The 222,598-nt window shown below is 67.1% G+C and carries 229 protein-coding genes, 5 tRNA genes and 1 riboswitch (2 of these 235 only partly in view); of the genes, 117 read left to right on the top strand and 117 right to left on the bottom strand.

Going from position 1 to position 222,598, the window contains the following annotated elements; all coding sequences use genetic code 11:
- The 4 genes from P8934_RS08615 to ppsA form a co-directional block, all read right to left on the bottom strand.
- On the bottom strand, positions 1-618 hold the 5' portion of the coding sequence (locus P8934_RS08615) for a universal stress protein (RefSeq protein WP_278033816.1). 165 nt of this gene lie to the left of the window's left edge; only the first 618 of its 783 coding nucleotides appear in the window; the start codon lies at positions 616-618; its stop codon lies beyond the left edge, outside the window.
- Positions 608-3,016, bottom strand: a complete 2,409-nt coding sequence (locus P8934_RS08610) for an ATP-binding protein (protein ID WP_278033815.1) — start codon at positions 3,014-3,016, stop codon at positions 608-610. The genes P8934_RS08615 and P8934_RS08610 overlap by 11 nt, the downstream gene beginning before the upstream one ends.
- A 118-nt stretch (positions 3,017-3,134) precedes the next feature.
- Entirely contained in the window at positions 3,135-3,746 is a 612-nt protein-coding gene (locus tag P8934_RS08605) for an anti-virulence regulator CigR family protein (RefSeq protein WP_278033814.1), read from the bottom strand.
- Positions 3,747-3,867: 121 nt separating this feature from the next.
- Positions 3,868-6,240 (bottom strand): phosphoenolpyruvate synthase, encoded by a 2,373-nt coding sequence (gene ppsA, locus P8934_RS08600; protein ID WP_278033813.1) that lies wholly within the window; start codon positions 6,238-6,240, stop codon positions 3,868-3,870.
- A gap of 271 nt (positions 6,241-6,511) precedes the next feature.
- Here ppsA and P8934_RS08595 point away from each other — a divergent pair, with 271 nt between their 5' ends.
- Positions 6,512-7,345, top strand: a complete 834-nt coding sequence (locus tag P8934_RS08595; protein WP_278033812.1) for a pyruvate, water dikinase regulatory protein — start codon at positions 6,512-6,514, stop codon at positions 7,343-7,345.
- Between the two features lie 4 nt (positions 7,346-7,349).
- On the opposite strand, the gene P8934_RS08590 is transcribed toward P8934_RS08595, so the two are convergent.
- The 6 genes from P8934_RS08590 to P8934_RS08565 all read right to left on the bottom strand — a co-directional run bounded on the left by P8934_RS08590 (position 7,350) and on the right by P8934_RS08565 (position 14,847).
- Positions 7,350-8,570, bottom strand: a complete 1,221-nt coding sequence (locus P8934_RS08590) for a CaiB/BaiF CoA-transferase family protein (protein WP_278033811.1) — start codon at positions 8,568-8,570, stop codon at positions 7,350-7,352.
- Positions 8,571-8,689: 119 nt separating this feature from the next.
- Positions 8,690-9,871, bottom strand: coding sequence for an acyl-CoA dehydrogenase (locus P8934_RS08585; RefSeq protein ID WP_278033810.1), 1,182 nt, complete (start codon positions 9,869-9,871; stop codon positions 8,690-8,692).
- Between the two features lie 63 nt (positions 9,872-9,934).
- Positions 9,935-11,350 (bottom strand): MATE family efflux transporter, encoded by a 1,416-nt coding sequence (locus P8934_RS08580; protein WP_278033809.1) that lies wholly within the window; start codon positions 11,348-11,350, stop codon positions 9,935-9,937.
- A 172-nt stretch (positions 11,351-11,522) separates the two neighbouring features.
- Positions 11,523-12,425, bottom strand: a complete 903-nt coding sequence (gene mmsB / locus P8934_RS08575) for a 3-hydroxyisobutyrate dehydrogenase (RefSeq protein WP_278033808.1) — start codon at positions 12,423-12,425, stop codon at positions 11,523-11,525.
- Positions 12,426-12,490: 65 nt separating this feature from the next.
- On the bottom strand, positions 12,491-13,645 hold the full coding sequence (locus P8934_RS08570) for an enoyl-CoA hydratase/isomerase family protein (protein ID WP_278033807.1): 1,155 nt from the start codon (positions 13,643-13,645) through the stop codon (positions 12,491-12,493).
- A 35-nt stretch (positions 13,646-13,680) separates the two neighbouring features.
- Positions 13,681-14,847 (bottom strand): acyl-CoA dehydrogenase family protein, encoded by a 1,167-nt coding sequence (locus P8934_RS08565; RefSeq protein WP_278033806.1) that lies wholly within the window; start codon positions 14,845-14,847, stop codon positions 13,681-13,683.
- Between the two features lie 265 nt (positions 14,848-15,112).
- Between P8934_RS08565 and P8934_RS08560 the strand changes: the two genes are divergently transcribed.
- Together P8934_RS08560 and P8934_RS08555 are read left to right on the top strand one after the other, a co-directional pair.
- A complete protein-coding gene (locus P8934_RS08560; RefSeq protein WP_278033805.1) occupies positions 15,113-15,556 on the top strand; it encodes a MerR family DNA-binding transcriptional regulator in 444 nt (147 codons plus the stop codon).
- Between the two features lie 85 nt (positions 15,557-15,641).
- Positions 15,642-17,333 (top strand): AMP-binding protein, encoded by a 1,692-nt coding sequence (locus P8934_RS08555; protein ID WP_278033804.1) that lies wholly within the window; start codon positions 15,642-15,644, stop codon positions 17,331-17,333.
- A gap of 210 nt (positions 17,334-17,543) precedes the next feature.
- Here P8934_RS08555 and P8934_RS08550 read toward each other — a convergent pair whose 3' ends face one another.
- Both P8934_RS08550 and nagZ read right to left on the bottom strand, forming a co-directional pair.
- Positions 17,544-18,122, bottom strand: a complete 579-nt coding sequence (locus P8934_RS08550) for a hypoxanthine-guanine phosphoribosyltransferase (protein ID WP_278033803.1) — start codon at positions 18,120-18,122, stop codon at positions 17,544-17,546.
- A gap of 43 nt (positions 18,123-18,165) precedes the next feature.
- The gene (gene nagZ, locus P8934_RS08545; RefSeq protein ID WP_278033802.1) at positions 18,166-19,179 is read right to left on the bottom strand and encodes a beta-N-acetylhexosaminidase; all 1,014 of its coding nucleotides are present in this window, start codon (positions 19,177-19,179) and stop codon (positions 18,166-18,168) included.
- Between the two features lie 148 nt (positions 19,180-19,327).
- On the opposite strand from nagZ, the gene P8934_RS08540 reads away from it, so the two are divergent.
- From P8934_RS08540 to P8934_RS08525, 4 genes are read left to right on the top strand one after another with little or no spacing between them, the layout of a single operon-like run.
- Complete coding sequence (locus tag P8934_RS08540) at positions 19,328-20,179, top strand: A24 family peptidase (RefSeq protein ID WP_278033801.1); 852 nt, start codon at positions 19,328-19,330, stop codon at positions 20,177-20,179.
- A gap of 43 nt (positions 20,180-20,222) precedes the next feature.
- Entirely contained in the window at positions 20,223-20,837 is a 615-nt protein-coding gene (gene coaE / locus P8934_RS08535; RefSeq protein WP_278033800.1) for a dephospho-CoA kinase, read from the top strand.
- 42 nt (positions 20,838-20,879) lie between these two features.
- Complete coding sequence (gene yacG / locus P8934_RS08530; protein ID WP_278033799.1) at positions 20,880-21,113, top strand: DNA gyrase inhibitor YacG; 234 nt, start codon at positions 20,880-20,882, stop codon at positions 21,111-21,113.
- A complete protein-coding gene (locus P8934_RS08525; protein WP_278033798.1) occupies positions 21,110-21,985 on the top strand; it encodes a DNA replication terminus site-binding protein in 876 nt (291 codons plus the stop codon). The genes yacG and P8934_RS08525 overlap by 4 nt, the downstream gene beginning before the upstream one ends.
- Before the next feature lie 52 nt (positions 21,986-22,037).
- Here P8934_RS08525 and P8934_RS08520 read toward each other — a convergent pair whose 3' ends face one another.
- From P8934_RS08520 to P8934_RS08480, 9 genes are all read right to left on the bottom strand, one after another.
- Positions 22,038-22,325, bottom strand: a complete 288-nt coding sequence (locus P8934_RS08520) for a hypothetical protein (protein ID WP_278033797.1) — start codon at positions 22,323-22,325, stop codon at positions 22,038-22,040.
- 245 nt (positions 22,326-22,570) lie between these two features.
- Positions 22,571-22,957, bottom strand: coding sequence for a histone-like nucleoid-structuring protein, MvaT/MvaU family (locus tag P8934_RS08515; RefSeq protein WP_133634931.1), 387 nt, complete (start codon positions 22,955-22,957; stop codon positions 22,571-22,573).
- Between the two features lie 306 nt (positions 22,958-23,263).
- On the bottom strand, positions 23,264-24,940 hold the full coding sequence (rpsA, locus tag P8934_RS08510) for a 30S ribosomal protein S1 (protein ID WP_278033796.1): 1,677 nt from the start codon (positions 24,938-24,940) through the stop codon (positions 23,264-23,266).
- Positions 24,941-25,122: 182 nt separating this feature from the next.
- On the bottom strand, positions 25,123-25,812 hold the full coding sequence (gene cmk, locus P8934_RS08505) for a (d)CMP kinase (RefSeq protein WP_278033795.1): 690 nt from the start codon (positions 25,810-25,812) through the stop codon (positions 25,123-25,125).
- Positions 25,809-28,079: a bifunctional prephenate dehydrogenase/3-phosphoshikimate 1-carboxyvinyltransferase gene (locus tag P8934_RS08500; RefSeq protein WP_278033794.1), complete on the bottom strand. Its 2,271-nt coding sequence runs from the start codon at positions 28,077-28,079 to the stop codon at positions 25,809-25,811. The genes cmk and P8934_RS08500 overlap by 4 nt, the downstream gene beginning before the upstream one ends.
- Before the next feature lie 15 nt (positions 28,080-28,094).
- On the bottom strand, positions 28,095-29,186 hold the full coding sequence (pheA, locus tag P8934_RS08495; protein ID WP_133634935.1) for a prephenate dehydratase: 1,092 nt from the start codon (positions 29,184-29,186) through the stop codon (positions 28,095-28,097).
- A 3-nt stretch (positions 29,187-29,189) separates the two neighbouring features.
- The gene (gene serC / locus P8934_RS08490) at positions 29,190-30,293 is read right to left on the bottom strand and encodes a 3-phosphoserine/phosphohydroxythreonine transaminase (protein WP_278033793.1); all 1,104 of its coding nucleotides are present in this window, start codon (positions 30,291-30,293) and stop codon (positions 29,190-29,192) included.
- A 15-nt stretch (positions 30,294-30,308) separates the two neighbouring features.
- The gene (gene gyrA, locus P8934_RS08485; RefSeq protein ID WP_278033792.1) at positions 30,309-33,032 is read right to left on the bottom strand and encodes a DNA gyrase subunit A; all 2,724 of its coding nucleotides are present in this window, start codon (positions 33,030-33,032) and stop codon (positions 30,309-30,311) included.
- 119 nt (positions 33,033-33,151) lie between these two features.
- Positions 33,152-33,571, bottom strand: a complete 420-nt coding sequence (locus tag P8934_RS08480; protein WP_278033791.1) for a thioesterase family protein — start codon at positions 33,569-33,571, stop codon at positions 33,152-33,154.
- 162 nt (positions 33,572-33,733) lie between these two features.
- On the opposite strand from P8934_RS08480, the gene P8934_RS08475 reads away from it, so the two are divergent.
- The 5 genes from P8934_RS08475 (at position 33,734) to P8934_RS08455 (ending at position 39,802) form a co-directional block, all read left to right on the top strand.
- Entirely contained in the window at positions 33,734-34,666 is a 933-nt protein-coding gene (locus P8934_RS08475) for a recombination-associated protein RdgC (RefSeq protein ID WP_278033790.1), read from the top strand.
- A 26-nt stretch (positions 34,667-34,692) separates the two neighbouring features.
- Positions 34,693-35,859 (top strand): 1-acyl-sn-glycerol-3-phosphate acyltransferase, encoded by a 1,167-nt coding sequence (locus P8934_RS08470; protein WP_278033789.1) that lies wholly within the window; start codon positions 34,693-34,695, stop codon positions 35,857-35,859.
- Positions 35,860-35,890: 31 nt separating this feature from the next.
- On the top strand, positions 35,891-37,078 hold the full coding sequence (locus P8934_RS08465) for a cation diffusion facilitator family transporter (RefSeq protein ID WP_278034016.1): 1,188 nt from the start codon (positions 35,891-35,893) through the stop codon (positions 37,076-37,078).
- Between the two features lie 65 nt (positions 37,079-37,143).
- Positions 37,144-37,881 (top strand): transglutaminase-like cysteine peptidase, encoded by a 738-nt coding sequence (locus P8934_RS08460; RefSeq protein WP_278033788.1) that lies wholly within the window; start codon positions 37,144-37,146, stop codon positions 37,879-37,881.
- Between the two features lie 4 nt (positions 37,882-37,885).
- Entirely contained in the window at positions 37,886-39,802 is a 1,917-nt protein-coding gene (locus tag P8934_RS08455; protein ID WP_278033787.1) for an EAL domain-containing protein, read from the top strand.
- A 68-nt stretch (positions 39,803-39,870) separates the two neighbouring features.
- Here P8934_RS08455 and P8934_RS08450 read toward each other — a convergent pair whose 3' ends face one another.
- The 3 genes from P8934_RS08450 to P8934_RS08440 all read right to left on the bottom strand — a co-directional run bounded on the left by P8934_RS08450 (position 39,871) and on the right by P8934_RS08440 (position 46,355).
- Complete coding sequence (locus tag P8934_RS08450) at positions 39,871-40,209, bottom strand: tryptophan synthase subunit beta like protein (protein ID WP_278033786.1); 339 nt, start codon at positions 40,207-40,209, stop codon at positions 39,871-39,873.
- 104 nt (positions 40,210-40,313) lie between these two features.
- Positions 40,314-45,581 (bottom strand): retention module-containing protein, encoded by a 5,268-nt coding sequence (locus P8934_RS08445; RefSeq protein ID WP_278033785.1) that lies wholly within the window; start codon positions 45,579-45,581, stop codon positions 40,314-40,316.
- 165 nt (positions 45,582-45,746) lie between these two features.
- Positions 45,747-46,355 (bottom strand): response regulator transcription factor, encoded by a 609-nt coding sequence (locus tag P8934_RS08440; protein ID WP_347403454.1) that lies wholly within the window; start codon positions 46,353-46,355, stop codon positions 45,747-45,749.
- A gap of 134 nt (positions 46,356-46,489) precedes the next feature.
- Between P8934_RS08440 and P8934_RS08435 the strand changes: the two genes are divergently transcribed.
- Positions 46,490-47,635, top strand: a complete 1,146-nt coding sequence (locus P8934_RS08435) for an RNA-guided endonuclease TnpB family protein (protein WP_278033784.1) — start codon at positions 46,490-46,492, stop codon at positions 47,633-47,635.
- Between the two features lie 34 nt (positions 47,636-47,669).
- Here the strand turns inward: P8934_RS08435 and P8934_RS08430 are convergent, their stop codons facing one another.
- From P8934_RS08430 to P8934_RS08420, 3 genes are all read right to left on the bottom strand, one after another.
- Positions 47,670-49,097, bottom strand: coding sequence for an HlyD family type I secretion periplasmic adaptor subunit (locus tag P8934_RS08430; RefSeq protein WP_278033783.1), 1,428 nt, complete (start codon positions 49,095-49,097; stop codon positions 47,670-47,672).
- Entirely contained in the window at positions 49,097-51,268 is a 2,172-nt protein-coding gene (locus P8934_RS08425; protein ID WP_278033782.1) for a type I secretion system permease/ATPase, read from the bottom strand. The genes P8934_RS08430 and P8934_RS08425 overlap by 1 nt, the downstream gene beginning before the upstream one ends.
- Before the next feature lie 90 nt (positions 51,269-51,358).
- A complete protein-coding gene (locus P8934_RS08420; protein WP_278033781.1) occupies positions 51,359-53,266 on the bottom strand; it encodes a TolC family outer membrane protein in 1,908 nt (635 codons plus the stop codon).
- A gap of 435 nt (positions 53,267-53,701) precedes the next feature.
- Here P8934_RS08420 and P8934_RS08415 point away from each other — a divergent pair, with 435 nt between their 5' ends.
- The 3 genes from P8934_RS08415 to P8934_RS08405 all read left to right on the top strand — a co-directional run bounded on the left by P8934_RS08415 (position 53,702) and on the right by P8934_RS08405 (position 58,850).
- On the top strand, positions 53,702-53,983 hold the full coding sequence (locus P8934_RS08415; protein ID WP_106231644.1) for a hypothetical protein: 282 nt from the start codon (positions 53,702-53,704) through the stop codon (positions 53,981-53,983).
- A 153-nt stretch (positions 53,984-54,136) separates the two neighbouring features.
- Positions 54,137-55,612, top strand: coding sequence for a tRNA uracil 4-sulfurtransferase ThiI (thiI, locus tag P8934_RS08410; protein ID WP_278033780.1), 1,476 nt, complete (start codon positions 54,137-54,139; stop codon positions 55,610-55,612).
- Between the two features lie 118 nt (positions 55,613-55,730).
- Positions 55,731-58,850 (top strand): transglycosylase domain-containing protein, encoded by a 3,120-nt coding sequence (locus P8934_RS08405; protein WP_278033779.1) that lies wholly within the window; start codon positions 55,731-55,733, stop codon positions 58,848-58,850.
- 164 nt (positions 58,851-59,014) lie between these two features.
- Here P8934_RS08405 and P8934_RS08400 read toward each other — a convergent pair whose 3' ends face one another.
- A complete protein-coding gene (locus P8934_RS08400) occupies positions 59,015-59,284 on the bottom strand; it encodes a hypothetical protein (protein ID WP_133634948.1) in 270 nt (89 codons plus the stop codon).
- 214 nt (positions 59,285-59,498) lie between these two features.
- Here P8934_RS08400 and metG point away from each other — a divergent pair, with 214 nt between their 5' ends.
- The 5 genes from metG (at position 59,499) to P8934_RS08375 (ending at position 64,381) form a co-directional block, all read left to right on the top strand.
- The gene (metG, locus tag P8934_RS08395; protein ID WP_278033778.1) at positions 59,499-61,541 is read left to right on the top strand and encodes a methionine--tRNA ligase; all 2,043 of its coding nucleotides are present in this window, start codon (positions 59,499-59,501) and stop codon (positions 61,539-61,541) included.
- Between the two features lie 9 nt (positions 61,542-61,550).
- Entirely contained in the window at positions 61,551-62,348 is a 798-nt protein-coding gene (locus P8934_RS08390) for an RnfABCDGE type electron transport complex subunit B (RefSeq protein WP_278033777.1), read from the top strand.
- A 160-nt stretch (positions 62,349-62,508) separates the two neighbouring features.
- Positions 62,509-63,144: an endonuclease III gene (gene nth / locus P8934_RS08385; RefSeq protein WP_278033776.1), complete on the top strand. Its 636-nt coding sequence runs from the start codon at positions 62,509-62,511 to the stop codon at positions 63,142-63,144.
- 126 nt (positions 63,145-63,270) lie between these two features.
- On the top strand, positions 63,271-64,026 hold the full coding sequence (locus tag P8934_RS08380; RefSeq protein ID WP_278033775.1) for a YdcF family protein: 756 nt from the start codon (positions 63,271-63,273) through the stop codon (positions 64,024-64,026).
- Between the two features lie 79 nt (positions 64,027-64,105).
- Positions 64,106-64,381 carry a hypothetical protein gene (locus P8934_RS08375; protein ID WP_278033774.1) on the top strand — a complete coding sequence of 92 codons (276 nt, stop codon included), beginning with the start codon at positions 64,106-64,108 and terminating at the stop codon, positions 64,379-64,381.
- A gap of 11 nt (positions 64,382-64,392) precedes the next feature.
- On the opposite strand, the gene P8934_RS08370 is transcribed toward P8934_RS08375, so the two are convergent.
- On the bottom strand, positions 64,393-65,070 hold the full coding sequence (locus P8934_RS08370; protein WP_278033773.1) for a glutathione S-transferase: 678 nt from the start codon (positions 65,068-65,070) through the stop codon (positions 64,393-64,395).
- Between the two features lie 161 nt (positions 65,071-65,231).
- Here P8934_RS08370 and P8934_RS08365 point away from each other — a divergent pair, with 161 nt between their 5' ends.
- Genes P8934_RS08365 through P8934_RS08350 form a run of 4 tightly spaced genes read left to right on the top strand, consistent with a single transcriptional unit; the run spans position 65,232 to position 70,619 of the window.
- Complete coding sequence (locus P8934_RS08365) at positions 65,232-65,603, top strand: response regulator (RefSeq protein WP_133634955.1); 372 nt, start codon at positions 65,232-65,234, stop codon at positions 65,601-65,603.
- Positions 65,603-67,672, top strand: coding sequence for an exonuclease domain-containing protein (locus tag P8934_RS08360; protein WP_278033772.1), 2,070 nt, complete (start codon positions 65,603-65,605; stop codon positions 67,670-67,672). The genes P8934_RS08365 and P8934_RS08360 overlap by 1 nt, the downstream gene beginning before the upstream one ends.
- Complete coding sequence (locus tag P8934_RS08355) at positions 67,669-67,863, top strand: hypothetical protein (protein WP_278033771.1); 195 nt, start codon at positions 67,669-67,671, stop codon at positions 67,861-67,863. Before P8934_RS08360 ends, P8934_RS08355 begins: the two co-directional genes overlap by 4 nt.
- Before the next feature lie 23 nt (positions 67,864-67,886).
- Positions 67,887-70,619, top strand: a complete 2,733-nt coding sequence (locus tag P8934_RS08350) for a sensor histidine kinase (RefSeq protein WP_278033770.1) — start codon at positions 67,887-67,889, stop codon at positions 70,617-70,619.
- Positions 70,620-70,688: 69 nt separating this feature from the next.
- Here the strand turns inward: P8934_RS08350 and P8934_RS08345 are convergent, their stop codons facing one another.
- The 3 genes from P8934_RS08345 to P8934_RS08335 all read right to left on the bottom strand — a co-directional run bounded on the left by P8934_RS08345 (position 70,689) and on the right by P8934_RS08335 (position 73,483).
- Positions 70,689-71,816, bottom strand: coding sequence for a DUF294 nucleotidyltransferase-like domain-containing protein (locus P8934_RS08345; RefSeq protein ID WP_278033769.1), 1,128 nt, complete (start codon positions 71,814-71,816; stop codon positions 70,689-70,691).
- Between the two features lie 53 nt (positions 71,817-71,869).
- Positions 71,870-72,184: an HlyU family transcriptional regulator gene (locus tag P8934_RS08340; protein WP_278033768.1), complete on the bottom strand. Its 315-nt coding sequence runs from the start codon at positions 72,182-72,184 to the stop codon at positions 71,870-71,872.
- 81 nt (positions 72,185-72,265) lie between these two features.
- On the bottom strand, positions 72,266-73,483 hold the full coding sequence (locus tag P8934_RS08335) for an argininosuccinate synthase (RefSeq protein ID WP_278033767.1): 1,218 nt from the start codon (positions 73,481-73,483) through the stop codon (positions 72,266-72,268).
- Between the two features lie 144 nt (positions 73,484-73,627).
- On the opposite strand from P8934_RS08335, the gene rnt reads away from it, so the two are divergent.
- Positions 73,628-74,290: a ribonuclease T gene (gene rnt / locus P8934_RS08330; RefSeq protein ID WP_106231603.1), complete on the top strand. Its 663-nt coding sequence runs from the start codon at positions 73,628-73,630 to the stop codon at positions 74,288-74,290.
- Between the two features lie 101 nt (positions 74,291-74,391).
- Here rnt and grxD read toward each other — a convergent pair whose 3' ends face one another.
- Positions 74,392-74,745, bottom strand: coding sequence for a Grx4 family monothiol glutaredoxin (grxD, locus tag P8934_RS08325; protein WP_278033766.1), 354 nt, complete (start codon positions 74,743-74,745; stop codon positions 74,392-74,394).
- Positions 74,746-74,936: 191 nt separating this feature from the next.
- On the opposite strand from grxD, the gene argF reads away from it, so the two are divergent.
- From argF to P8934_RS08290, 7 genes are all read left to right on the top strand, one after another.
- The gene (gene argF / locus P8934_RS08320) at positions 74,937-75,857 is read left to right on the top strand and encodes an ornithine carbamoyltransferase (protein WP_278033765.1); all 921 of its coding nucleotides are present in this window, start codon (positions 74,937-74,939) and stop codon (positions 75,855-75,857) included.
- A gap of 121 nt (positions 75,858-75,978) precedes the next feature.
- Entirely contained in the window at positions 75,979-76,284 is a 306-nt protein-coding gene (locus tag P8934_RS08315) for a hypothetical protein (RefSeq protein WP_278033764.1), read from the top strand.
- A 73-nt stretch (positions 76,285-76,357) separates the two neighbouring features.
- A riboswitch (TPP riboswitch) is annotated at positions 76,358-76,480 on the top strand.
- A gap of 63 nt (positions 76,481-76,543) precedes the next feature.
- Positions 76,544-77,641: a glycine oxidase ThiO gene (gene thiO, locus P8934_RS08310; protein WP_278033763.1), complete on the top strand. Its 1,098-nt coding sequence runs from the start codon at positions 76,544-76,546 to the stop codon at positions 77,639-77,641.
- Entirely contained in the window at positions 77,638-77,847 is a 210-nt protein-coding gene (gene thiS / locus P8934_RS08305; RefSeq protein ID WP_106231595.1) for a sulfur carrier protein ThiS, read from the top strand. The genes thiO and thiS overlap by 4 nt, the downstream gene beginning before the upstream one ends.
- Complete coding sequence (locus tag P8934_RS08300) at positions 77,847-78,650, top strand: thiazole synthase (RefSeq protein ID WP_278033762.1); 804 nt, start codon at positions 77,847-77,849, stop codon at positions 78,648-78,650. Before thiS ends, P8934_RS08300 begins: the two co-directional genes overlap by 1 nt.
- A gap of 134 nt (positions 78,651-78,784) precedes the next feature.
- On the top strand, positions 78,785-79,918 hold the full coding sequence (locus tag P8934_RS08295) for a zinc-binding dehydrogenase (RefSeq protein ID WP_278034014.1): 1,134 nt from the start codon (positions 78,785-78,787) through the stop codon (positions 79,916-79,918).
- Entirely contained in the window at positions 79,915-80,964 is a 1,050-nt protein-coding gene (locus P8934_RS08290; protein WP_278033761.1) for a proline racemase family protein, read from the top strand. The genes P8934_RS08295 and P8934_RS08290 overlap by 4 nt, the downstream gene beginning before the upstream one ends.
- 36 nt (positions 80,965-81,000) lie before the next feature.
- On the opposite strand, the gene P8934_RS08285 is transcribed toward P8934_RS08290, so the two are convergent.
- The 3 genes from P8934_RS08285 to P8934_RS08275 form a co-directional block, all read right to left on the bottom strand.
- Positions 81,001-82,107 (bottom strand): Glu/Leu/Phe/Val dehydrogenase, encoded by a 1,107-nt coding sequence (locus P8934_RS08285; RefSeq protein WP_278033760.1) that lies wholly within the window; start codon positions 82,105-82,107, stop codon positions 81,001-81,003.
- Between the two features lie 101 nt (positions 82,108-82,208).
- On the bottom strand, positions 82,209-83,312 hold the full coding sequence (locus tag P8934_RS08280; RefSeq protein ID WP_278033759.1) for a DUF4236 domain-containing protein: 1,104 nt from the start codon (positions 83,310-83,312) through the stop codon (positions 82,209-82,211).
- 189 nt (positions 83,313-83,501) lie between these two features.
- Positions 83,502-83,571: transfer RNA gene (locus tag P8934_RS08275), tRNA-Ser, on the bottom strand.
- 581 nt (positions 83,572-84,152) lie between these two features.
- Here P8934_RS08275 and P8934_RS08270 point away from each other — a divergent pair.
- From P8934_RS08270 to P8934_RS08260, 3 genes are all read left to right on the top strand, one after another.
- Positions 84,153-84,623: a Panacea domain-containing protein gene (locus P8934_RS08270; RefSeq protein ID WP_278033758.1), complete on the top strand. Its 471-nt coding sequence runs from the start codon at positions 84,153-84,155 to the stop codon at positions 84,621-84,623.
- The gene (locus P8934_RS08265) at positions 84,595-84,939 is read left to right on the top strand and encodes a hypothetical protein (RefSeq protein WP_278033757.1); all 345 of its coding nucleotides are present in this window, start codon (positions 84,595-84,597) and stop codon (positions 84,937-84,939) included. Before P8934_RS08270 ends, P8934_RS08265 begins: the two co-directional genes overlap by 29 nt.
- A 261-nt stretch (positions 84,940-85,200) precedes the next feature.
- Positions 85,201-85,743 carry a hypothetical protein gene (locus P8934_RS08260; RefSeq protein ID WP_278033756.1) on the top strand — a complete coding sequence of 181 codons (543 nt, stop codon included), beginning with the start codon at positions 85,201-85,203 and terminating at the stop codon, positions 85,741-85,743.
- Positions 85,744-86,161: 418 nt separating this feature from the next.
- On the opposite strand, the gene P8934_RS08255 is transcribed toward P8934_RS08260, so the two are convergent.
- Positions 86,162-86,320: a YqaE/Pmp3 family membrane protein gene (locus P8934_RS08255; protein ID WP_250058867.1), complete on the bottom strand. Its 159-nt coding sequence runs from the start codon at positions 86,318-86,320 to the stop codon at positions 86,162-86,164.
- 384 nt (positions 86,321-86,704) lie between these two features.
- On the opposite strand from P8934_RS08255, the gene P8934_RS08250 reads away from it, so the two are divergent.
- Positions 86,705-87,781, top strand: a complete 1,077-nt coding sequence (locus P8934_RS08250) for a type I restriction endonuclease (protein WP_278033755.1) — start codon at positions 86,705-86,707, stop codon at positions 87,779-87,781.
- Positions 87,782-87,797: 16 nt separating this feature from the next.
- On the opposite strand, the gene P8934_RS08245 is transcribed toward P8934_RS08250, so the two are convergent.
- A complete protein-coding gene (locus P8934_RS08245; protein WP_278033754.1) occupies positions 87,798-88,577 on the bottom strand; it encodes an SOS response-associated peptidase in 780 nt (259 codons plus the stop codon).
- A gap of 64 nt (positions 88,578-88,641) precedes the next feature.
- Here P8934_RS08245 and P8934_RS08240 point away from each other — a divergent pair, with 64 nt between their 5' ends.
- Positions 88,642-89,061 (top strand): hypothetical protein, encoded by a 420-nt coding sequence (locus tag P8934_RS08240; protein ID WP_278033753.1) that lies wholly within the window; start codon positions 88,642-88,644, stop codon positions 89,059-89,061.
- Positions 89,062-89,163: 102 nt separating this feature from the next.
- Here P8934_RS08240 and P8934_RS08235 read toward each other — a convergent pair whose 3' ends face one another.
- The 27 genes from P8934_RS08235 to P8934_RS08105 form a co-directional block, all read right to left on the bottom strand.
- A complete protein-coding gene (locus P8934_RS08235; protein WP_278033752.1) occupies positions 89,164-89,394 on the bottom strand; it encodes a hypothetical protein in 231 nt (76 codons plus the stop codon).
- Positions 89,394-91,544, bottom strand: a complete 2,151-nt coding sequence (locus P8934_RS08230; protein WP_278033751.1) for a hypothetical protein — start codon at positions 91,542-91,544, stop codon at positions 89,394-89,396. The genes P8934_RS08235 and P8934_RS08230 overlap by 1 nt, the downstream gene beginning before the upstream one ends.
- Positions 91,545-91,556: 12 nt before the next feature.
- Positions 91,557-91,958 carry a hypothetical protein gene (locus tag P8934_RS08225; protein ID WP_278033750.1) on the bottom strand — a complete coding sequence of 134 codons (402 nt, stop codon included), beginning with the start codon at positions 91,956-91,958 and terminating at the stop codon, positions 91,557-91,559.
- The gene (locus P8934_RS08220) at positions 91,955-92,941 is read right to left on the bottom strand and encodes a LamG-like jellyroll fold domain-containing protein (RefSeq protein WP_278033749.1); all 987 of its coding nucleotides are present in this window, start codon (positions 92,939-92,941) and stop codon (positions 91,955-91,957) included. Before P8934_RS08220 ends, P8934_RS08225 begins: the two co-directional genes overlap by 4 nt.
- Positions 92,942-92,956: 15 nt before the next feature.
- Positions 92,957-94,138: a hypothetical protein gene (locus P8934_RS08215; protein ID WP_278033748.1), complete on the bottom strand. Its 1,182-nt coding sequence runs from the start codon at positions 94,136-94,138 to the stop codon at positions 92,957-92,959.
- A gap of 12 nt (positions 94,139-94,150) precedes the next feature.
- On the bottom strand, positions 94,151-97,570 hold the full coding sequence (locus tag P8934_RS08210) for a hypothetical protein (protein ID WP_278033747.1): 3,420 nt from the start codon (positions 97,568-97,570) through the stop codon (positions 94,151-94,153).
- A 4-nt stretch (positions 97,571-97,574) separates the two neighbouring features.
- The gene (locus P8934_RS08205; protein WP_278033746.1) at positions 97,575-97,976 is read right to left on the bottom strand and encodes a hypothetical protein; all 402 of its coding nucleotides are present in this window, start codon (positions 97,974-97,976) and stop codon (positions 97,575-97,577) included.
- A 12-nt stretch (positions 97,977-97,988) separates the two neighbouring features.
- Complete coding sequence (locus tag P8934_RS08200) at positions 97,989-101,420, bottom strand: hypothetical protein (protein ID WP_278033745.1); 3,432 nt, start codon at positions 101,418-101,420, stop codon at positions 97,989-97,991.
- A gap of 65 nt (positions 101,421-101,485) precedes the next feature.
- On the bottom strand, positions 101,486-101,950 hold the full coding sequence (locus tag P8934_RS08195) for a hypothetical protein (protein WP_278033744.1): 465 nt from the start codon (positions 101,948-101,950) through the stop codon (positions 101,486-101,488).
- Between the two features lie 77 nt (positions 101,951-102,027).
- Positions 102,028-102,177 (bottom strand): hypothetical protein, encoded by a 150-nt coding sequence (locus P8934_RS08190; protein WP_278033743.1) that lies wholly within the window; start codon positions 102,175-102,177, stop codon positions 102,028-102,030.
- A gap of 65 nt (positions 102,178-102,242) precedes the next feature.
- Positions 102,243-102,995, bottom strand: a complete 753-nt coding sequence (locus tag P8934_RS08185; protein WP_278033742.1) for a hypothetical protein — start codon at positions 102,993-102,995, stop codon at positions 102,243-102,245.
- 6 nt (positions 102,996-103,001) lie between these two features.
- Positions 103,002-103,448, bottom strand: a complete 447-nt coding sequence (locus P8934_RS08180; RefSeq protein ID WP_278033741.1) for a hypothetical protein — start codon at positions 103,446-103,448, stop codon at positions 103,002-103,004.
- Positions 103,445-104,029: a hypothetical protein gene (locus tag P8934_RS08175; protein ID WP_278033740.1), complete on the bottom strand. Its 585-nt coding sequence runs from the start codon at positions 104,027-104,029 to the stop codon at positions 103,445-103,447. The genes P8934_RS08180 and P8934_RS08175 overlap by 4 nt, the downstream gene beginning before the upstream one ends.
- Before the next feature lie 14 nt (positions 104,030-104,043).
- Positions 104,044-104,592, bottom strand: coding sequence for a hypothetical protein (locus tag P8934_RS08170; protein WP_278033739.1), 549 nt, complete (start codon positions 104,590-104,592; stop codon positions 104,044-104,046).
- Positions 104,593-104,595: 3 nt separating this feature from the next.
- The gene (locus P8934_RS08165; protein WP_278033738.1) at positions 104,596-105,156 is read right to left on the bottom strand and encodes a head-tail connector protein; all 561 of its coding nucleotides are present in this window, start codon (positions 105,154-105,156) and stop codon (positions 104,596-104,598) included.
- A 51-nt stretch (positions 105,157-105,207) separates the two neighbouring features.
- Positions 105,208-105,432: a hypothetical protein gene (locus tag P8934_RS08160; protein WP_278033737.1), complete on the bottom strand. Its 225-nt coding sequence runs from the start codon at positions 105,430-105,432 to the stop codon at positions 105,208-105,210.
- 81 nt (positions 105,433-105,513) lie between these two features.
- On the bottom strand, positions 105,514-106,815 hold the full coding sequence (locus P8934_RS08155) for a phage major capsid protein (protein WP_278033736.1): 1,302 nt from the start codon (positions 106,813-106,815) through the stop codon (positions 105,514-105,516).
- Positions 106,816-106,885: 70 nt separating this feature from the next.
- Positions 106,886-107,824, bottom strand: a complete 939-nt coding sequence (locus P8934_RS08150) for a S49 family peptidase (protein WP_278033735.1) — start codon at positions 107,822-107,824, stop codon at positions 106,886-106,888.
- Positions 107,821-109,083 (bottom strand): phage portal protein, encoded by a 1,263-nt coding sequence (locus P8934_RS08145; RefSeq protein WP_278033734.1) that lies wholly within the window; start codon positions 109,081-109,083, stop codon positions 107,821-107,823. Before P8934_RS08145 ends, P8934_RS08150 begins: the two co-directional genes overlap by 4 nt.
- Positions 109,083-109,268 carry a hypothetical protein gene (locus tag P8934_RS08140; RefSeq protein WP_278033733.1) on the bottom strand — a complete coding sequence of 62 codons (186 nt, stop codon included), beginning with the start codon at positions 109,266-109,268 and terminating at the stop codon, positions 109,083-109,085. The genes P8934_RS08145 and P8934_RS08140 overlap by 1 nt, the downstream gene beginning before the upstream one ends.
- Positions 109,262-110,977 carry a terminase TerL endonuclease subunit gene (locus tag P8934_RS08135; RefSeq protein WP_278033732.1) on the bottom strand — a complete coding sequence of 572 codons (1,716 nt, stop codon included), beginning with the start codon at positions 110,975-110,977 and terminating at the stop codon, positions 109,262-109,264. The genes P8934_RS08140 and P8934_RS08135 overlap by 7 nt, the downstream gene beginning before the upstream one ends.
- 6 nt (positions 110,978-110,983) lie before the next feature.
- Positions 110,984-111,454: a phage terminase small subunit P27 family gene (locus P8934_RS08130; protein ID WP_278033731.1), complete on the bottom strand. Its 471-nt coding sequence runs from the start codon at positions 111,452-111,454 to the stop codon at positions 110,984-110,986.
- 126 nt (positions 111,455-111,580) lie between these two features.
- Positions 111,581-111,955: an HNH endonuclease signature motif containing protein gene (locus P8934_RS08125; protein ID WP_278033730.1), complete on the bottom strand. Its 375-nt coding sequence runs from the start codon at positions 111,953-111,955 to the stop codon at positions 111,581-111,583.
- A 6-nt stretch (positions 111,956-111,961) separates the two neighbouring features.
- Positions 111,962-112,090, bottom strand: coding sequence for a hypothetical protein (locus P8934_RS08120; RefSeq protein WP_278033729.1), 129 nt, complete (start codon positions 112,088-112,090; stop codon positions 111,962-111,964).
- Positions 112,091-112,259: 169 nt separating this feature from the next.
- Positions 112,260-112,661, bottom strand: coding sequence for a hypothetical protein (locus P8934_RS08115; protein ID WP_278033728.1), 402 nt, complete (start codon positions 112,659-112,661; stop codon positions 112,260-112,262).
- Entirely contained in the window at positions 112,658-112,981 is a 324-nt protein-coding gene (locus P8934_RS08110) for a phage holin, lambda family (protein ID WP_278033727.1), read from the bottom strand. Before P8934_RS08110 ends, P8934_RS08115 begins: the two co-directional genes overlap by 4 nt.
- A gap of 56 nt (positions 112,982-113,037) precedes the next feature.
- The gene (locus tag P8934_RS08105; protein ID WP_278033726.1) at positions 113,038-113,577 is read right to left on the bottom strand and encodes a glycoside hydrolase family 104 protein; all 540 of its coding nucleotides are present in this window, start codon (positions 113,575-113,577) and stop codon (positions 113,038-113,040) included.
- A 200-nt stretch (positions 113,578-113,777) separates the two neighbouring features.
- Here P8934_RS08105 and P8934_RS08100 point away from each other — a divergent pair, with 200 nt between their 5' ends.
- The gene (locus tag P8934_RS08100) at positions 113,778-114,245 is read left to right on the top strand and encodes a hypothetical protein (protein ID WP_278033725.1); all 468 of its coding nucleotides are present in this window, start codon (positions 113,778-113,780) and stop codon (positions 114,243-114,245) included.
- Between the two features lie 92 nt (positions 114,246-114,337).
- Here the strand turns inward: P8934_RS08100 and P8934_RS08095 are convergent, their stop codons facing one another.
- The 14 genes from P8934_RS08095 to P8934_RS08030 form a co-directional block, all read right to left on the bottom strand.
- A complete protein-coding gene (locus P8934_RS08095) occupies positions 114,338-114,892 on the bottom strand; it encodes a hypothetical protein (protein ID WP_278033724.1) in 555 nt (184 codons plus the stop codon).
- Entirely contained in the window at positions 114,882-115,301 is a 420-nt protein-coding gene (locus P8934_RS08090) for a RusA family crossover junction endodeoxyribonuclease (protein WP_278033723.1), read from the bottom strand. The genes P8934_RS08095 and P8934_RS08090 overlap by 11 nt, the downstream gene beginning before the upstream one ends.
- A 124-nt stretch (positions 115,302-115,425) precedes the next feature.
- Complete coding sequence (locus P8934_RS08085; protein ID WP_278033722.1) at positions 115,426-116,091, bottom strand: metallophosphoesterase; 666 nt, start codon at positions 116,089-116,091, stop codon at positions 115,426-115,428.
- Positions 116,088-116,348, bottom strand: coding sequence for a hypothetical protein (locus P8934_RS08080; protein WP_278033721.1), 261 nt, complete (start codon positions 116,346-116,348; stop codon positions 116,088-116,090). The genes P8934_RS08085 and P8934_RS08080 overlap by 4 nt, the downstream gene beginning before the upstream one ends.
- Complete coding sequence (locus tag P8934_RS08075) at positions 116,345-116,629, bottom strand: hypothetical protein (RefSeq protein WP_278033720.1); 285 nt, start codon at positions 116,627-116,629, stop codon at positions 116,345-116,347. Before P8934_RS08075 ends, P8934_RS08080 begins: the two co-directional genes overlap by 4 nt.
- The gene (locus tag P8934_RS08070; RefSeq protein ID WP_278033719.1) at positions 116,622-116,882 is read right to left on the bottom strand and encodes a hypothetical protein; all 261 of its coding nucleotides are present in this window, start codon (positions 116,880-116,882) and stop codon (positions 116,622-116,624) included. Before P8934_RS08070 ends, P8934_RS08075 begins: the two co-directional genes overlap by 8 nt.
- A complete protein-coding gene (locus P8934_RS08065; protein ID WP_278033718.1) occupies positions 116,879-117,004 on the bottom strand; it encodes a hypothetical protein in 126 nt (41 codons plus the stop codon). The genes P8934_RS08070 and P8934_RS08065 overlap by 4 nt, the downstream gene beginning before the upstream one ends.
- Before the next feature lie 187 nt (positions 117,005-117,191).
- Positions 117,192-117,365, bottom strand: coding sequence for a hypothetical protein (locus P8934_RS08060; RefSeq protein WP_278033717.1), 174 nt, complete (start codon positions 117,363-117,365; stop codon positions 117,192-117,194).
- Positions 117,352-117,681 (bottom strand): hypothetical protein, encoded by a 330-nt coding sequence (locus tag P8934_RS08055; protein ID WP_278033716.1) that lies wholly within the window; start codon positions 117,679-117,681, stop codon positions 117,352-117,354. The genes P8934_RS08060 and P8934_RS08055 overlap by 14 nt, the downstream gene beginning before the upstream one ends.
- A complete protein-coding gene (locus P8934_RS08050; protein ID WP_278033715.1) occupies positions 117,678-118,007 on the bottom strand; it encodes a hypothetical protein in 330 nt (109 codons plus the stop codon). The genes P8934_RS08055 and P8934_RS08050 overlap by 4 nt, the downstream gene beginning before the upstream one ends.
- 2 nt (positions 118,008-118,009) lie before the next feature.
- Positions 118,010-118,639, bottom strand: coding sequence for a replication protein P (locus P8934_RS08045; protein ID WP_278033714.1), 630 nt, complete (start codon positions 118,637-118,639; stop codon positions 118,010-118,012).
- A 7-nt stretch (positions 118,640-118,646) separates the two neighbouring features.
- Positions 118,647-119,666: a DnaT-like ssDNA-binding domain-containing protein gene (locus tag P8934_RS08040; RefSeq protein ID WP_278033713.1), complete on the bottom strand. Its 1,020-nt coding sequence runs from the start codon at positions 119,664-119,666 to the stop codon at positions 118,647-118,649.
- Positions 119,663-119,950, bottom strand: coding sequence for a hypothetical protein (locus tag P8934_RS08035; RefSeq protein WP_278033712.1), 288 nt, complete (start codon positions 119,948-119,950; stop codon positions 119,663-119,665). The genes P8934_RS08040 and P8934_RS08035 overlap by 4 nt, the downstream gene beginning before the upstream one ends.
- Positions 119,951-119,994: 44 nt before the next feature.
- Positions 119,995-120,270, bottom strand: a complete 276-nt coding sequence (locus P8934_RS08030; protein ID WP_278033711.1) for a hypothetical protein — start codon at positions 120,268-120,270, stop codon at positions 119,995-119,997.
- A 104-nt stretch (positions 120,271-120,374) separates the two neighbouring features.
- Between P8934_RS08030 and P8934_RS08025 the strand changes: the two genes are divergently transcribed.
- The 26 genes from P8934_RS08025 to P8934_RS07900 all read left to right on the top strand — a co-directional run bounded on the left by P8934_RS08025 (position 120,375) and on the right by P8934_RS07900 (position 134,675).
- Complete coding sequence (locus tag P8934_RS08025) at positions 120,375-121,154, top strand: helix-turn-helix transcriptional regulator (protein ID WP_278033710.1); 780 nt, start codon at positions 120,375-120,377, stop codon at positions 121,152-121,154.
- Between the two features lie 23 nt (positions 121,155-121,177).
- Complete coding sequence (locus tag P8934_RS08020; protein WP_278033709.1) at positions 121,178-121,900, top strand: zeta toxin family protein; 723 nt, start codon at positions 121,178-121,180, stop codon at positions 121,898-121,900.
- A gap of 5 nt (positions 121,901-121,905) precedes the next feature.
- A complete protein-coding gene (locus P8934_RS08015) occupies positions 121,906-122,076 on the top strand; it encodes a hypothetical protein (RefSeq protein ID WP_278033708.1) in 171 nt (56 codons plus the stop codon).
- 155 nt (positions 122,077-122,231) lie between these two features.
- Complete coding sequence (locus P8934_RS08010; protein ID WP_278033707.1) at positions 122,232-122,885, top strand: BRCT domain-containing protein; 654 nt, start codon at positions 122,232-122,234, stop codon at positions 122,883-122,885.
- Between the two features lie 409 nt (positions 122,886-123,294).
- Complete coding sequence (gene pilV, locus P8934_RS08005; protein ID WP_278033706.1) at positions 123,295-123,756, top strand: type IV pilus modification protein PilV; 462 nt, start codon at positions 123,295-123,297, stop codon at positions 123,754-123,756.
- Positions 123,753-124,247, top strand: coding sequence for a prepilin-type N-terminal cleavage/methylation domain-containing protein (locus P8934_RS08000; RefSeq protein WP_278033705.1), 495 nt, complete (start codon positions 123,753-123,755; stop codon positions 124,245-124,247). Before pilV ends, P8934_RS08000 begins: the two co-directional genes overlap by 4 nt.
- A complete protein-coding gene (locus P8934_RS07995) occupies positions 124,244-126,337 on the top strand; it encodes a polymer-forming cytoskeletal protein (protein WP_278033704.1) in 2,094 nt (697 codons plus the stop codon). The genes P8934_RS08000 and P8934_RS07995 overlap by 4 nt, the downstream gene beginning before the upstream one ends.
- A gap of 81 nt (positions 126,338-126,418) precedes the next feature.
- Positions 126,419-127,000, top strand: coding sequence for a hypothetical protein (locus tag P8934_RS07990; RefSeq protein ID WP_278033703.1), 582 nt, complete (start codon positions 126,419-126,421; stop codon positions 126,998-127,000).
- Between the two features lie 362 nt (positions 127,001-127,362).
- Complete coding sequence (locus tag P8934_RS07985) at positions 127,363-127,755, top strand: LuxR C-terminal-related transcriptional regulator (RefSeq protein ID WP_278033702.1); 393 nt, start codon at positions 127,363-127,365, stop codon at positions 127,753-127,755.
- The gene (locus P8934_RS07980; RefSeq protein ID WP_278033701.1) at positions 127,752-128,102 is read left to right on the top strand and encodes a hypothetical protein; all 351 of its coding nucleotides are present in this window, start codon (positions 127,752-127,754) and stop codon (positions 128,100-128,102) included. Before P8934_RS07985 ends, P8934_RS07980 begins: the two co-directional genes overlap by 4 nt.
- Complete coding sequence (locus tag P8934_RS07975) at positions 128,099-128,416, top strand: hypothetical protein (protein ID WP_278033700.1); 318 nt, start codon at positions 128,099-128,101, stop codon at positions 128,414-128,416. Before P8934_RS07980 ends, P8934_RS07975 begins: the two co-directional genes overlap by 4 nt.
- Positions 128,417-128,466: 50 nt before the next feature.
- The gene (locus tag P8934_RS07970) at positions 128,467-128,760 is read left to right on the top strand and encodes a hypothetical protein (protein ID WP_278033699.1); all 294 of its coding nucleotides are present in this window, start codon (positions 128,467-128,469) and stop codon (positions 128,758-128,760) included.
- Positions 128,761-128,771: 11 nt separating this feature from the next.
- A complete protein-coding gene (locus P8934_RS07965) occupies positions 128,772-128,975 on the top strand; it encodes a hypothetical protein (protein ID WP_278033698.1) in 204 nt (67 codons plus the stop codon).
- A gap of 10 nt (positions 128,976-128,985) precedes the next feature.
- The gene (locus tag P8934_RS07960; RefSeq protein ID WP_278033697.1) at positions 128,986-129,243 is read left to right on the top strand and encodes a hypothetical protein; all 258 of its coding nucleotides are present in this window, start codon (positions 128,986-128,988) and stop codon (positions 129,241-129,243) included.
- Between the two features lie 11 nt (positions 129,244-129,254).
- The gene (locus P8934_RS07955; protein WP_278033696.1) at positions 129,255-130,181 is read left to right on the top strand and encodes a recombination-associated protein RdgC; all 927 of its coding nucleotides are present in this window, start codon (positions 129,255-129,257) and stop codon (positions 130,179-130,181) included.
- On the top strand, positions 130,178-130,486 hold the full coding sequence (locus P8934_RS07950) for a hypothetical protein (protein WP_278033695.1): 309 nt from the start codon (positions 130,178-130,180) through the stop codon (positions 130,484-130,486). The genes P8934_RS07955 and P8934_RS07950 overlap by 4 nt, the downstream gene beginning before the upstream one ends.
- Positions 130,483-130,689 (top strand): hypothetical protein, encoded by a 207-nt coding sequence (locus P8934_RS07945; protein WP_278033694.1) that lies wholly within the window; start codon positions 130,483-130,485, stop codon positions 130,687-130,689. The genes P8934_RS07950 and P8934_RS07945 overlap by 4 nt, the downstream gene beginning before the upstream one ends.
- Complete coding sequence (locus P8934_RS07940; RefSeq protein WP_278033693.1) at positions 130,686-131,105, top strand: hypothetical protein; 420 nt, start codon at positions 130,686-130,688, stop codon at positions 131,103-131,105. Before P8934_RS07945 ends, P8934_RS07940 begins: the two co-directional genes overlap by 4 nt.
- On the top strand, positions 131,102-131,365 hold the full coding sequence (locus P8934_RS07935; protein WP_278033692.1) for a hypothetical protein: 264 nt from the start codon (positions 131,102-131,104) through the stop codon (positions 131,363-131,365). Before P8934_RS07940 ends, P8934_RS07935 begins: the two co-directional genes overlap by 4 nt.
- Positions 131,362-131,607 carry a hypothetical protein gene (locus P8934_RS07930; protein ID WP_278033691.1) on the top strand — a complete coding sequence of 82 codons (246 nt, stop codon included), beginning with the start codon at positions 131,362-131,364 and terminating at the stop codon, positions 131,605-131,607. The genes P8934_RS07935 and P8934_RS07930 overlap by 4 nt, the downstream gene beginning before the upstream one ends.
- A 208-nt stretch (positions 131,608-131,815) precedes the next feature.
- Positions 131,816-132,031 carry a hypothetical protein gene (locus P8934_RS07925; protein ID WP_278033690.1) on the top strand — a complete coding sequence of 72 codons (216 nt, stop codon included), beginning with the start codon at positions 131,816-131,818 and terminating at the stop codon, positions 132,029-132,031.
- The gene (locus tag P8934_RS07920; protein WP_278033689.1) at positions 132,028-132,549 is read left to right on the top strand and encodes a hypothetical protein; all 522 of its coding nucleotides are present in this window, start codon (positions 132,028-132,030) and stop codon (positions 132,547-132,549) included. The genes P8934_RS07925 and P8934_RS07920 overlap by 4 nt, the downstream gene beginning before the upstream one ends.
- A 1-nt stretch (position 132,550) precedes the next feature.
- Positions 132,551-132,763 carry a helix-turn-helix domain-containing protein gene (locus P8934_RS07915; RefSeq protein WP_278033688.1) on the top strand — a complete coding sequence of 71 codons (213 nt, stop codon included), beginning with the start codon at positions 132,551-132,553 and terminating at the stop codon, positions 132,761-132,763.
- Entirely contained in the window at positions 132,763-133,896 is a 1,134-nt protein-coding gene (locus tag P8934_RS07910) for a tyrosine-type recombinase/integrase (protein ID WP_278033687.1), read from the top strand. Before P8934_RS07915 ends, P8934_RS07910 begins: the two co-directional genes overlap by 1 nt.
- Before the next feature lie 3 nt (positions 133,897-133,899).
- Positions 133,900-134,163, top strand: a complete 264-nt coding sequence (locus P8934_RS07905) for a hypothetical protein (RefSeq protein WP_278033686.1) — start codon at positions 133,900-133,902, stop codon at positions 134,161-134,163.
- A 134-nt stretch (positions 134,164-134,297) separates the two neighbouring features.
- Positions 134,298-134,675, top strand: coding sequence for a phage protein NinX family protein (locus P8934_RS07900; RefSeq protein ID WP_278033685.1), 378 nt, complete (start codon positions 134,298-134,300; stop codon positions 134,673-134,675).
- Positions 134,676-134,780: 105 nt separating this feature from the next.
- Here P8934_RS07900 and P8934_RS07895 read toward each other — a convergent pair.
- A tRNA-Ala gene (locus P8934_RS07895) sits at positions 134,781-134,856 on the bottom strand.
- A gap of 226 nt (positions 134,857-135,082) precedes the next feature.
- Here P8934_RS07895 and uvrY point away from each other — a divergent pair.
- From uvrY to nadB, 8 genes are all read left to right on the top strand, one after another.
- Entirely contained in the window at positions 135,083-135,730 is a 648-nt protein-coding gene (gene uvrY, locus P8934_RS07890) for a UvrY/SirA/GacA family response regulator transcription factor (RefSeq protein WP_106231584.1), read from the top strand.
- Between the two features lie 68 nt (positions 135,731-135,798).
- Positions 135,799-137,613, top strand: coding sequence for an excinuclease ABC subunit UvrC (gene uvrC, locus P8934_RS07885; protein WP_278033684.1), 1,815 nt, complete (start codon positions 135,799-135,801; stop codon positions 137,611-137,613).
- Positions 137,614-137,679: 66 nt separating this feature from the next.
- Positions 137,680-138,231: a CDP-diacylglycerol--glycerol-3-phosphate 3-phosphatidyltransferase gene (gene pgsA / locus P8934_RS07880; RefSeq protein ID WP_133634969.1), complete on the top strand. Its 552-nt coding sequence runs from the start codon at positions 137,680-137,682 to the stop codon at positions 138,229-138,231.
- A gap of 60 nt (positions 138,232-138,291) precedes the next feature.
- Positions 138,292-138,366 (top strand) — tRNA-Gly (locus P8934_RS07875).
- Positions 138,367-138,570: 204 nt separating this feature from the next.
- A tRNA-Cys gene (locus P8934_RS07870) sits at positions 138,571-138,644 on the top strand.
- 33 nt (positions 138,645-138,677) lie between these two features.
- A tRNA-Leu gene (locus P8934_RS07865) sits at positions 138,678-138,764 on the top strand.
- 58 nt (positions 138,765-138,822) lie between these two features.
- Positions 138,823-139,983, top strand: coding sequence for an FUSC family protein (locus P8934_RS07860; protein WP_278033683.1), 1,161 nt, complete (start codon positions 138,823-138,825; stop codon positions 139,981-139,983).
- Positions 139,964-141,544, top strand: coding sequence for an L-aspartate oxidase (nadB, locus tag P8934_RS07855; RefSeq protein WP_278033682.1), 1,581 nt, complete (start codon positions 139,964-139,966; stop codon positions 141,542-141,544). Before P8934_RS07860 ends, nadB begins: the two co-directional genes overlap by 20 nt.
- 20 nt (positions 141,545-141,564) lie before the next feature.
- Here nadB and P8934_RS07850 read toward each other — a convergent pair whose 3' ends face one another.
- Both P8934_RS07850 and P8934_RS07845 read right to left on the bottom strand, forming a co-directional pair.
- Positions 141,565-141,963, bottom strand: coding sequence for a protein YgfX (locus P8934_RS07850; protein WP_278033681.1), 399 nt, complete (start codon positions 141,961-141,963; stop codon positions 141,565-141,567).
- Positions 141,923-142,216 (bottom strand): succinate dehydrogenase assembly factor 2, encoded by a 294-nt coding sequence (locus P8934_RS07845; protein WP_106231568.1) that lies wholly within the window; start codon positions 142,214-142,216, stop codon positions 141,923-141,925. Before P8934_RS07845 ends, P8934_RS07850 begins: the two co-directional genes overlap by 41 nt.
- Positions 142,217-142,417: 201 nt before the next feature.
- On the opposite strand from P8934_RS07845, the gene P8934_RS07840 reads away from it, so the two are divergent.
- Genes P8934_RS07840 through lapB form a run of 3 tightly spaced genes read left to right on the top strand, consistent with a single transcriptional unit; the run spans position 142,418 to position 144,257 of the window.
- Positions 142,418-142,714, top strand: coding sequence for an integration host factor subunit beta (locus tag P8934_RS07840; RefSeq protein WP_040187190.1), 297 nt, complete (start codon positions 142,418-142,420; stop codon positions 142,712-142,714).
- A gap of 51 nt (positions 142,715-142,765) precedes the next feature.
- Positions 142,766-143,071 (top strand): LapA family protein, encoded by a 306-nt coding sequence (locus tag P8934_RS07835; RefSeq protein WP_106231565.1) that lies wholly within the window; start codon positions 142,766-142,768, stop codon positions 143,069-143,071.
- Position 143,072: 1 nt separating this feature from the next.
- On the top strand, positions 143,073-144,257 hold the full coding sequence (gene lapB / locus P8934_RS07830) for a lipopolysaccharide assembly protein LapB (protein WP_278033680.1): 1,185 nt from the start codon (positions 143,073-143,075) through the stop codon (positions 144,255-144,257).
- 6 nt (positions 144,258-144,263) lie between these two features.
- On the opposite strand, the gene pyrF is transcribed toward lapB, so the two are convergent.
- Positions 144,264-144,965: an orotidine-5'-phosphate decarboxylase gene (pyrF, locus tag P8934_RS07825; protein WP_278033679.1), complete on the bottom strand. Its 702-nt coding sequence runs from the start codon at positions 144,963-144,965 to the stop codon at positions 144,264-144,266.
- A gap of 260 nt (positions 144,966-145,225) precedes the next feature.
- On the opposite strand from pyrF, the gene P8934_RS07820 reads away from it, so the two are divergent.
- The gene (locus P8934_RS07820) at positions 145,226-145,471 is read left to right on the top strand and encodes a ComEA family DNA-binding protein (RefSeq protein ID WP_347403460.1); all 246 of its coding nucleotides are present in this window, start codon (positions 145,226-145,228) and stop codon (positions 145,469-145,471) included.
- A 71-nt stretch (positions 145,472-145,542) separates the two neighbouring features.
- On the opposite strand, the gene P8934_RS07815 is transcribed toward P8934_RS07820, so the two are convergent.
- Positions 145,543-146,304 (bottom strand): SDR family oxidoreductase, encoded by a 762-nt coding sequence (locus tag P8934_RS07815; protein WP_278033677.1) that lies wholly within the window; start codon positions 146,302-146,304, stop codon positions 145,543-145,545.
- Between the two features lie 221 nt (positions 146,305-146,525).
- Here P8934_RS07815 and P8934_RS07810 point away from each other — a divergent pair, with 221 nt between their 5' ends.
- From P8934_RS07810 to P8934_RS07795, 4 genes are all read left to right on the top strand, one after another.
- Complete coding sequence (locus P8934_RS07810) at positions 146,526-147,065, top strand: FxsA family protein (RefSeq protein WP_278033676.1); 540 nt, start codon at positions 146,526-146,528, stop codon at positions 147,063-147,065.
- A gap of 210 nt (positions 147,066-147,275) precedes the next feature.
- Positions 147,276-147,569, top strand: a complete 294-nt coding sequence (locus tag P8934_RS07805) for a co-chaperone GroES (RefSeq protein WP_010628243.1) — start codon at positions 147,276-147,278, stop codon at positions 147,567-147,569.
- A gap of 63 nt (positions 147,570-147,632) precedes the next feature.
- Positions 147,633-149,276: a chaperonin GroEL gene (gene groL, locus P8934_RS07800; protein ID WP_278033675.1), complete on the top strand. Its 1,644-nt coding sequence runs from the start codon at positions 147,633-147,635 to the stop codon at positions 149,274-149,276.
- Between the two features lie 230 nt (positions 149,277-149,506).
- Positions 149,507-150,241 carry an RNA methyltransferase gene (locus tag P8934_RS07795; protein WP_278033674.1) on the top strand — a complete coding sequence of 245 codons (735 nt, stop codon included), beginning with the start codon at positions 149,507-149,509 and terminating at the stop codon, positions 150,239-150,241.
- Positions 150,242-150,301: 60 nt separating this feature from the next.
- Here P8934_RS07795 and P8934_RS07790 read toward each other — a convergent pair whose 3' ends face one another.
- The 22 genes from P8934_RS07790 to P8934_RS07685 form a co-directional block, all read right to left on the bottom strand.
- On the bottom strand, positions 150,302-151,651 hold the full coding sequence (locus P8934_RS07790; RefSeq protein ID WP_278033673.1) for a Na+/H+ antiporter family protein: 1,350 nt from the start codon (positions 151,649-151,651) through the stop codon (positions 150,302-150,304).
- A 287-nt stretch (positions 151,652-151,938) separates the two neighbouring features.
- Positions 151,939-152,580 carry a PASTA domain-containing protein gene (locus tag P8934_RS07785; RefSeq protein ID WP_278033672.1) on the bottom strand — a complete coding sequence of 214 codons (642 nt, stop codon included), beginning with the start codon at positions 152,578-152,580 and terminating at the stop codon, positions 151,939-151,941.
- Positions 152,577-153,719, bottom strand: coding sequence for a PASTA domain-containing protein (locus tag P8934_RS07780; RefSeq protein ID WP_278033671.1), 1,143 nt, complete (start codon positions 153,717-153,719; stop codon positions 152,577-152,579). Before P8934_RS07780 ends, P8934_RS07785 begins: the two co-directional genes overlap by 4 nt.
- Positions 153,716-154,363: a hypothetical protein gene (locus tag P8934_RS07775; RefSeq protein ID WP_278033670.1), complete on the bottom strand. Its 648-nt coding sequence runs from the start codon at positions 154,361-154,363 to the stop codon at positions 153,716-153,718. The genes P8934_RS07780 and P8934_RS07775 overlap by 4 nt, the downstream gene beginning before the upstream one ends.
- Positions 154,363-154,746 (bottom strand): hypothetical protein, encoded by a 384-nt coding sequence (locus P8934_RS07770; RefSeq protein WP_278033669.1) that lies wholly within the window; start codon positions 154,744-154,746, stop codon positions 154,363-154,365. The genes P8934_RS07775 and P8934_RS07770 overlap by 1 nt, the downstream gene beginning before the upstream one ends.
- Before the next feature lie 331 nt (positions 154,747-155,077).
- Entirely contained in the window at positions 155,078-155,620 is a 543-nt protein-coding gene (locus tag P8934_RS07765; RefSeq protein ID WP_278033668.1) for a hypothetical protein, read from the bottom strand.
- Positions 155,620-156,507 (bottom strand): hypothetical protein, encoded by an 888-nt coding sequence (locus P8934_RS07760; RefSeq protein ID WP_278033667.1) that lies wholly within the window; start codon positions 156,505-156,507, stop codon positions 155,620-155,622. Before P8934_RS07760 ends, P8934_RS07765 begins: the two co-directional genes overlap by 1 nt.
- 35 nt (positions 156,508-156,542) lie before the next feature.
- Positions 156,543-157,010 carry a hypothetical protein gene (locus tag P8934_RS07755; protein ID WP_278033666.1) on the bottom strand — a complete coding sequence of 156 codons (468 nt, stop codon included), beginning with the start codon at positions 157,008-157,010 and terminating at the stop codon, positions 156,543-156,545.
- Positions 157,007-158,743 (bottom strand): OmpA family protein, encoded by a 1,737-nt coding sequence (locus P8934_RS07750; RefSeq protein ID WP_278033665.1) that lies wholly within the window; start codon positions 158,741-158,743, stop codon positions 157,007-157,009. Before P8934_RS07750 ends, P8934_RS07755 begins: the two co-directional genes overlap by 4 nt.
- Position 158,744: 1 nt before the next feature.
- Complete coding sequence (locus tag P8934_RS07745) at positions 158,745-159,329, bottom strand: hypothetical protein (protein ID WP_278033664.1); 585 nt, start codon at positions 159,327-159,329, stop codon at positions 158,745-158,747.
- Positions 159,326-160,423 carry a hypothetical protein gene (locus P8934_RS07740; protein ID WP_278033663.1) on the bottom strand — a complete coding sequence of 366 codons (1,098 nt, stop codon included), beginning with the start codon at positions 160,421-160,423 and terminating at the stop codon, positions 159,326-159,328. The genes P8934_RS07745 and P8934_RS07740 overlap by 4 nt, the downstream gene beginning before the upstream one ends.
- 179 nt (positions 160,424-160,602) lie before the next feature.
- Positions 160,603-161,613, bottom strand: coding sequence for a DUF4105 domain-containing protein (locus P8934_RS07735; RefSeq protein WP_278033662.1), 1,011 nt, complete (start codon positions 161,611-161,613; stop codon positions 160,603-160,605).
- Positions 161,614-161,695: 82 nt separating this feature from the next.
- A complete protein-coding gene (locus P8934_RS07730) occupies positions 161,696-162,664 on the bottom strand; it encodes a branched-chain amino acid transaminase (RefSeq protein WP_278033661.1) in 969 nt (322 codons plus the stop codon).
- Between the two features lie 43 nt (positions 162,665-162,707).
- Positions 162,708-163,820 (bottom strand): class II histone deacetylase, encoded by a 1,113-nt coding sequence (locus P8934_RS07725; protein WP_278033660.1) that lies wholly within the window; start codon positions 163,818-163,820, stop codon positions 162,708-162,710.
- On the bottom strand, positions 163,817-164,758 hold the full coding sequence (locus P8934_RS07720) for an ornithine cyclodeaminase family protein (RefSeq protein WP_278033659.1): 942 nt from the start codon (positions 164,756-164,758) through the stop codon (positions 163,817-163,819). The genes P8934_RS07725 and P8934_RS07720 overlap by 4 nt, the downstream gene beginning before the upstream one ends.
- A gap of 1 nt (position 164,759) precedes the next feature.
- Positions 164,760-165,116 carry a RidA family protein gene (locus P8934_RS07715; protein WP_106231538.1) on the bottom strand — a complete coding sequence of 119 codons (357 nt, stop codon included), beginning with the start codon at positions 165,114-165,116 and terminating at the stop codon, positions 164,760-164,762.
- Positions 165,117-165,142: 26 nt separating this feature from the next.
- Positions 165,143-166,177: a histone deacetylase family protein gene (locus P8934_RS07710; protein ID WP_278033658.1), complete on the bottom strand. Its 1,035-nt coding sequence runs from the start codon at positions 166,175-166,177 to the stop codon at positions 165,143-165,145.
- Positions 166,178-166,188: 11 nt separating this feature from the next.
- A complete protein-coding gene (locus P8934_RS07705; RefSeq protein ID WP_278033657.1) occupies positions 166,189-167,466 on the bottom strand; it encodes a TRAP transporter large permease in 1,278 nt (425 codons plus the stop codon).
- Complete coding sequence (locus tag P8934_RS07700; RefSeq protein WP_106231530.1) at positions 167,463-168,008, bottom strand: TRAP transporter small permease subunit; 546 nt, start codon at positions 168,006-168,008, stop codon at positions 167,463-167,465. The genes P8934_RS07705 and P8934_RS07700 overlap by 4 nt, the downstream gene beginning before the upstream one ends.
- Positions 168,009-168,080: 72 nt before the next feature.
- Positions 168,081-169,154, bottom strand: coding sequence for a TRAP transporter substrate-binding protein DctP (dctP, locus tag P8934_RS07695; RefSeq protein WP_133634987.1), 1,074 nt, complete (start codon positions 169,152-169,154; stop codon positions 168,081-168,083).
- 84 nt (positions 169,155-169,238) lie between these two features.
- The gene (locus P8934_RS07690; protein ID WP_278033656.1) at positions 169,239-170,084 is read right to left on the bottom strand and encodes an AraC family transcriptional regulator; all 846 of its coding nucleotides are present in this window, start codon (positions 170,082-170,084) and stop codon (positions 169,239-169,241) included.
- A 79-nt stretch (positions 170,085-170,163) separates the two neighbouring features.
- Positions 170,164-170,889, bottom strand: a complete 726-nt coding sequence (locus P8934_RS07685) for an FCD domain-containing protein (RefSeq protein ID WP_278033655.1) — start codon at positions 170,887-170,889, stop codon at positions 170,164-170,166.
- A gap of 154 nt (positions 170,890-171,043) precedes the next feature.
- Between P8934_RS07685 and P8934_RS07680 the strand changes: the two genes are divergently transcribed.
- From P8934_RS07680 to P8934_RS07655, 6 genes are all read left to right on the top strand, one after another.
- Complete coding sequence (locus tag P8934_RS07680) at positions 171,044-171,616, top strand: chromate transporter (protein WP_278033654.1); 573 nt, start codon at positions 171,044-171,046, stop codon at positions 171,614-171,616.
- A complete protein-coding gene (locus P8934_RS07675; protein WP_278033653.1) occupies positions 171,613-172,143 on the top strand; it encodes a chromate transporter in 531 nt (176 codons plus the stop codon). The genes P8934_RS07680 and P8934_RS07675 overlap by 4 nt, the downstream gene beginning before the upstream one ends.
- A gap of 99 nt (positions 172,144-172,242) precedes the next feature.
- Positions 172,243-173,205, top strand: coding sequence for a tripartite tricarboxylate transporter substrate binding protein (locus P8934_RS07670; protein WP_278033652.1), 963 nt, complete (start codon positions 172,243-172,245; stop codon positions 173,203-173,205).
- 56 nt (positions 173,206-173,261) lie between these two features.
- Complete coding sequence (locus tag P8934_RS07665) at positions 173,262-173,744, top strand: tripartite tricarboxylate transporter TctB family protein (RefSeq protein WP_278033651.1); 483 nt, start codon at positions 173,262-173,264, stop codon at positions 173,742-173,744.
- Positions 173,745-173,758: 14 nt separating this feature from the next.
- Positions 173,759-175,276, top strand: a complete 1,518-nt coding sequence (locus P8934_RS07660; RefSeq protein WP_278033650.1) for a tripartite tricarboxylate transporter permease — start codon at positions 173,759-173,761, stop codon at positions 175,274-175,276.
- 20 nt (positions 175,277-175,296) lie between these two features.
- The gene (locus P8934_RS07655) at positions 175,297-176,904 is read left to right on the top strand and encodes a gamma-glutamyltransferase family protein (RefSeq protein WP_278033649.1); all 1,608 of its coding nucleotides are present in this window, start codon (positions 175,297-175,299) and stop codon (positions 176,902-176,904) included.
- Positions 176,905-177,315: 411 nt separating this feature from the next.
- On the opposite strand, the gene P8934_RS07650 is transcribed toward P8934_RS07655, so the two are convergent.
- Positions 177,316-177,999, bottom strand: a complete 684-nt coding sequence (locus tag P8934_RS07650) for a GntR family transcriptional regulator (protein ID WP_278033648.1) — start codon at positions 177,997-177,999, stop codon at positions 177,316-177,318.
- Between the two features lie 161 nt (positions 178,000-178,160).
- On the opposite strand from P8934_RS07650, the gene P8934_RS07645 reads away from it, so the two are divergent.
- The 8 genes from P8934_RS07645 (at position 178,161) to P8934_RS07610 (ending at position 187,170) form a co-directional block, all read left to right on the top strand.
- A complete protein-coding gene (locus P8934_RS07645) occupies positions 178,161-179,714 on the top strand; it encodes an ABC transporter substrate-binding protein (protein WP_278033647.1) in 1,554 nt (517 codons plus the stop codon).
- Positions 179,715-179,786: 72 nt separating this feature from the next.
- A complete protein-coding gene (locus P8934_RS07640; protein WP_106231501.1) occupies positions 179,787-180,764 on the top strand; it encodes an ABC transporter permease in 978 nt (325 codons plus the stop codon).
- A complete protein-coding gene (locus tag P8934_RS07635) occupies positions 180,761-181,597 on the top strand; it encodes an ABC transporter permease (RefSeq protein WP_278033646.1) in 837 nt (278 codons plus the stop codon). The genes P8934_RS07640 and P8934_RS07635 overlap by 4 nt, the downstream gene beginning before the upstream one ends.
- A 21-nt stretch (positions 181,598-181,618) precedes the next feature.
- Positions 181,619-183,235: an ABC transporter ATP-binding protein gene (locus tag P8934_RS07630; RefSeq protein WP_278033645.1), complete on the top strand. Its 1,617-nt coding sequence runs from the start codon at positions 181,619-181,621 to the stop codon at positions 183,233-183,235.
- A gap of 23 nt (positions 183,236-183,258) precedes the next feature.
- Complete coding sequence (locus P8934_RS07625) at positions 183,259-184,653, top strand: FAD-binding oxidoreductase (RefSeq protein ID WP_278033644.1); 1,395 nt, start codon at positions 183,259-183,261, stop codon at positions 184,651-184,653.
- 7 nt (positions 184,654-184,660) lie between these two features.
- The gene (locus P8934_RS07620) at positions 184,661-185,593 is read left to right on the top strand and encodes an EamA family transporter (RefSeq protein WP_278033643.1); all 933 of its coding nucleotides are present in this window, start codon (positions 184,661-184,663) and stop codon (positions 185,591-185,593) included.
- Positions 185,590-186,033 (top strand): GNAT family N-acetyltransferase, encoded by a 444-nt coding sequence (locus P8934_RS07615; RefSeq protein WP_278033642.1) that lies wholly within the window; start codon positions 185,590-185,592, stop codon positions 186,031-186,033. The genes P8934_RS07620 and P8934_RS07615 overlap by 4 nt, the downstream gene beginning before the upstream one ends.
- A 36-nt stretch (positions 186,034-186,069) precedes the next feature.
- Complete coding sequence (locus P8934_RS07610) at positions 186,070-187,170, top strand: aminotransferase class I/II-fold pyridoxal phosphate-dependent enzyme (protein ID WP_278033641.1); 1,101 nt, start codon at positions 186,070-186,072, stop codon at positions 187,168-187,170.
- 27 nt (positions 187,171-187,197) lie between these two features.
- Here the strand turns inward: P8934_RS07610 and P8934_RS07605 are convergent, their stop codons facing one another.
- Both P8934_RS07605 and P8934_RS07600 read right to left on the bottom strand, forming a co-directional pair.
- The gene (locus tag P8934_RS07605) at positions 187,198-187,515 is read right to left on the bottom strand and encodes a hypothetical protein (RefSeq protein WP_278033640.1); all 318 of its coding nucleotides are present in this window, start codon (positions 187,513-187,515) and stop codon (positions 187,198-187,200) included.
- Between the two features lie 204 nt (positions 187,516-187,719).
- Complete coding sequence (locus P8934_RS07600) at positions 187,720-187,908, bottom strand: hypothetical protein (RefSeq protein WP_278033639.1); 189 nt, start codon at positions 187,906-187,908, stop codon at positions 187,720-187,722.
- A 169-nt stretch (positions 187,909-188,077) separates the two neighbouring features.
- Here P8934_RS07600 and P8934_RS07595 point away from each other — a divergent pair, with 169 nt between their 5' ends.
- The 9 genes from P8934_RS07595 (at position 188,078) to P8934_RS07555 (ending at position 198,112) form a co-directional block, all read left to right on the top strand.
- Positions 188,078-189,286: an MFS transporter gene (locus P8934_RS07595; protein ID WP_278033638.1), complete on the top strand. Its 1,209-nt coding sequence runs from the start codon at positions 188,078-188,080 to the stop codon at positions 189,284-189,286.
- A gap of 194 nt (positions 189,287-189,480) precedes the next feature.
- The gene (locus tag P8934_RS07590; protein ID WP_278033637.1) at positions 189,481-190,566 is read left to right on the top strand and encodes a patatin-like phospholipase family protein; all 1,086 of its coding nucleotides are present in this window, start codon (positions 189,481-189,483) and stop codon (positions 190,564-190,566) included.
- A complete protein-coding gene (locus P8934_RS07585) occupies positions 190,566-192,011 on the top strand; it encodes a GntP family permease (protein ID WP_278034013.1) in 1,446 nt (481 codons plus the stop codon). Before P8934_RS07590 ends, P8934_RS07585 begins: the two co-directional genes overlap by 1 nt.
- A gap of 337 nt (positions 192,012-192,348) precedes the next feature.
- Complete coding sequence (locus P8934_RS07580) at positions 192,349-195,144, top strand: monovalent cation/H+ antiporter subunit A (RefSeq protein ID WP_278033636.1); 2,796 nt, start codon at positions 192,349-192,351, stop codon at positions 195,142-195,144.
- Complete coding sequence (locus P8934_RS07575; RefSeq protein ID WP_278033635.1) at positions 195,144-195,482, top strand: Na+/H+ antiporter subunit C; 339 nt, start codon at positions 195,144-195,146, stop codon at positions 195,480-195,482. Before P8934_RS07580 ends, P8934_RS07575 begins: the two co-directional genes overlap by 1 nt.
- Positions 195,479-197,002 carry a monovalent cation/H+ antiporter subunit D gene (locus tag P8934_RS07570; RefSeq protein WP_278033634.1) on the top strand — a complete coding sequence of 508 codons (1,524 nt, stop codon included), beginning with the start codon at positions 195,479-195,481 and terminating at the stop codon, positions 197,000-197,002. The genes P8934_RS07575 and P8934_RS07570 overlap by 4 nt, the downstream gene beginning before the upstream one ends.
- Positions 196,999-197,505 (top strand): Na+/H+ antiporter subunit E, encoded by a 507-nt coding sequence (locus P8934_RS07565; protein WP_278033633.1) that lies wholly within the window; start codon positions 196,999-197,001, stop codon positions 197,503-197,505. Before P8934_RS07570 ends, P8934_RS07565 begins: the two co-directional genes overlap by 4 nt.
- Positions 197,502-197,771: a K+/H+ antiporter subunit F gene (locus P8934_RS07560; RefSeq protein WP_106231474.1), complete on the top strand. Its 270-nt coding sequence runs from the start codon at positions 197,502-197,504 to the stop codon at positions 197,769-197,771. Before P8934_RS07565 ends, P8934_RS07560 begins: the two co-directional genes overlap by 4 nt.
- Entirely contained in the window at positions 197,768-198,112 is a 345-nt protein-coding gene (locus tag P8934_RS07555) for a Na+/H+ antiporter subunit G (RefSeq protein WP_278033632.1), read from the top strand. Before P8934_RS07560 ends, P8934_RS07555 begins: the two co-directional genes overlap by 4 nt.
- A gap of 8 nt (positions 198,113-198,120) precedes the next feature.
- Here the strand turns inward: P8934_RS07555 and P8934_RS07550 are convergent, their stop codons facing one another.
- Together P8934_RS07550 and cysK are read right to left on the bottom strand one after the other, a co-directional pair.
- Positions 198,121-198,747, bottom strand: coding sequence for a carboxymuconolactone decarboxylase family protein (locus P8934_RS07550; protein ID WP_278033631.1), 627 nt, complete (start codon positions 198,745-198,747; stop codon positions 198,121-198,123).
- A 17-nt stretch (positions 198,748-198,764) separates the two neighbouring features.
- On the bottom strand, positions 198,765-200,261 hold the full coding sequence (cysK, locus tag P8934_RS07545; RefSeq protein ID WP_278033630.1) for a cysteine synthase A: 1,497 nt from the start codon (positions 200,259-200,261) through the stop codon (positions 198,765-198,767).
- Between the two features lie 167 nt (positions 200,262-200,428).
- Here cysK and P8934_RS07540 point away from each other — a divergent pair, with 167 nt between their 5' ends.
- From P8934_RS07540 to P8934_RS07525, 4 genes are all read left to right on the top strand, one after another.
- Positions 200,429-202,729: a BTAD domain-containing putative transcriptional regulator gene (locus tag P8934_RS07540; RefSeq protein ID WP_278033629.1), complete on the top strand. Its 2,301-nt coding sequence runs from the start codon at positions 200,429-200,431 to the stop codon at positions 202,727-202,729.
- Positions 202,726-203,283, top strand: a complete 558-nt coding sequence (locus tag P8934_RS07535; RefSeq protein WP_278033628.1) for a DUF4242 domain-containing protein — start codon at positions 202,726-202,728, stop codon at positions 203,281-203,283. Before P8934_RS07540 ends, P8934_RS07535 begins: the two co-directional genes overlap by 4 nt.
- Before the next feature lie 105 nt (positions 203,284-203,388).
- Positions 203,389-203,949 carry an OsmC family protein gene (locus P8934_RS07530; protein WP_278033627.1) on the top strand — a complete coding sequence of 187 codons (561 nt, stop codon included), beginning with the start codon at positions 203,389-203,391 and terminating at the stop codon, positions 203,947-203,949.
- The gene (locus tag P8934_RS07525; RefSeq protein WP_278033626.1) at positions 203,946-205,265 is read left to right on the top strand and encodes an NAD(P)/FAD-dependent oxidoreductase; all 1,320 of its coding nucleotides are present in this window, start codon (positions 203,946-203,948) and stop codon (positions 205,263-205,265) included. Before P8934_RS07530 ends, P8934_RS07525 begins: the two co-directional genes overlap by 4 nt.
- A 31-nt stretch (positions 205,266-205,296) precedes the next feature.
- On the opposite strand, the gene P8934_RS07520 is transcribed toward P8934_RS07525, so the two are convergent.
- The gene (locus P8934_RS07520; RefSeq protein WP_278033625.1) at positions 205,297-206,166 is read right to left on the bottom strand and encodes a class I SAM-dependent methyltransferase; all 870 of its coding nucleotides are present in this window, start codon (positions 206,164-206,166) and stop codon (positions 205,297-205,299) included.
- Positions 206,167-206,821: 655 nt separating this feature from the next.
- Here P8934_RS07520 and P8934_RS07515 point away from each other — a divergent pair.
- The gene (locus tag P8934_RS07515; RefSeq protein WP_278033624.1) at positions 206,822-207,049 is read left to right on the top strand and encodes a hypothetical protein; all 228 of its coding nucleotides are present in this window, start codon (positions 206,822-206,824) and stop codon (positions 207,047-207,049) included.
- Positions 207,050-207,255: 206 nt separating this feature from the next.
- Here P8934_RS07515 and P8934_RS07510 read toward each other — a convergent pair whose 3' ends face one another.
- Positions 207,256-208,158, bottom strand: coding sequence for a helix-turn-helix transcriptional regulator (locus P8934_RS07510; protein ID WP_278033623.1), 903 nt, complete (start codon positions 208,156-208,158; stop codon positions 207,256-207,258).
- A gap of 135 nt (positions 208,159-208,293) precedes the next feature.
- Here P8934_RS07510 and P8934_RS07505 point away from each other — a divergent pair, with 135 nt between their 5' ends.
- The 3 genes from P8934_RS07505 (at position 208,294) to P8934_RS07495 (ending at position 210,606) form a co-directional block, all read left to right on the top strand.
- Positions 208,294-208,998: an ABC transporter permease gene (locus P8934_RS07505; RefSeq protein WP_278033622.1), complete on the top strand. Its 705-nt coding sequence runs from the start codon at positions 208,294-208,296 to the stop codon at positions 208,996-208,998.
- Positions 208,995-209,720, top strand: a complete 726-nt coding sequence (locus tag P8934_RS07500) for an ATP-binding cassette domain-containing protein (protein WP_278033621.1) — start codon at positions 208,995-208,997, stop codon at positions 209,718-209,720. The genes P8934_RS07505 and P8934_RS07500 overlap by 4 nt, the downstream gene beginning before the upstream one ends.
- Before the next feature lie 67 nt (positions 209,721-209,787).
- Positions 209,788-210,606, top strand: coding sequence for a substrate-binding domain-containing protein (locus P8934_RS07495; protein WP_278033620.1), 819 nt, complete (start codon positions 209,788-209,790; stop codon positions 210,604-210,606).
- Positions 210,607-210,695: 89 nt separating this feature from the next.
- Here P8934_RS07495 and idi read toward each other — a convergent pair whose 3' ends face one another.
- The 4 genes from idi to P8934_RS07475 all read right to left on the bottom strand — a co-directional run bounded on the left by idi (position 210,696) and on the right by P8934_RS07475 (position 215,547).
- On the bottom strand, positions 210,696-211,280 hold the full coding sequence (gene idi, locus P8934_RS07490; protein ID WP_278033619.1) for an isopentenyl-diphosphate Delta-isomerase: 585 nt from the start codon (positions 211,278-211,280) through the stop codon (positions 210,696-210,698).
- 28 nt (positions 211,281-211,308) lie between these two features.
- Positions 211,309-212,457, bottom strand: a complete 1,149-nt coding sequence (locus tag P8934_RS07485) for a phytoene/squalene synthase family protein (protein ID WP_278033618.1) — start codon at positions 212,455-212,457, stop codon at positions 211,309-211,311.
- Between the two features lie 186 nt (positions 212,458-212,643).
- Positions 212,644-214,542, bottom strand: a complete 1,899-nt coding sequence (locus tag P8934_RS07480; protein WP_278033617.1) for a serine hydrolase domain-containing protein — start codon at positions 214,540-214,542, stop codon at positions 212,644-212,646.
- A gap of 42 nt (positions 214,543-214,584) precedes the next feature.
- Positions 214,585-215,547, bottom strand: a complete 963-nt coding sequence (locus tag P8934_RS07475; RefSeq protein WP_278033616.1) for a LysR family transcriptional regulator — start codon at positions 215,545-215,547, stop codon at positions 214,585-214,587.
- Between the two features lie 127 nt (positions 215,548-215,674).
- Between P8934_RS07475 and P8934_RS07470 the strand changes: the two genes are divergently transcribed.
- From P8934_RS07470 to P8934_RS07450, 5 genes are all read left to right on the top strand, one after another.
- Positions 215,675-216,616, top strand: coding sequence for a sodium-dependent bicarbonate transport family permease (locus P8934_RS07470; protein ID WP_278033615.1), 942 nt, complete (start codon positions 215,675-215,677; stop codon positions 216,614-216,616).
- A 271-nt stretch (positions 216,617-216,887) separates the two neighbouring features.
- Positions 216,888-218,057: an isovaleryl-CoA dehydrogenase gene (locus P8934_RS07465; protein ID WP_133635029.1), complete on the top strand. Its 1,170-nt coding sequence runs from the start codon at positions 216,888-216,890 to the stop codon at positions 218,055-218,057.
- A 124-nt stretch (positions 218,058-218,181) separates the two neighbouring features.
- Positions 218,182-219,789: a carboxyl transferase domain-containing protein gene (locus tag P8934_RS07460; RefSeq protein WP_278033614.1), complete on the top strand. Its 1,608-nt coding sequence runs from the start codon at positions 218,182-218,184 to the stop codon at positions 219,787-219,789.
- A gap of 7 nt (positions 219,790-219,796) precedes the next feature.
- On the top strand, positions 219,797-220,624 hold the full coding sequence (locus P8934_RS07455; protein WP_278033613.1) for an enoyl-CoA hydratase-related protein: 828 nt from the start codon (positions 219,797-219,799) through the stop codon (positions 220,622-220,624).
- Positions 220,621-222,598, top strand: partial view of an acetyl/propionyl/methylcrotonyl-CoA carboxylase subunit alpha gene (locus P8934_RS07450; RefSeq protein WP_278033612.1) — the 5' portion only. The gene runs 83 nt beyond the window's last position; only the first 1,978 of its 2,061 coding nucleotides appear in the window; its start codon is at positions 220,621-220,623; the stop codon falls past the right edge of the window. Before P8934_RS07455 ends, P8934_RS07450 begins: the two co-directional genes overlap by 4 nt.

Genomic DNA, 222,598 nt, shown 5'->3' with positions numbered 1-222,598 from the left:
GTCGAACAGGCGGATCAGCGCCTCGGGAACCGGCGGGAACTCGCCGCCCGCCCCGGGACCGTCCAGGGTCCGGAGCGGGCCTCGAGCCAGCGACAGCCGCTCGTCCCAGATGATCACCGTGCAGGGCGCCTCGAGGATCAGGGCACGGCTTGTCGAGCCCAGGCGCACGCCCCAGTGGCCCGATAACCCCGCCTTGCCGAGCACCAGCAGGTCGCCCGGGCCGGCCAGCGACAACGCCTCGCTGACCACCCGGCCGCGACTGACCCGCAACTGGTGTTGCAGCTCCCGGCCGGCCACTGCGGCATCCAGGGCCTCGTTCACGCGACGGGCCTGCCGGGCCATGCCGGCCTCGAGGTCGGACCTCGACAGCCGGCGCACCCGTCCCGAGGCGGCGCCGATCTCCCGGGCAAAGGGAAAGCCGGCGCTGCCCAGCAGGTCCTGGTCCTCGACGTAGAGGGCCACCAGCTCGGCCTGGCGCATCACCGCGAAGTCCACCGCGGCGGCCAGTGCCGCCAGGCTGTGGCGAGAGGCATCGAGCAGCGCCAGCACCCGCATCACCGGGATCTCGCCCTCTTCACCCGTCTCCTCCGGGCCTGACCGGGACACGTCAACGTTCATCGTCCGACTCCTCGTGCTCGTCGCCATCGCCGCCCCGCTCCTCCTGGCGCGCGTGCTTCACCACCTCGCGGAAATGGGCCAGCCGCTCGGCCACGCGGGCATCGAGGCTGCCCTCGGGGAAGCGCCCCTGGGCGTCGGGGGCCCCGATGGGCAGACCGGTGAGTAGCTCCAGTGCCTCATCCACCCGTGACACGGCGAAGACCCGGAAGCGCCCCTCCTCGATCGCCTCGCGCACCTCGTCCTTGAGCATCAAGTGCTCGACGTTGGTCGCCGGCAGGATCACCGCCTGCCCTTCGAGGTCGCCACGGGCGGCGCAGACATCGAAGAACCCCTCGATCTTCTCGTTCACGCCGCCCACCGCCTGGACCCGCCCATGCTGATCGATGGAGCCAGTCACGGCGAAGGCCTGGTCGAGCGGCACCCGGGCGATGGCCGAGACCAGGGCACACACCTCGGCCACCGAGGCACTGTCGCCCTCGACCCCGCCGTAGGACTGTTCGAAGGCCAGGCTCGCGGAGAGCGAGAGCGGCTCCTCCCCCGCGTAGCGCGTGGCCAGGTATCGCGACAGGATCATCACCGCCTTGGAGTGGATGCGCCCCCCCATGCGCGCCTCGCGCTCGATGTCGACCACCTGCCCATTGCCCGGCCGCGCCGTGGCGGTGATACGCGACGGCTGGCCGAAGGCGTACTCGCCCAGCTGCAGCACGGAGAGGCCGTTGACCTGGCCGACCACACGCCCCTCGGTGGCAACCATCATGGTGCCGCGAGTGATCATCTCGTGGCTGCGCTCGCGGATGCGCCCGGCGCGCCAGAGCTGCTGGCTGACCGCCTTCTCGACATGACGGCGGGCGATCACCGTGGCCGCCGCCTCGCCGGCCCAGTGGTCGGCCTCCAGCACCAGGTCATGGAGGTCGCGATGACGCGCGGTCAGCTTGCGCTGGTCGTCGGCCAGGCGGCTGGCCCGCTCGATCACGGCGGCCACGCCGCTGCGGTCCAGCGGGCGCAGGGCCGCCTCGCGGGCCAGGGTCGCCACCATCCGGGCATAGAAGGCCTCGTGCTGCGGGTCACGGTCGAGCTCGTCCTCGAGGTCGGCCTGGACCTTGAACAGCTCCAGGAACTCGGGGTCATGCTCGCAGAGCAGGTAGTAGAGCAGACGTTCGCCCAGCAGCACGATCTTGACGTCCAGCGGGATCGGCTCCGGCTCGAGGGTCACGGTGCTGATCAGCCCATAGGCCTGCTCCAGCGACTCGGTACGGATCTCGCCGGCCTTCAGCACCCGCTTGAGCGTGTCCCAGGCGCCCGGCTGGGTGAGCACGCCGCGCACGTCCAGCACCAGGTAGCCGCCATTGGCGCGATGCAGGGCGCCCGCCCGTATCAGCGAGAAGTCAGTCAGCAGGGTGCCATTGTGCACATGGTGCTCGATGCGGCCCACCAGGTGCTGGTGGGTGGGCAGGTCCTGGTAGATCACCGGCGCCCCTTGGGCCTCGGCGTTGTCCACGATCAGGTTGACCTGGAAGCGGCTGAACACCGCCTCCGCCGGGATGTCGGGCTCGTCGGCGATGAAGGAGTCGACATTGAACAGGATCGCCTCGCGGATGGCGTCCAGATGGGTCAGGACGCCCTCCTGCTCGGCATAGCGCTCCTTGAGCTCATCCAGCGGGGCGCCGATGGCCGACTCGAGCATCTCCTCGTTGAGGGTGTTGGCCTGGTCGCGCAGTTCCTTGGCCAGGCGCGGCATCTGGCGAATCGCCTGAGTCAGCTTGCGCTGCAGGATCTCGACCGTGGCCTCGATGCGCTCGCGCTCGTCCTTCGGCAGCTTCTCGAAGGCCTCCGGCGCCATCATCTTGTCGCCGTCGGCCGGCGCGAAGGTGAAGCCGTTGGGGGTGGAGAGCAGCAGGATATCGTGCTCGCGGGCCTCGCGTCGCACGGCCTCCACGGCGTCGCGCTGACGTTCGCCCATGGCCTGCTTGAGCTCGTGGAGACGGTTCTGGTACTCCTCGCTCTCGAACACGGCAGGGATGGCGCTGCGCAACTCCTCGACCATCGCCTCCAGGTCGGTGCGCAGCTGCCGCCCCAGGCCGGGCGGTAGCGGGAGGGACAGCGGCACGGCCGGGTCGTCGAAGTTGTAGCGGTAGCACCAGTCCCGGGGGGGCGAGGCGCCCCGGGCCTTCTCGGCGAGGAAGCTGCCCACCAGGCTGTGGCGATCATGCCCGGGCTGGCCCAGCACGAAGAGGTTGAAACCGTCACTGCGGATCGCGGTGCCGAAACTCAAGGCATCCCGTGCGCGTTCGTGGCCGATGAGCAGGTCCAGCGACTCGAGTTCGCTGGTGACCTCGAAATCGAAGGTATCGGTCGGGCAGGTCCGGTACACCCGTGCCACCCCAAGGGGTTCCACCATGGCAGTTCTCCTTTGCAGACACGGGCAGTATGAGACATGGCGATAGGTCCTGCCTGATGGAGATCAAGGAGAGCGGGCACGGGGGGGCCGCGAGCACCGGCGTGCCCGCCCAGGGTGATCAACGCAGGATATCGTGGATCACCTCATGGATGATGTCGTTGGTGAGGTCGACCAGCACCGCGTCGGTCCCCACACGGCGCCACTCATAGCCCTCGTAGTCGGGCAGGTCGCGCCGCACGCGCTCGTCGAAGTTCCTGGCGATACCGGGGGGCAGGGGCTTGCCACGCTCCAGGTTCATGCGGATGCCGGGTGGCAGGCTGTCGCGGTCGTCACGGTGCAGGTACTCACGCCGGCTGCGGAAGATCTCGCGAATCTCGCGCTCGTCGATCATCGGCCGCCTGGCCTCGTCGCGATAGCGTTCCCGGTCGCGGTACGCATCGCGTTCCCGATCACGATATTCCTCGCGTTCCCGGTCGCGATATTCCTCACGAACCCGGTCACGGGACTCCTGGCGGTCGCGATCACCTCGGGCCTGGCCCTGGCCACGGGACTCCTGGGGGCCACCCTGCCCCTTCTGGCCACGCTGCGGCTGTCCCTCCTCCTTCCAGGGCGCCGCCCCTTGGCCATTGCCCTGGCCATTGCCGGGCTGGGCCAGCAGCGGGGAGGCAGCGAGGGACAGGCCGAGGGCACCGGCCACCACCAGGGGAAAAAGAGGGAAACGGATCTTCATGCAGACCTCCACGTCGGGGCATGTACACTCAGTCTAGCCCGGCATCGTGCAAGGGCCGTGCACAAAGCAAGACACCCGGGCAAGCCCGGGTGTCGTCGAACACTGCTGGCAAGCTCGGGCGTCAGCCCAGGGTCTCGCCGGCCAGCATGAACCAGGTCTCCAGGACCGCATCGGGATTGAGCGACACGGAGTCGATGCCCTGCTCCATCAGCCACTTGGCCAGGTCCGGATGGTCCGAGGGGCCCTGGCCACAGATGCCGATGTACTTTCCCTGGGCGTGACAGGCCTGGATGGCCATGGCCAGCAGCTTCTTCACGGCGGGATTACGCTCGTCGAACAGGTGGGCAACGATGCCGGAGTCGCGGTCCAGCCCCAGGGTCAGCTGGGTCAGGTCGTTGGAGCCGATGGAGAAGCCATCGAAGTACTCGAGGAACTCATCGGCCAGCAGGGCGTTGGCCGGCAGCTCGCACATCATGATCACCTTGAGGCCGTTCTCGCCGCGGGCCAGGCCGTTGGCGGCCAGCAGGTCGACCACCTCACGGGCCTCCTCGGTGGTGCGCACGAAGGGCACCATGATCTCGATGTTGTCGAGCCCCATCACCTCGCGCACACGCTTGAGCGCACGGCACTCGAGCTCGAAGCAGGGACGGAACGAGTCCGAGATGTAGCGCGAGGCGCCCCGGAAGCCGAGCATGGGGTTCTCCTCGCCCGGCTCGTAGAGCTTGCCGCCGATCAGGTTCTCGTACTCGTTGGACTTGAAGTCAGACAGGCGCACGATGACCCGCTTCGGGTAGAAGGAGGCCGCCAGGGTGGAGATGCCCTCGACCAGCTTGTCGACGTAGAACTCCACCGGGTCGCTGTAGCCGGCGGTCCGCAGGTCGATGGTCTGCTGCAGGTCGGCGGGCAGGGTGTCGTACTCGATCAGCGCCTTGGGGTGCACCCCGATCATGCGGTTGATGATGAACTCGAGCCGTGCCAGGCCGACCCCGGCATTGGGCAGGCTGGCGAAACTGAAGGCACGATCCGGATTGCCGACGTTCATCATGATCTTGAAGGGGATCTCGGGCATGGCGTCGACGCTGGTGACGTTGCGGTCAAACTCCAGCAGCCCTTCGTAGACGTGGCCGGCGTCCCCCTCGGCACAGGAGACGGTGACGTCGCGCCCGTCATCCAGCGCCTCGGTGGCGTCCCCGCAGCCGACCACGGCGGGAATGCCCAGCTCGCGGGCGATGATCGCCGCATGACAGGTGCGGCCGCCACGGTTGGTGACGATGGCCGAGGCGCGCTTCATGATCGGCTCCCAGTCCGGGTCGGTCATGTCGGTGACCAGCACATCGCCGGGGTTGACCTTCTCCATGTCATCCGGGGAGAACACCACCTTGACCGCGCCACGGCCGATGCGCTGGCCGATGGCCCGGCCGGCGACCAGGGTGCGGCCCTTCTCCTTCAGCTGGAAGCGCTCGAGCTTGCCACCCTCCTGCTGGGAGACCACGGTCTCGGGGCGTGCCTGGACGATGTAGAGCTCGCCATCGTCGCCATCCAGCGCCCACTCGATGTCCATGGGGCGACCATAGTGCTCCTCAATGGTCACTGCCTGGCGGGCCAGCGCCATGATCTGCTCGTCATCGAGGCAGAAGCGGGCCCGGTCGGCCAGCGGCACGTCCACCGTGGCCACCGACTTGCCGGCGCTGGTGTCGTCGGTGTAGACCATCTTGATCAGCTTGGAGCCGAGGTTGCGGCGCAGCACGGCCGGGCGGCCCGCCGCCAGGGTCGGCTTGTGGACATAGAACTCGTCGGGGTTCACTGCCCCCTGCACCACGGTCTCGCCCAGCCCCCAGGAGGCAGTGACGAAGACGGCGTCGCGGTAACCGGATTCGGTGTCCAGGGTGAACATGACCCCCGAGGCGCCGGTCTCGGAGCGCACCATCTTCTGGATGCCGGCGGAGAGCGCCACGTTCTCGTGGGCATAGCCGCGGTGGACGCGATAGGAGATGGCGCGGTCGTTGAAGAGCGAGGCGAAGACCTCATGCACGGCGCGCTTGATGTTGTCGAAGCCCTCGATGTTGAGGAAGGTCTCCTGCTGCCCGGCGAAGGAGGCATCCGGCAGGTCCTCGGCGGTGGCCGAGCTGCGCACGGCGACCTTGAGATTGGGATGCATCGCCGAGAGCGTCTCGTAGCTCTCGCGCAGGTAGCGCTCGAAGGTCGGCGGCAGCGGGGTGTCGATCACCCACTGGCGGATCTCGGCACCGGCCCTCGCCAGCTCGGCCACGTCATCGACGTCCAGGGTGGCGAGCCGGCGGTTGATGCGCTCGTTGAGGCCTTCGTGGGAGAGGAATTCGCGGTAGGCGTGTGCCGTGGTGGCGAACCCGCCGGGCACAGTGACACCCGCGCCGGACAGGTTGGAGATCATCTCGCCGAGGGAAGCGTTCTTGCCCCCGACCCGCTCGACATCGTCCATGCCCAATTGATCGAACCACTGAATGTAATCGTCCATGAGACCTCCCAGGATATCGACGAAGGATGCATCATGCCGGCGGGTCGCTCGGGACTCGGGCATGAAGGGATGTTGGCGACTCTAACAGCGGCCTTCCATATTCGCCATTAGTCTAACATCGAAGTCACTGGAGGATTTTTACAACACCCGGCCGAATCGCCAGTCATCTGTAGTGGCGAGAGGCGTGGCGGGCAGGAAAGCCGCCTCTTGTCCCGGCCTCGAGCAGCATCGACAATGGGCTTTACCTTCCCAATGGACACAGCGAGCCGCCATGACGCGCACCGCCTTCTTCATCTCCGACGGCACCGGCATCACCGCCGAGAGCCTGGGACGCAGCCTGCTCGCCCAGTTCCAGAGCGTCGAGATCCGCATGCTGACCAAGCCCTACATCGACTCCCTCGAGAAGGCCAAGACCCTGGTGGCGATCATCGAGGCCACGGCGGTACGCGACGGCGAGCAGCCGATCATCATCGACACCATCGTCGACGAGCAGATCCGCGAGGTGATCCGCCAGGCGCCCGGCTTCAAGGTCGACATCTTCTCGACCTTCCTCAAGCCGCTGGAGGAGGAACTGGAGGCCCACTCCTCCTACAGCGTTGGCCGCACCCACGCCATCGGCAAGGATGAGGTCTACATGGACCGTATCCACTCGGTGCACTTTGCCCTGGACAACGACGACGGGGCGCGCACCCACCAGTACGACAAGGCCGACATCATCCTGGTGGGGGTCTCGCGCTGCGGCAAGACCCCCACCTCGCTCTACCTGGCGCTGCAGTTCGGCATCCGCGCCGCCAACTACCCGCTCACCGAGGACGACCAGGACGAGAACGGCACCCTGAAGCTGCCCAAGGCCCTGGTCCCGCATCGCCACAAGCTGTTCGGGCTGACCATCGACCCGCGCCGGCTGGCGGCGATCCGCCACGAGCGCCGGCCCAATAGCCGCTACAGCTCCATGGACCAGTGCGTCCAGGAGGTCGAGCAGGCCGAGGGGCTCTATCGCCAGATGCACATCCCCTACATCGACACCACCCGCTTCTCCGTAGAGGAGATCTCCACCCGGATGATCGCCGAGACCGGCCTGACACGGCGCTTCTCGCCGCGATAAGTGCCTATCTCACCACCCCTGCCCTTCTGAGCTTGGCAATATCCTCGGGCATCAGGCCCATCTCGGCGAGTATCGCATCGCTGTCCTGGCCGAGCCTGGGAGGCGCCACCTCGCTGGTGGCAGGCTCGCCGTCGAAACGTAGCGGGTTGGCGACCTGGGGCACCTCGAGATCGCCACGGCGCAGCGTTCGGTGCAGGCCTCGATGGCGCACCTGGGGGTCGTCGAAGACCTCGGTCAGGGTGTTGATGGGGCCGGCGGGGATACCGCGCGCCTCCATCTCGGCCAGCCACTCATCGCGACCCCGCTCGAGCAGGATCCGCTGGATGAGCGTGACCAGCACCTCCCGGTTGCCGACCCGGGCGGCATTGGTGGCGTAGGCGGGATCCTCGGCCCACTCGGGGTGACCCAGCAGGTCGGCGAAGCGCGCGAACTGGGCATCGTTGCCCACGGTGAGCACCAGATGGCCATCGGCACAGGCAAACGCCTGGTAGGGCACGATATTGGGATGGGCGTTGCCATGGCGCTCGGGTGAACGGCCTTCGACCAGGGCATTGAGCGCCTGGTTGGCCAGGGTGGCCACCTGGACGTCGAGCAGGGCCAGGTCGATATGCTGCCCCCGCCCGGTGCGCGCACGCTCCTGCAGGGCGGCCAGCACCCCCACGGTGGCATAGAGGCCGGTCATCACGTCGGTGATGGCCACGCCGGTCTTCATGGGCATGCCGTCGGGCTCGCCGGAGAGGCTCATCAGCCCGCCCATGGCCTGGATCATGAAGTCGTAGCCGGCCCGATGGGCATAGGGACCGTCCTGGCCGAAGCCGGTGACCGAGCAGCCGATCAGACGCGGGTTGATCGCCCGCAGGCTGGCGTAGTCGAGCCCGTACCTGGCCAGGCCGCCCACCTTGAAGTTCTCGAGCAGGATATCGGCGCCCTTCGCCAGTTCCCTGACCAGGGTCTGACCGCCCTCGGTGGCGATGTCCACGGCCAGCGACTGCTTGCCACGGTTGGCGCACAGGAAGTAGGCCGCCACCCGCTCGGCGTCGTCCTGCTTATCCTCAAGGTCTTCTGCCAGCCAGGGCGGTCCCCAGCCGCGGGTGTCATCCCCCCGCGAGGGGTGCTCGACCTTGATCACCCTGGCCCCGAGGTCGGCAAGCAGCTGGCCGGCCCAGGGCCCGGCCAATACCCGCGACATGTCGAGCACCGTGATGCCGTCCAGCGGTCCGCTCATCTGCAGCTCCTTGCTCACTCGAGGCTGACCCGGCGGCAGGTCGTCGAAGAGGCGCTAGACCTCTTCTTCGACCTGCCCCGGCGCCTCGCATTATCGTCAGCCGATTTAGTTGTGCCGGATCAGCCGGTAAAGGCCTGGATGCCAGTCTGCGCACGCCCGAGGATCAGGGCGTGGACGTCGTGGGTGCCCTCGTAGGTGTTGACCGCCTCCAGGTTCATCACGTGGCGGATCACGTGGTACTCGTCGCTGATCCCGTTGCCGCCGTGCATGTCACGGGCCACCCGGGCGATGTCCAGGGCCTTGCCGCAGTTGTTGCGCTTGATCAGCGAGATCGCCTCCGGCACCAGCTGGCCGTCGTCGATCATGCGGCCGACACGCAGCGCGGCCTGCAGGCCCAGGGCGATCTCGGTCTGCATGTCGGCGAGCTTCTTCTGGATCAGCTGGTTGGCGGCCAGGGGGCGGCCGAACTGCTTGCGCTCCAGGGTATAGTCGCGCCCCGCATGCCAGCACGCCTCGGCGGCGCCCATGGTGCCCCAGGCGATGCCGTAGCGGGCGCGGTTGAGGCAGGAGAACGGCCCCTTGAGGCCAGTGACGCCGGGCAGGCGCTGATCGTCAGAGACCTCCACGTCCTGCATGGCGATCTGGCCGGTGATGGAGGCGCGCAGGCTGAACTTGCCCTCTATCTTGGGCGCGGTGAGCCCCTTCATGCCCTTCTCGAGGATGAAGCCGTTGACCACCCCCTCGTCGTCCCGGGCCCAGACCACGAAGACGTCGGCGATGGGCGAGTTGGTGATCCAGGTCTTGGTGCCGTTGAGCCGCCAGCCGCCGTCGGTGCGGGTGGCACGGGTGCTCATGCCGCCGGGGTCGGAGCCGTGGTCAGGCTCGGTGAGGCCGAAGGCCCCCACCCACTCGCCGCTGGCCAGTTTCGGCAGGTACTTCTCGCGCTGGGCCTCGCTGCCGAAGGCGTGGATCGGGTACATCACGAGGCTCGACTGCACGCTCATGGCACTGCGGTAGCCGGAGTCGACGCGCTCTACCTCTCGGGCGATCAGGCCATAGCTGACGTAATTCAGCCCGGCACAGCCGTAGCCGTCGATGGTCGCGCCGAGCAGGCCCAGCTCGCCCATCTCGTTCATGATCTCGCGGTCGAAGCGCTCGTGACGGTTGGCCTCCAGCACCCGCGGCAGCAGCTTCTCCTGGCAATAGTCGTGGGCGGTCTGAAGGACCATGCGTTCGTCCTCGGAGAGCTGGTCGACGAGGCGGAAGGGGTCGTCCCAGGTGACGGGGGTGATCTGACTCATGGGGTGTCCTCGGTTGGCGTGCTGACAATTTCTACATTTTTATTAAATGTAGACCAAGCGACGTCATCTGCCAAGCTTGCTGTCCCCACGCCTGTCGTTCAGCGCGCTCTGGCGTGCCAGTTCGGCTCGGATCTGACGCCAGGCGATCAGCGCGACCAGCAGGTTGGCGGCGAGCATCCCGGCGAAAACGCCGGAGCTGTCGGCCAGCCGCCCGCCCAGCCAGGCCAGCGGCACAGTCAGCGCGAAGAGCCTGACCACCGAGAGTCGCATGGCCCGGGCGGGACGATGCAGGGCATTGAAGGAGGAGACCGCAAGGATCACCACGCCCTGGGCACCGAGCCCCAGGGGCACCAGCCACAGGAAGCTGCGCAGCACCTCCCCGACCGCCTCGCGCTTGGCATAGCCGGCTACCAGCCAGGGCGCCAGCAGTTGCAGCACGCCCCAGACCAGCAGTTGCCAGGCCAGCACGAAGACGAAGCAGCCCAGGATCGCACGGCGCACCCGGTCCTGCTGGCCGGCACCGGCATTCTGGCTGATCAGCGGCGAGAGGGTCATGGAGAGCGCCAGCACGGCGATCTGGGAGATGGCCTCGATGCGCGTGCCTACGCCGTAGCCGGCCACCGCATCATGGCCGTGGCCGGCCACGATGCGGGTCACCAGGCCCAGGGCGATGGGCGTGAAGACACTGGTGAGGGCCGCCGGCCCCGCGATGCGACCCAACTCCCGCCAGGAACCGGCGAGGCCCTGCCAGCTCAGGCCGGCCAGGTCGAAGAGCTCGCGCAGCTCGCGCTGGACGACCAGCACCCCGGCCATGAGGCCCCAGCTCAGCACCGTGGCGAGGGCCGCGCCGGAGACCCCCAGGGCCGGAAAGGGCCCGATGCCGAAGATCAGCCACCAGTCCAGCAGCACGTTGGTCCCGGCGGCCAGCGCCATCATCAGCCCCTGGGTGGCGGTATTGCCGTGGGCGCGCAGGATGCTGTTGAGCACCCGTGGCACGATCACCGCCGCCGCCCCCAGGTACCAGATACCCATGTAGTCGCGGATATGGGGCATCAGCAGGTCATCGGCGCCCATCAGGCGAAACAGCGGCTCCAGGGTGGCAAGGCCCAGCAGTGTCATGCACAGCCCCACCCCCAGCGCCAGCAAGGCCGCATCGGTGGCGCGCCGCCTTACCGTGTCCAGGTCGCCCTGCCCCAACCGGCGGGCCACTACCGCCGAGGTGCCGATGCCCAGGCCAATGGCCAGGCTGATCACCGTGAACACCACCGGAAAGGTGAAGGAGACCGCCGCCAGTTCCTCGGTACCGAGTCGCGAGATGAACCAGGTATCCACCAGGTTGAAGCTCATCATGGCGATCATGCCGCCGACCACCGGCAGGCTCTTGCGCAGCAGGGTCAGGGCGATGGGCCCCTCGAGCAACTCGCGACGGGCGGGACGCGGGCGGGACGCCGTGGAGGAGGAGGAAGCGGGTGTGCTCATGCAGGGTCTCGACGGAAAACGGGCACTGGATTGTGCCGCGTCCCCGAAGGGAGGGCAAAGCGCGCCGAGCGTGGTGGGTGCTCGCCCACCACAGGTCAACAAGGGAAAGCCTCCAGCAGGCGACTCTGCTGGAAGCTTTCCCTGGCCGCTTGGCTAATTGGCTGCTTGGCGCTTACGTCTCCTCGCCCTGGCGGTAGAGGGCCTGGATGCTGGAGAAGTCGAGCTGGCCACTGCCCTGGGCGCTATGCAGGGCGAAGAGGTTGCGGGCCTGGGAGCCCATCGGCACGGTGGACTTCGAGCCCAGGGCCAGCTCCCAGGCCAGCCCCAGGTCCTTGGCCATCAGGTCGGTCAGGAAGCCGCCCTGGTAGTCCCGGGAGGCAGCGGCGCCCTCCATCACCCCGGGCCAGGGGTTGTAGACGTTGAGCGCCCAGTTGCCGCCGCTGCTCTGCTTCATGATCTCGGAGAGCACGGCCGGGTCCATGCCGTTCTTGACGCCCAGCGCCAGGGCTTCGGCGGTGCCCGACATCAGGATGCCCAGCAGCATGTTGTTGCAGATCTTGGCCACCTGGCCGGCACCCGCCTCGCCGGCGTGGAAGATGTTCTTGCCCATGGCCTCGAGCAGCGGCTTCGCCTTGTCGAAGCCGTCCGCCTCGCCGCCGACGATGAAGGTCAGGGTGCTGGCCTTGGCGCCTCCCACCCCGCCGGAGACCGGGGCATCCAGGTAGGTGAAGCCGCGCTCGGCGGCGGCGGCCGCCACCAGGCGGGCATCGTCCGGCGCGATGGTCGAGGAGTCGACGAGCAGCGGCTTGCCGTCGAGGGCATCGAGCAGCCCCGGCGCGCCATCGCGGCCCAGATAGAGCCCCTTGACGTGTGCCCCGGCCGGTAGCATGGAGACGACCACGTCGGCACCCGCGGCAGCCGCCTCGGCGCTGGCGGCCCGCCGTGCGCCCTCGGCTTCAAGGGACTGGATGGCGCTCTCGACAAGGTCGAAGACGGTGACGTCATGCCCGGCCTTGACCAGGTTGATGGCCATGGGCGCGCCCATGTTGCCCAGGCCGATAAAGGCGATGTTCATATGCGGTGCTCCTTGTTGTTGATCTCGTGAACGCTATGGCGGCAGTGCCCGCGGCTGAGCCGCCCCTACCCGACTCGATGGCCGACGCCCAGGTCGCGCAGGGGATGTGACTCGCTGGACCAGAGCGGGGTCATCAGGGCCTGGATATCGGCCTGGGACACCCCGGCGACACTGTCGTGCTGCCAGCGTGGCGCCTTGTCCTTGTCGACCAGCAGCGCGCGCACCCCCTCGACGAAGTCCCCCTGACGACAGCACTGTACCGACAGGCCAAGTTCGTCGCGGAAGGCATCGGCGAGGCTGGTGTGGGCGTGGCGCTCGAGCATGCGCCACACCAGCTGGGCGCTCATCGGGCAGCCGGCCTCGAGACGCGCGCGGTTGGCGGCGAGCCAGCCATCGTCGGTGGTATCGCGCAGGATGCGCTTGACGGCCGTGGCAGCATCCACCCGGCCCACCAGCGCCTGAAGATGGTCGAGGTGCGGCCACACCTGGCCGGCGGGCACGGCTCGGCGGTCCTCGTGGTCGTCGAGCACCCCCTGCACCCCGGCCCGCAGGGCCGACAGGCTGCGGTCGCCGTAGTCGGCCTCTTCCAGGGCGCCGAGCAGCGCCTCGCGGCGTTCCCTCGGGATGAAGCGGTCGGCCAGCCCCAGGTCCAGGGCATCACGGGCATTGAGCTGGGCCCCGGTCAGGCCCAGGTAGGCCCCCACCCCGGGGGGCATGCGCCCCAGGAACCAGCTGGCCCCGATATCGGGATAGAGGCCGATGGTGATCTCCGGCATGGCGATGCGCGTGGTCTCGGTGACCAGGCGCTGGAAGCCGCCGGCCAGCAGCCCCAGGCCGCCGCCCATGACGATGCCGTCGCCCCAGACCATCAGCGGCTTGGGGTAGGTGTGGATGCGGTAGTCGAGCCGGTACTCCGCGGTAAAGTAGGTCTCGGCGAAGATGCCGTCGCGGCCGGCGCCGCGGTTCTCGCCCTCCTCGGTCAGCGAGCGGTAGAGGGCCACCACGTCACCGCCGGCACAGAAGGCCTTGTCGCCGCTGCCCTCGAGCCATACCGCCACCACGCTGCGGTCCACCGCCCAGGCCTCGAGCTTGGCCTCGAGCTGGCGGATCATCTCCAGCGATAGGGCGTTGAGCGACTTCGGGGCGTTGAGGGTGGCCACGCCGATGCGGCCGCCATCGCGGGTGGGCAGCTCGTCGAAGAGCACTGCAAGGTCCGACATCCCGGGATCTCCTGGGTCTTGTAAAGAAAACGGGGTTACTGGAGCGACTCGATGACGCCGTCGGCCAGCAGGCGACGGGCGACGATCAGGCGCATGATCTCGTTGGTGCCCTCCAGGATCTGATGCACCCGGGTATCACGGACCAGGCGCTCCAGGGGGTACTCACGGATGTAACCATAGCCGCCATGCAGCTGCAGGGCGTCGTTGCAGACGTTGAAACCCATGTCGGTGGCAAAGCGCTTGGCCATGGCGCAGTGGGCCGTGGCCTCGGGATCATTCTGGTCGAGGCGCCAGGCGGCGTGGCGGACCATCAGTCGCGCCGCGGTGAGTTCACTGGCCATGTCGGCGAGCTTGAACTGCAGGGCCTGGAACTGGCTGAGCTCGCGACCGAACTGCTTGCGCTCGGCAAGATAGTCCCGCGACAGGGTCAGCGCCTGCTGGGCGGCACCGAGCGAGCAGCTGGCGATGTTCAGGCGCCCGCCATCGAGGCCCTTCATGGCAAACCTGAAGCCCTCCCCTTCCGCGCCCAGGCGGTTGCTGACCGGCACCCGCACGCCGTCGAAGCTGACCAGGCGCGTCGGCTGGCTCTTCCAGCCCATCTTCTCCTCGTTCTTGCCGTACTCGATCCCCGCGGCATCGGCCGGCACCACGATCGCCGAGACACCGCCGGCGCCGCTGTCGGGGGCGCCGGTGCGGGCCATCACCACCAGCACCTCGGTGGCCCCCGCGCCGGAAATGAACATCTTGCTGCCGGAGAGGACATACTCGTCCCCCTCGCGCACGGCCTTGGTGCGCAGGCTGGCGGCATCGGAGCCGGCACCGGGCTCGGTGAGGCAGTAGGAGCCGAGCGCCTCACCGGCTACCATGGCGGGGACCCAGGCCTCGCGCAGGGCATCGTCGCCCCAGCTGGCGATCATCCAGGTCACCATGTTGTGAATGGTCAGGTAGGCAGTGGTAGAGATGCAGCCCTGGGCGAGCTGCTCGAAGATCAGCGAGGCCTCGAGGCGCGAGAGGCCCAGGCCGCCATGCTCTTCAGGGGTATAGATGCCGAGGAACCCCGCCTCGCCGGCCCGGCGGATCACGTCCACCGGGAAGTGAGAGCGCGCGTCCCAGTCGGCGGCATGCTCGACCAGCTCGGCCCTCGCGAAGTCGGCGGCCGCCGCGGCCAGCGCCTTCTGGTCTTCGGTCAGGGAGAAGTCCATGGGGAATCCCTCTTTGTTCAGCAATGAGTGGGTGTCATCTTTGTGGTTGTTGTCGGGGCCGCTGCGGGCCCCGGGGAGGCCTCGGGTACAGCCCGGCGACATCGTTGCCTCGCCCGTCCGGCTGGACACCAACCTAGCACTTGCTAGGTTTATCCCATATCAACCCATGGTCGAACAAGCACTTTACGTTAACGTAAACCTCGTCTAGTGTTGCCAGACGAGGTGGGAAACCGCCGGTTCACCACCCGGTCACAGGATCGACGTCATGACACAGCCAAGCGCCCCGGCCGATGAGGCCAGCCAGGAGGCCCTGCCCCGCCAGCACCGACACTACACCATCGGTGAGCTGGCGAGGATGTTCGAGGTCACGCCACGCACCATCCGCTTCTACGAGCAGGAAGGCCTGCTGGCGCCCCGCCGCGAGGGACAGAAGCGCATCTACCGCGAGAAGGACCGGGTGCGCCTGAAGCTGACCCTGCGCGGCAAGCGACTGGGATTCTCGCTGGCCGAGATCCGCGAGGTAGTGACGATGTACGACGCCATGCCCGACGGCAACGCGCGCCAGCTCTGGCGACTGCTGGAGATACTGGCCGACAAGCGCGACAACCTCGAGCGTCAGCTGGAGGACATCCGCCTGATGCGTATGGAGATCGACGACGTGGACCACCGTGCCCGGGAGGTACTGCGCAGCCTCGGTCACGAGGCCTGAGCGATAGTCAGGCGCTCCGGCGAACCCCGACGTCATTACCCGTTTCACGCACACCGCCACAGGCAACAACAAGACGAGAAACACCATGACACGCCAACATCGATCGATCAGCTACGTCAGCGGCATCAGCGACACCCCCCTCAAGGGCCAGACCATCGGTGACTGCTTCGACGATACCGTGGCGCGCTTCGCCGAGCGCGACGCGCTTATCAGCCGCCACCAGGGGCTGCGCTACAGCTGGAAGGCGCTGCAGCAGGCCGTGGACGAGGCGGCCCGCGCCCTGCTCGCGCTGGGGGTGGACAAGGGCGACCGGGTCGGCATCTGGTCGCCCAACTGTGCCGAATGGACCATCACCCAGTTCGCCACCGCGAAGATCGGCGCCATCCTGGTCAACATCAATCCCAGCTATCGGACCCACGAGCTCGAGTACGCCCTCAAGCAGTCCGGCGCCTCGACGCTGGTCCTGCAGGGGGCCTTCAAGACCTCCGACTACGTCGCCACCCTGGCCGAACTGGCTCCGGAACTGCGTGACGGCGCCCCGGGCACCTTCTCCTGCCAGCGCCTGCCCGAGCTCAAGCGGGTGGTGTGCCTCGATGCCGACCGCGCGCTGACCGGCATGCTGACCTGGCCGCAGATGCTGGCCCATGCCGACGAGGTCTCCGCCGAGCACCTGGCCGATGTCCAGGCCAGCCTGCAGTTCGACGACCCGATCAACATCCAGTACACCTCGGGGACCACGGGTGCGCCCAAGGGCGCCACCCTCTCCCACCACAACATCCTCAACAATGGCTTCTTCGTGGCCCGCACCATGGACCTCAGCGAAGCCGACCGCATGGTAATCCCGGTCCCGCTCTACCACTGCTTCGGCATGGTGATGGGCAACCTGGGCTGCGTGACCCACGGCGCCACCATGATCTATCCGGGCGACGGCTTCGACCCCGAGCAGACGCTGCGTGCCGTCTCCGAGGAGAAGGCCACCACGCTCTACGGCGTGCCCACCATGTTCATCGCCGAACTGGAGCATCCCGAGTTCGAGAGCTTCGACCTCTCCAGCCTGCGTACCGGCATCATGGCCGGCTCCATCTGCCCCATCGAGGTGATGCGCAAGGTGATTGATCGCATGAACATGCAGGACGTCACCATCTGCTATGGCATGACCGAGACCAGCCCGGTGAGCACCCAGACCCAGACCGATGCCCCGCTGGAGAAGCGGGTCACCACCGTGGGCACCATCCACCCCCACCTGGAGGTCAAGCTGGTGAGCCCCGAGACCGGCGCCGTGGTGGCCCGCGGCGAGACCGGGGAGCTCTGCACCCGCGGCTACAGCGTGATGCTCGGCTACTGGAACAACCCCGAGGCCACCGACAAGGCGATCGACAAGGCCGGCTGGATGCACACCGGGGACCTCGCCACCATGGACGACGAGGGCTATGTGGCGATCGTCGGGCGCATCAAGGACATGATCATCCGCGGCGGCGAGAACATCTATCCGCGGGAGATCGAGGACTTCCTCTACACCCACCCGGCCATCTCGGACGTGCAGGTGATCGGCGTGCCCGACGAGAAGTACGGCGAGGAGGTGATGGCCTGGGTCAAGCTGACCGAGGGCGAGTCGCTCAGCGAGGAGGAACTCAAGGCCTTCTGCAAGGGCCAGATCGCCCACTACAAGGTGCCGCGCTACGTGAAGTTCGTCGACGACTTCCCGATGACCGTCACCGGCAAGATCCAGAAGTTCAAGATGCGCGAGGAAGCCACCCACGAGTTGGGACTAGCCTAGGCGCCAAGCGGCCAAGCGGCCAAGCGGCCAAGGCAAGAGTAGAAAGTGGAAAGAGAAACCCCGCAGGCCTTCAGGGCCCGCGGGGTTTTTTCGCTTGCACCGCACCATCTTCTACTTGTCACTTTCTGCTTGCCACTCGGATAGCGCAGAGGCCAGGCCCGTCGCCGGAAAGCTTGGCGGCTCGGCGCTTGGCGGCTTGTGGCTTGTGGCTTACAGCCCCTTGGGCGCGTAGATGCCCGGGGCATTGCGCCAGTAGCCCTTGTAGTCCATGCCGAAGCCGAAGACATAGCGGTCGGCGACTTCCAGGCTGCAGTAGTCGGCCCTGAGCCCGGGGACCGCCTTGCGGTCGTGCTGCTTGTCGACCAGCACCGCGGTGGAGATGCTTGCCGCCCCTGCCTGCCGGCAGTAGTCGAGAATCGCCGCCAGGGTGGCGCCCTCATCGAGGATGTCGTCGACGATCACCACGTGACGACCGGCCATGGGCACCTCCGGGGAGACCCGCCAGAACAGCTCGCCACCCCGTAGCCCCCCCCGGTAGCGGGTGGCGTGGAGGTAGTCGACCTCGAGGGGAAAGCCCAGCCGGGTCAGCAGGTGGCCGGTGGTGATCAGGCCACCGTTCATCACGCAGTAGAAGACCGGCAGGCGGTCACCCAGGTCGCGGGTGATCTCGTCGGCCATGCGGTCCAGGGCGCGCTCGACCTCGGGCTGCGAGATCAGGCAGTCGGCATTGTCCATGACATCGCGCATGTCGGTCAGGGACGGCAGGGAATCGGCATCGAGTCGGGACATCGTCGGTCGGCTCTTGATGGGAGGCGGAGGAAAGAAGGTCGGTTCAGCCGGCGGCCATCGCCTCGAGACGCGCATGGACGCGTCGCCAGCGCGACAGGGCCCCCAGCGCCTTGAGGTCGGGACGCGCCCTGGCATAGCGCAGCCGCGTGGCGCGACGCGCCTGGCGACCCTGGCAGGCGTCCAGCACCTCGCGGGCCGCGCTGCGGTCGTTGCAGACCAGCAGCATGTCGCAGCCCGCAGCCAGCGCCAGCCGGGCCCGCTCCGCGGGCGTGCCGGCGGCGGCCGCACCGGCCATGCTCAGGTCGTCGGAGAAGATCACGCCCTTGAACCCCAGGCTCTGGCGCAGCATGCCCAGCCAGGCCGGGGAGAAGCCCGCGGGGCGCGGGTCGAAGTCGGAATAGACGACATGCGCGGGCATCACCGCATCGAGCCGGGGCGCCAGCTCGGCGAAGGGCAGGAGGTCGTGGCGGCGCAGCGCCTCCAGGGGGCGCCCATCCACCGGCAGCTCATGATGGGAGTCGGCCGCCACGCCACCGTGGCCCGGGAAGTGCTTGCCCACGGCCACCATGCCCGCCTCGTGCAGGCCATCCAGGAAGGCACGGCCGAGGCGGGCCACCGCCCGAGGATCGGCGGAGAAGCTGCGATCGCCGATCACGCTGGAGCTGCCCCCGTCCACATCCAGCACCGGGGCAAAGGTGAGGTCGAGGCCGCAGGCTGCCATCTCCATGCCCAGCAGCCAGCCGGCATCCTGGCAGAGACGCACCGTCACCTCGGGCTGGTGGGCGAAGTCGCGACCCAGGCGGCCCATGGCCGGCAGGCGGGTGACGCCCTCGCGAAGCCGCTGGACCCGCCCCCCTTCCTGGTCGACCGCCAACAGCAGGTCGGGACGCACGCGACGGACCTCGTCGCACAGGGTGCGGACCTGGTCGGCCGAGGCGATATTGCGGGCGAACAGGATCACGCCCCCGACCTCGGGGCGCACCAGCAGCGCCTGCTCCTCGGGCGTCAGGCTCTGGCCCTCCAGATCCAGCATCACCGGTCCGAGCATCTGGGTCATGATCGTGCCCCTGGAAGATGAAAGGGAGCCGATTCTAGACCAAAGCCGCAGCGCGGGACAGCCCGCGAGGGGCACGGGAGTATCCGGGCAATCGACGCCATCCCCCGATACAATGGGCAACCGGATCCGACTGGACAGGAGTCTCCCCTTGCTCGCCGACCTCCCCCCCTTCCTGCTCTGGCCCCTGGCGGTCGTCCTGGGCCTGTGCCTGGGCAGCTTCCTCAACGTGGTGATCACCCGGCTGCCGGTAATGCTGATGCGCGGCTGGCGCGCCGAGGCCCGAGAGGCCCTTGAAATGGCGCCGGAAGAGGCACCGCCCTTCAACCTGGTGACCCCCCGCTCGCTGTGCCCGCGCTGCGAGGCCCCCATCGCCTGGCACGACAACATCCCGCTGCTCGGCTGGTTCAAGCGCCGCGGGCACTGTGCCAGCTGCCACACGCGCATCAGCCCCCAGTACCCCCTGGTGGAGCTCGCCGGGGGCGTGCTGGCCGTGGCGGTGCTGGCGCTCTTCGGGCCGACCCTGGAGGCGCTGTTCATCCTCGGCGCCTGCCTGGCCCTGCTGGCCATGGCGGTGATCGACCTGCGCACCCAGCTGCTCCCGGACCTGCTCACCCTGCCCCTGCTGTGGGCAGGGCTGCTCTACCAGCTGCACTTTCAGCCGTTGCTGCTGCCCTCGGCCGTCATCGGTGCCATGGCCGGGTACCTCGTGCTGTGGAGCTTCTACTGGCTGTTCAAGCTGGTCACCGGCAAGGAGGGCATGGGCTACGGCGACTTCAAGCTGCTGGCCGCCCTGGGCGCCTGGCTGGGCTGGCAATACCTGCCGCTGGTGCTGATCCTCTCCGCCGGGGCGGGAGCGGTGGTGGGCATCCTCATCCAGCTGGCCATCCCGCGTCTGCGCGGTGCCCCGCTGCCCTTCGGGCCCTGGCTGGTGATGGCCGGCTGGATCGCCCTGCTGGCCGGAGAGCCGCTGATGGCGCTCTATACCGGGCTGCTGTATTGACCTCACCATGGCACACACCCATGCACCCATCAGGGAGACGAGGATGATCATCGGCGTGACAGGCGGCATCGCCTCGGGCAAGTCGACGGTGGCGCGGGCCTTCGCTGCGCGGGGCATTCCCTGGGTGGATGCCGACGAGGTGGCCCGGGAGGTCGTGGCCCCGGGGGAGCCGGCACTCGCCGAGATCGCCGAGCATTTCGGGCCTGAGGTCCTGACGCCCGACGGCGGCCTGGACAGGCGGGCGCTGCGCGAGATCGTCTTCGCCGATGCCGAGGCACGGCAGCGACTGGAGCGGATCACCCACCCGCGGATACGCCAGCGCCTGGAAGCCCACCTCGAGCGCCTCCAGGTCCAGGGGGCTCCCTATGTGCTGCTGGTCTCCCCGCTGCTGTTCGAGTCCGGCCAGGACGCGATGGTCGACCGCTGCCTGGTCATCGATGTCCCCGAGGAGACCCAGATTGCGCGCACGGCGGCACGCGACGGCGTGGACGAAGCCCAGGCCCGGGCCATCGTCGCGGCCCAGATGTCACGGACGGAGCGCCTGGCGCGCGCCGACGACGTGATCGACAACTCCGCCGACGAGGCGGGCCTGGCCGCACAGGTCGCTAAGCTCGACCGCCGGTACCGGGCCGCCGTCGGTTTGCCTCCCGGGCGCTGATTCGTCATCCTTCCCCGACCATCCTGCCGAAGACGATATCGCATGAGCACGCACGACACCTCGCGCCCCCTGGAAGTCGCCTGCCCGCAGTGCCGCAAGAAGGTACTGTGGAGCGAGGCCAACCCCTACCGCCCCTTCTGCAGCAAGCGCTGCCGGCTGCTGGACCTGGGCGCCTGGGCCGACGAGTCCCATCGCATCGCCGGCGAGCCCGCCATGGACGAGACCGACCTCGACGCGCTGCTGGCGCGCGCGGACCGGGACGGCGAGCCGTCGTGAGCGGCGACGGGCAGCGCCCGGAATACCGCCTGCTGGCGGAGCTTGAGGCCCTCTTCGATCGCCTGGTCGAGGAGACCGACGCCCTGGTGGCGACCTGGCAGGCCTCGGGCGCCCCGGCCTGGTCCTTCGATCACGACTCGGCCGACGCCGCCTGGCTGCGCCACGCTCTGCTCGACGTCTGGTACCAGGATGGCCAGGACGGCCGCGCCACCCGCAGCCATGTGGGCCTGGTGGCGGCCGACGAGGCGGTGATGGAGGCGGTCGGCCGGGTGAATGCCACCAAGAAGGCCTTCGCCGCGCTGCTGGCGGAGATCCGCCGCGAGGTACCGGCGCTGATCCCGGAGATCAAGGCGGTGCTGCCCTTCCGGCACCCGGCCCTGCACGACCACCTGCGCGGCACGGGGCTTGCCAGGCTGCACCTCAAGCAGTGCTGGCGGGCGATCCCTTTGGCCGAGGCCCCGGTGGCCCGCGTGCGCCTGGCCTGGTATGCCAGCGGGCGTTCGATCAAGCGGCTGACGGTGCGCGAGGCCGAGCAGAAGCTGCTGGCCCTGGACAGCGAGGCGCCCCACGTGCGCATCCAGCTGCGACAGCTGGCCGGCATCCCTGATGGCGAGCCGCTGGCTCAGGTACAGCGCCAGGCCCCGCTGATGCGCGCCAACCTCTTCTACCGCGAACCGCTGGAGGATGGCCGCAGCCGGCGCGCCATGAACATCGCCCTGCCGCTGTTCGTGCCCAGCCCCGACGGCCGCCTGCCCGACCATAACCGGCCGCCCTCTCACCCGCCGGCCACCCGCACCCGGGCCCGGCGACGCGACGAGCGGCTGGAGGACAACGCCTTCCTGCCGAGCCTGCGCGTCTATCGCTACCGCTGACGGACGCCGCAGTTGGTGGAGAAAGGCGGGCAGGATAACCCGACGTGGCGGCTCAGGCGATCCGCCCGAGGGACCTGAGGGTCTGCAGCAGGTGACTGACGCTCTCGGCCGGCTGGGCGTACTCGGCCATCAGCGCCTTGAGGCGCTGTTCGAAGGCCCGCTGGAGGGCCTGCTCGTCCTGCAGCTCGGTCCCGGCGTCCTGCTCCACGCGCTCGAGTGAACGGACCGGCGGACCGGTGGGAATATCGAGCTCGCTGTCGGGACTCTCGAGTTCGCGCAGTGCATCGGCGAAGGCATCGTCGAGTTCGCGGAACCTGCGCAACTTCTCTCGTTCGTCCATGGGCTGTCGGGGATTGTGTGATTTCATTCGATTCCAATGGTGTCGAGGCGAAGGCCGTGGCGTGAAGAGGGATGAACGGGCCATCGCCGGTACTCGGGGATGCTCCTGATTATACGGGCAACGCACCGTCGAATCATCTTCCCGGCGGCGTTTTTGCTCGGCACGGCATGTCCAGTATGAGCGGCGTTCAACACAAACGACGACGCCGCCCCGAGGGGCGGCGTCATGCCTTCACGCGGAGGAACTCACTCCTCGACGCGCACCAGCCAGGACTCGACGGTGTCGGAACCGTGCTCGTCCTTCCAGGCCTTGAGGGTCTTCTGGTTACCGCCGCGCGTTTCCACGACTTCACCGGTATTGGGGTTCTTGTAGATCTTGAGCTTGCGCTTGCGGCGCGCACCGCCTGTCGCCGGGGCGGCGGCAGTGCCGCGAGATGCCGCGGCCGGCTTGGGATCGAGCAGCGCAATGACGTCGGCAGCACTCTTGTCGAACTCGCGCATCAGCGACTCGAGCTTTTCCTTGAACTCGAGCTCGGCCTTGAGACGGTCGTCGTTCTGCAGCTTGTCCAGTTCCGACTGGAGTTGCTTGAGCTGCTGCTCCATCTGCATGTAGTTGCTGAGCAGTGATGACATGTATTAGTTCCTTCTCGGGGATTACAGGATGCAGCGGCATTATTGCCTTTTAAAACTTCCCTGGCAACATTATGAACATCAAATCGAAGTTCGGCAAACAACAGCAGTGACGTTTAACGGCAAACTTCGCCACTAACTCGCGGCGGAAACTCGCGGCGTTCCATTGTAGCGCCCTCCCTGGGGCGAGACGTGCCAGAACCATCGAAGATACCGGTACAACAAAAAGCTACCGGAACAAAAAAAAGAAGGCGCCGCCCCGAGGGGCGGCGCCTTGTCAGACGATGAGGGAAGGAGTCCCTCTCGCTATCAGTCCTGACCCATCTGCTGCTTGATGAGGTCGCCGATGGTGGTCGGACCACCGCTCTCGGGCGACTCCTCACGCAGCTTCTTGAGGTTCTGGCGAGTGTCGTCCTGATCCTTGGCCTTGATGGACAGGGCGATCTGGCGGTTCTTGCGATCGACACCGATGATGCGGGCCTCGACGCTGTCGCCCTCGCTCAGCACGTTGCGGGCATCCTCGACGCGGTCGGCGCTGATCTCGGAGGCCTTGAGCACGGCGACCACATCGGTGGCCAGCTCGACCTGGGCTTCCTTGGCATCGACCTCGACCACGCGACCGGTGACGATGGAGCCCTTGTCGTTGACCGCCAGGAACTCGGACACCGGATCGGTATCGAGCTGCTTGATGCCCAGCGAGATGCGCTCACGCTCCGGATCGATGGAGAGGATGACGGCTTCCGCCTCGTCGCCCTTCTTGAACTGGCGAACGGCTTCCTCGCCGGTATCGGTCCAGGAGATGTCGGACAGATGCACCAGGCCGTCGATGCCGCCTTCGAGGCCGATGAAGATGCCGAAGTCGGTGATCGACTTGATGGTGCCGGTGACGCGGTCACCCTTGTTGTAGCGCGCGTTGAAGTCTTCCCAAGGATTGGTGGTGCACTGCTTGATACCCAGGGAGATGCGGCGACGCTCCTCGTCGATGTCCAGCACCATGACGTCCACGTCGTCGCCGACCTGCACGACCTTGGACGGATGGATGTTCTTGTTGGTCCAGTCCATCTCGGAGACGTGGACCAGACCCTCGACGCCCTCTTCGAGCTCGGCGAAGCAGCCGTAGTCGGTGAGGTTGGTGACGGTGGCGTGAACCTTGGTGCCTTCCGGGTAGCGATCCTTGATGTTGACCCAGGGATCCTCGCCCAGCTGCTTCAGGCCCAGGGAGACACGGTTGCGCTCGCGGTCGAACTTGAGCACCTTGACGGTGATCTCGTCGCCCACGGCCACGATCTCGCTCGGATGCTTGATACGCTTCCAGGCCATGTCGGTGATGTGCAGCAGGCCATCGACGCCGCCCAGGTCGACGAAGGCGCCGTAGTCGGTGAGGTTCTTGACGATACCGACGATCTGCTGACCTTCCTGGAGGGTCGCCAGCAGGGCCTCACGCTCGGCGCTGTTCTCGGCCTCGAGCACGGCGCGACGGGAGACGACGACGTTGTTGCGCTTGGCGTCGAGCTTGATGACCTTGAAGTCGAGTTCCTTGTTCTCGAGGTGGGTGGTGTCGCGCACGGGGCGGACATCCACCAGGGAACCCGGCAGGAAGGCACGGATGGAGTCGACGTCGACAGTGAAGCCGCCCTTGACCTTGCCGTTGATCACGCCCTTGACGATCTCTTCCTTCTCGAAGGCGGCTTCCAGCACCTTCCACGCTTCGGCGCGCTTGGCCTTCTCGCGGGACAGGCGTGTCTCGCCGAACCCGTCCTCGACGGCCTCCAGGGCGACATGCACCTCGTCGCCGACGGCGATGGTGAGTTCGCCGTTATCGTCGCGGAACTGGGCCGCGGGGATCTGACCTTCTGACTTCAGGCCGGCATTGACGGTGACCCAGTCGCCGTCGATGTCGACGATGGTAGCCGCGACGATGGCGCCCGGCTCCATGTTGATGTCCTGGAGAGACTGTTCAAACAGTTCAGCAAAGCTTTCGCTCATGATGTTCCTACGTGATCAACGTTGAGTACGGCGTTGCCGCCTTCTCCGCACCACCAGCGAGTGCGGGCCTTATTTACCAAGCCCCCGGGGATGTTGGCGCTGGTTCGACCTGGCCCGGCTCACGGCGAATCTAAGTGCCGGACCACGTCATCACATCCTGCCGGAGGCGCCGCAAGGGAGTGTCAGGTGGCGGATGCCAGACCGCGTTCGGTCAGTAGCTCCGTCAGCCGATCCACCACTTCCGGTATCGTCAGGCGCGTGGTGTCAAGCGTGATGGCATCGATGGCCGGCTTGAGCGGGGCCACGCTGCGCTGCATGTCGCGGGCATCGCGCGCCTGAATCTCCTTTAGAAGACTCGATAGACTAGCATCCACCCCAGCCTCCCGCAACTGGAGGTGGCGCCGTCTCGCCCGCTCCTCGGCGCTCGCGGTGAGGAAGATCTTCAGCGGGGCGTCCGTGAACACCACGGTGCCCATGTCGCGCCCGTCGGCGACCAGGCCCGGAGCCTGCCGGAAGTCGCGCTGGCGCTGCAGCAGCGCCTCGCGCACCGCGGGCAGCGCGGCGACCCGGGAGGCGGCATCGCCCACCTGCTCGGTGCGGATCGCGGTGGTGGCATCCCGCCCTTCGAGCAGCACGGTGGTGGCATCATTCTCGGCGACGAAGACCACCTCCAGCGAGGCAGCGACGCGGGCCAGTGCCGGCTCATCATCCAGGGGCACCTCGTGCTTCACGGCGGCCAGCGCGGTCAGGCGATAGAGCGCCCCGCTGTCGAGCAGGTGCCAGCCCAGGCGTGCGGCGACCAGGCGACTGATGGTGCCCTTGCCGGCCCCGCCCGGGCCATCGATGGTCAGTACCGGTGCCGAATCGCTCATGACGCCTCCTGCTGTTCCTCGAGGGCCAGCCCGACCCGGCGCGCCAGGTCGATGAAGCCGGGGAAGGAGGTGGCCACGTTGGCACAGTCGTCGATGACGACCTCGCCACCGGCGCGCAGCGCGGCGATGGCGAAGGCCATGGCGATGCGGTGATCCCCCAGGCTGTCGATGTGCCCGCCGCCGTAGCTGACCCCCTCGCCGCCCTCTCCTTCAGGACGGCCGACGATATCGATGCCATCCTCGAGCAGCACATGCTCGACGCCGAGGGTGGCCAGGCCGTTGGCCATCGCCTGAAGCCGGTCGGACTCCTTGACGCGCAGCTCCTCGGCGCCGCGCAAGCGGGTCACGCCCTCGGCGTTGGCCGCGGCGATGAACAGCGCCGGGAACTCGTCGATGGCCAGCGGCACCTGCTCCACCGGGATGTCGATGCCCTTGAGCGGCGCATAGCGGATATGCAGGTCGGCCACCGGCTCGCCGCCCACCTCGTGCTCGTTCTCCAGGCGCAGGTCGGCGCCCATCAGCTGGAGGATATTGATCACGCCGATGCGGGTCGGGTTGATGCCGACGTGCTCGAGCACCAGGTTCGAGCCCGGCGTGATCGCCGCGGCCACCAGGAAGAAGGTCGCCGACGAGATGTCCGAGGGCACGTCGATGGGGGCCGCGGTGAGCCTGCCGCCACCCTGTAGCCAGCAGGTGTCGCCCTCGCGGTGCACCTCATAGCCGAAGCCCTGGAGCATGCGCTCGGTATGGTCGCGGGTCGGTGCCGGCTCGCGTACGCGGGTCTCGCCCTCGGCGTAGAGGCCGGCCAGCAGCAAACAGGACTTCACCTGGGCGCTGGCCATGGGCATGTCGTAGGTGATGCCCTTGAGCGCCCTGCCACCGTGGATGTGCAGCGGCGGACGCCCGCCCTCGGCGGTATCGATCTCGGCGCCCATGGCTCGCAGGGGATCGGCCACCCGCCCCATGGGGCGCTTGGTCAGGGAGGCATCGCCGGTCAGCTCGGTGTCGAAGGCCTGGCCCGCGAGCAACCCGGCGAAGAGGCGCATGGCGGTGCCGGCATTGCCCACGTAGAGGGGCCCGGCGGGCGGCTTGAGGCCGTGCATGCCCACGCCGTGGACGGTGACCCGCCCATGATGGGGCCCTTCGATGGCCACGCCCATCTCGCGGAAGGCCTGCAGGGTGGCCAGGCTGTCCTCGCCCTCGAGAAAGCCCTTCACCTCGGTGACTCCGTCGGCCAGCGCCCCGAGCATGATGGAGCGGTGGGAGATCGACTTGTCGCCGGGCACGCGGATCCGCCCGGTGACGCCACCGCCGGGGCTGACCCGGTAGCGCAGCTTGCCGTGTTGTTGCATCTGGTACTCCGCCTGATAACTGGTCTGGTTGAGCAGGGATTCGAAATAGTGCCGGGCGTGACTGGCCCGGTCGAAGGTCGCCAGCATGGCATCGCCGTCGCCGCGCTCCACCGCGCGGCGCAGCCGGGCCACGCCCGCCTCGAAGTCGTCCAGGGCAGCGAGCACCGCATCGCGATTGGCGACGAAGATGTCGCGCCACATCACCGGGTCGCTGCCGGCGATGCGGGTGAAGTCGCGAAAGCCGCCGGCGGCGTAGCGGAAGATCTCCAGCCGCTCGTCCTGGCGGGCCAGGGTGTCCACCAGCGAGAAGGCCAGCAGGTGCGGCAGGTGGCTGGTCCGCGCCAGCACCTGGTCATGGCGGGCCACGTCCATCTCCAGCACCTCGGCGCCGCTGGCCTCCCAGAGCGCGCGCACCCTGGCCATCGCGGCCGGATCGGTATCGGGCTCGGGCGTCAGGATCACCTTGTGGCGTGCATAGAGCCCGGCATCGGCGGCCGCGACCCCGCTCTTTTCCGAGCCGGCGATGGGATGGCCGAGCACCAGGTTGGCCGGCATGCGACCGAAGGCGGCCACGGCCGCCTCGCGGATCGCCGCCTTGGTGCTGCCCACATCGGTGACGACGACATCGGGCGCGGCACGATCGAGGCAGGCGGCCAGCTGGGCCATCACCGGCTCCATGGCCAGTACGGGCACCGCCAGCACCACCAGCGACGCACCCTCGACCAGTGCCTCGAGACGGGTGTCCCCGTTGTCGATCAGGCCCATCTCGATGCCCCGGGCGATCTCGCCCGCATCGGGGTCGCAGGCGAGGATGGTGCCCCGAACCCCGGCGGCGCGCAGCGCAGCGGCAAGCGAACCGCCGATCAGCCCCAGGCCGACGATCAGGATGCGCCGCTCATCGGGCGGCGGCTTCACGATGCCCGCCATCTCTCAGAGCACGCCGACGGGATAGGAGCCCAGCACCTTCACCTCGGCGGCGCGTAGCTGGACCTCCTCCAGCATGGCCGCGACGCGCGGCTCCTCGCGGTGCCCCTTGAAGTCGATGAAGAACACGTAGTTCCACACGCCGGTGCGTGACGGGCGGGTCTCGAGGCGCGTCATGTCGATCTGGTGGCGATGGAAGGGCTCGAGCAGGTCGTGCAGGGCCCCGGGCTGGTTGCGCATCGCGACCACCAGCGAGGTCTTGTCCTCGCCGGAGATGGGCACGTCCTGGTTGCCGATGATCAGAAAGCGCGTGGAGTTGTCCGGGCGGTCCTCGATCTTCTCGGCCAGCTTGGCGAGCCCGTAGAGCTTGGCGGCCATGTCGCCGGCGATGGCCGCGCTGTGCCACTCGGTCTTGACCAGGCGGGCGGCCTCGGCATTCGAGGAGACCGGTACCCGCTCGGCCTGGGGAAAGTGGGCGTCGAGCCACTTGCGGCACTGGGCGAAGGACTGCGGATGGGAGTAGATCCGCGAGACCTTGTCGCGACGGGTCGTCTCGGCCACCAGCAGGTGATGGTGGATGCGCAGCACCACCTCGCCACAGATGCGAAGCCCGGAGTCCATGAAGGAGTCGAGGGTGTGGTTGATCACCCCCTCAGTGGAGTTCTCCACCGGGACGACGCCATAGTTGACGGCGCCGGCCTCCACCTCGCGGAACACCTCGTCGATGGCGGCCATCGGCAGGCTGATGGCGCTCTCACCGAAGTGCTTGAGGGCGGCCTGCTGGGTGAAGGTGCCCTCCGGCCCCAGGTAGGCGACCTTGACCGGCTGCTCCAGGGCCAGGCAGGCCGACATGATCTCGCGGAACAGCCGCGCCATCTCCTCGCTGTCCAGGGGGCCCTGGTTGAGCTCCATGATCCGGCGCAGCACCTGGGCTTCGCGCTCGGGCCGATAGAAGACCGCGCCGGGCTCATGCTCGGCCTTGATCTCGGCCACCTGCTGGGCACAGGCCGCCCGCTCGCTGATCAGGCGCAGGATGTCGTTGTCCAGGGCGTCGATGCGCTGGCGGAGCGCCTCGAGGCTGACGGTAGGCTCGGTCATGGATTATCCCCTGCGTTTCTCGAAATCGGCCATGAAGTCGATCAATGCCTCGACGGCGGCCTCGGGCACGGCATTGTAGAGGCTGGCCCGCATGCCCCCCACGCTGCGATGTCCCTTGAGGTTGAGCAGCCCCGCTGCCTCGGCCTCGTCGAGGAACAGGCGGTCCAGCCGCGGGTCGGCCAGCACGAAGGGCACGTTCATCCGCGAGCGGTTGCGCAGCGTGATCGGGTTGGCGTAGAGGGCGCTGCCGTCGATGGCCGCATAGAGCCGGGCCGCCTTGCGGCGGTTGATGGCGTCCATGGCCGAAAGGCCGCCGACATCGGTCTTCAGCCAGTCGAAGACCAGCCCCGCCAGGTACCAGCTGTAGGTCGCCGGGGTGTTGACCATCGAGCCCGCCTCGCTGAGCGCCCGGTAACCGAAGAGCGTCGGCATGTCGCCGCGGGCCTGGTCCAGCAGGTCATCGCGCACGATCACCACCACCAGGCCCGCGGGACCGATGTTCTTCTGAGCACCGGCGTAGATCACCCCGAACTTCGAGACATCCAGCGGGGCAGAGAGGATCGAGGAGGACATATCGCAGACCAGCGGTACCTCGCTGCCATCCGGCCGGCGGGCCTCGGGGATGTAGTCGAAGGCGAGCCCGCCGATGGTCTCGTTGGCGGTGTAGTGCAGGTAGGCGGCGTCGTCGGAGAGCACGATCTCCTCCTGGCGCGGCACGGCACTGTGGCCGTTCTCCTCGCTGCTGGCGGCCACATGGACGTCACCGAACAGGTGGCGCGCCTCGCTGATCGCCTTCTTGCCCCAGATGCCGGTGTGCAGGAAGTTGGGCCGGCCGCCGGCCCCCAGCAGGTTGTAGGGCAGCGCGGCGAACTGCAGGCTGGCGCCGCCCTGGGTGAAGAGCACCCGGTAGTTGTCGGGAATGGCCAACAGCGCGCGCAGGTCGGCCTCGGCCCGCTCGGCGATGGCGACGAATTCCTCGCCGCGATGGCTCATCTCCATCACCGAGAGGCCGCGGCCGCGGTAGTCCAGCAGTTCGTCCCGGGCTCGCTCCAGCACGGCCGTGGGCAGCGCGGCCGGGCCGGCACAGAAGTTGTAGTGACGTGTCATCAGCGTTGCGTGTCCTTATTCCTGGTCCTGCTCACCGCCGGCCTCTTGTGCCCCCTCATCCGGTGCCGCATCGCCGAATGATGCGACTCCCGACTCGTCGCCCGCCTCGGCCGGCGCCTCAAGGGCCTCCTCGGGCTCGTCGATGCGCACGGTCTTGACCAGCTTCTCGTCGTTGCCCAGGCGGATCAGCATCACCCCCTGGGTGTTGCGCGAGCTGATCGAGACCTCGTCGACCCGGGTGCGTACCAGGGTGCCGCGATCGGTGATCAGCATCATCTCGTCGGTGGCGTAGACCTGCATGGCCGCCACCAGGGCGCCGTTGCGCTCGCTCGTCTGCATGGCGATCACGCCCTGGCCGCCACGCCCGCGCAGAGGGAACTCCTCGAGGCGAGTGCGCTTGCCATAGCCGTTCTCGCTGGCGGTGAGGATATAGATCTGGCCGCCGTTGCCGGCCTCGACGCTCGCGCCCTCCTCGGCCTCGGCCTCGACGTCGGCCTCGGCATCGATCTGCTGGCTCTGCGGGATGATCAGGCTGATCACCTCGCCATCGCCGAGCAGACGCATGCCGCGCACGCCGCGGGCGGTGCGGCCCATGGCGCGCACGTTGGACTCCTCGAAGCGGATCGCCTTGCCGTTGGAGGAGAGCAGCATGACATGATCGCTGCCCGAGGTGATGGCGGCACCCACCAGGCGGTCGCCTTCCTCGAGGTCGATAGCAATCAGGCCCACGCTACGCGGCCGCGAGAACTGCTCGAGGCTGGTGCGCTTGACGGTGCCGCGCTCGGTCGCGAAGAAGATGTAGCTCTGCGGGTCGTAGTCACGCACCGGCAGGATGGCGTTGATCGCCTCGCCCTCGTCCAGCGGCAGCAGGTTGACCAGCGGCTTGCCCCGTGAGCCACGGCTGGCGACGGGCATCTCGTAGACCTTGAGCCAGTAGACCTTGCCGCGATTGGAGAACAGCAGCACGGTGTCGTGGGTCGAGGCCACCAGCAGGTGCTCGATGACGTCCTCGTCCTTCATCGCCGTGGCCGACTTGCCGCGCCCGCCTCGGCGCTGGGCCTGGTAGTCGGAGAGCGGCTGGGTCTTGGCGTAGCCGGTGCGCGACACCGTGACCACCATGTCCTCCTCGGCGATCAGGTCCTCGAGGCGCAGGTCGAGGTGGCTGGCCTGGATCTCGGTCTTGCGCGGGTCGCCGAACTGGTCGCGCACGGCGATCAGCTCCTCGCGGATCACCTCGAGCAGCCGCTCGGCGGAAGCCAGGATGGCGGTGAGCTCGGCGATCTTCTCGAGGATCGAGAGGTACTCGTCGAGGAGCTTCTCGGTCTCGAGCCCGGTCAGGCGATGCAGGCGCAGCTCGAGGATCGCCTGGGCCTGGGCCGGCGACAGGCGGTACTCGCTGCCGGCCTGGTTGAGCCCGAAGCCTTCCTCGAGGTCCTCGGGCTTGCAGGAGGTGGCGCCGGCGCGCTCGAGCATGCCGGTGACCTGCCCCGGCTGCCAGGACTTCGCCAGCAGCTTCTCCCTGGCCTCGCTGGCGTTCGGCGAGGCCTTGATCAGCTCGATCACCTCGTCGATGTTGGAGATGGCGACGGCCAGACCCTCGAGGATATGGCCGCGCTCGCGGGCCTTCTTCAGCTCGAAGAGGGTGCGGCGGGTGACCACCTCGCGGCGGTGGCGGATGAAGGCCTCGAGGATCTCCTTGAGGTTGAGGATCTTCGGCTGGCCATTGTCGATGGCCACCATGTTGATGCCGAAGACGGTCTGCAGCTGGGTCTGGGCGAAGAGGTTGTTGACCACCACCTCTCCGGACTCGCCGCGCTTGACCTCGATGACCACGCGCAGGCCGTCCTTGTCGGACTCGTCACGCAGCTCGGCGATGCCCTCGATCTTCTTTTCCTTGACCAGTTCGGCGATCTTCTCGATCAGCCGCGCCTTGTTCACCTGGTAGGGAAGCTCGTTGACGATGATGTGGTCACGGCCGGTCTTGTCGTCATGCTCGATGGTGTGGCAGGCCCGCACGTAGATGCGGCCACGGCCGGTGCGGTAGGCCTCGAGGATGCCGGCGCGGCCATTGATGATGCCACCGGTGGGAAAGTCCGGGCCGGGGACATGCTCCATCAGGTCGTCGACGGTGAGGGTGTAGTCGTCGATCAGCGCCAGGCAGGCGTTGATGATCTCGCCCATGTTGTGGGGCGGGATGTTGGTCGCCATGCCCACGGCGATCCCCGAGGAACCGTTGATCAGCAGGTTGGGGACCTTGGTGGGCAGCACCTCGGGGATGCGCTCGGTGCCGTCGTAGTTGTCGACCCAGTCGACGGTGTCCTTCTCCAGGTCGGCCAGCAGCTCGTGGGCCAGCCGGGCCATGCGTACCTCGGTGTAACGCATGGCGGCGGCGTTGTCGCCGTCGATGGAGCCGAAGTTGCCCTGGCCGTCGACCAGCACATGGCGCATGGAGAAGTCCTGGGCCATGCGCACGATGGTGTCATAGACGGCGCTGTCCCCGTGAGGGTGGTACTTACCGATGACATCGCCCACCACGCGGGCGGACTTCTTGTACGGCTTGTTCCAGTCGTTGCCGAGCTCGTGCATGGCGAACAGCACGCGCCGGTGCACCGGCTTGAGGCCATCGCGCACGTCGGGCAGCGCACGGCCGATGATCACGCTCATCGCGTAATCGAGGTACGACTGCTTGAGTTCGTCCTCGATGTTGACTGGCAGAATCTCTCTGGCGATGTCACCCATGGGTCGTCGAATCCTTTGCACTGCAACAGGTTGGCGCGTCACGTGGCCGTGACATGGCGCGCAATATCAGCCTGGCATCATACCATCCCGGACGGTGCAAAGGGAGCTGTGCAAGGGGGCTAAGGCAGGACCAGTGCCGCCATGGCCTCGCGGATCTCGCCGCCGATCTCGATCGCCCGATTGGCCGCCACGTCGAGCAGCACGAAGGTGATGTCGGCACTGGCCACCGGCTTGCCATCCCGCACCCGACGGACCTCCTGGTGCATGCGGGCACGCCGCGAGCCGAGTTCGGCGAGCCGGGTCAGCACCTCCAGGTCGTCGCCGGCAATGGCGGCACGCCGGTAATCGATGTTGAGGTTGACGGCGACGAAGGCCACGTCGCCCTTCTGCAGGAAGGCGGCCAGCCCGGGACGGTCGTCGAAGTACGCCCAGCGGCCCTCCTCCAGGAATTCCAGGTAGCGGGCATTGTTCACGTGGCCATAACCGTCCAGGTGATAGCCTCTGACACGCAGGGCGGTGCGGGAGATGCGGGGATCCATGCCGGGGGACTCCTGAGCGGGGAAAACCTCGATTCTAGTCACGGCGGCAGCCGACATTCAAACCATCGTTTGAACACTGGCCTGTCACGCCACCCGCCCATGCGCTGGCACCGGCGGCTCCCTTTGGCCATAATGTGCCCCTTTTCTCTCGGGAAATGCTCCATGTGGTTCAAGCACTTGCACCTCTACCGCCTGCACGACGCCCCTGAGCTGGATGCCGCCAGCCTGGAAACCGCCCTCGGCGAGCAGGCCTTCCGCCCCCTGGGGGGCAGCGAGGCGCGTCGCCTGGGCTGGTCCGCGCCGGCCGGCCGGGCCGGGACGCAGCTGCTGCACGAGTTGCAGGGCCAGCGGCTGATGACCGCCCTGCGCCAGGAACGTATCCTGCCTGCCTCGGTGGTCCGCGAGGAGGTCGAGGAGCGCAGCGAGGCCATCGAGACCGGCGAGGGCCGCAAGCTGCGCCGCCAGGAGAAGCTGGCGATCAAGGAACAGGTCTACGAGGAGCTGCTGCCCCGCGCCTTCGTGCGCAGCCAGAAGGTCGACCTGTGGTGGGACAGCCGCCGCCAGCTGATCGCCGTCAATGCCAGCTCCCGCAAGCGGGCCGAGGAACTCCTCGACCTGCTGCGCGAGACCCTGGGCAGCCTCAAGGTGACCCCGCTGGCCAGCCAGACGCTGCCCATGCGCGCCATGACCACCTGGCTCGGCGATCCGGGCTCGCGGCCGGCCGACCTGGTGCTCGGCGACCAGGTGGAGCTCAAGGCCAAGGGCGACGACGGCGTGCTGCGTGCCCGCCAGGTCGACCTCGACAGCGACGAGATCCAGCAGCTTCTGGAGAGCGGTCGCCAGGCCAGCAAGCTGGCACTGTCGATCGAGGGCCGGCTAAGCTTCGTGCTGCATGACGACCTGGCGATCAAGTCGCTGCGCTTCGACGACGCCCTGATCGACGAGGCGTCCCAGGCCGACGATGGCGATGACGCCCTGGTCCGCCTGGAGACCGACTTCATCCTGATGACCCAGGCGCTGGCCGAGAACATCGAGCGCCTGATCGAGTGGCTGGGTGGCGAGGCCGGCAGCGCCGGTGACGCCCGCAGCGCCTGATCGCTTCCGACCACAGCCTGGATCCCATGACCGAGACTCACCACACTTCCGCATCCGATCCCTGGGCCGAGATCCGTCCCTACCAGGACGACGAGGTGGCCGAGGTCCTCGCGCGCCTGGCCCATGATGCCGAGCTGCTCGATGCCCTCACCCGCTATCGGCTGCCGCGGCTCAGCCGCTTCATGCCTCGCCTCTCGCGCGTCCTGGCCAGCATCGCCATCCGCCGCGAGGTGCGCGGCGTGACCGGCGTGCATGACTTCCAGATGCGTATCGCCAGCTACATGCAGCGCATGATCCGCACCTCCACCGACACCTTCGAGGTGGCGGGGCTCGAGTCGCTGGACCCGGACAGGGCGTATCTGTTCATCGGCAACCATCGCGACATCTCGCTGGACCCGGCCTTCGTCAACTACGCCCTCTACCTGGCCGGGCGCGACACCGTGCGCATCGCCATCGGCGACAACCTGCTCAAGAAGCCCTACGTCAACGACCTGATGCGCCTCAACAAGAGCTTCATTGTGCCGCGCAGCGCCCGCGGCAAGCGGGCCATGCTGGCCGCCTACCAGAACCTCTCCGCCTACATCCGTCACTCCATCCTCGAGGACAACCACTCCATCTGGATGGCCCAGCGCGAGGGGCGTGCCAAGGACGGTATCGACCGCACCGACCCGGCGATCATCAAGATGCTGACCATGGCCCGGCGCGGGCGGGAGCGTCAGGCGAGCATCGGCGAGGCCATCGCCGAGCTGCGGCTGGTGCCGGTCTCGATCAGCTACGAGTACGACCCCTGCGACCTGCAGAAGGCCAGGGAGCTGCACGCCATGCAGACCAGCGGCAACTACGAGAAGAGCGAGTTCGAAGACATCAGCTCCATCGTCGCCGGCATCACCGGCCACAAGGGACGGGTGCAGCTCACCTTCGGGACCCCGCTCTCGGCGGACTTCGACGACCCCGAGGCCGTGGCTGCCGAGATCGACCGCCAGGTCCTGGCCGGTTACCACCTCTTCCCCAGCCACTTCCTGGCCCTGGAAGCCCTGGGCGAGGCGCCCGACCTGCTCGACCTGAGTGAGGTCAGCGACGCCGACCGCGCCCGCTTCCAGGCTCGCCTGCAGACGGTGCCCGACGACCTTCGGGAGTTCTGGCTGGCCCAGTACGCCAACCCAGTGCTCCACAAGGCGGGACGCTGCCGTTGAGGGCCGAGGCATGAGCCACGAGAAGCCCGGCATGAACGCCCAGGCGACCCACTCGCAGGGGCCGGCCACGGATCGCGCCGCCCAGACCCGCGAGGCCCACAAGGTCACGCTGGTCGGCGCCGTCATCGACTTCGTGGTCGGCGTGGCCAAGATGGTCGCCGGCTTCGCCGTCGGCTCGGCGGCCCTGGTGGCCGACGGCATCCACTCCTTCTCGGACATCCTGACGGACCTGTTCGTCATCGCCGCCACCCACTTCGGTCGCCAGGAGCCCGACAGCAACCACCCCTATGGCCATGGCCGCATCGAGACCCTGGCCACCCTGTGGCTGGGCAGCGTGCTGATCTTCGTCGCCGGGGGCATCGCCTGGGCAAGCATCACCCGGCTGCTGGGCGGGGAGCCGGTGCCCGCTCCGGGACCCTGGGCGATCGGCATCGCCGTGGCGGCCCTGCTCGCCAAGGAGTGGATCTTCCGCTACACCCTGCGCGTGGCCAGGCGGGTCAATTCGCGGCTGCTCGAGGCCAATGCCTGGCACTCGCGCTCCGATGCCCTCTCCACCGTGGTGGTGCTGGTGGGCCTGGTGGCGGCCCAGTTCGGGGCCGGCTGGATGGATGCCGTGGCCGCCATCGTGGTGGGCCTCATGGTCGGCCAGGTCGGCGGTCGCCTGCTGTGGGAGTCCAGCCAGGAACTCATCGACACGGCGCTGCCGATCGCCCAGCGTGACCGCATGCGGGAGATCGCCGAGCGCGTTCCCCATGTCAACGGGGTGCACGACCTGCGGACCCGCAAGCTGGGCAGCGACGTGATCCTCGACCTGCACATCGTGGTGCCACCGCGGGTCACCGTTTCCGAGGCCCACGAGATCGGCAACGAGGTGAGCCGGCGCCTTCGCGAGGCCTTCCCGGAGCTCGCCGACGTCACCTTCCACATCGACCCCGAGGACGATTCGGGCGAACTGGAGCACAGCCTGCGTCCCGGCCTGCCACTGCGCAGCGACGTGGTGGAGCTCCTCGATGGCGTGTGGCACGGGCTGCCGATCTGGCATGCCCGGGTCGCGCTGGACCTCCATTACCTGGACAACCAGGTGGACGTCTCCCTCTACGTCAAGGCGCTCCCCGACGGCCAGAGCCTCGAGGGGGCGGCCGATGAACTGCGACGTGCCGCCCGGGCGCTCGACTGGGTCGGCCGGCTGCGGATCTGGCTGGGCCCCGGCAAGGGCTGAGCCGCCCGACATGATGCCAATCACTCCCCTCGCATTAGGGGTCTACGCCCCCTAGACTTGAGCAAATGCTCATTCAGGCCCGCTGCATGCCGCCGCCTTCGTCCCGGACACTCGATTCGCCCGGGCGCCGCCGTTTCCTGGCGGGGCTCGGTGGCCTGTCGCTGGCCATCGGCCTGGGGCTTCGCCCCACCCCGGGCGAGGCCAACCTCTCGCCAGGGCGCCTGCGCCGCAGCATGCAGGCCCAATATGGCGCGCGCGGGCTGGAGAGTCTCGAGGCATGGTTCGCGCTGCTCGAGCGGCTGCGTCCTGCCGACCTGCAGACCCGCCTGCGCGAGGTCAATACCTTCTTCAACCGGCGGGTCCGGTGGCTCGACGATATCGACATCTGGGGCCAGGAGGACTACTGGGCCACGCCGCTGGAGACCCTGGGCCGCGGCCAAGGGGACTGCGAGGATTTCTCCATTGCCAAGTACATCACCCTCAAGGAGCTGGGGGTACCGGGCGACGAGTTGCGCATGATCTATGTCCGCGCACGCATCGGCCGCAGCGGCATCACCCAGGCGCACATGGTGCTGGGCTACTACGAGACCCCCGCGGCGGACCCGCTGGTGCTCGACAACCTGGTGCCCTCGATCACCCGCGGCTCGCTGCGCGACGACCTGGACCCGCTGTTCAGCTTCAACAGCAGCGGCCTCTGGGCCGGCGGCTCCACCCGGTCGCGCGCCGACCCGGTGGCACGCCTGTCGCGCTGGCGACGGGTGATCGGTCGCATGCAGGAGCAGGGATTCATTCAAGGGGGATAACAAGATGTCGCTCATCAAGCAGCTCTGGCTGACCATCGTGGTACTGCTGCTGCTCGCCTTCGGCGGCAGCCTGTTCATCGGGGTCAGCTCCAGCCGGGCCTACATCGAGCAGGAAGTGCGCATCAAGAATGCCGACAATGCCAATGCCCTGGCGCTGACCATGAGCCAGATGCCCAAGGACCCGGTGACCCTGGAGCTGCTGGTGGCCGCCCAGTTCGATACCGGCCACTACCGGCGCGTGGAGCTGCGCGACCCGCAGGGGGAGATCATCGAGCAGCGCCGCGCCGGCGAGGCCATCGAGGACGTGCCGGCCTGGTTCGTCGACCTGGTGCGCTTCGAGGTGCCCCCGGGACAGGCCGTGGTCCAGGACGGCTGGCGACAGTTCGGCACCCTCACCCTCCAGAGCCAGCACAGCTTTGCCTATCGCTCCTTGTGGCGCAGCAGCCTGGAGCTGGTCGGCTGGTTCGCCCTGGCCGCCGCCCTCAGCCTGCTGCTGGCCTGGTGGATCGTGCGCACCATCCGACGCCCGCTGCGCAACGTCGTCGACCAGGCCCTGCACATCGGCGAGCGGCGTTTCACCACCATTCCCGCCCCGCGCACGCGGGAGCTGCGCGAGGTGGTGGAGGCCATGAACCAGCTCTCCGCCGCCGTCCGCGACATGCTCGGCGAGGAGAGCCAGAAGCTCGACTTGCTGCGCCGGCGACTGCAGCATGACAGCGTGACCGGCGTGCTCAAACGCGAGGCCTTCCTGGCCCAGCTGCAGATCCACCTGGAGAGCCAGGATTCCCGGGCCAGCGGCACGCTCGCCCTGGTGCGCCTCGCCCGCCTTTCCGAGGTCAACGAGCGTCTCGGTCATGGCGAAACCGATGCCCTGCTGCTTGCGCTGGCCAGTGGCCTGGACCAGTTCGGCAAGGTCCGTGGCGGCGGGGTCGTGGGCCGCCTCAACGGCAGCGATTTCGTCCTGCTGCTGCCCGGCGCCCATGACCTGGAACCGCTGCGGCATGAGCTCGGCAAGCGCCTCGCCGCGCTGAGGGAGCAGAGCCGGCTGCCCCTCGGCCTGCCCGCGGCCCTGGTCGACTATGCCCAGGGCGACCAGCGAAGCGTGCTGCTGGCAAGCCTCGATGGCGCCCTCGCGGCCGCCGAGACCCGTGGTGACCAGAGCCTGGTCATCGCCGAGGGGCCCCAGCGCCGCAGCCTCTTCACCAGCCATGGCGAGTGGCGCCGCGCCCTCCAGGAAGCCCTGGCCAAGGGCATCTACCTGGCCCACTACCCGGTACTCGATGGCAACGGGGAGCTGCTGCACTTCGAGAGCCCCTCGCGGCTGCGCCTGAACAGCGAGTGGCAGCCCGCCGGGGTCTTCATGCCCTGGGTCTCGCGACTCGAGCTCGACAGCCGGCTCGACCTGGCGGTGATCGACGAGGCTGTGCGCGACATCACCCAGCGCGGCAAGCCGCTGGGCATCAACCTGTCGGCCGCCTCGATCCAGGACGCTCGCTTCGTCATGGAGCTCCAGGCACGGCTCAGGGCCCGGCCCGACGTCGCCGAGCGGCTCTGGCTTGAGATCCCGGAGTCCCTGGCGATCCACGACCTGGCCAGTTTCCGCAGCCTGTGCCACGCCCTGCAACCGCTCGGCTGTCGGATCGGCCTGGAGCATGTCGGCGCCGAATTCACCCGGATCGCCGACCTGCAGGACCTTGGTCTCGGCTACCTCAAGATCGACAGGACGCTCGTCCAGGGGGTCGACAAGGTTGCCGAGCAGCAGACCATCCTGCGCGGCATGGCCACGCTCTGTCATTCACTCGGGATACTGGCCATTGGCGAGGGGGCCGAGAGCCGCGAGGAGGCCCGCATGCTCTTCGAGCTGGGTCTGGACGGCGCCACCGGCCCGGGTATCCGTCAGCACGACAAGCCGGTGAGCTGACACGACACGGGCCGGTACTCTGGAGAATACCGGCCCGTATCGTCAGGGCACCATGTGACTTGCCCGAGCTAGATCACCCCGCTCTCCTCGTCGCTGCCTGACACCAGCTGCAGGCCATTAAGACGGCGACGCAGCGACTGGCGCTCCATCACCTTCTCCTGGGCGGCCGGTGGCAGGTCGGTGAAGCTGATCACCCCCTTGTCCATCAGCACCTCGATCACGTCCTCCAGCACCCGCACGAAGGCCAGGTCCGAGGCCTGGAAGCGCGCCGCACCCTTGCCCACTTCGCCCTCCATCAGGAAGGCCAGCAGCTCGGGGGACTCCGCCGGCAGGTACTCGCTGCACGCCGGCGTCTCCTCACGACTGACCAGTTCGATGCGTCCTTCATCGTCGCGCTTGATGTACATGAGAGGCTCCTGAAAAGACCCTGACGGCAGCCTAGGCGGCCGCAACGGGAGGCGACAAGCCAGCGCCCGGCAATGCCAGGCGCTGGGGCGAGGGAGCGAACGGGTTACTCGATGTCGAGTTGACCCTCGTTGATCAGGGATTGGAGGAACTGAGTGGAGTCCATCTCCCCCATGTCGACATTGCTGAGCAGGATTGTCTGATCGGCGGCGCTGACATCGTCGGCGGTCAGGCTACCCTCCGAGCTGATATACAGGATGGTACCGGAAGCACTCTCCTCTGCCTGGATGTAGCCGGAGAGGTCTGCACCATCGGACATGTTGCTCAGCAGATCGGAAACATCCAACACATCCCCTTGAGCCGAAGTGAAGTCCGTCACCGTATCCTCGGCCGGATCAGTGCTCGTGCCTTGGTCACCGAAGTTCCAGACGAAGGTGTCGGCACCAAGGCCACCGGTTAAGATGTCGTCGCCTTCACTACCAATGATCAATTCACCGGATTCGGTACCGAGCAAGGTATCGTTACCGGCGGTTCCGTCTATGACGGGATTGAGAGTAACATTGAAGCCTTCCGAGCCTGACTCATCACCATCCCCATCAATCACGGCATAGCTCAAGCCTATATCGACAGGCTCATTGGTAATAGCTGCACTATCGATGCCATTTATTGAGAAAGATGGCGCATCGAAATTGACGATATCAATGGTGTCGAACTCCGTTGATGCCGTAATGCCGACCGAAGAATTTTCATCAACACCATATATCACCAGACCCGATACGAGCGTTCCGTTCGCAGAATAATTCTCTACGAACCCAATAGTTCCATTAGTAACAGCAGCCTGTATCTCATCGGCACCGCTCAGAGTGACTCTCGTACCCCCTGACATGTAACTGATGGCGCTCACCGTGTCGAGGAACTCCTGCTCAGATGTAAGCAAGGCATTCGTTCCTCCCTGATCATAGATGGCCAGCAGGACGTCTGTCTGAGCACCACCTCCCTTGACGTCTGCCAAACTGACATTGGCGCCAGTGATCAATCGATAATCATCGAAGGTGGCGTCAGCTTGTATACTAGTGACGAACTCGAAACGAACCCCTTCCGAAGTGTCAACCCACTGATTTCCGGTACCGAGGTCATCATTAGAAGTGTTGATCGTACCGCCTGGCTGCACAGCGGTTATCAGGATGTCGTCAAAGTCATTATCGGGTGTATCGGAGCCGACCACGAAAGCCCCTGAATTGCCGCCACCAATCCCCAAGCTGCCAATATCGATGATCTCAAAGTTACTGACGGCGTCAATGCTCTGGAAGGTCGTGAAGGTATAGCTACCATCGTCATTCAATGAGGCGGAGAAAACCATATCCCCACTTTCACCTTCCAGCCGGCCAGTAATAGTGTCTGTTCCCTCGCCAAACCAGTAGACAGGTTGCCCACCAACGGTCATCGGTGTGCCATCCGCCAGAACGCCTGCTTGGCCATCTGTAAAACCTCGGAAAACCAAATCACCGATTCCATCGGCACCTGCATCGAAGAACAAGCCACCTGACGCTGTGTAATTAGCCGTATTGAATGTTACGGAATTCTCAGCGCCCATGATGATAGGCACATCATCGATGATATCGACGGTCAGCGTGCCGGTGCTGCTGTTGCCGTTGGCGTCGGTCACCGTGTAGCCGAAGCTCTCGGCGTTGTCGATGGTGTTGGTGCCATCGTCCGCCGTCGGACCATCGACCGGCGCGGTCAGCGTGTAGGTGTAGTTGCCCGCGGCGTCGATCGTCAGCGTGCCGTAGCTGCCGCTGAAGGTGCCGGCGGTGTAGGTCAGCGCGTCACCGTTGGGATCGGTGGCGCCCAGCGTGCCGCTGATGGTCTCGGCGGTGCTGGTCGGGTTGCTGCCGGTCACGCTGCCGGCCGCCAGGTCGTCACCGTCCTGGGTGAGATCCAGCGCCCCTTCATTGACGGTTACGTCGACCGTCGGGGCCGTCGGCGAGCCGTCGGTCACGTCGATGGTCAGCGTGGCGCTGGTGGTATCGCCGTCACCATCGGTAATGGTGTAGGTGAACACGTCGCTGTAGCTGGCGTCGGGAATCGCCGTGTAGCTGTAGCTGCCGTCAGGGTTCCAGGTCAGCTCACCCTGGGCGGTGCTGTCGTCCACGGCGGTGACCGTGGCGCCATCGGCGCCCAGGGTGTCGTTGGCCAGCAGGCCCGCAGCGGCCGTGACCGTCAGGGTGCCACCGGACTGCACGCTGCCGGTGTCGTTGGTGGCGCTGGGCACGTCGTCGATGATGTCGACGGTCAGCGAGGCGCTGGCACTGCTGCCGTCGGCATCGACGACGCTGACCGCGAAGCTGTCGAGGTAGCCGCCGTCGGTGGCGTCGGCGACGCTGTCGTTGTCGACGGTGCTGTCGAGCGTGTAGCTGTAGCTGAGGGTGCCGCCGGCGGCGCCACCGCTGAAGCCGGTCAGCGTCAGCGTGCCATGGTCGCTGGTCAGCGTCAGCGGGGTGCTGGCGGACAGGCCCTGCAGGTCGGCCAGCGACAGGCTCTGGCCACCCACGCTCAGGCTGCCCAACTCGTCCAGAGCAGTGAAGCTGAAGGTGCCGCTCTGGGTCAGCGCGGAGGCCTCGGGGCTGGAGCCCGCCGGCAGGTTGGCCTCAGCGACTGTCTGCTCGGCGCCCTCGGCGCTGAGCCCGGTAAGGGTCACGCCGTCGTCCTGGCCGGTGATGGTGATGGTCAGGCTGGCGGTACTCATATCGCCGTCGGCGTCGGTCAGCGTGTAGCCGAAGGTCTCGGTCAGCGTGTCGCCCTCGCCCAGCGCCTGTACCGCGGCCAGGCTGTTGTCGAGGGTGTACGACCAGGTGCCATCGCCATTGTCGGTGAAGGTGCCGTAGCTGGCTTGGGTGTCGTCGAAGGCCACACTGGCGGGACGGTCGGCGCCCAGGGTGTCGTTGGCGAGCACGTCGCCGGTCAGCGCCGTGGTGGTGTCCTCAGCAATGCTGGCGCTATCGTCCCCGGCCTCGGGCTCGGTATCCCGGACCTGGATATCGAGGCTATCACTGGCGGTCTCGCCGGCCAGGTCGGTCACCACAAGGCCAAAGGAGTCGACGATGCTGTCGTCGCCACCGCTGTGGTCCTCGGCATTGCCATCCTCGGTGTAGTCGTAGCTGATCACACCGGTGGCGGCGTCGAAGCCGGTGATCACCAGAGTGCCGTAGCTACCAGCCAGGGTAACCGGGTTGGTAGCACTGGCATTGGTGATGTCCTGACCGCCGGCGGTCAGGGTGGCAATACCCGCTTCGGCGGTGACAGTGGCGGTGCCACTGACGGTGTTGCCGGTGGCTTCTACCACGTTGTTGTCGGCACCGGTCAGGCTGCCATCAACGTCCTCGACCACGATAGTCGGCGGGCCGTCGGTCTGGCCATCGATGGTGATGGTCAGGCTGGCGGTACTCTCATCGCCGTCGGCGTCGGTCAGCGTATAGCTGAAGGTCTCGGTCAGCGTGTCGCCCTCGCCCAGCGCCTGGACCGCGGCCAGGTTGTTGTCGAGGCTGTAGCTCCAGGTGCCGTCACCGTTGTCGGTGAAGGTGCCGTAGCTGGCTTGGGTGTCGTCGAAGGCCACACTGGCGGGACGGTCGGCGCCCAAGGTGTCGTTGGCCAGCACGTCGCCGGTCAGCGCCGTGGTGGTGTCCTCGGCGATGCTGGCGTTGGGATCATCTTCCGCGCTGGGCGTATCGTCGACGATCCGGACGTCCAGCGAGGCGCTGGCACTGCTGCCGTCGGCATCGACGACGCTGACCGCGAAGCTGTCCAGGTAGCCCGTGTCGGTGGCATCGGCAACGCTGTCGTTATCAACGGCGGCGTCCAGGGTGTAGGTGTAGTTCAGCGTGCCGCCGGCCGCATCACCGCTGAAACCGGTCAGCGTGAGTGTGCCGAAGCCGCTGGTGAGCGTCACCGGGGTGGTGCCCAGCGCCTGCAGATCGGCCAGGCTCAGACTCTCCCCCCCCACGCTCAGGCTGCCCAGCTCGTCCAGGGCGGTGAAGCTGAAGGTGCCGCTCTGGGTCAGCGCAGCAGCCTCCGGGCTGGAACCGTCCGGCAGGTTAGCCTCCGCCACGGTCTGCTCGGCGCCTTCGGCGCTGAGCCCGGTGAGGGTCACGCCGTCGTCCTGGCCGGTGATGGTGATGGTCAGGCTGGCGGTACTCTCATCGCCGTCGGCATCGGTCAGCGTATAGCTGAAGGTCTCGGTCAGCGTGTCGCCCTCGCCCAGCGCCTGGACCGCGGCCAGGTTGTTGTCGAGGCTGTAGCTCCAGGTGCCGTCACCGTTGTCGGTGAAGGTGCCGTAGCTGGCTTGGGTGTCGTCGAAGGCCACACTGGCGGGACGGTCGGCGCCCAAGGTGTCGTTGGCCAGCACGTCGCCGGTCAGCGCCGTGGTGGTGTCCTCGGCAATGCTGGCATCAGAGTCATCTGTTGCCACCGGACCATCGTCATTGACGTCGATGGTCAGTGTCGCCGGGGCGGAGACATCGCCATCATCGTCGGTCACCCGCACGGCAAAGGTATCGGCCAGCTGGTCGGCCTCGCCGGTCTCGCCCTGCGACGGCTGGTCGATGCTCTGGTCCAGGGTGTAGGTCCAGCTGCCATCGGGGTTGACGGTCAGGGTGCCGTACTCGCCTGCGATAGTGCTGCCTTCGGCACCGACGGCGATCCAGTTGCCCTCGGCATCCTGCACCTCGATAAGCGCTACCAGGTCGGTGCCGGTATCGATTTGGAACGTGCCCGAGGTCGTCAGGGTGCCGCCGCCGCTGCCTTCCGGCAGGGCCGACTCCCAGACCGTGTCGCCATCCCCGTCGAGGTCGATGGTGTCAACGGTCGGAAAGGAATCTGGCTCATCCTCGGGCCCCGGCTCCTCGACTGCCTGTCCCTCGACCTCGGGGATACCCCCGAGGGATGCCAGGCCGTACTCGTAGGAGAGCGGATTGACGTTCTCGGTGATGCGCGCGAGACGCACGAAGTCGTGCCCGCCGCCTTCACCGCCGGCGCCCCCGGCACCGGCCGCGGTGGCATCCAGGTCCTCGAGCAGGTCCCCCTCCCCCTCGTCGATTGCCGTGAGCAGGGCCTCCAGGTCCTCGTCCTGGGCGCTCGCCTCCTCAGCGACCACCGGCTGTTCGGCATCGAGGTCGGGGGTCATGACGACCTCCTGCCCCCCGTCGATCACGGTGGGGCCGAGGCCGTCGGCGAAGTCGAGCTCCACCCGGCCATTGTCCGAGGTGACGAGCGTCTCGCCCTCCTGCAGGGTGTCCCCCACCCGCAGTTCGCGAAGGTTGCCGGCCTCGTCACGTGCCCAGGCCTGGCCGCTGATGGAGATGATGGTTGCGATGGTCATGAGATGACTCCCTGCGTACGAAGCGCGAGTGATGCCGCCCACAGAAGAACGGGTTATATGATCAAGCTAGGCCAGGTTCCGGGTAAGGAATATTGTACTGTTGGGCAAGGCAGCGCCCTGCCATTGACCTGCGTCAAGCCAAAGGCCTTCTCAGGTGCCGCAGGCTCAAACCGCTTCCCGCTGGGACAGGCGAAGGATCAGCTGGAGCCGGTCGCGCACCCCGAGCTTGCGGAAGATGGCACCGAGGTGCGCCTTCACGGTCCGCTCGGTGATCTCGAGCCGGCGCGCCACTTCCTTGTTGCTCTGCCCTTCCGCCACCGCCAGCGCCACCGCCCTTTCGCGATCAGTCAGCCCGGAGAGTGCCTCATCCTGGTACTGAGACTCCCCGCCCAGGGCCCGGTAGGCCCCGCCCATGACCTGGGCCAGCAGTTCCGGGGGCACCCAGATCCCCTGGTGTCGGGTTACCAGCGCCATCTGGCGCAGCAGCTCGGGGGCCGAGAGCGCATGGCCGTAGCCGCGGGCACCGGCATTCATGGCCCGCAGCGCCTCTCGCGAGTTGGGCATATAGCTCAGCACCTTGACGGTGGCCCCGCGGGCGGCGACCAAGGAGACCAGGCCCTGCCAGCCCGCAAGGTTGCTCAAGACCCACACGCCGTCGCCGGACCCGGCCTGGGCGCGGGCCTGCTGTGGCGTGACCAGGCGCGCCTCGTCGAAGGCCGCGCGCCAGCGCGGGATCTCGTCAGGCCCCTGACAGACGAAGAGCTCTGTCATCATCAGAATTTGCGCGAGATACCCCGTACTTCTAGTTCGGGGAGGGATAGCGCGTCGTCCGCCAGGACGACCCTGTTCTCGCTGCCTCCTTCTCAGGTGGTTGCTATCTATGCATGTTTATTTATACAGTAATAGGCATGACGAAACGTGCCTACCAATATCGTTTCTACCCGACGCCAGAACAGGAGCAACTCCTGGCCAGGACGTTTGGGTGTGTGCGTTTCGTCTACAATGCGGTGCTTCGCTATCGCACCGATGCCTTCCGCGAACGCCGAAAGAAGATCGGCTACGTGGCGGCGAACGCGGAGCTGTCGCGGATGAAGAAAGCTGAAGACACAGCCTTCCTCAATGAGGTCAGCTCGGTCCCGCTTCAGCAGTGCCTGCGCCACCAGCAGACCGCCTTCAAGAACTTCTTCGAGGGCCGCGCCCGCTACCCGACCTTCAAGAGCAAGCGACACCGTCAGTCGGCGGAGTTTACTCGCTCGGCGTTCAAGTATCGGGGTGGTCAACTGTTCCTGGCCAAGTGCCAGGCGCCGCTGCCGGTACGCTGGAGCCGTGAGCTGCCCAGCGTACCGACCACTGTGACCGTGTCGAAGGACTCGGCGGGGCGCTACTTCGTTAGCTGCCTGTGCGAGTTCAACCCCGAGGCGCTGCCTGTCACCTCGAAGAGGGTGGGCATCGACCTCGGCCTGAAAGACCTGTTCGTCACCAGCGACGGGCATCGAATCGGCAATCCCCGCCATGCGGCGAAATACGCGACCCGTCTTGCCAAGGCACAGCGTCGGCTGAGCAGGAAGACGCTCGGCTCGAAGAACCGTGCCAAGGCCCGGCAGAAAGTCGCGCGTCTTCACGCCAAGATCTCCGATTGCCGGAAGGACCGCTTGCACAAGCTGTCCCGCCAGATCGTCAACGAGAACCAAGTGATCTGCGTCGAGTCCCTCAAGGTGAAGAACATGCTGCGCCACCCTCGGCTGGCCAAGTCGATCAGCGATGCCGGTTGGGGCGAGTTCGTCCGGCAGCTGGAATACAAGGCGGCCTGGGCGGGCCGGCAACTGTCAGCCATCGACCCGTGGTATCCCTCCAGCAAGCGCTGCTCAGACTGCGGGCATGTGATGCCCGAGATGCCGTTGCAGATTCGCGTCTGGACGTGTCCCGCGTGCGCCGCTGAACACGATCGCGACATCAACGCTGCGATCAACATCAAAGCCGCCGGGCTGGCGGTGTTAGCCCTTGGAGAGAATGTAAGCGGCATGGAGCACGTCTCCGTGTCCGGTTCTCGGTGAATTGGAAATCCTCTTCCTTCAGGGAGAGGAGCAGTCAACGTTCTCCCATGGAATTGTCCCAGGCCCGCAGCACGGGCTTGAGCAGGTACTGCATCACGGTTCGCTTGCCGGTCATGATGTCCACCTGGGCGGTCATGCCCGGGATCACGTCCAGTTCCTGGTGCATCTGGGCGTCGTCTGCCGTCCGCACCCGCACCAGGTAGAAGGTATTGCCCTCGTCATCGGTGATGGTGTCGGCACTGATATGGTCGAGCTCCGCCTCGATCCCGCCGTAGATGGCGAAGTCATAGGCGGTAAGCTTGATGGTCGCCGGCTGCCCGGGACGCAGGAAGGCAATATCCTGCGGCGCGATGCGCGCCTCCACCAGCAGGGCGTCGTCGGTGGGCACGATGTCGACCACCTCCTGGCCCGGCTGGACGACCCCGCCGAGGGTCGTGATGCCAAGGCGCTGGATCACGCCATCCACCGGCGAGCGGATCTCCGACAGCCGCACACGGTCCTGCAGTCCGGCGCTGGACTCGTCCAGGGCCGCCAACTCACCCAGGGTCCGCGAGAGCTCGGTGCGCCACTCGTTGCGGGCTTCCAGCTCGACCTCACGCAGCTGGGCCTGGGCCTCCTCGATTGCCGACTGCAGCCGCTCCACCTGGGCCGCCGCCTGGGCGCGATCGCCGCTGGCCCTGGAGACCTCCCGCTGGAGCCTGAGCACCTCGACCTCGGACACGGCGCCGGACTGCAGCAGCGGCCGGGTGAGGTTGAGCTCCTGGCTGGCCATGCCCAGCTCCCTGGCGGCGGTATCGCGCCGCGACTGGGCCTCCTCGAGCTCGGCGCGCCGCTGGGAGAGGCGCTCCTGCAGGATGCTTTTCTCCTCGGCCAGCTTGTCGAGGCCGTTCTCGTAGAGCTCGCGCTCCTGGTCGACGATCTCGGGAGCCTTGTCGACCAGCTCCTCCGAGGGGGTGAAAGGCGACCCGGTGGCCAGGGCCCGCAGCCGCTCCGCCCGTGCCTGGAGCGACTGCGCCTTGGCACGATTCTCGCGGTAGTTGGAGACGAAACGGGTGGGGTCGATGCGCATCAGCAGCTCACCGGCCTCGACGCGCTGCCCCTCCTCGACCAGGATCTCCTGGACCACCCCGCCATCGAAGGACTGTACCCGCTGTAGTTGGCTCGAAGGGATCACCCGACCCGTGCCGCGGGTCACCTCGTCGATGGAGGCAAACCAGGCCCACACCAGCAGGGCGGCGACGGCCAGCACCACCACATAGAGAAAAGCGCGCGCGCGGATCGGGTCCTGCTGCAGGCGGGCCCAGTCGGCATCGCTCGCCCAGTCGCGGCTCAGGTGCGCCGCGGTGACGCGCCGGGCAAAGAGCCGGTCGATGAAGGGCCGGAAGGGCCTGCCACCCGCCTCGGAGAAGCGGCCGATGGCCTCGAAGCCCTGCTGTTCGGCGGTCTTTTTCGAGGTAGCCATCAGCTGGCCCTCCCGATCTGGCCCTTGCGCAGGGCTTCCACCACCTTGTCCCGCGGGCCATCGGCGACCACCTTGCCGGCATCGATGACCAGGATGCGATCGACCAGCGACAGCAACGAGGTGCGGTGGGTCACGACGATCAGGGTCTTGCCCTGGCCGTAGGCCTTGAGGTTGGCCTTGAAGGCCTCCTCGCTGGCATGGTCCATGGAACTGGTGGGCTCGTCGAGCAGCAGGATGCGCGGGTCATGGACCAGCGCCCGGGCGATGGCCACGGCCTGGCGCTGGCCACCGGAAAGCATCTGGCCGCGCTCGCCCACCGGCAGGTCGACGCCCTGGGGATGCGCATTGACCAGGCTGTCGAGGCCGCTCAGCTTGATGGCGCGCAGCAGCGCCTCGTCATCGACCCCGTCGCTGCCGCCGCCGGCAACGATATTGTCTCGCAGCGAGCCGAAGAACAGGCTGACATCCTGGGGCACATAGCCGATATGGCGGCGCAGCTGGACGGGGTCGAACTGGCGGATGTCCACGTCGTCGATCATCACCGCCCCGGCGGTGGGCTGGTAGAGCCCCAGCAGCAGCTTGTTGAGGGTGGTCTTGCCACAACCGACGCGTCCCAGCAGCGCCACCCGCTCGCCCGGCTCGATGGTCACCGAGACGTCATGCAGGGCCTCGCGCTCCGCCTCCGGATAGCGGAAGGAGACCTTGTCGAAATGGATCTCGCCACGCACCACCGGGCGGTCGATGAACGTCTTGCCGTCAGGACGCTCTACCGGCCGCTCCATCACCGCATTGAGCGACTGCAGCGCCGTGGAGGACTGGTGGTACTGCGCCAGCAGTGCCGCCGCCTGGCTGATCGGGGCCATGGCTCGCGACGACAGCAGGTAGGCGGCGATCAGGCCCCCCTGGGTCAGGTTGCCCTCGATGATCTGGTAGACCCCGATGATGATCACGCACACGGCGACGCTGTGCTGGGCCCAAAGCGCCACGCTGGACACCGAGGAGCTCACCAGGCGCAGCTGGGCGGCGGTGCGCGACAGGAAGGCCGAGGCCTTCTCCCAGGTCCCCTGGATGCGGCTCTCGGCCCGCAGTGTCTTGACCGTCTCCAGGTTCGAGAGCGACTCGACCAGGGTGGCATTGCGCTGTGCCCCCACCCGCCAGGTGGTCTCGGAGAGCTCATGGAGCTTGCCCTGGGCGGCCATGGCATAGAGCAGCACGAAGACGATGCCTGCTAGCACCGGGATCACCAGCGGCGGGCCGATCAGCGCGATGATCCCCGCGAACATCAGCACGAAGGGCAGGTCGACCAGCGCCACCACCGTGGCCGAGCCGATGAAGGCGCGCACCGACTCGAAGGACTGCAGCGTCGCCGCGAAGGAGCCGGTGGAGGCAGGACGCGCCTCCATGCGCAGCCCCAGCACCCGGGTCATGATCGACGACGACAGCTTGACGTCGGCGCGGCTGGCGGCCAGGTCGACGAAGGCATTGCGCATCAGGCGCAGGGCCAGGTCGAAGCAGAGCACGATGAAGATCCCCGCCGAGAGCACCCAGAGCGTCTCGGTGGCATGGTTGGGCACCACCCGGTCGTAGACGTTGAGCACGAAGAGCGGCATCGCCACCGCGAAGAGGTTGATCACCACCGAGCCGGCGATGACGTCGCGGTAGAGCCTGCGGTTCTCGCGGATCACGCCCCAGAACCAGTGGCGCGAGCGCTGCCGATTGACCTCGGGCCCGCGGGCGTCGAAGCGGAAGCGCGGTCGTACGTAGATGGCCTGGCCGCTGTAGCTCGCCTGCAGGCCATCCAGGCTCACCTCGGTCTCGGCATCGCCCAGTTCGGGAAAGATCACCCGCGCACGACGCGCCTTGAGATCGAGGGCCACCAGCACGCAGGCGCGCCCCGGCTCAAGCAGCAGGATGGCGGGAAACAGGGCGGGATTGAGCTGCACCAGGCGGCTCTGGATGATCCGGGCGGTGAGCCCGGCACGGGACGCGGCGCGGGCGAAGACGCCAGGCGTCAGGCGCCCCTGCTCCAGGGGAAGGCCGGCGGTCAGCGACTCGGCCGTGACCGCATGGCCATGGACCTGCGCGATGGTCTGCAGGCACTCGAGCAACTCGTCATGCACGGCCGACCGGGAGGGACCCGGTCCCGGGTCCAGATCTTCTTTCTGCGACACAACCACCTCGAGAATCGATATGCCCCGCCGCAATCACGGCAGGGCGAGGCAAGCCGGCAGGCCGCGCCTGCCGGCGTGATGCGTCATGGATCAGCCGCTCACCGCATGGCTGCCGTCGAAGGCGTGCCCGCTGAGGTCCAGGTTCTCGCCGACCCGCTCCAGGGTCACCTCGACACGACGGTTCTGGCGGCGCCCTTCCACCGTGGCATTGCTCGCCACCGGCTGGCGCGAGCCATAGCCGCGCGTCTCCACCAGCCCCTGGTCGACCCCCTGGCTCACCAGGTAGCCCGCCACGCTCTCGGCGCGCGCCCGGGAGAGCGGGTCGTTGATGGCATCACTGCCGGTGATGTCGGCATGGCCGGCGATGAAGACCCGGGCGAGGTTGCCCATGCTGCGGATCTCGGCGGCCAGGGCGTCGAGCTGGCCGCGCGCCTCGGCGGAGAGCTCGGCACTGTTGATCTCGAACAGGGCATCGGCCGAGAGGGTGACGTCCGGCGCCCGGGCCGGCGCCTCGATGCCGCCGGTGAAGTCGGCCAGGGTGAAGCCCCGGGGGCCCTGGGCCGGGCAGATCACGTCGGGGTTGATCTCCACCCCGTCGCTGCCCAGTTCGGCGAGGGTCGGCAGGTCGTCACGTCGCACCTCCAGCGTCTGCATCAGCTGCCCCATGGCGGCCAGGGTACGGGCATCGGCCAGCGCCACGTCATACTGGGCATTGGCGTAGGCGCGACTGGCCTCGAAGTACTCGTTCTCGCTGTCCAGGACGTCGAGCAGGGTGCGCTGGCCGATGTCGAACTGCTGCTGGTAGGCGCCCCGCACCCGGTCGATGGACTGGCGATGCTGGTTCAGGTACTGCAGCTGCTCGCGCAGGCGCTGGGTATCGTTGTAGGCAATCTGGGTGGTCTGGCGCACGTCGACGCAGGCCTTCTCGCGAAGGTTCACGGCCTGCTCGACCCGGTCGCTGGCCGCGCGGAAGGAGGCCAGATCGCTGCCGCCGCGATAGAGGTTCATGCTGGCCACCAGCTCGATGCTGTGGCGATCCCGGTGCTCGCCGTCGGCGATCACGTCGTAGCTGCCGTCGCTGTTCTCGTAGGTGCCGGTGCGGCCGCGCAGGTCGAGGCGCGGCTGGAAGGCGGAGCGGGTCCCGCGCTGTTCGGCGCGGGAGGCCTCGATGTTCTCGATGGCAGCATGGAACTCGGGGTTGCCCTGGAAGGCCAGGTCCAGTGCCCGGCCCACATCCGCCGGCAGGCGGTCGTCCAGCTCCGGGGCCGGGGCCAGGGTCTCCGCGGGCAGGTCGCCGACGATGCGCTGATAGCGCGCGGTCACGTCATGGAGGTTGGAGGCCTCGGTCATCAGGTTCGACTCGGCCAGCGCCAGGCGGCCGCTGATCTGTTCCAGGTCGACCCGGCGCCCCGCCCCGGAGATCACGCGTGCCTCGATCTGGTTGTACACCTCCAGATGCTTGCGGTAGTTGTCCTGGGCCAGGCGCACCAGCTCACGGTAGCGCTGCACGTCCAGGTAGGCGCGCGTCGCCTCGAGGGCGACCTCCTCGCTCGCCCCGAGCAGCTCGTAGTAGCGCACCAGTTCGGCGCGGTCGAGACGCTCGACCTCGCTGGCCGTGGCGAAGCCGTCCCAGAGCATCTGGGTGATGGTCAGTTCGGCATAGCTGGTGTCGTAGCTGCCGCGACTGTCGAGCTGACGATCCTCCACACCGATACCGGCCGAGACATCGACGCTGGGGAGGTAGTTGCCGCGCGCCACCCCGATATCGTTACCGGAGGCGCGAAAGCCGTTCCAGGCGGCCTGCACCTCGGGGTTGGTCGAGATCGCCTGCTGGACCACCTGGCGCAGGTCGGTACTCCCCGGGGCCGCCAGGCCCGCCGGCAGCGACTGTGCCACGGCCGAGGCGAGGGGCAGCAGGGCCAGGGAAGTGCCCAGGGCCAGGCGGCCGGCAAGGCGACGAACACGGGTGCTGCTCACTGGATCGGTAGTGCGTTTCATGAGTGTTCCCTTTCATGATGGCAACGGCCGGGTCGCTCGGTGACCGGGCCTGCCAGGAAATGAGGTGATCTTCTTGTTATGGCGGCTCCCATGGGGCGGTATGGCAGGCCCATGGCGCGTCCCTTCCCGACTTCCTATGTCGACCCTCCCGAGGCGCCCCATCGGCAAGACTCAGGATCGGTCGAAAGCGTCAGACACCTCATGCCATTTCATGATGTGTCGCTTTGTAATGCAGCGTAACCGAATGGGAAGATTTGTCCACTGCGGAAGAGCGCGAGGCGGGCAGGAGAAGACCGATACTTGATGTAGGACAAGGCCGACACGGCGGCACCACCCCGGGCGCGACGGCACCCTCGCCGGCCAGCCACGCCTGGCGGCAAACGTGGTATCGTCTGACCGGTCCCCGAAACGGCATGGTCACCCAAGGAGAACGTCATGGCCTCATCGGAAATCCAGAAGACCCGCGTGATCAACGAGCTGCGGGGCTTCATCAAGAAACTTCTGCAGGACCCGAAGATCCTCGAGCAGTCGCTGGAGATCACCCGCCGCCAGCTCGGCGAGCCGGGCGAGGGGGACGTGATGGCGCGGATCGCCAACGAGATCTCCGACACCACCAGCGTGCACATCCCCGAGGATCCCCAGGAACACTCCGAAGCCGACCGTCTCTTCCTCGAGCTGCTCAAGGAAGTGGTCAAGGAGGAGCAGGCGCTCTACTGACGCCGGCCCCCCGCGACCCTGCCCTCTCCCGGCCACGCGCCGGGAGAGCAACGTCAGCGACCTGCACGCCCCCCCATTACGGGGAGCGGGCCTGCCCTTGGCCGCCTGCCCTTGGTAGAATGGGGCGCACATTGTTGCTGCTGTTCCTGTCGAATGACCTACCTGCTCAAGCTCCACCCCGAGATCACCATCAAGTCCCGTTCCGTGCGCCAGCACATGACCCGCTGTCTCGCCAGCAACGTGCGCAACACCCTGCGCCAGCTGGAGGAAGGCGTGCGCGTCAAGGGCGGCTGGGACGCCCTGCTCGTGAGCCTGCCCGACACCCTTCCCGCCGGCCGTGTGGAAGAGATGGAGGACACCCTGGCCCGAATCCCTGGCATCCATGAGATTCTGGCCACCGAGGCGGTGCCTTGCGGCTCGCTCGACGAGGCCGCTGCCTGGATCGTGCCGCACTGGAAGGCGGCCATCGCCGGACGCCGCTTCCGGGTCCGGGCCAAGCGCCGGGGCGATCACGACTTCTCCTCCATGGATCTCGAGCGCCGCCTGGGCAGCGCCCTGCTCGCGGCCGAGCCCACGGCACGGGTCGACCTCAAGCACCCCGAGGTCGTGGTGTCGGTGGAGCTGACCCACCGCCGGCTGCAGCTGATCCGCTCGCGCCGCCCGGGCCTGGGGGGCTATCCGCTGGGGGTTCAGGGCCAGGCCCTGGCGCTGGTCTCGGGCGGCTTCGACTCGCCGGTGGCGGCCTGGCGGATGCTGCGCCGCGGCATCAAGACCCACTATCTCTTCTTCAACCTGGGCGGCCCGGCCCACGAGACCGGCGTGCGGGAGGTCACCCACCACCTCTGGCAGCGCTACAGCGCCTCCCACAACGTCGACTTCACCTCAGTGCCCTTCGAGGGGGTGGTCGCGGAGATCCTGCGGACCATTCCCGATGGCCTGATGGGCGTGATCCTCAAGCGCATGATGGTCCGCGCGGCCAGCCTTGTGGCTGCCCGGTCGGGGATCCCGGCGCTGGTCACCGGGGACGCCATCGCCCAGGTCTCCAGCCAGACCCTCACCAACCTGGCGCTGATCGATGCCGCCAGCGAGCTGCCGATCCTGCGGCCGCTGGTCACGGAGGACAAGCAGGAAATCATCGACACGGCCCGCCGCATCGATACCGCGCACTTCGCCGAACAGATGCCCGAATACTGCGGGGTCATCTCGCGCCGTCCCCACACCCGGGCACCCGCCGACAAGGTGCTCGCCGCCGAGGCCGAGTTCGACTTCAGTGTTCTCGATGCCGCCATCGAGGCCGCCACCGTGACCCGCGCCAGCCGCCTGCTGGAGGGCCAGCGGCAGCCCGGCGAGGTGACCGTCGTCGACTCGCTGGCCAGCCTGGCCCGGATGCCGGCGGTCAGCGTGATCGACATCCGTCCTCCGGACGAGCGCGAGGCGGCACCGCTCGAGCTTCCCGAGGTGCCCTGCCTGGCGATCCCCTTCTACGAGCTGCCGGACCAGGCGCAGACGCTGCCCGGCGACCGCGACTACCTGCTCTACTGCGACCAGGGGGTGATGAGCCACATGCAGGCGCTGCACCTGAAGGATCGCGGCATGGACCACTTCGGCGTCCTTCGCCACGCCTCCTGAACCCGAGGCAGGCACAACTCGTGGAGATTTTCTCCTGCCCGACTGATCCACTTTCCCCGGCATCCGGCTACGCTACAAAAGGATACAATCTGCAAACGGATCTTGCCGGGGGTGGCACATGGGCGGAGATGACGCGGCGTCACGGGGAAGCGTGCACCGGCAGGCTGACGGCACCGCCGGTCGCGAGACGCGACCGGCGGGTCAGGCCCCACCACCTCGCCGGCTCCTGCGTCACCGGGGGCTGATCCTGCTGGCGCTGATTGCCATCACGCTCGCCACCCTGCTGGTCGCCGAGGCCAGGACCTCCCACCTCCAGTCCCAGGAACTCTCGCGCTATGCCGCCACCCTGCGCTACACCCTGGCGCCGGGGCCAAGCCCGCATATCCGGTTCCCGCGCCACGGCCCCTTCGACCAGCGACTGGGCTATACCCGGCTTCCGGAGATCCAGCAGCGCCTGCTCGCCGACGGCTATGCCATCGAGCGCCAGGCGCGCTTCTCTCAGCCTCTGCTGGAATACACGCAGCGCGGCTTCTTTCCGCCCTATACCGAGAAGACCCGGAGCGGGCTGACGCTCGAGGAGTGCCGCGGCGACACCCTCTACCGCTTTCGCCATCCCCAGCGCCACTACCCCCACTTCGACGCGGTACCGCCGCTGGTCCTGCAGGTGCTGCTCTTCATCGAGAACCGCCAGCTGTTGGATGCCGACACCCCCAGGGCCAACCCCGCGGTGGACTGGCCACGCTTCATCAAGGCCGCGTTCTCCCAGGCGGGGCGCGCCCTGGACCTGACCGGCCAGGCCGCCGGCGGCAGTACGCTGGCCACCCAGGTCGAGAAGTATCGCCACTCCCCCGACGGCCTGACCGCCTCGCCCATGGAGAAGCTGCGCCAGATGGTCTCGGCCAGCATACGCGGCTACCGGCACGGCCCGCAGACGCTCGCCGCACGCCAGGACGTGGCGCTGGACTACCTCAACTCGGTACCGCTCTCCGCGGCCCCCGGCTATGGTGAGGTCCATGGCCTGGGGGATGGCCTGTGGGTATGGTTCGGCGCCGATTTCGACGACGTCAACCGCCTGCTGGTGCCGACCTTCAATGCCCCGGACAGCCTCGCCGCCCAGGGCCTGGCGCTGCGCCAGGTGGTGGCCCTGATGATCGCCCAGCGTCGTCCCTCCTGGTACCTGAACAGCGGCCACCAGGCCCTGGAGTCGTTGACCGACAGCCACCTGCGACTGCTCGCCGACGAGGGCCTGGTGACCTCGCTCCTGCGCGACGCCGCCCTGGCCCATCGCCTGACCTTTCGCGACTTCGCCAGGGAACCGGTACGCCTGCAGGTCGACCACGACAAGGGCCTGCAGGTGGCCCGCCAGCGGCTCGGCCGCCTGATGGGCCTGTCCTTTTACGACCTCGACCGGCTGGATCTCTCGGCACGCACCACCCTGCACGGTGACCTCCAGCGCCAGGTCAGCGCGTATCTGCAGCGACTGGCCGACCCGGCCTTCGCGAGCGAAGTCGGGCTGCTCGGCGAGCGCATGCTGTCACCCCAACGGGCCGCCGACGCGCGTTACAGCTTCACCCTGCTCGAGCGTGACGCCACGGGCTTTCGGGTGCGCGTGCAGACCGACACCACCGGCCAGCCCTTTGACATCAACGAGGGCAGCAAACTGGAGCTCGGCTCCACCGCCAAGCTGAGGGTGCTGGCCACCTACCTGGAGGTGATCGCCGAACTGCACGAACGCCATGCCGGCATGCCGGTGGATGCCCTTCGCCGGATCGAACTGGATCGGCAGGACGTGCTGAGCCGCTGGGTGATCGACCGGCTCATCGCCGAGCCCGGCCTGGGGCTTCGCCCCCTGCTCGAGGCCGCCATGCAACGGCGCTACTCGGCCAGCCCCCACGAGGCCTTCTTCACCGGCGGTGGGCGCCATACCTTCGGCAACTTCCGCCGCGAGGACGACGGCCGCCACCCCGGCCTCGATGATGCCCTGCGTGAATCGCTCAACCTGCCCTTCGTGCGCCTGCTGCGCGACCTGGTGCAGCATGTCGTCCATCAGGGCGAGGGCCGCCGCCAGCTGCTCGAGGACGATCAGGACCCGCGGCGACAGGCCTACCTGGCGCACTTCGCCGACCGCGAGGGCCAGGTCTTTCTCGAGCGCTTCTGGCGCAAGTACCAGGGGGACTCGCGCGATGAACGCCTGGCCACCTTCCTGGATGGCCTGCGCTCCACGGCGTCCCGGCTGTCCGCCGCGCACCGCTACCTGTTTCCCGACGCCGACCACGATGCCTTCGCCGCCTTCCTCGCGGCCAGGCTGCCGGGCAATGCGCTTGGAGAACGACGCCTCGAGGCGCTCTACCGCGACCACGCGCCGGGCAGGCACGGCCTCAGCGACCAGGGGTACATCGCCGGGGTGCACCCGCTGGAGCTGTGGCTGGTCGGCTACCTGCTGGATAATCCCGAGGCCGGGTTGCGCGAGGCCATCGCGGCGAGCCACCAGCAGCGCCAGGAGGCCTATGGCTGGCTGTCCAGGACACGTCACCGCAGCGCCCGCGACGTGCGCATCCGCACCATGCTCGAGGTAGAGGCCTTCGACGAGATCCACCGCCGCTGGCAGCGCCTGGGCTATCCCTTCGACCAGCTGGTGCCATCGCTTGCCACCGCCGTGGGAAGCTCCGGAGACCGTCCCGCCGCACTGGCCGAACTGATGGGGATCATCCTCAACGACGGCGTCCGCCTGCCGGTGCTGCGCATCGACGAGTTGCACTTCGCGGCGGATACTCCCTACGAGACACGCTTCGTTCCGTCCGAGACTGGCGCCCGGCGCGTCATGGACCCGGAGGTCGCCGCCGTGCTGCGCGCGGCTCTCGCCCAGGTCGTGCAGGGCGGGACCGCCCGACGCCTGCAGGGCAGCTTCACCCTCGCGGATGACGCCCCGCTGGTGATGGGCGGCAAGACCGGCACCGGCAACAACCGCATTGAGACGGTGACCCGCAGCGGCCAGGTGATCGACTCCCGCGCCCGCAACCGGACCGCCACCTTCGTCTTCCACCTGGGCGAGCAGCACTTCGGCACACTCACCGCCTACGTGGCCGGCAGTCAGTCCGACGACTTCCGCTTCACCTCGGCACTGCCCGTCCAGGTGCTCAAGGGGATGGAACCTTTGCTGGCCCCCTACCTGGCCCCGGGAGCCGCCGGCCGATGCCGCTCCCCCGAGGCCGAGGAAGGGCAGCTGGCGCTGCGCTGAACGCCAGTGGCAACCTGCACAACCGCCAGAGAGACCACGGCCCGGCAGGTCGCCTGCCGGGCCGTGGTGTTCGGGCTTGCCAGATGGGAACCTATCTTGCTCAGGGAGCCGGCCCGATCACGCCACGAGCCCAAGCGCCGCTGAGGTGTAACGGCGCGAGGGGCTCACTCGCAGGGCACCACGCGACGCGCGGTATCCTTGGCCCAGAGGCTCTTGCCGTCCGGGGTGGTGCCGTGGGCGTTCCAGGTCTCGCTGACCTCGACGCAGTAGGAGCCAAGGTCCTCGATGCGCTTCTCCGGGTTGGCGGGGCGCTCGTCGCTGATCCGCATGATATCCGGGTTGGCACTGGTATAGGTCGGGGAGATGGCACTGCTGGCGCAGCCGGCGGTAAGGGCGGCGAGCACTGCCAGGGGCAGGGCATGACGTAGACGCATGGGGAATTCCTCCGGGAGGGGGGACAGGGTTCTCCAGCGTGACTTCGGTTGCAGGACCTCCGGCCGGCCGTCACTCCGTTTGACGCCCCGCCAGATGGCGGCATCATACCCGAGCGGTCGAGATCGCGCCAATCGGGCGCTCGGCGCGGATGCAGCCATGCGCGAAGATGGCTACAATCGTGGCCTGATTTTCAACGGGATACCCTGAGCCGCCATGTCGAACTCCGCCCGCGCCTCGCGCAAGATCCTGATCACCAGCGCCCTGCCCTACGCCAACGGTGCCATCCACCTGGGCCACCTGCTGGAGTACATCCAGACCGACATCTGGGTGCGCTTCCAGAAGAGCCGCGGGCATGAGTGTCACTATGTGTGTGCCGACGACGCCCACGGCACGGCCATCATGCTGCGCGCGGAGCAGGAGGGCATCACCTCCGAGGCGCTGATCGAACGGGTCTCCCGCGACCACCAGACCGACTTCTCCCGCTTCGGGGTGGCCTTCGACAACTATCACTCGACCCACTCCCCGGAGAACCGCCACTTCAGCGAGCTGATCTACACCCGGCTGCGCGACAAGGGGCATATCGCCACCCGCGACATCGAGCAGATGTTCGACCCGGTGAAGGGCCTGTTCCTGGCCGACCGCTTCATCAAGGGCACCTGTCCGAAGTGCAAGGCCGAGGACCAGTACGGCGACAACTGCGAGGCCTGCGGCGCCACCTACACGCCGGCGGAGCTGATCGATCCGGTCTCGGCGATCTCCGGTGCCGCCCCCGAAGTGAGAAGCTCCACCCACTACTTCTTCAAGCTGCCGGACTTCGCCGATTTCCTGAAGGCGTGGATCGACGATGACCATGTCCAGCCGCAGATCCGCAACAAGCTGATGGAGTGGTTCGAGTCGGGCTTCAACGAGTGGGACATCTCCCGCGACGCCCCCTACTTCGGCTTCGAGATCCCCGACGCGCCGGGCAAGTACTTCTACGTCTGGCTGGATGCGCCGATCGGCTACCTGGCCAGCTTCAAGAACCTCTGCGACCGCCGGGGGATGGACTTCGACGCCTACTGGGCACCCGACTCCGACGCCGAGGTCTACCACTTCATCGGCAAGGACATCGTCTACTTCCACGCCCTGTTCTGGCCGGCCATGCTCCACGGCGCCGACTTCCGGACACCCACCGCGGTCAATTGCCACGGCTTCGTCACCGTGAACGGCGCCAAGATGTCGAAGTCGCGGGGCACCTTCATCAAGGCCGCGACCTATGCCGACCACCTCAACCCCGAGTACCTGCGCTACTACTTCGCTGCCAAGCTGACCTCGCGGGTCGACGACCTGGACCTCAACCTCGAGGACTTCGCGGCGCGGGTGAACAGCGACCTGGTGGGCAAGGTGGTCAACATCGCCAGCCGCTGCGCCGGCTTCGTCAAGAAGCTCGGGGGCAACCGCCTCGCCGGCCACTGCAGCGAGCCCGAGATGGTGGCGCGCTTCATCGCCGCCGGTGACGCCATCGCCGAGGAGTTCGAGGCCCGCGAGTTCGGCCGTGCCATGCGCCGCGTGATGGAACTGGCCGACGAGGCCAACACCTACATCGCCGAGGCCGAGCCCTGGGTGCTGGCCAAGCAGCCCGACCGCGAGCAGGAGGTGCTGGAGATCTGCTCGGTGGGCATCAACCTCTTCCGCCAGCTGATGGTCTACCTGGCCCCGGTAGTGCCGGCCATGGCCGAGCAGGCCCAGGCGTTCCTCGGGCTCGACACCCTCGACTGGCACAGCCGCCACACCCTGCTGGTGGACCACGAGATCGCCAAGTTCAAGCCGCTGATGACCCGCGTGGAGCGGGACAAGATCGATGCCATGATGGCGGCATCGAAGGAGGACCTGGTGGAAGAGCAGAAACTCAAGGAGACGGCGAAGGGCCCCCTGGCCGAGGAGCCCATCGGTGACGAGATCGGCTTCGACGACTTCACCAGGGTCGACCTGCGCATCGCCCGCATCGCCCGGGCGGAGTATGTCGAGAAGGCCGACAAGCTGCTCAAGCTGACCCTGGACCTGGGCGGAGAGACCCGCACCGTCTTCGCCGGCATCCGTGCCGCCTATGCCCCGGAGGCCCTGGAGGGTCGGCTGACGGTGATGGTCGCCAACCTGGCGCCGCGCAAGATGCGCTTCGGCGTGTCCGAGGGCATGGTACTCGCCGCCGGAAGCGACGACGGCATCTACCTGCTCGGCCCTGATTCCGGCGCCGAACCGGGCCAGCGGGTGCGCTGAGGCGCCGCCGTGACGGAGACCGATGCCCGCTCCCGGGCCGCGTTGATCGAGGCCATCGATGCCGAACTGCCCCAGACCCAGTGTGGCAAGTGCGGCCAGCCCGGCTGTCGCCCCTATGCCGAGGCGATCGTCGACGGCGAGGCCATCAATCGCTGCCCGCCCGGCGGCGACGCTACCGTGGCCCGGCTGGCGGCGCTGACCGGCCGCGAGCCCCTGCCGCTCGCCGAGCCGGCCCAGTCGCCGCTGGTGGCGTGGATCCGCGAGGCCGAGTGCATCGGCTGCACCAAGTGCATCCAGGCCTGCCCGGTGGATGCCATCCTCGGGGCGTCCAAGCGCATGCACACGGTCATCGTCGAGGAGTGTACCGGCTGCGAGCTGTGCGTGGCGCCCTGCCCCGTGGACTGCATCGACCTGCTGCCCCACCCCGCCTGGGAAGCCGCCGAGACCGACGAGGCGCGCGACGCCTACCTGGCCCGCCGCGCCGAGCAAGGCCGCCGTCGCCATCGCGCCCGCCAGCAGCGCCTGGCCCGGGAGGCCCGGGAGAGGCGAATGGAGCGCCAGAAGCGGCTGATTCGGCAGCGCCAGCGGTCGGGGCCGGGCAGCGCTGCCGGCCCGGGGCCGCAGCGCCAGCGTCAGATGGCGGTCAACGCCGCCGAACAGGCCCTGCGCCGGGCCAGGCAGCAGCTGGCCCACGCCGAGCGCCAGGGCGAGGCCAGCGCGATCCAGGCGGCCGAGGGACAGGTCGACAGCGCCAGCCGTCTGCTTGCTGAAGCGCGAAAGGCGCTGGAAGGCGCTCAGCGCTCTTAAATGATTCGAGACTTGGACCGACCGCTTACCGCTCGGGGCTGATCCGGCGGCAGGCCTGCGAGGAGGCGCTGTAAACCCTTCCCTGGGCGCTACCGATGCCATCCCTGGCATAGGACCTCCTCTTCGGCCTGCCCCCGGCGCCCCCTCGCTAGGGAACGCCATGAACGCCCAGAAACGCCACGAGATCTTCGCGCGGCTGCGCGACCACAACCCCGAGCCGACCACCGAACTGCACTGGAGCACGCCCTTCGAGCTGCTCGCCGCCGTGCTGCTCTCGGCCCAGGCCACCGACGTGGGGGTGAACAAGGCCACCGCCCGGCTCTTCCCGGTGGCCAACACGCCCCAGGCGATCCTCGAGCTGGGGCTCGACGGCCTCAAGGCGCACATCCGGACCATCGGCCTCTACAACACCAAGGCCGAGAACCTGATGAAGACCTGCCGGATCCTGGTCGAGCAGCACGGCGGCGAGGTACCCCGCACCCGCAAGACCCTCGAGGCCCTGCCGGGCGTCGGCCGCAAGACCGCCAACGTGATCCTCAACACCGCCTTCGGCGAGCCCACCATCGCCGTGGATACCCATATCTTCCGCGTGGCCAACCGCACCGGGATCGCCAGGGGCAAGGACGTGGTCGAGGTCGAGAGGAAGCTGCTGCGCCATGTGCCCAGGGAGTTCCGCCAGGATGCCCACCACTGGCTGATCCTCCATGGGCGCTACACCTGCCTGGCGCGCAAGCCCCGCTGCGGCAGCTGCATCATCGAGGACCTCTGCGAGTACCCGGAGAAGACCGAGCTGTGACAGGCGCCCTTGCCGGCCTGCCGCGGCGCCGCACGCCTCGCCACCGCCACCCCGCGACGGGCCCTGGCTGGCACAAGTGCCCGTCGGCTGGTTCACTGGCGGCATGACCGCCAACGAGATCCGCCCATGGACGCGCTGAAGTACCTCCTGCTGCCGCCGGTGATCAATGCCCTGCTGATCCTCGCCGGCCTGGCCCTGGGCGCTCGCCGGCTGAGCGGCGGCCTGCTGGTCACCCTGGGGCTGGGCGGCCTGCTGGCCCTTTCCACCCCGCTGGCGAGCCACGCCCTGCGCCAGGGGCTGGAACCACCGGCCCTTGCCAGCCCCGCCCAGTTGCGCCAGGCCCAGGCCATCGTGATCCTCGGCGGCGGACGCGACTACGCCTCGCCGGAGTTCGGCTGGGGCGATGCCCCCTCCAATGCCAGCTGGCGCCGGCTGGCCTACGGCGCCTACCTGCATCGCGAGACCCGCCTGCCGATCCTGGTCAGTGGCGGTCGCGTGCACGACGAGCACAGCGCCGAGGCGAGCCTGATGGCGGCAGCGCTGCGCGAGGTCTTCGAGGTGCCCGTCCGCTGGATGGAGGGGCGCAGCCGCAGCACCGCCGAGAATGCCCGCTACACCGCCGAGATGCTGGGCGGCGAGGGCATCGGGCATGTCGCGCTGGTCTCCCAGGCCTGGCACCTGCCGAGGGCGGTGGCGGAGTTCGAGCGCGCCGGCCTTGCCGTCACCGCCGCGCCGACCGAGTTCGCGAGCGCCCCGCCGCCGGGCGTACACGCCATGATCCCGCGTGCCTACCACCTCCACCAGAGCACCCGCGCCCTGCACGAGTGGCTGGGGCGGGCCGAACTGGCCCTGCGCAACCACCTGCTGCGACGCGGTGACTGACCCCAACGTCGAAGCGCCAAGCCTGCCGTGAGGCGCTAGGCTGGCCGCTACGTTCCGTCTTCTCGACACGAGGCCCGACATGCTGGACCTGCTGATCCCCCTCTCCCTGGCCGCCGCCTTCGGTGCCCTCCTCGGCTCGCTCTGCCGGCTGACCCGCTGGCCCGGCCGCGACCGCCCGCTGCTCTTCACGCTGGTGGGTCTCGTCGCCGGCATCACCGCCTTCTTCATCCATCTGGTGCTCAACTGGGTGACCGGCGCGCCGGCTTGGTGGCTGCCGGTACTGGTGGTGCTGCAGGTCTGGCTGTGGCTGGGGCCGCTGGGACCACGGCGAGGACTCGACCGGCAGCGCAAGTAGCCACGGCCTCGTCACGACAGGGAGAACTCGCCGCCTCGCTCCACCGCCCGGCGATAGGCCGGGCGCTCGCGGCAGGCCGCCAGGAACGCCTGCTGCCTGGGGTAGCCGGAGAGGCCACCGCCGTCTTCCAGGGCGAGCAGCGGGAAGCTCATCTGGATGTCGGCCGCACTGAATGCCTCCCCGGCGAACCAGGTGCTGCGCCCGAGCTCGGCTTCCCAGTAGTCGCTCAGCTGGCGGATCTGCGGCCCCAGCAGCTGCTGCTCCACCCCACGGGCGAAGAGCCGGCCGAGGGGCCGGGCCAGCGCCGGTACCGGGGGTTTGCCCAGCGAGGCGAACACCAGCCGCATCACCAGCGGCGGCATGGCCGAGCCCTCGGCATGGTGCAGCCAGAAGCGGTAGCGCTCGTGCGCGTCACTGCCCGCCGGCGGCACCAGCAGGCCCTCTGGATCGAAGCGTTCGACCAGATACTCGAGGATCGCCCCCGATTCCGCCACCACCCGACCGTCCCGGGCCTCGTCGCTGATCACCGGCGACTTGCCCAGCGGGTGGACCTCGCGCAGCGAGGCGGGCGCCAGCATGGTGCGGGGGTCGCGCCGATAGGTGATCACCTCGTAGTCGACGCCGAGCTCCTCCAGCAGCCACAGGACCCGCTGGGAGCGGGAGTTCTCCAGGTGATGGACCTTGATCATGCCGTCCTCCTCGGTGGGCCCCCGGGGAGCGGGGGCAACCCCCGCACCCTAGCACGCCACCCGCGTCGCCTCCTGCCAAGGTCGTCTTTGCCACCGCCCGGCCGGCCACTAGACTGATCGGCAACCATGCATAAAAGACCGCACACTCATAGGAGGGCACCATGGCCAAGGTGCTGGTGGTGGACGACGAACCGAATATCGTCCTGTCCCTGGAATTCCTGATGCAGCAGGCCGGCTTCCAGGTGGATACCGCCGAGGATGGCGAGAGTGCCCTGTCGCGCATCGCCGAGTCGCCCCCGGACCTGGTCCTGCTGGATATCAGCCTGCCCGGCATCAGCGGCTTCGACGTCCTCGAGCGCCTGCGCAGCGACCCCGACCATGCCCGGCTGCCGATCATCATGCTCACTGCCCACGGGCGGGAAGTGGAGCGCGAGAAGGGCCTGGCCCTGGGCGCCGACGACTACATCACCAAGCCCTTCTCGACCCAGGCGCTGGTCGAGAAGGTCAAGAAACTGCTCGCCGAGGTGTCCTGATGGCCAAGCGTGGCTCGCGACTGCCCCGCCGCCAGCGGCTGATCGGCCTGTGGCTGCTGCTCAGCGGTATCAGTATCTTCGGTGGTGCCGTGTTCGCACTGTGGCTGGACAGCCTCGCCGGCCTCGAGGGCACGGCGCGACTGCTGCTGTGGCTCGGCTGCTTCTCCGGGGGCGGCACCATCTTCCTGGTCGGCCTGCTGCTCGAGCGCCAGCTGTTCACCCCCCTGCGACACCTGCAGGTCCAGCTGGCCCGCCTGGTGGCCAACCCGGATGCCCGCCAGGACTATCCGCCCGAGGGCTGGCTGCGGGGGCTCGGCCCGGACCTGATGCGCGTTCGCGAGGCCTGGCGGGCCGACCGCGAGCGCCTGGCAACCGCCCATGCCGAGGGCGCGCGCAGTGCCGCCCGCATCCGCCAGGAACTCGAGACCCTGCTCCAGGTGCTCGACACGCCGCTGCTGCTCTGCGACCACCACCGCCGGGTGCTGCTCTTCAACCAGGCCGCCGAGACGCTGTTCGAGGGCCATCCCGGCCTGGGGCTCGGCAAGCGCCTCGACGCCCTGATCCCCATCGCGAGCCTTGAGGACGCGCTGGGCCAGCTGCCCGACGACGGGGCGCCGCGGGAGATCCTGGTGCCCTGTGACGAACGCTGGCTGCACGTGGTGCTGCGCCGCGTCCCCGACAGCAACCACGAGACGCTGCTGACCCTGACCGACACCACGGCGGCCTGGACCAGCGAGATGGGCGCCCGTGCCGACATCGCCGAGATGCTGCCGGTTCTGCGCCGCCACAGCGCCAGCCTGACCAGTGCCGCCGACGCCCTGGTGGGCGTGCGCGACGACGCAACGACCGGCGAGCTCGGGAAGCGCCTGGAGGCGGTGATCGACGAGGAGAGCCGGGCGCTGGCCGCCCAGCTCGAGCGCATGGGCCGGCTGATGGAGGACATGCACCGCGAGGGCGAGCGCCTGGTCCCGCTGTGGTCCAATGACCTCTGGGCGGCTCTCGAGGAGCGCCAGGACAGCGCCTCACTGCGCATCACCCCCATCGGCATGCCCGCCTGGCTGAAGGGCGACGCGCCGGCCCTGCTGGCGCTGCTCGACTCGCTGCTCCCGCGCCTGACGGCGCACTCCGGCCAGGCCGAGCTGGAAGGCGAGGTCTGCCTGGGCAACCGCCGGGTCTACCTGGACCTCATCTGGCGCGGGCGCCCGCTGGGCGAGCAGGGGCTGGACGAGTGGCGCGCCGAGCGCCTGGACGCCCTGCCGCTGGCACCGCGAGTCGGCGATGTCCTTCGCCAGCACACCAGCGATGCCTGGAGCATCGCCGACGAGGACGGCGAGCATGCCCGGCTGCGCCTGCCGCTGCCCGCCACCGAACGGGTCGGCGCGCCGCGCCCGCGCACTCCGCCGCGTCCGGAATTCCACGACTTCGGCATCGCCGACATGCCCCCCCCGGACAGCGAGCTGGCGGCCCGGCCCTTGAGGACCCTGGAGGTCGTGGCCTTCGACACCGAGACCACCGGGCTGGAGCTTCGCCGCGGCGACACCGTGGTCAGCATCGGCGCCTGCCGCATCGTCAATGCGAGACTGCTGGCCAGCGACACCTTCGACCTGCGGGTCGACCCGGAACGGCCCATCCCGCCGGCCAGCACCGCCATCCACGGCATCACCGATGATGACGTGGCCGGCGCCCCGCCGCTCAACGTGGCCCTGCCGCGCTTTCGCGACTACATCGGCGAGGCGGTGATCCTGGCCCACAATGCCGCCTTCGACCTGCTGGCCATCCAGCCCCCCGGCGGCGGCATCGCGTTCGACATGCCGGTGCTCGACACCCTGCTGCTCTCCCGGGCACTCGACGACAGCCTCGACGGCCACGACCTGGACAGCCTGGCCGACCGCTATGACCTCAGCTTCCCGCCCGGGACCCGCCACACCGCCCTGGGCGACGCCCGGGTCACCGCGGAGCTGTGGCTCTCGCTGCTGCCCCGGCTGGAGGCGCGTGGCATCGAGACGCTGGAGCAGGCGCTGGCGCTGCAGGCCAGCGCCTTCGACAGGGAGGACGCCTTCGCCTCGTGAACACGCCTCGCCTGAAGGAGCGCCTGGTCGCGCTGATCGTGCTGGCGGCCCTGCTGTTCTCCCCGCCCCTGCTGCTGGTGGCCGACCGCTCCCCGACGGCCCCGGGCTGGCTGGTGACCTACCTCTTCCTGGCCTGGGGCGCGGTGATCGCGCTGATGGCCTGGCTGATGGAACACCGTCACGAGGAGTGACCCCGGATGCAGGCTGACACGCCATGAGAAGCAGCGTCGTGGTCCTGACGGTGGCCTTCGGCTATCTGGCACTGCTCTTCGTCATCGCCGCCTGGGGGGACCGCCGCGCCGAGCAGGGACGCTCGCTGATCGGCTCGCCCACCGTCTATGCACTCTCCATTGCCGTCTACTGCACCGCCTGGACCTTCTACGGCAGCGTCGGCCGCGCGGCCCAGTACGGCCCCAGCTTCCTGCTGATCTACCTGGGCCCGACCCTGGCGATGCTGATGGCCCCCTTCGTGATCCGCAAGATGGTGCGCATCGCCAGCGCCCAGCGCATCACCTCCATTGCCGACTTCATCAGCGCCCGCTACGGCAAGAGCTCGAGCCTGGGGGCCCTGGTGGCGCTGATCGCCCTGATCGGCATCACCCCCTACATCGCCCTTCAGCTCAAGGCCATCACCGTGAGCCACGCGGTGCTGGTCAACTATCCGCAGGCCGCCGAGCTGCGCCTGGTCGACGAGAGCTTCTGGGCCGACAAGTCCTTCTGGGTCGCCCTGGTGCTGGCGGTGTTCATCATCCTCTTCGGCACGCGCCACCTGGATGCCAGCGAGCGCCACGAGGGCATGGTGGCGGCCATCGCCTTCGAGTCGCTGGTCAAGCTGGTGGCCTTCCTCTCGGTCGGGGTCTTCACTGTCTTCGTGCTCTTCAACGGCCCGGCGGACCTCTTAGACCGGGTCGTCGCCATGCCCGAACTCACCCGGCTGATGAGCCTGGAAGCGGTGCCCGGGGGCGCCCTGGGCTGGGTGGGGATGCTGGTGCTGGCGTTCCTGGCCTTTCTCACCCTGCCGCGGCAGTTCCAGGTGCTGGTGGTCGAGAACGTCGACGAGCGGCACCTCAAGCGCGCCAGCTGGCTCTTCCCGCTCTACCTGCTGGTGATCAACCTCTTCGTGATCCCCATCGCCCTGGCCGGGCTGCTGCTGGGCGACGCCAGCGGCGACCCGGACAGCTTCGTGCTCACCCTGCCCCTCTCGGCCGGGCTGGAAGGGCTGCCGCTGCTGGTCTTCATCGGCGGTCTCTCGGCCGCCACCGGCATGATGATCGTCGAGACCATCGCCCTGTCGACCATGGTCAGCAACCAGCTGGTGATGCCGCTGCTGCTGCGCTCGCGCCACCTCCACCTGAGCACCCGCGGCGAGCTCGCCGGCTGGCTGCTGCGCATCCGGCGCGTGGCCATCCTGCTGATCCTGCTGCTCGGCTACCTCTACCATGCGCTGATCGGCGACGCCTACAGCCTGGTGACCATCGGCCTGGTCTCCTTCGCCGCCGCCTGCCAGTTCGCCCCGGCGCTGCTGATCGGCATGTACTGGCGGGGTGCCAACCGCCTGGGGGCCGGACTGGGCATGAGCGCGGGCTTCCTGATCTGGGCCTGGACCCTGCTGATCCCGGGCTTCGCCCAGTCCGGCTGGCTGGATGCCGGCTTCCTCGACCAGGGCCCCTGGGGGCTCGCCTGGCTCAAGCCTTATGCGCTGTTCGGCCTCGAGGGCTGGGACATCTATACCCACTCGCTGCTATGGAGCCTGGGCGCCAACCTCGGCCTGCTGGTGGGCATCTCGCTCTTCACCCGCCAGTCGCCGCTGGAGCAGACCCAGGCGGCGCTGTTCACCGAGGCCATGCACCCCGGCCTGGTGCAGACCACGCTGTGGCAGGGCCAGACCACCCGTGGCGAGTTGCGCGCCCTGCTCGACCGCTACCTGGGCGGCGCCGCCACCGCACGCGTCTTCGCCACCCATCCCGACGAGGCCGCCGACGACAGCCAGCCCGCGCCGCCGGGACTGACCGCCCGTGCCGAACAGGCCCTGGCCGGTTCCCTGGGCAGCGCCTCGGCGCGGGTACTGATCGACTCGGTGGTGCGCGGCGAGGCCCTGAACCTCGAGTCCATCCTCAGCATCCTCGACACCACCTCCGAGACCCTGGAGGTCAACCGTCGCCTGGAGCAGAAGTCCCGGGAGCTGGCGCGCACCAGCGAGGAGCTGCGCGCGGCCAACGAACGCCTGCGCGAGCTCGACCGCCTCAAGGACGAGTTCGTGGCCATGGTCAGCCACGAGTTGCGCACGCCCCTCACCTCGATCCGCGCCTTTGCCGAGATCCTGCGCGACAGCGGCGACCTGCCCGACGAGAAGCGCCGCCACTTCCTCGACGTGGTGGTGCGCGAGAGCCAGCGGCTCTCGCGGCTGATCGAGGAGATCCTGGACCTGGCCAGACTGGAGAGCGGCCGCCTGACCCTGGAGCCCCAGCGCCTGGACCTGGTGGCCCTGGCCCGCCACAGCGTGGATGCGGTGCACCGGCTGCAGGAGAACCGCGGGGTAAGCCTCGCGGTCGAGATCACACCGGAGACCGCGACGGTCATCGGCGACCCGGACCGTCTCGAACAGGTGATCATCAACCTGCTCGACAACGCCGGCAAGTTCGCCGCCGACGACGACCCCAAGGTGCTGCTGCGCCTCGAGCGGTACAAGGACCACTACCGCCTCGCCGTGGAGGACAACGGGCCCGGCATCGCCGAGGACGAGCGCGAACGGGTCTTCGAGAAGTTCCACCAGATCCAGCGCCAGGAGGGGGGCGAGACACGCGGCCGCCCCCGCGGCAGCGGCCTGGGGCTGCCCATCAGTCGGGGCATCGTCGCCCACCTGGGTGGGCGGCTGTGGGTCGAGGAGGCGCCGCGACTGGGCGGTGCCTGCCTGGTGATGGAGCTGCCCGAGGCGCCACCGGAATAAGGCGCAAGAAACAAGGAGCAAGGCATTGTGCGCTACCGAGGCATCGGCTAGTGGCCAGCCTGCGGGCGTTCAGGGCCGCCGCGCATGGCGCAACAGTCGACGGATCTGCAGCAGGTCATGACGCAGCAGCAGGCGCTGCTCCTCGCCAAGCCGGGCGATATCCACCCAGCCATCGGGGCTGCGCCCCTCGATGAGGGCCCGGCGCTGCTCGTCGAGCATCAGCGCCTGCAGCCGCTCGTGTGCCGCGGTCAGTGCCCGGGCATGCTCGGCGTCGAGCGCCTCCAGCATCACCAGCGCCACCAGCCGCGAGCGGGTATCCGGCGGCCGTACCCCGTGGCGCACGGCCAGCAGGCGCACCGCATTCACCAGCGGCAGCATTCCCTGGCGCTTGAGGTTGATGGCCCGCTCATGGGGGGCGCCCTCGCCGTCGCCGCTGAGCCGGCCGAGCCGGTCCAGGGCCAGCGGCAGCTCATCGAGCAGGCTCGTCATCTCGTCGAGGAAGAGGTGGGCTCCCGGGAGCAGCCGGGCCACCCGATCGGCCAGGGCCTCGGCGAGCTCGGGCTCGCCGTGGACCGGGTGGAAGTCGAGCAGGATATTGGCCTGCTGGACCCGCTTGACGCGACGCTCCGCGGTCCAGATCTCCAGCTGTGCGCGCCACTCCGAGAGCCGCTTGCGCCACATCGGCCAGCGCGCCATGACATGGCCCTGGCAGAGCGGGATCCCGGCCGCGTCGAGGCGCGCGGTGAAGCGCTCGCCCAGCGACTGGAAGTAGCCGTCGATCTCGGTATGCCGATCGTCAGGGTAGTCGGCGATGATCATGGCGTTGTCCTGGTCCGGCGCCAGCAGGCTCTCGTGGCGCGCCCCCGAGCCGAGGGTCAACACGCAGAAGGTCGCCGGCGGCGCCCCCCAGCCCTGGCCGCGCATCTCCTCCAGGGAGAGGGTGATGGCGCGCCGGTAGAGCCAGTCGTTATGGTCGCTGATCAGCTGGCTGATACGCCAGGCGGGCAGGTCGAGCCGGTCGAGGGCCTCCAACAGCTGGCCTTGCCAGGCATGGGCCTCGTCCAGATCGGGAGCGGGCCCGAGACTTGCCAGGGCCTGGCCCAGCGGGGCCAGCAGCGCCGGCCAATCGCTGGGGTCGGGCAAGGTATCGGTGGCGAAGAGCCCTCGCCAGGGCGAGGGTCGGTGCAGCAGGCGCATGGAGGCTCCGGATCATGCTGTGGATCGGCATGTCCTGAAGTATAGGGCGAGCCTCAGCGCGGCGAGAACATCTCGTCGCCCACCTCGTCGATGAAGCGCTGCGCCTTGCTGACCATCAGGGCGTCGCAGGCCTCGCGGCCGGGCAGCATGTCGGAGCGCTCGAAGCGGTGCTCGAGCATCTCGCCCTCCTCCCCGTCGGCGGCGGGCAGCGGCTTGCGGATCCAGCCGCTGACACGGTACTGGCCGCCCTGGTCGGCGGGTTCGGAGATGATCAGGTAGCCCTTGTACTCCACCGGCTCGGCGGCCGCGGCGTTGCCGGACTTGCCCTCGCCACCGCCGAACAGGCCGGATAACAGCTTCTTGAACATGGTGCTCTCCTCGCGGGTGATGGGCCTCGACACGACGACGCCGGCGGCGGGCCGGCGTCGAAGAAGGCATGACGGTGAGTCTCAGTCCTGCCTGCGGCCCTTGCCGGCGGCGATGCGCAGGCGCAGGGCGTTGAGCTTGATGAAGCCCTCGGCATCCTTCTGGTCGTAGGCGCCAGCGTCGTCCTCGAAGGTGGCGATGGACTCGTCGAAGAGCGAGGCGTCGGACTTGCGGCCCGCCACGGTGGCACTGCCCTTGTAGAGCTTCATGCGCACCACGCCGGAGACGTTCTTCTGGGTCTCGTCGATGGCCGCCTGCAGCATGCGACGCTCCGGGCTCCACCAGTAGCCGTTGTAGATCACCTCGGCATACCTGGGCATCAGCTCGTCCTTGAGGTGCGCCTCCTCGCGGTCGAGGGTCAGCGACTCGATGGCGCGATGAGCACGCAGCATGATGGTGCCCCCCGGGGTCTCGTAGCAGCCGCGGGACTTCATGCCCACATAACGGTTCTCGACGATGTCGAGGCGGCCGATGCCGTTGTCGCCACCCAGCTTGTTGAGCTTCTCGAGCACCTCATGGGGCTTCATCGGCACGCCGTCGATGGCCACGATGTCGCCCTTCTCGTAGGTCAGCTCGATATAGGTGGGCGTATCCGGCGCGGCCTCGGGCGACACGCTCCAGCGCCACATCTCCTCCTCGGCCTCGGCCCAGGGGTCCTCGAGGATGCCGCCCTCGTAGGAGATGTGCAGCAGGTTGGCATCCATCGAGTAGGGCGACTTCTTCTTGGAGGAGAAGTCTACCGGGATGTCGTGCTGCTGGCAGTAGGCCATCAGCTTCTCGCGGGAGTTGAGGTCCCACTCGCGCCAGGGGGCGATCACCTTGACGCCCGGCTTCAGGGCATAGGCGCCGAGCTCGAAGCGCACCTGGTCGTTGCCCTTGCCGGTGGCGCCGTGGGAGATGGCGTCGGCGCCGGTCTGGTCGGCGATCTCGATCAGGCGACGGGCAATCAGCGGGCGGGCGATGGAGGTGCCGAGCAGGTACTCGCCCTCGTAGAGGGTATTGGCGCGGAACATCGGGTAGACGTAGTCGCGCACGAACTCCTCGCGAAGGTCCTCGATATGGATCTCCTTGACCCCCAGCGCCTGGGCCTTGGCCCGGGCCGGCTCGACCTCCTCGCCCTGGCCGATGTCCGCGGTGAAGGTCACGACCTCGCAGTCATAGGTTTCCTGCAACCACTTGACGATGACGGACGTGTCCAGGCCGCCGGAATAGGCGAGCACGACCTTCTTGACATCGGACATGCTGAGGCTCCTCTAGTAGCGTTCTCGAAGGAGGCGATTATAGCGCGCCGAGCCAGCAGCGAATACCGGCGACGCGACTCGCCGAGGGCAAGCTGCTAGACTTTCGCGGTTTCGAGACACGATGGCCCAGACAAGGAGAGGTGCATGAGCGAGGCGATCGCCCGCGAACTCATGGCGCAGCGATTCCGCAGCTTCCTGCCCGTGGTGGTGGACCTGGAAACCGGCGGATTCAATCCCGAGCGCGATGCGATCCTCGAGATCGCCGCCGTCACCCTGACCATGGACCCGGACGGCAACCTGGTCCCCGACGCCACCTACGCCTACCATGTCACCCCCTTCGGGGGAGCCAACGTGGAGCAGTCGGCGCTGGACTTCACCGGCATCCGGCTGGATGACCCGCTGCGCCGCCAGGTGGCTGTCAGCGAGGCCGAGGCACTGGGCGAGATCTTCCGCCCGGTGCGCAAGTCCATCAAGGCACACGGCTGCACCCGGGCCGTGCTGGTCGGCCACAATGCCGCCTTCGACCACGGCTTCCTCAACGCCGCGGTCAACCGCTGCGGCATCAAGCGCAACCCCTTCCACCCCTTCTCGAGCTTCGACACGGCCTCGCTCGGCGGCCTGGTCTATGGCCAGACCGTACTGGCCAGGGCCTGCCGCGCCGCGGGCATCGAGTTCGACAACAGTGCCGCCCACTCGGCACGCTACGACACCGAGCGCACCGCCGAGCTGTTCTGTGCGATGGTCAACCGCTACAAGGACCTGGGCGGCTGGGCCCTGGCCCAGAAGGAGCAGGGGCTGGAGGAGTAGCGCCAAGCGGCCAGAGGCGTGTGATGATCTCGTCAACAAGCAACCCCCGAAGGCCGAGACCTCCGGGGGTTGCTTGTAGCTCGGCGCTTGACGCCCGGCGTTTACTGCTTCTCGTCGCCCGGCTCCTCGGTCTGGGCACGGGAGGCCGCGGCCTTCACCAGCTTTTCCAGCTCGCCGGTCTGGTGCATCTCGACCACGATGTCGCAGCCGCCGACCAGTTCACCCTCGACCCACAACTGCGGGAAGGTCGGCCAGTTGGCCACCTTGGGCAGCTCGGCACGTATGTCCGGGTTGTCCAGGACGTTGACGAAGGCGAAGCGCTCGCCGCAGGCCATCAGGGCCTGGACGGTCTGGGCGGAGAAACCGCACTGCGGCAGCTGGGGGGTGCCCTTCATGTAGATCAGGATGGGGTTCTCGCCGATCTGGCGCTGGATGTTCTCGACGGTGGTGCTCATGACGTCTCCCTTTCTCGTGTGTCCGGGCCCCGGCGAACCGGGCCTCGATTGACCGTGGCCGTCAGGCGCCCGGGCAATACCCGAGTATGCTGGTCGGCCTTGTGGATGAGGGCCATTCTACTGATGACGGTCGCGTTGCGCATCCCCTGTGGGCTGGCTAGGATGGTCGTTTTTTCCCGTGGAGCGACACCATGGCCACCCGCCATTTCCTCACCCTGCTTGACCTCGGTCCGGACGAGCTGCGCTACCTGATCCAGCGCGCCATCTCGATCAAGAACGGCCTGAAGACCCACGGGCCAACCTACACGCCCTTCGCCAACCGCACCCTGGCGATGATCTTCGAGAAGTCCTCGACCCGCACCCGGGTCTCCTTCGAGACCGCCATGGCGCAGTTCGGCGGCCATGCGCTGTTCCTCTCGCCCCGCGACACCCAGCTCGGCCGCGGCGAACCCATCGGCGATACCGCACGGGTGCTCTCGGAGATGGTCGATGCGGTGATGATCCGCACCTTCTCCCACGAGGGCCTGGAGACGTATGCCGCCGCCAGCACGGTGCCGGTGATCAACGCCCTCACCGACGACTACCACCCCTGCCAGCTGCTCGCCGACGTGATGACCTGGACCGAGCTGCGCGGCAGCGTGAAGGGCCGTACCGCGGTGTGGATCGGTGATGGCAACAACATGTGCCACTCCTGGATCAACGCCGCCCGGCAGTTCGACTTCCAGCTGCGCATCTGCTGTCCGGAAGGCTACGAGCCACGCCAGGGCATCCTGGCGGCTGCCGGCGAGCGGGTGACTATCGTGCGCGATCCCCAGCAGGCCGTGGCGGAAGCCGACCTGGTGACCACCGACGTCTGGGCCTCCATGGGCCAGGAAGAGGAGCAGGCCAGGCGCCAGGCCGATTTCGCCGGCTTCCAGGTGAGCGAGGCGATGCTCGACCGGGCGAAGGACGACGTGCTCTTCCTGCACTGCCTGCCCGCCCACCGCGGCGAGGAGATCAGCACGACCCTGCTCGATGACCCGCGCGCCGTGGTCTGGCAGGAGGCCGGCAATCGCCTGCATGCCCAGAAGGCGCTGATCGAGTTCCTGCTGCTGGGACGCGTGGAGGGCTGAGGGACGCGCCCCGCCCGGCGGGCAGGATTCCCGGGCGGGGGCATCTTAGACCTTGGTATGACATCGACCTTCGTCGCATGTATAATGCGCTGCAGCAGAATCCTTCAGGAGATGCGGCAGCATGAGACATGACACCCCCAGCACCACCGGCATGCAGCGCAGCCTGCGCCAGTGCCTCTCCAACATGGCCGCCCTGCTCTATCGCCAGGGGCACGTCCTCGAGACGGTCACCGTTCCCCACCGCGGCCTCGACCGCCACGCCCTCGAGGCACTCGGCGAAGCCGACCGCGACTGGGCACCCTGCCAGCACGTCCTCGAGACCAGCCGGGCGGCCACCTGGAACGACCAGCAGCGCTTCGTGCTGACCGACCTCGGCCGCGAGCTGCTGTTCGACATGTTCGGCGAGGGGGCCGCCGACTGCGCCTGAACCGGACAGGATGCTCCCTCGATGCCCGGGCACGCGACGAGATTGCGTGCCCGGGCATCTTTGGTTAAGTTGGCAGGACTTGTCGGGGAGCCCCGGTACGCGCAGCAAGCCGTGCACGGGGGCTGAGATCGGTACGGCCGAACCCGTTGAACCTGATCAGGTTGATGCCTGCGGAGGGAACAAGCGGCATGTCACGCCTGCCTGCCCCCTGTCGCCTTCCCGCCTGGTCAGCCATGTCTCCTGCTGGATGGCCGCTATCTTGACAACCACCACCGATCACGTCGCCGTCGCCGGGGCCGGCCTGCTGGGGCGCCTGGTCGCCTGGCAACTGCTCGCCGACGGTCACGCCGTCACCCTCTATGACGCCGGGGACCTGGACGCCCCACCGGCTGCCGCCTGGACCGCCGCCGGCATGGTCGCGCCGCTCTGCGAGACGGCCGTCTCCGAGCGCTGCGTCCATGACATGGGCCGTTTCGCCCTGACCCAGTGGCCGCGGTGGCTCCAGGCCCTCGACGCCTCATCGCTGTGGCAGCAGCACGGCAGCCTGATGGTGGCGCACCCTCAGGACCTGGGCGAGCTCACCCAGTTCCGCCGCGACCTCGACCACGCGCTGGGCGGCAACGCCCCCTGCCAGCCCCTCGACGCCCGAGAGATCCACCGGCTGGAGCCCGACCTGGCCCCCGGCTTCCAGCAGGGCCTCTACCTGCCGGACGAGGCCCACCTGGACAACCGGGCCCTGCTCACCCGCCTGCTCGACGAGATTCGCGCCCTGGGCGGGGAGTGCCGCGCCCACTGCCCGGTGGAAACCTTCCCCGGCGAGGTCATCACCGCCGACGGCCGCCGGGGCTTCGATCTGGTCATCGACTGTCGCGGCACGGGCGCCCGGCCGCGTCACCCTAGCCTGCGCGGCGTGCGCGGCGAGACCCTGCACGTGCAGACCGACGAGATCCGGCTCTCGCGCCCGGTACGGCTGATGCATCCCCGCTACCAGCTCTATGTGGTCCCCAAGCCGGGGCATCGCTTCGTCATCGGCGCCACCCAGATCGAGAGCGAGGACCGCTCGCCGGTGTCGCTGCAGTCCTCGCTGGAGCTGGGCAGCGCCCTCTATACCCTGTCCCCGGCCTTCGCCGAGGCGCGCATCCTGGAGCAGGGGGTCAACCTGCGCCCCGCCTTCCTCGACAACCTGCCCCATGTCACCCACCGGGAGGGGCTGGTCACCGCCAACGGCCTGTTCCGGCACGGCTACCTGCTGGCCCCGGCCGTGGTCTGCCACCTGCTGGCCGGGATCCGCGGCCACGGCGAACGGCCCTTCGCCGACACTCTGGCGGCACGCCCGCCGCAGGAGAATGCTGCATGAACGAGATCACTCTGCGCCTCAACGACGAGGCCGTCCGCCTTCCCGCCGGCACGCCGCTCACGGACGCCCTGCAGGCGTGGCACTACGCCGACCGCCGCGTCGCCGTGGCTGTCAATGGCGAGTTCGTGCCCCGCTCCGCCTACGCCGGACGGGTCCTGCAGGACGACGACCGCATCGATATCGTGGCCCCGGTGGGAGGTGGCTGATGGACGCGCTGCACGACGATACCCTGACGCTGTATGACGAGGCCTTCGCCAGCCGCTTCCTGCTCGGCACCGCCCTCTACCCCTCGCCCACCGTGATGCAGGAGGCCATCCGGGCCGCCGGCTGCGAGATGGTCACCCTGGGCCTGCGCCGTCAGAACCCCGCCGCCGGCGACGGCGACGCCTTCTGGCAGATCCTGCGCGACAGCGGCTGCCGGCTGCTGCCCAACACCGCCGGCTGCCGCTCGGCCCGGGAGGCGATCACCCTCGCGCAGATGTCCCGCGAGCTCTTCGACACGCCCTGGATCAAGCTCGAGGTGATCGGCGACGACTACAACCTGCAGCCGGACCCCTTCGGCCTGCTGGAGGCGGCAAGGGAACTGTTCGACCAGGGCTTCAAGGTACTGCCCTACTGCACCGACGACCTGGTGCTCTGCCAGCGCCTGCGCGATGCCGGCTGCCAGGCGCTGATGCCCTGGGGCTCGCCCATCGGCACCGGTCGCGGGCTGATGAACCGCTATGCCCTCGAGACCCTGCGCCGGCGCCTGGACGTGCCGCTGATCATCGATGCCGGCCTGGGCGCCCCATCCCAGGCTGCCGAGGCCATGGAGATGGGCTTCGACGGCGTGCTGCTCAATACCGCCGTAGCCCGCGCCCATCGCCCGGCGCTGATGGCCGAGGCCTTCGCCGAGGCCATCCGCGCCGGCCGCAAGGCCTACCTGGCCGGGCTGATGCAGCAGCGCCAGACCGCCAGCCCCAGCACGCCGACGGTGGGGCAGCCCTTCTGGCATCGCGACGGCGGCTGACCTGGCGCCGCTTCCCTCCGCACGCGCCGCCGGGGGGATGACGTCGGGACGGGGAAGTCTGCTATCGTCTGCCCGAGTCGATCCCCCCAGACGAGAGGAGGCACCCAGTGAGCAGCGAGACCCTTCCCGACACCATGGCCGCCATGCTGCTGACCGGGCATGGTGACGTCGACAAACTGGTCTACCGTGACGACGTGCCGACCCCACGGCCGGGGCCCGGCGAGGTGCTGGTGAGGGTCACGGCCACCGCCAAGAACAACACCGACCGCAAGGCCCGCGAGGGGCTCTACCCGGTGAAGAAGGGCGAGGTGACCTCCTTTGCCATGGGCGGGGAGCCGACCCTGACCTTTCCGCGCATCCAGGGCGCCGATATCGCCGGGCGCGTGGTGGCGGTGGGCGAGGGGGTCGAGGCCTCGCGGATCGGTGAGCGCGGCCTGCTCGACTTCAACCTCTACCCGGATGCCCGGCACGACATCAACCTGACCCCGGACTACTACGGCCACGGCGCCGACGGCGGCTTCGCCGAATACGTCGCCGTGCCCTCGGACCAGTTCCACCACGTGCCCAACCCGGAACTGCGCGATGCCGAGCTCGCCGCCCTGGGCATGTGCTCCTACCAGACCGCCTACCACATGATGACGTCCGCCCGCGTCAGCGCGGGTGAACGGATTCTCGTCAGCGGGGCCAGCGGCGGGGTCGGCACCGCACTCATCCAGCTCTGCCGTATCGTCGGCGCCCTGCCCTACGCGGTCAGCCAGCAGGAGAAGGCCCCGGCGCTGAAGGCGCTGGGCGCCGAGGCGGTGATCGACCGCGGCGACCTGGAGGGCTTCGCCGAGCGGGTGCTCGAGGCCACCGGAGGCGCGCCCATCGACGCGGTGATGGACCTGGTCGGCGGCGAGATGACCGACCGCTTCATCGACACCATGATCCAGGACATGAAGGCGCGCAGCACCTACCCGAGGCTCTCCATCGCCGGCGCCAGCGGCGGCAACATCAGCGAGATCCTGTGGACGCGCATCTACCTCTACCAGGTGCAGATCTTCGGCGTCTCCCACGGTACACGCGAGGAAGCCGAGCAGCTGATGGCCTGGATCCGTTCCGGCGAGCTCAAGCCGGTGCTGCACGCCGCCTTCAAGCTCTCCGACCTCCACCAGGCCGAGCGCTACTTCGTCAGCCGCGGCAGCAACTTCCTGGGCAAGATCGTGATCGTCCCCGACAGCCAGTGGGACGAGCATGGCGCGCCCTTCGCCCTCGAGGGACACTCATGAGCCAGGAACTGACCCTGCAACTGATCGATACCCATGCCGGCGGCGATGTCAGCCGCATCGTGGTCGGCGGCATCGAGCCCCTGCCCGGCGCCACGGTGCGTGACCAGATGCACTACCTGCGCGACGACGCCGACGGCCTGCGCAGGCTGCTGCTGGAGGAGCCCTACGGCATTCCCGAGATGTCGGTGGACCTGCTCGTGCCCGCCACCGACCCGGCCGCCGAGGTGGGCTACATCATCATGGAGGTGATGGGCTACCCCATCTACTCCGGCTCCAACACCATCTGCACCGCCACGGCGGTGCTGGAGAGCGGCCTGGTGCCCAAGCAGGAGGGACGCCAGCGCTTCAAGCTGGAGTCACCGGCGGGGCTGGTGCAGATCGAGGCCTGGGTCGAGAACGGCGTGGTGGAGGCGATCACCTGCGGGGGCCTGCCCAGCTACATCGACACCTACCGCGCCAGTATCCATGTCCCCGGCCTGGGCGACGTCACCTATTCGGTGGCCTACAGCGGCGGCTTCTACGCCCTGGTGGACGCCGCCGAGCTCGGCTTCCACCTCAACCGCGACGAGGAGCGGGAGCTCGCCGACTGCGCCCACCGCATCGTCGAGGCGATCCAGGCCGAGCGCGGCTTCTCCCACTACACCCTGGGCGACGTGGGCCCGCTGCCCTTCCTGCACTTCATGGGGCCGGTGGAGCAGGTGGCCGACGACTTCTACCGCTCGCGTTCGGCCACCTACGTGCATCCGGGAGTGATCTGCCGCAGCACCACCGGCACCGGCACCTCGGCGCGCCTGGCCCTGATGCGCCACGAGGGCACCATCGAGCCCGGTGACAAGCTGGAAACCGTCTCGCTGCGCGAGACCGGCTTCATCGGCGAGTTCACCGGAACGCGACAGGAAGGGACCCACACGGTCGTGGAGAACACCATCACCGGCAAGAGCTACGTGCTGGCCCGCTCCGACATCGTGGTCAACTGCGACGACCCCCTGGTGGCGTGCGCCGGACTGCACCACATCCTCAGCGCCGGCCAGGCCACGCCCGACTGAGTGCCCCCGGAGGGCGGCGGGAGGACCGCGCCCCGGTCACCAGGTCCGGCGAAAACGCATGGCGGTGACCACGCGCTCCCGGGCCATCTCGATGGCCGCCTGACGGGGAAGCCCGCCGGCGGCCTCGGCCCGCTGCAGTACCTCGGTGACGTTGGCGTGGATCTTCTCCGCGATGCTCTCGAGGGCCTCCCCCTGGCGGCCGCCACGATGCTCGACGGCCGCGCAGATCACGCCGCCGGCGTTGACGATGAAGTCCGGCAACACCAGCACGCCGCGCTCGGCGAGCCGCCGCTCCGCCGCCTCGGTGACCGGGATGTTGGCCCCCTCCGCCACTACCCGGGCCTGCAGCCGGTCCACGTTGCCCTCGTGGATGACGTCGGGCCGTGCCGCCGGGATCCAGATGTCGCACTCGGCGTCGATGATCGCATCCCGCGGCCCAGCCTCCCCACCCGGGAACTCGGCCAGGCGACCGCCCTGGCGCTTCCAGTCGACCAGCGCCGGGACATCGAGGCCCTCGGCTCGCGCCAGGCTGCCCGCGGAATCCGATGCCGCCACCAGCCGCGCCCCGCGCTCGACGAGAAAGCGCGCGGCGTTCATGCCGACCGCCCCGAAGCCCTGGATGGCAACCCGCGCACCGGCGAGCGGGAAGGCCACGAAGGGCTCAGCCGCCTCGAGGGCGACGGCCAGGCCGAATCCCGTGGCGCCGATCTCGTCGAGGGGGATGCCGCCTATCTCCCGCGGCAAGCCCACGGCGCGGCCGATGACGTCATGCACCCAGGCCATGGCGGTCTCGTCGGTGCCCATGTCCGGGCCCGCGATGTAGTCCTGCACGTCCTTCAGCGCATAAGCGTAGGCACGCACCAGCCGCTCCTTGTCGGCAGCCGGCATCCCGGGGTCGGCGAAGATGACCGCCTTGGCCCCGCCATGGGGCAGGCCGGCGGCCGCATTCTTCAGGGTCATCGCGCGGGCGAGCCGTGCACATTCCGCCAGGCTCACGTCCGGGGCCATGCGCGTGCCGCCGATGGCCGGCCCGGCCGCCACATTGTCGATCACCAGGATGGCCCGGAGGCCCGTGGCCGCGTCATGCAGGTAGAGGACCTTCTCGGGCCCCAGGTCATCAACCAGCTCGAAGGCATCACCCATCGCCGCTCTCCCCATCGCGTCATCCCTGAGCTCAAGCTAGCAGGCTTCGCCCGACATGGCGCCATGCCCGGCGGGCCCGAGGGCTGGCGAGCCGCCCGGCATCAGCGTCGGCGCCAGTCCAGTTCAAAGGGCGTGATGTTGCGGAAGGCGCCGGTCCTGGCCATCTCGCGTCGCAGGGGAAAGGCCGCCAGGGCATCAATCGGGTCGAGTTCCGACAGCCGGTCGAAGTCGAGGCCCTCCCACGCCTCGCGGGTCACCTTGGCGCTGAAGAGGTAGCTGGCCTGCAACTCGCTGCCCTCCGGCGCCTCGACCCGGCGATGGCCGGAGACCAGCACGTGCTCGATGCCCGGCAGGCGGGCGAAGACCGTGCCCAGCACCCGGAAGGCCACGCCATGCACGTGGCGCCGGTAGAGCTCGCGCTGTCGCGTGGCGCCGAGCTTGCGCGGCGAGAGCTTGAGGCGCTTGGCGGGCATGGTCCAGTAGCGGTCGGGCATCTCCTCCTCGCCCGGCAGGTCGATGTCCAGGGCAATGGTGCGGCAGTCGTCACTCAGCTCGAAGTCGACCAGCGTCTCGCGCGGCCAGTCGAGCTCGTCAAGTCGCTCGGCCAGCGTCTGCTGCATGGCCTCGGGGTCGTTCCAGGCCGCCACCTCCTCGCGCTGCTGACGCTCGAACTCGCGGGCATCGAACTGGGCCTTCTCCCACTCCCAGGCACGATAGGCCTCGGCATGCGACGCCTCGCGGCGAGCGTTCTCCCGCTCGAGCCGTGCCCGGGCCCCCGGCCAGAGGGCATGCCGCCAGTCGGGCCGTTCCAGGGTCACCGGCGCGGGAGGAGGCACCGGGTAGTTGCGCGGCTGATAGCCGGCCGCCTCCGGTGGCGGCGTCTGCTCGTGCAGGTGCTCGAGCCGGTCGAGCGCGGCATTGAGCTGCTCGCAGTGGCTCTCGAGCGCTGCGCGTATCGCCGCCTCGCCCTGGCGGCGCAGCGCCCGGGCCTCGACATCGGGAAGGCGGCGTCCATCGGGATGCCGGTAGCGGATCTCCCCGCTGGCGGCGATGTCGAGCTGCACCGGCAGTTCCTCGCCGCCTTCACCGGTTGCCAGGGACAGATGGATACCGGGCGGGCCGACCGAGAGCCCGGGACGCAGCCTGGAGGTAAGGAGTCGCGCACCGGGTGCGAGACGAATGCGACGCTGGAAGCGAAACCCCACGATGGCCTCTCCCTGATGACCGGTCCAGCTACAGGGTACTGCACTGTTCGTCATTCGTAACAAACGATGTGACCGCCGCAGGAAGGCTGGCCCCTCACGCCCCGCGGCCCCGTCAGGAGGCAGAGGGGCACGCACCAACGAAAACGCCGCCTGAAGCAGGGCTTCAGGCGGCGTTTTCATGAAGATGGTTGGTGGAGCCTAGCGGGATCGAACCGCTGACCTCAACACTGCCAGTGTTACCTCGGCCCTCTCCTAACCCCATGCCAACGTTGAGGATTCACTTCATGGGGGTGTCGATATATACAGCACATGAAACAACGGTGTGGCGGGGCGCGCCGAGGAGGTTTTACCAGCTCTCCCCTACAGCTGATTGCCTGTCCGGCACCGCACCGGCATCGTTGCCCCATGGACGACGCTACCCTCTTCCGCATCACCCAATGGCGCAAACGCCTCGAGCGCCAGGGCTGGACCGGCATTCGCCGGGCACCACCACCACGCAACCGGCTCATCGAATACCACCTGATCTGGCGCGGCCATCTCGTATCCGGGCGGGTGCGTCTAGCGGATCAGCGGGACGAGGCCTGGTGGCAGCCTGGTACTCCAGCCTACCTATTCATGCGCGGGATAGATGTCGCGGATGGGGTGTGGAGAATGGCGCAAGACCAAAGCAGACGCTCCGGGCAGGTGCATCGACGGCCTCCGGCATGACTGGCTCCAGAATTGAGGGTGATGTCTCGCAAGGCCTAAGGAGCTGCGTCGTCTTGAAAATTCGCCTCCTTGCATTTAAGCTCCGCGTCCCTCACCTTTGAGGCAGGTTTACCAGCGAACGGGAGGTGCATCATGGCTATCACTGCTTTGCAGGCTGCCAAGCTGGCATGCAGTTCCTCTGGCTGGACACTTACCAACCTGCAGCTCCAGAAAATTCTGTATATCGCTCACATGTTGCACTCTGGCAGGCATGGGGAGCCGCTAGTAGGCGATGAAGCGTTTGAGGCATGGGGCTACGGTCCGGTCCTTCCGGTGGTATACCAGCATGTCTCGGCCTTCGGGGATCGACCTATCAAGAACGTGTTCCATCGCGTCCCTGATGTCCCCTATGGATCCCCTGAGCACCAGATCATCGTGGATGCCGTAGAACGACTCTCCCGCATGAACCCTTACCGGCTCGTCGAGATCACGCATGAGCCTGCCGGGGCGTGGCACCGCAACTACTTCCCTGGAGTCAAAGGCATCGACATCCCCCAGGAAGACGTCGTGGCCGAGTACAAGCAAAGGTTTCCTGATGCCGAGCGAGTCGAACAGCGAGTTTGATCAGCTAGAGTCCAGTAGCAATGACGGCACCGATGAAAGCGACGCCTACAGCAAGTCCGCAATGGCGGCTGAAGAGGCGTACAAGGAACTCGACGCCGTCAAAGACAAGCTCAAGGAAGAGCGCTTCCTGTTCGTGCTGGCCGGCCTGGTACTGCTGAATGCCCATATCCTCGGCAACATGGACAACTGGGCAGCCCCTGTGGTGATCGGCATTCTTCAGATCTTCGGCCTTCTAATCTTCGCCAGGCGAAGCGGTGTCGAGGAAGTACAGCAATTGCTGGACAAGCTGCTCGACGCGGTGAAGCCCGGCCGCTGATCTTCGCCATGCACTCGCATGCCTGGGATGGCTGCTCTACCTCAGCGAATGCCCATCGAACTCGCAGACATCTTCTGCATCGCTGTCACCCTGCTAATATTGGGCGGCTTGGTGATCACCCAGCTCTCCGGTTACAGCGGCATTTAGCTGGCGGTAATGATGACCAGGCGATGTCGCCAGAACGCAGAGGGTACGATCCGCCATCCTGTGTGGTGATACTGTGGGGCTTTCAATGTGGCTTCCGATAGGAGAGGCGGCAGCGTGAAACGAAAGGAATTTTTATCGGTAGACGAGATGCAGGCCTGGCTCAAGAAGGCGGCCGGCTGCCTGATCATTGCTGTAGGGCTAGTGAGCAGCAGCTCGCAGCTTGCCACTACACTCACATCACCGCTGGATGTTGGCAGTGCAATAGAGCAATGCGACATCAAGATTGGCGGGCTTCCCTGTTTCGTCGATTATGAGTCGACATACGATGAGGATGTCGGAGGCGACATCGACTACTCGCAGTTTATAGTGGCGCAGTTTGCTGACCGCTCACTTGATGGAAGACGATGGTCAGGCAATGAAGATCGGCTTCTCGAAGCGGTTAATGAGGAGCGTCTCGTGGTCAGGATCGACCAAGAGCCGCTCCACAGAATTGGGCGTCTCATGGTAAAGGCCCCGAGCGACCCGCGCCAAGTACGAGAAATTGCCGCCAGAATGGCGGGCAACGGGAGTGTCCTGGTCACCATCCCTGGTGGAAGTGATCGGCTCATTCTTGGGGTCAACGCTTTCGAGGGTGAATATAACTTTCTTCCCACATAGATCATGGACGGCGCCACCCTCCTCTGCATCACCCAATGGCGCAAACACCTCGAGCGCCGGGGCTGGGTGAGCCTGTGTCGGAAGCGACCGCCGGGGAATCGGCTGGTCGATTATCACGTCATCTGGCAGAGGCGATTGGTCAGCGGGCGGGTTCGGCTGAGCGAGATGGATCACGATGCGGGATCCTGGCAACCGGGCTCGCCGGTGTACCTGCTGGAGCGAAGTCAGGATGTCGAGGAGGGAGTGTGGCGGGTGGCGAAGGATCAGACGGCCGTCCCTGGCCAGGTGGTGCGATCCATGCCGGTATGACGCGGTGCACCGTCCTTGGCGGCCCCCCGTTACCGGAGCCGGCCGCCGAGGAGTCGGCTGGTCGAGTAGCATGTCAGGATGCTAGCCGAGCGCAAGGCCCAGCGCCTTGTCACCTACGCGCGATGATCCACACCGCATGCACGATACCGGGAATGTAGCCCATTAGCGTCAGTAGGATGTTGACCCAGAAATGCAGGCCGAGGCCGACCTGGAGGAAGACCCCTACCGGGGGCAGCAGAATGGCGAGGATGATGCGGATCACGTCCATGAGATAGCTCCATGATTGAGAGGGAATGCGCCTACATGGACTCTATCCACTACGTTGCGTTCACGACGTTGGCCTCTCACTCTGAGCTCTATGTTGGCCGTCCCTGGCCAGGTGGTGCGGTCCATGCCGTTATGACGCAGTGAGCCGTCCGTGGCGGCAACCCCGTCGCCGGAGGGATCGCATGCTGTGAAGCGTCACGCCTTCAACCTAGGGGATCCACAGCCCCCTCAGACAGGCGAGATAGCGCACGTTCTTGTGCGAGATTGCTGACAAATTTCCGCAGCGATTTGCCTTACCCACTTTCGTACCTTTGTGCTGCTTCAGAGACGGGTCTAGGCTAAGTGGACCTCATATCGCATATAACGAAAGTGGCAGGGACTAACCATGGAACTAGGTGACAAGCTGTCCGGCATCGCTCGGAGAGGCCAAGATCAGGTGAACCACATCAAAAATGAAGAGGCAACGAAAACCGCGTTGGTGATGCCCTTCATCGGTGCGCTGGGGTACGACCCCTTCGACACTCGAGAGGTAGTACCGGAGTTCACCGCTGACGTCGGCACAAAGAAAGGCGAAAAAGTTGACTATGCCATCAGGGCGAATGAAAGCTTGTCGATCCTGGTCGAATGCAAACCGCTGGGCACCGACCTTTCTCACGTGCAGTACAACCAGTTGTATCGGTATTTCGCCTGCACTGATGCAAAATTTGCCATTCTGACAAATGGGTTCGAGTATCGCTTCTATTCTGACCTCGACTTCGAGAACAAGCTCGACACTCGCCCCTTCTTCACCTTTGATCTCGCTGACTTCAACGACCAGGACATCGACGAGCTGCAGAAATTCACCAAACCGAATTTCGATGTCGATGCCATACTCAGCACGGCGAACCGCCTCAAGTACACCAACCTGGCGAAAAGAGCCATCGATGAGGTGTTCCGCGAAGTCCCGGAAGAGTTCGTCAAGTTCATCGCGGGAAAGATCTACGAAGGACGACAGACTCGACAAGTGATCGAGGAGTTCACCCCCATCATCAAAGAGGCTGGCACGCTCTATGTGAAGGAGCAGGTCGCGCAGCGCCTCAGAGGTGCACTGGCGAGCAACGATGTGGAAGCCGCCAACGCCATGCCCGTCACCCAGTCCCCAAGCGAAGAGCAGCAACCCGACGACGATGGAATCGTCACAACCCAGGAAGAAATCGACGCTTACAACATTGTGCGATCAATCCTGGCAGAGCAGATCGACATCGGCAGGATCACGATGCGCGATGCCAAGTCCTACTGCGCCGTGCTACTGGACGATAACAACCGCAAACCTATCTGCCGCTTTCATTTCAATGCCAAAAGCGTGATGCGTGTTGGGTTCTTCCAGAACAAGCAGGAGAATCGGGTGGAAATTGGTGGGGTCAGCGATCTCTTCCAGCACCGCGAGGCGCTGAAGGCAACGGCCTCAGAGTATCTTGAGTAAAGCAAGCCGCGGTCTTCTACTGATCTACTGGTTCGATCAGTACTGCATCATCATTCCCCGGCCGGTTGACCCGGGTACTGACAGGCCAGTGGGTGACTAGGTCGATGTCGAGGTGATGGACCGCAGAACGGATCGCATCGCGCTCATGGAGCTCGGGATCGAGCCAAGCATCGAGGCTGTTGTCGGCCAGTGCCAGAGGCATCCGGTCGTGGATCTCCTTGGCGATACCGCGGGCCGGCTCTGTGATGATTGCGCAGCAGGCCGACCCATCGGCGTAGTCGGCCCAGATCCCGGCGAGGAACAGCAGCTCGCGATCCTCGCGGCAGATGAAGTGAGGCTGCTTACCGCTGGCAGTAGGCAACCACTCAAACCACCCGTCTGCAGGGATCAGGCAGCGATGTTGGCGAAAGGCTCCCTTGAAGTAACGGCTGGTTGCCAGGGTTTCGACACGCGCGTTGATTGGCTGCGGCGCATCGCCGCCAGCCCAACTCGGTCGGTAGCCCCACCACAAGTCATCGATGGTAGGCTCGTCTTCAGGCTCTCGCCGGCGTACGCCGGTGATCCAGGTGCCGGGCGTAATGTTGTACCGAGGCGCCCAACTGGTTTCGGGGTCGGGTAGGCCCAGTCGCAGGGTCACGGCTGGGGGGTCGGTGAAGAGAGCGAAGCGGCCGCACATAGGGGGAAGGTGAATGACGATGGGTTCGATTACCAAAGGATTGGTGAAAGCGTGGAAAACGTCAACATTTGTAGTCGTTGCAGCATTATCAATTCTCATATTCAGCTTGGCGAACTTCACAGAAGTCTCTCTTGCTGGCGTTTCAACTTTTGGTCTTTTACTAGTCGCCCTACAAGCATTACACATGACAAAGGAACAGGTCGGAGAATGGAGGAGGAAAGAAGCTTACTTGCTTTGCGAAGACTTAGAACAAAATTACAAACATATAGGGATTGATATAACACAGACAATAAATAACATCAAATGGATGAACAAAAATTCCACCCACTCGTACTATGCGCTTTGTAAAATTCTTCCCTTAATAACATCAGGGAGCAAAAACACCGCATACGGAAAGTGCATAAAATACCTTGATTTCATCAATCTCCATTTTGAAGCCATTGGCAAAGCTGGCACCATTGAAGCGAGAGATCTGATCGGAGCTGTATATCTTCTTCATTTGAAAATAAACGCATCTAACAATATCCCTGATGAAAAAGTTGACGAAGAAGAAATAAAAACGGCGATAAACAGAATCAATGAGACCTCTATAGCATTTGAATAAAAACATGGCGAAAGCGTGCCACTAAGCCTAGAGGTATACATAAACAACTTAAGGCTTAATTGCATTAAGAAATAAATAATGACTTACAGGGAGTTGCTTCCCTCAAACCTCCACCGTCACATCCGTCAGCGCCGGCGCTTCCCCCTTCACTTCCCCCGCCTGCACGAAGGCCTTGAGCCCGACGGCCACACTCTGCCCCCTGGCGCGGAGCGTTCCGCCGCCGGGGAGCTGCAGGGTGCTGGTGCCGTCGCTGTTGTGGCTGGTCACCTCGCCCACCAGCAGGGGGTCGCGAGGGATGAGGTCGAGGAACTGGCGGTAGAGGTTGCGGGCCATCAGGCGATCTCCTCGAGGTGGCGTTCGAGCTCGACGCTCTGGTCGATGGTCAGGGCGTCGCCCTGCAGCTGGGCGTTGAGGCTGACGGCGCGAACCAGGCCGCGCCAGTCGTCGCCGTCGGGATCCACGCGCACCAGCTGGCCGGTTTCGAGCAGGCCGGCGATGTCGGCGGAGAGCGGCAGGGCCAGGGACTCGCGGGTCTGGGCGCCGCTGGCAGAGAGCACGGCGATGCCACGCCCGCGCGCCGGGGCCTGCCGGGTGACCAGCGGGTCGACGACCATCTCGCCCAGCCGACCGGCGGCGGTGCCGGTGCGCTTGACGAGGGCGAGCACGCCGGTGGTCTCGCCGGAGACATAGATGCCGTTGAGCGCCTCGCTGCTGCGGACCTCGGACCCGAGCCGGGTGAGCACGTCGAGCGGCAGGGTGACGTCGGGCGTCGCGCCACCCCAGGCCCAGTGCGGGGCGGCGTATCGCGGGGCGATGATCAGCCGCGGCTGGCTGGGATGGGCCTGCACCACGGCGCCGGCCGCGCTGGCGATGGCGGTTATCGCCTCGATGGGCGTGCGGTTGGTGTAATGCCAGGCCTCGGGCTCGACCAGCCAGTCGTCGATCTGCCAGTCCAGCGTCCAGCCCAGGGGCAGCTCCTGTTCGGCGAGCTGCTGGGCGGTGCGGGTCTGGGTCTCGGTGTAGCTGCGCGGGGCGGCATGGGGTGCGGCCAGGAAGGCGGCCAGGCTGCGTGCGCTGAGGGTGATGGTCGGCACCTCGCCAAACTGGCGGTTACGGCTCCAGCTATCGAGCACGCCGCGCCAGGTGTGACCGTTGAGGGTAGCCTCGATCTCCATGGGCTGGGTGGCATCGCGGATCGCGGCGACGCTCTCGGCCCCGTGCACGGTGGCGCGCAGCTCCCAGGCCCAGGAGTCGGCATCGATAGCGGCCGAGATGGCGCTGGCGGCGAGCGCCTGGCCGGTGGCCACCAGGGTAAGGGAGGCGCTGTTGCTCACGAGATAGGTCCTCTGGATGGGGGCGACGATGGGCGCATCGGGATCAAGCGGGGCGCAGGGGTCCTCGCCGAAGGTCAGCACATAGGGCGCCTCCGGTATTGGGGCGCAGAAGTTGAGGTCAGGGCTGCCCCGGTAGAAGTCCGGTAGTGGCGGGAACCCCGGCTCCTCGGGCTCCTCGGGCCCAGGCGGTAGCGGACTGGTGCCCGGAGGCGGCTGGGTCGTCTGCTCGAAGGGGCCGCGCCATCCTACGGGCCACCACTGCCCCGGCTGCCAGGTGTCGTTCCACTGGCGGGCCAGGATGTCGGACGCCTGCTCGAACGGCAGGCCGCACAGGCGACGACGCGACGGCAGGTAGTGGTTGAGCGCCCCTCGCTGCGTTCCGACCGCCTGGCCCTGCTCGGCCAAGGCACGGTGTCGGTGCCCCTGGAAAGGCAGCGAGCGGTTATCAACGACTACCTGGCGACCCTGACGGGCGGACTTCTCCGACACCACTCGCCGGGTAGCGTGACGATCCGCCATGCCACGAGACGTCTGACGGGTGCCGCTCTTGCGCCAAGCCCCCTGCTGGTAACGGTTGGTCACCTGGCGGCGGCGCTGGTCGCTCTCGCCGTAGCGCCCGGCCGTGATGGCGTGCGAGGTCACCCCCCGCTGTGTGCGGTCGCCGGCCTGTGCCATGGGACCGCGCCAAACGTTGATGTCATTGGCCAGGTGGATGTTGGCTTGCGTCCGGGGCATCGTCACCCGGATGGCCAGGGTGTTGCGCACCTCGAAGCGGGCGTAGACCCCCACGGACGGCAGGGTGGCGTCGATGGTCAGCGGCGTGGCCGGCTCGGGGGTGTCTCCTGCCTGGCCGCCGAACGCCAGGTCTACCGACCCAGCCCCGGGGATTGTGTAGTCACCGTCAAATGCCAGGTCTACCGACCCGGCACCTGGCGGCTCGTACCGATAAACGGTCGCAGTGAAGCCCAGGCGCAGGTCCAGGGGCTCGCCGGGCTCGTAGTCGCCCCAGAAGTCCAGGTTGACCGACCCGGCGCTCGGGGCCTCGTAGGGGGCCACATAGGGCACTACGTCGCGAGCCGAAAAATCAAGGTTCACGGCCTGAGGGTCGTACTCGGGTAGCGACTGCCACAGCGGCAAGTCCTTGGCCATGGGGCCTCCTCGTTATGGCTCAGCCAGGACCAGGGACACCCCCTCGATCAGCATGCCGGCATAGAGTTGCGTGGCAGGCAGAGTGGCAGGGGCCCCACTGCCCTCGGCACCTGCATCCAGGTCCATCACTGCAACCCCGGCAGCATCGCGTAATCTGCCCCACCCGACCTCACCACCCCCGGTGGCCATGGTCTTGGGCATTGCCTTGCCCGTCAGCACACCATTCTGGATCGCCTCAGCGAAGGGCACCGGGACTGGCAAGACCACTAGCTCATCACCCGTGGCGGCCTCCTGCACGTTGGCCGGTCGTGAACCAGTGTAGAACGTGAAAGTTGCTCCCTCTCCGCCCGCGTCTACGGCATCAGCAATGGCTTGGAGTCGGGCATTCTTGATGGACAGGGCCAAGTCGATCATGCCGGCACCTCTGGCACAATATTGTCAGCAATCACCCCGTTGTACTCGAGGTTCTTATCCAGGGCGACCACGTAGTGGGCCACCTCGGGGTTCAGCCCGGTCAGTGTGTAGCTGCCGTCCGCCGCGCTGGTGGTTTCGGCCACCTTCTTGCCGGTCGAGCGCACGAAGGCCAACACCCGTTGGGCGGCAGGGTCGCCCTTCACGGTCACGGTACCGCTGATCTGGCCAGGATAGGACTCTGGCTCGGGTTCAGCCAGTACCGAAGTTGTGTGGTCATTGGGTGGGGATTCCACCGGCTCGGAAAAGTCAGATGGGACGGACGCCTCGACAACTACATTGTTGCCCAGCACGGCATACACGCCATTCCCCACCTCGGCATCCATAGTGGATGCATCGGTGTCCAAAGAAATGGCCCACAAGAGGCCAGGCTCCTCCAGGCCATAATCCGTGTCCTTGTCCACCGCAACCTGGGCATCAGTTCTAGCAACGTCCCACACCCGGATATTGGCCAGGTCAACATCGGCTCGGTCGTAATAACCGAGGGAGTCAGCCGACAGGAAGTTGTTCTCATCCGTGTAAAGGGCGCTGACTGGCGAGCTGGAAGACAGCACCCCATTCAAGTACACGCTGAGATGGTCATAGTAGGCGTGGACGATGGCCACGTGATGCCACTGCTCCTTGGTCATGGTACCAGTGTCTAGCCATTCATCATCGACATAGATTCTGAGTCCATCAGGTATGCGCCGGACATATATGCCGCGGCTCGAGGGAGACCCGATAGTTTGTGACGTAAGAATTTCTCCCTCGGCATCCCTGAGGAAGATATAAAACTCCATCGTGAAAGTCTGGAACCGATTGTTCGATGCCAACCCGGGAGACCGGTTGATGGCAAGGGCAGAATAACCGGCCTTGAGGGGGTCAAGCGCCCCAATCGGCGCTTTTACCAAACTATAACCCGAGGAGGGGGGGTACGTTATGGGCATGCTCACGCCTCCTGATTAGTGCCACGGTCCGGTAATGTCGATCAGCGCCATAGAGTTCCTGTCGTAGTAGTCGGAGCTGGTAGTACCCGCAAAGAGCCAGACCCAATAGGTGCGTCCTTCGACCTCGATAGTAGTGTTATCGTTGTACAACATCCCCGAGAGACAGTTGGCAAGCCCCGGCATGACACCTACCGGGACGTAGCCGCCGCCGGCTATTTTTGCTAGTACCGGAAGCTCCAGTTCGAGGCGAGCTTTATTGTCACCCGTATCTGGCACAACATAAGTATCTCCAAGGGAAGAGGCATAGGACAGTACGCGCATTTCCAGACTCAGTCCTCGCCCTCCCAGACCACGAGAAACTCGCTTATATGTCGAGTTGTTAAAATACCCCATGTAATTTTCTGGGGACTCATCATTCTCGCCGGTTTCCATCAACCCAATAAACGCATCCTGACAGCCGGGCCTGCCTTTGGCCACGTCGCCAAAGGCAATGACAACACACTGGTCTGCGATGCTTGATTGCTCGGGGTCAGGGTCGGAAATGAGCATCCACACGAACCTGCTATTGGCCACGATCCTCCAGTGCCGGGGAAAATCGTAATAGGTATAGGCGGCGTAGGTATCCTGACTTAAACCGCCGTCGCCAAACTCTCCAAGGCGGGTGTCGATGTCAGTGGCGGAAAGGTAACCGCGCAGGTATGACTGAGGAATGTCCTCATTTTTATAGCCCCATGGGGCAGTCTCCCAATCACTGTTATCTATGTAATAGCAGGGACTTGATGGCTCTGAGGGCTGGAATATGGCCCGGTAGCCATCGGACGATTCGTGAGGCATCGTCCACCCTGCGGAAGCGGTCTTTACCGCCAAACTGCCCGTAGCGTTACCGGCCGGCACGCTGTCCATGGAGAAACGGACAGTGGTGTTCTCCACCCCGGTCACTTTCCACAGTCCATTCCACTCGGTCTCGTTGGCACCGCTGACCTCTACCACTTGATGAAGAACAAAGCCGTGCCCCCCAGAAAAAAGAAGGACCCCTTCCCCTGCCTCGGCGTCGTAGGTCAGGTCGTCGGCAGGGGAGGCGTTAAAACCGTTCACCAGCACCTGCTCCAGGACCTCTTTCAGTGATCCTAAGCTGCGGGTCATCAAAACAGGGGCTCCCTGCATACCACTGTCGTAAACGCGGATCGGGTCGGACATGTCGTTGTCTCCTTACTGCGGGTCGGCGTTCACGTTGCCGCGAACTTGAAGTCGGAATTCGAAGTCATTGCCCTGGGCCTCGCCCTGCATTACGGTGCGGGCCAACCAGATGGGGGCGTGACTGCCAATGGTGTTGAAGCGCAGCACATTGCCGGCCGCCCAGCCGGTCCCCCAGCCCAGCACCGGAACGGTGAAATAAGGCACGTTGGTGTTGGGGTTGTGGATGGCCAACTCTTCGTTGATGTTGCCGGTGCCGATCTCGCCCACGCTCTCACCAACCACCCGGAACGAAGTGCTGCTGGTGAAGATCAGCGCCCAGCGTTCGGTGATGGTGCCTCGGTTGGTGACCTGGATCGGGTAGGCAGTGTCGTTGAACTCGGCAGTGGTCTCGTCGCCAATAAGCTCGTCTGACCATTCACCGGTCCAGGTGGTCTGGTCGAAGAGACCCGCTACACGAGCCTGGAGGTCGCCGCCAATCAGGGCTGAGGACACCAGGGTTTCATCGGCCGGGTAGTCGTGAGAGAGCTGCCCCACCAGGGTCAGCGTGCCGTTGATCTGCACATCGCTGACCAGAACCATGTCCTCGACCCGGTGCACGGCGAACAGGGGCTCGACATAGCTAGTAAGGTCGGCCGCCCCGTCGAGGGTCGCCGTGCCGGCGTTCAGGTCGGCACTGTAATCTTCCTCCGGCAGCCGGGTGCCCTCGGCGTCCTCGATATGTAGCAGCGCCAGGCGGGTGCGGCCCACGTCGAGCGTGTCGCCGACAGTGGTACCCATCGGCCACGGGGTTTTGTCGGTATGGTGCACCACAGCGACGTTGGCCGGGCGGTAGATCGGTACTCGGCCGTCAGGCGGCAGGCGCACCGGGTCAAGGCCCAGCAATTCGGCGTTCAGGGGCAGTGAGGTCAGGACCACGGTGTTGAAACGGGCGGTGCTCGGCAGCACGTAACGCGGCTTCCAGATATTGCCGCTCCCATCGACGTTGGCCGGGTCGTACCACGGCTCCTGCTTTTCTTCAGTGGTCAGGTCGGCATCGGCCACCAGGGCCCCGAACCTCACACTCACGATGCCGGTGCTGTAGTCGATGGTTCCGGCAATGTCGTTGCCCGTCACGGCACCGGAAAAGTCGGCCTGTGCCGTCAGAAGCTCGCCGTTGGCAGCGGTAGCCAGCAGCGTCAGTTCGCCGACCTGCACCGGGCTACCAGGGGTGCGGAAGGCGGCCCCGAGCACGGTCCAGTCACCATAGACGGTGACCAGGCTGGCGATGCCAACCTGGTTGCTGCCGCCCTCCCCCCAATCCTCGAGCACGACACTGGCGCGGGTGTAGTCGACGGTCCCGCTGTAGATGCCGGCCCCGGTGTCAGGATCAACGTCACGGTACAGGCTGCCGTCGCGGTCCTCGAAGGTGGAGCCCCGGAAGGTCAGGCGCAGCGTGCCCGGCACGATGCGATCTTGCAGCAGCGGCAGCAGGTCCACTTTCAGGGGGCTGGGGCTCTTGGACACGCTGTCCTCGGTGGCGGCCAGCACCTGCGGCTGGTAGCGGGCCATGACGGCCGCCCCATCCTCGAAGGTATCGGTGACGCTCGACTCTTTCCAATTGACGTCCTCGTCCTGGCCGGGGTCCTCGCTGGTGCGCTCCCAGGAGGTGACCTCATGGACCTTCTCGACCTCCAGCGTCACCAGCCCGGTATCATAGTCGATGGTCCCGGCGAAGCCCTGGAGGCCACCCTGGCCATCGTCGCGGCAGCGGTAGGTGATGGTGCGGGAATCGTCGCGGCGCTCCTCCCAGGCGTCGTCCAGGAACTTGCCGGGGGCACCGCCCGCGTTCCAAGCGTCGTAGTCATACCCCCAATCCCAATCCTTGGCCCCTTCATTGAGAACGTCCTCGCGCAGCACCTTCCATTCGAAGGTGGCGCTACCGGGCTGGATCGGCGCCCCGGCAAGCTGGAGTTGAACAAAGCCGCTGCCGTCCTTGCTGGGGTTGAAAGTTTCGGTGTCGGCATCGCCGTATTCGTAGTCGACCACCACGTTGCTGTTGGCATCGGGCCATTCGCCGTCGTTGAACTGGAGCCACACCTCGCCCACACGGTCGCCGTTCACGGTGTCGCGGAAACCGTAGATGCAAGCACCACCTGCCGAGCCAGTCAGGGCACCCTGGCCGTCGTCGGTAGCGGTCTTCTCCACACCGCCGCTGAGCCAGGTGGCGGTGATGCTGCCCGGCACCACACCGCCGTAGTTTAGGGTGTAGCGAAGGCTCGGAGTGGCGAACGGCACCTGGTAGCCGGCGCGGTCGACGTAGTGCACCGGGGTGCCCCAATAGATCAGGATGGCGCTATCGACATCAGGCAGGGCCTGGAGGGTGATCGACACGCTGCCGGTGGCGAAGTTGACCTGGCCGGTGCCGGCACCGGTGAGCTCGCCGCTGCCGTCCTCGTCGCGCAGGGTGTACCACTTGCCCAGCGCCAGGTACTCCACCACCACGGTGCCGGGGGCCGGTAGGGGCTGGAGGCTGCGGGTGTAGGAATACCCCCGGTTGTTCACCGCCACCTCGATGCGCTGCGTCTCGGCCACCTGAGGGATTTCGTGGCTGATTCCGCCGCTATCCACCTCGACCGCTACCTGCCCCCCGATAGACACATCCACGACCGGGCTCTCGGTCTGGGTGCTGGGCACGATAGGCTGATAGACGCTGTTCACCTTGAGTTGGTTGGCCCCCAGGCTGGCGGCCATGGCCAACTTGCTGACGCCGAAATACTGCGCGGCATCGGCGATTTGCGTTTGGCGTAGCAGCGTGGCCGGCTGAATGTTGGAGTAACGGCGCGGTTCATGCCCATAGAACCGCCGGGTGAGCGCGGTACTGATCCCGATGGTGACCACCTGCCGGGTGAAATCGCCCTCGGTATCCGTGAACACCTGATCCTGCGTCTCGACGCTGGTGACGCGCACATACTGCTCTTCGCCGGCATCGGGATCGGTGGAGAGCAGCAGCACGTCGCCGATGTCGGGCGGGGTCTCGCCGACCCGCTGGTACGCCAGCAGCGAACGCTGCCCCTCGAGTTGGTCGCCGTAGAGGCGCATCCGGGTCAGGGGCCCGGCCACCACATAGCCCTCGACCCGGTTGCGAGCACCGGCTCGCTCATCTGTGGCCGAGTCGGTGGAGAACGCCAGCACGCTGACGTTGGGGTCGTCCGGGGCCTGGTCGATGATGACGTGACTGCCGAAGTACAGATCGGTGTCGTCGGTCTCTACCGCACCGAAGACCTTGCGCAGGCTGGTGCGACCGTAGACGCGGTCGAGATCCGAGACGTCGTTGAAAATCTCGTTGCTCTGGCCATCGGTGATGACGTTGCCGGTGATCCGGCCGCCGCCGTCGGCGTTGTCGGTCATGCGCTCGCTTTTCAGGAGCTTGATGTCGCCTTGCAGGATCGGCATGGGGCTAGATCTCCTGGAACCGCAGGGTGATGAGATAGGGATGGGTGCCGTCGGGGTCGGCGAGGCGGTAAACCGGTGTGGCCTCCAGCGGCTGAGCGTTGCCAGCCCGGCGCCAGGTCACCTCGAAGGGTCGGCCGTGGATGTCGAGCGTCATCGGCGCGACCGCTTCGAGCAGCGCCTGCAGGGCCTGCACCTGAGCGCGGGGGAACCAACTCGCGCCCTGGCTTGCCAGGGTGATGGGGCGGCCACTCTGGCGGGTGCTGTGGTGGATGATCAGCGCGCCGCTCAGGGTGCGCTGCTCGGCGGCGGCCACCGGGCTCCAGTCGAACTCGTCCGGCCAGGCGAGATCTTCCGGCAGCGTGATGACGCCGCCGGCCCCGTCGTTGGGATAGCTCAGGGTGATCATGGGGATCCTCGGTCAGTGCACGCGCTTGGCGTCTCGGCCCAGGGCCGCGAGCAGGGCATCGGCCTCGCTCTGGCTGTCGGCATAGACGGTGGCGGTACCGGTCTCGCTCGTGATGTCGATGGCGATGCGCTGGGTAGGCTGGGCAGGGGTAGCGGGCTGAGGCTGGCTGGCCGTGCTTGGCTGGGTGCCGGTGGCCACCCGGCGCTGCTCTTCACGCGCCTGATTCACGGCCAGCTGTTCGCGCTCACGCTCTTCGGCGCGGATATTGTCGAGACGCTTCTGGTGGATCTCATCAGCCAGGCGCAGCGCTTTGCGTGCGGCCTGCTGTGCGTCCTCGTCGCCGGCGGCGCGGGCCGCGTTCAGTTGGTTCTGAAGCTCGAGCCGTTGGCGGTCATACCGCAGCTCCTGCACGCGCGCCTGGTCCCCCTCCAGTTGAGCAAGCTGCTCCTGCATGCTGGCGATGCTGGATTCCAGCGAGTCGTTGAGGCGCTGGCTGGCCTGCTCGGCCCGCTCCATGGCGCGGGTCTGCTCATCCACGGCATCGGCATGATCGCGGCTGCTGTCGGCGGCTTCCTTCTCGGCTGCCGCCGCCTCACGGGCCTGCTGCGCCACGGCTTTCCAGGCGGCGCGCACGCCGCCGGCGGCATTGGCCGCGGCTCCCTGGATCTGCTGCAGGCTGAGACGCACGCTGTTACCGGCCTCGGCGTTCTTCTCCTGCTCTTCCGCCGACTCCTTGGCGGCATCGCTGACCTTCTTCAGCGCATCGACCGCGCCGTCACTGCCCTCCTCCAGGCCCCTGAAGGCCTCCTGCCAAGCGGCCAGCCACTGGCCGGCGCCCTCCACGCCGTCATCGACCATCTCGCGGATGTTGTCGAGGAAGGCCTCGCGCGCCTCGGGGCTGTCGAGGTTCTCCCAGGTGGCCTGGAAGGCGTCCTGAAGCTGCTCGCCGGTGAGCTCGCCGGAGCGGGCCAGGGTCTCGAAGCCCTCGATCGCCTCGGCGGCGCTGTCGCTGACGCCGGTGCGCAGCTCCTCCAGGGTCATGCCGATGGCATCGGCGGCGTCCTGCATGGCGCGGGCGTTGTTGTTCGCCTCGCGGGTCACACCGGCCAGCTCGATCCTGAGGCCCGATAGCTTGCCCTCCAGGGCCTGCACTTTCTGGGCGTACTCGCCAGAGAGGTCGTCCTTCAGGCGCTGCTGGTACTTGGCGATCTCCAGCTCGGTCGCGCGAATCTCGTCGCGCAGTTTCTTCTGCCGCTGGGCATTGTCCGCCGCCGCCTTGGCGATGCTGATCGCCGACGCCACGGCGGTGGCACTGACCTCCTTCTGCTGGTCGGCGGCCTTCTTCGTCTCTTCCGCCGACCGCTTGGCGGCCTTGCCGCTGTTATCGAAGGCGGTGACGGCATCCTTGCCGGCCTCGAGCGTCTGCCTGCCATAGTCCACCGTCTGGGCGGCGAGATCCCTGACAGCCTGCCGGGCACTGGCGGAGCGTGCCTCGATCCCACGCATGGTCTCGTCACTGACGAGGCCCAAGCGGTTGAGACCACTGGCCACCAGCTCGATTCGCGACATGATTCCGGCGATCACCCCGGCGACCACGGTGAGCACGCCGGCGGCAACTGTCTGAATGCCGCGGAAGGCGGCCACGAAGCTGTTCCCCAGGAACTGGGCGGTATCGATCAACCCCTGCAGCGACTGCCCCACCTGGGTGCTGTTGGAGATGACGTACTCCATCCAGCGCTGGGTGGTCTGGATCAGCCCCCGGAACACCTGGGCCATGTCGTCGATCAGCCCGGGGTTGTCCTTGAGCAAGTCATCGAAGGAGCCGGCCAGCTCATTCACCGCCGGCGAGACCTCGCCAAGCAGGCGGTTGCGCAGCCCCTGCAAACGGCCCTGCAGGCGGTCGATGGCAGCATTGGTGGCCTTGAGGTTCTCGATGTCCTCGGGAGACAGGATGGCCCCGACCTGGTTGGCCTCGTCAGTCAGCTCGCGCAGGCCGGCGGCGTTGTCGCGCAGCAGCGGCAGCAGCAGGCTGGCATCGTTGGCCAGGCTCTCCATCACGTTGACCTGGCTGGCCTGGGGCAGGCTGTCCAGGGCGTTGGCAATGGCCAGCAGCTGCTGATCCGGGCTCAGGGTGATCAACTCATCCAGTGAGAGGCCCAGGGCGTCGATGGCATCCTTCGCCTCGCCGCCGCCGTTGGTGTAGGCGTCGCCGATCTTGTCGGCCACGTCCTTGAGCAGGTCGCCGGTCTTGTCGGCGTCGATGCCCACCCGCGAGAAGCCATACTGCAGCTCCTGGAGGCGCTGGGCGTTGACGTCGATCGCATCAGAGGTGTTGTCGATCTGCTGGGCCAGCTCACCCTGGGCGGCGGTGTAGCGGGTCAACAGGCCCACCGAGAGCGCCGCACCGGCGGCGACCCCCGCGGCGGCCCACTTGCCGAAGCTGACGACGCCGGAGGCGAGCGACTTGCCGAAGCGCTTCAGGCTGCCGTCCGTCTGGTCGACCTGCTGGCGATACTCGCGCAGGCTGCCCTTGAGCTGATCGACAGAACCCTCGAGCTGCTGGGATTCCACGTCGAGACGCTGCTGCTCGTCGGCCAGGTTGTCGACGTTGATGCCGGCCTCGCGGGCGTCGGTACTGAGCTCGTCCAGTGCCTTGCCCTGGCGCTGAAAGCTGGTGCTGGCCTTGTCCGCAGCGGTCTCGGCGCGGTCGAGCTCCTTGCCCTGCCGGGCGAAGGCGCGCTCGCTTTCCTTCAGGTCGCGATTGAGGTCGCGGCTCTCGTCGCGGTAGTCCTCCCAGCTCTGCTTGGCGCTGTCCACGGCGGTGCGCTGCTGGGTCAGCTCGTCACGCAGGGTGCTGAGGGTGCCGGCCTGCTGCTGGTAACTCTGGCGCGCCTGATCGGCGGCGCCGCGGGCCTCGTTCAGCTGGCGAGCCTGCTCCTCGGTGGCGCCACCGCTGGCCTCGATAGCCTGCTCGAGGTCTTTCACCCGCTGGGCGGCATCGCGCCACGCCTGGCGGGCGCCGGTGGTGCTCTCCTGCACGCCCTTGTACTGGGTCTGCAGGGCCTGCAGCTCGCGGCGCTGCTGCTGGTAGGCCTGGCTGGCCTGCTCGGCGGTGACGGCGGCCTGCTCGGCGGCCCGGCGCTGGGCTTCCACGCCCTGCGCGCTGTCATCGTAGACGCTGCGCAGACGCTCGGCCTCGCCCACCGCTTCGTTCATGGCCCGCTCGGCTTCACTGACCTTGCCCCGGGTCTGCTCCAGGGCATCGATCAGCTTGCGCTGCTGGCTGAGCGAGGACATCGCCTCGTTGAGCTTCTCGACATCCGCCGAGGCGGAAGTGGTGTCCGCCCCCACCTCGTCAAGCTCGCCGAGCAGTTTGCCGATGTCCTGCAGGCCATCGACCGCGGCACTGATGCGCAGCTGGATGTCGTTCTGGTTCTGGGCCATGGGTCACCGTGCAGGCAAAGAAAAGCCCCGCACGGTGGCGGGGCTCGGAAATCGTGTGGGTGTCGCTATGGGTCGCGTTGCTGCATGCGTCGCCGGAATTCGGCAGAGGCGTTTTCGTCTGGTTCAGCTCGCTCGACGTTTTCCCCTGGTACGTCGACAGCGCTCATGCCTGATAGCGATGGCTCGAGCCGGCTTGGTTCCTGTGCGTCACTCTTTCCAGCGATGGTTTTACACTGTGGGCAGATACGTGCAGTGGGATGCTTGAGTGTCATGCATTTAGAGCAGCGTCGACTTTTTCCCGACCGAATGGCCCGCTCGTCCAATACCGACTGGTTCACCGGCTGAGCGATCACATAAAGCATCCCGATCAGCGGGGTGCCGAAGAAACCGATAAAACCTGCCACGATCATCGAATTGCCACGGCTGTATACGGCCAACAGCACTGCCAGCCACGGCACCACTACCAGGAAAATTAGCCACCACCCGGCCATCTGGCCGATGGCGTAAAACGCATTCGGTTCCGTTTCCATCTTCCACCTCCTTCAGTTCCCTGAAGGCAGGTTACAACCCGTAACCCAGCCCCGCCACTTGGCGGGGCCGGGGATCGTCACACCTTGTGGTGCTTCTTCAGGCGCTCGACCTGATCTTGACGCACGGCGATCTCGTCGCCTGCCTTGAAGCCCTTGCCACCGTGGGTATGCGGCTTCTGAAGTGTGACCTTGATGAGGTCGCTGGCTTTCGCCTTGGTGTCAGTCATGGCTTACGTCTCCGGTATGGAATCGCTTACGCCCGGGTCATCCCGGGCGCACGTGGCTGGGTGGCTTAGTCGTACATGTCCATGGTGTACGGGCTGTCCTTGCCTTCCAGGGTGACCAGCGAGCCGGTGAGCTGGCCGGAGATGAACTCGCGGCCCATCAGCTCGGTGGCCTGGTCGGAGCTGAGCACCACGCGGTCGATCTGCACCCGGCAGCGCTTGTTGGTGGCGAGGTTGACGCCCTCGACCAGCACGAAGCGCGGCTTGGAGATCTCCGAGGCGCCGAGCACCCGGGTGCCGGTGGCGGCATCGGTATCGTAGTCGATGGTGACGTCGGTGGCCGCGGCGGTGGTGTTGGCCTTCACCAGACCAGCGGCGTGGTCGATCTCGCAGTCGGCGGTGATGTCGGTGCTGCCGGCCGTCTCGGTGACGGTGACCGAACCGCTGGAGAGGTTCGAGCCGGCAAGCTTGATCCACAGCCCCTCTTCCAGGGTGTGGGCCTCACCGGTGACGGTGTCGGCGGCATCGTCGATCGCCACGGTGGTACCGGCCAGGGCCTCGGCCAGCATGATCGCCGGCAGCGAGTCGAACTGGATGGTGAGGTTGGCGGCCTCGTTGGGCAGGTTCACGGCGTCGAGCGTCTGCCCGTAGGTGCTCTTCTTGTAGCTCTGTCGCTCGATGGTCTCGACGGTGTTGGGCGTGATGGCGAGCGACGGCACGTTGATGGGGCCGCTGAGGGCGCCGACGTTGCCGTCCGAGTCGACCTCGCCCATGAAGACGTCGCCGGCGACGATCAGGCCGGTATCGGTATAGCCAGACATAGCGGATTACCTCTCGCTGGTGTAGGTGATGGTGACGGGCAGGTAGATGGGCACGATGCGACTGCCCAGGTCGGCATCGTCGAGGGCGGCAACGCCCGTGGAGATCTCCACCGCGAGGCGGTCGAGCTTGATCTTCTCGCCGGTGTACAGGGCCCGGTAGAGGTCATCGAGCAGGGCATCCTGGCGCTGGCGTGCCCCTTCGCCGCCCTTCAGGTAGGCGTCGATCTGCAGGGTGCGGGCTTCGCTCCTCGCCCCGCCGGCCACCACGCTGGTGATCGCGTTCTCGAGGTTGCGCAGGTGCAGCACCGGCAGGCTGGTGTCGTGCTGGATGTCGACCTGCGGCTTGTCGCTCTCGATGTGGGCCAGGTCGGTGAAGTAGCCGTTGGCGGTGCTGATCGCCTCGAGGCGATCGAGCAGCTTGGCGACCACCTGGGTGCTCTTTGGCTGGCTCATCGTTTTGCCCACTCCTTGTTGAACCGGCTGATGAACTTGCCATCCACGCCGGTGGCGATCTCGCTACGCAGCCGGTCGTTGACCTGATGGTTCCAGTGGTTCTTCAGGCCCCAGCCGGCGGCGCGGCGGATGCGATCCGTGTTGCCCTTGCGGTACCGGGTCAGCGGCACACCACGCCCCTTGGGGTTCACGAAGCCCCACACGCGCATGCGGGTGCCGCCCTTGCGGACCCAGATGCTGGCCCGGGTGCCGGTGCTGTCGGTCTGGCGGGTCTCGTACTGCCAGTTCTTGAAGCGCACCGGGCGGCGGCTGAGCTTGAGCTCGGCGAAGGCCCGGCCCTCGCTGGCCTTGGCCTTGCTGATGCTGATGCGTTTGGCGACCTCGCCCTTCTTCACGCCGCCGTCCTGGCTGATGCGGCCGACCAGGGCGGTGCGGGTCTCGGCGGCCTGCTCGTTCACCGCCCCGGCGATGGCCCGGCGGGTGGCGGCAGGCAGCGCCTTGAAGGCCTTCTTGCTCTCGGCGAGCCCGCCGACCTCGATGCCCTTGGGCAGCTTGCTGTTCCTGCCTCTGGCGCGTGCCATATCGGCTCCTGCGATCAGCCCGGAATGGTGAACAGCTGGACGGTGATGCCGTCGTCGGTGCCCTCGACCTGGCCGACGATCTCAAGCGACAGCCCGGCGATCTGGATCAGGTCGCCGCCCTCGGCCCAGGGCCAGGTCAGCTGCGGCTGGATGACCTCCACCAGGTGGCGCGGCTCGTTGGCCTGGCCGACGAAGACGTTCTCGCGCAGCAGGAAGGCCTCGATGGCGTAACCGATGCCAGTGGCGAAAGGCACGTAGCTGGCCGGCACGCCCTGCAGGCGGCGGGCGGCGATCTCCACCACCGTGCGCGCCGGGTCGATGGCCTCGATGATGAACAGCGCCCCGTCGCGGCGCTCGATCAGCTGGCCCACCTGCAGGCCGGACCGCGGGCGCATGCGCACCAGGGTGGCCCCGGGGGCGCGGATGCCCTGCTGCTCGGCTCGCCCGGCGCTCTTGGGCTCGACAAACTCGGCCCAGGCCTGGCCGGCCTCGGGCCAGCTGGGCGGGTGGCCATGGCGGGCGCCGCGCAGGGTGACGAGCTGATTGAGTCGTCCAATTCGCATGGCTCAGCCCACCGAATGAATGACGTAGGGCGCCAGCAGCATCTCGACGCTCAGGGGGACCGCGCTGCTGATGGTGCCAATGACGACCGCCTCGCGGTTCTCGTAGAAATGGCCGACCAGTAGCAGCAGCGCCGCTCTGATGTCCGCCGGCAGCTCGGCAGCGCCAGCGGTAGCGGTGATCGACACGCACTCGGGTTCGTCCGTGGTGGATGGCCACAGGCTGCCCCACTGCGGCGCCAGCCGGGGGTAGATCGGCCGGGTGTCGAGGCGCAGGGTCTCGGCAGCCAGTGACTGCTCGATGCCATCTGGATCGACGTAATCGAGTGACTCGATGGCCTCGACGGGCGTCCACGGCAGCTCGATCGCCTGGCTGCCGGCCGGGAAGCCATCCAGCACCAGCGTCTTCGAGCGCGTCTCCAGCGTGGTGCGGGTCACCTCTTCTGCGTGGCGATAGGCGGCACTGATCAAGCCCTGGATGTGAGCATCCTCGGCGGTGTAACTCTCCGCCTCGTCCAGGCTTGTGATCAGGCGCAAGTGAAGCTTGGCCTCGGCGAGTGTGATCATGGGCGCGCTCGGTCAGTGTTGGGGTTGCCGCCCGGGTGGGCGGCAACGGGGTCAGGTCTTGTCGGCGCCTTCGGTGCCCTTGGCACTACCCTGCTTGGTATCGGCCGAGGTCTCGGCGTCCTTGGCCTGGGCACTGCGCACGGCGAGCTTGCGCTCCTCGAGCTGCTTGGCGCGCTCGGGCTCGAATCCGGCGCGGTCGCCCCGGGTATAGCGTCCCCAGGGCTTGCGGAAGGTCATCGAGACCAGCTTGCGGTCGTTCTGCTTGGTGGTGGCCATGGTGTGGCTCCTTAGAAATGGGGTCCGGATACAACGCCGGCCGCACTCAGGCGGCCGGTGTCAGGGTGGGCGGCGCTCGGCTTACCAAGGCACCTCGGTACCCAGCACCAGGCCTTCGGGATGGCGGAAGGCCACGTCGTGCTCCTTCACCACCCGCAGCAGCGACTGGTTGCGCGAGAAGGCGCTGACCAGGTTGTCGCTGGCGTCCTTGTAGGTGGCCTCGCGGCTGAAGTCGATGGTCATCATGTCGCTCTCGCCGATGACCACGTCGTTCCAGTCGGCGAAGAAAATCTCGGTCTCGTCGTTGTCGAGATCGCCCGAGGTGTCGAGGTTGGTGGGGATGGTCGTGGTGTGCTTGATCGGCCAGCCCTTGAGTTCGCCCTGGGCCATCTCGGGGTAGACCTTGTTGCCGTTGCCGTCGCGCAGGCCGAACAGCTTCATGTAGGTGCGCGGCGACAGCGCCCAGCCGGGCTGCAGCAGCAGACTGTCGCTCTCCATCAGTGTCAGGATCAGGCGGTCGAGGTAGGCATCGATGGCGGCCATGTCGCTGGCATCGGCGCTGTTCCACGCCACGAGCCGGCCTTCGTCGGCACAGATCTTGGCGAAGCCGGTGGGGGTGTCGGTGGTGCCATCGTCACGCAGGAAGGCCTTGTCCTCGCGCACCGCCATGGAGGCGATCATGTCGTTGAGGAACAGCTGCTCGACGTTGAAGCCGGCGCGACCGATCAGCTGGTTGGAGAACGGCACCAGGGTGATCATGGTCTTGGCCTGCAGCGCGACGTCGTCGGTGCTGCCCTCGGAAGCCAGCACATCGGCGCCTTCACCGACGTAGCTGGAGGTCGCCCCGGAGGCCATGCGCGGGATGCTGAGGTTTCCATTGGGCAGCGGCATGGTCTGGGCGCCGAGGCCGCGGACAACGGTGCGCGGGCGCAGCAGCTCGATGACCTCGTCGTGCAGGTTCTGGGGAATCAGCGAACCACCGGAGCCGGCGCTGGTCTCGATGGCCATGGCGACGTCGGCATCGCCGATTTCACCCGAGGCGAACTTGGCAGCCAGCTGCAGGTCGCCCTTCCCGGCGGCGACAGCCATAGCCATGCGTGCGACCTTGGCCCCGGTGTACTGCTTGAGCTCGGGCTTGGTGTGCACCGCCGGGGCCCGGTTGCCGTAGTTCTCCACCGGCTGGGAAGCGGTGGCGTTCATGCGCTCCACGGCTTCAGCACGCGTCAGCTGCTCGCTGAGCTTGTCGAACTGGCCGGCGAGTTGCTCGAACTGCTCGAGCTGCTCGGCGTTGAGCTCGCCGTTCTCGGTCTCCAGCTTGGCCAGCTCCTGCACCTGGGCATTCACCTCGGCGCGCTGGCGGCGGAGTTCTTCAATGGTAGGCATGGTGTTACCTCTTTCGGTTGGGCACGAAAAAGGCGGCCGTGGCCGCCTGGGGTGTCGCTCCGCCGCGTGGCTAGAGCCGACAGCTGGTGTCCAGCGCGCGGGCCTGGGCCTGAATGCGCCGGCTGTTTCGGGTGGTCGAGGGTGGACTCTGGCTGGTGTAGGCCTGGGCGATGGCGTCAATGGCGTCCTGTGCCGGGGCGATGTCGTCGATCAGCTTGGCGGCCAGGGCGTCCTTGGCGGTGTAGAGCCGGGCTTCGGTCGCCATCACGTCGCTGACCGAGAGCCCGCGGTAACTGGCCACGGATTCGGTGAAGGTGGCATAGGCGTCGTCGAGCTTGCTGTTGATCTCCTGGATGGCCTGGTCGGTGATCGGCTCGTGAGGCGAGAGGTTGTTCTTGTGATCGCCGCGGAAGAAGGTGTTGAAGGTGATGCCCATCTCCTCTTCCATACGGCTGATCTCGTAGGTCTCGATGATCACGCCGATGGAGCCGACGCCGGCGGTGGGGCTGGCGATGATCCGGGTGCAGGCCGCGGCCATGAAGTAGCCGGCCGAGTAGGCGGCGAAGTTGACTAGGGCGGTGATCGGCTTGATGGCGGTGCTGGCCCGGATGAAGTCGCCCATCTCCTTGCAGCCCATGGCCTGGCCGCCACCGGTGTGGAAGTCGAGCACGATTTCCTCGACTAGCTCGTGATTGAGGGCCGCGGTGATCTGCCCACGCAGGCGCTCATAGCTGAGGATTTCCTCGCAGGCGCCGTTGATCTGGCCGCGGCGGGCGACCAGCACGCCATGCACGGGGATGATGGCGAGCCGCCCCACCACTTGCAGGCGCTGCATCTCGCGCTCTTCGTCGCCGCCCAGGCCGAGGCTCTGCGGCAGGTCGTGGGTGCGGCCCAGCAGGCGGGGCTCGAGCACCGAGCGCACGGCCTGCACCAGGGTCGGCGTCGCATACAGCGGGGTGTTGAACACCATCGAGGCAATATGCGGGTAGTTGATCATGGCGTGGCTCATTGAAGGATCTCCTGGATAGCCTGGAGCTGATCGGGGGTGGCGTTCAGGCTTTCGCCGGGGCGCTGGGAGTCGGTCATGTTCATCGGCGTGAGGTACTTGTCGCCGCCGGCGATGGGCGGCATGTTCTCCAGCCGGCGGATGTCGTTGACCGACAGCCAGCCCCACTGGCGGCCCAGGGCGTAGGCCTCGTAGCGACTCTTCTGGTCGCCGCGCAGCAGGCCGCCGACGTTGAACTCGATGTAGAGGTTCTTGCGCTCCTCGGGCAGCAGGAGGTCGCGCATCATGGCGGCCTCCTTGCGCTTGATCCACGGCAGCAAGGTGTAGATGACGTACTGCAGGCCCTGGTGCTCGATGTTGTTGAAGGTCGCCTTGTCGAGCTGCTGGATCATGTGCGGCGGCACCTTGTAGAGCCGACACACTTCGATGACGCCGAAGTTGCGCGACTCCAGCAGCTGGGCCTTCTCGTTGTCCATGGCCAGCTGCTTGTACTCCATGCCTTCCTGCAGCAAGGCCACGCTGAACATGTTGCGCAGGCCGGAGTGGCGTTCGGCGAACTTCTCCAGCAGGCGGTCGACCTTGGCCTGATCTTGGATCGGCGCCGCCTCTCGCGGGCGCTGGATCACCCCGGACATGGTGGTGCCGCGCTGAAAGACGGCGGCGGCATGTTGCTCGGTGGCCAGGGCCAGGCCGATGGCGTCGGCGTTAGTGGCAATCGGCGACAGGCCGACGAAACCGTCGATGGAGAACGCCTTGACGTGGTGCATCATGCGCATCGGCACGATCTCGTCGGCGTGCTCAAGCAGCTGGTAGTAGGGCATGCCGTCCGGCCCCTTGAGCACCCGCACCTTCTTGGGGTGCACGGGGATCAGCTCGCGCGGATAGCCGGCGCCGTCGCGATCGATCAGCGAGAACTCATTGCCCTCCAGCGTCAGTGCGCCCATGCCCTGCTCGTAATACTCGAACGAGGTGTCCTTGCGATTGGGCTGGCTGTGAATCAGGTCATAGAGCGGGTGATCCACGGCTCGGGCTCGGCCGCCGTTATCGTCGCGACGGTAGAGCTCGCAAGGCAACTGGGCGACCGATTCGGCCAGCAGGGTCACACAGGCGCGCAGGGCACCGACGGCCAACGCGGTCTCGGTGTTGACCATGGTGCCGGCTGAGCTCTGGCGGCCGACCACCGAGCTGACCCAGCCTGACCAGTCGACGTTCTTGCGCTGCTGGCCGCTAGCGGCGGAAGTGAACATGTTGGGCCAGAACATCAGCGGTCACCCTCTTCGGTGGGCGGTGTCTGCCGTGCTCCAGCCCGGGCGGCCAGCCACGACCAGGCCAGGCACAGCACGCCGGCGACGATGTAGCCGGCGGCAGGCGCCAGCAGCCAGGCGCCGAAGGCGACCAGGGCGGCGCCGACCAGGCCGACGAGAAAGGTGACGAAGGGAATCAGCATGTGACGTCCGTGGTGTCGTAGATGGATTCGTCGGGCTCTTGGCCTTCTGCGGTGATGGCGCGGCCCAGGGCCATGAGGATGGCGATGATGCCGTCGATCTTGTTCTCGGGCTTTTCCTTGCGCGGGTAGATGTTGTCCTTGGCGTCGGCCTTGGCCACGACGTTGCTGGCCATCCAAGTCAGCACCGGGTCGCAGGGGTGGCGCCAGCGGCCACCGGTGATGGCGGCCTCCATCTCGCGCATGGCCGGAGACATGTTCTGCACGGTGTTGCGGTACTCGATGATCGCGGCGCCGTCGCTCATCAACTGGTGCGCCAGCTGGGTGGCGCGCCAGGGGTCGTAGGCGATTTCCTGTATCTCGAACAGGCTGGCGAGGTCCTTGATGTCCTCGCGGATGACCTCGAAGTCGAGCTCCTCGCCATCGGTGGTGAGCAGATCGCCGCTGTTGACCCAGCTCTCGTAGGCGGCCTTGTTGTTGCTGGCCCGCTCCACGGCGCCCTCGGGCAGGTAGCTGCGCACGAAGACGGTCCAGCGCGTCTTGAGACGGCCTTTCTTGTCCTCGACCTCGTCACGGAACAGCAGTGCGATGGCGGCGATGTCGGTCTTGCTGGCCAGGTCGACACCCAGCCAGCACGGCTTGCCGATGAAATCCTCGATCTTCAGCGAGGCGTCACCGACGGCATGCCATTCGGCCATGTTCAGCCAGGCACTGCGGGCGCTGACCCAGACGTTGAGGTGCTTGGTCAGGAACGAGTTCTGCCGGCTGGGGTAGCGGATGGCGTCGCGCTGTGCCTTGAGCAGGAATTCCTCGGAGACCGAGATGCCGAAGTTGGGGTTGGCCTTGCGCAGTACCGCCGGATCCTGCCAGCTGTCGCCCTCGTCGATGGTGTAGATGATGCCGAACAGCTCGGCATTGGGTAGCGCCCCGTCGAGCATCTGCTGCACCTGGCGGCGCTTGTCGTAGCAGGGGCCCGCCAGATTGAAGCCGGCCGTGGTGATGATGAACATCAGCGGCTGGTCCCGGGAGCCCATGCCAGTCGCCATGGTGTCGTAGAGGCTCGGTGACTGGTGCTCATGGAACTCGTCGACCAGGGCACAGCTCGGCGACGAGCCATCACCCGGGTCGCCGATCAAGGGCTCGAGGCGTGAGCCGTCCTCCGGGATCGAGACGTTCTTGGCCATGATCTCGATGCCCGCTGCGCTGACCAGCGCTGGCGACTTCATCAGCATCAAGCGAGCGGGCCGGAACACTTCCCAAGCCTGCTTTTCAGTGGTGGCGCCACAGTAGACCTCGGCGCCGTACTCACCATCGGCGGCGAGCATGTAGTTGGCGATGGCCGCGGCAATGACCGACTTGCCGTTCTTGCGCTCGACCTCGATGTAAGCCTCGGTGAAGCGGCGCATGCCGGTGCGCTTCTTCAGCCAGCCAAAGATTGCGCAGACGATGAACAGCTGCCACGGCTCGAGTTCGATCAGCCGCTTCTCACGCGCCCAGCGCCCCTTCGTGTGCGGGAGCAGCTGGATGAAGACGCAGGCCCGCTCAGCGGCCTCGCGATCGAACCGGTACGGATACGACCGGGACTTCGCTGCCTTGGCGTCGTCCAGATGGCGCAGGCAGGCCTGCCGGACCTCCTTGCACGCCGGTATCCGGCCAGCCACCACGTCCCGGGCGTACTTGTTCGCGGCGTTGACGTTGGGGTAGCTGGCCATTGAGAGTCATCGCTTTTTGCCTACCAGGTCTTTGAAGGGGTTGGAGGCGTCCTTGGCGCCGGGCACGGCCAGCCGTGCCCGACTGGCGGGATCCAGACCCAAGGCGCTACCGAAGGTCACCATCTGCTTCAGGGATTCATTGGCCACGGTGCAGGCGGGATTCTTCACCTCTGAGTTCATGCCCATCACCGTGATGCCGTTCTTGGCGATGTCCTTCTCGGCGAGGCGCCAGCGCGCATAGGCGGCACAGTAGGCTTCCAGGTTGGCGAGATCGGACCCGGTGAGGATCTTGGAGCTGACCAGCCAGGGGGCGATCTTCTCCCACATCTCGATGCCGAGCGGCGAGAGCCACTCGGGTGGCAGCGGTACCTCGGTGATCTCGTCCCCCTGCGGCTCGTCATGATTGACCGCCCGCTTGCCGGCGTTGCCCTGTACCGCCTTCAGATGGCTGGGCTTGGGTTTGCGACCTCTTGTCATCTGCGAACCTTCCCGAATGCGAGCAATTCCCGCCAACCTGATTTTTCAATTTCGCGGGTGTAAGAAACTGCCGAAGGCTTGCGGTCGACCCCCTGAAAGGCTGTAGGGATTGCACCCCCCCTCCCCTCAGGAGTCCTGTCCACGGGCGCGCAACGCCTCCTGCTGGGTCTTCGCTTGGTGGCAGGCCCGGCAGATGCACTGCAGGTTGTCGTGGCTGTTGGTGCCGCCCTCGGCCTTAGGAACGATGTGGTCCACTGCATCGAACGAGGTGATACGCCCCACCTGCCGGCAGGGCTGGCACAGCCCGCCATCACGCCTGATCACTACCTGTCGTAACTTTTTCCAGTGGGCACCGTACCCACGCGCCGAGGAGCTCTTGCCCTGCTGGGTACGCTGCCAGCCGGTTGCCAGATGCGCATGCTCCTCGCAGTAGCCGTGACGGTCAGTGGTCTTGCCCCCGCATGCTGGAGCACGGCATGGGCGCGGCGGACGTGATGGCATCGCGGTCTATCCTCGGCGGTGATGCTCGCGCCAGTGCTGGTGGATGGTGACCAATGCCCATGCACCTACCAGGGCGACCAGACAGGCGCCGGCGAGCAGGTCACGGCAGCGCTGTATGACGCGCGGGCGTGTCATGGTTCAGTCCTCGTCGTCCTGATCCTTGAGCCCCTGCAAGATCATAAGCACGCTAGCCCGATCCGCATTGGCACGACGGCGCAGCGCCTCATACTCGGCCAACAGGTCGAGAAGGCTGCGATTGTCCGTCACCGTGGCACCAGGTGCCGGCAAGGGTGACAACAGGTGATCAGGGATGCTCGGCGTCAGGATCTCCGGCGCCGGCGGCGGGGAGGTCGCGCACCCAGCGACGAACAGGATCAGGCACAGGCTGATCACTCCAGTCGGCAGTCGCGGCATCACTGCGCTCCAGGTTGTCGAGCTCAGCCTGGCTCGCCCGAATCTCACGGGTGATGGTGGCCAGCTGCTCGTCGCGGATGGTCAGCGCCTCACGGGTAGCGGCCAGCTGGTCACGCTGCCACTCCATGCCACGCTGCAGGGCCTCGGCACGCAGCTCGGCGCGCTCCACACGCTCCATTGCCCTGTCGCGCTCAGTTTCGTAACGCATGGACTGCATGCCCTGATAGACCGCCACGCCGATCAACAGCGCCAGCAGCCAGGGCGTCACGCTGGTGAGGAGGCGAGTGATCACTTGAGCCACCGACCGATGATCGAGTCGTAGACCATCTCCAGTTTGTCGCGCAGCCACTCCACGCCCAGGAAGGCGATGGATGCGCCGCCAGCCACTGCCAGATTCTGAGGCAACCCGAAGTAGTGCAGCACCGGGACCAGGGCCAGGGTCAGGCAGCCGCACAGCACGGCTTCCAGGAACGACTTCATAGGCCGCCCTCCTGCATGCAGAGCGCGGACCAGAGCGATGACCATCGCAAGACCGGCGGCATAGACCTGAGGCCAGTAGCTCGCGAGGGCGGACAGCAGCGCCTGCCAGTTGTTCGGGTCGCGGCTGGGCATGGGGTATGACTCTTCTGCGGATTCATCATCTGGCCACTCCTGGGCGGCCCTGCGTATTACGTTTGATCGTTATCGTTTCCGCCTGCCTGGCGGTAGATAGCCAGCAGCTCGTCAGTGGCCACCTCCCGCTGGCCGTAGCCTGCACCGGGCAAGCTGGCCCAGATACGGCGGCACGCATGGATGGCCTCTCGGATCCGACCATCGTGCACTAGGCCCAAGGCCCGGCACTGGCGGATCAGCTGGATGGCTCCTACGTCCTGACTGGCCGGGCTGAAGTCGCGCAGCCCGAATCGAGCGGCAAGGTCATCCCAAGTGCTGGCCAGGAACTGGTAACGCCCGGCAGCGCTGCTGCTGATCTCATAGGCCGGCAGGAAGACCAGACGGCGCGGGTGGTCGTGGTAGCTGTCGAACAGCTCTCCCCCGACCAGCACGTCATACCCGTCTTCATCGCCGAAGCGTGTGGTGCCCTCGGCATGCGCCAGCATGTCGAGGAAGGCGGCCACATTGCCCTTGTCGTCAGCAGCTGGATCGGCCGGCGGATCGAACGGCACGAGCTCGACCTCGCCCAGCCAGTCGACGGGAGCATGGGCAGACATGGCGAACCTCGGGAAGTGAAAAAACCAGCACTTGGGGCATGGCGACCCAGAGGCCGCTGATCGAATAGCTCTCTGCATCTGGTCTGCGGGAACACATTTAGCAACGTGGAGGGTTCCGACAGGATGCTGTAGCTCAACAGCAATCGCTTACATGACGTAGGATGGATTCCTCCTCTCCACTACTAGAAGGAACACCGACTATGGATTCTATTGCTGAGGCTCTGTACCAGCAGATGAGGCTGACCATCTTGCTATCCGCACAAGATGGAGTGGAAAGCTCGCCATTTACTCCAGCGTACCTTCTGGCTTGGGACGAAGAGATCTATCCGATTCTCCACGAGGGACCCAAGTGGCATAAACCACATGCAAACTGCTTCAAGATCAGCAAAGAGCGAGCGGAAGAACTGTTTCATTACCTCCTCGAGCATTTCGATAGTGGCGAGGAGCTTACATTTTACGGCCTTGAGGATAAGTTGGGCATCAAGGGAACGTCATATTCAACAGGCAATTGGGAGCGCTACGAAGTCATCTCGCTTTGCCAGTATTTCTACCTGCACCGCGTGTTCAACGAGACTTTCTGGCAGACACTTACCCGCAACGGCGAGTGCCCAACAGAGGCACACAGCATCACGACAAAACCTGAGGAGATGCACATTTACTTCTGTTGAGGAGAAACGCCCCGCCGGAGAGGATCCGGCGGGGCGTCGATAGGGGGTGGCTTTAAGCGCGAAGCGCCAGCAGCCTACTACATAAGGTAGCCCTAACCGGACACCTCGTCAACATGTTGTTTATACGTCTCATCAGCCAGCCATTCGCGCAGCCGCTTGCGAGCGCGCTGGGCAGCTTTCTGGAGATCTTCCACGCTGGCGAAAGGGGTCGACACGTGTTCCGCCATGCCCAGATCGCGCAGCAGCGACGCCTGGCGCGCCACCATCTGCGATGCGGTCACTGACCACAGGGACGAGCCGAGCTTGTCCGGGCGCACGCGGGCGGCCTGCATCATCATCGCCGCGGCTTGGCGGCGGGGTAGCTTGTCGAGCAGCCAGGCACAGGCACTGTGCCACTCGCTCTCGGGACGATAGCGATCGGCGGCGAGCATGGTCTGGTCGATATTCCGGCCGGACCCTGGCATCGGCACGTTGCCCGTCACCGAGAACGGCTGATACCCCACCGAGTCATGCCGGCGCACCAGCTGCAGCTCGAGGCAGCTGTCGATGATGCGGATCACCGCCACATCCCGTGCCGTCTCATCAGTAGCCGCCGCCTCCAACACCCGCCAGGGGCTGGCCACCCGCTGCCACTCGTCACGCGTCATCGTCACCGCCCTTGTCTTCGCCAGTGCTGCCATCCCCATGCTTACCCACCTCCATCGTCTTGATGATCACCAGCGCCTGGCCGCCGTCTCGATGCTCTTCGGCGCGGCGCACCAGGATCTCGTCCACCTGCCCGTCATCCAGCCACACCCGGCTGTAGGTCAGCGCATCCAGCAGGGCCTTCAGCTTGTTGTCGATGTCGAAGGCCCGGGCGTTGTGCGGGTAGAGCATCACCTCCACCGCCACCCGGCCCGCCAGCTTGGTATTGGCGGCTCCCTGCGCCAGCAGCTCTCCCCTCGCCCGGTTGCGGTAGACCCGGGCCTCCTTGCTCAGCAGGGTGCGCTTGCCGACATTGCGCCAGATGCTGTTGGTGCTGGGCGGCCAAGGCATCATCACTTCCATGCGCTCCATCAGCGCCTCCCTGTCTCTTTGCTCTTCTTAGGCTTCGCCTTATCCCGGCGAGCCTTATACCCCTTCGCCCCAGGTGGCGGATTGCGCCGGATCTGCGCCAGCGTCTTAGGCTTGGTGCGATAGGTCATGCCAGCACCTCCCGGGCGTCGATCAGCGTCAATCGGCCGGTGGTAAAGGCCCCGGTGTCGATGTAGTGAACGTTGCCCAGCGTTTCCGGCTGCTCGATGATGGTATGCCCCACCACCACGGCATCGATGCCGGCAACCGGCGTGCAGTCTATGCGGCTGATCCGAGTGCGCCCCCATACCAGTGACTGCAAACCAGCGGCATGGTCTTCCAACTCGATCAGACCCCAGTCGCGTGGCGGTTCTGCATGCACCATGCCGATGTGCTTGCCCTCCACCTCGACCTCCCGGGCATACGGGAGGTGCTCCATGGCCGCATTGAGGATGGTGCGCACCTCGTGGACGCCATGGAGGTATACCCAGCTGCCGCCATTGATCTGCCAGAGGTCCCAGGCTTGGCCGGCTCCCTCGTTCAGGGCGTCATAGGCCAGCATCTCGTGGTTACCGCGCACCCCGTAGAACCACGGCTCGAAGGCCAGCGACAGGCACTCGAAGGAGTCAGCCCCCCGGTCGATCAGATCGCCCACCGAGAAGAGTCGGTCGCGAGTCTTGTCGAACTCGACACGGCCCATGGCCTCCATCAGCAGGTCGTATTGCCCATGGATGTCGCCGACGAAGAAGTCACGGCCGGTCGTGTTCGCCTCGTGTTTCGTGATCAGGCTCATACCTCCAGCTCCCCATTGCGGTCCCAGGCAGCGAAACGCCGGGAGATCTCGTCGAAGGCAGCTGCCGCCTCCAGATCGGTGGCCAAGTGCCCCAGGCTTTCGATGCCGCACTGCTCCTCGAGCCAGCGCCGAGCGCTGTAGCGACTATGTGGCCAGCCCCTTCGCAGAGCATGGCAGGCATCAAGGAACTCACAGAACCTCAAGTCATCGACCAGGGCCCGGGCCTGGTCTTCCATCGGGTGATTGGCTTCGGTCACAGTACCGCCCTCCTCTTCCAGCGGTTGAAGTCGGCGGCGATGCGCTTGTACATCGCCGCGGCCTGATCGTTGTGATCCAGTTCGGCGCGACTTTCGATGCCGCATGCGTGGCGCAGGGCATCGGCGGCATCGTCCGGGGTGTGCGTGCCGTCCGGCAGCTGGGCCGGGCTCAGGCCCTGGCGCCAGCGGCGCCGCTGGTCCAGGTAGAGGCCGAATACCGGCAACTCACAGAGCATGGCGGCCTGGCGCGCCAACGTGCCGCCCTTAGGGGTGTCATCCATCACGTGCCTCCCGGGCCAGTGTCTCCGCATCCTGGCGCAGGGTGGCGAGTCCCTCGCGGGTGATGAACCAGTGACCCGGGCTCAGCGATCGCACATAGCCGAGCATCTGCAGGCGCTGCAGGGCCTCCTCTGCATCAGAAAAGGTCATGTCCACGGCGGCGATGATGCTGTCCAGCCGGGTGCTGCCCTCGAAAGGTTCCGCCAGCGCCAGCGCACACAGCACCTGCCGGTCATGATCTCGAGTGATGGTCATGGGCGCCCTCCCTCGTCCTCGACACCGGCGAACTCGCGGTACAGCTGGCGCAGGGTCAGACCCAGGGCGATCGAAAACCCCGCAATGGCGAGCAACAGTCCGGCGTTGATCAGTGGCGTCATCGAAAGGCCCTCCCGGGTGCGGTGCGATTACCGGCGCGGCATGCCCTGCAGGCGTCGTGCTCGATGCGGCGCCAGCGTTGCGGGTCGTGATCGAGGCTGACCTGCTCTGAGAAGTGGCCCAGCGGACGCTGGTGGCCACATAGCACGCAGCCGCGAGTGCTGGGGCGGCGAAGAGGTGCTCTGGTGGTCATTGGCCGCCCCCATTGGCTTCCTTCGCCAGCCCATGGGCCTCGATCTCCTCATGGCAGCCCTGGCAGCGGTCATTGGGGATCGGCGCCGCATTCGCACGGCGGAAGATCACGTCGCAGTGGCGGCAGCGGTGCACTGAGTCAGGCACCCGGAGACGTTCATGCGTAGCCATGATCGATCTCCTCGTTCAGCACCCCGGCGTTGTGCTGCTGGATGCGGGCGGTGTGGGCCGCACGGATCCCGGCAGGGCTCAAGGCGTAGGTGGGGTGGCAGTCCTCACCGATGGTCTCGTCACCGACGAGCCGCACCAGCCCCATGCGCTCCAGCCGGCACACGGCGTTGGCCACCTCGCGCCAGATCGGCGCCTTGGCATAGCCCTCGGCCAGAAGGCGATGCAGCCGGCCAACGGTGGCCCCACCGTTGCCCTGGCGGCCTTCGCAGCGGCGCAGCGCGATGAGGATGGCATTCTCCAGGTCGATCGGTTTCATTGGGCGCCCTCCGGGTCACGAGTGGCAGGCGTGGCCATGCCCTGGGCAACCTCCGCCGGACTCAGATCGAGCACCTGGCGGGCGGGCTTGCCCACCGTGCCTACCACCTCAAGGCGGCTGGCATCCAGCAGGGCATTGCAGCGACCACAGACGCTGGCCAGCGGGATGCCGGTTCGCTCGTAGATCTCGTGGCGCGTGCTGGGGCCGTTGGCACGCAAGTCGGCGAGGATCGCCAGCTTCTGGCGGACAGCGCGCCCGGAGCGCCGGACGTCGTCCAGCCCCTCGCGCTTAATCTCGTTGCTGGTGGGTTGTGCGAGTGAAGTCATGATCAGTCCCTCCCCAGTGCCGCGCGCAGGGAGCGAAGACCCTGGTCGGCGTTCATGGCGTGCGGCAGGCCGGCGGCCTCTACCTGTTGCTGGGCGGCCTCGCGCCCTGCGCGCTCGGCCAGCTCGGCAGCGCTGCGGCTGCCGTCGTGCTCGAGCAGCTGGCGGGGCGTCAGGTCCTCGCCGGCCATCACGCGATTGATCAGCGCCGTGTACTCCCGGGCGAAGCGGCGCTCCAGGCGCTCCACCCGGCTGGGCTGCACATGGGTGATCTCCCACCAGCCCACCGCGGCACCGGCCAGGCGCACCGCCTCATGGCGCCAGCGATGGCCGGCGGGGTCGTGGGCATGGCCCGCTGCCTCGCGCCAGGCCTCGGCCACGGCCGGCATGCCCAGGTCCTCGGGCCGCGGCTCGCAAAGCGCAGCGAAGGCCACCGGCTGGGGCGGCCAGGCCTCGTCGCCGGAGCGGGCCGCCTCGCGGACCTGCTGGCGCAGCCGGGAGATCCCCAGCTCCAGGTGGCGGCGGCTCAGGTGGGAGAGCTCGGCCAGCCAGGCACCGTCGACGTCGTAGCTGCCCCACTGGCTGCAGAACTTGGCCCCGAACAGATGGCCCATGGCATCGAACACCAGGTCCATGTCCTGCTCAGCGAGAGCCGGCGAACTGGCCGTCGAAGACTCGCCCTGCAGGCTGCTCGCGGGCGCGTCGGTCACGTTCACGTGCCTCTGCTGCGGTGAGACGACGTGCTGGAGTACGTTGGCGGCGGTTTGCATGGTCACCTCCGGTGGCGGCGGGCTGGGCAGCCTGGCGCTGCAGGTTCTCGTGGACCCACTTGGCGAAGCGGCGGGTCCAGTCGGCAGGGGTATGGGTGCGCCCGGGCTGGGCGGCGTAGTGCTCGCGGAAATCGATCAGGGCGATCGAGACATCGACGTCCACCGGAAGGCCCCGGTCGAAGCAGGCGCGCTGCCAGGTCGGCATGTCCGGTTCCCAGTCCAGGGTCATCGGCTGCTTGCGCTCGCCATGGCCGGCCAGGGGCGGCAGCGGCTCGGTGGGGTCGTCCAGGGGCTGGCCGTCGTCGCTCAGGCCATCGGCACGGTCGAACACGTTCGGCGCATCGCTCGCGTCCGCGCCAGAGAGAGAGGGGGTACCTCTCTGTTGTAGTCTCTGTAAGAAATCTCCATCCGGGCGGTTCTGTGCACTCCCTTCCGGCGATTCTTGATTCTCCGGTTGGGCGTTTTCAGATTCTCCCGATGGGAGATTCTGGCCAGTGGCGGGGGCTGCGGGCTGTTCCGGCACCTCCTCCTCGGCCAGCACCTCGGCTAGTCGAAGCGCCAGCACCTCGGAATTCACCCGGTACCAGGTCTTCGCCGGCACCCCCTTGCGCACCTCCTCGAGCACCCCGATCGCCACCAGCTGGCGGCGAGCCGTCACCTGCTGCTTGGCGCTCATCCCGGTCTCGGCTTCCCAGCTGTCGTGGTCGCCCTGCTGCTCCTTCCAGAACCAGCCATCCCGCTTGCGGGCAGTCGGCGTCCCGCACAGGAACAGGGCCTGGCTGAGGAAGATGGCGCCCTGCACGGTCACCCCCGGCAGGCGGGTGAACACCGGCTGGTAGGCCACAGGGCGGCCCAGCAGGCTCGGCAGCATGGCAGCGGTGATGCAGGTCATGCGCCCTGCCCTTCGAGCCTGTCGAGCTCGCGCTGGTAGGCCTCGGCCTTGCGCCGGTGGTCTTCCCGGTTGATGGCGATCTGCGCTTGCGCGTCCCGGTCATAAGCCAGAGTCCGCGCCAGCAGTTCCGCCTGGGTGGTGTGGTAGATCACCCGCTGGCGGGCCTCCTCCCTGGCATCGCCACGGCGTTCGGCGGCTTCGATCTGGAAGGCCGCACGGCTCGCCGCGGTGATCAGGTCGTGCCGGCTCGTGTCGTCGGTCGGCATCTGCTTGGTTGCTTCCATGAAATCCCCCTGCTCCTGAATACCTGTATGGATCTCCACCCCGGTCAGGGCGTCGTTGCCGTGGCCCGGCCGGGTGTAACCTTTGGGGTGTCAGAGCCGAGGAGCTCAGGCCACAGAACATGCCAATCATCAGGACGGAGGGATTTGCGGGTCGCAGCGCCTTCAGAAGCTGCTTCAACACGCACGGCGATCTCCGGTGATGCCGGCTTATGGCCATAGCCAATCTGCTTGAGGTAGGCACGCGTGGTGCCAGTGGATGAAACCTGCTCGTCAGTCGCGTCGCGCAGCCAACGCAGCAGGCCTTCATGTCGAGTTTTCATGGGGGGCTCCTGTGTGCTCTGCACACAAGCATTACCCACAGGTAAATATCAGTCAATACCTGGAGGTAATTTACCTATTAGTAACGGTGGCTGATGATAAGCCCATGAAAATCTCGGACCGTCGCCGCGAAAACCTGCGCCAGCTCCTGGAGGAACGCTTCCAGGGGAAGAAGGCGTCGCTGGCCCATGCCATCGAGCGTGAGCCCAGCTACATCTCCCGCTGCCTGAGCGACAAGGCTCACCGCAAGAACATCGGGGAGGATTTCGCCAGGCACATCGAGCGGTCCCTGGGCCTTTCGGAAGGCTGGATGGACAAGGCACCACGCGAGCCAGCTGGCGGTGCTGACCCAAAGAAGGTTGTGGCCGGCCCCATCGGCGCCGCCACTGGAGCGGCCCATCCCCGCCGAGACGACATGGTCCTCCACGACACCGAGATCGTGGAGGACGACGGCCCGCTGCGCCCTGACGAGGTTGAGCTGCCCTGCTTTCGCGAGGTGGAGTTCTCCGCCGGCGACGGTCGTTCCCAGGTGATTGAGAACCACGGCCACACCATGCGCTTCAGCCTGCCCAAGCTGTCACGGGCTGGCGTGCAGCCCGAGAACGGGGCCTGCGCCACGGCTTCCGGTTCCTCGATGGAGCCCACCATCGCCGACGGCTCCCCTATCGCCATCGACAAGGGCTGCCGGCATGTCATCGACGGCAAGATCTACGCCCTGGACCACGGCGGCATGCTCCGGGTGAAGCGGCTCTACAAGCTACCTCTGGGCAAGGTCCGCCTGGTCAGCGACAACGCCGACGAGTACCCCGAGGAGATCTGCAGCCTGATGGGCGAGGACGCCCCGCGGATCATCGGCCGGGTGTTCTGGTGGGAAGTGTTTGACTGAGGACGTCACGACCAGGAGGGAATGTGACGGATGACGAGCTAGAGACAAGTGAAGCCGCTATTCAGCATGCTCGACAACACAAGAAGGCCATCGCCAAACGGCTGACCGACAAGTCAGTTTACCCACGAGAGAAATCACCAGTCTCGGTCTTCATGGCGGGCTCACCAGGGGCAGGCAAGACAGAATCTTCACTGGCCCTTCTGGAGGCCTTCCGAGAGCAGGAGGGGCTGAAGGTGCTGCGGATCGACCCTGACGAGCTCAGGAGCGAGCTGCCTGGCTACAACGGCGACAACTCCTGGCTGTTCCAGCACGCCGTCTCCATCCTCGTGGACAAGATGCATGACCTGGCGCTGGATCAGAAGCAAAGCTTTGTGCTTGACGGCACCTTGGCAAACTACGACATTGCAAGAAAGAACGTGGAGCGATCCGCCAAGCGAGAGCGATTCGTTCAAATACTGTATGTATATCAGGAACCGAAGTTGGCTTGGCAGTTCGTCCAAGCAAGAGAGCGGTGGGAAGGTCGTCGAATCCCGATAGAAAGCTTTATAGATCAGTATTTTGAGTCGCGCCGGGTAGTTAACACGCTGAAAGAAGAATTCAGGAAGGCGGTCCACGTTGACCTGCTGATCAAGAACAATGACAACAGCTTGAAGTCGTCAATGACGAACATCGATCGGATTGACGGACACCTTCCCGAAAAGTATACTCGCGAGTCCCTGCTTAGGGACCTCCTCCCCCACAGGTGACTACCATGTTCGGACTCTCTAAAAAACCAAAAGCCGAAACGACCGCATTCTCCGACTTCATGCGCACGGCATCCTCGCGTGAGAAGAAGCGCGTCTACGGCAAGGTGCTTACCAAAGCCATCGAACGTCAGAACGACGTAATGAAGCGAGTAGAGGTTGAGCGCCAGCACTGCTGACCTAGCTCCCTCCCCTCCCCTTACGTCAAACCCGCCCACCGAGGCGGGTTTTTCGTACCCGGCCGTCGGCGATCGCCTACAGCACCAGCCAGCTCCCTTTGCCACACTGCCTGATGGGCCCCGCGCCCCAGGGAACGACAACAAGGGAGCCATGCATGTCCACGTCATCACTCAACCCCCACGGCCAGCCGGTCACCCGTCGACTATCACTCGCCCGCAACGCTGATCGCGACGCCAACGAGCTGCTCGGCCTAGCCCGCGGCGTGCTCGCCGACGGCGCTCTCAACCAGGGCGAGGCCGAATTCCTGCTCCGCTGGCTGGAGGAGCGACCGGAATCGCTCAGTGTCTGGCCCTTCAGCGTCCTGTTTCTCAGGCTCAGAGACGCCCTTCAGGATGGCCACCTCGATGCTGAGGAGGAAGCCGATCTGATGGCCCTGCTGCTCGACTACACCGGTGGCGGTAGCCTGACGGGCGGCGAAGATACCAGCGCCAGCCGCCAATCCTCTGCCCTGCCGCTGTGCAACCCCGCGCCAGAGATCGAGTTCGAAGACTGCCACTTCGTGCTCACGGGCAAGTTCATCACCGGAACTCGCGCCGAGTGCGAGGCCGAGATCCTTGAACGCGGCGGCCTTACCCAGAGCAACCCCACGCGCAAGACCCGCTTCGTGGTGATCGGCAACCTGGGCAGCACCGACTGGGCCCAGTCCAGCTATGGCCGCAAGATCCAGAAGGCCGTAGAACTCCGCGACGATGGGCGCGACATCGCCATCGTCAGCGAGAAGCACTGGGCCAGCCAGCTCGGCGACTAACCCCAGCCGCTCCACTACCAACCCGCCCACCGTGGCGGGTTTTTCATGTCTACCCTCCCCACCCCCGCAACGAAAACGCCACGGCCATCCATAAGCAGAGCGCCGGACCGACGTGACGCTGCATGTCCAGCGTGTTGGCAGGACTCCGGGAGAGGATGCGACAGGCAATGCCAACCCACCGCATCAGCATCAGTCTTAGGCCAGTCGTACGCATTTCTGATAGTAAAGCAACGAACGATTTAACAGTGGCTCACACAAAGCCACGAGCTACGTCCAGCTCAAAGGGCGAGCCAATGTGAAAGAACCATCCCACCGTCGGCTTACGAGGCTTGCTACAACGCCTGTCGCTGTGTAACTTTTTGTGTATAATAAGCTACGCTTTGATACTTCGCACGGGCCGGGGGAAGAAATGCGGGTCACGACAGGCGTTAACGCCCAGCAAGGCTTTACCTTGGTCGAAGCCTTGGTGGCCTTGCTGGTGCTCTCCATCGGGATGCTGGGTATAGCCTCACTCCAGCTGCGAGCTCTCCAAGGTACACACAGCAGCCTACAGCGCACTGTGGCATCGCTTGCCGCTCAGGACCTGCAGGAGCGCCTCTGGAGCAGTTACAGCGGGGATCCTAGCTGCCCCAAGGCGCTCGACAGTGATCAGCTAAACCAGTGGCACGCAACATGGGGTGAGCATCTCCCAATGCTCGGCGCCGACCCGTTGGACGCCGATGACGATGCAGACGCATGTCGTTTCATGGTGACTATCGAGTGGCAAGACCGCCGCTTCACAGACGGCGAGCCCATCGAGGACGACGAGTCGGAGAGGGTTCACCGCTTCGATTACCGGTTCTCCCTGCCGCTGGCAGAGTCCGCATCATGATGTCAACCAAACAGCAAGCAGGCTTCTCGCTGATTGAACTCATGGTGGCCCTTGTCATTGGCCTGGTGATCATGCTGGCTGCCGGCACAACCTTTCTCACCATCCAGCGCGGCATGACGCGCGTCAACGAGCTTGCTGGCCAACAGTCTGACCTTCTCTTCGTGACTGACACGCTGCTGAATGAACTGCGCGAAGCCGAACCCGGCACCGTACAGCCTGGCGATGACTCTTTCTCCCTGATGCTCAGTAGTGAACAGATAAGCTACTCCATCAGCAACAACACGATCTTCCGGAAAGTCGGCACCGGCTCAAAAGAGCCGGTCACCACGCAACCAGTCAATATGAGTGGCGAACCACCATTGCTGGAGTCAGGGGCATTACCCGGCACTTGGCGCTTGAACTTGGTGTTCGACGACAACGGTGAAGAACGCCACTATTCGCTGATCGCCACCCAGCGCAACTGCATTTTCAGCGAGGTCACTTGCTCATGACCCCCACCAGCTCACCAAGACTCCCGGAGGTCACTGTCGTCGCTCCCCGTCAGCGAGGCGCGGCGCTCATCACAGTGCTTTTGCTGTCCGTGATTGGCGTCATGGTGTCGTTGAGCAGCATGCAGTCCTCCCTGCTTGCCGAGAACCTGGCAGGTAACTATCGCCAGATGACGCAAGCTCAAGCGCTAGCCGAACGTGGCCAGATCGCTTTTTTGGATGCCTCAACGCAACCGACAAAAAGCGACGCGCTGGAAAACGCCCTGAAACAGCTGTCGGAAACTCTTTCCCCGTACTACCAAAAGCTACGAGACCAGAATACGCTTAATACCCTGCTATGTGCACAAGATAGCGCCGCTACGGAAAAGGCCGAGTCCTTGATCAAAGAGGCACTGCTATCGGGATCACCACAAGAAGACATTTCCGGATTAACGTTCTCGCAGCTTCGCGACTCGCTGAAGCCGGCCATCAAGTCGAAAGTCGAAAGCCTTGAGAAGGTGTTCAACAAGCAAGATGACTCAATCCCTCACGGCAGCTTCCAAAGCCACGTCGACGTTGTTCTTCCACAACAGCTGGAGAAGCTGCCTCATGACTGTGATGTTGAAGACGGTACTGCTAGCGGTGAGGCCGTAACGCTGGTTGAAAACAAGCTAATTTTCTTTCTGCGTAGCGAAGGGCGCTTCGGCGGCAGTGTGGAGGCTCGCCAAGCCCGTCGTAGCATCACGACTCTCGTGAACTGGAACCCCCCAGCATCAACAGGGCGGCCTGTCGCCGGCGTCGATACCTGTGAGGGAGTGACCCTGGGGGGGAGTGGGATCATCGACAGTTACGATTCCGCCCAAGGCCCCTACGGCCCAGGTAACCGGCATGGCCAGGAGGCTACTATCACGAGCCAGGTCATGCAGGATCCTGACCAGGCACAATATGACCCCCGGGAGAAATCCTATGATGCCAAGGAGGCGGCCATCACCCTGACTGGCCATTCTCCCATCTACGGTGATGTAGTCAGCCCCGGCGGTGTCTACCTTCAGGGCTCCAGCCCCGTCTATGGCAACATCAAAGCCAATGCCACGGTCAATCTCAAGGGAGGCGGCGTCAATGTCTACGGTAACGTGGAAGCCGGCGGGCGGCTCTGGTTTGGCAGTAGCGCGACCGTGCATGGCGACGCGGCCGCAAGCCAAAGCCTGGAGTTCAATAACTGGTCTGCTGGCATCAGTGGCGATGCCATGGCGCCGGCTATCAATACCACGCCGAAACAGAACAGTAATCGGACCCCTGAGGACCATGTAGGCGGGACCCTCAGTCTTACCTCACCACCTTTCAAGCCTGTTGCTTCAGTAGCGTCTGCCGCAGAGTGTGATTCGCTTGGCTTCGGAAATGACGACACAGACCCCGTTCGCCAGCTCCAGCAGCAGAGCCTGACGGTGGCCTCCAAACTGGACATGGGTGGCAATGACCGTTATCGGTTAACCGCCAATGGAGTGGAAAAACAAGTAGCACAGGGTTGGCAGCGAGTCGGCATTTCTCCGCGAAATGTTTCTATTCTGGGACGCGATACTCAGGCCGTTGGGTTCTCCGGCTGGGACTTCGGTGGTAGCAGCCAATTCACCATTGGTACATCAGACAACCCTGTCGATATGGTGTTATATCTGGACGGCGACACCCGGATCGGTGGTGGGGGCAATATCACTATCAGTGAAGGGAGCAGCCTCACCATTGTCACCACCAGCCAGTTCGACCTGACCAGCGGCATCATTGTAGGAGACGGCAAACCCTCGCGAATCGTCGACGGCGAAGCCAGGCCCATTCTGTCACTCTACTCCAGCTTCGAACAAACGGATAAGAAGGCCGGGGTATCCCTTAGCGGGCATTCTGACTTCTTCGGTCAGATTGTCGCGCCCTTCAGTGATCTCGAAGTGACCGGTAGCGGCGCCTTATTCGGGGCCGTCAACGCGAGAAGGTTCGAAATCTCTGGTTCTGGCGGCGTGCATCTCGACGAACAGTTGCTGGGCACCGCGGTGCAGGGAGGCGATACATCTTCTGGCGGAGAGCCTGGGGTCGTGGTCACCCGGTGGCGTGATCCCGATCGATGAAGTCCACGCCTGAACAGGTACCCGATCATATCTACCACCGTGCAGGCCAGAAGGAATTCATACTATGCATAAGGATTTTCTATGCTGGGCAGGCTATTTTGCAGAAAGCCCTTGCGCTGCTGGGTCATCAAGCAGATCGATGCCGATATACTGCACCTGTGCGACACCGGTAGTGTTGACTCCCGCGAGTCGCCTCGAGACCTGAAGGCAATGCTGAAAGCCGGGCGCTACGGTGGCGGGGTGCACATGGACACTACCGGCCAGCTGATCAGTACCCAGACCCTGGCTAGGTTAGTACCAATCGAAGAACTCACGTTGACGGATAACCACCATGCCGAATGGCAGGGTAAGCGTTGGAGTATCTCTCGAGTACCGCAGCGCTGCTGGACCTACAACGGGATGCTGACCGCCGAGCCCGACCCGTATCGTCTTGGTGGCTTCATCAGCAACGAAGACGTTACGCCAATTCGTCAAGTAGCGAGCAGCGAATCACCGCAGATTCGAAGAACGGCTGTCTTCCGCCCCGAAAACCGGCTGGAAGATGAACATACCTCCCCCACCGTTTCGCCTGTCAACGAGCCAAGCACCAAACGCCAAACAGCGCGCAAGGGCTGGCGTGCTGATGGTAGCTGGGGGCCGCTGCCCCCTGACGACAACGCCTAACCCAGCTATTTCATTGGCGCATCCCATGCCTCCAGGGGGGTTCATACCGCCCTACCCGTTTCCCGAAGAGAACGTCCCGGCCCTCCATGGCCAGGGCGCGGGACAGGCGTGACGCGACGTTTCCTCCATGGGCGGCAGCGCCGCGTGCGGCATGCGTCACGCCTCCAGCATGACGCACCCCGTAGCGCACTGATGTAGCTGCCAGCCCACCCTACCTGTAATCCATCGACCATAGCCCCTGTACGCCCCCGCCCACCGAGGCGGGTTTTTTGTGCCTGCTCCGAGAAAATTTACCTGTAGGTATTGACCAATATTTACCCATGGGTAATAGTTACCTCAGAGGTAACGCACAGGGGAAAAAAATGGACAACGCACCCACCACCATCGAATTCGCCGGCTGGCGCTGCCGGATCGGCACCCGCGGCATGGGTCTGCCTACTCGCCGCGAGGCAGAGCTCCTCGCCGGCCTGGCCGCCGGGATGACCCAGAAGGAGATCGCCAAGCTGCGCGGCGTCTCCCCCGCCTCGATCAAGAGCACCGCCGAGGCCGCCTACTACCGTCTTCGCGCCAACCGGGCCACTGACGCGGTGGCTCGCGCCATGCGCCGCGGCTGGATCGCACCGTTAGCACTGGCCCTGATGCTGGCCGACCTCTCCGGCGAGGGCCTCCGCATCCGTCAGCCCACCCGCACCAGAACGCAGGTCAGCGCCAGCCGCGTCATCAGCCGCCGTGACCTCGGGAGCATCTACGCATGAACACCGCCACCACCGCCCAGCGCGTCATCGCCACCTTCAGGGATCACGGCATCCAGAGCAGCCTGCTCGTGCAGCTTCAGCACCTCCAGGAGCTGGCACTGGCCATCAACCTGCAGGGCAGGCACCTGATCCATATGGACCTGTTCGGCATGCGCAGCGGCGTGCAGCAACTGACCATTGCCGGCTGTGCTCAGGAGGACCATTGGCGACCAGGCATCGAGCGGACGCCCCGCTATCTGATCGAGATCCCAGCCGGTGGCGACGAGGCCGCCCTTCGCGAAGTGCGGGCCAGGCTCGGCGATGCCGCCGCCGACATGATGCTGCTGCTCGAGGAGGACACCCAATGATCCGCCAAGCCGCAGCCAGCCAGGACCTTCACAGCGTGCCGGTGCACGACCTCGCCACCGCGTGGAATGCCTACGCCATGACCGCGACCGGCGTCGATCCGGCCACCGAGCTGCTCGCCGTGCCGGTGCTGACCACCGGACACCGGGTGGGCTGGCGCCCTGCCATCCGCGTGCCGGCGACCCGTACCCTGGTCGTGGTGCACACCGCCGCACCCCACGCCTCCTTCGATGAGGCCCGCCAGTGCCTGAGCAGCCTGCTCACCGCCATGGCCACCAAGGGCAGCACCACCCTACACGGGAGGGCCGCCGCATGATCCCCTGCGTCACCGTCCGATCTCATGACCCAGCACGCGAGCGCCGCCGCATGATTCGCCGCGCCCTGCTTCGCGCCCTGCTGATCCTCGTCGTCGCTGCTGCAGGCGCCGGCATCGTCCACGCCCTAGGCTGGATGGCCGCCACCGATCGGCAGGTCGAGCGCGCCAGTCTCGAGGCCTACTGCACCAGCGTTGCCGTCTGGAGCGCCGAGGAATCCCGCGGCGTGCCCTTGGATCGCCGCACCGGGCACCCGGACTACGACGAGCGCGCCGCCGAGGACTGCCCCGGGATGCGCCCGGCCGGCCCCGCCATCACCACCGAGCGCCAGCTGGCGCGGAATTGAGGAGAGCCGAGATGCTCCAGCGAATCGCCGCCGCCTTAGCCATGGGTGCAGCCGCAAGCGCACCGAGCCTGACGCGCCACATCGATGCCCTGGCGATCGGGCCAGAGCAGGCGCCCACCCGCAACGGCGGCCGCCATCGCACCGTCGCCCAGGATCAACGCCGGGCGGCCAAGCGCCGGGCCACTCGTCGAGCCAAGCGGCTCGGGCATCGCTGAGGAGACCACCATGCCAAGCGTAACCGTAAACGTGGACGTGGATGTCGACCTCGAGGAATTCGATACCGATGAGCTTCAAGAGGAGTTGAGGTCCAGGGACGCTTATATCTCGCATGAGGAGCTGCCGAAGAACTTCGACCCGGTTGAAGGCAAGGAAACGATCGAGCTCGCCGAGGCCTGCTTCGAAGCTCGCCGGCGAGGCGATGACGCCCGCGCCCTGGAGCTCGTCGACCGACTCATCTACGCGGCCCTGGGCCGGATCATCTGAGGAGAGACCCAATGTGGTTCCGCAACCTTAACCTGTACCGCCTGCACGACGCGCCCCAGCTGGATGCCGCGGCCCTCGAGCAAGTCCTGGGCGAGCAGGCCTTCCGTCCCTTGGGCGGCAGCGAAGCGCGCCGGATGGGATGGACACCACCCGCTGGCCGAGCCGGCACCCAGCTATTCCACGAACTGCAGGGCCACTTGCTGCTCACTGCCCAGCGCCAGGAGAGGATCCTGCCCGCCAGCGTGGTCCGCGAGGAAGTCGATGAGCGTGCCGAGGCCATCGAGACCAGCGAAGGCCGCAAGCTGCGCCGCCAGGAGAGGCTCACGCTCAAGGATCAGGTGTTCGAGGAGCTGCTGCCCCGGGCCTTCGTACGCAGCCAGCGCGTAGATCTCTGGTGGGACACCAAGCGCCAGCTGATCGGCGTCAACGCCAGCAGCCGCAAACGTGCCGAGGAAGTGCTCGACCTGCTGCGCGGGACCCTGGGCAGCCTCAAGGTCACGCCCCTGGCCACCCAGACGCTGCCGATGCGGGCCATGACCACCTGGCTCGGCGATACCGGCTCGCGCCCCGCCGACCTGATCATCGGCGACCAGGTGGAGCTCAAGGCCAAGGGTGATGACGGCGTGGTGCGGGGCCGCCAGGTAGATCTCGACAGCGACGAGATGCAGCAGCTGCTCGAGAGCGGCCGCCAGGCCAGCAAGCTCGCCCTTCAGTTGGAGGACCGCTTCTCCTTCGTGCTCCACGACGACCTGACCATCAAGTCGATCCGCTTCGATGACCGCCTGATCGACGAAGCCAGCCAGGCCGACGACGGCGACGACGCCATCATCCGGCTCGAGACCGACTTCCTGCTGATGGCCCAGCAGCTGGGCGACAACGTCGACCGCCTGCTCGAATGGCTGGGTGGAGAGGCCGGCCAGGCACAGGAGGCCCCATGACGCGCGATGCGAGCATCTACCGAGTTGAGGACCCCGCTACCGGCGAGATGGTCACCCTCAAGGAGCTGGCCAGCCGGCACCGCATCCCCTACCCCACGGTTCAGCGCCGCAACCGTGAGGGCAAGGCTGGCGAGGATCTGGTGAAGAAGCCCGACCCGCGCTACCAGGTGGGCGGCCGTCGCAGCAAGACAGGCGGCATCCGCCAGCCAGCGCCCTCGCGCCAGCAGGTAGCCCAGGAGGTGCTTTCCACCCCAGACGGTCGCCTGGCCTCCACCCTGTTCCGGAATTACGGGAGGTCGGCATGAGCATCAACAGCCTGATCCACACCAGCGCCCACGACGCCAAGATCACGCTGGAGGGGCATCTCCAGAGCAACCCGACGCAAGCCGCGCGCCTCGCCATCGAACTGCTCGAGCAGCTGAAGGGCAAGGAAGGCCAGGCCAGCCGGCGCAAGGTGGCCGCCGCCATTCTCAGGAAAGCCGTGAAGGCGATGGAGGTGGAATCATGAACGCCGTTGAGCTGACGCCGGACCTCTTCGCCGATACCCCTGCCGAGCCGCCGCACGGCATTAGCGAGGGGCCCAACTTCAACCACGAAGCGAAAGGCTGGCAGGAGGGCTGGTGGAGCCGTGAAAACACCATGGCCGACTGGACGTTCCGGCCCTATGACCCGGCTGCGCTCGACTGGATCCGGCACCAGCTCGCCGAAGGCCGGTTGGAGTACGGGGAGATCCTAGCCAAGCGCCGGTCCGCAAAGCTCGAAAGCGCCTGGTATGTCGCCGACATCATGTTCAGTCACCTGCGCTACCTGGTGCTCACCGGCCAGATCTTGGAGAGCAAGCGCTACTACGGCTCACCCGATGCCAATAGCCGGGATTACCGGGGCTGGCATCCGAGGTTCGAACTTGCAGGAGCGGAAGCATGAACGACATCGACTTCAACCGCCTCGAGGAACTGATAGCCGCCCGCCGGCCTGATGCCGCGCTGACCCTCGATGCCGCTGGGCTGGCCAACCTGGTGCGGCAATACCGAGAGATCGAGCGCCAGCGGGATGAGGCAACGGCAAAGCTCGCTGCGATCGGCCGGCTCAGCCCCACAGATTACGACGACCGCGAGCAGCTCCTGGGCGCGCTGTTCAGGATCCTGCGCGGCCAGGTCTACGAGGCCGAGGAACTGGAACCATGACCTGCCGCATCACCTGGGGCATGGGCCGCACCGGCAGTCAGCCGTTCGCGACGCTGTTCTGCGCGACGTGCATGGCGCCCATCCGGCACCGACTCACCCCGGGCGCGACCCGGGAGCTGCGCGAGGCGCTGCTCGAGCAGGGTTATCTCTGCCGGCGCCAGCACGCCCTGCCCGCACCGGTACCGACCGGGGTGACCACCACACACGACATCGAGGCCGAACTGGCCGGGAGGAAGGGATGAGCGCATGCAAAGAGTTAGACGCCGATACCTGCCGCTGCCGGTCTGGATGGATTGCCAGGTTTCCCGTTTGCCATGGCACCCAACAAGGACAGATGTCCGAACGCTTGACTCCATATTGCATGCGCGATGAGCCGCCACGGCAGTTTCTGCGCGAGGAAGGGTTGCCGATGGGCTGGCCTGAAAACCGCCAGTCCGGAGGAGATGCCTTATGACTACGTGGCTCCCCGCGGTCCTCATCGGCTGGGTGGTGTTCTGCACCGTCACCGGCCTGACCGCACCGATGTTCAACTCCAACTCGCCGCACATCCGCGCTAGCGATCGCGTGCTCGGCACCATGGTGGGGCTGTTCATCGGCATCGTCACCGGAGCGATAGGCTATGCCCTTGTGCGCCTGGCCACCTGGGCGATCGGAGGCGGCTCATGACCCAACCCACCTACACACATAAGACCCAGGGAGGCCGTTTCGCCCTGGTCGCCCACTACAACGGTGACACCACTCTCGACGCACAGATGATCGTCGTCTATCGCGACATCAACCGCGAAATCGAGACCGCCACCACGGCGAAGGACTGGGAGCAGAACTGGCAAACGATCACCCCAGACACCTGCACCGTCTGCATGGGTACTGGCCACGACCACATTAAGGGGGCTAAGCACCAGCCGTGCGGCGGCTGCTACGGGCTGGGAAAGGTAAAGCAGGACGGCGAGAAGCCAGTAGGCGAGTGGGAGCTGGCCGAGGTGGCGCTCGGCCTCATCAAGCGCCAGCAGCAGGAGCTCGAGCAACGCCGGCAGGCGATGGCGGTGCCGGAGGTTCGGGCTGCACTGGAGGCGCACAAGGTGGCGCGACAGCGCCTGCAGGAGAAGGACTGGGTGGCCCGGGAACAGGGCTGGAGGGAAGGCCGCGGGAAGGGCCCCGGCGGCGCGCGGATAACGGGAGACTAGAATGATGGGAAAGCTGATGGATCCAGACCAGTGGCGGAAGGCGCGCTTCGCAGGCACGCCGCCAGCCATGTCCACTATTCGCAAGTGGTGCCGGGAGGGAGTGCTGCCGGCCAAGAAGATCGGCGGCGCCTGGTTTATCGACCTGGACGCCGAGAAGCTGATGACCGGCAACGAGCTCGCCGACAGCGTGCTCAAGGAGATGGAGACCCGCTGATGGCAGCCAGGCCGCGCAAGCGAAAGCACCGGGGGCTTGAGCCCAACCTCTATGAGTCCGGCGGCACCTACATCTACCGCAACCCACGCACCGGGAAGCGGCACGGCATGGGCAGCGACAAGGCCAAGGCCCAATCGGCCGCCAGGGTGCTCAATGCCCGGCTGGTGCAGGGGGCGGACCTGGTCGCACGAGTTGAAGGCACCAGCGGGCTCACCTTGGGTGCCGCCATCGAGGCCTTCCAGCGTGACCGGGTAGACAGCGCCAGCAAGCTGGCCCCAGGCACCCGAGCCAACAAGCGCTACGCACTCGCGCGCCTGGCGAAGGATCGCGGCGACATGCCCCTCGAGCAGATCACCACCCGGTGGTGCGCCGAGTATCTGGACGAGCACTATAAAGGAGAGCCCTACCGCTACCACAGGGCCCTGCTCGCCCAGGTGTTCCAGTTCGCCCGCACCAAGGGCTGGATGGACGACAATCCCATCGAGCCCACGGCCAAGAGCGATGCCGCTTACAGCAAGCAGCGCCGCCGGCTCACGCCTGGGCAGTTCCAGGAGATCTACAATCAGGCCGAGCCCTGGTTTCAGGTCGCCATGGAGCTTGCCCTAGTCTGCCTGTTCGGCCGGGCCGAGGTCGCCGCTGCTCGGTATGACCACATCGTCGACGGGCGGCTACGCTATATAAGGAAGAAGACCCGCACGCGCAGCCATACCGCCTACGTCGCGATCGAGCTGACGCCGGCCATCGAGGACATCATCCAGCGCTCGCGCCTGGTACCACCGGTGTCGCCCTACATTGTCCACCGAGTGCACCAGCGAATCACCGCCGAGACCCGGGCCCGGGATCACTGGAGCCGCGTCACCGACGACATGCTATCCAAGACCTTCGCCCGGCTGCGCGACAAGGTGCCGGAGATCGCCAGGCTGGAACCGCGCCAACGGCCCACCTTTCATGAGATCCGCTCGCTCGGCTCCAAGCTGCTCGAGGACACCGGTGCCGACCTGGGGGAGATTCAGGTGCTGATGGGCCACGCCGACGAGAGCATGACCCAGCACTATCTCGACGGTCACGGGATCCGCTGGCAGGAAGCCAAGGGCCCGGGCAAGGACATGGCCGCCCTACTGAAAGGAGCGTGAGTGATGATCGACATCGAGTTCTGGCAAGACTGCATTGAGGCTGGCTGCGTCATCGTGCCGGTCGTGATTTACAGCGATTATGGGTCAGACGGCGAGATCGACGAAGGCAAGCGCATCGGCCTGCGCTTCGCTGCCCTCCCTTGTGAGGACATGCAGCTGGTGGTTTCTGAAGGAACCTATTGCATGATCGACGAATCGATCAGCGGCCTGGAGCACTTCCACAAGAACCCGAAGAGTGCGCTGGCTGAATTCAGAGGAGCATCGTGATGACAAGGAGGACTGTCACAATCGGCGGGCAGGATTATGTCATGGTGCCGAATGGCGAAAAGTGGCGGTAGCCGGAACCGGAGTTCGAGTGGCACCCGACGCACAGCGCATTGGCTAAGGCTGGAGGGAGTGTGATGAAGGCGAGAGAGCGGGAAGGATGGGCGCTGGATTGGGCGGTGGCTCAGATCACCGGCATCGAGCTGAACATCATCGACATTCCGAGCGGGCCTTATATCGGCATCAAGGGCCGCACGTCTGACGGGTTCCCCAGGAAGTACTCACCATCCACGGACTGGAGCCAGGGCGGCCCGCTGATCGAGCAGCATGCTATCGAGCTTCACACCAACATCGGCGAGCAGTACGGCGAGGAAGAACGCTGGTATGCCATCGTGCCCACCAGCGCTAGCGGCAGCCGAGGCGCGATGGGCCCGACTCCACTGATGGCCGCCATGCGTGCCCTGGTCTTCGCCAAGCTGGGCGAGGAAATCAACCTGCCGGAGGGGCTTCAATAGCCCGCCAGCCGTGTGGAATTTTTCGGGTATTTTTCGGGAGTTTTACGGGCGCACAAAAAAGCCGCCTAGCGGGGTGCGCTAAGCGGCTGATTCGAGATGTCTTGTTGGTGGAGCCTAGCGGGATCGAACCGCTGACCTCAACACTGCCAGTGTTGCGCTCTCCCAGCTGAGCTAAGGCCCCACGTCGTTCCCGCCTTGCGAGAACGAGGCGAATATTACGCAGCCCATTCGGAGACGTCAAGCCCATCAGGGCATTTTCACTCTTCTGCATTGGGCCAATTCCCCTTAGGGACGGGATGTGCCACCCTACCGAGACTAATACCGAGCCGGCCGACATGTTGGCATCTTCTCAGCCAGGCCTCGTCTCGGGACGACACTCACCCACCACGTTTTCAGGAGCGTCAGCGTTGATCAGGGTTCTCGTCGCCGATGACCATCACCTGGTACGGACCAGCATCGCCCACCTGCTGAATGCCGAGCGCGGGATCCGCGTGGTCGGTGAGGCCGCCGATGGCGAGGAAGCCATCACCAAGGCGCGCAAGCTCGAACCGGACATCGTGCTGATGGATATCCGCATGCCCGGGATCGGCGGCCTGGAGGCCACCCGCAAGATCAACCGCTTCACCAGCGACATCCGCATCCTGGTGCTGACCGCCTTCATCGAGGAGACCTTTGCCCAACGCCTGCTCGAGGCCGGGGCCCACGGCTTCATCAGCAAGGGCTGCCAGCATGACGAGATGGTCGAGGCGATCCACTGCGTGTTCGGCGGCAAGCGCTATGTCAGTCCCGAGATCGCCCAGCGCCTGGTGCTGTCGCGCATCGATGCGCCGGACAACCCCTTCGACCAGCTCTCCCAGCGCGAGCTCCAGGTGGCGATGATGGTCGTCAACTGCCAGCGCGTCGCCGACATCGCCGACCGCATGTTCCTGAGCCCCAAGACCGTCAACACCTACCGCTACCGGATCTTCGAGAAGCTCGGCGTGACCTCCGATGTGGAGCTGACCCACCTCGGCCTGCGCCACGGCCTGGTCGACGGCTTCAGCGACGCCGACTGAGCGCCTTGCCGAGGGCTTCGATCTGGTAGAATGAGGCCTCCGCTTCCCGTCTACGGCACGCCGTTTCCATGAGCTTCGATTCCCGCGACTTCCTCGGAAGCGTCAGCGAATCCCCGGGGGTCTACCGCATGCTCGACGAGCACGGCGAGACCCTCTATGTCGGCAAGGCGCGTCGCCTCAAGGCCCGCCTGGCGAGCTACTTTCGCGGTGCGCTCAACACCAAGACCCAGGCCCTGGTCGGCCGCATCGCCGACATCCAGGTAACGGTGACCAACAGCGAGACCGAGGCCCTGCTGCTCGAGCAGACGCTGATCAAGGAGCTGCGCCCGCCCTACAACATCCTGCTGCGCGACGACAAGTCCTACCCCTTCGTCTTCGTCAGCGACCGCCACCCTTTCCCCGCCCTGGAGTACAAGCGCGCCCGGGTGCGCCATAACGACGGCCGCTACCTGGGCCCCTACCCAAGCAGCGGCGCCGTGCGCGAGAGCCTGTCGCTGATGCAGAAGATCTTTCGCATCCGCAACTGCGAGGACAGCGTCTTCGCCCACCGCACCCGCCCCTGCCTGCAGTACCAGATCCAGCGCTGCAGCGCGCCCTGCGTGGGCCATATCAGCGAAGCGGACTACCGGCGCGACCTCGAGCATGCAGTGATGTGCCTCGAGGGCAGGAGCGAGGCGGTGACCCGCGAGCTGAGCGAAGCCATGGAGGCCGCCAGCGCCCGCCTCGACTTCGAGGAGGCCGCCCGGCTGCGCGACCAGGTCCAGCACCTGCGCCAGATGCAGCAGCGCCAGTTCGTCGATACCGGCGGCGGCGACGCCGACGTCTTCGCCCTGGCCAGCCGTCCCGGGGCACTGTGCATCTCGGTGCTCACGGTGCGCCAGGGCCGCCTGCTGGGGGCCCGCCACCATGCCCCGGCCAACGGGCTCGACCTGGGCCCGGAGGCGCTGCTCGGCGACTTCATCAGCCAGTTCTACCTGGGCCAGGCCAGGGAGATCCCGGCGGAGGTGATCACCAGCCACCCGGTACCGGACGCCGACCTGATCGCCCGGGCGCTGGGGGAGCGCGCCGGCAAGCGCATTCGCCTGACCGACCAGGTCCGCGGTCATCGCGCCCAGTGGCGGGAGCTGGCCCGCACCAATGCCGAACAGCAGCTGGCCAGCCAGCTGGCCAGCCAGACCCAGCTCTCGAAACGCTTCGCGGCCCTGCGCGAGGCCCTGGCGCTCGAGGACACCCCCCGTCGCCTGGAGTGCTTCGACATCAGCCACAGCCATGGCGAGGCCACTGTGGCTTCCTGCGTGGTGTTCGACGAGAACGGGCCCCGCAAGTCCGACTACCGTCGCTTCAACATCGAGGACGTGGCCGCCGGCGACGACTATGCCGCCATGCGCCAGGCATTGATCCGCCGCTTCAAGCGCCTCGCCGACGGCGAGGGTGAACGGCCTGACATCCTGGTCGTCGACGGCGGCAAGGGGCAGCTGAACATGGCCCGGGAGGTGTTCGCCGAACTGGGCGTCAGTGGCATCACCCTGCTCGGCGTGGCCAAGGGCACCACCCGCAAGGCGGGACTCGAGACGCTGTTCGTCGAGACCGTCGACCGCAGCCTGGACCTCGACGGCGCCTCCCCGGCCCTGCACCTGATCCAGCACATCCGCGACGAGTCCCACCGCTTCGCCATCGCCGGTCACCGGGCACGCCGCGACAAGACACGGCGCACCTCCACCCTGCAGGACATCCCGGGGGTGGGGCCGCGTCGCCGACGCGAACTGCTGCGCTTCTTCGGCGGCCTGCAGGGGGTCAGGCAGGCCAGTCGCGAGGAACTGGCGCGGGTTCCCGGCATCAGCGCCACCCTGGCCGAGACGATTCATCGCGCCCTGCATGGATGAGTCAGGCCCCGGCGGATAGAATGAGGGGGTTTCCGGTATCTCCCAAGGCAAGGACCGCACCTCCCGATGAACATACCCAACCTGCTCACCCTGGCCAGAATCCTCTTCATCCCGCTGCTGGTGGTGCTGTTCTACCTGCCCTTCGCCTGGAGCATGCCCCTGGCCGCCGCCCTGTTCGCGCTGGCCGCGGTGACCGACTGGCTCGATGGCTACCTGGCCCGGCGCTGGGACCAGTCCACGCCCTTCGGCGCCTTCCTCGACCCGGTGGCCGACAAGCTGATGGTCGCCGTGGCCCTGGCCCTGCTGATCGAGCGCTACGAGGCCATATGGCTGACCCTGCCGGCACTGGTGATCATCGGTCGCGAGATCGTCATCTCGGCCCTTCGCGAGTGGATGGCTGAGATGGGCAAGCGCGGCCAGGTGGCGGTCTCCTGGATCGGCAAGGTCAAGACCACCCTGCAGATGGTCGCCCTGCTGGTGCTGCTGGCCTTCGCTCCCGGCACCCCCGTGGCCCTGCTGGGCGTGGCGACCCTCTATGTGGCGGCCCTGCTGACCCTCTGGTCGATGTTCCTCTACCTCAAGGCGGCCTGGCCGCACCTGAGCAGCTCGATGCGCTGAGGGGTGGCGAAAATTGTTTGACAGTCACCGACTTATCCGTATAATTCGCTCTCGAGTCAGGCGGGAATAGCTCAGTGGTAGAGCATCGCCTTGCCAAGGCGAGGGTCGCGAGTTCGAATCTCGTTTCCCGCTCCAGACTCAAGGCAACATCGTGAGAGGAAGAGTGCGACAGCGAGGGTCACGAGCTGGAAGGCCAGCCCCGTCGAATCTCGTTTCCCGCTCCAGACTCACAAGCAGTAACAGAGTCATAGCGTGCGACAGCCAGGGTCGCGAGCCGGTGCGCCGGTCCGATCGAAGCTCGTTTCCCGCTCCATTCCCTACGAATGGCACGACTCATGAGGCTGGATGGCAGAGTGGTTATGCAGCGGACTGCAACTCCGTGTACGCCGGTTCGATTCCGACTCCAGCCTCCATCATTCCCCTAGCTGCCCGCTCGGAACCGTGCCGCCCGGATGGCGAAATTGGTAGACGCAAGGGACTTAAAATCCCTCGGTGGCAACACCGTGCCGGTTCGAGCCCGGCTCCGGGCACCAGCTTTCCTGCACCCTTCCGGCAAGCGTCGGGCGCGACCCTCCAACGGGACGCCGTGACATGATCCTGCCGCGCCTGCGCGACCCCTACTTCAACTATCAGCATCGGCGCAAGCTGCACGTGCTGCGCATCGTGCTGGCCCTGTGCCTCACCTTCGCCATCATCGAGCTCTTCGCCATCCAGCACAGCGGCTGGGCACTGGTCAGCACCATCATGGTGATGGGCAACCTCCCGCACATCGGCGGCGTGCTGGACAAGGGCCGCCAGCGCCTGCTGGGCACCCTGCTCGGTGCCGGCTGGGGCCTGCTGCTGATCCTGCTGCCGCTGCCCTGGCCGCCGCTCGTCCCCTTGGCCACCCTCGCCGGCATCGCCGTCGCCACCTGGCTGACCTTCAGCAATCGCCACGGCTACAGCGGCCTGATGTTCGCCATCAGCCTGCTGCTGGTGGTCGGCGACGGCACCCAGGAGCTCGATATCGCCCTGTGGCGCGCCTTCGACGTCCTTCTCGGCACCCTGGTGGGTATCGCCGTCACGGTGCTGGTACTGCCGCAGAAGGCCACCGACATGATGCGCTTCATGCTGGCCGACAACCTGGACCGCATGGGCCGCCTCTACCATGCGCACACCTCGGCCACGGCGGCCCCCGACATCGATACCCGCGAGATGCTCAAGGCCACCAGCAGCCTGCTGGTCAAGCAGCGCGGCCTGGTGGATGCCATCCATCGCGAGCGACGGCTGACCCGCCATGAGCTGGACGACCTGATCTCGCTGCAGCGACGCATGCTCTCCACCATCGAGCTGCTGCTCGAGACCCACTGGAGCAGTCGCGACGGGCACGAGCGCATCGACGCCATGACCGGCCTCCGCGAGGAGCAGCACACCCTGGCCCGCGGCATCGGCACCCTGGCCTTCCAGGTACGCACCGGCCAGCCGGTCGACGTGACCATCACCCCCTTCGAGTTGCAGCGCCACGCCGAGCTGGCCGGCAATGCCCGGTCCGCCGATGGCCGCATGCTCTTCAGCCCCAGCGGCTACCTGTGGCTCAATCGGGAGCTGGCGCGGCTTACCGCCGACCTCACCCAGCGCCTGGGCGGCCTCGAGCGACTGCCCAGCCGGCGGCTGCGTCGCCGGGCACCCCACCATGGGCTCACCGAGGATGCCTCGGCGATCGTGCGAGCCACCACGCAAGAAGGAAAGGCAGATGACAGACGGCAAGCATGAGGTGCTGGTCATCGGCGGCGGGGTCGCCGGGCTGGTGCTGGCACTGGAAGTGGCCGACCATCGCCGGGTCACGCTGCTGCGCCCGACCAGCGACGACCAGGGTGCCAGCCGCTGGGCCCAGGGCGGCATCGCTGCCGTGCTCTCCCCCCAGGACGACATCGAGGCCCACGTGGCGGACACCCTGGTGGCGGGCGACGGCCTGTGCGACGAGCGGGCGGTGCGCTTCACCGTGGAACAGGGGCCATCGGCCATCGAGTGGCTGGTGTCACTGGGCGTCCCCTTCACGCCCGACGCGAGCGCCGATGCCGGCTATCCCTACCACCTGACCCGCGAGGGGGGCCATGGCGCGCGGCGTATCATCCACGCCGACGACGCCACCGGCCGTGCCGTCGTCGAGACCCTCAAACAGCATGTGGAGGCGCACCCGAACATCAGCCTGTGCGGTGACCTCACCGCCATCGGCCTGATCGGTGACGGCGAGGGCCACTGCCGCGGGGCACGTTGCCTGGACATGGATGGCCGGCTGCAGGAGCTCGCGGCCGAGGACACCGTGCTGGCCACCGGCGGGGCCAGCGGCCTCTATCGCCATACCACCAGCCCCCAGCCGGCCAGCGGCGAGGGCATGATGATGGCCGCCGAACTCGGCGCCGAACTGATGAACCTGGAGTTCCAGCAGTTCCACCCCACCTGCCTCTATGACCCCGAGGGCCCCGCCTTCCTGATCAGCGAGGCGGTTCGCGGCGAGGGCGGGCTGCTGATCAACGCCGCAGGCGAGCGCTTCATGCCGGCGGTGGACCCTCGAGCCGAGCTGGCGCCCCGCGATATCGTCGCCCGGGCCATCGACGCCCAGATGCAGCGCACCGGCACCGACCATGTCTACCTGGACATCCGCCACCTCGGCGAGGCCGCTATCCGCCACCACTTCCCGACCATCCATGCCCACTGCGCCCGTCGCGGGCTGGACATCGTGCACCAGCCGATCCCGGTCGTGCCGGCCGCCCACTACAGCTGCGGGGGGGTCACCACCGATCTCGGGGGCGCCACCACGGTCCCGCGGCTGCACGCCATCGGCGAGGTGGCCTGCACCGGCCTGCACGGCGCCAACCGCATGGCCAGCAACTCCCTGCTGGAGTGCCTGGTCTATGCCCGCAGCTGTGGGCGACGGCTGCGTTCCGCAGCCCCTTTGCCGACGGCCGAGCTGGCCCCGGCGCACTGGGGCCGGCAGCCGGTCGCCCTGGACGACATCGGTGAGATCCGTGACGCGATGCGCCAGCTGATGAGTGCCCGCGTGGCCATCGTGCGCACCGACCAGGGACTGGACGAGGCTGCCCGAGGCCTCGCGCAGCTGCACCGTCGACTCGCCCCCCGCATGGTGGACGCCGCACCCACGATTCCCCTGGCGAACCTCTGGCATGCGCTGCGCCTGGCGCGCCTCACCGTGGCCTGCGCCCGGGCACGGCGCGAATCCCGAGGCCTGCACTTCAACCCGGACTGCCCGCTCCATGGCGACGCCATGCCACGCCCCTCGCGGATCCGCCTGCAGGACCTCGAGGCGATCTGATCCCCGGACTGGTGGGGCCCTCAGGGCAACGGCAGCAGCTCACGCCGCAGGCGACGCAGCGACTCCGCGTCGCTGCTGTCGGGCCACAGCCAGAGGCGCCGCCCCTCGAGCCTGAGCCCGATCAGCCAGGGCCCGAGGTAGTCGCAGCGCAGGCTCACCGGGCGCCAGGCCTGGACGGCGCTGTCGCGCCAGGACCACTCCACGCCACCCGCCGCCTTCGGCGTGCCCCGCAACTCGCCACGCGGGCGCCGCCGGGCCAGCGTCGCCAGCACCCCGCCGAGCACCCCTGCCGCAAGCAGGCCGGTCCAGGGCGGGGCTACCAGCGCCACCAGGCCGACGACCGCCGCGGCGCAGAGCCCATGGGCGGCCAGCGACAGCCTAGAGGTTGCGATAGCGATCGTTGTCGGTGGTCTCGGCATGCTCGACGATCATCTTGACGATGCGGCGCCGCGACGGATCCTCGGGCCACTCGCGGCGCATCAGCCAGGCGAACAGGTCCTGGTCCTCCTCCTCGATCAGTGACCGGAAGGCCGCCTGGTCCGCCTCGGCCAGGTCGCCATAGCACTGCTCGAGGAAGGGGATCAACAGCAGGTCCAGCTCCCACATGCCGCGACGCGAATGCCAGTAGAGGCGCTTGCGGAGGGTGGCTTCCGGAGACGAATCGTCGTTCAAGGTGGGCCTCGTTGGGTCGGATGAGTGTGCGGCCAGTATACCCGAGCCCCGCCCCGTCGGCAGCCCGCCGCCTCCGCGCGCTCCGCCGCCTCGAGAAAAGGTCGTAGTGCGTTGTTTTCTCGAGAGTTGCACAGTATGCTTTGGAAAAACAACAACGCCGGGATCGCGTCGACCCAGGCAGGACCGCACGGAGTAGAGCCGATGACCAAGTCCGAACTGATCGAACAGATCGCCATGCGACAGCCGGAGCTGTCGGTCAAGGAGGTCGAGGCGGCGGTACGCCTGATCCTCGACGACATCACCGACACCCTGGCCGAGGGGGGACGCGTGGAGATCCGCGGCTTCGGCAGCTTCTCGCTGCACTATCGCGAGCCCCGGGTGGGTCGCAATCCCAAGACCGGGGAACCTGTCGCACTCGACGGCAAGTTCGTGCCACACTTCAAGCCCGGCAAGGAGCTGCGCGAACAGGTGGATGCCAGCCGCGCGCTCGGCTACTGAGCGGCGCCCAGCGACCGCCGTCTCTCCTTCAACCGACATGGGAACAAGCACATGCGTTGGCTCAAAGGCCTGATCCTGGCCATCATCCTGCTGGCGGTGCTGCTGATCGGCATCCTCTTTGCCGTCAACAACCAGCAGGCCCTGCCCCTCAACCTGATCTGGATCGAGCTCCCTGCAGCCTCGCTCTCCGTCTGGCTGCTGGCCTCACTGGCCGTGGGCGTGCTGCTGGGCATGCTCGCCATGAGTGGCGTCTACCTGCGCCTGCGCACCCTGCTGACCCGCGCCCAGCGGCACAACCAGCAGCAGCGCAAGGAGCTCGACCGCCTGCGCGTCCAGGAGATGAAGGAACTCCCCTAGAATGCCCGATGTCTTGCTGCTGGCCCTGCTGGTGGTGGCCGTCGCCATCGGCTGGTGGCTGGGCCGCCGGGAGCGCCAGGGCACCGGCAGGAGCGCGCAGCCGCCGGCACTGTCGCGGGACTACTTCGTCGGCCTCAACTACCTGCTCAACGACCAGCAGGACCGGGCCATCGAGACCTTCATCGGCGCGCTGGAGGTCAACAGCGACACCATCGAGACGCACCTGGCGCTGGGCAACCTCTTCCGCACCCGGGGCGAGGCCGACCGTGCCCTGAAGATCCACCAGAACCTGCTCGCCCGTCCGACGCTGACTGCCGGGCAGAGCGACAGGGTCCAGCTCGAGCTCTCCCGGGACTTCCTCGCCCTGGGGCTGCTCGACCGTGCCGAGCGCCTGCTGCAGGGCCTGGTGCGCGACAGCCAGGATGACGAGCTGCGCGACACGGCCCGGCGGCTGCTGGCCGACCTGCTGGAACGGGAGGGAGAATGGCAGGCCGCGCTGGATGTCGCCCTGCCGAGGCTGGTTCGCCAGCACGATGACATCCGCCGCGCGGCGGCGCACTGGCTCTGCGAGCTGGCCGAGCAGGAGCGCCATTCGGCCAGCCCCGTACTGGCCAGGCGCCATCTTCGCCAGGCCCTGTCCACCGATCCGCACTGCGTGCGCGCCAACCTGCTGCTGGCCGCCATGGAGCACGATACCGGCCAGTACAAGGCCTCCATCCGGCTGCTGAAGCGTATTCCCGACCAGGACCGGACCTTCACCCCCACCATCCTCGAGCCCCTGGCCCGCGCCTATCGGCTGCTGGATGACGAAGAGGGCCTGATCCGCTGCCTGCAGGAGCTCCTCGAGCAGGCCCCCTCTGCCAGCGTGATCATCCGTCTGGCCGAGACGCTGCGCCACCATCACGGCGATGACCGGGAAGCCCTGGCGCTGGTCACCGAGCAGCTCGACAATGCCCCGAGCCTGGGCGCGATGGACTACCTGCTGACCCTATACCGGCACAACGCCAGCGGCGGGGAGGACGAGCGCCTCGCGCTGCTGCAGCGCCACACCCACACCCTGGACCAGGCCCTGCCCCGCCACCGCTGCCGTCGCTGCGGCTTCTCCGGCGAACGGCTGCACTGGCAGTGCCCCCGCTGTCGCAACTGGGGCACCACCAAGCCGATCACCGGCATCGAGGGCCAGTAGCCAGGCTCAGCCGCCGGAAAGCTCGCTCTCGATGGCGGCCAGGGCGGCCATCGGCTCCTCCGCCTGGGTCACCGGTCGCCCCACCACCAGGTGAGTACTGCCGGCGGCCATGGCATCGGCCGGGGCCATGACGCGACGCTGGTCGCCCGCCGCGGCGAAGCTCGGACGGATGCCCGGGGTCACCTTGAGGAAGTCGCTGCCACACAGCTCGCGCAGGCGAGACGCCTCCTGTGCCGAGCAGACCACCCCATCCATGCCACTGTCACGGGCAAGCGCGGCCAGGCGCTCGACCTGGTCGGCGGGCGACGCCGCGATGCCCACCTCCGCCAGGTCGGCGGCCTCCATGCTGGTCAGAACTGTCACCGCGATCAGATGGGTCGAGAGGCCATGCTGGACCAGGCGCTGCTTGGCCGCCTCCATCATCCGGCGGCCACCGCTGGCATGCACGTTGACCATCCACACGCCCTGCTCGGCGGCAGCCTGGATCGCCCCGGCCACGGTATTGGGGATGTCGTGGAACTTGAGGTCCAGGAATACCTCGAAGCCGCGACCGTGCAGGGCATCGAGCACCTCCGGCCCGCTGCGGGTGAAGAGCTCCTTGCCCACCTTGAGCCGGCAGCGTGAGGGATCAAGGCGATCGGCCATGCACAGGGCAGCGTCCAGGGAGGCATAGTCGAGGGCGATGATCAGGGGGGAGGCGGTGGGCACGGGCAGGCTCCTGGCGGGATGGGCGGACCGGCCCAGTATATCAGCCATGGCCTACGGCGCATGTCCGCGACCTCTTCGACGCGCCTTCGGCAATCGCTGACATGATGCGGTCACATTCGATGACACGGGCTTGGCCAGAGGCCCACTAGCTTGATAGGGGCAGGCCGGCGCTGCGTGGTGTCGGCCGCGACCAACCAGGAACAAGGAGAGTGAACATGAAGACTGCCATCATGCGACGCCTGCCCGGACTGCTGCTGGTCATGCTGCTGGGCCTCGCCCCCTTCATCGCCGGCCAGGCGCTGGCCCAGGAGATGGAGCCGATCAACGTCAACAGCGCCGACGCCGAGTTGCTGGCCGAACTTCCCGGGATCGGCGAGACACGCGCGGCCGCCATCGTCGAGGACCGGGAGGCGAATGGCCCCTACGAAAGCGCCGAGGAACTGACGCGGGTCAGTGGCATCGGCGAGGCCACCGTGGAGGGGCTCGCCGATCAGGTGACCTTCTGAACGGCGCTCGCCTGGCAACGACGACGCCGGCCACGCGGCCGGCGTCACCCCGCCTACCCTATCGCCACGGGTCAGAGACGCAAGCCACCGTCACACTCGACCACGCGGCCGGTGAAGTAATCATTGGTCATGATGAAGGCCACGCTCTCGGCGATGTCCTCGGGCTGGCCAAGCCGTCCGAGAGGCAGCCCCGCCGTCAGCTTCTCGAGCATGTCCTCGCGCATCGCGGCGGTCATGTCCGTCTCGATGAAGCCCGGCGCTACCGCCCCGACGCGAATGCCGTAGCGTGCCAGTTCCGATGCCCAGGTCGTGGTCAGCGCCACCACCCCGGCCTTGGCCGCGGCATAGTTGCTCTGGCCCATGTTGCCGGCCCGCGAGATGCTCGAGATATTGACAATGACGCCCCGGTGGCCGGCCTCGATCATCTGGACCGACGCCTCGCGCCCGCACAGGAAGACCCCGGTCAGGTTGACGTCGATCACCTGCTGCCACTGCTCCAGCGGCAGGGTCTTCTCCACCTTGCCATCCCTGGCCTTGACCAGCAGGCCGTCCCGCACGATGCCCGCATTGTTGACCAGGCCGTGAATCGGGCCCAGCGAGGCGGCGATATCCCGGAACGTCTGGGTCACCGACGCCTCGTCAGCCACGTCGACCACGAAGCCGCGGGACTCGATTCCCTCGGCGTGAAGGGCGGAGACGGCACTGTCCAGGGTATCGCCATCCATGTCCATCAGGGCGAGCCTCGCCCCCTGACCACCGAGACGTCGTGCCATGGCCAGGCCGAGGCCACGGGCGCCGCCGGTGATGGCGATAACGGAATTGTCGAGTTTCATGGGCACTTCTCCTGGGAGGTGGGAAATCGTGCTGTCGGCGCGCTTGCCGGGCAGCCGCCGGCTAGGGGACCGGCTCTCGGTATAACCTTATTATGGTGCGCCGCACCATCACCATAGCGAAACATGGAATAAGATTCCATCATGCCCGCATGGCGCGGCGACGGCTTGAATTCTCCTGCCCTGCCCCCATCACCTGCGCAACGGTCACACGCGGAGTCACCATGCCCTTTCTCGTCCTCTTCACCCTCTTCGCCCTGCTCGACTTCGTCATCCTCTTCTCGGTCGGCAGCCAGATCGGCCTGTTGAGCACCCTGCTGCTGGTTCTGGCCACCGGGTTCATCGGCCTGCACCTTATCCGTCGGGAAGGCGTGGCGACCTTCGCCCGTGCCCAGGAGCGCATGGCCCAGGGAGAGATCCCCTCGGGCGAACTGTTGACCGGGGCGGCCCTGATCTTCGGCGGGGCCCTGCTGATGGCCCCCGGCTTCCTCTCCGACGCCCTGGGCTTCATGTGCCTGATCCCCAATGCGCGGCGCCTGCTGGCCAGGCTGCTGGGCTGGGTGGGGGTGCGCATGAAGGGGCTGCACCTGCATGCCGAGACCTATCGCCCTCGCCAGGGTACCGATGCCGACTGGCAGCAGGCCGGCCCGCGCCGGGAGACCCGCGACGGCCGGGACACTGACGAGCAGGACACGGCGTCGCCTGGCGACCGTCAGGACGCGCCTCTCGAGGGCGAGTTCATCTCGCGTGACGACAGGCGCTGAACGGGGCACAAAAAATTTTCCGGTGGGGCCTTGAAAGCCCAATGCCGAGCCCCACTTATCCGACAGCATCAGGATTCGGCACGGGTTAACCCCCGAGCCATCGACAAGGAAGGCGAACCCCGCCTCCACCCCGCAGCATGGCTGCGGGTAGATGATGAAAACCGCCCGGACAATGTCCTGGCACAGCAAACCATCAGGAGAACGTGAGCAATGAACATCCGTCCCTTGCACGATCGCGTCGTGATCCGTCGCGTTGAAGAAGAACAGAAGACCGCTGGCGGCATCGTGCTTCCGGGAAATGCCCAGGAAAAGCCGACACGTGGCGAGGTACTGGCCGTCGGTAACGGCCGGATCCTCGATAACGGCGACGTCCGTCCCCTCGACGTCAAGGTCGGCGACACCGTGATCTTCAAGGATGGCTTCGGCGTCGAGAAGCAGAAGATCGACGGCGAGGAAGTACTGATCATGAGCGAGTCCGACATCCTGGCCGTCGTCGAAGGCTGATCCCGGACACGGCCCGCAACTGCTCGATACTGACGTTCACGAACTCACAGGAAACATACGAAAATGGCAGCAAAACAAGTCAAGTTCTCCGATGATGCCCGCAAGCGCATGGCGCGCGGCGTCGATCTCCTGGCCAACTCCGTCAAGGTCACCCTGGGGCCGAAGGGCCGCAACGTGGTACTGGAGAAGTCCTTCGGTGCACCGACCGTGACCAAGGATGGCGTCTCCGTGGCCAAGGAGATCGAACTCAAGGACAAGTTCGAGAACATGGGCGCCCAGATGGTCAAGGAAGTCGCTTCCAAGACCTCCGATGTGGCCGGCGACGGCACCACCACCGCCACCGTGCTGGCCCAGACCATCGTCACCGAGGGCATGAAGGCGGTGACCGCCGGCATGAACCCGATGGACCTCAAGCGCGGCATCGACCAGGCCGTGGCGGCCGCCGTCGAGGGCGTCCAGGAGCTGTCCGTGCCCTGCACCGACTCCAAGGCCATCGCCCAGGTCGGCACCATCTCCGCCAACGGCGACAAGCGCATCGGTGAGATCATCGCCGACGCCATGGAGAAGGTCGGCAAGGAAGGCGTGATCACCGTCGACGAGGGTCGTGGTTTCGAGGACGAGCTGGATGTCGTGGAAGGCATGCAGTTCGACCGTGGCTACCTCTCGCCCTACTTCGTCACCAACCAGGACACCATGGCGGTCGAGCTGGAAGACCCCTACATCCTGCTGGTCGACAAGAAGATCTCCAACATCCGCGAGCTGCTGCCGACGCTGGAAGCCGTCGCCAAGGCGGGCAAGCCGCTGGTGATCATCGCCGAGGACATCGAGGGCGAGGCGCTGGCTACCCTGGTGGTCAACACCATGCGTGGCATCGTCAAGGTCGCAGCCGCCAAGGCACCGGGCTTCGGTGACCGTCGCAAGGCCATGCTGCAGGACATCGCCATCCTCACCGGCGGTACCGTGATCTCCGAGGAGGTCGGCCTGACCCTCGAGCAGGCCACCCTGGACCACCTGGGCACCGCCAAGCGCGTGACCATGTCCAAGGAGAACACCACCCTCATCGATGGCGCCGGCAAGGACGGTGACATCGAGGCTCGCGTCGGCCAGATCCGCGCGCAGATCGAGGAGACCTCCTCCGACTACGATCGCGAGAAGCTCCAGGAGCGCGTCGCCAAGCTCGCCGGCGGCGTGGCCGTCATCCGTGTCGGTGCCGCCACCGAGATCGAGATGAAGGAGAAGAAGGCCCGCGTCGAGGACGCCCTGCACTCCACCCGCGCCGCCGTCGAGGAAGGCGTGGTGCCGGGGGGCGGTACGGCCCTGGTGCGCGTGCTGACCAAGCTCTCCGGCCTCAAGGGTGACAACGAGGACCAGAACCACGGCATCGCCCTGGCGCTGCGCGCCATGGAAGCCCCGCTGCGCCAGATCGTCACCAACGCCGGTCAGGAAGCCTCCGTCATCCTCAACAAGGTGAAGGAAGGCGAAGGCAACTACGGCTACAACGCCCAGACCGGCGAGTTCGGCGACATGTTCGAGATGGGTGTGCTGGACCCGGCCAAGGTAACCCGCTCTGCCCTGCAGTCCGCTGGTTCCGTTGCCGGCCTCATGATCACCACCGAGGCCATGATCGCCGACGACCCGGACGAGAAGGAAGCCGCGCCGGACATGGGCGGCATGGGCGGCATGGGTGGCATGGGCGGCATGATGTAAGCCAGCCCTCCGTTCCAGGCCCAGCCTGAGACAGGCCCCGCCGGCGAGAGCCGGCGGGGTTTTTTACGTCAGGAGCAAGGAGCAAGGAGCAAGGAGCAAGGAGCAAGGATGATAGTAGCGTGCTTGCGGCACTGCGGTTGCCAACGGGTTTCCTTGTCCCTTGCCCCTTGTGGCTGGCCGAAGGCCCGGTAAGATACCGCCACACTCACGGAGCCCTCCCTGATACGCCCATGCTATCGAACATCCGCATCGTCCTCGTCCAGACCTATCACCCCGGCAACATCGGCGCCTCGGCCCGGGCCATGAAGACCATGGGCCTGACCGACCTGGTGCTGGTCAACCCCCGCCAGTTCCCCGACCCCGAGGCCTCGCGACTGGCCGCGGGCGCCGAGGACCTGGTCGAGAGCGCCCGGGTGGTCGGCTCATTGGCCGAGGCGGTAAGCGACTGCGTCCAGGTCGTCGGGGCCAGCGCGCGGCTGCGCAGCCTGCCGTTGCCCCACTTCGACGAGCCGGACGAGATGGCCCGGGAACTGGTGGAGCACGCCCGCCATGACACGGTGGCGCTGGTGTTCGGCCGCGAGCGCTTCGGCCTGACCAACGACGAGATCCGCTGCTGCAGCCACCAGGTGAGCATCCCCGCCAATCCCGACTACGGCATCCTCAACCTCTCCCAGGCGGTGCAGGTCCTGGCCCACGAACTCTTCACCGCCTGGCGGCGCCGCCCCGACAACGGCTACCGGCCACCGCGGCCGGTGCAGGAGCGTCAGCCGACGCGCGAGCAGCTCGGTCACTTCCACGACCACCTTCGCCGGGTGATGCGACACAGCGGGTTCATCACCCAGCCCCACGCCCGCACCGAGGACCAGCTCGAGGCCCTGTTCGCCAGGGCCCAGCCCTCTCGCCGCGAGCTCTCGCTGCTGCGTGGCCTGCTGGCCTCCCTGGAACGCCACCTTCCTGACGCGTAACGGGCCGAAACGACGACGGCGGCCCTGGGGCCGCCGTCGTCGTTCACGCAGGGAGCGCGATCAGAGGGTCATCGCCGCCAGCCAGCCGAAGGCGATCAGCGGGATGTTGTAGTGCAGGAAGGTCGGCACCACGCTGTCCCAGATATGGTCGTGCTGGCGGTCGACGTTGAGCCCCGAAGTCGGCCCCAGGGTGGAGTCCGAGGCGGGCGAGCCGGCGTCACCCAGCGCCGCGGCGGTCCCCACCAGCGCCACCGTGGCCAGCGGCGAGAAGCCGAACTGTACCGCCAGGGGCACGAAGATCGCCGCGATGATGGGGATGGTGGAGAACGACGAGCCGATGCCCAGGGTGATGAAGAGCCCCACCAGCAGCATCAGCAGCGCGGCCAGGCCGCGGTTGTCGCCGATCACCTCGACGCTGGAGGCTACCAGGGTCTCGATCTGCCCGGTGGCGGTCATCACCGCGGCGAACCCCGAGGCAGAGATCATGATGAAGCCGATCAGCGCCATCATGCGCATGCCGCTGGTGAAGAGGTCGTCGGCCTCGCGCCACTTGAAGATACCGCCCACCGAGAGCAGCGCGAAGCCCACCAGACCACCGAGGATCATGGAACCGGTCCACAGCTGGATGCCCAGGGCGGCCACGATGGCGACCACTGACATAAGAAGCCCCAGGGCATGCGGCTCGTGCACCTCGGGATGGTGGTGCGGCACGTTGGTGGTTGCCACATCCAGCGCCTCGTAGTCTCGCGGCCTGCGATAGCTGACGAAGAGCGCCACCAGCAGGCCCAATGCCATGCCAGCCACCGGCACGCCCATCGCCAGGGGCACCATGCCGCGAGTGATCTCGAGGCCCAGCGCCTCGCCGGCCTGGTTGATGTTGGCCAGCAGGATGTCATTGAGAAAGATTGCCCCGAACCCCACCGGCAGCAGCATGTAGGGGGCAGTGAGGCCGAAGGTCAGGGCACAGGCCACGGCGCGGCGGTCCAGGCGCAGCTGGTTCATCACCTTGAGCAGCGGCGGGATGAGGATCGGGATGAAGGCGATGTGCACCGGTATCAGGTTCTGGGAAGAGATCGAGACCAGCAGCACCGCGCCGAGCAGCAGATACTTCACGGTGGCCTGGCGGCTTGCCGAGGCCTCCTGGCCGAGCAGTCGGATCAAGCGGTGCGCCAGCAGGTCCGGCAGCCCGGAGCGCGAGATCGCCACCGCGAAGGCGCCAAGGGTCGCATAGGCCAGCGCCACCTTGGCGCCCCCACCCACGCCGTCATTGAAGGCCGCCAGGGTCGCCTCGATGGAGAGCCCGCCGACCAGCCCCCCGACCAGCGCACCGACCACCAGCGCAAAGACCACCGAGACCCGTGCCAGCGACAGGCCCACCATCACCAGCACCGCAATGATTACTGCATTCATGACCGCTTTCCCGAAAAAGGAGTTGGATTGAGACGAAACGGCGCAGGATTCTACCAGAAGGGAGGCACCGCTGCCGCAGCACCTTCCGCGGCAATGTCACCGAATGGTCATCGCTTTCTCACGATACCGTCACGGGCATCGACGATAACGGGAGGGCCAGGCAAGGGAGACTGCCGGGCACGGCGACAGGAAGTCCAGGGGGCAGGAGGCCCCGCAAGGAAGAGCGGCATCGGGAGAATGCCCAGGGAGGAGATACCGCCACGACGCCCGCGTCGTGGCGTTTTTCATCAGGGTTCGGGATTCGCTCCCAAGGTGACCGACACGGGATCGCCACGACGCAACAGCTCGCCCGGGGCGGGCACTTGTGTGCGGACCACCCCCGACGGCGCACCCGACGGATCGACGTCCATCTCGAGCCGGAAATCGGCCAAAAGCTGCTGTGCCTCGTCACTCTGCATGGAGACCAGTCGAGGCACCGCCACGATCGGCAGGTTCTCGACCTCAGGAGGGGGCGGCACCGGCACGATGCGAAACCGCAGCGATGCACCGATGGTGGCCTGGTAACCGAAGCGGTTCTGGTATCCCGCATCCACCGGAGTGGCGTACATCCTCACCCCCTTTCGCCTTATCGCCCCGCCGGGCGCGGAAGCGCTCGAAGGACGCGCCCCGGCAATGTCCTGTCCCGACAGCGAGAGCGCGACCTTGACCTCCCCCTCGGTCTCGGGAAGGGTGTAGAAGGTCGGCTGCCAGCCACTCCGACGCATCAGGGCCGCCACCTCGTCGTTGTCCTGGTAGAGGGCTTCCAGTTGGGCCAGCGCCTGCTCGTCCAGGGCGCGCTGGGCATGCGCCACCCCCTGCCCTACCGAGGCGATGATTTCGCCCAGGGGTGCTGCCGCCGTGTCGTGTATCAACCGCTTGATGTCAGTCATGGCCCTGCCTCCTCGGTGTCCGATCCCACGGCGACCACGATCCCCAGCCGTCCATCGGCCTCAGACAGGTCGGCCCCCGGGGCCGGTCGCTGCTCGATGATGGCGCCGGAGGGGTGGCGCTGGCTATACCGCTCGATCACGTCCAGCCGCAGCCCAGCGGCCAGGGCCTGGCGCCTGGCCGACTCGAGGGTCTGGCCAATCAGGTCGGGGACCTCGGCAGACGCTGGCGCCGCAGCGATCCGTGGCGGGTTGAGCCGCAGCACCAGCTCGGAGACGTTGTCCGACAGCACCTCCCTGGCCTCTACGCTGTCGAGCGGATGGAAGCTCTTGCCGCCCTCCATGACCAGGCCGCGAATGCGCAGCTCGGCGGAGGCCAGCTCCATCCCCTGGTCGGCACGGGCCAGGTCCAGCGCGCCCGAGATGGTCGACGTCAGCCGCTCCATGGGCGGTGATGTCGAGACCGTCTTGCGCAGCTGGTCTAGCTGGCGACCCAGTTGTTCACTCTGGGCCTCGCTCTTCTGAAGCGCCTGGTCGAGCTCCTGGATGCGATGTTGTCGCAGATCGACCTGGACCTGCAATTGCTCCCGCTTGGCGGTCTCGGCGCTGAGCATCTCCATGACGACCGCGGTCTTGCGCGTTTCCAGCATGCCTGCGGTCACGCCGCCGGCTTCCGGCCTGGCCGAGTCGGTCGCAGTGTCGATACCCGGCCGGAGGCTGTCGGGCGACAGGGTATGGACCTGCGTATCCAGCATCAGGTCCGCCATGTTGAGGTTCATTCCGGAGAGCCGTTCGGGACGACGGCGCGAGACGGACGGCGCTGACACTCCGGCGCCCGGCAACATCACCACCTCCCCGAACGAGACGTTCAATATGGTACGCGCCATGTGGTAGGTGCCTTGCTGGGACAGGACTTCCGCCGGGTCGGTGTCCGCCTTGACCAGTCGCAGGGCCGGCGCCAGCTTGCCCTCATCCTGCAGCCCGGTGCCGATGGCGAGCCTTCCCTCGTCGTTGGTCGTGGACCGGTCAAGCCCCATCCATCCCCTGCCGAGTTGGTAGACCTGGAGTTCCACCACCTGACGGGGGGCAGGCTTTCGGGCGGCATCCAGCAGGCTGGCGGTCACGCGAAGCTTGATGGTCATGAGAACTCTCCTGGCAGCAGCAGCCGGCCGATCGCGCCCCGCGACTCCACCTGCACGACCACCTGGCGACCCCTGAGCGACGAGAGTTCGACGGCCAGATGGGCGCTGCCGTCCTCCCTCGTGGTCAGCCGCTGTGACGGCAGCAGCGACAGGCGCTGCTGGGCTGAGGGTCGGTAGCCGAGGAGTCGCTCGGTCATCTCGACATCTACCTGGAGAGAGACGGGCACACCGCCCAGGCGCTCGCCGGCCATGCTGGACACCTGGATATCCAGCCGCTGGCGACTGGCACGTCCTTCGACGGCAGACAGGCTCAAGTCCAGCAGCGTCTCCGGCCGTCCGCCATGCGCGGGCACCGTCGCCAGCCGACCGGAGATCGATGAGGTGACGCGCGTTTCCCGCCCGGCCTCATCGGCCTGGCGGCGTGCCTTGGGGAGCAGCCTGAGCCTGGTCGGCTGGCTCGCCTCGGTCTCCTCCGAGAACTCCACCTCGAAAACGAAATCGAGGTAGGGGATCTCGTAGCCATGTCCGGCATCGCTCGTGCGCGCCGCTTCCGACAGCGTCCCCTGGGCATCCTGCATGGCATCCGCCAGCCCCAACAGCATGTCCCGTATCGCATCAGCCGCAACCTGGCCTCCCTTGCTCATTACTCGTCCTCCTGGGCTTGTCGTTGCCGGCGCGCTCGGGTGAGACGCCGGTCGTCGGCCTGCTGCTCGCGCTGCAACCATCGCCGACGCGCGAGGGCCAGTTCCCGGGCACGCTCGGCACGCTCGTCCAGATCGCCGCAGCCCCCCTCCGCCAACGAGAGCAACCGTTCACGCCTCGCCTCATAGGAGCGGGTGGGCGTGGTGGGGAACACTGTCTCCAGCGACTCGCGACCCCGGCGCTCTGCCTCGTCACGAGGCCCGGTGACACGGCCCACGTACTGATCGAGGGCGTCCGTATCGTCCCATGAGTGTCCCGGATCTCGCAGCCCGCTTCGCATCGGGGGATCGCCCAGCAGGCGCTGGCCGGTTCGCAGGGGCAGCAACGGATCTTCACCGGGGAGCTCGGATGTAGCCTCCCGGACCTCGGTCAACTCGCGCCCGCCAGAGCGATTGGTCTGGGCATCACGCCGGGACGCCCAGGCCGCGTCGGCCCGACGGCGCAGCGCGAGAGGGGTGACGGGAAACCGGGCATCGGCGTTCCCGTTCGGCTCGGCCCCGCCGGAAGCGAGGCGCCGCATCCTGGCCTCGAGTTCGGCACGCTCCCGCTGGAGAGCCACCAGGGATTCGGGCAGGGGCGTCGACGCGGCCTCCTGGGACGACGTGTCCGACGCCGTCTCCTCCTGCAATGAGGCCCAGCTGTTACGCGGCATCGGTCTATTCCGGTTCCGGCTCGGTGGACAACATGGCGCGGATGCGTTCCTCCAGGATGGCCGGCGCGGGGACGGTCACCAACTTGGTCCGCATGAGCGAGCTTCCCTCGGCGGAGTACTGGTACTTGCTCGAGAAGCTGGCCGAGACGGTGGAGACCTTCATCTTGGCGCTCGCCGACAGGAACCCCACCTTCCCGCTCACCGAGGCGTTGACGGTGGTACTGCTGCGCTTTTGCTCGCTCTCGGTGGCCATGGAGATCGACATCTTGACCTCGATGAGCGTGTCCACGAACTGGTAGAAGGTCGGCGTGAACCCGAGTTCCAGGAGCGAATAGCCCTCCGGGCTGTCATCCCCGATCCTGACCAGGTTGGGACGCTCGCTAGAGGCCGTGCCCTCCTCCTCGTCTTCGGGCGCATAGCCGGCCATCAGCCGGGCGATCTTCAGCGAGGTGAGGTCGAGCTCATACTGCGCCTCGGCGATCCCCACCCCCATCGACTTGACCATTTCCGGGAAGGGGACGTTGAGCAGATCCTGTCCGACGGCCATCACTCCTCTCCTTCTTGGGGATAGATAGCTTCAAGGCGGCGCCGGCGCGCATCCTCCTCGACCTCCATGAAGCCGCGAATGCGTTCGGTCAGTACCGCGGGAGGCGGCACCGGCACCATCTTGGTCCGCAGCAGGCTCGCCCCTTCGGCGCTGTAGCTGTACTTCTGGGAATAGGTAGCATCCACCTGGGTCGTCTGCACGGAGGAGTTGCTGCGATAGGTCTTCGACTTCTTCACGCCCGGCGGCCAGGTCAGTCCTACTCGGGTGCTGCGGCCGGCGCTGCGCTGCCGGTCGCTGGTCGCATTCGAGGTGGTGCGCTCATAGGCGCGCTCACGGGTCATGCGGATGGCGATCTTCACCTCGATGATGGTGTCCACGAACTGATAGAAGGTGGGCGTGAAACCCAGTTCCATCATCGACAGGCGCGTCGGGACCCGAATCACCTTGTCGGCCAGCCTCTCCCCTCCCACCTGGGTGTCCAGCGCGTTGGAGATATCGGCATTGGCGCTGGTATCCCGGCTGAAGTTCCTGAGCGGTTGCGCAACGTCCGCGCTACCGCCCTCGGCCTCGGCCATCTCCCCGATGATCTCGAGGACGACCTCCTTGAGCCGTATGGAGTCTTCGTCAAGCGCCCCGGTGAGGGAGTCATCGAAGATGGCGTAGTAGAGTGCCTGCTCGACGGTCATGTACTCGTAGCCGAAGAACACGCGGCTGTCGTCGAAGGTCTGGTTGCCGCGGCTGTCGATGACCGACTGAAGGCCACCCATCATCTCGGCGGTTCGCATCGAGCTCTGGTCGAGCTGGTACTGGCTGTCCGCGATGGCGAAGGCCATGTCGCGAATCATGTCCCCCATGGGGACATCGAGAAGGTCCTGTCCAATGCTCATGGTCGTTCTCCTTGTTGTAGACCGGTGCGACCGGCTCACTCGCTGTCGGCGTTACGCTGCTGGCGCAGGAGCGCCATGAACTGCTCGGGTGGGGGCAGCGACACCAGCCGGGCAGCGATGGATGACATGCCGGACGCCTCCATGGCGTACTTCCTGGCATAGCTGACCGAGACGGTGGCGGCCGCCATATAGATCCCGGCATTGACGCCGCCGGTGACGGAGGCGCCGATGGAGGTATCGGTCGACTCGCTCACGGTGAAGCTGAGCCGCGCCTCGACGGTCGCCTCGGTATAGGCGTAGAAGCTCGGCGTGAAGCCCAGCGCCAGCAGGCTGTAGGTCTCACCGCCGACCTCGACCTCCGTCTCCCCCATCACCTTGGCCATTTCCACGGCATTGCGATCGAGGGCGAACTGGCCCTCGGCGATGGCCATGCCAAGCCGTTCGACGATCTGCGGCAGCGGCGCCGTGACCAGGGCACGGGTCGTCCGGGCCCCGGCACTCATGACCGACGCTCCCGCTGCAGGGCGTGGATCGCCTCGACGAAGAGGTCGGGCGGCGGCACGGAGGCCAGTCGGGCGGAGATCTGGCTATTGCCGGTCACCGCCATGTTGAACTGCCGGGACTCCCGCTTGTTCACGCTGACGCCGATCGCCACGGCGGTGCTGGCGCCCTCGCGGCTCTGGACCTGGCGTGACCGCGAGCGCGAGAACTGCTGGGTCACGGTAAGCCCCTGGCTGCCGGTCAGCTCGAGCTGCGCGCTGGTAGCGCTGAACAGCTTGACGTCATAGGTATCGGTGGCGCGCATCACCTCGACGACGTGGCCCACCCGGTTGGCGCGCAGCGAGCCGGTGGCGTTGAGGGCGGCCGTGAGGTGGTGCGCGTAAGCCTCGGCGGCATTCGCCGCGTGCCCCGCCACTGCCGCGCCGTCGAGGGGAAACGCCTGTCCCTCGACGGTGACGGAGAACGTCGACAGGTCGGGCGAGGCCGGCTGCCACAGGAACACGAAGCCGTTGCCGTCGCCGCCGCCCTGCAGGTCGGGCGCGACCCCGTCCAGCAGCGCACTGCCCTGGCTGCGCAGTGAGAGCCAGTAGTAGTCGCGCTCCGGCGTCGCGATCGAGGTGGCCCGCCACTCCTGATTGGGTGTGCCGTCGTCCTCACCGGCGTCGCGGGCACGCCCCTCACCCCGGCTATCGACCAGCTCGATGCGATCCGCTCCCACGCCATTGGCCATCAGGAAGTCGCGCACGAAACGTGCCCTCGCCTCACCAAGCGCCAGGTTTTTCTGAGCCGAGCCCTGCCGGTCGGTCATACCTTCCAGGCGAACCCGCATGCCCGTCGCGGCAAAGGCGCGCGCCAGTTCGGTCAGGGAACGTCGATCGTCCGCGCTACGAAACTCCGCCTTCCCGGTGTCGAAATAGACCCCGAATTGGGGCTCTCCCGCCTGATGCGGGGGGTGCAACGTCGTGGTGAAGCCGCCGGCCGCGTCGACCTGGGCCTTGACGTGCTGGGCATACGCCGCGAGATCGCCCTGGACACTGGTCGAGACCGTCGTGCCGGTATTCAGCACATAGTCGGTGGCGGCGTCGTCGCGGATGGCCACCAGCCCGTTGGCGGTGGTGGTGAAAGTGAAGGCCACCGAACGAGCGCCGGTCACCACTTGACTCCCCGGCGCGTCACTGGTGATGGTCAGGGCGGCGTCCGGAGGCGAATAGACCAGCGCCTCGATCCCCTGCCCGCCGACCAGTTGGTCACGCAGGCTCCCGAGCCGGGCGCGCGGCGTCTGGCCGGCGGGCACCACCTGGGTCCCGTTCACCGTGAGCGTGCCGGTGGCATCGGCACGGTACTCGAGCCGGGCCTCGCGCGTCTCGACCCGCGTGCCGCTCTCGCTTTCCGATTCGCTTGCCGACGACGAGGCACTCTGCTGACGGGTATCGCCCAGGCTCGCACTGGCCGAAAAGCCGAACTCGTCGGTCTTGCCCACCTCGAGACGCAGCTGGAGGGATACCGAGACATCGGCATGCTGGTAGTGGTAGAAGGCGGGCATCAAGCCGAGTTCCAGCAGCGAGCGCTCCCCCAGGGAGTCCTGAACCTCGGTAAAGGCCTGCATCTGGCGCACCGAGTTGTCGTCCAGTTCCTTCTGGGCCTTGGCGATGCCCAGTCCGAGCTCCTTGATGAACTCGGCCACGCTGGCATCCGCCAGCACCTCGCCGGGCGTCATGCCGTCGTAGTTGGCCATGTCATGTCACCTCCTGTCGGGAGAGGTCCGGCGGCAGGACTGCCCTGCGCGCCAGGTCAGGGCGAACCCGGGCGCGGCGAACGGTGTAGTAGCCGTAGCGCGTCAGGGCGTCGGCCAGGGTCTGGGCGGTGATGGTCAGCGCGCGCCGCCGCCAGGCCTGGAGTTCTGCGGCCAGGGCAAGCTGGCCGGGATGGGCGATGAAGACCGCCTGTTCCAGATGATGGTCGGCCTCGTCCTCACGCCCGAGGAAGAGCAGCAGGACGGCGCGACGCAGGGTCAGGGTCGCATGATCGCGTCGCTGAAGGTGGGATTCCGCCCCACGCCGCTCCAGTTCCTCGCAGGCGGCGACGGTGAGGGCCAGGGCATCGGCATGTCGGCCTTCGCGCTCGAGGCTCTCGAGGATGCAATCGGTGTAGTGGCGAGCGAAGGGCGTCGGGGCCGACATCTCACTGGCCAGGCGCAGCGCCGTCCGATAGAGCTCGAGCGCTCGTCCGTGGTCGCCGGACAGCGCGGCCAGCTTGCCCTTCTCCGCGATGGCCAGATGCCGGAGATGCGGCGACCCCTGGTCCGAAGGCGTTGCCGTCATCGCATGTCTCCCGGTGTGGTGGCCGCATCGACGAAGCGGGTCCGGGCGCCGGCCGTTGCCAGCTCCTGGGCCAGCACCCTCGCCTCTAGGTCGGACAGGTCGGCCACGATGCGCGCAGGGGGCCGCACGGTCTCGTCCAAGCCGAAACGGGCCAGCACGGCCTTGAGCCGGGCCACGTCCCGGACGGCAAGCAGTTCGATGCCGGCCCGACCGAAGCCGCTCGGCTCCCGGTGGACCGACAGTCCGATGGATCGGGCCTCGTCGAGGCATTGTTGCGCGTGGGACTCGTCGCAGACCTCGGCCAGGGCGAGGGGCGGATGGGCAAGCACGCGGGGAGCAACCTGGGGCGGAATACCGAAGCGTTCCTCGAGCCAGGCCAGCACCTCTTGGTCGGCTGTCGCCCGGGCGGTCAGCACCAGGTCCCAGCGCATGAGCGCGCGATTCACCAGGCGGATGCCGTCCTGTCGGCCGAGGGAGGTCCAGAGCGAGCGGGCCTCGCCATGCGATAGACCCAGCGGACACCATCCCGGACGCACCCGCTGCGCCCTCTCGCGCAGGCGCGACTGCAGCCAGGCCGGCACACTGGCTCCCGGGGCGAGATGAAGATCAAAGGGGCCGGTGTCGCGGGGGGCCCGCGTCACCAGAACGCCCTCGCCGAGTCGCCGGGAGAGACTCTCCACCGCCGCCGCCCCGACGCCACCGAGCACCACGCCCGGGGGAGTCGCCAGCAGTCCGAAGGCGCGCTGCGCCGAGACGCCGAGGAAATCAGCGAGAGATTCCGTCACGGCCGCGATGCGCGAAGCATCCAGCACCTGGACGGCCACGTCGAGAGAGGGCTCCTCCGGCAGGGACTCGCCATGGGGGGCCACACGCGACTCGAGGCCGAGAGAGGTCAGTAGCCGGTCGAGGGCCGAGGCGGTATCGGCGTCGAGGTCATCGACGAGAACGGTCGGGGAACGGAAGATGGCTTCGGCCACCTCGGCGACTGGCCTGGCAAGACCGTCGGCGACGGCGCGGAGGGCCGGGGGGCTCACGTCACCGGGCGCGGTAACGACCACCTGGTGACGTGCATGAGGCAAGGCCGAGCGTGTCATCCCCCGTGCTCCTTCCACGCGGACAGCGTGGTGATGGGGAGAGGGCGCCTCGGGAATCGCATGACCTCGGAGGGTCATCGGCGAGACGGGGCACCGAATCAGCTAATCATGCTTTGAAGCTAAGTTGAGGGAATCAGATCCGTCAAACTCAAATGAGCAGATCGGTCATGCCCTACTGTTCAGGTTTTTTCAGACCACCCCGGCACGCCGCAGCGGATTCGACGCGAGAAGTCGGGCGCGTCATGGGCCTGCCGGGCGCGCTCGGTGATGTCCCCCAGGCGGCGCAGCTCGTGCAGGGAGTAGCCGTCCACCAGGCCGCCATGGTCATGGATGTAGCCCGGCAGCAGGCCGCTGAGCAGCAGGCGATGGTCCAGCGGCAGCCCCTCGATGATTCGCCGCATCATGGCGAATACCAGGGTGGTGCAGTTGGCGGTGATGGTGTGGTAGTAGCGCGGCTCGCGCTCCAGGTCGTTGGCCGCCGCCACCAGGGCCAGCAGCAGGTCGCGACGGGCCTCGGGCGGAAGGGTGACATGGTAGAGGGTGACTCGCTCGCCCCGCACGTTGCTGCGCAGGCGCACGGCGTCGCGTTCGTCGGCGGCGATGATCGCCAGCTCGTACTGCTTGAAGAAGCCGCCGATCTCCGAGAAGCGCTCGTGGCGCTCGCGGCGCACCTCCACCGAGAAGGCCACGAAGTCCTCCTCGGCCGCCCCCTCAGCGGAGAAGCCGAAGGAGACCAGCACGTGGGCGATACCCGGCCGGCCCCAGCTCGAGACGAACAGGTCGACCGAGTCCAGCCGACGCAGGTCGTAGACGCGCCGCTCCCAGCCCCCACAGGCATCGCTCGGGGTCTGCCAGTCGAAGTGGCGCACCCGGTGCAGGATTAACCGCTGCCCCTCGACGTCCCCCGTTGCCAGGTGGGCGACATCCTCGGCCCACGCCAGGTCTTTCGCCGGCCTGAGTCGCCGCCACCAGGCCAGCAGCGCGGTCATCTGCACCGCCATGGCGGCAAGCGGCCCCAGCCGCGCGCCCTGCCAGGCCAGCCACAGCCAGATGCTCCCCGCCAGCAGCCAGAGGGCCACCACCAGCCACCGCCAGGCCCATGGAAGCGCCAGGCGATGGCCCAGGGCCAGCGCCCCCCAGAGGGTGGCGAGCAGCAGCGCCAGGCGCAGGATGCCGTCCAGCAGGGCCATGATCATCGTCGTCCTTGCGAGCGTGGTAGCGCGAGGCTACCACGGCCGGCAGGGCCGGATGTCAACGTGGCGGGCCGGTGGCTCAGGCGTCGGTCAGCCAGCCGGCGAAGTCCTGCAGGTCATCGCCCAGATCGCCCCGGGTGACCCGGTGATAGAGCCGCTGCAGCCGGGCGGTCAGCGACGCCTCGGCGATGGGCTTGTCCGGCGGCGGCGCCCCGGCCCGGGCGCCGATGTGCCGGCCATCGAGCTCGCGCAGCGGCAGCAGCTCGGCCGCGGTCCCGGTGACGAAGGCCTCGTCGGCGGTGTAGAGCTCGTCGCGGGTGATGCGCCGCTCGCGCACCTCAATCCCCAGCACCTCCCGGGCCAGATGGATAACGCTGTCGCGCGTGATGCCCTGCAGGCAGGAGGTCACCTCCGGGGTATGCAGCACGCCGTCGCGCAGCAGGAAGACATTGGCCGCCGAAGCCTCGGCGACATACCCCTCCGGGTCGAGCATGATCATCTCGTCGAAGCCCGCCTTCACGGCGGTGTTGAGCGCCAGGATCGAGTTGACATAGTGGCCGTTGGTCTTGGCCCGGCACAGGCTGATGTTGACATGGTGGCGTGCCCAGGAGGAGGTCAGCGCGCGCAGGCCGATGGCAGCGGCCTCGGGCGAGATGTAGTCGCCCAGGTCCCAGGCGGCGATCATCACATGCGTGGTGAGCCCCTTCGCCCTGAGCCCCAGCCCCTCGGCGCCGAGGAAGACCGTGGGCTTGAGATAGGCATTGGTCAGGCCATTGCGCGCCAGGCACTGACGCTGGGCCTCGATCAGCGCCTCGTCATTGAAGGATAGCGGGATATCGAGGGCGTGGGCGCTATCCAGCAGTCGGCGGGTGTGCTCCGCCACCCGGAACAGGTGCGTGCCACGCGGGCCGTCATAGGCGCGCACGCCCTCGAAGCAGCCCATGCCGTAGTGCAGGCTATGGGTCAGCATATGGGTGCGGGCATCGCGCCACGGCAGCCACTCGCCGTCATGCCAGATCCAGCCGTCGCGATCATAGAGCGGTGTCATGGGCGTGGGCTCCTGACGTGAAAGAGTCGGTCATCGAACGGGCTCAGAGCCGGCCGGCCGCGGCCCAGGCCGCGCGCCAGCCGTCGATCAGCTCGCGCTGGTGGGGCTGCAGGGCCTGGTAGGGCCAGGCGGCGATCTCCTCGTCCTGGGGGTCGGGCACCGTGGTGTCGCTGTCGGCCAGGGCCTGGACGACCGCGTGGCCGCACAGCGGGACATAGCCCTCCGAATAGCCGCCCTCGTGGACCATCACCAGCCGCCCCTCGCAGAGGCGATCGGCCAGCTCGCGGACCTGGCGGGTCATGCGGGCGAAGGCCGTGCTGTTGAGCAGCATCTTGCCCAGCGGATCCTTGGCGCAGGCGTCATAGCCGCAGGCCACCACGATCAGCTCAGGCGCGAAGGCCTCGAGCGCCGGCAGCACCAGCTCGGTCATGGCGTGGTCGTAGGCCCCGAGGCCGCAGCCGGGCGGCAGCGGCAGGTTGAGGCAGGCGCCCTCGCCGGGCCCCTCCCCCTGTTCCTCGAAGGTGCCGGTATCCAGCGGATAGTTGCCCGCCTGGTGGATCGAGACCGTCAACACCTCGGGGTCGGAGTAGAACGCCGCCTGCTGGCCGTTGCCGTGGTGCACGTCCCAGTCGAGGATCGCCACCCGCCCCGCCTGGCCCAGGGCACGCGCCCGCATCACCGCCACCGGGATATTGCCCAGCAGGCAGAAGCCTCGTCCGCGGTCGGCCTCGGCATGGTGGCCGGGGGGACGGCAGAGCGCATAGGCGCGCTGAAGTTCCCCGCTGGCCACGGCCTCCACCGCGGCGATGGCCAGCCCCGCCGACTGGCAGGCGGCGGCCAGGCTGCCCGGCGTGTAGGGCGCGCAGTCGCCGCCATCGCCGCCGCGGCCCCGGTCGCCCGCCTCCAGCGCCGCCAGGTAGCGGGGCGTGTGGAAGCGCTCGAGATCCTCGCGGCGAGCCGGCGAAGGCTTGCGAACCGCCAGTTGGTCGATCAGGCCGGTGACCTCCAGCAGGTTCTTCAGCCGCCGCTTGCTCTCCGGGCTCTCCGAGGCCGGCTGCGGCTGCAGGAACTCGCCGGGGGCCGAGAAGACCCCGATGGCCCCCGGGTCGTGCCAGAAGCAGCGCTCGTGCCAGAAGAAGCCTGTGGCAGCCGTCATTCACGGCCCTCCTGCCGTTCCCACACCTCGATGGCCGCGGCCAGATCCTCCAGCGAGGCCCCCACCGACTTGAACAGCGTGATGGCGTCGGCCGAGGAGCGTCCCGCCCGCTCGCCGCGCAGCAGCTCGGCGAGCTCGCCGCGGATGGCGTCGAAGGCGAAGCCCCCTTCGTCGATGGCCTGCAGAATGTCGCCCGCCTCGCCCCGAGCCCCGGCATAGGTGTCGACGAACACCTCGCTGCGGGCCAGGCACTGGGCATCGGTCTCGCGCATGGTCGGCCGGAAGGCCCCGATCAGGTCGAGGTGGGTGCCGGGCGCGAGCCAGTCACCGCGGATCAGCGGCTCGGTGGAGAGCGTCACGCAGCTGACGATATCCGCCTCGCCGGTCGCCGCCTCGAGGTCGGTGACCGCGGCGCACTCGAAGCGGTCGGCATAGTCGGCGGCCAATTGCTCGGCCTTTTCGGGGTTGCGCCCCCAGACCCGCACCCGGGTGATGGGTCGGACCGCGGCATGCGCCTCGATCACCATGGGGGCCAGCTTGCCGGTGCCCACCACCAGCAGGGTCGCGGCATCGTCCCGGGCCAGCTCCCGGGCCGCCAGGGCCGAGGCCGCCGCGGTGCGCCGCCGGGTCAGCTCGCTGCCGTCGATGCAGGCCAGGGGGCGCCCGTGGGCGCCCTCGCTGAGCAGGTAGACGCCGGCGATGGCCGGGAGCCCATGGTCGGCGTTCTGCGGGAAGACGTTGACCATCTTCACGCCGATGTAGCCGGCCCGCTCCCAGGCCGGCATCAGCAGCATGGTGGCCTCGCCATCGGGGCGGTGCATGGCGTGGTGGTGTCGCGGCGGCGACTCCACCCCCTCGCGAAAGGTGGTGGCCAGCCGCTCGACCAGTGCCGGCCAGGCCAGCGAGGCCGACACCTCCTCGGCAGTGATGATCCGCATCTCAGGCCTCCGGCAGCGCCGCGGTGACCATGATCTCCACCTTCCACTCGGGCTTGGCGAGCTTGGCCTCGACGGCGGCGCGCACCGGCGGGCGTCCCGGCACCACCCAGCCATCCCAGGCGGCATTCATCTGGTCGAACTCGGCCATGCTGGTGACCCAGATCTGGGCGGCGACCAGGTGCTCCTTGGAGGTACCGGCCTTGGCCAGCAGGTCGTCGATGCGGGAGAGCACCTGCTCGGTCTGGCCACGCATGTCGGCGGAGGGGTCGGTCGGCACCTGGCCGGCCAGGTAGACGGTGCCGTTGTGCACGGTGATCTGGCTCATGCGGGCATTGCTGTCGTGATAGGTGACGGTCATGGCGTGTTCTCTCGTCGGGATGGCAGTCAGGCTGCGGTATAGCCGCCCAGGAAGGCGGCCAGGTTATCGCCCAGGTGCGCGGTGGGGTAGCCCCCCTCCTGCACCAGCACGGTGGGCAGGTCGATGGCGGCCAGGCGCCGCCCGATCTCGGTGAAGTCCTCGGTCTCCAGGGCCAGGCCGGCCAGCGGGTCGTCCTTGTGGGCATCGAGCCCCAGGGCCACCACCAGCGCCTGGGGGCGGAAGCCGGCCAGGCGTTCGATGAGGCGGTCCAGGGTCGCCAGGAAGGTCGCGCCGTCGCTGCCCAGGGGCAGCGGCAGGTTGACATTGGCGCCCTTCCCGTCGCCTTCGCCGTGCTCGTCGGCACCGCCCCAGAAGAAGGGATAGAAGTCGGCGGGATCGGCATGCAGCGAACCGGTCCAGACATCGCCGCGGTCGTAGAAGATGTCCTGGGTGCCGTTGCCGTGGTGGAGGTCCACGTCGAGGATCGCCACCCGCTCGTGATGCTCGCGCAGCACCGTGGCGGCCAGCGCCGAGTTGTTGAGAAAACAGAAGCCCCCGGCCCGCTCGGGGCCGGCATGGTGGCCAGGCGGCCGGCACAGGGCATAGGCCGAGGGCTCGCCGGTCAGCACGGCGTCGGCGGCGGCCTCGGCGCTGGCGGCGCTGGCCAGGATGCCGGCGAAGCTGTCGGCGGTCATCGGGCAGGCCATGTCATGCATGTGCCAGCCCACCAGCCCCACCGGGTGCCGAGGATAGTGGTGCCCGCCCCCGCAGGGGTGGACATTGGGCGCCACGATCTCGGCCGCATCCGGCAGTTCCCGCCAGCGGGCATGGATGGTCTCGAGGAAGTCGAGATAGCGCGGGGCATGGATCCTGGCCAGGCGGTCTCTCAGCCGCCCGCTGTCGACCTCGGTGGGTGGCGTCATGGAGAGACCCATGGAGGCCAGCCCCCGGGTCAGCAGCTCGGCCCGCACCGGCCCTTCCGGAGAGTCCACCGGCCGGCCTCGCAGCAGGAAGGTCGGCGGCGCGTGGCGTTCCTGGTCGGGGTGATAGAAGAGCTTCATGAGGGAATTCCTTAACCCAGCAGCGAGGGGATCCAGGTGGAGAGCGACGGGAAGATGACCAGCAGCAGGATCACCGCGATGAAGGCCACGTAGAACGGCAGCGAGGCGATGATCGCCCGTTCGAAGGGCACGTTGGCGATCCTTGCCGCCGTCATCAGTGTCATCCCCACCGGTGGCGTGACGTTGGAGATGTTCAGCACCACGATCATCAGGATGGCGAAGTGCAGCGGGTCCACCCCCAGCTGGATCATTGCCGGCACCAGCACCGGCGCCACCACCACCAGCGCCGGCAGCACGTCCATGACCGTGCCGACCAGGATCAGCAGGCCGCAGACCAGCAGCAGCTGCAGGAAGGTCGAGTCGCTGAAGGTGGTGATCAGGCCTGCCGCGTCCCGGGCGATGCCGGAGCGGGTGACGAACCAGCCAAGCACCGCCGAGGTCGCCAGCAGGAAGAACACCACCCCCGAGAAGCGCACCGTCACCACCAGCGCGTGCCAGATCTTGCGCCAGGTGAGGTTGCGGTAGAAGACGACCCCGATGGTGATGGCATAGACGGCGGCGAAGCCCGAGGCCTCGGTGATGGTGGTCAGCCCGCCGAGGATGCCGCCGAGGATGATCAGCGGCACGATCATCGCCGGCAGTGCCACCAGGAAGGCCACGACCGCCACCTTGAACGGCGTGGGCGGCTGCTTGGGGTAGCCCCGTTTCCAGGCCAGGAAGAAGCTCACCGCGAGCAGCGCCACGGCCATCAGCAGGCCGGGGATGATCCCGCCGGCGAAGAGGTCGATCACCGAGATGTCACGCAGCAGGGTGGCATAGACCACCATCACCACACTGGGCGGGATGATGGGTCCGATGATCGACGAGCAGGCGGTGATGGCCGCGGCATACTCGGCGTCATAGCCCTGCTTCTTCATCTCCGGGATCATGATCTTGCCGATCGCCACCGTGTCGGTGATCGCTGCCCCGGTCAGGCCGGCGAAGAACACCGACACCGAGACGTTGACGTGGGAGAGTGCCCCGCGCACCCGGCCGAAGAGGGCATTGTTGAAGGCGATCAGCTTCTGGGTCAGGCCGCCCTGGTTCATCAGCTCGGCGGTGAAGATGAAGTAGGGAACGGCGATCAGCAGGAAGCCCGAGACGCCCGAGAACATGCGGTCGGCGATGATGCCGAGCATGCGCTCGCCGCCCATGGCGAAGCCGCCGGCCAGCCCCGACATGGCCATCACCACGGCCACCGGAGCGCCGATCAGCAGAAGCACGACGAAGGCGATGATCGCGGGCGTCATGAGCGCTCCTCCCCATCAGTGGCGTCGATGAGGCCCTCGATCACGGCCTCGTCATCGATGAAGTGTTCCAGCAGGTCGAAGCCCTGCACCAGGTGCAGCAGGATGATGACCCCGCTGATCGGTACCACGATGGCAGTGAACTTGCCGGAGATCTGGATCTGGTCGGAGACCATGTAGACCTGGGAGGCCCCCTGGAAGAAGATCCAGCCGTACCAGACCAGCATCAGGGCGAACAGCGCGATGACGGCGAGGCAGAGCCCCGCCGCCACCTTGAGCAGCACGCGTGGCAGGCTGCGTACCAGCAGCGTCATGGCCACGTGCTCGCCGTAGCGCAGCGAGATGGTCATGGAGAGAAAGCCGATCCAGGGCAGGAAGAGCCGCGCCAGGGAGTAGGTCCAGCTCAGCGTGCTGCCCGTGGCCAGCTTGTAGAGAAAGGCCGTGAAGGAGATGCCGAGCATGATCAGCACGCAGGCCACACACGTCACGATCGCCACCTGATTGACCACGTCACTCAGGCGGCGCAGGGGCTGAAGTCGATCCATCAGGTCACCTCAAGGGCCGCGTCGACCGGCCGGAGAGTCGGGCCGGTCGACGGGGCGGTTCAGGGTCGAGCATCAGCGGCCATAGACGGCCACGTCGGATTCGCTCACCTCCTCGCCGACCCGAGCCACCTCGGCGAGGAAGGCATCGACCTTGTCGGCCTCGATGCCGAAGTCGTTGACGATCCAGTCCCGCCATGCCGGCGTGGCGACCTCCGACATGCGCGCCCGCTCCTCGGGGGGCATGATGTAGCACTCCTCGAAGCGCTCGCAGGACTCTTGCCAGCTGGCCGTGGCCAGCGCCCCGGACATGCCGTGGCCGATGGCGACAGCCTCGCGGGCGGAGGTGACGATGGCCTCCTGCTGGGCCTCGGTCAGGCTCTGGAACCACTCCTCGCTGACCAGCCAGGCGGCGCTGTTGTAGACGTGGCCGGTCAGGGTGGTGTAGTCCGTCACCTCGTCGAAGTTGTAGGTGGTATTGAGTACCGGGGCGTTGAACTGACCGTCGGCCAGGCCCGTCTCCAGGGCGGTGATGACCTCGCCCCAGGGCAGCGGCGTCGCCGAGGCACCCAGCGACTTCATGATGGCGACGTGTCCCGGGTTCTCCTCGGTGCGGATATTGAGCCCCTCGAGGTCCTCCACGGTCTTGATCAGGCGCTCGTTGTTGGTGAAGGCCACGAAACCGCCGCCGTCATCGAAGGTGCCGAGATAGCGCATGTTGGCTTCCTCGATGGTCCCCGACATGAAGTCGGCGAACCACTCGCTGTCGAAGAAGGTCCAGGCCTGGCGCCAGTTGTCGAAGAGGAAGGGCGCGGTCATCAGCTGATAGTCGTCATAGAAGGACGACATGGCCCCGGTGGTGATGATCGTGGATTGCAGGGTCCGGCCGCCCTGGACCTCGGAGGCGGTCTCCACCTCGGAACCCAGCTGACTGTTGCCGAAGATCGACACGGTGATCTCGCCATCGGTCCGGGTCTCGACCAGGTTCTTGAAGTGCACCAGCGCCGGGTAGACCTCGTTGTTGCTCATGTTCTCCGGAAGGATGGTGGAGATGGCCATCTCCGTGGATTGGGCCTGCACCTGGGTGCTGGCGATGGCCAGGGGGAGCGCGGCCAGTGCCAGGGCGCCGGGGAGTGTCTTCGCTTTCATGGTCAACCTCGCGTCGTCTTGTCATTGTCGTGACCCTGTCTCGCCCTCCCTGCAGAGGGCACAACGAGACAGCTGACCTTCAGACTAGGTCGACTCTGGCCCGCCTGCTTGCCCGCGACTGCGATGCTCTTGCCCGAGACTCGGGAATGCCCGGCCCTCACGGCGCGCTCGGGAGGGCGAGATGGCGAAGCGCCGGCGGTAGGCGCGGGAGAAGCTGCCCTGGTCGCGAAAGCCCACCAGGGAGGCAATATGGCCGAGACTCAGGCCGCTGTGCGTGACCAGGGCACGGGCGTGATCCAGGCGCCGACGCTGGACATAGGCGAGCGGGGTCACGCCGGTCAGCTCCCGGAAACAGGCATGGAAGTGCCCGGCGCTCAGGGCGCAGAGCGCGGCCAGCTGCTCGACCCGGATCTCATCCGCCAGGTGACGGTCGATCCAGGCATCCAGGCGCGCCAGGTCGAGGCGTTCGCTGAACCCCGGCGTGGCGGCCACGGCGACGTCCGCCGTCAGGGGCTCGGCCTCGAGGTGCAGGTAGAGGGCCCGCAGCAGCAGGGCGGCGATCTCGCTGTGCAGGGCCGGACAGCTCTCGAGCTGCTGCATCAGGCTGGCCGCCAGGCGGTTGAGGCGCGGCGGCACGGCGAAGAAGCGCGGCCGCTCGAAGAGGCGCCCGATCGCCTCGCCATCGCGCAGTGCCGGCAGGCTCGTGGCAGGAATGTCGAGCACGAAGGTGCGGTTGCGCCCATCGCCCCGGTAATCATGGTGGCGGCCGCAGGGAATCAGGCAGCCCCGGCTACCGGTGATGCGATCCCCCCGCCCCTCGATGGAGAGCTCGGTGGCCCCGCGGGTGGCGAGGATGAGCTGGTGGTGGTCATGGGCATGGGCCACGTGACCGGCATCGAGGTTCTTGGCGCAGAGTTCCAGGTGAGGCATGGCAACACCCCTGATCGACTGTAGGCCTTTACCTTCTCCCGCGGTTCGCGGAATCTCAAGGCCACCGCCGGGCGGGGTTTCAACGTCGAGAGAGGTGGTCGGCCGAGCCAACACCGGCCTGTTGCCGATCGGCCGGGTCCCGCTCACGAGCGAAGCTGCCCAGGGCCACTTCGTAGGAGCGCTGGATATGGTCATCCATCAGCGTCCTCGCCCCCTTGACGTCCCTGGCCAGGGCGAGCTCCACCAGCTCGCCATGCTGAGCATCAAGAACGCGCCGGACCTCCGGTTCCCCGGGCGCCAGGCGCCGGTAGCGGTCAAACTGGTCGTGCAGCTGCTCGATGAAGCGCAGCAGCCACGCGGAACCACAGGGAGCCACCAGGGTGCGATGGAATCGCATGTGCAGCCGCTCCCACTCCTCTTCCATCTCCGGCGCCTCGTCGGCACGTTTCAAGCGATGTGCCGCCGCCAGCAGCTCTGATTCCCACTCGGCGTCGCCTCGTTGTATGGCTCGCTCCAGCGCCATGCCCTCCAGCTCGCGCCGCATGTCGGCGATATCATCGAGCTCGTTGCGCGCCAGACGCGGCACCCGGAAGCCGCGCTGGTTCTCCTGGATCAGCAGACCGTAGGCCGCGAGGCGATTGAGGGCTTCGCGCAGCGGGCTCAGGCCCACCCCGTAGCGCTCCTTGAGGGCGCTGATCGCCAGCTTCTCGCCGGCAGTGAAGCGTCCATTCACCAGGTCCTGCCGCAGGGTGTCGTAGATCCAGCTGGACGCGGTCACCCCCTCCTTGCGTTCGAAGATGCCCATTCTGCCTCCCTCGTGGCCTCCACACATTGAAGGTTGACGCTGCTTTCTGTTGCAAACTATATTCTAGACCAAATAATCGATTTTTTATCCAAAAGACAACATCAATGACAAAATCAATTCCAGGCATTGGGATCGACCGCTCGGGGCTGGACTCATGACGGCCCCCTCTCCCGCTTCGCTGAGCCAGGTCTTCTGGGCCTTCACCCGCATCGGCCTGTTCGGCTTCGGTGGCGGGCCAGCCATGATTCCCCTGGTCCGCGAAGAGGTCGTCACGCGTCATCACTGGCTGGATGACGATGCCTTCGCCGATGTGCTCGCGATCGCCAACACCCTTCCTGGCCCCATCGCCACCAAGATGCCGGGCTACATCGGCTATCGCGTCGGTGGCATCGCCGGCTGCGTCATCGCGGTGGCGGCCGTCATCGTCCCCATGATGCTTGCCATGATCCTGCTGCTGGGCCTGTTCAGCCGCTATCGCGACGTCGCCTGGATCCGCGGGATGGGCTATGCCGTCGTACCCGTGGTCATGGTCATGATGGGCCAGCTGACGCTGGACTTCTGGAACAAGTCGCGCCTCTCCCTGGGCCCCTGGACGAGCCTTGCCATGGGAGCGGGGGCAGGTGTACTCATCTATCTGCTCGGCCTCCATCCTGGCTGGATCATCGGTGCCCTGCTGGTGACGGCGATGGTTGCTCCAGAGCCGCGCCCGAAGGAGGCCCGTGAATGATCCACTGGGAGCTGTTCCTCGCCTTCTTCATCCCCAACATCATCGGGTACGGCGGAGGCCCGGCGATCATTCCGCTGATCGAGGCGGAGGTCGTCGGGCGCTACGGCTGGATGACGGCCCAGGAGTTCGCCGAGACACTGGCCCTGGGCAACGCTCTGCCAAGTCCCATCGCCACCAAGATGGCCGGCCAGATCGGCTTTGACGTCGCCGGGGCCAGTGGCGCCCTCGTGGCGGTGCTGGCCACGGTGGTGCCCTCCCTGTTGCTGATGCTGGGCGCCCTGGGACTTCTCTATCGGTACCGTGATTCCCCCCGCGTCAAGCGCATGAGTCAGTGGGTTCGCCCGGTCATCGCCATGATGATGGCCTGGCTGACCTGGAGCTTCTTCAGCGAAGGGCTGGAGACGGCAGGACTCGTCCACACCCTGCTGATCGGCTCACTGGCGGCCCTGGCACTGCTGCGGCTGCGAATCCACCCGGCCTTCATCGTGATGGCCGCCCTGGCCTACGGAGGGCTCTTTCTCGGTTGAACGACCCATAACAAGAACCGACACGGAACACGCGCTCACACCTGGTTCGGGGTAGCCCGAACCTGACGACAAAAGCCATAACACCCGAGGTGTACCACCATGATGCGCAACAAGCTGACTCCCCTCATTGCCACCCTTGGCCTTGCCATTGCCGGCAACGCCCAGGCCGACTACCCCGAGAAGGACATCCGACTGATCATCCCCTACGGCCCGGGCGGCGCCACCGACATCATCTTCCGATTGATCTCGAAGGAGGCCGAGGAGCATCTGGGCGAATCGGTCGTGCCGGTGAACATGGCCGGCGCCGGCGCGACGCTCGGTTCCCGCAACGTCATGGATGCCGACCCGGATGGTTACACCCTGCTGGGCAGCCATGACACCATCGCGCTCTCCAAGCTGGCCGGTACCGTGGACTACTCCTACGATGCCTTCGAGCCCATCACCCTGCTGACCCAGACCATCAACCTGCCGGTTGCCCACGCCAACCACCCCGTCAAGAGTGCCGAGGAGATCGCCGACTACGTCAGCAAGAACCCGGGGGAAGTTCGCTTCAGCATGATCCCGAGCTCCACGGACCACTTCTTCTGGGTACAGTTCTTTGATGCCGCCGGCATCGACATGGCGGACGTGCGCCTGGTCGGCTATCCCGATACCGGCCAACAGGTCTCCGCCCTGCTCGCCGAAGAGATCGACTTCGCGATGTTCAACCTGCCTTCTGCCGGGGCCTTCTTCGAGGACGGCAGTTTCACCCCCTTGGGCGTGGCACACCCCGAACGGCTTGATAGCCTGCCCGATGTCGCGACGCTGCGCGAGCAGGGGATCGCGATGGACCACTCCACCAGTCGCGGCCTCTTTGCCCCCAAGGGCACGCCGCAGGAGATCCTCGACACTCTGGCGGACGCCTACGGCAAGGCGCTGGAAGATGACGAGATCCGCAGTCGTATCGAGAATGATTTCGGCTCGGTAGTTCGCTACCTGCCCGGGGAGGAGTACCAGGCCTTTCTGGAAGAAAACGAGGCAGCCCTCACCGCCGCTGCCGAAAACATCGACTTCCAGAACTGAGACGTGGCTAGCCCCCGGAGACTCCGGTCTCCGGGGCTAGCCTGGAGTGCAAGACCATGCTGACCTTGACCAAGGACCGCGCCCTGGCACTTGCCATGCTGGCCATCTCCGGCATCCTGCTGGCCGAGACGCGCAACATCGCGCCGCCTACCAGCTGGCAACCCTATGGGTCGGCCCTGTTCCCGCAGATCCTGCTGGGCATCATCGCCGTCCTCTCCCTCCTCTTGTTGCTGCGCTCCTTCCTGATGCCCACTGAGGTCCCCAAGGGCGAGACGGATCGGCCGCGTCGCTCCGCCGCGGCGTGGGTCAGACACAACGCCATTGTGCTGTCCCTGTTCGGCCTGTTCGGGCTCTATGCCCTGCTGCTGCCGCTGATCGGTTATCTGCCCGCCACCCTTGGTTTCCTGGTGATGTCACTGGCCCTGCTGCTGGGCATCGATACGCGTCGCAAGTGGATCATCAACCTGGCGGTCTCGTGCACTATTGCCCCGCTGGTCTACGTGATCTTTCGTTTTGTCCTCAACGTCTGGTTACCCTGACGACGGAGTGCCCCATGGCTGACTTCTTTCTACAAGCGCTCGCTCAGGTCGGCACGCCGTCGGTGCTCCTGCTGATCCTGGTGGGCGTGCTGTTCGGCATCATCGGCGGCAGCATACCCGGCTTCACCGTGACCATGGCCATCCTGGTGGTGTTTCCCTTCACCTTTGCCATGGATCCTGTGAGTGGCGTCTCGCTGATGGTCGGTGTGTTCGTCGGGGGGTACTCGGGCGGCATCGTGTCCGGCGTGATGCTGGGAATCCCCGGCACGCCCTCCTCCATCACCACCGTCTACGATGGTTACCCCATGGCCCAGCGCGGGGAACCCGGGCGTGCCCTTGGCATCGGCGTCGCCGCCTCGTTCATCGGCACCCTGATCAGCGTGGCCGTGCTGGTCTATTTCGGTCCCCTACTGGCCAGCTTCAGCATGAACTTCCGCCCCTGGGAGATCACGGCGCTGATCATCTTTGCCCTGACGCTGGTCGCCGGTCTCTCGCATGGTGCCCTGCTCAAGGGCCTGCTGGCCGCCGCGCTTGGCCTGCTGATCACCACCGTAGGCTATGACCGTAACAGCAACCTGCGCTTCGACTTCGGCTTCGACGCCCTCGGCGCCGGGTTCGAGATGCTGCCGGTGATGATCGGGATCTTTGCCTTCTCCCAGCTGATGGGGAATCTGGAGAAGCTGCGTGATGACCCGCAATCCGCCAGGGGCGCCAATACCAATGTCGCCATACCCTACCGCCTGATCCTGCGTGACATGGCCGGCCAGAAGTTCAACACGCTACGTTCGTCACTGATCGGCAGCCTGATCGGCGCCCTGCCGGGTACCGGCGGCACCGTGGCCAACTTCGTCAGCTACGACCAGGCAAAGAAGTTCTCGCGCCACCCCGAGCGCTTCGGCACGGGCATACCGGATGGCATCGTCGCCTCCGAAGCCTCCAACAGCGCCGTGGCGGGCGGGGCCTTCGTGCCGACCCTGGCACTGGGCATCCCCGGCGACCTTCCCATGGCCATCATGATGGGCGTACTCATCCTCCACGGCATCACCCCCGGGCCGCTCATGTTCGAGCAGAACCCGGTGCTGGTGGGGGCCATCTACGCCAGCCTGATGATCGGCGCGGTGGTCATGGTGCTGTGTCAGCTGCTGCTGGTGCGCTGGTTCGCCAAGATCTCGCTGATCCCGCAACAGGTCCTGGTACCGGTCGTGCTGATGCTGTGTGCCATCGGCTCCTATGCCCTCAACAACAACCTGTTCGACATTTGGGTCCTGTTCGGCTTCGGCATCCTCGGCTACCTGCTCTGGAAGGCCGCGGTGCCCCTGACCCCGCTGATCCTCGGCGTGGTGCTGGGTAACAACCTGGAGCGTCAGCTGTTCCGCGCCCTGGAGCTCGACAGCAGCTGGCTGACCTTCCTGACGCGGCCGCTCTCGGCCCTCTTCCTGGCCCTGGCCGTCGCCTCCGTGATCTTCTCGCTCTATCAGAACCGCAAGATTCAGCGCCTTCAGGCCGATGGGGCCACGTCCCGCAACGCCTGATATCTACAGAGGAACCCCGTATGCACTTCGACGCGCATTATTACCCCAGTCCCTCCCGTCGCATGACGACGTTTGGCCGCCGCGGCATGGTCGCCACCTCACAGGCCCTCGGTGCCGAGGCGGGCATGCAGATCCTGCGCCAGGGGGGCAATGCCGTGGATGCGGCCATCGCCACCGCCGCGGCGCTCACCGTGGTCGAGCCAACTTCCAACGGGCTGGGCAGCGACGCCTTCGCCATCGTCTGGATGAATGGCGAGCTGCATGGCCTGAACGCCAGTGGCCCCGCACCACAGACGGCCACCATCGAGGCCGTCAAGGCACTGGGCCACGAGGCGGTGCCCGAGCACGGCCTCATCCCCGTGACCGTTCCCGGCGCCCCAGCGGCCTGGGCAACGCTGTCCGAGCGCTTCGGTCGACTGCCCTTCGCCGACCTGCTGGCACCGGCCATCACCCTGGCAGAAGAAGGGTTCCCCGTCTCACCCTTGGTCAATCAGTTGTGGGAGGAGGCCTTCGATACCTACCGCCGCTACGATGACGAGGCCTTCCAGCCCTGGTTCGAGACCTTCGCGCCACGAGGCCATGCGCCGCGCCCCGGCGAGATGTGGTCCTCCCCCGATCATGCGCACAGCCTGCGCCTGATCGCGGAAACCCGTGCCCGGGCCTTCTATGACGGCGAGCTGGCCGACCGCATCGATGCCTTCTTCCGCGAACACGGTGGACTGCTGCGTCGCGAGGATCTCGCCGCCTTCACACCGGAGTGGGTGGAGCCGATCAGCACCCGCTATCGCGATCACGAGATCTGGGAGATCCCGCCCAACGGCTGTGGCCTGATCGCCCTTCAGGCCCTCGGCATGCTGGAACACCTCGGTGAAGAAGCACGCGACCCGGTCGAGACCCTTCACCGGCGCATCGAAGCCACCAAGCTGGCCTATGTGGACGGTCTGCACCACATCACCGACCGCGATGCGATGCGACCGAGCGTCGAGCAGATGCTGGCCGACCCGTATCTCAAGGGGCGTGCCGCCATGATCGGTGAGCAGGCGCTGGATCCGGTGCATGGCAACCCCATCACCGGCGGCACGGTCTATCTCGCCACGGCAGACGCCGAAGGCAACATGGTCTCCTTCATCCAGAGCAACTTCAAAGGCTTCGGCTCCGGCATCGTGATCCCCGGTACGGGTATCAGCCTCCAGAACCGTGGCTGGTCGTTCAAGCTGGATGAGGGTCACGCCAACGCCCTGGCCCCCGGCAAGCGCACCTATCACACCATCATTCCCGGCTTCATCACCCGCAACGGCCAGGCGGTGGGCCCGTTCGGTGTCATGGGGGGCTTCATGCAACCCCAGGGCCACGTCCAGGTGATCACCGGCATGCTCGACGACGCCCTTAACCCGCAGGCCGCGCTGGACATGCCACGCTGGAAGTGGACGAAAGGACGTACCGTCGAAGTCGAGCCCCACTTCCCCGACCACCTGGCCCAGGCGCTCGCGCGCCGAGGTCATCACATCGTCAAGATGGCGGATTCCGTGAGTTTCGGTCGTGGGCAGATCATTCTGCGCGACGCGGAAACCGGGGTGCTCTGCGGCGGCACAGAGCCCCGCACCGACGCCGCGGTATTGCCCTGGTAAGTTCCCGGGCGATCAGCCGGCCGAAAGGCGCGTCCCGGCCGGCAAAGCAATCACGATGACAAGGAGATGTACCAGGCGATCTGGACACTCGCAAGCCGACGACACCGCTCAACCCTCGCCTGGCGCACGACACTTACCCCCATAGCGGATAGTCCCCTGGAATCAGGTTCTTGCCGGAAGATTCTGATTTATCGAGAGGATGCCATCCGCTATCTTCGTTTCAGGCCGGCCTCATGGATAAGCCGGTCTGACCGATGTCCTGACCGTATTTATCATCCGTTGGAATGATACGGCTTCCGACAGGGTTACGGCCTGTCCCGGAGGAGGCACTGGGGGCGCCAGCGCTACCGGCATTCAGCGGCCTGTGTGTCACTTCACGTAACGGCATCCCTTCAAGATGACCAACAGTGTTCAACAGCTATCCGATATCCCCCTGACGACGTAGTCCTTGGCCACGCCAATGTGGTAATCGATGGCTTCGCGACAGCGGGGAGCGTCACCGCTGGCCAGTGCATCGAGCAGCAGGTGGTGGCTCTCGGCGATGGAGTCCGGCGCCTCGTGGGTCTTGGTGATCAAGGTGATGCATAGCCGCAACTCGTGGGCCAGGTCATCGAAGGTCCTGAGCAGACGACGGTTTCCCGCCGAAGCGATCAGCAGGCGATGGAAGGCCAGGTCCTCCTCGATCCGACGGCTCTCGTCGCCGCTTCCCGACGCCTCGCACAGGACCTCGACCTGACGGCGCAGCGCCGCCAGGGCCTCGGACGGACAAGACCCGGCGAGTTGCTCCATGGCATGGCGTTCCAGGCAGAGTCGGAGGTCAAAGATGTCGGCGAGCTCGCGGGCATCCAGGGCACGCACGAAAAAACCTCGCCTGGGCTGGGAGACCAGCAGGCCGCGACTCTCCAGCAGCCGTGCTGCCTCACGGACCGGCGCGCGGCTGACACCGAGGTCGCGGGCCAGCTGTACCTCTGACAACCGCTCGCCGGGGGCGAACCGCTGGCCGATGATGGCCTGGGTCAGGTAGTCAGCCACCTGATCCACAAGGTTTCGCTGCTGGATGAACGAGGCGGTCGTGCCAACGGATGATGCAGGCATGCGGCGGGGACTCGTGTCGCAGGATTTCCTTACCAGTATGGCCAAGGAACATTACTTGTCGACCGTCGATTGACGACTGTCGACAGCTTGAGCAGTGCCTGCTAGCTTCATCCGAGTGACTGCCCATTGCCAACAACAATCGCCACAACGGGGACAGCATCATGAAGACACCACTGGCCATCGCCATTACCGCCACGGCCATCAGCGCCTCATCCGCCTTCGCCGAGGAACCCAAGCAAGGCGGCATCATCGACACCATCATCCAGCCAGAGCCGCCGGGCCTGGTGCTGGGCATGATCCAGAATGCGCCGACCCGCACGGTCGCCGGCAACATCTACGAGGGCCTGCTGCGCTACAGCACCGACCTGGAACCGATGCCGCAGCTCGCCGAGTCCTGGGAGGTCAGTGACGACGGTCGCACCTGGACCTTCCACCTGCGCGAGGATGTCACCTGGCACGACGGCGAACCCTTCACTGCCGAGGACGTGGTGTTCTCCGCCGATGTCTTCCACCGCGAGCTCAACCCCAGCGCCCGTGCCGTGCTGCAGCATGTGGAATCCATCGAGGCCACCGACGACCACACCGTGGTCTTCACCCTCGAGAAGCCCTTCGGCCCCTTCCTGATCTCCTTCGAGGCGGGAACCTTCACGATGGTGCCCAAGCACATCTACGCGGGCACCGAGTTCCGCGACAACGAGGCGAACAACCACCCGATCGGCACCGGTCCCTTCAAGTTCGACAACTGGGACCGCGGCACCGTCATCCAACTGGTGAAGAACGAGGACTACTACGAGGAGGACCTGCCCTACCTCGACGGCATCAACTGGCACATCATCCCCGATGGCGCCTCCCGCGCGGTCGCCTACGAGAACGGCACCGTCGACGTTCTGCCCTACGGCACCGTCGAGAACTTCGATATCCCGCGCCTCACCGAACTGGACAACACCTGCGTGACCGAGAAGGGCCACGAGTACTTCAGCCCCTTCGCCATGCTGTGGATGAACAACCGCGAGGGCCCCACGGCCGACAAGCGCTTCCGGCAGGCCGTGATGTATGCCATGGATCGCCAGTTTGCCCGCGAGGTGCTATGGAATGGCCTGGGCAAGGTACCGCTTGGGGCGTTCGGCTCCAACGCCAGGTTCCAGAACGATGACCTGGAGCCTTACGACCACGACCCGGAACGTGCCCGCGAACTGCTCGACGAGATGGGCTATGACGGCGAGGAGGTCCGCCTGCTGCCCCTGCCCTATGGCGAGACCTGGACACGCTGGGCCGAGGCCGTGCAGCAGAATCTCAAGGAAGTTGGCATCAACGTGCGCACCGAAGCCACCGACGTAGGCGGCTGGAACCAGCGCCTCGGCGACTGGGACTACGACCTCGCCTTCACCTACCTCTACCAGTATGGCGACCCGGCGCTAGGCATCTCTCGCACCTACCTCTCCAGCAATATCGAGAAGGGCTCGCCCTGGAACAACGTCGAGGGCTACGAGAACGAGAAGGTCGATGAGCTGTTCAACCAGGCCGCCACGGCCTATCCGGAAGAGAAGCGCGAGGCGCTCTACCACGAAGTCCAGGAGATCCTCCAGGAGGACGTGCCGGTGGGCTGGCTGCTCGAGCTCGGCTTCCCGACCATCTATCGCTGCGACGTCAAGAACCTGGTGACCTCGGGGGTGGGCGTCAACGACGGCTTCAAGGACGCCTGGCTCGACAGGTAAACCCGGTGGGGCGGCCCTGCCGGCCGCCCCTGCACCCTTCCACCGCATCCCAGGTCGCCAGGGGGTAATGGCATGCTCTATGCCAGGCTGATCGCGTCACGCCTGTTCAAGGCCGTGATCGTGCTGTTCATGATCATCATCTTCAACTTCTTCCTCATCCAGATGGCGCCGGGCGACCCGGCCGCCATCCTGGCCGGCGAGGCCGGCGCCACCGATGCGGAGTTCCTGCGCCAGCTGACCGAGCGCTTCGGCCTCGACCAGCCGCTCCACGTGCAACTATGGCGCTATGTCTCCGGCGTGGCCATGCTCGACTTCGGCTTCTCCTACCGCCAGCAGGTGCCGGTCCTCGACCTGATACTGGCCCGCCTGCCGGCCACCCTGCTGCTCACCGGCACGGCCTTCGTGCTGTCGCTGGTGCTGGGCATCGTCGCCGGTTCGCTGGCCGCCGCCCGTGTCAAGAAACCCTCGGGCTCGATCATCATGGCCCTGGCGCTGGTCTTCTATGCCACCCCGCTGTTCTGGGTCGCCCTGATGGCCGTGGTGCTGTTCTCGGTCTATCTCGATTGGCTGCCGGCCTACGGCATGTACACCGTGGGGGCGGGCCTTGAGGGGTTTGCCTTTGCCCTGGACGTCGGCAAGCACCTGATCCTGCCGGCCACCACGCTCGCGCTGTTCTTCATGGCCATCTACACCCGCATGACGCGCGCCTCGATGCTCGAGGCCGCCCAGCAGGACTTCGTCAAGACGGCACGTGCCAAGGGGCTGAAGAACAGCGTGATCCAGCGACGCCACATCCTGCGCAACGCCCTGCTACCGATCATCACGCTGGCTGGCCTGCAGGCGGGCCAGATGGTTGGCGGGGCCATCCTCACCGAGACGGTATTCGCCTGGCCCGGCATCGGCCGGCTGATGTTCGAGGCGCTGCAGCAACGCGACTACAACCTGCTGCTGGGCATCTTCTTCTTCTCGGCGGCCCTGGTGATCGTCTTCAACATCATCACCGACCTCGTCTACCGCCTGGCCGACCCGCGCATCAAGGAGGCGTCATGAGCTTCTTCGCCCGCTTCGCCCAGAACCGCGGCGCCCTGGTGGGCCTGATCATCCTGATGGCGATCATCCTGATGGCCATCCTGGCCCCGCTCCTGTTTCCCGAATCGCCCTGGCGCATGGTGCAGCGCCCCTTCCTGCCGCCGCTCGAGACAGAAGGCTTCCCGCTGGGCACCGACACCATGGGGCGCAACGTCGCGGCCGGCCTGATGCACGGCGCCTGGGTCTCGCTGCTCATCGGCCTGGTCTCGACCTCAGTGGCCCTGGCGATCGGCGTGCCGCTGGGCGCCATCGCCGGCTACTACGGTGGCCTGGTCGACGACGCCCTGATGCGCTTCACCGAGTTCTTCCAGACCATCCCCAACTTCGCCCTGGCCATCGTGCTGGTCGCGATCATGCAGCCCAGCCTCACCTCCATCGTGCTGGCCATCGCCATCGTCAGCTGGCCGCCGGTGGCACGCCTGGTGCGCGCGGAGTTCCTGTCGCTGCGCCACCGCGAGTACGTGGAGGCGGCTCGCCTGGTCGGCCAGTCCAACGCCACCATCATCCTGCGCCAGATCCTGCCCAATACCCTGTCGCCGATCATCGTGCTGGCCTCGCTCATGGTCGCCACGGCCATCCTGCTGGAGTCCGCTCTCTCCTTCCTCGGCCTGGGCGACCCCAACGTGATGTCCTGGGGCTACATGATCGGCGCGGCACGCACGGTGATCCGTCAAGCCTGGTGGCTGAGCTTCTTTCCCGGTGTGGCGATCCTGCTGACCGTGCTGGCGCTCAACCTGGTGGGCGAAGGCCTCGACGACGCCCTCAACCCCAAGCTCGCCCGCGAGCGCTCATGAACGGCGGCCAAGGAGAACTCCATGCGTGACACCCTGTTGAGCATTCGCCACCTGAGCATTTCCCTGCCGCAGGGAGCCGATCGCGACTTCGCCGTGGAGGACGTCAGCTACGACGTGGGGCGTGGTGAGATCATGTGCGTGGTCGGCGAGTCCGGCTCCGGTAAGTCGATGGCCGCCAATGCCCTCATGGGCCTGCTGCCCAAGGGGGTTCGGGCCACCGCGGGCGAGGTAGTGTTCGATGGCCAGGATCTGCTGCAGCTCACCGAGAAGCAGCATCGTGCCCTGCGCGGCCTGCGCATCGGCATGATCTTCCAGGAGCCGATGACCGCCCTCAATCCGCTGATGCGGGTTGGCGCCCAGATCGGCGAAGTGTTCGAAGCCCACAACAGGCTGACCCCGAGCGAGCGACAGACCCGTGCCCTGGAGCTGCTGACGGAAGTGGGCATCCCCCAGCCCGAGAAAGCCATACGCGCCTATCCCTTCGAGCTCTCCGGCGGCCAGCGCCAGCGGGTGATGATTGCCATGGCCCTGGCGCTCGAGCCTGAACTGTTGATCGCCGATGAGCCCACCACGGCGCTGGATGTCACCACCCAGGCACAGATCCTCGACCTGATCGGCGACCTCCAGCGGCGCCACGGCATGGCCGTGATGTTCATCACCCACGATTTCGGCGTAGTGGCCGAGATTGCGACCCGGGTCTGCGTGATGCGCGAAGGGCGCATCGTGGAGCTCGGCGAGGCCCGGGACGTCCTGGAACATCCCCAGCATGACTATACCCGCGCGCTGATCGAGGCAATTCCCAGTAACGCCATGCCCGCGGCCCGTGAGGCCGACCAGACGGCTCCGCTGCTCGAGGTCCGTCACCTGCAGAAGGTCTTCCGCTCGCGCGGAGGCCTCTTCAAGCCCTCGCGTGAGGTCCATGCCCTGGACGACGTCAGCTTCACCATGGCGCGCGGTGAGACGGTGGGTATCGTCGGCGAGTCGGGCTCCGGCAAGTCGACCCTGGGACGCTGCGTGGTGCGTCTGGAGCGGCCCGACAGCGGTGAGCTGCTGCTCGACGGCGTCGACCTGACCAGCCTCAAGGGCGAGAGCCTGCGCCGCGAACGCCGGCGGGTGCAGATGATCTTTCAGGACCCCTATGCCTCGCTCAACCCGCGTACCCGCGTCGGCATGGCCATTGCCCAGGGGCCCATCGCCAACGGCGTGGACAAGCAACAGGCGCTCAAGGAGGCCGGTGATCTGCTCGACCTGGTCGGCCTCGGCGCGGCCTCGGCCGAGCGCTTCCCCCATGAGTTCTCCGGTGGCCAGCGGCAGCGCATCGGCATTGCCCGGGCGCTGGCCCTCAATCCCGAGCTGATCGTCGCCGACGAGGCGGTCTCGGCGCTGGACGTCTCCATTCAGGCGCAGATCCTCGAGCTACTCGAGGATCTGAAACAGAAACTCTCGCTATCGCTGCTCTTCATCACCCACGACCTGCGCGTCGCCGCCCAGATCTGCGACCACATCATCGTCATGCAGCACGGCCGGATCGTCGAGCATGGCAGTGCGGAAGCGGTCTTCCTCTCGCCGCGGGAGGCCTATACCCGCGAACTGCTCGAGGCCATCCCCGGCAGGGCGCAGGTCCTGGCCACTGCCTGACCCACCCGGAGCATGAACCTGTCATGGACGCCCTCTTGAAAGAGATCACCCGTATCGTCGGCGCCGCCAACGTCCTCACCGGCGAGGATGTCAGTGCCCGACGCGTCGACTGGCTGACCGGCGCACCCTGCCGCGCGAGGGCCATCGTACGACCGGGATCGACCCGGGAAGTCGCCGAGGTGATGCGTGCCTGCCACGCCGCCCGCCAACCGGTGGTCACCCACGGCGGCCTCACCGGGCTGGTGCACGGCGCCGAAGCAGCGCCCGACGAACTGGTAGTGTCACTCGAGCGCATGACCGCCATCGAAGCCGTCGACCCGATCGGTGCCACGCTCACCGTTCAGGCGGGTGCGCCACTGCAGAGCGTCCAGCAGGCCGCCGAGGCGGTGGGCCTCCAGTTCGCCCTGGACCTGGGCGCCCGAGGCAGCTGCACCATCGGCGGCAATATCGCCACCAATGCCGGCGGCATCCGGGTGATCCGCTACGGCATGATGCGCCAGCAGGTGCTGGGACTCGAGGCGGTGCTCGCCGATGGCACCGTCGTCAGCTCGATGAACCGCATGCTCAAGAACAATGCGGGCTTCGACCTCAAGCAGCTGTTCATCGGCAGCGAGGGCGTGCTGGGCATCGTCACCCGGGCAGTATTGCATCTGCAGCCACCCACCCCGGACGTGCAGACGGCGCTGGTCGCCTGCCCTTCCTTCGAGCACCTGACTGGCCTGCTGGGCCATCTGGGCCGCTATCTCGGCGGTAGTCTGGCGGCCTTCGAGGCGATGTGGCAGAACCACTATTGGCTGCTCACCCAGGAGAGCGGCCGACACACGCCACCGCTGCCACCCGACGCCCCCTTCTACGTGATCCTCGAATCGCTGGGCAGCGAGTCCCAGAGCCATGGCGCCCAGTTCGCCCTCGCCCTGGAGCGCGCCCTGGAAGAAGAGCTGATAAGTGACGCGGTCATCGCCCAGTCCGACACTCAGCGCCAGTCCCTCTGGGCGATACGCGAGGACATCGAAGGGCTGATCCAGGCCCTCTCGCCGCTGCTCACCTTCGACGTCAGCCTTCCGATCCCCGAGATGGATCGCTATGTCACCAGGCTGGAAGAGGCCCTGGCGCGCGACTGGCCTCGGGGACGCATGGTCACCTTCGGCCACCTGGGTGACGGCAACCTGCATATTTCCATTACCGTCGGCAGTGCCGAACCGGCGGCCCGTCTCGCCGTCGAGCGCCTCGTCTACACGCCGCTGGCCGAGCTTGGCGGCTCGGTCTCGGCCGAGCACGGCATTGGCCTGGAAAAGCGCCACTACCTTGCCCTCTCGCGGACCCCGGAGGAGATCACGCTGATGCATACCCTCAAGGGAGCCCTCGACCCACACGGGTTGCTCAATCGCCACAAGGTGCTCGTGCTGGAAGACGGCTGACCGCTCGATGGCACGCTTACTCCCTGATCGGCTGACCCTCTCGCTTACCGCCCGACCGGTGCTCGGCTCGCTGGCCTTGATCCTCGCCATCGGACTCTTCTGGGGCGGCAACTGGCCGGCGGTGCGCTTTATCCTTCGCGACCTTCCACCCTTCACCCTACGCGCCATCGGCTTTAGCGCTGGCGCACTGGTATTGCTGGGCTGGGCCCGCTGGCGGGGCCTTCCGCTCCGCGTGGGGGGCGGGGAGTGGCCGTGGCTCGCGGTCACCGGACTGTTCACCATCCTTGGCTTCAACCTGGCGACCGCCTTTGGCCAGCTGCGCATGCCGACCTCCCAGGCGGCGATCATCGCCTTCACCATGCCATGCTGGGCATTGCTGATGGCCTGGGGGCTCCTCGATCAACGCATCACTCGGCGTCAGTGGTCAGGACTCGCATGCGGGCAGGCCGGCCTGCTGGTTCTCCTGGGCCCGGCCGCCCTGGCCGGCGGCAGCCAGGGCCTGCTGGGCCCCTTGATCATGCTGGTGGCAGCAATTTCCTGGGCCCTGGGCACCGTACTGATCAAGCGACGCGGCACTTGGCAAAGCCATGCGGTCGTGGTCACCGGCTGGCAGTTCGCCATTTGCGCGGTCCCCATGATCGTGATGATGGTCGCCCTGGAGCCGATGCCTCGCCCTGGCGACTGGCACACGACGACCTGGCTCGCACTGGCTTATCACTTGCTGTTCTCGATCACCATCGCGCAGATGCTGTGGTTCATGAACGTCAACCGCTTGTCCGTCGCCCAGGCCACCATCTCGACCCTGATCATCCCGACCGTTGGCGTTTCAAGCTCCATCCTGTTGCTCGGCGAGCCATTGAGCGCCAAGGTATTCATCGCCCTGATGCTGACGCTGGCAGCCGTGGCGATCGTCATGCTGCACAGGAGGCCCTCCACATGACACTGACAATCAGCATTCCGGGCGATACCGATCACGACGACTGGCGGCGCCTCTACCGCGGCTACGCCGAGTACTATGGCATGCCCATGGACGAGTCGACACTGACCACCGTCTGGGACTGGATCCAGGACGGCACACGACTGCAGGGGCTTCTGGCACGCGACGCGAACGGCCAGGCGGTGGGCCTGATGCATTTTCGTGCCATGCCGTCCCCACTGCGCGGGAGCACCGTCGGCTTCCTGGATGACCTCTTTGTCGACCCGGCATATCGCGGCACGGGTGCCGTCGATGAGATGATGGAGGCGCTGCGCCAAGAGGCCCGCCGGCAGGGCTGGCCCTTCGTGCGCTGGATCACCCGCGAGAACAACTATCGTGCACGGGGCGTCTATGACCGCTGCGCCGAGCGAACCGATTGGGTGACCTACCAACTGGATCCTTGAGCAATCCCACTATCCTTGACCAGTCAGGAGGATTCGATGCCGACCTTTCCCAAGCACCTCCGCGGAGAAGGCCCCAGCAACCCCTTCCCCGGGATCCGCGTGCTGGAGCGGCGCCTGGGCCGTGAGATCCCCCACCGCCTGGGCTCCAACGAGGGTCTCGACATGCCTCACCGCGCCCTGCGCGCGCACTTCGGCGACGCCATGGTCGAGCATGCCTACTGCTACGGGGATTCGGAGGCGCTGGGCGTCCGCCAGCGGCTCGCCGAGCAGCAGGGCATCCCCCTCGAGGCCCTTCTGGTCGACGCCGGGGCCGACAGCCTGATCGCCCTCGCCCTGCGCACCGTGGCCGAGCCCGGCACCGCCGTGGTGGCCACCGCCGGCACCTATCCCACCTTCGGCTACTTCGCCCGGGGTCAGGGCTGTCGGCTGGTCGAGGTGCCCTACGAGGAGGCGCCGGGCCGCCTGGCCCCGGACCTCGAGGCCCTGGCCGAGACTGCCCACCGGGAGCAGGCCCGGCTGGTCTATCTGGCTAATCCCGACAACCCCAGCGGCCACCTGCATGACGACGCGGCCGTTCGCCGCCTGCGCGAGACGCTGCCCGACGACTGCTGGCTGCTGCTCGACGAGGCCTACCACGACTTTCGCGAGGATGCCGAGTCCCCCTTCGCCCGTGAGGTCCTGCCCGGCGTGATCCGCCTACGCACCCTCTCCAAGGCCCACGGGATGGCGGGGCTGCGCATCGGCTATGCCATCGCCGAGCCCGAGACCCTGGCGATGATGATGAAGGTGCGCATCCACTATGCGGTCTCGACCCTGACCCTGGCCGCCGCCGAGGTGGTGCTTGACCATCCTGACGAGACCCGCGAGCACATCGCCGCGGTGCTGAATCGCCGCGAGCGTCTGGCCGCACACTTCCGCGCTCTCGGCGCCGAGGTGCTGCCCAGCGCCACCAACTTCATCGGCATCCGGCTGCCCAGCGCCAAGCTCGCCGAGCGGGTCAACCGGGAACTGCTCGAGGCAGGGCGGCTGATTGCCCGCCCGGCTCATCCGGACCTCGGCCATGTGCTGCGCATCACCGCCGTGGAGGATGCCCTGGTGCCCGGGCGACTGCAGATCCTGGAGGACGCCCTGCGATAGCGGCGTTGCTGGTCGGGAACGATCGGCTCAGCAGCGACCCTGCATGCGCAAGCCCGGCGGGCAGAAGCCACCGCGGCGATGGTCGTCGTGGCGTCGCTCGGCATGGTGATAGCGATCGCGATCCCGATAGCGGCGATCCCGGTAATAGCGATCATCGTAGTGGCGCGACCGGTAGTCACGATCGCGGTAATGACGGTCATCACCGCGATAGTGGCGATGGCTGTCGTAGCCGTCGATCTCGACCAGAGGCTCGGACTTGATGCGTGCGGGCGTGTAGCTGCAGCCGGCCAGCGCCAGGGTCGAGGCCATCAGGGCAATCATCAACGGGCGCACGGGAATCCTCATGGCGGTGTCCTCGCAAGTGGAGTGAGGGAGTGGGCCACCCTTCGATCCCTGCCGGGGGCACCCATGCCGCCGGCATGGTGCGGCTGCCTCTTCGGGCCGGGTGCCATCAAACACCGTTTCCTATCAGGCTATGCCCTGCAAGCGCCGCCGCCAAGCGGGTAGCGAGGAAAGAGCGTGCAAGCCCGAGGGAAAGACGGCACGCGCTCAGCAGCGCCCCTTCTTGGCCTGGCCCGGCGGACAGAAGCCGCCCCGGCGGTCGTAGTGGTCGTGGCCCCGGTCGTCATCGATGACCACCAGCGGTTCGGACTGGATGCGCGCGGGCGTGTAGCTGCAGCCGGCCAGCAACAGGCTGGCGCCAAGCAGGCAGATCAGGAGCGTCGAGTGTCGGGTCAAGGGGAAACCTCCGTGTCAGGGTGCTGTGCGGCGGCATTCTAGCGAACCCTGGCCGCCCTACCCATGTGGCCCGACGGCGACATTGATGTCGCCATTCAGAGACAGTGGCCAAGCGGAAACGGACGCGCGATAGTGGCTTGTCATTAGTCTGCAAACAGGTCGTTACGGAATGGATGCACTGCGCCGCCACACCCTGCTGATCATCATCCTGGGCAGCCTGGTCATCTCGCTGGCCATGGGCCTGCGCCATGGCTTCGGCCTCTTCCTGGAGCCGATGAGTAGTGACCTGGGCTGGGGACGGGAGGTCTTCGCCTTCGCCCTGGCCCTGCAGAACCTGATCTGGGGACTCTCCCAACCCTTCAGCGGGGCCCTGGCCGATCGCTTCGGGGCCGCGCGGATCGTGGTGGTGGGAGGCCTGCTCTATGCCCTGGGGCTGGCCATGATGGGGCTCTCGGACTCGGCCCTGGGCATGTCGATGAGCGCCGGGCTACTGATCGGCCTCGGGCTCTCGGGCACCACCTTCTCGGTGATCCTCGGGGCCGTGGGCCGCGCCGTGCCAGCCGAGAAGCGCAGCCTGGCCATGGGCATGGTCAGCGCAGCCGGCTCCTTCGGCCAGTTCGCCATGCTTCCCGGCACCCTGGGGCTGCTGGAGTGGCTCGGCTGGTCCGCCGCCCTGCTGGTGATGGGCGGGCTGGCGGCCGTGATGGTGCCCCTGGGCGGGATGCTGCGAGACCGCCCCTCCCCCCGCCTGGCCAGCGACCTCTCGCTGGGCGCGGCACTCGACGAGGCGGCCGGCCATCGTGGCTTCTGGCTGCTCTGCATGGGCTTCTTCGTCTGCGGCTTCCAGGTGGTGTTCATCGGCGTCCACCTGCCCGGCTACCTGGTCGACAGCGGCATCGCCGTGCAGGTGGGCAGCACCGTGCTGGCGCTGGTGGGGCTGTTCAACATCCTCGGTACCTACACCGCCGGATGGCTCGGCGGCTTTCTCTCCAAGCCGCGCCTGCTGACCTGGCTCTACCTGATCCGCGGCATGGTGATCACCGCCTTCCTCGTCGTACCGCTGAGCCCGGCCAGCGCCTACCTGTTCGGTATTGCCATGGGCCTGCTGTGGCTCTCCACGGTGCCGCTGACCAACGGCATCGTTGCCTCGGTTTTCGGCGTGCGTCACCTCTCGATGCTTGGCGGCATCGTATTCCTCTTCCACCAGCTGGGCTCCTTCATGGGCGTCTGGCTCGGCGGCTACTTCTACGACCTCAACGGCGACTACGACCTGGTGTGGCGACTCGCCATCCTGCTCTCCGTGGCAGCGGCGGCCCTGCACTGGTTCATCGACGAGGTACCGGTGAAGCGCCAGGCCAGCGCCAGGGCCGAAGCATGAGCCGCACACGACGAGGGCTGCTCGCCCTGCTGGCCGTTGCGACCCTGGCCCTGGCCTGGTGGGGCTGGCAGGCGCTGGATGCCAGCCTGCTGCTGCTCGGCAGCCGGTTGTGTTGAGCGGCACCTCGCCAAGCGACAAGGGCTGTCAAGACGCCTACACTGCACTGCAGCATTCACGCTGCTACAGGAGCAGGTATGGCGACGGGCGAGAAGAAACGGATCGATCTGGCCCTGCAGGGCGGGGGCTCCCACGGCGCCCTGACCTGGGGGGTGCTGGATCGCCTGCTGGAAGACAAGCGGCTGGAGATCGACGGGATCAGCGGCACCAGCGCGGGCGCAATGAATGCCGTGGTGCTGGCCGACGGGCTGCACAAGGGCGGACGCGATGGTGCCCGTGACGCCCTGCACACCTTCTGGAAGGCGGTCAGCGAAGCGGCACGCTTCTCTCCCATCCAGCGCACGCTCTGGGACCGCCTGTTGGGAAACGACAGCCTCGACCACTCGCCGAGCTATCTGTTCTTCGAGAATCTGACCCAGCTGATCGCCCCCGCCAAGCTCAATCCCCTGGCCATCAATCCATTGCGCGACCTGGTCCTCGATCTGGTCGATTTCGAGCGCGTCAATGCCTGTCGCAAGGTCAAGGTGTTTGTCACGGCCACCAATGTGCGCACCGGCCACGCGACGATATTTCGCCAGCCCGAACTGACCGCCGATACCGTGATGGCATCGGCCTGTCTGCCCTTCATGTTCCCGGCCGTGGAGATCGACGGCGAGGCTTACTGGGATGGGGGCTACAGCGGCAATCCGGCGCTCTACCCGCTGGTCGATGACCAGGACTGTCGTGACCTGGTGGTGGTGCAGATCAACCCGCTGGTGCGCCAGAAACTGCCTGACAGCGCCCGGGAGATCCTCAACCGGATCAACGAGATCACCTTCAACTCCAGCCTGATCAAGGAGCTACGCAGCATTCAGCTGTTGCACCGATTGATCGAGGCCGAAGGCCTGGAACTGGAGAGCTACCGTGCCATGCGCCTGCATCTGATTCATGCCGAGCACGACGTCGAAACGCTCAGTGCTTCCAGCAAGATGAACGCCGAATGGGACTTCCTCTCCCGCCTGCATGCCCAGGGGCGCGCCTGGGCCGACCAGTGGCTGGAGACACACTTCGATGCCCTGGGCGAATACTCCACCTTCGACCTGGATGCGGTCTTCCCCGATACCTTTCGCCCCCTCTCGGCGGCGGACGACTCCCCAACAGAACATGACGACGGGCCGGAGTGATGATCGGTATCGTGGCGATCGCCATCGCGCTGCTGCTGTTGATGGTTCTGGCCTACCGCGGCCTCAGCCTGCTGATCCTGGCCCCGCTGCTGGCCGCACTGGTGGCTCTGGTCTCGGCCGACACGCCGCTTCTGGCCAGCTACACCCAGGTCTTCATGGGGGCCGCTGGCGATTTCATCGTCCGCTACTTTCCGCTGTTCCTGCTGGGAGCGGTGTTCGGCAAGCTGATGGAAGATTCGGGCAGCGCGGAAGTGCTGGCCAGCACCATCGTCAAGCGCCTGGGCGATACCCGCGCCATCCTGGCAGTGGTGCTCTCCTGTGCGGTAATGACCTACGGTGGCGTCTCGCTGTTCGTGGTGGCCTTCGCGGTCTACCCCATCGCCGCCGCGCTGTTCCGTCAGGCCGGGCTGCCCAAGCGACTGATCCCCGGCACCATCGCCCTGGGCGCCTTCACCTTCACCATGACGGCGCTGCCGGGCACGCCGGCCATCCAGAATGCCATCCCCATGCCCTATTTCGGCACCTCGCCGTTTGCCGCGCCGGGGCTGGGCATCCTCACCGGCCTGGTCATGCTGGGGCTGGGACAGGCCTGGCTGAACCATCGGGCGCGCCGCGCACGAGCGGCCGGCGAAGGCTACGGCAACCATCAGGAGAAGGCACCACCGGCCGTTCACCTGCGCGAACACGCAGCAGGCGAAGGCTTCGATCTGGCTGAGGTCAAGGCACAGCCGGTTCGCGATCTTCCCCCCTTGACGCTGGCGCTGCTGCCCATCGTGCTGGTCATTGCCCTGAACCTGCTGTTCACGACGGTGGTGATACCGGCCATGGACACCGGCTATCTCGCCGAGCCGACCTATGGTGCTACCAGCATCGAGTCCGTTCGTGGCGTCTGGTCGGTGATCGCTGCCCTGGTGATCGCCATCGGGGTCATCATTGCCACCAACAGGAAACGTCTTGCGGACCTCACTACCACCCTGGACAGCGGTGCCAATGGCTCACTGCTGCCGATCTTCAATACCGCCAGCCTGGTCGGCTTCGGCTCGGTGATTGCCTCCCTGGCGGCATTCGAGACGATCAGCCTCTGGGTGACCTCAGTAGGTGGTGACAATCCGCTGATCTCGCTGGCCGTTGCGGTCAACCTGCTGGCCGGCATGACCGGCTCGGCCTCCGGTGGCATGAGCATCGCCCTGGCCACGCTCGGCGACAGTTACCTGGCCATGGGCCAGGCGGCCGGTATCTCGCCCGACCTGCTGCACCGCGTCACGGCGGTGGCCACCGGCGGGCTGGATGCCCTGCCGCATAACGGCGCGGTGATCACGCTGCTCTCCATCTGTGGCCTGACGCACCGCCAGGCCTACCTCGATATCGCGGTGGTGGCCGTGGTGGTGCCCCTTATCTCGCTGGTGCTGCTGATTATCCTGGGCAGCCTGGCAGGATCGTTCTGAGGCTGTAGGGGCATCGAGCCGCCGACCGGGCTGACGGGGCAACCGGCTCTGCCTGGGGGGCCACCCGGCAATCGGCCCGCCCAGGGTGAGCGCCTAACCGGGTGCGGCATCCGGGGTCGGCCGATGAACGTTGTGGCCAGCGTCCAGCAGGGCGGGGTAACGGTTGTCGGCCGAAGGCCTTCACCCGGCACGACGGCACAGGTAATCTCGAGAGGCACGCTCGGCCCGTTTCCCATGACTTCGGCCTCGATTGACGCCGGTCAAGATGATCCACGCGGCCCTGGTGTGGAGTGAAGGGAACGTTTCGTCCTCGAGGCTGGACAGGGAGACAGGTCCCATGCCGCTTGCGCTGATCATCCTGCTGCCGCTGACCGGTGCCTGCCTGCCCGCCCTGATGCGGGGGCGATCCTCACGCCTGCTCGCCTCGGTCTCCGCCCTTCCCGCCGTCTTCACCCTGCTGCTGCTGCTGAGCTGGCTGCCCCACGTCATGGGCGGCGGCGAGGCCGAAGTCCAGCGGCTCAGCTGGCTGCCATCGCTGGGCCTCGACGTGGCCTTCCGCCTCGACGGCCTGGGGCTGCTGTTCGCCCTGCTGATCACAGGGATCGGCTGCCTGATCCTGCTCTACGCGCGCTACTACTTCGAGGGCAAGTACACCTCGGCGCGCTTCTTTACCCTGGTGCTGCTGTTCATGGCGGCGATGCTGGGCATCGTGCTCTCCGAGAACCTGCTTTTCCTGCTCGTTTTCTGGGAGCTGACCAGCCTGGTCTCCTTCCTGCTGATCGGCTACCACACCCACGACCATGCGGCCCGGCTCGGGGCCCGCATGTCGCTGGTGATCACCGGCGGCGGCGGGCTGGCGCTGCTCGGCGGCGTGGTGCTGCTGGGCCAGGCCGCCGGCAGTTATGAGCTCTCCACGGTGCTGGCGGCCGGCGACCGGATCCGCGCCCACGAGCACTACGGCCTGATGCTCAACCTGATCCTGCTGGGCGCCTTCACCAAGTCGGCCCAGTTCCCCTTCCACCTCTGGCTACCCCACGCCATGACGGCGCCCACGCCGGTCTCCGCCTACCTGCACAGCGCCACCATGGTCAAGGCGGGCCTGTTCCTGGTCGCCCGGCTGCACCCCGCGCTGGGCGACACCTCACTGTGGTTCCACCTGGTCACCCTGACCGGCATGGTGACGCTGATGCTCGGCGCCTTCGTGGCGATGTTCATGCACGACATGAAGGGGCTGCTGGCCTACTCCACGGTCTCCCACCTGGGACTGGTCATGCTGTTGCTGGGGCTGGGCACCCCCATGGCCGTGGCGGCGGCGCTCTTTCACCTGCTCTGCCATGCGCTGTTCAAGGCGCCGCTGTTCATGATGTCGGGCTACGTGGATCGCGCCACGGGCACCCGTGACATGCGCAAGATCAACGGCATGTGGCGCTTCATGCCGGCACTGATGGTGCTGTCCGGCATCTCTGCCGCCGCCATGGCCGGCCTGCCGCTGATGAGCGGCTACCTGAGCAAGAAGATGCTATTCGGGGAGAGCCTGAAGGTCACGGCACCCGACTGGGCGGTGGTGGTCGTCCCCCTCTGGGTGACCCTGGCCGGCCTCTTCTCGGTGGCCTACTCGATCCGCATCTTCCATAACGTCTTCTTCAACGGCCGACCGATCGACCTGCCAACATGGCCGCCGCGCGCGCCGAGAGCGGCAGCGCTGTCGCCCATCGCGCTGCTGGCCCTCGCCACCCTGCTGGTAGGGCTGGCCCCGGAGGCCTTCTACGCCGGCCTGGTCCACCCCGCCTTCGCCGCAGCGCGCCAGGCCATGGTGACGCCCTTCGACTTCGCCACCCTCGGGGGCCGGGTGCCGATGCTGATGAGCCTGTTCGCCCTGGCCGGCGGCGCGCTCTTCTACCACTGGCGCGCCCCCCTGTTCCGCCTCCATGCCCGGCTTCCCGAGGTCGACGCCAAGGAGATCTTCGACTGGCTGATGAGCAGCGCCATCGCCCTCTCCCAGCGTCGCGTCTTCCAGCTCGAGAACGGCTCGCTGCAGCGCTACCTGACCTTCATCATGGCCACCGTGGTGGTGCTGGTGGGCCTGGAACTCGGCGGCGTGACCCGCTGGCACGGTGGCGCGGCGCTCGCCCCGATCGACCCGCTGACCCTGCTGGCAGCCGTCCTGCTCTGCCTGGCCGCCATCGGCGTGGTGGCCTTCCACCACTTCCGCCTGCCGGCACTGCTACTGCTGGGCGTCACCGGGCTCTTCGTCACCGTCACCTTCGCCCGCTTCTCGGCCCCCGACCTCGCCCTGACCCAGCTGATGGTGGAGGTGATGGCGGTGGTGATCATGATGCTGGCACTCTCCTTCCTGCCACAGACCTCGCCCAGGGGCTCGACCCGCTTCAGGATGGGGCGCGACCTGGCCATCGCCGTGCTGATGGGCGTCGGGGTGGCGGCCTTCAGCTTCGCCATCCTGACCCGCCCCCACCGGACGATCTCTGACTTCTTCCTCGCCAACAGCGTGCCAGGGGGCGGCGGCACCAACGTGGTCAACGTGATCCTGGTCGACTTCCGCGGCTTCGACACCCTGGGCGAGATCACCGTGCTGGGCATTGCCGCGCTGGCGGTCTTCGCCTTCACCCGCGACCTGCACCTCAAGGAGCGGGTGGTCGAGACCAATCCCATGCACTGGGTGGCCGAGCCGCACCCGATCATGCTCAGCACCGTGGCCCGGCTGGTGCTGCCCATCGCCCTGCTGGTCTCGGCCTACATCTTCCTGCGCGGCCACAACCTCCCCGGCGGCGGCTTCATCGCCGGCCTGATCACCGCCGTGGCGCTGACGCTGCAGTACATGGCGGGCGGCCTGGCGTGGGCCCAGTCGCGCATGCTCACCGCCTTCCGGCCGCTGATCGGCGCCGGCGTGCTGATCGCCACCTTCACCGGCCTGGGCAGCTGGCTGTTCGGCTTCCCCTTCCTCACCTCGGCCCACGGCCACCTGCACCTGCCGCTGGTCGGCGAGTTCGAGCTGGCCACCGCCATGCTCTTCGACCTCGGCGTCTATGCCACCGTGGTCGGGTCGACGCTGCTGATACTGGCCAACCTCGGCAAGCTGATGACCGTGGCCGGCCCCGGCAAGGAGATCGGCTGATGGAACTGCTCTACGCCATCACCCTCGGCGTGCTGACCAGCTGTGGCGTCTACCTGCTGCTGCGCGCACGCACCTTCACGGTGATCCTCGGGCTGACGCTGCTCTCCCACGCCGTCAACCTCTACCTGTTCGCCTCGGGGCGCCTGGTCGCCGGCGCGCCGGCCATCGTCGGTCTCTCGGAGCGCTCCGCGGACCCCTTGCCCCAGGCGCTGGTGCTCACCGCCATCGTCATCGGCTTCGCCATGACCGCCTTCGTGGTGGTGCTGGCCCTCAAGGCTGCGGTGGAGCTGCGCAACGACCACGTGGATGGCGAGAACCCCGACGAGGATCGCGGATGAACCATGCCCTGATCCTGCCCATCCTGCTGCCGCTACTCACCGGCGCCGGCCAGCTGCTGTTCTACCAGGCGCCCTTCCCCCTGCAGCGCCTGCTGGGCTTCGCCAGCACCTTCTGGCTGTTGCTGCTGGGAATCTGGTGCCTGCTGGTCGCCGGCGGCGGCGAGCACCTCATCTACAATGCCGGCGACTGGCCCGCCCCCTTCGGCATCGTGCTGGTGCTCGACCGCCTCTCCGCGGTGATGCTGGCCCTGACCGCCGTGCTGGGCCTGTGCTGCCTGATCTACGCCAGCGGCGGCACCGACCAGCGCGGCGCCCACTTCCACGCCCTCTTCCAGTTCCAGCTGGCCGGCCTCAACGGCGCCTTCCTGACCGGCGACCTCTTCAACCTCTTCGTGTTCTTCGAGATCCTGCTGATCGCCTCCTACGCCCTGCTGCTGCACGGCGGCGGCCGCGCCCGCAGCCGCGCCGGGCTGCACTACGTGATCATCAACCTGGCGGGCTCGGCGCTGTTCCTGATCGCCCTGGGCACCCTCTACGGCCTCACCGGCACCCTCAACATGGCCGACCTGGCGCTGCGCGTGGCCGAGGCCCCGCCGGAGGATGCCCCGCTGCTCGCCGCCGCCAGCCTGATCCTGCTGGTGGTATTCGGCATCAAGGCGGCGATCCTGCCGCTGCTGTTCTGGCTGCCCCGGGCCTACTCGGCCGCCAGCGCCCCGGTGGCCGCGCTCTTCGCCATCATGACCAAGGTCGGGATCTACGCCATCCTGCGGGTCTTCCTGCTGGTCTTCGCGCTGGGCGAGTCCCCCGTCGCCGCGACCGCCTGGGGCTGGCTGTGGCCGCTGGCGCTGCTGACCCTGGCGCTGGGCGGCGTCGGCGTGCTGGGCTCGGACAGCCTGCGCACCCTGACCGCCTACCTGGTGATCCTCTCGGTGGGCACCCTGCTCGCGACCATCAGCCTGGTGACCCCGGCCGCCCTGGGCGCCGCGCTCTTCTACCTGATCCACAGCACCGGCATGGCCGCCGTGTTCTTCCTGCTCGCCGACCTGCTGGGCCAGCAGCGCGAAGAGGGCTACGACCGCTTCTCGGCGACCGGCCCCATCGGGCATCGCTGGGTGCTGGGCACGCTGTTCTTCATCGCCGGCATCGCCATGGCAGGGCTGCCCCCCTTCGGCGGCTTCGTCAGCAAGGCGTGGATCCTCCAGGCCAGCGCCAGCCAGCCCCAGGGGCTGTGGCTGTGGGGGATACTGCTGGCCTCGGCCCTGCTGGTGGTCATCGCCATCAGCCGCACCGGCAGCAGCTGGTTCTGGCGCCCGGGCGAGATGGCCAGGCCGTATCCGCTGCGCCCCGGGCTGCTCACCCTGGTGGCCACCATGGTCGGCCTCAACGGCGCCCTGGCGGCGTTCGGCGAGCCGGTAATGGGCTACCTCGAGCTGACCGCCGCGCAGCTGCTCGACCCGCACGCCTATATCGACGCCGTGCTGCCGGACCCCCGCGCCGCCGGCCAGGAGGTCTCGCCATGACGCCCGCGTTCCGTTCCCGGCAATTCTGGCTGCCGCGCCCGCTGTTCTCGCTGTTCCTGGCGCTGCTGTGGCTGCTGATGGTCAACGAGGTCAGCGTGGCCCATGCCCTGCTGGGGCTGGCCCTGGGCGTGGCCATTCCCTTCGTGACCCACGGCTTCTGGCCCGAGGAGGCGAAGATCCGGCGTCCCCTGCCGCTGCTGCGCTACCTGCTGGTGCTGCTGGTGGACATCCTGCGCTCCAACCTGGTGGTGGCGCTGCGCATCCTGCGCCCCGCCCGCCACCTGCGGCCGGGCTTCTTCACCTACCCGCTCGCCCTGGAGGACGACTTCGCCATCACCATCCTGGCCAGCACCATCTCGCTGACGCCGGGCACCGTGTCGATCCACTACGACGCCGAGGCCAACACCCTGCTGGTGCACGCCCTGCACCTGGAGGACGAGGCCGAGACCATCGCCGCCATACGCGAACGCTACGAGAAGCCGCTCGAGGAGATATTCCGATGATCGCTTTCGTGATACCGGTCGCCATGACGCTCTTCGCCGTCGCCGCCCTGCTCAACCTCTACCGGCTGGCCGTGGGCCCGGACATCGTCGACCGCATCCTCGCGCTGGATACCCTGATGATCAACAGCATCGCGCTGATCGTGCTGGCCGACATGCGGATGGGGCTCGGCGTGCTGTTCGAGCTGGCCCTGCTGATCGCGCTGATGGGCTTCGTCGGCACCGTGGCCATGAGCAAGTACCTGCTGAGGGGGGACGTCATCGAATGACCAGCATCGACATGCCGTGGCCCCTGCAGCTCGTCGTCGCCACCTTCCTGCTGTTCGGCGCCCTGGTGGCGCTGATCGGCTCCTGGGGGCTGGCCAAGCTGCCCGACTTCTACACGCGCCTGCATGGCCCCACCAAGGCCAGCACCCTGGGCGTCGGCTGCACGCTGATCGGCTCGCTGCTCTACTTCAGCCACCAGCAGGACGGCGTGTCCGTGCAGGAGGCGCTGGTGACGATCTTCCTCTTCGCCACCGCCCCGGTCAGCGCGCACATGATGGGCAAGGCCGCCCTGCGCCGGCGCCTCAAGGGCGTGCCGGGCACCCGCAACCTGCCCGACCGGTAGCCCCTCCGTTACGGCTCGGCCACCGGCTGTGCCGAGGGCATCTCCCGCCGCTCGTCGCCGGCGGCGATGGGGCGCCCCACGGTGAGCGCCTCGCGCAGCTCGGGCACCATCTCGCGGTAGGCGACATCGGCCTGGGCACCGAGGCCGTCCAGCACCTTGGTGAAGAAGGCCCGCGCGGCGGCCACGGCCACGACGTCGAAGATCTCGTCATCGCCGAGCCCGTGTGCCCGCAGGCGGTCGATGTCGGCCTGGGTCACGCCGGCGGCGTCATCGGCCACCTTCGCGGCCAGGGCCATCATCTCCCGCTCGGCGGCGTCGAGCGTGTCCCGGCCCTCGAGGAGCGCCCGCAGCTGCGGCGTGCCCACCAGCCCCGCCAGCGCCTGGCCGTGGGCCAGCGCGCAGTAGGAGTTACTCAGTGAGCGCGCCGCGGCCAGGGTCACGAGCTCGAAGCGGCGCGGGTCGACGTGACGCCGGATGCTCGCCAGCAGGGCCGCCCAGCTCGCCATCACCTCGGGGCGATGGGAGAACACCCGGGCATAGTTGGGCAGGTAGCCGAAGTGGGCCTGCTGGCGCCGGTACATGGCCAGCACCTCGCCCGAGGCCTGCTCGAGCGCAATCGTGTCGATGAAGCTCATCTCGTCGTGCCTCCCGGTCATGCCACGCTGGTGCGCGGATGCAGCCAGCCCGGCAGCAGGTCATAGGGGTCGATCTCCACACCGCGGCGATAGGCGATACCGCTGGCGTCCAGACGCCGACGCAACGAGCCGTCCCGCCAGGCATCGAAGAGCTCGGTGCAGCCGCCGATCGACTCGCCGCCGACGAAGACCCGCGGGATGGTGGCGGCCCCGGTGCGCTCGGCCAGCACCGCGCGGATCCTGCCGCCAAGGTCGCCCTCCTGGTAGGCCACCGCGTCGAGGTCGACGCTGCGGTAGTCGATCCCCAGGCGCGCGAAGAGCTTGCGCACCGACCAGCAGAACTCGCACCACGCCAGGGCGAACATCACCACCGGCTCACCCGCCACGGTCACGTCGACGAAGCGCTCGGCCTCGGGATCCAGCGCCACTACCGCCGGCGTCGTCTCCGCCGGGCGGGGTGGCGACGCGGGGGCATCGAAGCGGTAGCCCGGCGTGGAGCGCGACAGCGCAAGCTCCTCGTCGCTCATCGCCTCGCCGATGCCCTCGAACAGCGGGGTGGAGAGGTAGCGCTCGCCGGTATCGGGCAGCATGCAGACGATATTGCTGCCGGGCGGTGAACGCCGCGCCACGTCCAGCGCAGCGGCCAGGGTAGCCCCGCTGGAAATGCCGACAAAGATGCCCTCGCGACGGGCCAGCTCGCGAGACAGCCGCAGCGCCTCGTCGCCGGCCACCGGCACCACCTCGTCGACATGCTGCGCCGCCAGGGCGTCCTCGGTGAGCCGCGAGATGAAGTCCGGGCTCCAGCCCTGCATCAGGTGGGGACGGAAGCGCGGATGGCTGGCCGAGGGGCCACCGCGGGTATCCCGCGGCTGCGCGATGCCGCTGCCCAGCAGGGCGGCGTTGTCGGGTTCGGCGACGACCACGCGAGTCATCGGATCCGCCTGCTTGAGCACCCTGGCCACCCCCTTGAGGGTGCCCCCCGTGCCGAAGCCGGTCACCCAGGCGTGCAGGGAGTCCTCGCGGAAGTCGTCGAGGATCTCCCGGGCCGTGGTCCGCGAGTGCACCTCGGCGTTGGCCTCGTTCTCGAACTGCCGGCAGAGGAAGTAGCCATGGCGGTCGGCCAGCTCCAGCGCCTTGTTGAGCATGCCGGTGCCCTTCTCGGCCGCGGGGGTCAGCACCACCCTGGCCCCCAGGAAGCGCAGCAGCTTGCGCCGCTCCACGCTGAAGCTCTCCGCCATGGTCACCACCAGCGGATAGCCCTTGCGCGCGCAGACCATGGCGAGCCCGATGCCGGTGTTGCCGCTGGTGGCCTCGATCACCGTCTGGCCGGGGCGCAGCGCGCCGTCGCGCTCCGCCTGCTCGATGACGGCCAGGGCCATGCGGTCCTTGACCGAGCCCATGGGATTGAACGCCTCGAGCTTCACGTAGAGGTTCACCCCGGCGGGGGCGAGCCGGTCGAGCCGCACCAGCGGCGTGCGGCCGATGGTGTCCAGGATACTGTCGTAGCGTGCCATGTCGCTGCTCCTCGTTATCGGGATCGGTGCCTTGCAGGATCAGCCTGCGCCGGCCCCGAGGGAGCGGGCGTGGTAGACAGCGTGGTATTTTCCGATCGCGCCCCGCGGGCGCAGTCGCAATGCGCGCTATACTCAAGGGTGGTCTCTCTTCTGGGAGGGGGCAGGCGATGAACGCACTGACCCTCAACGTGCTCGGCGATCTCGAGGTGGTTCGGGATGGCCGGGTGCTGACCCTCCCGCCGTCGCGGAAGACCCGCGCCCTGCTGGCCTACCTGGCGGTGAACGCCCGCCCCCTCGGTCGCGAACACCTCTGCGACCTGCTGTGGGAGATTCCCGACGACCCCCGCGGCTCGCTGCGCTGGAGCCTGTCGAAACTGCGCCGGCTTGTGGATGAGCCCGGCCGGCCGCGCATCATCGCCGACCGCCTCGGCGCGGCGCTCGATACGCGCGACCTGGATGTAGACCTCCTGGCCCTGCACGGCGTCCAGGGGGAGGCCCTCGAGCAGCTCGACATCGCACATCTCGAGCACATCGCCGCCCGCTATCGCGGCCCCTTCCTGCAAGGACTCGAGCTGCCGAACTTCCACGACTTCCACAGCTGGTGCCTGGCCGAGCGGGAGCGCGCCCTGCGGGCCCAGGTCGCGCTGCTCTCGACGCTGGTCAGTCGCCTGGCCGAGGGCCCCGAGCGGGCCCTGATCCATGCCCATGCGCTGGTCCGGCTGGCGCCCTTCGACGAGGACGCCCGCGCCCGCCTGGTGCGGATGCTGATGGCCCTCAACCGCCCCCGGGAAGCCGAGCAGCACTACCGGCTCGGCCTGCGCCTGCTCGGCGAGGCCGGTATTCCCTCGAGCGGCGCCCTGCTGCGCGCCCGGCGAGTGCCGACCGTCCACCCCGCCACCGGCTCCCCGCTTCCCCGTCAGGACAACGAGGCGCGGCCGCCGGCGGTCGATACGGCGCCGGCGAAGACCCCGGCCATCGAATCCTCCCCCCCGCTCGAGGGCGAGCCGCGGGAGGTGCTGAGTTGGGCCGCGCTGCTGGGCGCCTGCCCGAATGTCGCCGTCTTGGCCCGGCTCAGCGGACTGGAGGCCCAGCGCATCGGTGCGGCCCTCGAGGTCGCCGAGCAAAGCGGCCTGCTGAAGGCCACCGAACATGGGCTGTGCTTCGCCGATGACGAGCTGCCACGCCGCCTCTACGAGGCGATCTCCCCGGCGCGGCGCCAGCTGATGCACCGCCATGTCGCCGAACAGCGGCTCGGTGATGCCCTCCTCGACCTGGACAGTGCCGCAGAGCTCGCCCACCACGCCCGACGGGGCGGTGACCCGGAACTGGCCGCCGAGGCCCTGGTCGCGGCCGGACGGGTCTGCCTGCGCTTCTTCGCCAACGACGAGGCCCTGCATCTCGCCCGCCACGGCCTCGAGATGGCCGAGCGACTCACCGGCGCTCGCCGGGTCTGCCTGCTGCTTGAGCTGCGCGACGTGATGCTCCATGCCGCCCCCCTGGCGGACTGGCAGGATACCGCCAGGGAGCTGGTGACCCTCGCCGAACAGGCCCTGGAACATGGTGCCCTCGCCCATGCGCGGCTCGGCTACCAGCTCGCCAGCCAGGTTCGCTGGTCCCATGGCCAGTGGCGGGATGCCCACGAGGAGGCGCTGCAGGCCGAGCGGGTCACCCACAGCGCCGAGGACCGAGACCAGATCGTCGCCATGGCGGAAACAGCGAAGTGCCTGGCGATGCTGGAGCGCGACCTCGACCGTGCCGCCGGGATGCTCGACGACGCCCGCACGCTGGCCAACCGGCAGCGGCTGAGTCACCCCGCCATCCCCATGGCCCTTGCGCTGATGCGCTTCCACGACAACCGCCTCGACGAGGCAGAGGGTCACTTCAAGGAGGCGCGGACCCTGTGCAAGGCCAGCGGCGATCGACTCGGCGAGTTCCAGGCCAACGAGGGCCTGCTGATGCTGGAGCTCGAGCGCGGCCACTACCCCGAGGCCCTGAGGCGCGGCATCACCCTCGTGGAGATCGGCGAGAAGCTACGCGAGGGCAGCGAGGCCCCCTTCGCCTGCGCCGCCCTGGCGCTCTGCCGCTATGCCCTCGAAGACCAGGCCCCCGAGGACCAGGCGCCCCCCCTGGAGACCGCCCTGGCAACGCTGCGTGACGCCGATGCCAGGCACCGGCTCTGCGGCCTGCTGATCCACGCGGCCCGGCTCGACCTCGCGCGGGGCCGGGCGCTCGACGCCATCGCCCGGGCCGGGGAGGCCCTGACGCACGCCCGGATCCTGGAGCGTGCCACCGAGCAGCTGCTCGCCCATGGCGTGCTGGCCGAGGCCCACCGGGCGACCGGGGACCGCGACGCGCAACGCCATCACGCCCAGGCGGCGGCCGAGTTCGCCCGGCGGCCTGTCGCCCGCTGGGCGCGACTCAGGTCGGCGGCCCTGCTGGCCGATACCCGGCCGGAGGACACCGCATGATCGACCTCGTGCTGGAGCGCCGCTTCGCGACACCGCTCGGCCCCGAACTGGTCAGGACGCTGTCGGAGGCGGCGGAGAGCTGCTTCGCCCTTCACCGGGTCGCCTGGCAAGGCAGCCTGCTGGCGCGGGACGGTCGACGCATGGTCTGCCGCTTCCGGGCCCCGGATGTCGAGTCCGCGCGCAACGCCCTGCGCCAGGCCGGTGCCGAGGTCACCACCCTCTGGCCCGGCACGCTCCACGACGCGCCGGGTCTCGACGCCGGGGCGCTCGCCGCGGCCAACGTGCTGGTGGAGCGAGCCTTCGCCGCGCCGGTCAGCCTCGCGGCGCTCCAGGCCCGCGAAGATGCCGGCGCGGCCTGCCTGCAGAACCACCGGGTGCGCTTCGTGCGCACCTTCTTCTCGCGGGACGCCACGCGCATGCTCTGCCTCTACCGGGCCCCGGATGCCGAGTCGGTGCGCCTCGCCCAGCACCAGGCCGGCATGCCGCTGGAGCGTGTCTGGGCCTTCCGCGCGATCCTCCCCGGCCTCCCGGTCGATTCAACGCTCGCCCTCTGAAAAACCACGCGCTCTCCCACGCCGGCTCCCACGTGCCGGCGCCAGAGTCGTGCCTGACGGGTGAGACCACCCGTCATGCCACGACAACCCCGAGGAGAGACCACCATGCAGACCGCCATCCGCGAGATCGACAACGGCGTCAACGTCAGCGCCCTGCTGGGCGCCCGTGAGGCCCTGTCCCAGGCCCCCGAGGCCGCCCGCTTCACCTGGCGCGCCAGCTGCGACTGGGTGATGGGCACCCACAGCCGCGCCACCGTCGAGGGCTTCCACGGCCTCGGCGAGGAGCAGCGCCACAAGACGCGCTCCGCCTTCGATACCGACCACCCCGAGGTCTTCGCCTCGGAGGACCATGGCCCCACCCCCGTGGAGTACGTGCTGGTGGGCCTCGCCGGCTGCCTGACCGCCGGTGTGGCCGCCGTCGCTCAGCACCGCGGCATCCAGCTCAACTCGGTGCGGGCCCGCCTGGAGGGCGACATGGACATCCAGGGCATCCTCGGCATGGACCGCGACGTGCGCAACGGCTTCGACGACGTCCGCGTCATCTTCGAGATCGATGCCGACGCCACCCGCGAGGAGATCGAGGCCCTGGTCGCCCAGTCGCAGAAGCGCTCGGCGGTCTACGACATCCTCACCAACCCCACCCACGTCTCGGTGCAGGTGAAATGAGCGACACTCGCCCCGGACGGCGGCCCCGCCCGCCCCGCGCCGTGACCGTGGTGGTCATCGGCGCGGGCCAGGCCGGGCTCGCCATGAGCCACTACCTCGGCCGGGCCGGCATCGAGCATGTGCTGCTGGAACGTGGCGAGGTGGGCAACGCGTGGCGCCACGAGCGATGGGAGTCGCTCCGGCTGCTGACCCCCAACTGGCAATGCCGGCTGCCCGGGCTCCGCTATGCGGGGCCCGACCCGGACGGCTTCATGACCATGCCCCAGGTGGTCGACTTCCTGCGCGACTATGCCCGGCGACTCTCGGCCCCGGTGCAGGCCGGCACCACGGTGCGCTCGGTGCGGCCGGCAGACGGTGGCTACCGGGTGATCACCGACCGGGGCGAGTGGCGCTGCCGGGCGGTGGTGATCGCCAGCGGTGCCTTCAACCTGCCCGTCGTCCCTCCCCTGGCCAAGGCATTGCCGGCATCGGTGGACCAACTGACGGCGCGGGACTATCGCCACCCGGGCCAGCTGGCACCGGGCGGCGTGCTGGTGGTGGGAGCCTCGGCCAGCGGACTGCAGCTCGCCGATGAGCTACAGCGCGCCGGCCATGCGGTGACCCTGTCGGTGGGCGAGCACGTGCGCCTGCCGCGCCGCTACCGGGGCCGGGACATCCAGTGGTGGCTGGACGCTGCCGGCATCCACGACCAGCGCTTCGACAAGGTGGACGACATCGAACGGGCCCGCCGCCTGCCCTCGCCACAGCTGGCCGGCGGCGACGCCCGTGCCACCCTGGACCTGAATGCCCTGAGCGCGCGGGGCGTCAGGCTGGTCGGCCGGCTGGTGGGATTGCAGGAGACCCGGCTGCAGTTCTCCGGCTCGCTGTCGGCCCACTGCGCCGCGGCGGACCTCAAGCTGGGACGGCTGCTCGACACGCTCGATGCCTGGGCGCGGACCCGGGGGCTGGACGGCTGCCTCGAGGCACCGCAGCGCTTCCCGCCGACCCGCCTGCCGAACGCCCCCTGCCTGGGGCTGGACCTCACCCATGGCGGGATCCGCACCGTACTCTGGGCCACCGGCTATCGCCCCGACTACCGCTGGTTGCAGGTGCCGGTGTTCGACCGCAAGGGACAGCTGCGCCATCACGGTGGCGTGGTCGACGCCCCGGGGCTCTACGTGCTGGGCCTGCCGTTCCTGCGCCGGCGCAAGTCGAGCTTCATCCACGGGGCCGACGACGACGCCCGGGAGCTCTGCGACCACCTCGCCGCCTGGCTGGCCCGAGGCGGCCGCCAGGGCACCATACGCCGTGCCCTGACCAACGCGCTCGGCGCCTGATCTCGCGCTGGCCCGAGCGGGCGGCGCGCACTCAGCCTTGCGGCTTGCGCGCGGTAATGGTCCAGGAACTCGAGCCCATCACGATCTTGCCCTCCTGCTCGAAGGGGGCGAGCGCCTGGCGGAGCGCCTCCTCGATCTGGGGGCGCTGCCGCTCGGCCTCCTCGCCGGCCTCGCGAAACACCTCCCCGGCCGGCCCCAGGGCGAGCTGGAAGCGCATGGCGTTCTCCACCGAGTCACCCACCTCGACCGGCCCGTCGTTGCGCTCGAAGGCGATGTTCTCGAAGCCGGCGATCTCCAGTTGCTGGGTGACCACCTCGGAATTGGCCATGGAGAAGGGCCCCGGGCCACAGGTGCGGGCGTCCTCGCCGGGCGGCGGCAGGAAGTCGAGCACCACCTGCTTGGGCAGCCCCAGCCAGGGGTTGTCCTCGATATCGCGCCAGACGATGAACATCAGCTCGCCGCCCGGCTTGAGGGCCTTGTGGACGTTGCGCATGGCCACTACCGGGTGCTCGAAGAACATCATGCCGAAGCGCGAGAAGCACAGGTCGTATTCCGCCTCGAAGGGGTAGCGCTCGACATCGGCGGCGATGAAGCGCAGGTTGTCGACGTCCGCCTCCGCGGCGCGGCGCCGGGCGTCCTCCAGGAACTGAGCGACGCAATCCAGGCCCAGGACCTCGCCCCGGGGACCGGTGCGGCGCGCCAGCTCGATGGCGGTGTCGCCCCAGCCGCAGCCGACATCGAGGATCCGGCTACCGGGGGCGATATCGAGTCGCGTGAGCGGAACCCGGCTATGGTAGCTCAGGCCATTCATCAGGATGTCCTGGAAGCGATCGAACTTGTCGGCCAGGGTGTCGTTCCAGAACTCGACGTATTCGCTGGGGGGTTGTGTGGCCTGTTGCATGGCGTACCTCCAGGAAGGGGGCCATGGGTGTCGCGGCGTCGTGGCGCCGCAGCGCGGCGACGGGGCATCACGCTGCCACGACCCGCCGCCTACCTACCAGTTCTAGCAGCTGGTCTGCCTTCCTGCGGCGCCTATCATGATTCAGGCCCATGAACGGGCCAGGGCCTGCCGGATCTGACCGATCCTCGCGAAAGAGCCGGGGTTGGAGGCAGCGTTATCGATCTGACGGACAGTCAGCATTTCACTACGCGATTAACTTATTACTGACGGATGTATCAGGCTCTTAAATGACCAGATATTCGGATCTCTTTTTACACCCGAAATGCATCCCGACTCCCCATAAAGTGAAAAAAAGTCTCACATCGAAATGATTCAGCTTACAAGCCATGGGCTACAATTAAACAGCCCAAGCCAGACCTCCCTGACGGCGATCACAAGACCCTGCACACAGGCCATGAGCGAGTCCTCCTGATGTACCCGCATGTCCTGCAGGGACGCTTTCCTTGCCCCCTCGAGATCCACCAGGCCGACGGCACGGTGCCTACCGGTATGGCATGGCGCCGTAGGATTCACCCCGGTATCGGGGCGTCAATCGGTACCCAGGATCGGCAACCGATGACCGTTACTGCCTCGATACCTCCACGAGGCAATCACCATGAAACTCATGGCATGCAGTTCGGCCCTGATCATTGCACTGCTGTCCATCTCTTCGGTTCCTGCGGCAGACTCGGTGTATCTGGAAGAGCGCATGAAACGCCTTGATGAAAAGGCGAATACATCCACCGTGGTACCGACAACGATGCAGCAAAAGATGGGAACGCGCACCAGGGGAGCGAGAGCGGAACCCGTGTCCATCATGTCCCCCGAGCCCTGGTGGCACTGACATCGAGCACCGGTCATAAAGTGCCACCCGGACAAGGACCATGGTGGACAAGCAGCACCTCTTTCCCCGCCACGGCTCGCCTTCGAGCCGTGGCGGCTTCCTGTTACGTCGTGGGGAATCCGCAGCATTCCGGCAACCGGGCACGCCCTCTACCGGCGCGTGAAGCGACAAGAGAGCGCGCCGTCTCGGCGCCCTACCGGGAACGATCAGGCGTTATGGACCACCCGCCCGAGCTCGCCGATATCGTAGCCGCCCAGCGTCTCGGCCCGCTCGGCGAAGCGCGCCTCCCGAGCGAAGGCGAGAAGCCGCTGGATCGGCGGCTCGAAGTAGCTGCGCCGCCGCAAGGCCAGGTCGAAGGCCTCCTCATGCAGGGGCACGAAGGCCAGCCCCTGGCGGCGGGCCGCCGCCTCGACCCCGAGCCCGGCGTCCGCCTCGCCCTGGCGGATCGCCAGCGCCAGGTCATCCTCGTTGAGCGACGGGTGGGCGGTGAAGCGCAGCCGGCTGGCCTCGATCCCCGCCCGGGCCAGCAGCCAGGTCAGCAGCCGCTGGGCCCCGGCATCAGGCTGCCGATGGGCCAGGCACACCGCCTCCCCGGCCAGGTCCGCCAGGCCGGTGATGCCCAGGGGATTGTCCGGCGCCAGCAGCAACCCCTGGCGCCGCGTCGCCCAGCGCACCGTCACCAGGTCGCGCATGCCGGAGAGCCCCAGCGCCTCGGGCCGGTTGTAGCCACCGCTTTGTTCGTCCAGCAGGTGCAGTCCGGCCACCATCGCCTCGCCGGCCAGCAGGCGCCGCACCCCGTCGCCGCTGCCGTGGCAGAGCAGCGCCAGCCCCGCCCCGCTCTCGCGCACCGCCCACTCCAGCAGCGGATCCTGGCTGCCCGCCAGCACCACGGGCACCGGCCGGCTGCTGGCCCGGTCGCCCTCCAGGTGGTTCATCAGCCAGAGGTCGATGCTCTGGCGCGGGAAGAGCAGCTTGCCGGTAACCCGCACGCAGGGCATCGCCCCCTGGCGCACCAGGTCGTAGACCTTGCGCTCCTTGAGGCGCAGGTAGTCGGCCACCTCGGCGGTGGTCAGGTAGGTACGGGATGCACTCCCCCGGTCGGTCTCCATGCGGCAAGGCCCTCGTGGCGCTAAAACTGTGGCGCTAGAACTGTCGTTATCCTGCATGGTACTGCATGAATTACTGCGTTGGATGCGTCTGTGCGTATTAACGCACATGATGCAGGGAGACCGCAGGAGCACATGATGTCCGACGATGCCAACGCCTTCCAGACCGCCCTGGCCCTGATCCTCGGGCGCGACCCCGACCTGATCGGGATCGTGGCGCTGTCGCTGCAGGTCTCGCTGTCCGCAGTGCTGATCGCCGCGCTGATCGCCCTGCCGCTGGGCGCGGCCCTGGCGTTGTGGCGCTTTCCCGGCCGCGGGGCGGTGATCGTGATCCTCAATGCGCTGATGGGGCTGCCCCCGGTGGTGGCCGGGCTGGCGGTCTACCTGCTGCTCTCCCGGGCCGGACCGCTGGGCGAGTTCGGCCTGCTCTTCACCCCCGGCGCCATGGTGATCGCCCAGGTGATCCTGGTGCTGCCGATCATCGCCGCCCTGACCCGCCAGCAGGTCGAGGAGCTCCATGGCGACTACCGCGAACAGCTCACCTCCATGGGCGTATCGCGGGCGCGCCGCATCCCGACCCTGCTGTGGGATGCCCGCTTCGGCCTGACGACCGTGATGCTGGCCGGCTTCGGCCGGGCCAGCGCCGAGGTCGGGGCGGTGATGATCGTCGGCGGCAACATCGACGGCGTCACCCGGGTGATGACCACCGCCATCGTGCTGGAAACCAGCAAGGGCAACCTGCCCCTGGCGCTGGGGCTGGGCATCGTGCTGCTCGGGCTGGTCGCGCTGGTCAACGCTGCCGCCCACCTGGTGGGCGAGACGGCGCGGAGGCGGTTGGGATGAACGACCTCAGGCGGCTCCCGGTGACAGCCATCCCCCCGCTCGCGCTGGAGGGCGTCGGCTTCGCCCATCGTGGCCAGACCCTGCTGCACCCCCTCGACCTGCGCCTTGAGGGCTGCCATCGCAGCCTGGTGATGGGCCCCAACGGCGCCGGCAAGAGCCTGCTGATGCGCCTCGCCCACGGCCTGCTGGCGCCCACCCGTGGCCGCGTGAGCTGGGAGGGCCGCCCGCCCCGCCAGGCGATGGTCTTCCAGCGCCCGGTACTACTCAAGCGTTCGGCACTCGCCAACCTCACCTATGCCCTGGCGATCAACGGCACGCCCCGCCGTCGACGCAAGGTGCTGGCCCGCGAGGCGCTGGAGCGCTTCGGCCTGGCGGCCCTCGAGAAGCGCCCGGCCCGGGTGCTCTCGGGGGGCGAGCAGCAGCGCCTGGCGCTGGCCCGCGCCTGGCTGGCTGAGCCCGAGGTGCTGTTCCTCGACGAGCCCACCGCCGCCCTCGACCCGGCCGCCATCCAGGCGGTGGAGGCCGCCGTGCGCGACTTCCACCGCCGCGGCACGCGCATCCTGATGACCACCCACGACCTTCAGCAGGCCCATCGCCTGGCCGACGACATCGTGCTGCTCTTCGGCGGCCGACTGGTCGAGCACAGCCCGGCCGAGCGCTTCTTCGCCGACCCGCAGACGCCGGAAGGCAGGGCCTTCATCCGCGGCGAGCTGGTCTGGTAGACCGCTGACGCCAACCACGCACCGCTCACTGCCACCACGCATCACTCGCGAAAGAAGGAAAGGCACCATGAAGAGAGCAGGACTCACCCTCGTTGCCATCGGTTTGACAGGCCTCTCGCTGGGCGCCTCGGCCCAGGACGAGGCCCCCTTCATCACCCTGGCCTCGACCACCTCCACCGAGGCCTCGGGCCTGTTCGACGCCATCATCCCGCAATTCACTGAAGAGACCGGCATCGAGGTCCGGGTCGTCGCCGTGGGCACCGGCCAGGCCTTCGAGATCGCCCGTCGCGGCGACGCCGACAGCCTGCTGGTGCACGACACCGCCGGCGAGGAGCGCTTCGTGGAAGCGGGCTATGGCACCGAGCGCGCCGACGTGATGGTCAACGACTTCGTGCTCATCGGCTCGGGGGGCGACCCGGCCGGCATCAGTGAGGCGGAGACCGTGGCCGAGGCCCTGTCGCTGATCGCCGAGGCCGAGGCCCCCTTCGCCTCCCGCGGTGACGACAGCGGCACCAACCGCGCCGAGCTGCGCCTGTGGGATTCCGCCGGCGTCGAGCCGGGCGGCGAGTGGTACCGGGAGCTCGGCAGCGGCATGGGCCCGACGCTCAACACCGCCGCCGGCATGGACGCCTACGTGATGAGCGACCGCGCCACCTGGGTCGCCTTCGACAACCGCCAGGACCTGGCACTGCTCTTCGAGGGCGACGAGGCGCTGTTCAACCAGTACGGCAGTATCCTGATCTCCGAGGAGCGCCACCCCCACCTCAAGCACGACCTGGCCGAGCAGTGGCACGCGTGGCTGCTCGCCGAGGAAGGCCAGCAGGCCATCGCCGAGTTCGAGGTGAAGGGCCAGCAGCTGTTCTTCCCCAACGCCCGCTCCGACTGACCCGGCGCTGACAGCGTCACATCCGCAGACCCGCAAGGGCCCGGCCACGTCCAGCCGGGCCATCAAAGCCCTGCTCTTCGCCGTCGAGCCTAACGGGTATACCGCTTAAGCTCATCGGCAAATTCACTCCGCAATCGCGTCCACTCCATCTTGAACCAGGGCGTATAGTCTTCCGGGCGGGAGGCCAGCTCGGCATCGAGCGCTGCGGGTGATATCCAGCACCAGTCGGCGATCTCCTGGCGGTTGGGGCGCGGCTCATTGTCAGTAATCCCCAGATATACCCAGCAAAGCTCGTGCTCGGCGCCGCTTGACCCGTACTGGACCTGATAGCGGAACTTGTAGAGGAAGGCGAGTTGCGCCTCGATGCCGACCTCTTGCCATAGTCGCCGGTGAATCGCCGCTTCCATGGGCTCGCCTCGGCGTGGGTGACTACAGCAGCTGTTGGACCAGCACAGCGACCACAGGCGCTTGCCTTCCGCCCGCTGCTGCAGAAGAAGCTCCCCGTCATGATTGAACACGAACAGCGAGAAGGCGCGATGCAGCACACCGTTTCCTTCGTGGCACTTGGCCTTGCTCAAATGCCCCAGCTCCCTGTCCTCGTCGTCGACCAGGATCAATTCCTCGTCATCGAAGGAAACGGTCTCGTCGCGCTCGCTTGAGCCAGTGCTAACCAATGATCACCTCCTTGGCCATGATACTTGTCTACTCCTTGTCATTGCCTAGCCGACGGCCATGACGTGCAGCTGATGTGCCATCACCATCGGAAGGCTCGGAAGCCCATGCGCTAAGCTCCGGATGTGGGCCCGCGAGCGGCCCGAGTGGCAACCCCATGGTCACACCGCTGAACAGCAGCTTGAGCATCCCATCATGACGTGTCGCCAGGCGGGTACTCGCGATGGCGGCCTTGACCGTGCGGCGTGGCACCTTGACCTGCCGACCCGTGCAATAGGTCGGCCGAGCATCTATCCGCCTGAGTGTGAGCACGGCCAGGCCGATGGCCCATAAGCAGAAACGCCTGATGCCGGTTTCTTTCGCTGGAACCATCAGGGTGTAGCGAAAGGCATTACGCAGATGGGCATGCGCAATACCGACCATGTAGCGCAGTGCGGTGGCGAACGCCGGATCACTGCGTCCCGGCGCCAGGCTCGTCACGTCCACACCAAACTCCCGAAACTCCTGGCGGGGCAGCCAGCAGACGCCACGTTGCCGGTCATCCCAAAGGTCCTTGAGGATATTGGTGAGCTGCAGGCCTTGTCCGAACGACGGTGCCAGGGCCAGCATCTCGGCACGCTTCTCATGCATGTCGCCTGAATGCTGACAGAACAGTTCGGTGAGCATTTCACCCACGACGCCTGCCACGTGATAGCAATAGCGGTCCACCTCGCCCAGGTCTGCCAAGCCCGCCAGGCTGGCATTGTCCTGGTAATGACCCATGCCCCGACACATGATGCTCACACACTTGACCAACGCCTGCTGTTGGGACGCTGCGAGGCTATGGGTGCAGCGGACGACCAGAGGCGTGTTGGCCATCAACTCTCGCTCATCCGGTGACGTGGCCGGCGAGAGCAGCGGCGTGACCTGCCGGGCGAAACGCTGGGCCTTCTCCTCCCCTCTCAGCACCGCCAGAAACCGCTGATGCAACAGGGTCTTCTGAACCGCGGAAAGCGCCGGTTCATCCTCCAGGGTGTCGGCGATACGGCAGAGCAGGTAGGCATTGGTCACGACCTTGCGCAGATCGGCCGGGAGCTGAGGGATGGTGAAGGCAAAGGTGCGCGACACCCCGCCAAGGACCTTGCCCTGATAGGCTTCTGCCTCTGCAATTCCGGAAGCCGTCGCAAGGGCCTGGGCCATGGCAGTACACCCATTCATGTGTGGCGATTGACCGGCCCGCGTGATGTGAAAGTCTCGAGACAGGCTGGTCAGGCAGGCTATCACGCTGGCCTCGGGAGGGTAACGACGCTCAGCCAACGTCAAGGCCCCCTCCCCGGCAGCTTTGTCGCGACCATGGCTCGATCCGCGGCAGTCCTGGCGACGGGGTCACGCCATCAGCACGAAGCCGTTGAACTGCCAAACCGTCAACAGCGTCAGCAGCAACACCACCACCAGCCCGACATGGCGCAGGCGCCGCCCCCGGGACCAGCCCTGGTCGCCCAGCACGGGCACCAGCAGGGCAAGCGCCCCCATGCTGGCCGCGCCCGCCAGCATGGCGACGCCCTGGGCGGCCACGAAAGCCGGTGGCGGGAAGTCGAAGAAGGCGAGCCCCACATCCTGCGTGATGGGCAGCACACCGGCCAGGGCCAGCCCCATGCTCACCAGCCACAGACCGGCGGCCAGCAGCGTCAGCCGTGCGGCCCAGCGCACCACGGCGCGACGTGCCGGCGGTCGCTCCCGGCCGACCAGCGCCACCACCAGGGTGGCGACGAACACGCCGCCGGCCAGGCCCAGGAAGGCCAGCCGCCAGCGCGGGTTGGCTAGCGGCCCGACCCGCTCCATCACCATGATCGGCTCCGGCACGGCCAGGTGCGTCACGGCGCCGCTGTCGTCGGCGAGAAAGCGCAGCGACTCGTGGCTGTCGGCCTGGCGGAAGTGCCCCTCGCCCGGCGCCGGCACCAGGCGCACCTGCCGCCCCCGGCGGCTCAGCACCAGCCGGCCGTCCCGGTCCAGGTGGACGCTGGCCATGTCGTGGTTGAGCAGCGCCTCGACGGTGGTATAGGGCCGCCGCGTGGAGAGGTAGTCCCCGGCATAGCGCGCCGGGTCGTCGGGCGCCGTGGCCGCAGCGGGGGCTTCGGTCGGGAAGTAGCGGCGCACCAGCTGCTCGACGAAACCCCGGATCAGCGCCTGGCCGCCGTTGCTGTTGGTGGAGATGAACACCCCCAGCTCGAGTTCGGGGATCAGCTGCAGGTCGGAGACGAAGTGCACGGTACCGCCGCCATGGCCGATGGCCCGGTAGCCGGCGATCTCGCTCTCGATGAAGCCGTGAGCCATCCCGGGCTGCCCCGGCGCCACTCGGTAGTGAGTACGCTGCATCTTGCGGGCCGTGTTCGGCGATAACAGCTGCACGTCGCCGAGGCGACCCTCGTTGAGATGGGCGCGCATGAAGCGCGCCATGTCGGTCGCCGTGGTGGAGAGGCTGCCGGCCGGCCCGATGCCGCCGACGAAGGTGAAGCCGCCCGGCCGGAAGGCGCCCTCGACCCATTGATAGCCCTCGCTGACCCGCTCGCGCAGGGCTGGCGCCATGGGGGCCTGCTCGCGCTGCGGTCCCCAGGGCTCGCGGAAGGTGCTGTCCCGCATGCCCAGCGGCCCCAGCAGGTGACGCTCGGCGTAGGCTTCCCAAGACATGCCGCTGACCTCGGCGACCACCAGGCCGGCCAGCGCCACCCCGTAGTTGGAGTAGGCCGGCCAGCTGCCCGGCGGGCGCACCTGGGCCGGGGCATGGCGGCGCAGGTAGTCACGCAGCGAGAGCACGGCGTCTGGGTCGTCCTCGAAGAGATGGCCCATGGCCGTGTCCTCGAAGCCAGGGGTGTGAGCCATCAGCTGGCGCAGGGTGATGGGCGCCGGATAGCGGGTCGCCAGGGGGAAGTCGGTCAGGATGTCGCGGATATCGGCGTCCAGGTCGAGCCGTCCCTGCTCCACCAGCTGCATTACCGCCGTCCAGGTGAAGAGCTTGGAGATCGACCCCGGCCGGAACAGGGTCCGCTCGGCCACCACCGGGCACCCGGCCTCGAGGTCGGCCGACCCGAAGCCCTTGGCCAGCAGCAGTTCGTCGTCCTTGACCACCGCCACCGTGACGCCGGCCACGCGGTGGGCTGCCATGCGCGCCGTCACGAAGCCGTCGACGAAGGCCCCCAGGTCCTGCCTTTCGATGGCCGCCCCCATGGCCACTCCCGCCCACAGCCAGGCCAGCAGGCCGCACAGGGCACCTCGCATGAGGTTCATGATCGCGTACCTCCCCGTGTCGCCTCGCTGCCCTTCGCCGGGTCAAGCATCGGTCATCTCCAGCCCCGCCAACAGGTCGGGGATCTCGTTGCACAGGAAACGGGCCTCCACGCACTCGCCCAGGTGCCCCTCGGCGAAGCGCAGCAGCCCCAGCGCCGCATGCGGCAGCCGCCGGTCGCGGCGCACGATGAACTGCCAGTGGCTCTCAATGGGCAGCCCGGTTACCGGCAGGATCACCAGGTCCGGATGCTCGGGCGGCAGCACGTGCTCGGAGAGCACGGCGAGTCCCATCCCGGAGGCCACGCCGACGCGGATCGCCTCGTTACTGGCCATCTGGAGCGTCGCCCCCAGGGTCAGCCCCTGTTCCTGCAGCCAGCTCTCGAACAGCATCCGCGTGGCCGAGCCGGGTTCGCGCAGCAGGAAGCGCTCGCCCAGCAGCTCGCTCATCGCCACCTGGTCGCGTCCCGCCAGGGGGTGGCCCCGGGGCGCCACGGCCACCAGGGGGTTGCGCAGGAAGCGCCCCGCCCGGGCGTGGGCCAGCGAGGGGGGGTGGCTGAACACGTAGAGGTCGTCGTCCTGGCGCTCGAAGCGGGTCAGCACCTGGCGGCGGTTGCCGATATGCAGGGTGACGTCCACCTCGGGAAAGGCCCGGCTGTAGGGGCCGAGCAGGCGCGGCAGCACGTACTGGGCGGTATTCACCAGGGCGATGGAGCAACGCCCCCGCGCCCCGCCGCGCAGCGAGGCGAGGTAGTCCTCGAAGTCGTCGAAGCGCCCCAGCACCTCGCAGCTCGCCCGGTAGAGCTCGCCGCCCGCCTCGGTGGGCACCAGGCGCCCCTGGCGGCTCTCGAGCAGCGGCTCGCCCACCGTCTCGGCCAGGCGACGCAGCTGCTGGGAGACCGTAGGCTGGGTCAGGTGGAGACGTCGCGCCGCCTCGCTGATCGAACCGGCGCGCACCACCGCGGCATAGACCTGCAGCAGGCGGAAGGTCAGGTGTCGGATGTTCATTGGCGTGGCGCCCTGGATCGCCTATAGATGATCATCAATGATGCAATGCGAAAGAGTTTATTGGAATCAATGTTCGGGGCTTCGCAGAATGCGTGGCGTTTTTCCTTCAGCCACCAGAGACCTCCCGATGCCCGATATCGTGGTGATGTTCTTCCTGCTCGGCCTGCTGGCCGGGCTGGTGAAGTCCGACCTGACCATCCCCAAGGCCGCCTACGACACCCTGAGCCTGCTGCTGATGCTGACCATCGGCCTCAAGGGCGGCATGGCGCTCTACGGCAACCTGAGCTGGTCGCTGGTGCCCGAACTGGCCGCGGTGGCGGCGCTCGGCGCGCTGATCCCGCTGGCCCTGATGCCGGTGTTGCGCCGCCTCGCCCGCCTCTCCGTCGCCGACAGCGCCAGCATTGCCGCCCACTACGGCTCGGTGAGCGCCGGTACCTTTGCCGTGGCGCTGGCCTTCGCCGAGAGCCGCGCACTGCCCATCGGCGCCGAGGTCACCCTCTATCTCGTGATGATGGAGCTGCCCGCGATCATGGTCGCCATCGCGCTCTATCGCCGCCATGCGGGCAAGGCCGCCGGGGAAGCGATGCAGGGGATCTGGCACGAGACCCTGACCAACCGCGGCGTGATCCTGCTGGCCGGCGGCGCGGTGATCGGCGCCATGTATGGCCCCCAGGAGGGCGCCAACGTCACCGAGCTCTTCACCAGTGCCTTCCATGCCGTGCTCGCCCTCTTCCTGCTGCAGATGGGCCTGACCGCCGCGGACACCCTGCGTCCGATCCCCTGGTTCCACTGGCGACTGCTCACCTTCGCCCTGGTGGCCCCGCCGCTGCTGGCAATGGCCGGCCTGAGCGTCGGCCTGGCACTGGGCCTGCCCCAGGGCTCCCTGCTGATCCTCACCGCCCTTGCCGCCAGCGCCTCCTACATCGCTGCCCCGGCCGCCATCCGCACGGCGATCCCCCAGGCCAACATCGGCCTGGCGATGCTGGCCTCGCTCGGCTTCACCTTCCCGCTCAACGTGATCATCGGCATCCCGCTCTACCACCAGCTGATCACCTGGCTGGCGGGCTGAGTCACCGAGGGGCAGCCACGACGGCTGCCCCGCCTGCTCCTCGTTCCTTGCTCCCTACCCTTTCTCCTTCCTCCTTGCCTCCTACCCTTCTTCCTTACTCCTTACCCCTCCTCCCTCTATCGACATTCGTCGTAGCCGCGAAAACCTGCACTTTACGTTAACGTCAACCTCGCCTAGTCTTGTGCCATCTGCCATCTTGATGACTAACTGTTTGCCCTTGGCGCCTCGCCCGAGCGGTCGGCGCCTCACCTGACGAGAACGGGAGCCCGCCATGCATACGCCCTACAAGCCCCTCGACTTCGGCCTCGACGACGAGCTGAACATGCTGCGTGACCAGGTCAACGCCTTCGCCCGCGACGAGATCGCCCCGCGCGCCGCCGAGATCGACGAGAAGAACGAGTTCCCCAACGACCTCTGGGAGAAGTTCGGCGACATGGGCCTGCTCGGCATCACCGTGTCGGACGAGGACGGCGGCAGCGGCATGGGCTACCTGGCGCACTGCATCGCCGTGGAGGAGATCTCCCGGGCCAGCGCCTCCGTGGGCCTCTCCTACGGCGCGCACTCCAACCTCTGCGTCAACCAGCTCAAGATCAACGCCAGTGCCGAGCAGAAGGCCAAGTACCTACCCAAGCTGATCAGCGGCGAGCACGTCGGTGCGCTGGCCATGTCCGAGCCGGGCGCCGGCTCCGACGTGGTCTCCATGAAGCTGCGCGCCCGCAAGGAGGGTGACAAGTACATCCTCAACGGCAACAAGATGTGGATCACCAACGGCCCCGATGCCGACGTGCTGGTGGTCTACGCCAAGACCGACCCGGAGGCGGGATCGAAAGGGATTACGGCCTTTATCATCGAGAAGGGCATGCCCGGCTTCTCCACCGCCCAGAAGCTCGACAAGCTGGGCATGCGCGGCTCCAACACCTGCGAGCTGGTGTTCGAGGACTGCGAGGTGCCGGAAGCGAACGTGCTCGGCGAGGTCGGCAAGGGCGTGCGCGTGCTGATGAGCGGCCTGGACTACGAGCGTACCGTGCTCGCCGCCGGCCCCATCGGCATCATGCAGGCGGCGCTGGACATCGTGGTGCCCTACGTCCACGAGCGGAAGCAGTTCAACCAGGCCATCGGCGAGTTCCAGCTGGTGCAGGGCAAGATCGCCGACATGTACACCACCCTGAACGCCTGCCGCGCCTACCTCTACGCCGTGGCCGCCGGCTGCGACCGCGGCCAGACCTCGCGCAAGGACGCCGCCGGCGTGATCCTCTACTGCGCGGAGAAGGCCACCCAGGTGGCGCTGGACGCCATCCAGCTGCTCGGCGGCAACGGCTACATCAACGAGTACCCCACCGGGCGCCTGCTGCGCGATGCCAAGCTCTACGAGATCGGCGCCGGCACCAGCGAGATCCGCCGGATGCTGATCGGCCGCGAGATCTTCAACGAATCGGCATGATCGGTGACTTCTCGCTGTAGGAGCCTTGCGTGCAAGGCGATGGCAACGGGAGCTTATCGCGCTGCCAGCAGCGCTCCTACAATGCGCCAGTGAGGCGCTGGTACCAGACTGCAAGGGATCGGACATGAGCATCCTCCAGACCCAGATCAATTCGCGCAGCGACGTCTTCCAGGGCAACGACGTCGCCATGCGCCACGAGGTCGGCAAGCTGCGCGAGCTGACCGCGGCCATCGCCCAGGGCGGCGGCCCCAAGGCCCGCGAGCGCCACGAGTCTCGCGGCAAGCTGTTCGTCCGCGACCGCATCGACCACCTGATCGACGAGGGCTCGCCCTTCCTCGAGTTCTCGTCGCTGGCCGCCCATGAGGTCTACGACTCCGCGGTGCCCGCCGCCGGCGTGGTCACCGGGATCGGCCGCGTCTCGGGGGTGGAGTGCGTGATCGTCGCCAACGACGCCACGGTCAAGGGCGGCACCTACTTCCCGCTCACCGTGAAGAAGCACCTGCGCGCCCAGGAGATCGCCCGCAAGCACCGCCTGCCGTGCATCTACCTGGTCGACTCCGGCGGCGCCTTCCTGCCCCGCCAGGACGAGGTCTTCCCGGATCGCGACCACTTCGGCCGCATCTTCTACAACCAGGCCACCCTCTCCGCCGAGGGCATCCCGCAGATCGCCGTGGTGATGGGCTCCTGCACCGCGGGCGGCGCCTACGTGCCGGCCATGGCCGACGAGTCGATCATCGTCAAGGAGCAGGGCACCATCTTCCTCGGCGGCCCGCCCCTGGTGAAGGCCGCCACCGGCGAGAGCATCAGCGCCGAGGACCTGGGCGGCGCCGACGTGCACGCCAAGGTGAGCGGCGTGGCCGACCACTACGCCGAGAACGACGCCCACGCCCTGCAGCTGGCGCGCGGCTGCGTCTCGCGGCTCAACTGGCAGAAGCGCGGCCAGCTCGCCATGCAGGCGCCCAAGCCCCCGCGCCTCGACCCCAGCGAGCTCTACGGCATCGTCGGCACCGACCTCAAGAAGCCCTACGACGTGCGCGAGGTAATTGGGCGCATCGTCGACGACTCCGACTTCGACGAGTTCAAGCGCTACTACGGCGATACCCTGGTCACCGGCTTCGCCCACATCCAGGGCTACCCGGTGGGCATCGTCGCCAACAACGGCGTGCTGTTCTCCGAGTCCGCGGTCAAGGGCGCGCACTTTATCGAGCTGTGTGCCCAAAGGAAAATTCCTTTGATTTTCCTCCAAAATATTACCGGCTTTATGGTGGGCTCGAAGTACGAGCACGAGGGCATCGCCAAGCACGGCGCCAAGCTGGTCACCGCGGTGGCCTGCGCCAAGGTGCCCAAGTTCACCGTGCTGATCGGCGGCAGCTTCGGCGCCGGCAACTACGGCATGTGCGGCCGCGCCTACGACCCCAACCTGCTCTTCATGTGGCCCAACGCCCGCATCTCGGTGATGGGCGGCGAGCAGGCCGCCGGCGTGCTCTCCCAGGTCAAGCGCGAGCAGATCGAGCGCGAGGGCCGCGAGTGGACCCAGGAGGAGGAAGAGGCCTTCAAGGCGCCCACCCGCGAGCAGTACGAGCACCAGGGCCACCCCTACTACGCCAGCGCCAGGCTGTGGGACGACGGCGTGATCGACCCGCTGCAGACCCGCGAGATCCTCGGCCTGTCGTTGGCCGCCGCCATGAATGCCGAAGTGGAAGAGACCCGCTTCGGCGTGTTCCGGATGTGAGGTCGAGATGACACAGACAACTTCCCGACTGACGATCGACGACCGCGGCGTGGCCTGGCTGACCCTGGAGCGCCCGGACGTCCACAACGCCTTCGACGACCACCTGATCGCCGAGCTCAACGATCATCTGCGCCGCGTGGGCGAGCTCGCCCACCGCGGCGAGGTGCGCGCGCTGGTGCTGGGCTCCGAGGGCAAGAGCTTCTCCGCCGGGGCGGACCTCAACTGGATGAAGCGCATGGTCGACTATGACTTCGAGGACAACCTGGCGGACTCCCGGGAGCTCTCGGCGCTGATGCACGGCCTGGACACCCTGCCCTGCCCCACCGTGTGCCGCGTGCAGGGCGCCACCTTCGGCGGCGCCGTGGGCCTGGCCGCCTGCTGCGACATCGTCATCGCCTCCGAGAAGGCGAAGTTCTGCCTCTCCGAGGTGAGGATCGGCCTCTCGCCGGCGGTGATCAGCCCCTACGTGCAGCGCGCTGTGGGCGAGCGCCAGATGCGCCGCTACGCCCTGACCGCCGAGGTCATGGACGCCGCCACCGCCGAGGCCCTGGGCCTGGCCCACCGGGTGGTCGCCGCCGACGACCTGGACGCCGCCGTAGCGGCCATGGTCGACACCCTGCTTGGCACCTCTCCCCAGGCCAGCCGCGCCACCAAGGCGCTGCTCGCCGAGGTGGCCCGCGAACCCGACAGCAACACGACCCGCGATCATACCTGCCGGGTGATCAGCGAGCTGCGGGTCAGCCATGAAGGCCAGGAGGGGCTCGCCAGCTTCTTCGAGAAGCGCCGCCCCGCCTGGGCCCCCGACTCCCCCTCGAACACGGAGCGCCGTAAATGAGCCAGACGACCCATAACACCAAGCGCTTCGACACCCTGCTGGTCGCCAACCGCGGCGAGATCGCCTGCCGCGTGATGCGCACGGCGCGTGCCATGGGCCTGCGCACCGTCGCCGTCTACTCCGACGCCGACGCCAACGCCCGCCACGTGCGCGAGGCCGACGAGGCCATCCGCCTGGGCCCGGCCGCGGCCCGCGAGAGCTACCTCAAGGTCGAGGCCGTGGTGGAGGCCGCGCGCCGCAGCGGCGCCGGCGCCATCCACCCCGGCTACGGCTTCCTCTCCGAGAACGGCGCCTTCGTCGAGGCCCTCGACCAGGCCGGCATCGTCTTCGTCGGCCCGCCCGCCTCGGCCATCGCCGCCATGGGCGACAAGTCCGCCGCCAAGTCACGCATGGCCAACGCCGGCGTGCCGCTGGTGCCGGGCTACCACGGCGACGACCAGGACGACGCCCTGCTCAAGGCCGAGGCCGACAAGATCGGCTACCCGGTGCTGCTCAAGGCCAGCGCCGGCGGCGGCGGCAAGGGCATGCGCGTGGTGGAGTCCGCCGCCGGCTTCCAGGCCGCCCTGGACGGCTGCCGCCGCGAGTCCCAGGCCGCCTTCGGCGACCAGCGCATGCTGATCGAGAAGTACCTGACCCAGCCGCGCCACGTCGAGGTGCAGGTGTTCTGCGACAGCCTCGGCAACGGCGTCTACCTCTTCGAGCGCGACTGCTCCGTGCAGCGCCGCCACCAGAAGGTGCTGGAGGAAGCCCCGGCCCCGGGCATGAGCGAGGGCCTGCGCCGCGAGATGGGCGAGGCCGCGGTGCGCGCCGCCAAGGAGATCGGCTACGTGGGCGCCGGCACCGTGGAGTTCCTGCTCGACTCTTCACAAGGTCAGGACGGCGCTTTCTATTTCATGGAGATGAACACCCGCCTGCAGGTGGAACACCCGGTCACCGAGATGATCACCGGCCAGGACCTGGTCGAGTGGCAGCTGCGCGTGGCCATGGGCGAGCGGCTGCCGCTGGCCCAGGACGAGCTGACCATCACCGGCCACAGCTTCGAGGCGCGACTCTACGCCGAGGACCCGGAGCAGGACTTCCTGCCCGCCACCGGCACCCTGACCCGTTTCGCCATGGACCTGGAAGGCGCCGGCCTGGACCCCCAGCGTGTGCGCCTGGACAGCGGCGTGGAGACCGGCGATGCCGTCTCGATGCACTACGACCCGATGCTCGCCAAGCTGATCGTCTTTGGGGACGACCGCGCCCAGGCGCTGGCGACGCTGAACCGGGCGCTGGCCGCCCTCGACGTGCAGGGCGTGGTCACCAACCGTGCCTTCCTGCAGCGGCTGGCCACCCACCCCGCCTTCCGTGATGCGGACCTCGATACCCGCTTTATCGAGAAGCACGAGGAGACCCTCTTCGCGCCGCGCCGCTACAGCATCGAGGAGTATGCCGGGGCCGCCCTGGTGGGCCTCAACCAGCTCTCCCGCGAGTGCGAGAGCGACTCGCCCTGGGACCGCCACGACGGTTTTCGCGTCAACGCCCCGCACACCATCCGCATCGCCCTCTGCGACCCGGCCCATGCCCAGGACGACGACGACTCCGAGGCCGTGGTGGTGGTCGAGGGCACCCGCGCGGACAACGCCGGCCCCTGGCACCTGACCATCGGCGGCGAGACGCTTACCGCGCGCCTCGACCCGCTGGCCGGCGACGCCGTGGCCATGACCCTGGACGGCCACCGCCGCCGCCTGCAGGCGCGCCGCGACGGCAACGTGGTGGTGATGGTCGACCCTCGCGGCGAGACCCGCCTCTTCTGGCGGCGCATCGACGCCATCGACCACGGCCACCACGAGGCCGAGTCCACCCTCACCGCGCCGATGCACGGCACCGTGGTGGCGCTGCTGGTGGAGGCCGGCGCCCGCGTCGAGAAAGGCATGCCGCTGATGGTCATGGAGGCCATGAAGATGGAGCACACCATGTCCGCCCCCGCCGACG

Origin of the sequence: Halomonas sp. CKK8 (genome assembly GCF_029625235.1) — a bacterium.
Lineage (GTDB): Bacteria > Pseudomonadota > Gammaproteobacteria > Pseudomonadales > Halomonadaceae > Halomonas > Halomonas ventosae.
Note: the sequence above shows the minus strand (reverse complement) of the source record. Positions and strands in the feature narration are given on the sequence as shown.

Bases quoted from the DNA above. Each gene is read 5' to 3' on its own strand.
- P8934_RS07495 (WP_278033620.1), top strand. From the start codon at position 209,788: ATGAAGAGAGCAGGACTCACCCTCGTTGCCATCGGTTTGACAGGCCTC.
- P8934_RS08130 (WP_278033731.1), bottom strand. From the start codon at position 111,454: ATGACAAGAGGTCGCAAACCCAAGCCCAGCCATCTGAAGGCGGTACAG.
- P8934_RS07470 (WP_278033615.1), top strand. From the start codon at position 215,675: ATGCCCGATATCGTGGTGATGTTCTTCCTGCTCGGCCTGCTGGCCGGG.
- P8934_RS07580 (WP_278033636.1), top strand. From the start codon at position 192,349: ATGCCGCTTGCGCTGATCATCCTGCTGCCGCTGACCGGTGCCTGCCTG.
- P8934_RS07850 (WP_278033681.1), bottom strand. From the start codon at position 141,963: ATGCCGAGACCACCGACAACGATCGCTATCGCAACCTCTAGGCTGTCG.
- cysK (WP_278033630.1), bottom strand. From the start codon at position 200,261: ATGGCACGCTACGACAGTATCCTGGACACCATCGGCCGCACGCCGCTG.
- P8934_RS08230 (WP_278033751.1), bottom strand. From the start codon at position 91,544: ATGGCCAAGGACTTGCCGCTGTGGCAGTCGCTACCCGAGTACGACCCT.
- P8934_RS07990 (WP_278033703.1), top strand. From the start codon at position 126,419: ATGCTGGGCAGGCTATTTTGCAGAAAGCCCTTGCGCTGCTGGGTCATC.
- P8934_RS08590 (WP_278033811.1), bottom strand. From the start codon at position 8,570: ATGAGCGGACCGCTGGACGGCATCACGGTGCTCGACATGTCGCGGGTA.
- P8934_RS07640 (WP_106231501.1), top strand. From the start codon at position 179,787: ATGCTCTATGCCAGGCTGATCGCGTCACGCCTGTTCAAGGCCGTGATC.
- grxD (WP_278033766.1), bottom strand. From the start codon at position 74,745: ATGAGCACCACCGTCGAGAACATCCAGCGCCAGATCGGCGAGAACCCC.
- P8934_RS07635 (WP_278033646.1), top strand. From the start codon at position 180,761: ATGAGCTTCTTCGCCCGCTTCGCCCAGAACCGCGGCGCCCTGGTGGGC.
- P8934_RS08010 (WP_278033707.1), top strand. From the start codon at position 122,232: ATGTCCACGTCATCACTCAACCCCCACGGCCAGCCGGTCACCCGTCGA.
- P8934_RS08340 (WP_278033768.1), bottom strand. From the start codon at position 72,184: ATGTTCAAGAAGCTGTTATCCGGCCTGTTCGGCGGTGGCGAGGGCAAG.
- P8934_RS08475 (WP_278033790.1), top strand. From the start codon at position 33,734: ATGTGGTTCAAGCACTTGCACCTCTACCGCCTGCACGACGCCCCTGAG.
- P8934_RS08030 (WP_278033711.1), bottom strand. From the start codon at position 120,270: ATGAAAACTCGACATGAAGGCCTGCTGCGTTGGCTGCGCGACGCGACT.
- P8934_RS08550 (WP_278033803.1), bottom strand. From the start codon at position 18,122: ATGTCCCGACTCGATGCCGATTCCCTGCCGTCCCTGACCGACATGCGC.
- serC (WP_278033793.1), bottom strand. From the start codon at position 30,293: ATGACACGTCACTACAACTTCTGTGCCGGCCCGGCCGCGCTGCCCACG.
- P8934_RS08070 (WP_278033719.1), bottom strand. From the start codon at position 116,882: ATGACCATCACTCGAGATCATGACCGGCAGGTGCTGTGTGCGCTGGCG.
- P8934_RS07505 (WP_278033622.1), top strand. From the start codon at position 208,294: ATGTCCGACGATGCCAACGCCTTCCAGACCGCCCTGGCCCTGATCCTC.
- P8934_RS07540 (WP_278033629.1), top strand. From the start codon at position 200,429: ATGAACGCACTGACCCTCAACGTGCTCGGCGATCTCGAGGTGGTTCGG.
- P8934_RS07900 (WP_278033685.1), top strand. From the start codon at position 134,298: ATGAAGGCGAGAGAGCGGGAAGGATGGGCGCTGGATTGGGCGGTGGCT.
- P8934_RS07815 (WP_278033677.1), bottom strand. From the start codon at position 146,304: ATGAAACTCGACAATTCCGTTATCGCCATCACCGGCGGCGCCCGTGGC.
- P8934_RS08450 (WP_278033786.1), bottom strand. From the start codon at position 40,209: ATGTACATCAAGCGCGACGATGAAGGACGCATCGAACTGGTCAGTCGT.
- P8934_RS07670 (WP_278033652.1), top strand. From the start codon at position 172,243: ATGATGCGCAACAAGCTGACTCCCCTCATTGCCACCCTTGGCCTTGCC.
- argF (WP_278033765.1), top strand. From the start codon at position 74,937: ATGGCCACCCGCCATTTCCTCACCCTGCTTGACCTCGGTCCGGACGAG.
- P8934_RS07790 (WP_278033673.1), bottom strand. From the start codon at position 151,651: ATGAATGCAGTAATCATTGCGGTGCTGGTGATGGTGGGCCTGTCGCTG.
- P8934_RS08250 (WP_278033755.1), top strand. From the start codon at position 86,705: ATGGAACTAGGTGACAAGCTGTCCGGCATCGCTCGGAGAGGCCAAGAT.
- P8934_RS07965 (WP_278033698.1), top strand. From the start codon at position 128,772: ATGCTCCAGCGAATCGCCGCCGCCTTAGCCATGGGTGCAGCCGCAAGC.
- P8934_RS08555 (WP_278033804.1), top strand. From the start codon at position 15,642: ATGACACGCCAACATCGATCGATCAGCTACGTCAGCGGCATCAGCGAC.
- P8934_RS07555 (WP_278033632.1), top strand. From the start codon at position 197,768: ATGACCAGCATCGACATGCCGTGGCCCCTGCAGCTCGTCGTCGCCACC.
- P8934_RS08155 (WP_278033736.1), bottom strand. From the start codon at position 106,815: ATGCCTACCATTGAAGAACTCCGCCGCCAGCGCGCCGAGGTGAATGCC.
- P8934_RS07795 (WP_278033674.1), top strand. From the start codon at position 149,507: ATGCTATCGAACATCCGCATCGTCCTCGTCCAGACCTATCACCCCGGC.
- P8934_RS08015 (WP_278033708.1), top strand. From the start codon at position 121,906: ATGTTCGGACTCTCTAAAAAACCAAAAGCCGAAACGACCGCATTCTCC.
- P8934_RS07530 (WP_278033627.1), top strand. From the start codon at position 203,389: ATGCAGACCGCCATCCGCGAGATCGACAACGGCGTCAACGTCAGCGCC.
- dctP (WP_133634987.1), bottom strand. From the start codon at position 169,154: ATGAAAGCGAAGACACTCCCCGGCGCCCTGGCACTGGCCGCGCTCCCC.
- P8934_RS07725 (WP_278033660.1), bottom strand. From the start codon at position 163,820: ATGACGGCTGCCACAGGCTTCTTCTGGCACGAGCGCTGCTTCTGGCAC.
- P8934_RS07915 (WP_278033688.1), top strand. From the start codon at position 132,551: ATGATGGGAAAGCTGATGGATCCAGACCAGTGGCGGAAGGCGCGCTTC.
- P8934_RS08270 (WP_278033758.1), top strand. From the start codon at position 84,153: ATGGCTATCACTGCTTTGCAGGCTGCCAAGCTGGCATGCAGTTCCTCT.
- P8934_RS08140 (WP_278033733.1), bottom strand. From the start codon at position 109,268: ATGCTGATTCCCTTCGTCACCTTTCTCGTCGGCCTGGTCGGCGCCGCC.
- P8934_RS08375 (WP_278033774.1), top strand. From the start codon at position 64,106: ATGCTGGACCTGCTGATCCCCCTCTCCCTGGCCGCCGCCTTCGGTGCC.
- P8934_RS08610 (WP_278033815.1), bottom strand. From the start codon at position 3,016: ATGGTGGAACCCCTTGGGGTGGCACGGGTGTACCGGACCTGCCCGACC.
- P8934_RS08515 (WP_133634931.1), bottom strand. From the start codon at position 22,957: ATGTCATCACTGCTCAGCAACTACATGCAGATGGAGCAGCAGCTCAAG.
- P8934_RS08570 (WP_278033807.1), bottom strand. From the start codon at position 13,645: ATGTCGGACCTTGCAGTGCTCTTCGACGAGCTGCCCACCCGCGATGGC.
- P8934_RS08605 (WP_278033814.1), bottom strand. From the start codon at position 3,746: ATGAAGATCCGTTTCCCTCTTTTTCCCCTGGTGGTGGCCGGTGCCCTC.
- coaE (WP_278033800.1), top strand. From the start codon at position 20,223: ATGATCATCGGCGTGACAGGCGGCATCGCCTCGGGCAAGTCGACGGTG.
- P8934_RS08565 (WP_278033806.1), bottom strand. From the start codon at position 14,847: ATGGACTTCTCCCTGACCGAAGACCAGAAGGCGCTGGCCGCGGCGGCC.
- P8934_RS08370 (WP_278033773.1), bottom strand. From the start codon at position 65,070: ATGATCAAGGTCCATCACCTGGAGAACTCCCGCTCCCAGCGGGTCCTG.
- P8934_RS07680 (WP_278033654.1), top strand. From the start codon at position 171,044: ATGACGGCCCCCTCTCCCGCTTCGCTGAGCCAGGTCTTCTGGGCCTTC.
- P8934_RS08445 (WP_278033785.1), bottom strand. From the start codon at position 45,581: ATGACCATCGCAACCATCATCTCCATCAGCGGCCAGGCCTGGGCACGT.
- gyrA (WP_278033792.1), bottom strand. From the start codon at position 33,032: ATGGGTGACATCGCCAGAGAGATTCTGCCAGTCAACATCGAGGACGAA.
- P8934_RS08110 (WP_278033727.1), bottom strand. From the start codon at position 112,981: ATGCCCAGCCGCGACCCGAACAACTGGCAGGCGCTGCTGTCCGCCCTC.
- P8934_RS07655 (WP_278033649.1), top strand. From the start codon at position 175,297: ATGCACTTCGACGCGCATTATTACCCCAGTCCCTCCCGTCGCATGACG.
- P8934_RS07475 (WP_278033616.1), bottom strand. From the start codon at position 215,547: ATGAACATCCGACACCTGACCTTCCGCCTGCTGCAGGTCTATGCCGCG.
- P8934_RS07590 (WP_278033637.1), top strand. From the start codon at position 189,481: ATGGCGACGGGCGAGAAGAAACGGATCGATCTGGCCCTGCAGGGCGGG.
- P8934_RS07460 (WP_278033614.1), top strand. From the start codon at position 218,182: ATGAGCATCCTCCAGACCCAGATCAATTCGCGCAGCGACGTCTTCCAG.
- P8934_RS08165 (WP_278033738.1), bottom strand. From the start codon at position 105,156: ATGATCACACTCGCCGAGGCCAAGCTTCACTTGCGCCTGATCACAAGC.
- P8934_RS07465 (WP_133635029.1), top strand. From the start codon at position 216,888: ATGCATACGCCCTACAAGCCCCTCGACTTCGGCCTCGACGACGAGCTG.
- P8934_RS07820 (WP_347403460.1), top strand. From the start codon at position 145,226: ATGCTGCTGGGCCTCGCCCCCTTCATCGCCGGCCAGGCGCTGGCCCAG.
- P8934_RS07950 (WP_278033695.1), top strand. From the start codon at position 130,178: ATGACGCGCGATGCGAGCATCTACCGAGTTGAGGACCCCGCTACCGGC.
- P8934_RS08290 (WP_278033761.1), top strand. From the start codon at position 79,915: ATGAGCCAGGAACTGACCCTGCAACTGATCGATACCCATGCCGGCGGC.
- P8934_RS08135 (WP_278033732.1), bottom strand. From the start codon at position 110,977: ATGGCCAGCTACCCCAACGTCAACGCCGCGAACAAGTACGCCCGGGAC.
- P8934_RS07625 (WP_278033644.1), top strand. From the start codon at position 183,259: ATGGACGCCCTCTTGAAAGAGATCACCCGTATCGTCGGCGCCGCCAAC.
- P8934_RS07905 (WP_278033686.1), top strand. From the start codon at position 133,900: ATGATCGACATCGAGTTCTGGCAAGACTGCATTGAGGCTGGCTGCGTC.
- P8934_RS08405 (WP_278033779.1), top strand. From the start codon at position 55,731: ATGGGCGGAGATGACGCGGCGTCACGGGGAAGCGTGCACCGGCAGGCT.
- thiS (WP_106231595.1), top strand. From the start codon at position 77,638: ATGAACGAGATCACTCTGCGCCTCAACGACGAGGCCGTCCGCCTTCCC.
- P8934_RS08315 (WP_278033764.1), top strand. From the start codon at position 75,979: ATGAGACATGACACCCCCAGCACCACCGGCATGCAGCGCAGCCTGCGC.
- P8934_RS08050 (WP_278033715.1), bottom strand. From the start codon at position 118,007: ATGACTTCACTCGCACAACCCACCAGCAACGAGATTAAGCGCGAGGGG.
- P8934_RS08255 (WP_250058867.1), bottom strand. From the start codon at position 86,320: ATGGACGTGATCCGCATCATCCTCGCCATTCTGCTGCCCCCGGTAGGG.
- P8934_RS08295 (WP_278034014.1), top strand. From the start codon at position 78,785: ATGGCCGCCATGCTGCTGACCGGGCATGGTGACGTCGACAAACTGGTC.
- P8934_RS07660 (WP_278033650.1), top strand. From the start codon at position 173,759: ATGGCTGACTTCTTTCTACAAGCGCTCGCTCAGGTCGGCACGCCGTCG.
- P8934_RS07730 (WP_278033661.1), bottom strand. From the start codon at position 162,664: ATGACACCGCTCTATGATCGCGACGGCTGGATCTGGCATGACGGCGAG.
- pgsA (WP_133634969.1), top strand. From the start codon at position 137,680: ATGAACATACCCAACCTGCTCACCCTGGCCAGAATCCTCTTCATCCCG.
- P8934_RS07760 (WP_278033667.1), bottom strand. From the start codon at position 156,507: ATGAGCATTGGACAGGACCTTCTCGATGTCCCCATGGGGGACATGATT.
- cmk (WP_278033795.1), bottom strand. From the start codon at position 25,812: ATGAGCGATTCGGCACCGGTACTGACCATCGATGGCCCGGGCGGGGCC.
- P8934_RS08175 (WP_278033740.1), bottom strand. From the start codon at position 104,029: ATGGCACGCGCCAGAGGCAGGAACAGCAAGCTGCCCAAGGGCATCGAG.
- P8934_RS07585 (WP_278034013.1), top strand. From the start codon at position 190,566: ATGATCGGTATCGTGGCGATCGCCATCGCGCTGCTGCTGTTGATGGTT.
- P8934_RS08040 (WP_278033713.1), bottom strand. From the start codon at position 119,666: ATGACCTGCATCACCGCTGCCATGCTGCCGAGCCTGCTGGGCCGCCCT.
- mmsB (WP_278033808.1), bottom strand. From the start codon at position 12,425: ATGAACATCGCCTTTATCGGCCTGGGCAACATGGGCGCGCCCATGGCC.
- P8934_RS07735 (WP_278033662.1), bottom strand. From the start codon at position 161,613: ATGGCCCTGCTGGACGGCATCCTGCGCCTGGCGCTGCTGCTCGCCACC.
- P8934_RS08215 (WP_278033748.1), bottom strand. From the start codon at position 94,138: ATGTCCGACCCGATCCGCGTTTACGACAGTGGTATGCAGGGAGCCCCT.
- ppsA (WP_278033813.1), bottom strand. From the start codon at position 6,240: ATGGACGATTACATTCAGTGGTTCGATCAATTGGGCATGGACGATGTC.
- P8934_RS07995 (WP_278033704.1), top strand. From the start codon at position 124,244: ATGACCCCCACCAGCTCACCAAGACTCCCGGAGGTCACTGTCGTCGCT.
- P8934_RS08580 (WP_278033809.1), bottom strand. From the start codon at position 11,350: ATGAGCACACCCGCTTCCTCCTCCTCCACGGCGTCCCGCCCGCGTCCC.
- P8934_RS08595 (WP_278033812.1), top strand. From the start codon at position 6,512: ATGACGCGCACCGCCTTCTTCATCTCCGACGGCACCGGCATCACCGCC.
- P8934_RS08190 (WP_278033743.1), bottom strand. From the start codon at position 102,177: ATGACTGACACCAAGGCGAAAGCCAGCGACCTCATCAAGGTCACACTT.
- P8934_RS08415 (WP_106231644.1), top strand. From the start codon at position 53,702: ATGGCCTCATCGGAAATCCAGAAGACCCGCGTGATCAACGAGCTGCGG.
- P8934_RS07985 (WP_278033702.1), top strand. From the start codon at position 127,363: ATGGACAACGCACCCACCACCATCGAATTCGCCGGCTGGCGCTGCCGG.
- P8934_RS08085 (WP_278033722.1), bottom strand. From the start codon at position 116,091: ATGAGCCTGATCACGAAACACGAGGCGAACACGACCGGCCGTGACTTC.
- P8934_RS08160 (WP_278033737.1), bottom strand. From the start codon at position 105,432: ATGGCCACCACCAAGCAGAACGACCGCAAGCTGGTCTCGATGACCTTC.
- P8934_RS08380 (WP_278033775.1), top strand. From the start codon at position 63,271: ATGGACGCGCTGAAGTACCTCCTGCTGCCGCCGGTGATCAATGCCCTG.
- P8934_RS07750 (WP_278033665.1), bottom strand. From the start codon at position 158,743: ATGGCCAACTACGACGGCATGACGCCCGGCGAGGTGCTGGCGGATGCC.
- P8934_RS07710 (WP_278033658.1), bottom strand. From the start codon at position 166,177: ATGAAGCTCTTCTATCACCCCGACCAGGAACGCCACGCGCCGCCGACC.
- nth (WP_278033776.1), top strand. From the start codon at position 62,509: ATGAACGCCCAGAAACGCCACGAGATCTTCGCGCGGCTGCGCGACCAC.
- P8934_RS08365 (WP_133634955.1), top strand. From the start codon at position 65,232: ATGGCCAAGGTGCTGGTGGTGGACGACGAACCGAATATCGTCCTGTCC.
- P8934_RS07975 (WP_278033700.1), top strand. From the start codon at position 128,099: ATGATCCGCCAAGCCGCAGCCAGCCAGGACCTTCACAGCGTGCCGGTG.
- P8934_RS08585 (WP_278033810.1), bottom strand. From the start codon at position 9,871: ATGAGTCAGATCACCCCCGTCACCTGGGACGACCCCTTCCGCCTCGTC.
- P8934_RS08090 (WP_278033723.1), bottom strand. From the start codon at position 115,301: ATGGAGCGCATGGAAGTGATGATGCCTTGGCCGCCCAGCACCAACAGC.
- P8934_RS08025 (WP_278033710.1), top strand. From the start codon at position 120,375: ATGAAAATCTCGGACCGTCGCCGCGAAAACCTGCGCCAGCTCCTGGAG.
- nadB (WP_278033682.1), top strand. From the start codon at position 139,964: ATGACAGACGGCAAGCATGAGGTGCTGGTCATCGGCGGCGGGGTCGCC.
- P8934_RS08285 (WP_278033760.1), bottom strand. From the start codon at position 82,107: ATGGGTGATGCCTTCGAGCTGGTTGATGACCTGGGGCCCGAGAAGGTC.
- P8934_RS08265 (WP_278033757.1), top strand. From the start codon at position 84,595: ATGCCGAGCGAGTCGAACAGCGAGTTTGATCAGCTAGAGTCCAGTAGC.
- P8934_RS07570 (WP_278033634.1), top strand. From the start codon at position 195,479: ATGAACCATGCCCTGATCCTGCCCATCCTGCTGCCGCTACTCACCGGC.
- P8934_RS08225 (WP_278033750.1), bottom strand. From the start codon at position 91,958: ATGATCGACTTGGCCCTGTCCATCAAGAATGCCCGACTCCAAGCCATT.
- P8934_RS08055 (WP_278033716.1), bottom strand. From the start codon at position 117,681: ATGAAACCGATCGACCTGGAGAATGCCATCCTCATCGCGCTGCGCCGC.
- yacG (WP_278033799.1), top strand. From the start codon at position 20,880: ATGAGCACGCACGACACCTCGCGCCCCCTGGAAGTCGCCTGCCCGCAG.
- P8934_RS08520 (WP_278033797.1), bottom strand. From the start codon at position 22,325: ATGGACGAACGAGAGAAGTTGCGCAGGTTCCGCGAACTCGACGATGCC.
- uvrC (WP_278033684.1), top strand. From the start codon at position 135,799: ATGAGCTTCGATTCCCGCGACTTCCTCGGAAGCGTCAGCGAATCCCCG.
- P8934_RS08345 (WP_278033769.1), bottom strand. From the start codon at position 71,816: ATGCGCCTGCTGCACCGACCCTCGCCCTGGCGAGGGCTCTTCGCCACC.
- P8934_RS07860 (WP_278033683.1), top strand. From the start codon at position 138,823: ATGATCCTGCCGCGCCTGCGCGACCCCTACTTCAACTATCAGCATCGG.
- P8934_RS07935 (WP_278033692.1), top strand. From the start codon at position 131,102: ATGAACGACATCGACTTCAACCGCCTCGAGGAACTGATAGCCGCCCGC.
- P8934_RS07520 (WP_278033625.1), bottom strand. From the start codon at position 206,166: ATGCAACAGGCCACACAACCCCCCAGCGAATACGTCGAGTTCTGGAAC.
- P8934_RS08105 (WP_278033726.1), bottom strand. From the start codon at position 113,577: ATGTCTGCCCATGCTCCCGTCGACTGGCTGGGCGAGGTCGAGCTCGTG.
- P8934_RS08145 (WP_278033734.1), bottom strand. From the start codon at position 109,083: ATGTTCTGGCCCAACATGTTCACTTCCGCCGCTAGCGGCCAGCAGCGC.
- P8934_RS08150 (WP_278033735.1), bottom strand. From the start codon at position 107,824: ATGAGCCACGCCATGATCAACTACCCGCATATTGCCTCGATGGTGTTC.
- P8934_RS08045 (WP_278033714.1), bottom strand. From the start codon at position 118,639: ATGGACCTGGTGTTCGATGCCATGGGCCATCTGTTCGGGGCCAAGTTC.
- P8934_RS07690 (WP_278033656.1), bottom strand. From the start codon at position 170,084: ATGCCTCACCTGGAACTCTGCGCCAAGAACCTCGATGCCGGTCACGTG.
- P8934_RS08000 (WP_278033705.1), top strand. From the start codon at position 123,753: ATGATGTCAACCAAACAGCAAGCAGGCTTCTCGCTGATTGAACTCATG.
- P8934_RS07755 (WP_278033666.1), bottom strand. From the start codon at position 157,010: ATGAGTGCCGGGGCCCGGACGACCCGTGCCCTGGTCACGGCGCCGCTG.
- P8934_RS07705 (WP_278033657.1), bottom strand. From the start codon at position 167,466: ATGACGCCCGCGATCATCGCCTTCGTCGTGCTTCTGCTGATCGGCGCT.
- P8934_RS07940 (WP_278033693.1), top strand. From the start codon at position 130,686: ATGAACGCCGTTGAGCTGACGCCGGACCTCTTCGCCGATACCCCTGCC.
- P8934_RS08440 (WP_347403454.1), bottom strand. From the start codon at position 46,355: ATGATGACAGAGCTCTTCGTCTGTCAGGGGCCTGACGAGATCCCGCGC.
- nagZ (WP_278033802.1), bottom strand. From the start codon at position 19,179: ATGACCCAGATGCTCGGACCGGTGATGCTGGATCTGGAGGGCCAGAGC.
- P8934_RS07610 (WP_278033641.1), top strand. From the start codon at position 186,070: ATGCCGACCTTTCCCAAGCACCTCCGCGGAGAAGGCCCCAGCAACCCC.
- P8934_RS08220 (WP_278033749.1), bottom strand. From the start codon at position 92,941: ATGCCCATAACGTACCCCCCCTCCTCGGGTTATAGTTTGGTAAAAGCG.
- P8934_RS08420 (WP_278033781.1), bottom strand. From the start codon at position 53,266: ATGAAACGCACTACCGATCCAGTGAGCAGCACCCGTGTTCGTCGCCTT.
- P8934_RS08455 (WP_278033787.1), top strand. From the start codon at position 37,886: ATGTCGCTCATCAAGCAGCTCTGGCTGACCATCGTGGTACTGCTGCTG.
- metG (WP_278033778.1), top strand. From the start codon at position 59,499: ATGTCGAACTCCGCCCGCGCCTCGCGCAAGATCCTGATCACCAGCGCC.
- P8934_RS07960 (WP_278033697.1), top strand. From the start codon at position 128,986: ATGCCAAGCGTAACCGTAAACGTGGACGTGGATGTCGACCTCGAGGAA.
- P8934_RS07615 (WP_278033642.1), top strand. From the start codon at position 185,590: ATGACACTGACAATCAGCATTCCGGGCGATACCGATCACGACGACTGG.
- P8934_RS07595 (WP_278033638.1), top strand. From the start codon at position 188,078: ATGGATGCACTGCGCCGCCACACCCTGCTGATCATCATCCTGGGCAGC.
- P8934_RS07535 (WP_278033628.1), top strand. From the start codon at position 202,726: ATGATCGACCTCGTGCTGGAGCGCCGCTTCGCGACACCGCTCGGCCCC.
- P8934_RS08240 (WP_278033753.1), top strand. From the start codon at position 88,642: ATGACAAAGGAACAGGTCGGAGAATGGAGGAGGAAAGAAGCTTACTTG.
- P8934_RS07785 (WP_278033672.1), bottom strand. From the start codon at position 152,580: ATGACTGACATCAAGCGGTTGATACACGACACGGCGGCAGCACCCCTG.
- P8934_RS07700 (WP_106231530.1), bottom strand. From the start codon at position 168,008: ATGGATCGACTTCAGCCCCTGCGCCGCCTGAGTGACGTGGTCAATCAG.
- P8934_RS08350 (WP_278033770.1), top strand. From the start codon at position 67,887: ATGAGAAGCAGCGTCGTGGTCCTGACGGTGGCCTTCGGCTATCTGGCA.
- P8934_RS07605 (WP_278033640.1), bottom strand. From the start codon at position 187,515: ATGAGGATTCCCGTGCGCCCGTTGATGATTGCCCTGATGGCCTCGACC.
- P8934_RS07630 (WP_278033645.1), top strand. From the start codon at position 181,619: ATGCGTGACACCCTGTTGAGCATTCGCCACCTGAGCATTTCCCTGCCG.
- P8934_RS07510 (WP_278033623.1), bottom strand. From the start codon at position 208,158: ATGGAGACCGACCGGGGGAGTGCATCCCGTACCTACCTGACCACCGCC.
- P8934_RS07675 (WP_278033653.1), top strand. From the start codon at position 171,613: ATGATCCACTGGGAGCTGTTCCTCGCCTTCTTCATCCCCAACATCATC.
- P8934_RS07455 (WP_278033613.1), top strand. From the start codon at position 219,797: ATGACACAGACAACTTCCCGACTGACGATCGACGACCGCGGCGTGGCC.
- rnt (WP_106231603.1), top strand. From the start codon at position 73,628: ATGAGCGAGGCGATCGCCCGCGAACTCATGGCGCAGCGATTCCGCAGC.
- P8934_RS07645 (WP_278033647.1), top strand. From the start codon at position 178,161: ATGAAGACACCACTGGCCATCGCCATTACCGCCACGGCCATCAGCGCC.
- rpsA (WP_278033796.1), bottom strand. From the start codon at position 24,940: ATGAGCGAAAGCTTTGCTGAACTGTTTGAACAGTCTCTCCAGGACATC.
- P8934_RS07925 (WP_278033690.1), top strand. From the start codon at position 131,816: ATGACTACGTGGCTCCCCGCGGTCCTCATCGGCTGGGTGGTGTTCTGC.
- P8934_RS07565 (WP_278033633.1), top strand. From the start codon at position 196,999: ATGACGCCCGCGTTCCGTTCCCGGCAATTCTGGCTGCCGCGCCCGCTG.
- P8934_RS08170 (WP_278033739.1), bottom strand. From the start codon at position 104,592: ATGCGAATTGGACGACTCAATCAGCTCGTCACCCTGCGCGGCGCCCGC.
- P8934_RS08360 (WP_278033772.1), top strand. From the start codon at position 65,603: ATGGCCAAGCGTGGCTCGCGACTGCCCCGCCGCCAGCGGCTGATCGGC.
- pheA (WP_133634935.1), bottom strand. From the start codon at position 29,186: ATGACCGAGCCTACCGTCAGCCTCGAGGCGCTCCGCCAGCGCATCGAC.
- P8934_RS08470 (WP_278033789.1), top strand. From the start codon at position 34,693: ATGACCGAGACTCACCACACTTCCGCATCCGATCCCTGGGCCGAGATC.
- P8934_RS08195 (WP_278033744.1), bottom strand. From the start codon at position 101,950: ATGGAAACGGAACCGAATGCGTTTTACGCCATCGGCCAGATGGCCGGG.
- P8934_RS08460 (WP_278033788.1), top strand. From the start codon at position 37,144: ATGCTCATTCAGGCCCGCTGCATGCCGCCGCCTTCGTCCCGGACACTC.
- P8934_RS08060 (WP_278033717.1), bottom strand. From the start codon at position 117,365: ATGGCTACGCATGAACGTCTCCGGGTGCCTGACTCAGTGCACCGCTGC.
- P8934_RS08210 (WP_278033747.1), bottom strand. From the start codon at position 97,570: ATGCCGATCCTGCAAGGCGACATCAAGCTCCTGAAAAGCGAGCGCATG.
- P8934_RS08335 (WP_278033767.1), bottom strand. From the start codon at position 73,483: ATGTCCGATGTCAAGAAGGTCGTGCTCGCCTATTCCGGCGGCCTGGAC.
- P8934_RS07835 (WP_106231565.1), top strand. From the start codon at position 142,766: ATGCGTTGGCTCAAAGGCCTGATCCTGGCCATCATCCTGCTGGCGGTG.
- P8934_RS07740 (WP_278033663.1), bottom strand. From the start codon at position 160,423: ATGACACGCTCGGCCTTGCCTCATGCACGTCACCAGGTGGTCGTTACC.
- P8934_RS07685 (WP_278033655.1), bottom strand. From the start codon at position 170,889: ATGGGCATCTTCGAACGCAAGGAGGGGGTGACCGCGTCCAGCTGGATC.
- P8934_RS08400 (WP_133634948.1), bottom strand. From the start codon at position 59,284: ATGCGTCTACGTCATGCCCTGCCCCTGGCAGTGCTCGCCGCCCTTACC.
- P8934_RS07745 (WP_278033664.1), bottom strand. From the start codon at position 159,329: ATGACGGCAACGCCTTCGGACCAGGGGTCGCCGCATCTCCGGCATCTG.
- P8934_RS08300 (WP_278033762.1), top strand. From the start codon at position 77,847: ATGGACGCGCTGCACGACGATACCCTGACGCTGTATGACGAGGCCTTC.
- P8934_RS07840 (WP_040187190.1), top strand. From the start codon at position 142,418: ATGACCAAGTCCGAACTGATCGAACAGATCGCCATGCGACAGCCGGAG.
- P8934_RS07515 (WP_278033624.1), top strand. From the start codon at position 206,822: ATGAAACTCATGGCATGCAGTTCGGCCCTGATCATTGCACTGCTGTCC.
- P8934_RS08120 (WP_278033729.1), bottom strand. From the start codon at position 112,090: ATGACACGCCCGCGCGTCATACAGCGCTGCCGTGACCTGCTCGCCGGC.
- P8934_RS07775 (WP_278033670.1), bottom strand. From the start codon at position 154,363: ATGAGCAAGGGAGGCCAGGTTGCGGCTGATGCGATACGGGACATGCTG.
- P8934_RS08465 (WP_278034016.1), top strand. From the start codon at position 35,891: ATGAACGCCCAGGCGACCCACTCGCAGGGGCCGGCCACGGATCGCGCC.
- P8934_RS07550 (WP_278033631.1), bottom strand. From the start codon at position 198,747: ATGAGCTTCATCGACACGATTGCGCTCGAGCAGGCCTCGGGCGAGGTG.
- P8934_RS07480 (WP_278033617.1), bottom strand. From the start codon at position 214,542: ATGAACCTCATGCGAGGTGCCCTGTGCGGCCTGCTGGCCTGGCTGTGG.
- P8934_RS07500 (WP_278033621.1), top strand. From the start codon at position 208,995: ATGAACGACCTCAGGCGGCTCCCGGTGACAGCCATCCCCCCGCTCGCG.
- P8934_RS07910 (WP_278033687.1), top strand. From the start codon at position 132,763: ATGGCAGCCAGGCCGCGCAAGCGAAAGCACCGGGGGCTTGAGCCCAAC.
- P8934_RS08205 (WP_278033746.1), bottom strand. From the start codon at position 97,976: ATGATCACCCTGAGCTATCCCAACGACGGGGCCGGCGGCGTCATCACG.
- P8934_RS07945 (WP_278033694.1), top strand. From the start codon at position 130,483: ATGAGCATCAACAGCCTGATCCACACCAGCGCCCACGACGCCAAGATC.
- P8934_RS07575 (WP_278033635.1), top strand. From the start codon at position 195,144: ATGGAACTGCTCTACGCCATCACCCTCGGCGTGCTGACCAGCTGTGGC.
- P8934_RS08430 (WP_278033783.1), bottom strand. From the start codon at position 49,097: ATGGCTACCTCGAAAAAGACCGCCGAACAGCAGGGCTTCGAGGCCATC.
- P8934_RS07620 (WP_278033643.1), top strand. From the start codon at position 184,661: ATGGCACGCTTACTCCCTGATCGGCTGACCCTCTCGCTTACCGCCCGA.
- P8934_RS08480 (WP_278033791.1), bottom strand. From the start codon at position 33,571: ATGGATCCCCGCATCTCCCGCACCGCCCTGCGTGTCAGAGGCTATCAC.
- P8934_RS07970 (WP_278033699.1), top strand. From the start codon at position 128,467: ATGATTCGCCGCGCCCTGCTTCGCGCCCTGCTGATCCTCGTCGTCGCT.
- lapB (WP_278033680.1), top strand. From the start codon at position 143,073: ATGCCCGATGTCTTGCTGCTGGCCCTGCTGGTGGTGGCCGTCGCCATC.
- P8934_RS08185 (WP_278033742.1), bottom strand. From the start codon at position 102,995: ATGTCTGGCTATACCGATACCGGCCTGATCGTCGCCGGCGACGTCTTC.
- P8934_RS08435 (WP_278033784.1), top strand. From the start codon at position 46,490: ATGACGAAACGTGCCTACCAATATCGTTTCTACCCGACGCCAGAACAG.
- P8934_RS07805 (WP_010628243.1), top strand. From the start codon at position 147,276: ATGAACATCCGTCCCTTGCACGATCGCGTCGTGATCCGTCGCGTTGAA.
- P8934_RS07920 (WP_278033689.1), top strand. From the start codon at position 132,028: ATGACCCAACCCACCTACACACATAAGACCCAGGGAGGCCGTTTCGCC.
- P8934_RS07955 (WP_278033696.1), top strand. From the start codon at position 129,255: ATGTGGTTCCGCAACCTTAACCTGTACCGCCTGCACGACGCGCCCCAG.
- P8934_RS08065 (WP_278033718.1), bottom strand. From the start codon at position 117,004: ATGACGCCACTGATCAACGCCGGACTGTTGCTCGCCATTGCGGGGTTT.
- P8934_RS08075 (WP_278033720.1), bottom strand. From the start codon at position 116,629: ATGGATGACACCCCTAAGGGCGGCACGTTGGCGCGCCAGGCCGCCATG.
- P8934_RS07930 (WP_278033691.1), top strand. From the start codon at position 131,362: ATGACCTGCCGCATCACCTGGGGCATGGGCCGCACCGGCAGTCAGCCG.
- P8934_RS08125 (WP_278033730.1), bottom strand. From the start codon at position 111,955: ATGCCATCACGTCCGCCGCGCCCATGCCGTGCTCCAGCATGCGGGGGC.
- P8934_RS07780 (WP_278033671.1), bottom strand. From the start codon at position 153,719: ATGACCATCAAGCTTCGCGTGACCGCCAGCCTGCTGGATGCCGCCCGA.
- P8934_RS07485 (WP_278033618.1), bottom strand. From the start codon at position 212,457: ATGGCCCAGGCCCTTGCGACGGCTTCCGGAATTGCAGAGGCAGAAGCC.
- thiI (WP_278033780.1), top strand. From the start codon at position 54,137: ATGACCTACCTGCTCAAGCTCCACCCCGAGATCACCATCAAGTCCCGT.
- P8934_RS07665 (WP_278033651.1), top strand. From the start codon at position 173,262: ATGCTGACCTTGACCAAGGACCGCGCCCTGGCACTTGCCATGCTGGCC.
- P8934_RS08235 (WP_278033752.1), bottom strand. From the start codon at position 89,394: ATGGCCCGCAACCTCTACCGCCAGTTCCTCGACCTCATCCCTCGCGAC.
- P8934_RS07720 (WP_278033659.1), bottom strand. From the start codon at position 164,758: ATGCGGATCATCACTGCCGAGGAGGTGTCGGCCTCGCTGGCCTGGCCG.
- P8934_RS07980 (WP_278033701.1), top strand. From the start codon at position 127,752: ATGAACACCGCCACCACCGCCCAGCGCGTCATCGCCACCTTCAGGGAT.
- groL (WP_278033675.1), top strand. From the start codon at position 147,633: ATGGCAGCAAAACAAGTCAAGTTCTCCGATGATGCCCGCAAGCGCATG.
- P8934_RS08095 (WP_278033724.1), bottom strand. From the start codon at position 114,892: ATGACGCGTGACGAGTGGCAGCGGGTGGCCAGCCCCTGGCGGGTGTTG.
- P8934_RS07810 (WP_278033676.1), top strand. From the start codon at position 146,526: ATGCCCTTTCTCGTCCTCTTCACCCTCTTCGCCCTGCTCGACTTCGTC.
- P8934_RS07525 (WP_278033626.1), top strand. From the start codon at position 203,946: ATGAGCGACACTCGCCCCGGACGGCGGCCCCGCCCGCCCCGCGCCGTG.
- P8934_RS07715 (WP_106231538.1), bottom strand. From the start codon at position 165,116: ATGACCGTCACCTATCACGACAGCAATGCCCGCATGAGCCAGATCACC.
- P8934_RS08100 (WP_278033725.1), top strand. From the start codon at position 113,778: ATGGATTCTATTGCTGAGGCTCTGTACCAGCAGATGAGGCTGACCATC.
- pilV (WP_278033706.1), top strand. From the start codon at position 123,295: ATGCGGGTCACGACAGGCGTTAACGCCCAGCAAGGCTTTACCTTGGTC.
- P8934_RS07560 (WP_106231474.1), top strand. From the start codon at position 197,502: ATGATCGCTTTCGTGATACCGGTCGCCATGACGCTCTTCGCCGTCGCC.
- P8934_RS08180 (WP_278033741.1), bottom strand. From the start codon at position 103,448: ATGAGCCAGCCAAAGAGCACCCAGGTGGTCGCCAAGCTGCTCGATCGC.
- P8934_RS08560 (WP_278033805.1), top strand. From the start codon at position 15,113: ATGACACAGCCAAGCGCCCCGGCCGATGAGGCCAGCCAGGAGGCCCTG.
- P8934_RS07765 (WP_278033668.1), bottom strand. From the start codon at position 155,620: ATGGCCGTCGGACAGGATCTGCTCAACGTCCCCTTCCCGGAAATGGTC.
- P8934_RS08035 (WP_278033712.1), bottom strand. From the start codon at position 119,950: ATGGAAGCAACCAAGCAGATGCCGACCGACGACACGAGCCGGCACGAC.
- P8934_RS08200 (WP_278033745.1), bottom strand. From the start codon at position 101,420: ATGGCCCAGAACCAGAACGACATCCAGCTGCGCATCAGTGCCGCGGTC.
- P8934_RS07650 (WP_278033648.1), bottom strand. From the start codon at position 177,999: ATGCCTGCATCATCCGTTGGCACGACCGCCTCGTTCATCCAGCAGCGA.